Source organism: Microbulbifer hainanensis (genome assembly GCF_014904735.1).
Classification (GTDB): Bacteria; Pseudomonadota; Gammaproteobacteria; order Pseudomonadales; family Cellvibrionaceae; genus Microbulbifer; species Microbulbifer hainanensis.
On the sequence record NZ_JACZCR010000033.1, the window covers coordinates 57672 to 288357 of the forward strand.

Here is a 230686-nt window from a genome sequence, read left to right on the forward strand (position 1 = left end):
GGCGTCAGGGTTTCGAGAATGTCCACCTGCTGGATCAGCGTGCGGTAAATCGCATCGACGCGCTTCAGGGTGTGCTGGGCGCGATTGCGCTCGCCCCCGTTGAATAGGCGCACGAGAAAGTCCAATTCGTGCAGCAGCTGTTTGAACCACAGCTCGTAACTCTGGTGAATGACAATAAATAGCAATTCATCGTGCTCGGGGCCGTCGGATAGGGGCTGCTGGCACTTCAGGAGGTCGTCTACTTTCAGATAGGAACTGTAGGTAACGGTCATGGGAAGATAATACCTGGTTGTATTTTGAGCAGCGGCGAAATAAAACTCTCTTTGAGCGGCGCTGATCAAAACTAAAATTGCGGATAAATCAGTAATATTGGGGCCATTATAAGGTCTGGAGCTCTCCGAATGGAAAACACCGCCCAAACACTGCGAATCAACGGTCGCCGCCTCTGGGACAGCCTGATGGAAATGGCTCGCATCGGCGCCACCCCCGCCGGTGGCTGCAACCGTCAGGCACTGACCGATGACGATAAGCGCGGACGCGACTTGTTCGTCGGCTGGTGCCAGGAGATCGGCTGTGAGATTCGTGTCGACCAGATGGGCAATATCTTCGCCCGTCGCGCCGGCAGCGATGATTCCCTGGCGCCGGTCATTACCGGTTCACATCTGGACACCCAGCCCACCGGCGGCAAGTTTGACGGTGTTTATGGCGTGCTGGCCGGCCTCGAGGTCCTGCGTACCCTGGCGGAGCAGGGGGTTCAGACCCGGGCTCCGCTGGAGGTCGTGGTCTGGACCAATGAAGAGGGCGCGCGCTTCTCCCCGGCGATGATTGGCTCGGGGGTCTGGGCGGGTGAATTCAGCCTCGAATACGGTCACGGGCGGGCGGACAAGGCCGGTAAAACCATCGGCGAAGAACTCGAACGTATCGGCTACCTGGGCGAGGAGCCGGCGCGGCCGAAACCCATTGCTGCGGCCTTTGAGGCACATATCGAACAGGGACCGATCCTGGAAAAGCAGGATCAGGTCATCGGTGTCGTCACCGGTGTGCAGGGGATTCGCTGGTACGACGTGACATTCCACGGCACGCCGTGCCATGCCGGCCCTACACCGATGGCGGATCGCCGCGATCCGGTACAGGCTCTGTCGCTTCTGTGCGAGCGCCTGTACGGCGAAGTGAAGGCTTACTCCGACGATGCCCGTATGACCTGTGGCGATCTGCGCGCCGAGCCCGGCAGTCGCAATACGGTGCCGGAGAAGGTCGTGCTGGCACTCGACCTGCGCCACCCGCAACCAGAGGGGCTAGAGCACCTGCACCGCACCCTCTACCGGCTCGCCGAGCAGGTGGAAGAGGCCACCGGTGTGACCATTGATGTACGCGAAGAATGGCATTCGCCGCCGGTGGCGTTCGATGAAGACTGCATAGATGCGGTTGACCGCGCTGTGCAATCCCTCGGTTACAGCCACCGCAAAATGGTTTCTGGAGCTGGCCACGACTCAGTGTACGTGTCCCGCGTGGCGCCGGTATCGATGATCTTTGTGCCCTGTGCCGGTGGCCTGTCGCACAACGAAGCCGAGTCCGCGGAGGCGGAGCACCTGGAAGCCGGCGCCAACGTGCTGCTGCAGGCGATGCTCGACCGGGCCGGTATTGCCTGATCCGCTTTACAGCGGGAGGACAAAAAGCGACGCCCTAAATAAGAGTCGTAAGCGAGCGCTTACCTTTCTGGCGTCGCACTTCAAACGACAACCTGGAATGAAGACCGATGACTGAATTTACCCTGCGCCGCCGCGAAGAAAACGGCGGCACTAAGCCACTGGAAAAGTGGGGCATGGATTCCGAGTACGGCCCGCTGCGCGATGTGCTGATCGGCCCTGTGGACAATTTCAGCTGGCGCACCGGTAACGCCAGTGCCCGCCGCGCCGAGCGCCTGGGCATGACATTCGATCACCAGGTGGCCGTGGCCCAGCACGCGGAAATGCTCGATGCCTACCGCCACGCGGGCGTGAATACACACCTGATCCCGGCGGACAGCAGCCTGCCGTACCAGATCTACGGCCGCGACTCCTCGGTTATGACGCCCTGGGGGCCGATCGTGACCCAGATGTACAGCCCCTGGCGCCGCGGTGAATGGGCGCCGATCGTCAAGAAATACGCCGAGCTGGATATTCCGATATACGACGTGATCACGGCGGGCTCCCTCGAGGGCGGTGATTTTATGGTGCTGGAACCGGGCGTGATCCTGTGCGGCTACTCCGGAGAGCGCACCAGTCCGCAGGGCTTTGAGCAAATGAAGCGCTGGGTGGAAAAAGAGGGCTGGGAGGTTAAGGGCTATCCCTTCGATCCGTTCTTCCTGCATATCGACGTCATGGTGGCGATGCTGGCGGAAAAGCTCGCGGCCATTTGTATCGATGCTGTGGAACCGGAATTGGTGCAGTGGTTCCGGAATCGCAACATCGAGATCATCGATATTCCCTTCCCGCAGGTGCTGGAGTTGGGCGTCAACGTGGTTGCCCTGGGCAACGACCGGGTCATGTTGCCGAAAGCCAACAAGGGGCTGGCGGAAAAATGTCGTGCCCACGGCCTCGAGGTAATCGACCCCGATATCTCCATGATTACTCCCGGAGGCGGCGGTGTGCACTGTATGTGCCAGCCACTGCGTAGAGATTCGGTTAGCAAGGTTGGTTGAATCGGACCTCGCGTGGCGCGCTGCAGCGGCTAACATAGGTGTCCATCAGAATCGTCCCTTTCCCGCCGTTTGCGGCGGGTAAGGGATTAACCGCGAACAACCGGAGATGCCCATGCAAAGCCCGTGTGCAGAAATCCAGGCCCAGGTCGCCGACCGCGCGCTGGAAATTACGATCAACCGCCCGGAGCGCAAAAATGCGCTGACCATGGCGATGTATTCAGCCATGGCGGAACTCCTCAACGGCGCCGCTGGCGATAGTCAGATTCGTGTGGTCATCCTCTCGGGTGCCGATGGGGCTTTCACCAGTGGCAATGATCTGATGGACTTTCTCGGCGGTTCCGCCACCGGTGAAGATTCGCCTGTGTTCCAGTTCATGCTGGCCCTGTATAACTTCCCCAAGCCCGTTGTCGCCGCAGTCAACGGTCCGGCGGTGGGCATCGGTACCACCATGCTGCTGCATTGCGATATGGCGTTTGCGGGAGACGACGCGGTCTTCCAGATGCCATTTGTGAATCTGGGCCTGTGTCCGGAGTATGCGTCCAGTTATTTCCTGCCGCGCATCATGGGGCATGCCAAGGCTTCCGAGCTTTTGCTACTGGGCAAGAAGTTTGGTGCCCAGGAGGCCGTGGAGCTGGGTATCTGTAACGCGGCACTGCCGGCGGCAGACACGCTCACCCGCGCGCGCGAGGTGGCCGCGGAGCTGGCGACCAGGGCGCCAGAGGCGGTGCGCCTGACCAAGCAGCTGCTGCGCAAGAGATCCCATGCCAGCGGCCTGGAGTGTATAGAGGAAGAGGCGGGGCATTTCCTCAAGCGGTTGTCGTCCGAGGAATTCCGCGAGGCCGCCACGGCATTTATGGAGAAACGTCCCGCGGACTTCTCCCGCTTCGAGTAGCCCTCGAATAGGGCTTTCTGGCAAGGCCCCGCATCGCGGGGCTTTTTTGTTGCACCCTGGTAGCGTGGGACGCACACGCTCAGCGCGAGCGGGATTTTCGCGTAATCGCGGGTTCCTCAAACGCACTGTAGTCGACCTGCTCGTAGCCCCAGTTGAGGGCTCTTTCCTGTTGCCGGTCGCCGATACTTTTGCCAAATACAGCCAGGTGTGACTCTTCCATCAGTTCTGCCAGTTCGCGATTGTTACTGAGGCCGAGGAAGACCCCCGCCTGCATGAATCCTTCCAGGCGATGGCGTTCCACTGCCGGCGTGCGATAACCGCACTTATTGGCAGAAAACATCCGCGCCAACCGTGCTTCCACTTCTGCCAGAAACTGTGTTTGGTCGATCTGCATGGCCACTCCTGCGCAGTTATTGGTATGGCAAATAATATGCGTTTTTTTCAGCGACGTGCACGTTCGACAAATGTCAGAAGTCAAACAGCTCGGTAATCAGGTTGCGCTTCTGCTTGTGCACGACGGGTTTTTCGGGCGGCTTCGCATCGCTGTCGCCGGAGGGGAAATCCGCAGCCGAGCGCTCGATGATTTTTTCCAGCTCGCCACGATCCAGCCAGATGCCTCGGCAATTGGGGCAGTAATCGATTTCGATACCGTTACGGTCTTTCTGTAGCAGGACTGCATCACTGCACGACGGGCATTTCATGGTGGACTCCTTGTCGGTAGTATTGAGAGCGACCGGCCATCGATAAATGCCTCCGCCCTTAGCAAGGTTATACCAAGAGCGGCGGAGGTGGGCGCGGGATTATTGCGATCGCATATTGCGACATTGCAGACGTGGTTGATGGTGACCTCTGGCTGCCTAAGTTGCCATTAATGCATATTTTTGTCGCTTGAGGCCTATTCTGCGCTGTCGGCCTGTATATGTGCGATGAGTGGTCTTATGTTTCCCGAAACAAGTGTAGTAATCTCTACTACACACGAAAAAAAGCGTGATGCGGTCAACAAGGATTTTGTGACACAGTTATCACTTTTCCATTTGCCAGGCCGTGGGCCGATAGAACAATGACAAGAACAAGATTCCGCACCGGTCCCTGGGGTATCCCGGCTTTAAATGTCGCTAAATTTCTGACAGCACTGCTGTTGATCTGTGCCGGTAGCGCCTCTGCCGCCGCGCCGATCCAGATCGGCCCTGACGAGGACGGAGACCTGTACACCGGGCAGGCAGAAGTCTGGCACGAGGAAGGGGATCGTAAATCGCTGGAGGAGGCACTTAGTGCTTTAGCGGTTGGTGACTTCCGGCCACTGCCGGGCGCGGGTTCTACTGGACTGAAAAAAGGGGCTTTCTGGTCGCATTTTTCGTTGCACAATCCCACCGACCAAGCCGTTGAGCTCAATATCGAGTACGTTGACCATCAGCTGATCGAGCTGACCGCGTTTCGACGTGACGCCGCCGCTGCAGACAGCGATTACCGGAAGCTCGCGGATATGTCGATGCAGGCGCCGTTTGACGAGCGCCTGGTACCGAGCAACCGCTTTGTTTTTCCGCTGACTCTGCAACCGGGGCAAACCCAGGAGTTGCTGGTCCGGCTCAGTTCGAACGAAATTGGCTACGTGTACCCCAGTATGCGTATCTGGAGCCCGAAAAACCTGCGCATCAGTCATACCCTGGAAACTGGGGTGGCGGCTTTCCTGTTCGGCGGCTTTTTCCTGATGTCGCTGTTTTCCCTGGTCGCGGCGATTTCCACCCGCAGTCGCACTTTCTACGCCTATTCGCTCTATTCCCTGACCAAGATTATTGCCTGGGCGACTATTTTGGGGTTCACCCATCAATACCTGATTCGCACAGGGTTCCGCTGGAGCTATATGTCCATGGCGGGCGCGGTCAGCATCCTCGCCGGGCTCAACTTTGCCCGTATTTTCCTGCATACACACCGCTACACCATCTGGCTGGATAAGCTCATGCTGTTGATGCTGGCCAATGGGGCAGTGTTGTTTTTCAGCGCCCTGCTGGAAATCAAAGCGCTGGCGCTGCTGACGATTACGATCGCGCTGTTGCTGTATCCGGTAGTGACGGTTATCGGAGTGGTGCGCTGGCGCCAGGGGTCGCGGGAAGCCGCCCTGTTCGCGGTGGCCTGGGGCCTGCTGGTGGCGAGCCTGTTTACCCAGGCGCTCCGGGACATGGGGTATGTGGAGCACCACTTGGTAAACTACTACTTGCCGGTGGTGGCTTCGTTTACCGAAATGTTGGCCATCATGGCCGCCGTGGGGGTGCGCATGCGCCGTTTGCGCCAGGAAAAGCAGCAGGCGGAACAGCAACACCGGGAGCATCTGGAAAACTCCAAGGCCGAGCTGGAAGAATTGGTGCATGAGCGCACCCGAGAGTTGGAGCGGGCCAAGCAGCAGGCCGAACTCGAAGCGCGCACGGATCCACTCACCGGTATCCGCAATCGACGTAGTTTCATTGCCGATGCCGATGAGCGTATCAAATTTGTCCGGCGCAAGGGGCAGCCATTCAGCCTGTTGATGTTTGATATCGATCACTTCAAGACGATCAATGACAATCATGGCCACAGTGTGGGTGACGAAGCCCTGTGCAGCTTCGCTCGGACCATTCTCAGCAAGATTCGCGAAACCGATATCTTCGGCCGTATTGGTGGTGAGGAGTTTGGCCTGCTGATAACGGAGGAGCGGGTCAATACCCTGCACACGGCGGAAAGGCTGCGCGACGATATTGCCAAAGCTTCACTTTCCACGCCGTCCGGTGAGCTGTGCTTTACCTCGAGCATCGGTATTGCTCACGGCGGCAGTAATTGCACCCTGGAAGAGTTGATGCAAAAAGCCGACTGCGCGCTCTACGAGGCAAAAAAACGCGGGCGGGATTTTGTCGTGGCCTACGACGAAGAGCAGTTTGAGCCGGCGCCGGGTTAACCCCGGCACTGCCGTACAGGCGGTTATCAGCGGAACCTGACGGCGGTGCCGCTGACACTGACCATCATCATCGCGCCCTGGGCGCCGACCACTTCGTAATCGATATCGATACCGAGAATGCCGTTTGCGCCCAGCTTGCGCGCCTCCGCTTCCATATCCTTGAAGGCAATCTGGCGCGCATGGGCCATTTCCTTTTCATAGGCACCGGAACGGCCGCCAACGATATCGCGGATTGAGCCGAACAGGTCCTTGAATACGTTGGCACCGAGTATGGCCTCGCCGACCACGACTCCGAGATAATCTTTAACTTCCCTGCCATCGACGACGGAGGTTGTGGTCTTCAGCATCTGTGAGCTCCAGGCATGTCCATGAATGCACTCCGAAGCCTGCCACAGGGACTACGCCCATAACAGGGCTGGCGTGCGTCAGCTGTGTTCGTTGTTAGCGTCAGCGACTACCTGTCGCGACGGAAGGCTTCGGTTATCGATGAAAGCGCGGACTTTATCCGGGTGATCGGTAAAGACACCATCTACGCCAATTTTTCCAATAAACAACCGCAGCAGGTTTTCGAAACTACCGACGGCCGGAGGTATCTGTTGTGGATCGGCGCGGAACGTGTAGGGATGTACGGCGAGGTGGTTTGCGTGCGCCTGCCGCACGAAGCTGGTTATAGCCAGCTTGCCGTCTTTGAACCCCGCAAGCATGGTGGCAGCGGGGCCGACCCCGTCAGCATAGGTCGCTATTTTTTTCAGTCCGGTCGGTGTCTGCATCCAGTCGTAATCGTAGTTCTGCAGCTGGCCGTCGACTTCCACCATTTTCTCGCCCCATTCGGTTTCGGCGATAAGCTGGATCAGCGGCAGGTCCATGTGCAATTGCGGCATTAGCTTCGATTTGATACGTTGCAGCTCTTCAGCGTCGAAACACTGCAGATAGATTTTCTGTTTGCGGCTGTGGTAACCGTATTGTTTCAATACCGATAGTGTCGTCGCGGCGATATCGCGGCCTTCGCGATAGTGAAACCAGGGCTGTTTAATTTCCGGGTAAATACCGACATCGTAACCGAGCGTGTGGTTCAACCCCTGTATCAACTCCAGTTCTTCTTCGAAGGTGGAGAGCTGGAAGCTGGATTTCCCCAGGGGAAACCGGTTCGGATACTTCGCTGTGACACTGTCCCCGCTGCGTACAAAGGCCTCACTGACATGCAGGCGTTTCAGCTCTGCCAGGGTAAAGTCGATGGCGTAGTAGCGGCCGTCTTCACGGGCCCGATCCGGATACGTTTCTGCGACATCCGTGGTGTCATCCAGATAAATGTCGTGCATCACCATCAGGTGATTGTCCTTGCTCAGCACCAGATCCTGCTCAATATAGTCCGGGCGCATGGCGTAGGCGAGTGCCTTGGCTTCCAGCGTGTGTTCGGGCAGGTAGCCGGAGGCACCGCGGTGGGCGATCACCAGCGGCCGTTGCTGCGGGAGCAACGACTCTGCGGCCTGTGAAAAGGTGGCCAGCAATACAGTGAAGATAATGTTTATGCGGACTAAGGTCTGCGCCATGGCTAACTGCTCGATGTCGGATTTATTGTTGTTTTACGCAAAGACTGTGACAGCCGTATATCAGTAAGGTGACAACAGCGGTGTTCAATAGGCAGCGGCATCGCCACCGCCGGGCCGGTAGCGATGCCGATCGGCGTCGTTTATGCCGGTGTCTCTTCCGGCCAGCGGTATTCGGCCAGTTGCTGGCGCAGATCCTTTTTACTGATCTTCCCGGTCGCTGTGTGGGGGAGTTCCTCCACCAGGATACAGTCGTCCGGAATCCACCACTTGGCCACATGGCCTTCGAACGCCCGGATTATGGCCCGGGTATCCAGAGCGGCGCCCGGTGCTGCTACGACGACCAGCAGGGGGCGTTCGGCCCAGCGCTCGTGGCTGACCCCGATGACCGCGGCTTCGGCGATACCTTCCTGGGTCATGGCAAAGTTTTCCAGTTCAATGGAGGAAATCCACTCGCCGCCGGATTTGATGACGTCTTTGGTGCGGTCCGTTATCCCCAGGTAACCCTGTGGATCGATGGTGGCGACATCGCCGGTATCGAACCAGCCGTCGCTGGTGAGCGCGGACTCTTCCGCCTTGAAGTAGCGTTCGCAGATCCAGGGGCCGCGCACCTGCAGTGCGCCAAATGCCTGGCCGTCGTGGGGTGGGGGCTGGCCCTGCTCATCGACAATCCGCATCTCCACGCCGAACGCGGCGCGTCCCTGCTTTAGGCGTCGCGCGCGAGCTTCTTCCGCCGGCAGGTCTGCCGGGACGCGGGCGTTATAGGTCCCCAGCGGGCTCATCTCCGTCATGCCCCAGGCATGGTGGGTATAGACGCCGTGCTTCTGTTCGAACTCCTCCATCACGCTCCAGGGACACGCAGAGCCGCCAACGACCACGCGGTTGAGGCTCGGTACGGTTTGATCATGTTCACGCAGGTGTTTGAGCAACGCGAGCCACACGGTGGGCACGCCGGCGGCGATGGTGACACCCTCCTCGCGAATCAGATTGCTCAGGGTTTCCCCGCATCCCATCTTGGGGCCGGGAAAGACCAGTTTGGCGCCCACGGCGGGAACCGCATAGGGCACTGCCCAGGCGTTGACGTGAAACATCGGCACCACCGGCAACACGGCTTCATCCTGTTGCAGGGCAAAAACGTCAGGCATCAGCACCCCGTATGTGTGCAGCACCATGGCGCGGTGAGAATAGAGGACGCCCTTGGGGTTGCCGGTCGTCCCGGAGGTGTAGCAGAGTGCTGCGGCGGTGCCCTCATCCAGTAGCGGCCAGTCGAAATTTTCCGGCTCCAGTGCGAGCAATTCCTCGTAACAGTGCGCGTTGGGCAGGTCGGTTACCGGCATATGGTCGCTATCGGTCAGCACGACATAACCCTTAACCGTGGTCAACTGGTCCGCCAGCGCCTCCAGTAGTGGCACGAACATCGGATCGATGAACAGCCAGCGATCCTCTGCATGATTGATGATGTAGGCAATCTGCTCCGGAAATAGCCGCGGGTTGATGGTGTGGCACACGAGTCCGCTACAGGAGGTCGCATAGTAGAGTTCGAAATGGCGGTAGTCGTTCCAGGCCAGGGTGGCGATACGGTCGCCGGGCTCCGCCCCGAGTTTCTGCAGCGCGTTGGCCAGCTGCGCAGTGCGCGCGAAAGCCTCGCGGTAGCGGTAGCGGTGCCTGGGATTGTCGGCGGTTACCGAAATGATCTCGCTATTGGGGAAGTTGGCGTTCGCGTGACGCATCACTTCGGTGAGGGTGAGTTGGGATTGCATCATCATGCCTAGCATCATCTGCTCCTTGACTGTCGTTATTGTTTTACTGTTTTTATGGTCCTGTTTACAGGCATGTCGCCGCCGCAGCGACGACCAGACCGCTCACGAGTGCTGGTGCAATGTGACATTGCGGTGACTGGAACTGCCGTTCGCAGTCGCCGCCAGATCACTGAATGATTTTGATCCACTCCCCGGGCTTGGGTTCGCCGCGGGGGTAGTAGCCGTTCAGCAGGCGCAGCTGTTCCTCGGCATAGTTGCCGATATTCATGTGACGAGCAAGCGCCGCAAAAGTGGTCTTTTCGTTGGCGCGCACATAGCGCACATGCTTTATGTCCGGCTGCACCACATCAGTTTTGCGCAGCGGGCGGAAGCTCCGAATGCTGGTCAGGAAAAGATTGTCGTAATCTTCGCGGGCCTTCTTGTCCTTGCCGGAATCTCCGTTGATTTTTCCTTCAAGAAAATACTCCCGGCTGCCGTAATAAATTACAGCAACCCGGTCGGGTTCACTGTCACTCTTTTCCGGCAGCTTGCCGGTATAGCCGGTCAGCCGGTATTGATTCAGCGCCTCATCCTGCTCAAGAGCGTGCACTTTGTAGACTTCCCGCAGCGTCATATCTGCGGGCTGGTTATTCTCGCGCTGGTCGACCTTGATGGTGATGGTGGCGGAGTTATCCGGCGCGGTCCCGACAATGGCTGAGCGTTGATTTTCCACTTTCCAGCCGTCCGGGAAGAGCAGAGAGAATCCCAGACGCTTGTGGTTGTAGCGGTTTTTTTCCGCTTCCTGCGCATTCTCTCCATAAACCAGGCCGTCCGTTTTCTCGCGGTAATACTCCACCTTGGTGACTTTCTGGTTTTCAGGCAGCTTTCCGGCCGCTTCCACTACTTCCTGCAGGCGGATATCGTTGCGAGGGTGTGAGGAAAATACACCGTGGTAGGTCTGCTGTTTCTTGCCCTCTACACGCGCACGGCGGCGGGAAAAGGTTTCCTGGTCCTTGAGCAGGCTGATGACATTGATCATTGCCTGGGGATCGTAACCGGCGTTGTACATGTACTGGGCACCGAACCGGTCAGCTTCCAGTTCCATCTCGCGGCCGTAACCCTTGACCGCCGCGGTACTCCACAGATTGGTCACATCGCCGACCACACCGCTGCCCGTCACGAGTACGGACAGTACCGATGCCACACCGGCACCGGTCGCGGCGGTTTTCTGCCGCACGGCGTGGCGCGCGGTGATATGGCCAATTTCATGGGCCAGTACCGCGGCCATTTCCGCTTCCGAATGCAGATAGGTGAGCAGGCCGCGGTTGATGTAGACGTAGCCGCCGGGCAGGGCGAAGGCGTTGATGTCCTGGCTGTCGATGATGGTGAAATGGTACTTCAGGTTCGGCCTGTCGCTGGCTGCAGCGACTTTCTGACCGACAAAATCCACATAGGCGGTCAGTACCGGGTCATTGTAAATCGGTGTGCTGTCCACCAGTTTCTGGTGCATTTCCTTACCGATCTCGATTTCCTTGTCTTCCGACATCAACACCAGGTCCGGCCGGTTGGTGGCTGGATTAAAGGCGCAGCCAGCAGTGGCGGCGATCAGGACTCCGGCGAGAATCTTATTGAAATAGTGCATCGCGTTTGCCTCCCTCGTTCAGTACGTCCGTCAGGAATTGTTATTTGCCTGGTTCGGCAACAGGAACTGCTGCAGCTGCGCTGCCATTCCCTTGCAGGCATTGGTCTGTACCCGGGCGATCAGCGGGATCGGTATCACGATTGCCGGCATATATGATGTGCCTTTGGCGTCTGCGCTCAATTTACCGGAAAGCTCCCTGTCGCGAAAATCCCAGACGGAGGCCTCGTAGTCCGATTCGTTATCCCAGGTTCCGAAACCGAAACAGCCGGCGCCGGCGGTACCGATGGAGCAACCGATAGAGCCGGCGCTGGAGGTGGTCTCCGTGGAGCCGTCGATCCAAACGATATATTTCACGCCAAAAGCCTCGAGTCGCTCGCGGACTTCCGGCACCGCCATCAGGTGGTCAAGGGATTTCAGGTGCAGCGGTGCTGTGCGAGGCTCGAACCACGGATACATGGCGTCAACAAACTGCTGCTCGGGAATCACCTTGACCCCGAGCGCCGGATTATTGAGCTTGTTGCCGACGCATTCGATCAGATCTGGCTCGGTTTCGTAATCACTCGAGTGCCGTCGTCCGAGAATGACCACGGAATCGCCTTTGGCCAGCTCGCCATTACTGCGCCGGTATTCGTCGATCACCACCGTCGTACAGCCATTCAGCAGTACCAGCGTCAATACAAATAGTGCTCTAACCACAACAACCTCCTGTTATTCCGTGGCAGTAGTGTCGGTCGGTACCGAAGTTTTCATCGATAGCGCCCGCTGCTTGTTGGCGAGCAATGCCTGCAGTTCCGGGACCTTGGCAAATCCGGTATACAGGGTGGCACCGGCGTCGCGCAGGGCGACATTAATTGCCTGGGCCAGGGCATCCTCGCGGGATTTCAGAAATGCCGTCGGCGTTTTGCCGTAGGCAGTGATGACCCAGTTGGCAATGGCATTGCCCTGCTGGTCGTAGGCGTGCATATCGTATTTGATCCACACTTCGAAAATGTTGACCCGGGTCTCCCGCGGCATGGTGAACTGCAGTTCGCGCACTTCCGGTACGATCACCAGTTCCACGTCTTTCGGCAGATTTTGTGGATAGCTGGCCAGTGGGATTGTCTCGGTAAACATGGAGCCGAGAACGGTTTCAAACAGGTTTTTCTGCGCCCGTCCCGTGTCGATTGTCCACTCATCGCGGTCTTCACTGTCTTCGTGGTAGCTGTACTTGCGGAAGTCCTCGCTCAGGTAAACACCGACGGTAAGCGGCATTTGGGTACCGACAGGCTGTGGATATTGCCCGTCGACGCGGACAGTATGCGCGCAGGCGGCGGCGAGTAATGTCGCCAGGATCAGGGTGATTTTCGCTACCTCAGAAAATCCTTTTTTCGGGAAAGCCATGGTTCACTCCTCGATCGCTGTGTACTAGCGAAAGTCGTTTAGCCCCACAAATGTTCCACCATTGCGGTAGGTGAGTTCGCGCATCAGCGCGGCAAATCTGAGTCCGGTGGTTTGCAGGTGCGGTGGGCGGGAAAACTGGATGGGGAAGCCGATCGCGTGGATGCGGATGTTGCGTTTGGCTTCGCCGTGTGCCGCGTTGACCCGGTCTACCGCCAGCATTACGTTGCGAATGGATCTTCCGGTGAATTCATCGCCCAGTACGTAAATACTGATTTTCTTTTTGGAGTCATAAAAACTGCGCACTGCCTTCTCGATACCTTCCACCGGGCTGGAATTACTGAAGGGGTTCCACGAGCGCAGTCGCTCTAGAATTGCCTGGCGGCGTCCGGGCGTATCGGGAATCCATTTGCGCCGGTAATTGGAGAACATGTAGTCCCCCATGTCGTTCATGACCTGGATTCCCTTGACGTTGGGGTAGAGGTTCAGGGTGTTGACCATCTCGTCCATCATCCGGTCCCAGCCGTAATTGAACATACTGCCGGAGGTGTCGATGATGAACAGGATGTATTCGCTGTCGACGGGGATACCGCCGATCACGTTGTTCTTGCGCTGGTAGTTTTCCCCCAGCAGGCGGCGCATTTCGTCGGTCATGGTCTGCAGGGCAACGGTCAGTTCGCCGCGCCGCTTGCCTTCTTCACTCTCACCCTCGGTCTTGCTGGCGTATTGAGCCTGGAGTGTATTGAGTTCGCCGCGCAGATTGGCGAGGCGCTTGCGCTCGATATCGAGCTGTTCGCGCTTGGCGTTCAGATCGCGGTTCAGGATGTTCGTTTCGCCACGGATTTCCGCCAGCTGGTGTTCCAGCTCCTTTACCTGGCCGTCAAGGTCTTGCTCCGCTTCCTCGAGCACAACTGGCTGCACCGTCTTGGCGATCATCAGCAGCAGTACGATGGCGCCGAAGCCGCAACAGATGACATCGAGAAAGGAAATGCTGAACTCGTCCTGTCCCCTTTTGTAGCGATTGCGTCTCATGGCCAGTCCCTCGATGGTGCCAGGAAGGAACCCTGTGTCTCCATGGCGAGTTTCCAGAATTCGCTGGCGGCGAACGGGTCGCCCTCCATCGGGGCGAGTATCACGTTGACCGGAATATCCTTTGGCAGAACTTTCACTGCCCGTCTGAACAGGTCGCGGCGGTCCTTGCCGGAGATGGTTGCCCCGCGCGGCTTTTTCATGCCCTGGGTGGGCAGGCCATCGGTAATCAGGATGATATTGTCCGGCAGCGGCGACATGGCACTGACCGCGTTGAAAACACGTTCGAGGCTGGTGCCATTTTCCGGGACTACCTTGTCGAGCTCCTTGATGGCATGGTCTAGCTGGTCGTGGTCATCCACGTTGAGCCAGCGGTCTTCGGTGCCGGGTATTGCAGCGCGAAAGCCGGTGTTGAAAGTATAAATCTGGTACTGGCTATCCTGGGGGAACTGTGCCGTGAGCCAGGATACGGTGCGCAGGGTACGCTGCCACTTCTCTGTTCCGCGTTTGACCCGGGAAGACATGTTGCGCGCGCGGATTACCTTGATCAGCTCGTCGCCGAGCATACTTGCGGAAGAGTCCACCAGTACCAGGATGCGGTTGCCACCCAGGCGTAGCCCGGTCAGGTACTGGCGATCGCCTTCCCCGACAAACTTGCGCACATTGTTGCCGAGCTTTTTGTTCTCCGCTTCCAGTTCCTTTTTCGCCTGCTCGAGCTTTTTCAGCTTATCCTGCAGGCGCTTGATATCTTCCTCTGAGTTGGTGCTGTCGATTTCGGCGATATTGCCTTTGACTTCCTTGATCTGTTCGATGATGCGGCGGGCCAATCCCTGGGTCTTGGCCAGTTCGTCACTGGTGGTGTCGAGTGTATTGCGCGCAAGAACCAAGTGCTCCCGGCCGAATTCGACCTCTTCCTGCAGCAGGTTAACCTCTGCCGACAGGTCCTGGTTTTCGGCCTTGATGTCGTGGTCGGCACCGTGCTTGATGATCAGAAAGATCAGCGCAACGGCGCCGAAGCCGCAGGACATGATGTCCAGAAACGAAAGGCTGAAGGTTGTAAACCGCCGGTTCCTACGCGCCATAGTGCTCCACGCTGATTGCGGTGATGACTTCGTCGAGTTCCGGCGCGCCAATCTTGTCGCCGGCACTCAAGTTGACCGGTGCGGCAATTTCACGGCCGTTCAGCATAAGCTTCGTACCGGCATCCACCCGCAGTGCCAGCTTCCCCGCGTGGCTGGTGATCGTTGCGGCGGGGTGGTTGGGCGGTGTCGGTGTCACCGACAGCTTGCCATCCTGCCAGCTGACAAACAGCGGTTGCTGCGCTGCCAGCGCACGGTGCCCGTAGAGGAGATGGGTCGCGGCGGCTTCCGCGGCACTGTTGACCTGCACCGCGACCTCATTGGCTGGCGCGGCACTCACTGCGTTGACCAGGGGGAGTGCGCCGGAATCGCTGTGCACTTCCTGCCAGCGCTTGGCCAATGCCTGGGCCACGGCATTGTGCGGCAACAGGTGAATGCGTTCGGCAAGCTGCGCGCCACCGGGAATTTCTGCCCAGCGGTGGGAAACGAAGATGATGCTGTTCGATTCTCTGAGGTTGTCGATCAGCGCACGCACGCGGGACAGGATCGGCGTACTGGCATCCTGTAGCTGGCGCAGGCTGATCTTGGCGGTGCGATCGTCGAGTTCGGCCATGACTTCCCCCTGCCGCATCGCGCGGTTAACCCACTGGGGCATCATGTCATAGAGCTGTTGTTCTGCTTCTGCCGAATGCAGCGGGTCGAATCGGCATTGCATGATGAAGGCGTCGGTAAAGACTCGCGCCCAGGCATCCTGGAAATTCTGCAGGCCGGAGTCGCTGACTGTCTCGGCGATATCCAGTACCGCCTGTTCGTGTACGGCCACGCGGCTCACCAGAGTCTGGTGGCGTTGCAGTTCGATATGCAGCTGGACCCCGCGCGGTGCACAGCCACCGATGCAGGCCGTGGCGGCATCCACCAGTGCCACGGCATTGACCGGGCTTTCATTGATGATGCCGAGGAGCAATGCCAGCTGTTCGCGGGTAAAGTTGCCCGGTACGGCGAGCACCACTTCTTCCGGCAGGTCACAGTGTTCCGACAGTTCCTGTAGGTGGCAGTAAGCCAGATCCGCGTGGTGGCGGCAGCGCACGTTTTCCGACTTCAATGACTCCAGGCTCAGGCGCCGCCAGAACTGGTTGTTGACCTGTGTCGGGTGGCTGCGTGCGCGCATTAGCGCGGCAGTGCCGACGAGAATTTGCTGGGGCTCGATAATCGCGACGCCGGGGCTGTCGAGCACTTCGTCGGTGCCGTTGAATACACGCAGGCCGCAGTCATTGATTTCAAGGACGCCTTGTCCCATCGGTGCTTCCTCTGTTTTTGGTGCGCAGGTAATTTTTACCCGCACGCACTATTTCTGTTTGCCGACAGCGATGGCCACACGGCCGTGCCCGCCGGATCAGCTGACCTTCAAAAAGCGCAGCAGTTTGTTGTCGCAATAATTCTGCGTATCCAACACCAGCCTCTCCTGCATCAGCTGTAGCTGGTGGGTGAAAAACATGATGACGATACTGATGACCAGGGCGACAAAGGTGGAGTTGAAAGCCACACCGAGGCTGACGGTAACCCCGGCAATATCGCCCTCGACCGCCCGGTGTGCCTGGGATAGGGCCTCGCCGATACCGCGCACTGTGCCGATAAACCCGATGGAGGGAATCGCCCAGGTGATATAGCGGACCATGGCAAGTTCGGAATCCAGGCGATCTCCCTCTGTATCACACACCTCTTTGACCGAGTTGGAGACCGCGGCGACATCGCGGGTAGAGCCGAAGCGCTGCAGCGCGGTGAGCAGCGCGCGGGGCAGCAGGTAATTCCGCTCTTCCTCGGGGAGCGCCTGGATCGGTCGCGACAGGTCGCGGGCGTCCTCGGGCAGTATCGGAGTTCCCTCACTGACATTGAGCAGCGCCTTGTCGAGCAACTGGCGCTCTCGGAAGCCGCGCCGCGCCTTGAGTCCCATGATGGCCAGGGCCCAGAGCATCAGTACGAAGCAGGACTCCTGTTCGTAGTCGCGCATGACGATGTAGAGGGAGCGCTGCTGGATATAGGTTTCGCCCGCCGCTTCGCGCGCGAGCTGCTCTTCGATTAGGGCATCCGCATTGGGGCGGATAATGGCGACGTAAATGGCATGGACCAGAATGACGGCGCCGAGCAGCGCGAACAGCTGGAACATGAAGTCGGAGGATTTGAATTTCATAATGCTTCTCGCTCTAGTCCGAAGGCGCGTCCGCTATCGCGGCGCTCGGATTCATACGGTATCAATGTCAGTGTTCATCTCTGGAATCACCTGTCGTACTCAGATATCGACGGGGTAGGAAACAGACAGGTCCTCGGAGATTTCCTCCGATGCGTGGTAGTCGTCTGCGTCTTTCGGCGTTTCTTTCTGCGCGACTCTCTTGGCTTTCGGAGGCGCAGCCGACTCAGAGGTTTGCGTTTGCGCGGCCTGGCTTTCGCTATCAGCCTGTTCTGTCGCCGCCTTGTCAGTCGCCGGTTCCTGTGCGAAAGCGGGGAGAGTTATCAGGATGCAGGCAAATAGTGTTGCGAACCATTTCATGGCTGTTCTCCTAGTTCACCCAGCGCGCCACGCGAAAGCCCACGTCGTCGCGCGGATCAGCGCCGTAATCGCGATACGAAAGCCGCAGTTCGGTGAGGCCAGCATGGCGCCAGCTGGAACCGCGGATCACGTGGTAATCGCCGTCCTGCGGTCCTACCGGGTTTTCCTCGCGGCGCATTGAGAGGCCGGTACCGATGGTATAGAGGTCGTGAATCCACTCCGACACGTTGCCACCGAGGTCGTAAATACCGAGGCCGTTGGCGGAAAACGAGGCCACGGGTGCGGTTGCTGCGTAGTGGTCGTTGTAGGTGCGCAGCACGGCGGGCAACAGCTGAGCCGCGTTGTTGTCCGCGTAGTTGCCGGAATTTTTTCCGACCGGCAGTTTGTTGCCCCAGGGAAACTTGCGCATGGCACCGCGCTGATAGCGGGCGGCCCAGGCCCATTCGGTTTCGGTGGGCAGGCGGTAGCCGTTGGCACCGGCGTCGAAACCGGTCACGCGGCCGCGCTCGGTGCGGTAAACCTGCTGGAGTCCGTCGCGCTCACTGAGCCAGTTGCAGTAGAGGGCTGCGTCGGTCCAGCTGACGTTGACGACCGGCAGGTTGTCGTTGTCCAGGCTGACACCATTGACGTGGCTGGAACTGTGCATGCGCTGAAAACGGCGGAACTCACGGTTTGTGACTTCGGTGGTGCCGATGTAGAAGGGACGGGTCAGGGCAACCTGGCGCAGTACTTCGTTGGCGCGGCGGCCCTGCTCGCGGCGCGAGGAACCCATGGTGAACTTCGCGTTGGGACGCATCAGCAGCATGGTGCCACCGGCGGGGTTGGTAATTTCTGCCGGGACCTGGCTCCAGCGTGCCTGCTCCGCCGTCAACAAGATAGCGCGGATGCTCTGCTGCAGCTTGCTGCTGGGCACGACGCTGGTCTGGTAATCCTCATAACCTTCTTTGCGCACCAGAATCTCGTGGTTGCGGGCGGACAGGCGGAAAGTCCGACCGGTGGCACCGGCCAGCTGGCCATCGATATAGACCCGGGCATCTTCGGGGCTGCTGGTAATGCGGACTTCGCCGAACACCGCATTCAGGTCGATATTCATGTCCCGCTCGGCGCCTGCGCCGATATCGACGGTGCGCTCGACCGATCCGTAACCGTCCTTGAAAAAGCGCAGCTGGTGCTGGCCGTTGGAGGCCAGGTTGAGCTCCATAGGTGTATGGCCGCGAAATTCGCCATCGACGGTCACACTGGCGCCGGACGGGTCGCTGGACAGGTGCAGGATGCCATCGGCAGCATTGAGGTCGATGGGGGTGAGCGTCTGGTCCACGCCCGCCGTTACTGCCACGGGAACCTCGACGGTCTTGTGACGCGGCATGGAGAGGCTGACGACACGGTCGCCCTGAATTAGCTCCGCATCGATCGGTGTGGTGCCCAGAGTTTTGCCCTCGACGCTGACCGTCGCGCCGGGCGGGTTGGTGGTGATGTGGATATTGGCCCAGGCGGGGCGCAGTGTGGCTTCAAAGCGCTGGGTATTGTCCAGGCCCTCGACCTCGATCTCACGGGTAAAGGGCAGGTAGCGTTCGGTGACGACGGTAATGCGTTTGCGGCCGGCGGGAATATTTTTTGCCAGCCCCTGTTCACTGGCAACTTCGGTGCCGTTGACGAGGATACTGACCGGCACCTGGGGGTCGGTGACAACCTGGATATGCCCGGGCAGTTTTTCCAGCGTCACCACGTGGCGATTGTGGCCGTCATTGCCGACGTCCACTTCACCGCTTTTGGGCAGGTAACCGGCGGCACTGATGGTATAGCTGTAGTGACCGGGGAGCACCAGGTGACCATCGCCGAGCGGCAGGGCGAATCCACTGACACTGACGTCGGCATCGGCGGGTTGGGTTTCAAAAATCAGGGAGCGGGCCACGAGCAGATAAACGAGGATAAAAGTGCCGAGCAACAGACAGGCGGTGACCGCGAGAGCCCGGGGGGACAGCAAAAGTTTCTTCCCGCCAGCTTCCACCTGTACCGGTGAAAAGCCCATGGGTTCGATGACTGAAAAACCGTCGTCCGCGCGATCGTCGTCGCGAACGGGTACCGCTTCCTTTGCTGTCATTTATGATTTCCTGTTACTGCGCACTTATCGATTTATCGCGTTTGCAGGACTTTTATCGGCGCGCACCCGGCTTGTCCGGGCGGGCCCTCCTGCATGAGCAGAGCAAGCCTTCTTCCGTGCAATACAGCTTAGCTCGCAACCGCTCCCAGCATGGGCATTTCGCTGCCGTTTGGCGCGAAAAAGATCTTTTCGCGAATACCGGCGCAACGATTCTGTCCAGCTTTTACTGTCGGCGAAAATCGTACATCTTTTGATCGGAATTCCATGGCTCGGTTCACGTTGTCAGCTGTTATTGGCACTGATTATTCTTTCCGCGCATTCAATGACGACAGTCGGCGGTTCCTCTCCGGGCACCACAATAAATTCGCGACGCACGTCGCGGTAACCGGTACGGGTTCCGACCGCGGTATAGCGACCGGGCTTCAGAGGCACTTCGCGTTCGGCAAAGTTGCCCAGGCGACCCACGTGATAAATGGTCACGTTGGTGCTGCTGTCGGATTGCAGCAATACCGGTACCGGAATGAGTGCCTGGGTGAGTGCAGTCTCCAGATCGTCGATCTGTTTTTCCAGACGAGAGGATTCCGTGCTGTTACCGATTTTGCGCGCGTCGGCGAGGACTCCGCGGGCATAGGCATTGCGTTTGCTACCCCCCAGGGTGAGAGGATCCTTGAGCAGGTCCTGCAGCTGGTCGTCCAGCTTGGCGCGGGCCTGTGCGCGGGCCTTGCCGGTGATCGCCGATACCAGGCTGCCGTCTGTTTTCAGCAGTTTTTCATAGCTTGCGACCGCGCTGTGCCAATCCTCGGATCCTTCCTGTGTCTGCGCGCGGGCAAAAAGCCGGTCGATGCGCAACTGTTCGGCGCCATTGCTGGCCTGCTGCAGGCCGATCGCCGGATCCTTGGCTTTGGGTTTCAGCGATTGTGCGCGCTTGAACGCCGTTACCGCGGCGGTGAAATCTTCGCGCGCAATGGCCGCATAACCCGCCGACATGGCTTCGCTGTAATCGCGCTCGGTAATGGCCGCCAATACCTTTGGTAGCAGAGCCTTGGCGGGACGTGTTTCCGGGTCGACCGCCAGTGATTGCTGCAACTGATCTCGCGCAGTGTTGAGGTCCTTTACGGCAAAGGCTTCCTTGCCGCCGGTGAAATATTTCCAGGCTTCCGGCAGTTTTTCCGCACGCTTTTTGCCCTTTATCCCGCGCGGGTGATTGTCAGAAATGACCAGCACAAGATCGAATGCCTTGTTGGCGGCGCCGACCTCACCGTGGTCGAGTGCTTCATTGCCTTCGGCCAGATGTTTTTCAATCCGCTCGGGAATACTGTCGCGCAATTGCTGGAAGGCGGCCAGGGATGCGCGGTACTTGTCCAGCGCCTGCTTGAATTTGCGCTGGCGATAGATGCCGTCGGCTTCTTCGGAAAGTGCGCGTGCCGCGCTGAAGTCATTGTTGGCCCAGATTTCCACCCTCCGCTCTTCCAGCTCATCCTGCAACATCAGGATTTCCTGCAGTATCTCCTGTACCTCGCGTCGCTGTTGCGCGATTTGTGCATCGGTATACGGGGAGGCAGCCTGCTTGGTGGGGGCAGCATCCTGCGGCTGAGCCGCTATGGGTACCGGCGTTACAGGTTTGGGCTTCTTAACCATTTGCGGCAGCAACCAGAAGACCGCAACAAGGCCGAGTAGCAGGGCACCGCCGATCAGGCCTGCGCGCAGTTGCCCGTTGCCTTTGGGTGCAGTGGATTTTTTGGCAGCGGCGGTGCTGGTCGCATCGTTTCCGGTGCTGTCGCGGCCGAAACTGAAATCGGCGGGCTGAATGAGCGAGTTGTCATCCGAAGACGGGTCGCGGTGTTGCATAGTGGTTCCGCTTGTCTGTGTTTATTGTCCGGGATCGGTTGGCCGCGGGCACACGCATTGTCGCGCCCGCGGCTTGCGATCAGATCTGTGTTCCCAGATCCCCGGTTTCGGCCTGGTAAATCTCTTTCAGGATTTCGCGCCACTGGCGATACTGGTTTTCCACAGATCCGGTCAGGGTCACGGTGCGGTCTTCCAGTTCGACGATGCGCGGCTCCACTTCTGCTTCCATGGAGTCACCCAGCTCCTGCAGTGCCTCGATATGCATCTTGGCTTCGGCACGGCGGTCAAAGCCGCTCTTGATCAGGTAACCGCCACCGGCGATACCCACCTGGCCGGCGGCGCGGGCGCTGCCGGCCCCTGCGCCGGCAGCGGCGATACCGCCGATGATGGCCGCCGCGCCCATGATGGTGTGGTTGCGCGCCTTGCGTTTGAGTTCGTGCATCTGCTGCACCTCTTCATAACTCATGGCGCGCCACTCCTGGTAGGGCTCCTCCATGGTTTTGACGAAAGTGCCGTAGTAGCCCTGCAGGGTGTCGACGAACAGGTAGTCGCGCTCGCGAATACGTCGCACCCGTGCCAGCATCGGATCATCTTCTGCCGGCAATGCGTTGAGATGATAGAGACCGTCATCACTCTGGGACAGGTAGCGGTCGAACGCGTGGGGAGAAAAGCTGCGCGCAAATCGCAACTCGGAAATGGTGCGCAGTTCGGCAATGTAGTCGTCCGACAATTTCTGCCGGTAGACCATCATGTCGTTGGCAATGCGGTTGTAAACGCCCTGGAATGCATCGCCCTTGGTGGGGTGCTTGCGGTCATAGGCGTAATGGGAAGCCTGTTCCGTGTACTGTTTGGTAAACCAGCGCTGGCCGCGGGAGTCGGTGACGGTCACGTCCACCGTCAACGTTTCACCATCGGACTGCACGATCCTGCCGGTGACGGTGACGTCGATATTGGTGCGCTCGCTGGGAATGACCCGTACGGCGCCCCAGCCCTGGCTGGATTGCAGCGAATCGGCCAGGGTTACGGCAATATAGCGGGATTCGGCATTGCGCAGTTCCGGAAATACGAGTTTATCCTCTTCCGCCTTGGCGGTGTCGAGGCCGGGGTTGAACTGGACAATACCCACGTCCAGCAGCCGCCCTTCGGGAATTGCCGCGTCTTCCACAGTCAGGGGCGTGTAGGCCGTGGTGCGCACATCGGTCGTGGTGCAGGCACCGAGTGTGAGCAGCGCCACCAGGGGCAGCGCACGGCGCAACGCAAAATGACCGAACCGGGAAATGGAAAAATGCATTGTGATTCCCTCCGCTATTACTTCTGCGCGTTTTTATATTTTCGATATTCCGCCCACAGTTTTTCCCGCAGCTCCGGATCTGATTCCCGCATCGCCGCCTCGCGGATCTGGCGTGCGACGACATCGTCGTCATTACCGTTGGGGATATCTGCCGGTACCACGGGGGTGGTGCCGCTGTGATTGTATTCACCCTTGCGACCGGCGGTTGCCGCGCCGGGCCCGGTAGCCTGACCACTGGAATTGTTCTGCTCGGGGCCGCTGCCGCCCTCGCCACCACCGCTGGGAGGAGGGGCGGGAAGTTCTGCTTCGGCGGATTCAATCAGGTCTTCCAGGGACTCGCCGGGAGGCACTTCGTCCATCGCTTCGTCTTCTTTATCGCCGGCGGCGGGGCGATTGCGGGCGTAGTCGCGCTCGCGCAGGATCATGCCGTCGTAGCTGGCCATGGTGGAATTGAATTCACCATCCAGATCTGCGACCCGCTCGGCGGTGGTGGCCGGTGCCTCATTGGGGGCTCCACCACTGCGACTGGCGGGGCTTCCCGCGCTGGCCTGGGCTCCACCACCCTGGGCACTGGCGGACTGGGAGGCGGGGCTGTTGGCAGAGGCGCTGCTGTCCGCGGGTGAGCTGTTCGCCGGCGAGGCGTTGCTGGCGGAAGCGCTGCTGCTGGACGCGCTACTGGATGACGAGCTGCTTGAAGACGAACTGCTGGACGAAGAGCTGCTTGAAGAAGCCGTTTTTTCCTCCTCGGAAAAGTCCACGTCCTTCGGTGGTTCGCCGTCGCTGTTGTTGGACGGATCCGGCGGCATATTGCGCTCCTCCGCGCGCCGATCGGAATCGCTGTAAACCGGTGTCGAGGGATTGTTTCGACGTGCGCTCGGGTCGGGCATGCTGTCGCCGGCGGAGCTGTTGCGCCGCGACGATTCCTCACCACTGCGCGATGCAGTCGAAGCATCGCGGCTCGACTCCTGGCCAGATTCGATGGACGGCATCGAGGTATTCGGTTGGCTGCTGCTCGTGTTCGGCATGCCCTGGCTGGAGCGGCTGGACGAGCTGCTCGAGGGCATGCTGCTACTAGCGGTCTGCGGCTGGCTCTGGCTCGACGAGCTGCTGGAACTGGAGGAGCTCGACTGGGATTGCGAGGGCGAACTGGAGGACGACTGGGACTGGGAGGGCTGCGCCGGTGGCTGCTGCTGGGTCTGCTGGCTTTTGCAGCCGGTCACCACTGCGCTGACAACGATCGCCGACGCCAGTGTGCGCCAGCCGATGCTGCGTCGAAAATCTTTGGGTACCGCTTTCCGTAGTGTCATTGTGTCTCTCCTGACGCGCTCTGGAGCGCTGTCCCATGTGAGCGATTTTTGCGACGAAAGCCGGGCGCAGCCCGGCTTGTCGCGGTGGCCGGATGCGTACATTTTCCCGACCGTGATTACTGTCTGTCTGAACTTCGACCCTTTACTCCGGTGGCAGTTTTACCTCAGGTGCAAAACGGGCGCGCCTTGCTTCAGTCAAAAACAAAACGTTGCACGATACCCACGGTATCCACCGGTTCACCATTTTCAAAACGCGGGCGGAACTTGGCGCGTTTAAGCACGTTGCGCACGCGCGAGCGGATGCTGACGGAGTCCTGCGGCTTGGCGTTCAATACTTGGATATTGCGCGCCTTGCCAAATGCCGTCACATCATAGGACACGGTCACATAGGAGTTCGCCAGGGCCTGGCGATCTTCCTCCAGCATCGGCAGGGCGGGCAGGGCGGCGGGCCGACCGAAAATATCGTCGATTTCCTGATTGGTGGCGCCGTTATCCCACAGGGCCTGATAGGCTTCGCCGTAAGTTTCGCGCGCCGAGTGCCACTTGTTAAACATCATGTACCAGTCACCCAGCTCCACTTTTGCCTTGGCAGAGGCTGCCGGTGGTGACTGCGGGTTTTTCTGGTAGACATCGACGATACGGTTGATGGCATCCTTGCCCGAACTGAAGCTGTTCATGCGGTACTGGTCGAGCTGGGAGCGCTGTGCATCCATGTTGGGACCGCCGCCGAAACTGGTGTTGATAACCACCGGTTGTTCGGGTTCACCTTTATAGGTGGCAAGGTAGTAATTGGTCGCCTTGAGTCCGCGCAGGGCGTCGACCAGGCGCAGGTCATTGGCGCCAAAGTTTTTCGTGATGATATCCACTGCGAGTTCGTAAAGATTGGTGGCGCTGATCAGGTGTTCGAACAGGGTGCCACCTTTTTCATCCACGTAGGCCTGGAGGTGCCAGCGACTCAGGTCATTGATCACCGGCAACATGCGCGGATCTTCCTCACCGTAATTGCGCTCATTTAACCAGTAGAGGTATTCCTGGTTGTCATTGGCGTCCTCCCACTTGCTGAGCGCGATCTGGCTGTCGATCATGCGCTCGATCATGGGAACCTGATTAAGGGAATAAAGTCCTTCGTTGACACGATTGATCAGCATGGCGCGACGGAATTCGCTGATTGCCTCCTCGTGCTTGCCGGCGCGCTGCAGGGCCGTGCCGAGCCCCATCAACTGTTCGTCAATTCCTGCGCCGTAGGCGCCCTGTTCCGCTTCCATCTCCTCGATGCGTTCGCGGTATTCGTCGACGGCCCGGGACGTTCGCAACTGGCGGGTCGTGGTTTTCAGTGGTTTGGAGGCCGCCTCGATAAAGGCGGGGGGTGGGGCATTGGTGTCTGCGGCGCTGGGCGAGCCGACTTCCGCGCAGGCGTTGCCACACAGCAGAGCTGTGGCTGTAAACATCAAGCCGATAGCAAACGTATTGCCGATATCTGTCTGTGTCACGATTGAACCACTTCTGTTCCATGTTGTGCTTCACCCGTTTTCACGCGGCTGCGCAAAATATACGGGCACGAACTCCGCTCGGGCACGAATGCCGCGCGGATTTTCTCTCCCTGAAGTGTGGTTCTCTCACAGTCCCTGACGGTGCCCGGAGTGATTTTTTCCGGTGTCAGGCGGAAGCTTTTTACGCCGCCACCTGTGAAATACGCGCCCGAGTCCTCGAGGGGGCTTCTGTGGGTGCGTAACTCTGAGTATAGCCAAGCGGCGTTTCCAACCTGCCAAGATTGACGGCTTTGGCGCCGAGGATTTCCCCAGTCGTGAACATAAACAGTATCACTAATTCGGTTTAGCAGTCTCGCGGGCAAATCAGGTGTGCTGTACAAAACTGCGATGATTTATGTGCCATTAATTGTGTGTCCGGATGGCGAAGCGGTCGCTTGTGCGGATGTTGCAGAATCGGTGACCAGGGAGGGGGTTCGCGTGCCGGAAATATTCACGAAGGAGCGCGGGGTGCCAAGGGCGAAAGGTTTGTCCTATTAGTGTGCATATATTGTGTGTGGTTAATGCGTAAAAAACATTTCGGGTGGGCGAGGGGTTTGGATTGCTGGCCCGCAAGCGCCATAATCTGCGCATAGGTAATGACAGGAGAATGCCGGTGAGCATCTATATAGACCCTGCGGTGGGCGCCAGTCTGCGCGGATTCGAAGTGCCCGAGAAACTGGGCTTCGGCACTGTGATGGCACCCGTGATGTTTCGTGCCGTCTACCAGGACGGCTGCTGGAGCCGCGGGGAACTTGTTCCCTACGCACCGCTGGCGCTGGATCCCGCGGCCAAGGTACTGCATTACGCGCAATCCTGTTTCGAGGGTATGAAGGCCTATCGCACCGAGGGTGGTGGTATTGCCCTGTTCCGGCCGGAGCGCAATGCCGTGCGCATGGCGCACTCCGCCGAGCGGCTGTGCATGCCGCCGGTGCCGGAGTCCCTGTTTATGGACGGCGTGCGCACAGTGACCGCTTACTGCGCCAACCTGGTGCCGGCCGCCAGTGGTGAATCCCTGTACCTGCGTCCGTTCCTGATTGGTACCCAGGCGGACCTGTCCGTCTCGGCCAGCACCTCTTATGAATACATTGTCATTGCCAGTCCTTCGGAGGCTTACCATGCGGGCAATATGCGCCTGTGGGTCGAGCGCGAGGATGCCCGCGCGGCGGTGGGCGGCACCGGCGATGCCAAGGTCGGCGGGAATTATGCGGCGTCCCTGCTCAGTATCGCCCGCCTGAAGAAGCGCGGTTACGACCAGTCCCTGTGGCTCAATCCGGGCAACCGCAAAACGGTGGATGAACTCTCTGGCATGAATTTCTTCGCCGTGATGGATGGCGAGTTGCACACTCCGGCGCTGAACGGCTCGATTCTGGAGGGCGTTACCCGGGATACGCTGATCGACCTGGCGCGAGACCTGGGCTACGCGGTGCACGAGCGCGCCATCGATATCGACGACCTGCTGGAACTGGTGCGCTCCGGCACCTGCAACGAGGCATTTGCCTGTGGTACCGCCGCGATCATCAGCCCGATCAGCGTATTTGGCGACGGTGACGGCCAGTACGAACTCGCCCAGGCCCCGGGCCCGGTGGCGGAGCGGCTGCGCGCGGCGTTGCTGGATATACAGGAAGGGCGTGTCGACGACCGCTTCGGCTGGATGCAGTCTGTCGAACCGGTATCTTTGAAAGACTGAGGGCAGCGCGCCCGGTTTCGATCGCGCCGTGGACGTCCGCGGCGCGGTCGATGTTCTCCAGGCGGCCGGCAGTCCGCTTTTCTTTCGAGTGGTTAGGTATCACTTGCCCGCCTGCAACTGTTTCCCCCCGAAACGTCCCGGATAACTTTGCCGCCAACCAGGCTGCAGGCGTTGACTTGCACGACTGTAGTGCTACAACTGGAGGGGCAAAATAAGAAAACTGGAACTCTGGGAATGACCTCGTTGTGGAATTCCTCACTTTGACAAGCAGTATCCAGATCAATTTGAGAGGGGAGCTCTGAGCCGGTCGCCGGCGGCAGAGTCTTCCAAGGTCTCGCCCGGGGCTCCTCGCAAGAGAGTGAGGAAATCGGGATGTTGAGCCATATGTTCGGACTGCTGGTCCAGCCGCGCAGGCAGTGGCAGCAAATCGGAAATCTGTCGGAAAAGAATCTTCGCCGACAAATCCCCTATGTCATCGTGCTGGCGCTGCTGCCGGCGTTGTCCTGGTTCTTCGGCACCACCCAGGTGGGCTGGAGTATCGGCAGCGGCGACCCGGTGCGCATTACCCGGGAGAGCGCCCTGTCGCTGGTTGCGGTGTTCTACTGCACCATGGTGTTCGCGGTGATTGCCATCGGCTATTTCATTCACTGGATGGGGAAGACCTACGGGGCCACGACCTATCCGATGAAGGGCATGGTGATTGCCGGGTTTACCGCCACACCGATCTTTCTGGCCGGGGTAGCCGGTTTCTACCCGATGCTGTGGCTGGATATCCTGCTGGCCACGCTCGCCGTCGCCTACGCGGTTTACCTGCTGTACATCGGTATCCCGATCGTGATGGGGGTGTCCGAAGAGCGCGGGTTCCTGTTTGCCAGCGCCATTGTCACCGTCTCCCTGGTGATGGCGGTCGTGGTGATGGTCGGCACTGTGCTCTTCTGGAGCTTTGTGTCGGCACCGGTCTTCCACTGATCCTCGATTCGATTCGATTCGATTCGATTCGATTCGACGCCGCCGCGCGGGCCGATACCCGCGCGACCGGTCCTTCCGCAGCCCCGGCTAGGGCGTGTACCGGTATACGAGCACGTAACCGTTGGGTAGTTGAAGCTCCTTGCTCGCGGCCTGGCCCCGTTCCAATTCAATTTCCGACAGTGCCCTGACCACCTGGCGCGGTTCGGTATCGATACAGTGCATGGTCATCGCGGCGATGTTCCTGTCTTCGCTGATGACGGCGTGTTCCTGAATCTCCAGCAGAATATGCTCGGCGTCGGCCCGGAGCTGGTAGCCCGGACCGCTGGCGAGTGTCAGGTGATATTTCATCCGGCCCCAGGGGCCGTTGCAACGGATGGCCTGATATTCCCGCGGCGGTTCATCGCCGGGAATGGCTCCGGAATCATAGGACTGAAAGGCCTCTCCGAGTTCCTGCTCCGCACGGTAACTGTGGCCGGTGGGTGTGACTATTTCTAGCTGCAGGGTCTCGGTCGCCGACGGGGCGGCGCTCATTGGGGCAATGAGAAGCGGAAGCAGGTGGCGAACTTTCATTGTCTGGGTTCGTTCGGCTCTTTGTCTCGAGACACTACAGGGCGCCGGCGAATCCAGCAAGATGCGGTGAAATAATGTCCTAAATGTGCCTTGCTGGCCTATGACCAATTGGCTAGTATCGGTGCTGCTGACAGGCAACCATTTTTTTCGCTCCTTAGTTGGTACACTCGTACACATTGCGAAATGGGGAAGCAGTAATCCGATGCGCTGTCACGTCGAATAACTCGAATAAAAGGAAAACATCATGAAGACCGCAGCGTATATTGGCGTGGCCCTAGCCACTGTGCTGGCGACAGCCTGCTCCAAAGACTCGGGAAGCGCTCGACCGGAAGCCGACGTAGCGCAGGCCTCTGCCTCTGCCGATTTTCAGAAGCAGTTACTCAAGCAGCTGATCTCCGCCAAGCCCGGCGATGTGATCGAACTGCCCGCCGGCACCTACCAGCTCAACCGCAGTCTTTCCCTGGATGTAGACGGCGTGACCATTCGCGGCGCCGGCATGGACAAAACCGTGCTCTCTTTCAAGAACCAGATTCAAGGTGCGGAAGGACTGCTGGTCAACGCCAGCGATTTCACCCTCGAAAACCTCGCCATCGAGGACACCATTGGCGATGCACTGAAGGTGAATGAAGGTGAGAACATCATCATCCGCAATGTGCGTGTCGAGTGGACCAACGGCCCGGCCACGGAAAACGGTGCCTACGGCATCTATCCGGTACAGACCACCAATACCCTGCTCGAAGGCAATGTGGCCATCGGCGCTTCTGATGCCGGTATCTATGTCGGTCAGTCCCGCAATGTGATCGTGCGCAACAACCGCGCCGAGTACAACGTGGCCGGTATCGAGATCGAGAACACCATCGGTGCCGATGTCTACGACAACGTGGCCACCAATAACACCGGCGGCATTCTCGTATTCAATATGCCCAACCTGCCGCAGCCGGGCCACAGCACCCGCGTGTACGACAACAAGGTATTCAAGAACAACACCGAGAACTTCGGTCACAAGGGCACCCCTGTTGCGGCAGTGCCTGCGGGATCCGGTGTCGTGATCAACTCCAATGACAATGTGGAGATCTTCAATAACGACATCGCGGATAACGACACGGCCAACGTCATTGTGAGCAGTTACTTCATGGCCGGTTACTATTCCGACAAGTCCACGCAAAAGGATTTTGACCCCTATCCGGAAGGTATCTACATCTACGGCAACCACTTTACCGGTGGCGGCACCTCCCCCGATCAGATGGAACTGAAAGCGCTCAAGCTGGCCAAGTTCGGTCTCAGCGGCAGCATTCCCGACGTTCTCTGGGACGGTGTCGTGGATGAGAAGAAAATGGTCGACGGCAAGGTGCCCGATGAGCTCAAGTTGTGTATCGACAATGGCGATGCGGGCATTCTCAACGTGGATTTCCCCCACGACTTCAAGAACGTTTCCACCGATATCGCCCCGCACCGCTGCAGCCTGAAAAAGCTGCCGCAGATTGTGCTGGATTTCGATCAGAAAGAAGGCGGTGATAACGAAGTAGCAAAAGTCGAGGCGAGTGATGCGTAAATTGATTTGGGGCGCGGTGCTGGCCCCAATTCTGGCACTGTCCCTGCAGGGGTGCGAGGCGCCCCGCGAGCAGGTTACCTTCTTCGAGCGCGATACCGTGCCGGAGAATCTCAGTGCTTGGCACCTGGTAGATGTCGTTGACGGCGCGCTGTCCCCGAACGCCGGCGTGACGCCCTACGATCTGAATACGGCCCTGTTTTCCGACTACGCACACAAGCTGCGCACTGTCTGGATGCCGCAGGGGAAATCCGCCCAGTATGGTAACGAGGACTTCGATTACCCGGTGGGCACGGTCCTGACCAAGACCTTTTACTACCCGAAAGGCGAAAACGGCACCATTCTGCGCACCGACGATTACAGCAACGACTATGTGACTGGCGCTGCCGGTGAGCGGTTGGACCTGGACAAGGTTCGTCTGGTGGAAACGCGCATCCTGGTCAAGCGCGCTGACGGTTGGCAGGCGTTGCCCTATGTCTGGAATAAGGAGCAGACCGAAGCCACCCTGGAGATCGCCGGCGATGCCAGCCCCATGAAAATGGTGAGCGAGGACGGCGAGAGTGCGGAATTCACTTACGTGGTTCCGGACCGGAACCAGTGCGCAGGCTGTCACGCGGACAACCACACCAAGAAAGCCCTGCATCCGCTTGGGCCGCGTGCGCGTCACCTGAACAAGGACTACGCCTACGGTACTGGAACCGAAAACCAGCTACTGCACTGGCAGCAAATCGGTTACCTGACTGGCTTGCCGGACTTCGCTGAAGTCCCGCAGGATGTGGATTACGCCGATGCCAGCGTGTCGCTCGAGGATCGTGCGCGTTCCTATCTGGATATCAACTGCGGCCACTGCCACAATCCGGCCGGCGCCGCGGATACGTCCGGGCTGATGCTGTATCACAGCGAAGAGGAACCGCGCCGCCTGGGTGTGTGCAAGCCGCCGGTGGCTGCGGGAACTGGCAGCGGCGACCGACTGTTTGCCATTGTGCCCGGTCACCCCGAGCAGTCGATTCTCCCGTTCCGCGTGGGTTCGACGAACCCCGGCGCGATGATGCCGGAACTGGGCCGCGGCCTGGTTCACGAAAAAGGGTTGGCTCTACTGCGCGAATGGATCGCCTCCATGCCGGGCAGTTGTTCCTGAGTAGTGCTCTGACGAAATGGCGGGCCTCAGGCCCGCCATTTCTTTGCTAGTCCGCGTAGGATCCCGCTAGCGTGCCGGGGCTTTCTACTGTGCAGTCGGGCCATTGCCGGGCAAGCCAGGGCGCAGTGAACCCGCAGGTCAGCGCCCCGACTTCATGCTGGCGTTTGTACGCTTTCAGTAGGGCTACATAGGTGCGATAACGCGCTGCGATCTTGCGCACGTAGTCGTAGGGCTCCCGTCCGCGGGCATAGCCATAGCGGGCTTTCTCGTAATACCTTTCCTCGGCCAGTAATAGCATGGCCTTTTCCACGTTGCCAAACCAGACCTTGCGATCCCAGCCCATTTCCTCCGCCAGGTCTTTGGCGTCGTAGACGTGTCCCAGGCCTGCGTTGTAGGAAGCCAGGGTGAACCACATCATGTTTTCCGGACTGATGCCCTTGTCTTCAAACTTGCGGTGCAGCCATTCCAGGTATTTCATGCCGGCGCGCACGCTGGTCTCAGGGTCGAACAGGTTCGATTCGCCTACCTGCTTGCCGGTATCCGGCATTACCTGCATAAGGCCGCGGGCGCCAACCCAGGATTTGGCCTTGGGGTTGAAAGTACTCTCCTGGAACATCTGCGCGACCACGAGACGCCAGTCGAAATCGTATTGATCCGCGTATTTCTTGACGAGCTTGTCGAAGGGGGATATTTCGCCTTTCTTGCTCAGTTTCTTGATTTCATTTCTCTTGCGCTTCGGTTCCTCGAAGTACTTATGGAATAGCAGCTTACGCAGTTTTACGATCTTTTTTCCGTTAAAGAAATTAGTCACCGCCTGCAAGAGATTTGGGTTGGATTCCCGTACCATCCAGCCGTAGGGGTTCTCCATCACCCGTAGGTCGTATAGGGCGACGATTTCGTCACGCCAATGGTGTTCCATGCGTACGGTGACGTCGTCGGCAATGGTCAGATCATATTTCCCGTCGGCAATACGGTCGAGAATCTGCGGAATGGTCAGTTCCTCGGGAACCAGTTCTACCTTGACCTTAAGATCGGGGTTGTCCTCAAGGATTTCCATCAGCACTTCATACTGGCTGCTGGAACGCAGGACATGAATAGTGCGACCTTCCAGATCATTGAGCGAGTCGATGTGATCATCTTTATCGCCAACGATCTCAACCTTTTCCTCCATGTAGGTGGGGCCAAAATCCATACCGTGTTCATCCCGAAACTCTGTCGCGGATAGCAGGCTGGCGGCCACGTCGGCCTTGCCATCGCGTACCATTCTGAACAGGTCGGCGTGAGTGGGCGCGACAAGGATCTCCAGCCGGACATCCAGTCGTTTGGCGAATTTTGTTAGCAGTTCGTATTCGTAGCCCATCACCCGGCCCTTCCACATAAAGTAGGTGCCGGGGTGGTTCCGTGTGGCCGCGCGCAACACGCCGCGCTCTTTTATTTTGTCCAGGTCGCCAACCGAACGTGAATATGGCTGTATGAGCTTTACTTTCCGAATCGCACCGTTGAGGGCTTTCTCCAGCTGTGGTGAGTTCTTTCGAAACCCTATTGTCAGGTTGTCCTCCTGTGGAAAGACGATATTTTTTTTCAGGTTGTCGCGAAACTGGGAAATTAGGTCGAAAATTTGCTCGTCGATAATGGTGTAGTCGATATGGCCGAGGGATACATCGATTGCGAGTTCGACATAATTTTTCTCGACAACCTGGAGTTTCAATCCCGGGTGTTGCCGGGCAAACTCTTTGGCTTGATCCGCAAACACGGTGCCCTTGGTCACCGCCAGCGTCTTTCCGTTTAATTTATCGCCGTCTTTTACATCTGCGGCCTTTTTGAGAGAAATCAGCGTATTGTGGGTTTTGCCAACGGGGATGGAGAAGTCAATGAGTTTCTGGCGTTCCGGTGTGGGCACCAGATTGTTGGCGATAAGGTCTCCCTTGCCCTCCATTAGGAGTGGGATCAATTGGTCGAAACTGTCCGCATAGAGCACGACAGGCTTCAGTCCAATAAGCTCCGCCTTATGTTTTAACAGTTCAATTTCAACGTCCTGCTGGGTGGCGGCGCGATGCAGGGAGTCGGTATTGGCGATATCGACAAGGATACGCAACTTGCCGCGTTTCTTGATGGCGTCCAGATCACCCTTTTCAATATAGTTATTAAAGGCGCCGATTGGATATTCATCGGTGGTGTCCGGTGCCCAGGCGGCTTCGGGGCGCAGGTCATTCCTGGTTGCGGCATGGCCTGCGTACTTATCTGCGGGCTCTCCAGACTTCTGGTCTTGCGCGCTATCTTCACCTTGGTTGGCAGCGTTTTTCTCTTTCTTGAGTTCTTTTTCAGGTTTTCCGGACGGCTTATCTGTCGTGGACTGCGCTACCGACTGGTCGGGTTCCGTCGCATCATTCTTTTTACGATCACATCCTGCAACATAAAAAAGCACGCTAAGTAATATCAGGTAAGCGATGGCTCGGAGGCTCGACTGCATGGGGGCTCCAGGGGCACAGCGTATGCAAACACTAAAAGTCTAGTCGCTCCCTATCCCGAACCGGCTGGTGCAGGGGGCTGCCCTCGATTTCGGCCCTTCTCCTCAGCGAGGTCCTGAGTATCGTATAGGTGGCCGAGTCCGCCATTTGAAATCGAACTTTTTTGCGTAGCGGCGCACGATAGTGTCAAAGGGGGATATCTCGCCCTTGCGGTTGAGCTCTTCAATTTACTCGCGAGTCCGTTTGGGTGAGTTGAAATAGCGTTCGTACAGCTGCGGCAGTTTGTCGTCGGTAGTGGGCTTGGCGAAAAACCGGTTGATATCCTGCAGCAGTGCGGGATTGGATTTCCGCACCATCCACGCATAGTGGTTTTCCTGATCGGGAAGTGCCTGCGCGAAAATAATGTCGTCGCGCCAGGCCTGTTCCAGGCGAACCGAGATCTCATCGGCAATAGCGAGATCGCATTCCTCGTTGGCTACCCGGTCAATCACCTGTTGAATATCCAGCTCGTCGGGAACCAGTTCCAGCTCGATGCCGTCGACCTTTTCCTGCAGCGCCTTGGCAGTTTCGAGCTGGCTGCTGGCAGGGCGGACACAGAGAGTGCGACCGGCGAGATCCTGAATGCCCGAGAGTTTGTCGCCGGCGCGGGCCACTATGCCTGTGGCGCTTTGCAGGTAGGGCTCCGAGAATGCCATACCTTCCGCGCGACTGCGGTCGGTGACTGCCAGCAGGCTGGCGCAGACGTCCGCATCGCCATTGCGCAGCAGGCGCACGAAATCCTCATGCTCTTCGGCGACGACTATATCCAGGCGTACGCCCAGCGTGTCGGCATAGTTTTCCAGTAAATTGAATTCAAAGCCGAGGATCTGGCCGCGCCACATAAAGTAGGTGCCCGGATGGTTGCGGGTAACTGCGCGCAACACGCCCCGCTTGCGAATGGCATCCAAGTCGCCGATCGAACGTCGGCCCGGCTGGCTGAGCCGTATCAGCCGCACCTGCTCATTGATGGTCTGCAGCAGTTGCGGGGACCCCTTGCGAATGGCCCAAGCCAACTGCTGTTGGTCCGCGAAGATATGGTTGGCTTTCAGGTCGTCGCGAAACTGCAATACCAGATCCAGAGCCAGTTGGTTGACGATGGTGAAATCCGCTTTGCCGAGCGCCACCTCGATCAGCAGGTCGATGTAATTGGTATCCCGCACTTTCACCATCAGTCCGGCGTGTTGGGCGGCAAATTCCGCAGCCGCAGCTTCGAACGCGGTGCCTCTGGTAACCACCAGTATTTTCCCCGGCAGTTTTTCGCCGTTTTCGACATCCGGCGTCCCGGTCGCTGATACGAGTACCATGCGGGTTTCGGCCGTGGGGTTGGAAAAATCCACCAGGTCGCGCCGCTCGTCCGTAATCAGCAGGTTATTGGCGATCAAGTCGCCTTCGCCGGTGTTCAGTCGTTCGATCAGTTCATCGAAACTATCCACCTGCAAAACGACCAGATCCAGACCCATTTCCCGGGCCATACGACGGGCCTGTTCAATCTCGATATCTTGCTGGGTGGCTTCGCGGGGGAGCGCGGCGGTGCGACTGGGGTCCACCAGCAGGCGTAATTTGCCGCGCTTCTTGATGGCTGGCAGGTCACCGGTTTCACGGTAATTATCGAAAAGCGCCAGGGGAGTGACATGGCGACCGTTGGCGTTGCCGGTGGTGGGGAGAGGTGGGGCGGCTTTCCCTGGGGCGGTCTGACTTGCCGGACCTTCTGTCGAGCGATCGCAAGCGGGCAGTACCAACATCAAGATGGCAACGACAGCAGCGGCCAAAGAAGGAAAGCGGGATTCAATCACGGCACACAGGCTTCGCGGACAGCGTTCCCTTCAGCCTAGCCGTTGTGGCAGACAGTGCGCTCGGCGACCCGCCGGAACGGCGGGCCGCCGAGCCACTGGGCGATTAGTCGAGCGCCACCGGTTGCGGTGTGCTGGTGGTTGCGGCGCTGGGAATCAGGCCGCGGACCATCATGGTGACTGTGCGTTCCAGCAGTGGTGAATCCAGCGCGATGGCACCGCTGAGGATCTGGTATTCCAGATTCAGGATGGTGCCGTGCACAATCTGCGCCGCGGCGACGGAATCCGTCAGGCCCAGGAGGTCAAAGAACTCCTGGATCAGCGCTTCAGTGGCCTGGTTGGCCATGCGGATGGCGCGTGTCAGCTGTTCGTTGCGCAGGGCTTCGTTGCGGAATGCGAGCTCGATCAGGCGGAAATCGCGATTGCTGGCCTGGGCGCGTACATGCGAGAGGATAAAGCGCGTCAATTGCTGGATCAGCAGTTTGCGTCCGGCGCCAGAAGCGCGTTCATCCGGCGACAGGTTGCGGGCGGCAGCGAAGCTGTCTTCCTGCAATTGACGCGTGTGTTCGAGCCCCTGTTCGACAAAATAAGTGAAGGCGTCACTGATCAGGTCGTTCAGGTCTTTGAAATAGTAAGTCGTTGCGGCCAAAGGTACCGCCGCCTCGCGAGCGACAGCCCGGTGGCGGATCCCCCGGATACCTTCTTTCACGATCAAGCGCAGCGTGGCCTCGAGAATGGCCTTGCGACGTTGGCGGCTGTCGGCGCGCTGGGCGCGGCGACCGTGATAAACCAGCTCTGACTTCCCACTGTCCATAGTCATAGTGAAAATCCCTATTTTTTTTATCAGTTACCGATCTAACTCCTGATCGGGCGTCCCATTTTAGTTAAAAAGTGTGAATTGGCTAGCGTAATTTGAATGAATTAGGCGCCAAATTAGTTGAGATCCGTCACAACAAAAATGGGAGAGACTCCAGGCGCACCGCATTGGGGCGCGTTGCATTTCTCCGGTGCGCAAATGTCTATTCAGACGCCTCTCAGGATTGGTCAGCTAATTTTGCCGGTGGTCCTGACGCGCTTGGTACCGGGCACGATTTTCACCTGTTGGCTGCGCCGGCGTTCGTTGCGGGCGTCGATGGCATTTTTGCCGGCAATCAGCAGCCCCGCGACGAGGAAGGCACCGGGCGGCAGCACGGCGACAAGGAAACCGGGATAGCTTGCGCTCAGCAGGTGGACAGTCCAATCCGCGGCCATCGGCCCCAGCAGCAGGTCCATGTCCGCAAACAGGGTGCCGTGCCCGAGCACCTCACGGATGGCGCCGATAACGATCAGAACCGCGGTAAAACCGAGCCCCATCATCAGGCCGTCGACGAGGGAGGGCAGCACCGGATTCTTGCTGGCAAACGCATCGGCCCGCCCGAGGATCGCGCAGTTGGTAACGATCAGTGGAATGAAGATGCCGAGCACCAAATACAACTCGTAAGTGAATGCTTTCATCACCAGTTCGGCACAGGTGACAAAAGTGGCAATGATCATCACCGAGACGGGCAGGCGCACGGTTTCCGGCATCTGCCGGCGCACCAGTGACACGGCCAGGTTGGAACAGGCCAGTACGGCCGTGGTGGCCAGCCCCAGGCCGATGGCGTTGACTACGGAACCGGTGACTGCCAGCAGCGGGCACAGGCCCAGCAACTGCACCAGCGCCGGATTATTGCTCCAGAGTCCGTTGCGGGCGATATCGGCATAGGGGGGCGTGGCCATCAGTCCTCCTCCTGACGCGTCTCGGTCTTGTGTGGCTGCTCGATTTCCACGGCGCGCTTGGACACCGGTGCGCTGAAAATTTCTTTGTGGTGGGCGGCGACAAAGTCCAGCACTGCGCGCACCTGCTTGACCACCGCGCGCGGCGTGATGGTGGCGCCGGTGAACTGGTCGAAGGCGCCGCCATCTTTCTGTACTTTCCACTGGTCGCGGGGCGGGTCGCCGAGGGACTTGCCATTGAACTGCAGGACCCAGTTGCTCTTCTTGATATCCACCTTGTCACCGAGACCGGGGGTCTCGCTGTGATTGGTGACGCGGACACCGGCGATGGTCCCGTCCCGGTTGACGCCCACGAGCATGCCGATGGGGCCTGAATAGCCGTCGGGCGCTACCGCCGGGATGATGACCGCGGAGATATTGCCGTCATCGCCGCGGGCCAGATTGATGTTGCCGCCCTGGCTGAGCCCCAGCAGCGCCCAGTACTCCTTTGGAATCGGGTAGGTGTCTACCAGCAGGTCGTTGCTGTGGCTGTCCACCGGCAGGATTTCCAGCAGCGCGCGCGCCGAGGCCTTGCGGATTGCCCGCTCGATCGGTTCACGGGTGGTGATCTGCGTCACCGCCAGGGTACCGGCGGTGACCAGTGCAAACAGCGCCAGGATGACCGCGTTGGAAGCCATGGATCGCTTCAGCATCTACTGTTCCTCCACATCGGTGGCGCGGCGCGGCGCCTTGTGACCGTAGGTGCGTGGCAGCGTGTAATTGTCGATGGTGGGGGCGGCGAAATTCATCAGCAGCACCGCAAAGGCAACGGCATCGGGATAGTTGCCCCAGGCACGGATGACATAAGTGAGCAGGCCCACGCCGGCACCGAAGATCAGCCGGCCTTTATTGCTGGTGGCGCCGCTGACCGGATCGGTAATGATAAAGAAGGCCCCGAGCATGGTGGCGCCGGAAAACAGGTGCAGTAGGGGCGAGCCCTTACTCAGGGAGCTACCGGCGTCGTAGAACAGCAGTGACATCAGTGTCAGGGCAGCGAGCATTGCCACTGGCGCGTGCCAGGTAATCACGCGACGTAACAGCAGGAAAAGCCCGCCGACGAGAAAGCCGAGGCTGGCGGTTTCCCAGCCGAGTCCTGCCACAGTGCCCTGGCTGAAGATCGGTTCGCTCTGGTACAGCTGCGACAGCAGTATCGAATGGTTCAGGCGCACGATTTCCAGTGGCGTGGCGCGGGTGAAACCGTCCACATTGTAATTGCCGAACACCAGGGAGAAGGCTTCACCGAAACCGGGGGCGCCGTGGATCAGCTCCGCCGGGCCGACCCAACGGGTCATGTCCACCGGGAAACTGATCAGCAGCACGACATAGCCGACCATTGCCGGATTGAAAGGGTTGTAACCCATGCCGCCGTACAGGTGTTTGGCGAGCATAATGGCCACGAAGGTACCCACCACCGGAATCCACCACACGCAGTAGGCGGGCAGCGCGATACCCAGCAGCAGCGCGGTTACCAGGGCGCTGTAGTCCTTCAGGTAAAAGGCCACCGGGCGCTGGCGCAGTTTCATCACCGCCGCCTCGCAGGCGAGGGCGGTGACGGTGCACAGGGCGATATTGATCAGCACACCGATACCGAAATACACCACCAGCGCCAGCACGCCGGGAATGGTGGCTGCCGCGACCTGCAGCATCACCCTGGCGGTATTGTCGCCGGCGCGGGCGTGGGGGGAGGAGGCTCGTATCAAGGTCATGGTTCTTGGCCCCTACCGCTGAGCTTGTCCTGTTCGCGCACTTTGTCTTCCAGTTTTTGTTGTAGTTTTTCCAGCGCGGTGGCGAATGCATCCACGTTGCTGTCGTTATCCGTGCGGGCCTTATCGAGGCGCGCCTCAGCCTTGGCCACGCGGTTTTTCAGCGCAGCGATATCGGCGGCCAGTTTGTCCGCCTCGCTGAGGCTGGCGCGGGCTGCCGCGGCCGCCTTGGCTTTTTCGATGGCGCTCTGGGCGCGGGAAGATGCCGTGCCGGCAGCGTCGCTCGGCGTCGCCGCCGCATCCGCGGCCGCGGAAGGCTCCGCCTGGGCCTTGGCCTGGGCGAGTTTCTGCTGCGCTTCCTGCAGTTTCAGTTCGGCGGCCTTCAGCTGTGCCGCCAGCTGGTCGCGCTGACCGTCTTCGGCCTCGGCGAGTTTTTTCTGCATACGCTCGACGCGGTGCTCCGCGCTGGTCAGGGTGCGCTGGGCACGGGCGAGCTGCTGCTCCGGCGTTGCCTGCTTGGCCTTGACCCGCGCCAGTGCCGCGGCGACCACATCGGCTTCTTTCTGTGCCGCCTGGGACTCGGGCGAGCCGGCGCTCTCCTCCCGCTGTTTGCGGGCCAGCTCGGCGGCCTCGCGCCGCGCCTTGCGCTTGGCTTCCTTTTCCTGCTCGGCCTTTTCCAGGCGCAGCTTGCGGAATTCGAAGCGCTCGCGGGCGCGGTCGGATTTCTCTTTCTCTGCCTCGGCGATACGGATATCGCCCTTGGCGGCGCGGTAGTACTGCACCAGTGGGATGCTGCTGGGGCAGACATAGGAGCAGGCACCGCACTCGATGCAATCGAACAGGTTGTAGGCCTGCAGTTTTTCGCGATCCTCTGCGCGCGCATACCAATAGAGCTGTTGCGGCAGCAGTGACGCCGGGCAGACCTCCGCACAGAAGCCGCAACGGATACACGCCTGCGCAGGAGGCGCCGGGGGCAGTTCCTCCCTGGTGGGTACCAGCAGGCAATTGGTGGTCTTGATGACTGGCGAGCGCAGGTCGTCGATGGTGTAACCCATCATGGGGCCGCCGACAATCACCTTCTGCATCTTGCCCTTGTGGGCGCCGTGTTGCTTCAGGATATGCTCGATGGGCGTACCGATGGGGACCTCGATATTGCGCTGGCGATCCAGTGCTTCGCCCACCACCGTGGTCACGCGGCTGATCAGCGGCTCGCCGAAACGCACGGCGCGGTACACGGCGCGGGCGGTGCCGACATTCTGGCAGACAATACCGACATTGGCCGGCAGGCCCTCGTTGGGGACTTCGCGGCCGGTCAGAATCTGGATCAGCTGCTTTTCACCGCCGGATGGATACTTGGTGGGAAAGACCACGACATCGAAACGGGTGCCCTTGACCGCGGTGCGCATCGCGGCGATGGCCTCGGGTTTGTTGTCCTCGATACCAATCAGTACCCGCTCGGGCTCGTCGAGGATATAGGCGAGTATTTCCGTGCCGGCGACGATTTCCGCCGCGTGCTCGCGCATCAGCATGTCGTCGGCGGTGATATAGGGTTCGCACTCGGTGCCGTTGATTATCAGCGTATCGATCTTGGCGCCGCCGTGGGGATCGAGTTTGACCGCAGTCGGAAAGCCGGCGCCGCCCATGCCGGTGATACCGCAGTCGCGGATCTTTTCCAGCAGGTCCACCGGTGCCAGGGAGCGGAAGTCCTCGCAGGGCGTCAGATCGCACCAGCGCTCTTCGCCGTCGGTGCGGATGGTGATGCTGTCCGCCGGCATGCCGGAGGGATGTGGCACCGGTGCGGGCTCTATCGCCATCACCTTGCCGGAACTGGGGGCGTGCACCGGGGCGCTGATCAGGCCGTCGGCCTCGGCAATTTTCTGCCCCTTCAGAACGGTGTCGCCGAGGCTGACCAGCGGCAGGGCGGTGGCGCCGACGTGCTGGTTGAGCGGCACCACCAGTTCCTCGGCCAGCGCGATGTTGCCGATGGGCTCGCCGGTGGATTGGTGTTTGTTTTCCGGCGGGTGCACGCCGCCGGGGAAATCGTTGGGGCGCAATGCCCGCTGCTTCTCGCTGGCAATCAGCTGGGCTTCGCGCGCGGCGCGGCGCTCCTGGGCAGACCGGGGATTGCGCCGGTCCCTTTGCTCGGGGCTTACCTTTTCCTGGTCGGGGCTCAAGCTGCGTCCCTCTTGTTGTCATCGCCGCCGGCGCCATCGCTGCTGCGGGTGCCATGTTGCGGGCGGTCGCTGGCGATCAGCTGCACGCCGTTGCCGGGTTTTTGGGGGTGCCAGTCCTGCAGGGAGGTTTCCAGCGGCACCATATCGATACAGTCCACCGGGCAGGGTTCCACACAGAGGTCACAGCCGGTGCACTCGTCCACAATCACCGTGTGCATGTACTTGGCGGCGCCGGCAATGGCGTCCACCGGGCAGGCCTGGATGCACTTGGTGCAGCCGATGCATTCCGCTTCGCGGATAAATGCCACCTTTTTGACGTCCTCGGTGCCGTGCTCTTCATCCAAAGGCATGGGTTCCATGTCGAGCAGGTTGGCCAGTTCATTGATGGTGCCCTGGCCGCCGGGGGGACACTTGTTGATCTTGTCGCCATGCACGATCGCCTCGGCGTAGGGGCGGCAACCGGGATAGCCGCACTGCCCGCACTGGGTCTGTGGTAGCAGGGCGTCCACCTGCTCCACCAGCGGGTCGCCTTCTACGTGAAAGCGCACCGCGGCGAAGCCGAGCAGGGCGCCGAACACCAGCGACATACCGCCGAGAATCAGCAGGGGTGTGGAGATTGCAGAAATCCAGTCCAGCATTGCGAAATCCTATACCAGACCGCTGAAGCCCATGAACGCTAGCGACATCAGGCCGGCGGTAATCATGCCGATGGCGGCGCCGCGAAACGGTGTGGGTACATCGGCGGCGAACAGGCGTTCACGCATGGAAGAAAACAGGATCAGGACCAGTGAGAAACCCACGGCGGCACCGAAGCCGTAGAGGGTGGACTGCACAAAGGTGTGGGCCTTCATCGTGTTCTGCAGGGCCACACCCAGCACGGCGCAGTTGGTGGTAATCAGTGGCAGGAAGACGCCCAGCACCCGGTACATCAGCGGGCTGGTCTTTTCGATAAACATGCGCGCGAACTGCACCACGACCGCGATCACCAGGATAAACGAGATAGTGCGCAGGTATTCGATGCCGAAGGGCTCGAGCAGGTATGTGTTTACCAGATAGGAGCAGATAGACGCCAGCGTCAGTACGAAAGTGGTAGCCCCGGCCATGCCCACTGCGGTCTCCAGCTTGTTGGAGACCCCCATAAACGGACACAGGCCGAGAAACTGCACCAACACATAGTTGTTGACCAGGATGGTACTGAGCAGGATGACGGCAAATTCGGTCATAGAAAGTCCGGTTTGAGCCTGGCGGCAAAGACATCGCGCGCTGCGTTATCTGGGCCTTCGGTGCCTGATTAGCCTAGCACCGCGCCCGGTCGCATCGTGGTATGGCGCGCAGGGCCGGTATTATGGGTGAGTCGCACAGGGCGTTCAACACGGGACGGTACATGGTGAGCCGGCGCGCGCGGATGGGCTTCCAGCCTTGAGTGGATGAAAAATGTGCAAGTTCGCTGTGGGTGTCGCGATCTCCGGGCGCGCCACGAGAGTTCGCCCCCAAGAAAGAAGCGTGCGCCTGCGAACAGATTCGATCCGGGGCACGGCACGCGCCAGTGCCGCCTGTCCGTATTCCACGTAGCTTTCGTGCAGTTTTTATACGCTATAAATCCAGAGTAGCGGCGCAGTTGCCGAAACAGGGTGGATGACATGGCCAGCGAGCAGTTTGTGGTGCAGACGATGACCCGTGACCAGCTGGATTTCGCGGTGGACTGGGCGGCTCGCGAAGGCTGGAATCCCGGCCTGCACGACGCGGCCTGTTTTTACGCGACGGATCCCGGTGGCTTTTTTGCCGGGTTGCTCGACGGGAAACTGGTTGCCTGCGTATCGGCGGTGCGCTACGGCCGGGATTTCGGTTTTATGGGTTTCTATATTGTCGATCCAGCGCTGCGCCACCGGGGCTACGGCCTGGAGACGGCAAGGGCCGGTCTCGCATACCTGGCCGGCCGCACTATCGGTCTCGACGGTGTCGTCGAGCAGCAGCACAACTACCGGAAATCTGGCTTTGAGATTGCCTGGCGCAATGTCCGTTACCGCGGCACGACAGCTGGCGAGGCCGCGTCCGATGCAGTGGTGTCCCTGGCGCAGGTGCCCTTTGCTGCGATTGCCGGCTACGACCGCCAGTGTTTTCCGGCGGAACGCGAAGACTTCCTGCGCGCCTGGATCGGGCAACCTGACGCCAAAGCGCTGGGCATTCTGCATGACGGCGTGCTGCAGGGATATGGTGTCATCCGCGCCTGTCGCGACGGATATAAAATTGGCCCTTTGTTTGCCGACAGCGAGCGCGATGGAAAGCTGCTGTTCCGTGCGCTCAGCGCGGCGGTGCCGGCTGGCCATAACCTCTTTCTGGATATTCCCGAGCCGAACGCGGCGGCACGCGCGCTAGTGCGGCGTCACGACATGGAAATGGTGTTTGAAACCGCGCGCATGTATCTCGGTGAGGTCCCGGCGCTGCCGCTCGAAAAAATTTACGGCATTACGACGTTTGAACTGGGGTGAATTGACTATGAATAGATGTTATATGTTGTAAACGTCACGCCAATCTTCGCTCCTGAAATCATTGTCCTCGCTTTTGAGTGGGTTGCCTGATGGCATCGAAATAGTTTTTATGAGTTATGATTCGTTAATAAAAATTAAGGGAGTATGAGAATGTTTGATGATAGCTATCATTGGCCGATATCGAAAATGCCGCCCTTCGCTCCGGTTGATATATTTACGCCAAAGCTTGGCTACGCCGATATGGTTGGCACTAAAACTACCCCATCCTTCAGGTTTAACATGGCTAAATCTGATTCGAGTAAGTTGGATTGCTTCTCGGAGAGTGGGCTTGTTCAGGGAAGTATTCGCAATAATTCTGGGAGTGAATCTGGGTTGGCCTGTATGAGTGTTGTGCGCAGTGATTCAGGGCGAGAAGGGGCATTGCATGTGGCGTGCATTATTAAGCATAGTGCTGGGTCTTTTTATATTGTTGATAAGACGCATAGCCAATACGATATGCCAAGAAAAGAATTGGTTATGGATGGAGATAAGTCTTCGAAATATAAAGAGCCACATGTGTTTTTTGGTAAAGATGAGTCCAGCGCGTTAAATTGTTGGAAGGCTTTTATTCGAGAGAAGCTCTATGTGTCATCCGTCAGTGTTGCGGTGGCACCTAAGAGTATTGATAGAAATGCAATATATGCAGATGGTTCTGTTGAGGCGCTTGTGGTTGCAAATACCGATTACATCAAATTGGCTAGTTTAAAAACGTGGTAGTGTGTGAGATTGTTGTAAATTATTTTCTTGATGGTTGCCTCACGTTTAATGCGCTTGAGGGAAATTTCCTTTTGAGGCTTTGGTGTGGGTTTGGATAATTAACCACTGATATATTTAGGCGGTATGCGGTTCTTTCTGCTCAATTTTTGGTGTCAGGAAGAGGTTTGGTAGAAGTTCTTATTTAAAATAAATTTACTCTACATTCGGAGTGATGTTGATGGCGGAAAGTAGTTATGTCCCCCCCAAAGTATGGATATGGGATGCCGAAAGCGGCGGTCAGTTTGCCAATATCAACCGGCCAATAGCCGGCGCTACCCATGAAAAGGCACTGCCGGTGGGCAAGCACCCGCTGCAACTGTATTCGCTGGCAACCCCCAATGGCGTCAAGGTGACCATCATGCTTGAAGAGCTGCTGGCGCTCGGATTTGACGGTGCCGAGTACGATGCCTACCTGATTGCGATTACCGAGGGTGAGCAGTTCAGCAGTGGTTTTGTGGATATCAATCCCAATTCAAAAATCCCGGCACTGGTTGATCACAGTACAACGCCGCCGATTCGCGTCTTCGAATCCGGATCCATCCTGTTGTACCTGGCGGAGAAATTCGGCGCATTCCTGCCGCACACGCCGGCGCAGCGCACCGAGTGCCTGAACTGGCTGTTCTGGCAGATGGGCAGCGCGCCGTTTCTCGGCGGCGGTTTCGGGCACTTCTATGCCTACGCCCCGGAGAAATACGAATACCCGATCAATCGCTATGCGATGGAAGTGAAGCGCCAGTTCGATGTGCTCGACCGCCAGCTGGCGGAGCACCAGTATATTGCGGGTCATGAATACACCATCGCCGATATGGCGATCTGGCCCTGGTACGGTGCGGTGGTCAGAAACGAGGCCTATGATGCGGCGGAGTTTCTCGACACGCAGAGTTACAAAAATGTCGTGCGCTGGGTGGATGAAATTGCCGAGCGGCCGGCAGTCAAACGCGGACGCATGGTGAACCGCCGCTGGGGCGACCCCAGTGAGCAGTTGCACGAGCGCCACGATGCCAGTGATTTTGACCTGCGCACCCAGGACAAGATCGGTGACGACGCGGACGAGGGCCTGTAGGCCGGCGGAGGGGCGTTCGCCTACAGCTGTGCCAGCGCGGCGGCGAGTGTCTCGCCGATCCGCGCACTGAGTTTGAGGTTGAGTAGGTCGTCGGCGCGATCATGCAGGTCGAGCACATGCTGGCTGCCGCCGCGCTGGTGCAGTCCGGCCATATTTTGCGTGACCAACCATTCCGTATATTCCCTTCTGTTCCCTTCGCTTATGGCTGCCAATATTTTGCTGGCGCGCAGAGGGCTGCGCTGAATTTAGGGCAAGGGTCTGGTCAAGTCGTATCGTCAGTTGGTGAGTAGCTACGGGGATCAGGTGCTAGGTGCGAGTAAGCACAACACAGTTTCTTCCCGACAGAATAAATGTCACTATCTTGCGTATCGAAAGCCGACTAAAGAAAAACACAATAAGGTAATAGTCTCATGGCTCAGTACGATGTCCTGCTCGAAGGCGGTCGTTACTTTGATGGCACTGGGGCGCCGTCTTCGATTCAGAATGTGGCGGTGAAGGGGGGAAGAATCGCCCGGGTGACGGACCAGCCAATACCTCATGACGAGGCCGACGTAGTGATTGATGCCGGGGGCAAGTGGGTGACCCCGGGATTCCTAGATACCCATACCCATTACGATGCCGAACTGCTGGTCAGCCCCAGCCTTTCCGAGTCCGTTCGCCACGGCGTGACCACAGTGCTGGTGGGGAGTTGTTCTCTGAGCATGGTGTGCAGCGAGGCAGAAGATGCCTCGGACATCTTCACCCGGGTGGAGACGGTGCCGCGAGACAAGGTGCTGCCGATCCTGCACGAGAAAAAGTCCTGGCGTTCGCCCCGAGAGTGGGTGGATCACCTCGGCACCCTGCCACTCGGTCCCAACGTGATCAGCCTGCTGGGTCACAGCGACCTGCGCGCCAGTGCTATGGGGCTGAGCCGTGCGACGGATCGTAGTGTGCGGCCCACCGAGGCCGAATTACAGGCCATGGAGGCACAGTTAGGCGAGGCACTGGAGTGCGGCTTTCTCGGTCTTTCCACCATGTGCCTCAAATGGGACAAGGTGGATGGCGAGCGGGAGTGGTCCAAAAGCCTGCCCAGTACCTATGCCCAATGGCGCGAGGTGTCTCGCCTTAACCGCCTCGTGCGCCGCTACAACCGTGTACACCAGGGAGCGCCGGACGCCGCCCGTCCGCTGCAGATCACCCAGTACATGCGCGAGTGCATCGGCTGGTTGCGACGGCCACTGAAAACCACCCTGATCAGTCAGATGGACCTGAAAGGCAGTGCCTACCTGAACCTGCTTACCCGTTTGACCTCCAGGGTGACCAATGCCCTGCGCGGCAGTTTCCGCTGGCAGGTGCTACCCACGCCGTTTACCGTTTATGCCGACGGCATCGATGTGGTGTTCTTCGAGGAATTTGGTGCCGGCGAAATGGCACTGGATTTGAAAGACGCGGTAGAGCGCAACAAGCTGCTAAAGGATGAGCAGTACCGGCGGGAATTCCGCCGCTTTTATGGTGAAAAGCTCAGTCCGCGCGTCTGGCAGCGGGACTTTGGTGACGCACAGATTATCGGTTGTCCGGACGAAAAGCTGGTAGGCAGGAACTTTGCAGAGGTGGCTGCGGAGCGGGGTATCCACGTGGTGGATCTGTTCCTCGACCTGGTGGTGGAATACGGTACCCGCCTGCGCTGGTACACCACTGTTGCCAACCACCGTAAACCGGTGCTGCGCAAAATGGTGCGGGACCGCCACGCCCTGATCACCTTCAGCGATGCCGGCGCCCATATTCGCAATATGGCGTTCTATAACCTGCCCTTGCGCCTGCTGAAGCTGGTGCAGGAATCCGTCGACGAGGGGCGGCCGATCATGTCGATGGAGCAGGCTGTCTGGCGCCTCACCGGCGACCAGGCCGACTGGTTTGGTATCGACGCGGGCAAGATCCGTGAGGGAGACCGCGCGGACCTGGTGGTGTTGGATCCCAGAGGGCTGGAGCAGGATTTAGAGCAGGTGCACTGGGCGGAGATGGAAAATTTCGGTCTGCAGCGGTTGGTGAATCGCAACCCGGGCATCGTCCAGCATGTGCTGATCAACGGCCGGATTGCCGTGCGGGATGAAGTGCTGCAACCGGAATTGGGCCGCGAGGCCGGTTTCGGTGGTTTTCTGCCGGCGCGCTAGCTGGATAACGGGCCCGAGGGCGCCCGGGGAATTAGCGGATCCGGGGTCTACAGATGTGCTATGACGGCGGCCAGCGTCTCGCCAATACGGGCGTGCAGTTTCAGGTCAGTGATTTCGTCGGCACGGGTCCGCCCCAGATTCAGGGTCGCGATGGGCTTGCCCCACTCGTGCGCATAGCGGCAGAAGCGGAATCCGGAATACACCATTAGTGACGAACCGACCACCAGCAGTGCATCGCTGCACTCCAGCGCATCGGCCGCCCGCTGGACACGCTCTTTCGGGACGTTGTCGCCAAAAAACACCACATCCGGCTTGAGAATACCGCCGCAGCGCAGACAGTCGGCAATGCGGAAAGCGTTGAAGTCCACTTCCAGGTCGGCGTCGCCATCCGGTGCGGTTTCCGCCCGGTATTGTCGAAACGCCGGGTTCAGTTCGTAGCAGCGCTCGTGTACCGCCTGGCGCTCGCTGCGGTCCCCGCACTGCATGCAGATCACTTCGTCGGCGCGGCCGTGCAGGTCGAGCACATTCTGGCTGCCGGCGCGCTGGTGCAATCGGTCCACATTCTGCGTCACCAGTAGGCCGCTGTGCTCGCGCCGCTCCAGCTCTGCCAGGTGTGCGTGGGCGGCATTGGGCTGCGAGCGGCTGATCACCGGCCAGCCGACCAGGCTGCGCCCCCAATAGCGCTGGCGGGTGCTGGCGCTGCCCATGAAATCCCGGTGGTCCACCGGTTGCCGCCGTTTCCAGGCGCCCTGCTGATCGCGGTAATCCGGAATGCCGGAATCGGTGCTGACCCCGGCGCCAGTCAGGATCATCAGGCGCGGGTGCCACCGGATAAATTTCGACAGGCGCTCGGCCGCCTCATCGACAGCCAGTGGCGCGGAGGCCGTATCGGGATACGGCTGCTGGGTTTTTGATGGGGCCTGGTGGTTCAGGGACATAGTGGGCCGGATTCACAACTGCTGTCCTTCCACTTTAATCAAGCCCGCGCGGCGAAGAAAGTCATTTGCCGCTTTCGCCCTGTTTTTGTGCGACCACGTCTGCGCGCCCTAAATTTGGGCGACAAGTTGTCGCAATGACCGTCTTTATCCGGCGTTTATGGCGGTCACGGTGGAATGCAAATTGCTGTATGTATTGATAGAGATGCATTGTTTCCATCAGTCGTCGGGTCGAATTGCCATGTCACACCAGAGTCAGGATGCCGAGCAGTTCCTGCTGGCCGCCAAGCGGGCGGAAATCCGCGCACTGCGCGAGCTGGCGGCAAGCTGTGAGCTGGTGACTGCGGTCAGTGAACTGATTCACCAGCTGCAGCGGGAACGCGGTATCAGCAATATATTCCTGGCGTCGGACGGCCAGCGCTTTGCCCAACAGCGTGGTGAACAGATCGGTCTGGCGCAGAGCAGTGAAATGCAGCTGCGGCAACTGCTCCACGACCGCTATCTCGGCGCCGTCCACAGTGCGGGTATGCGCCTGCTCAACTGCATCTCTTTTTCTGTGCAGGGCCTGGACAACCTGGCGGAGCTGCGTGACCAGGTCGATCGACTGGCCATATCCCCGCTGGAATCCACCCGCGCCTACAGCCGCCTGATCGCCGGCCTGCTGTCGGTGGTGTTCGAAGCGGCAGACGTGGCCGACGATCCGGCAGTCACGCGCATTCTGGTGGCCCTGTTCAATTTTATGCAGGCCAAGGAATATGCGGGGCAGGAGCGCGCCTGGGGGGCGATGGGGTTCGCCGGGAGCCATTTCGATGCCGCGCTGAATGAGCGCCTGAGTCATCTGGTCGAGGGGCAGCGCTGCAACCTGGATGTATTCTTGGAGTTCGCCGGTGACGATGAGCGGAGCCGTTGGCAGGCCGTCGAAGACAGCCAGTCGGTCGGCGATCTGAACCGGCTGCGTGAACTGATCCAGCGATTGGGGGAGGGCGAGCCGATTACATCGGAACTCAGTGAGGTCTGGTATGACCTGGCCACCGACCGTATCGATTGCATGCACGGTTTGGAAGATTCGATGGCGACCAGGCTCCTTGCGGTCAGTGGTGCGCGGGTCGCCGACGCGGAAGCGGAGCTGAAAGACCACCGGGCCCGGCTGCAGGCGCTGAAGGCGGCCACTGAACCGGCGGCTTCCCCGTTGACCATGCTGTTTGATCCGGAGGTGCCGGGACTCTATGGGGCTGGCCAAAGAAACGCCGCCGGACTGCCGCCGGCTCAGTCGCTGACGCCGAACCTGGCGCGTTCAATATACGACCTGATCCGCGGGCAGGTGGCCCATATCAAACGCATGAGTGACGAACTCAACGACGCGCGTCGTGCGCTGACTGAGCGGAAGCAGATCGAGCGGGCCAAAGGTATACTGATGCGAAATCTGGGGCTCTGTGAAGAAAAGGCTTACAAAAAAATGCAGCGGCGCGCGATGGAAATGAACGTACGGCTGGCGGAAGTCGCGGTACGAATTATTGACATCGGAGACCGGAAGCAAATACCGGCACAACAACCCGAACACGCTGAAGCCTGAGTTTCCCTGTGCTGGCCACACAGGTCACATCATATGCTGTGCCAACTATCCCCGTTGGACTCAGAAAGCCCGCCAGGTGAGAAACAGACGCAACAGGTGGGACGGCATGGGAGTGTGGAAAAATCTCTGTGCGACAAACCCGCCGGCGAAAGCCACTCCCATGGCGACTGGCAGTGGAATTTTGCTTGCCTGTCGGAAGAGCTCGGCTTTTTGCTGGTTTAGCAGCAGCCTGGTGCTGCGGCATTGGCGATCCATCTCTCCAGAGCGGCGCTGAATCTCCCTATTCAGTTGTTTTAAAGACATCGCTGAGTGCCTCCTTAGCCTGATTGAGTTGTTCTCTGGTCTGGCTGAAGCCGAGCAGTGAACGCAACTTTTTCTGGTACAGGGCGATGACGCCAATCACTATTACCTGCAGTGTCAAAAATGCGGCAAAGCCAATGTAAATGGACTGGGAAAAGTAGTAGCCCGCCAGCCCAACGCCCAAACACAGACTCAGATAAAACAGCAACACCAGCGGGATCAGTGCAATACTCAAGGCGATCAGGCGCTTGCCGGCGTCGAGGGACCGGCTGAATTCCAGTCGTGCCAGAGCCTGCAGGTTTACCAGCCAGCCGGATATCAGCGCTAGGGTTTCTTCGGCGCGAGCCAGTGTCACTTGCAGATCCGCTGCCTCATCTGTCTGCGTGGAAAAATGATTCCGGCTGCCTTCCTGCGCAGCCGGATCATAATTTTCTTCGGAGGGTCGGGAATTTTCAGTGTTTGCCATCGAAATACAGACTCCGCAGAAAAAAGATGTCTCTGCTGCTGCTATTTCAACAGCTTGGCAATGACCCAACCTACTGCAAAGGCGCAACCAACGCTGATCAGCGGGTGCTCCTTGATAGAGGACTCCACTTTTCGCTCCATACTTGTGGCGCGCTGTTTACCCGCCTCCACGGAGGACTTCGCACGCTCCTTCAGGTTTTCCGCAGAAGTTTTCGCGCGTGCCTTCAGGTGCTCTGCCGTGTCGGAGGCGGCTTCCCCGGCCAGGTTGTAAGCCTGGTGTAACTTTTCCCGACCGGAATTGTGATGGGGGGACTTTGCGGTTGCCATAAAACTCTCCTTCATTCAGAGGTCACGATGTATGCGTATCGTAGAGTCGCTGTGACCGAATGCCACGGGAGAGTTGAGAAATAGAGGGCAGTTTTTGCCAGTTTCTTACGAGTACTGATCGCTCGTGGCTGACGATGGAATAGTTGCGCGGATTAGACGCCTCAGTGACGTGATAGTAATGGGAAGCGTCGTGGCTTGGTGGTCAGTTGCGGGGCGCTCAGCCGGACTTGCCCCAGGAGCGAATATTCTCCACCACACCGTCCAGCAGTCGCTGGCGGCTTTCGCGGCTGATCCAGGCGTTGTGTGGTGTGATGATCAGGTTGGGGATGTCCCCGGCCAGCAGTGGATGATCCGCAGGTGGCGGCTCCACACTCAGTACATCCAGTGCGGCGCCACCCAGGTGGCCACTGCGCAGGGCGGCAGCCAGTGCAGCCTCGTCCACAAGGCCGCCACGGGCGGTGTTGATCAGGAAGGCGCCGGGTTTCATCGCATCGAGAAACGCGCTGTCGACCAGCTTGTCGGTTTCCTGTGTCAGCGGGCAGTGCAGGCTGATGACATCGGTCTCGGCCAGCAGTTGCGGCAGCGGCGTGCGCCCGGCTTTTTGCTCGCCGGTAAAAGACTCGGCGAGCAAAACCTCCATGCCCAGTGCCTCGCCGAGGCCAGCGACTTTCTGGCCCAGGTCGCCGTAACCGATGATGCCGAGTTTTTTACCGGCCAGTTCCATCACCGGATGATCGAGTCGGCAGAAAATCGGTGACTGGCTCCATTCCCCTTTTCTTACATCTTCGCTGTATAAGTGCCAGCGGGTTGCCAGTGCCAGCAGCAGGGCGATGGTGTGCTGGGCGAGGGAAGAACCGGTATAGCCGGTGACGTTTTTGACCGGAATGTTTTTTTCTGCGGCGGCGTCCAGGTCGATATTGTTGGTGCCGGTGGCGCAGACGCAGATCAGCTTCAGGTTGGGGGCGTTTTCGATCAGTGCGCGGTCGAGTACCACCTTGTTGGTGATGACCACGTCGGCGTCGGCAATGCGCGCTGCGGTCTGTTGCGGCGTGGTGGTTTCGTAGAGGTCCCACTGATCCAGCGACTGTTCCAGGCCGGAAGCGTCGAGCTCTTCCAGCTTCATGGTCAGGGTATCGAGAAAAACGCCGCGCATTTGAGATCCTTGTACTGGTCTCTGTCAGAGAGTTCCGGGCGGCTCCGCTGCCAGTAACCACTTGTTCAACAGCCTGATCGGCAATCGTTTCTCAAGTGGTTCCCGGCAGCGGAGCCTTCGCTTCATATTTCTACGTGTGTCCGGATCCCTTTGCTCACATCACCCGCATGCCCGGCTGGGCGCCGGCGTGGGGTTCGAGAATCCACAGGTCCTTGCCGCCGGGGCCGGCGGCAAGGACCATGCCCTCGCTGACACCGAAGCGCATTTTGCGCGGCGCCAGGTTGGCGACCATGACGGTGTGCTTGCCGATCAGGTCTTCCGGGTTGTACGCACTCTTGATGCCGGCAAATACCTGGCGGGTTTCGCCGCCGAGGTCCAGGGTCAGTTTGAGCAGCTTGCCGGCGCCTTCGACGTGTTCGGCATTGGCGATCAGCGCGATGCGCAGGTCGACCTTGGCAAAGTCGTCGAACTGGATTTCATCGGCGAGCGGGTCTTCCGCCAGGGGGCCAGTCTTGGCTTCGCCGGCGGCCTCGGCCTGCAGCTGGGCAAGGGATTCTTTGGCCGCTTCGAGTACCGCATCCACCTGGGTTTTCTCGATGCGCTGCATCAGCGGTTTGAACTTGTTGATGGTGTGGCCGGCCAGTGGTGTGGTCGCGCTTGCCCAGTCCAGCTCGGCACCCAGGAACGCTTCGGCCTTCTTGGCAGTTTCCGGCAGCACCGGTGCCAGCCAGGTGATCAGCGCGCGGAACATGTTCACGCCCTGGGAGCAGATGGCCAGCACTTCGTCTTCCTTGCCTTCCTCCTTGGCCAGCGACCAGGGGGCCTTGTCGGCAATCCAGGCATTGGCGGCGTCTGCCAGGCCCATGATGTCGCGCATGGCGCGGGCGTATTCGCGGCTCTCATAAAAGTCGGCGATGCGCGGTGCGGCTTCGACAAATTGGTTCCACAGGGCTTCGTCAGCCAGCTCGGTGGCCAGTTGGCCGCCGGACTTGCTGACAAACTTGGCGGTGCGCGAGGCGATGTTGACGACCTTGCCCACGAGATCGGAATTCACCTTGGCGATAAAGTCTTCCAGGTTCAGGTCCAGATCGTCGACACCGCCGGTCAGTTTCGCCGCGAAGTAGTAGCGCAGGTATTCCGGATCCAGGTGATCGAGGTAGTTGCGCGCATTGATGAAGGTGCCGCGGGATTTGGACATCTTCTTGCCGTTGACGGTCAGGAAGCCGTGCACGCACACCTTGGTGGGGGTGCGGAAATCGGCGGAGTCCAGCATCGCCGGCCAGAACAGGGCGTGGAAGTTGACGATGTCCTTGCCGATAAAGTGATACACCTCGGCATCGCTGTCTTTTTTCCAGTAGTCCTGCCAGTCGAGGTCGTTTTTGTCGCAGTAGTTTTTCAGGCTGGCCATGTAGCCGATCGGCGCGTCCAGCCAGACGTAGAAGTACTTGCCCGGCGCGTCGGGGATTTCGAAGCCGAAGTAGGGCGCGTCGCGGGAGATATCCCATTCCTGCAGGCCCTCGTCGAGCCACTCCGCCAGCTTGTTGGCCACTTCACTCTGCAGGGTGCCGGAGCGGGTCCACTGCTTCAGGAAGTCGGTAAATTCCGGCAGCGTAAAGAAGAAGTGTTCGGACTCTTTCTCGATCGGTGTGGCGCCGGAAATGGCCGAGACCGGGTCGATCAGTTCCGTGGGGCTGTAGGTAGCGCCGCAGGCCTCACAGTTGTCACCGTACTGGTCCGGGGTCTTGCACTTCGGGCAGGTGCCTTTGATATAGCGGTCGGCGAGGAACAGTTCCTTTTCCGGATCGAACGCCTGGGTGATGGTGCGCGAGGCGATATGGCCGTTCTCGCGCAGGCGCTTGTAGATCATCGCCGACAGCTCGCGGTTCTCCTCCGAGTGCGTCGAATGATAGTTATCCACACCGATCAGGAAGTCGGCGAAATCGCGCTGGTGTTCCGCCTGCATGTTGGCGATGTGCTGCTCGGGGGTCAGGCCCAGCTGCTCGGCCTTCAGCATGATGGCGGTGCCGTGGGCGTCGTCGGCGCACATGTACAGGCACTGGTGGCCGCGGGCGCGCTGGAAACGCGCCCAGATGTCGGTCTGGATATATTCCAGGATATGGCCCAGGTGCAGTGAGCCATTGGCATAGGGGAGTGCGCTGGTGACTAGAATGTTGCGCGATTCTGACATCGGTTCTTCCATCGGCTGAGGGGTGTGGCCCGGTTTTCGGATCGGGATCGGGCGTCGTCAAAAGACCGCGGAATATAGCAGATTTGCGCTGTGGCTGGGAGTTTGCGCTGTCCGGCTGGCGCTGCACAGGTTCATCCCCCACAATGCCGCCCATCGAGTATTCACGTAGAGGGAGACACCGTGAGCGACCACCACCACGATCACGATCATCAGGACCTGCCGGAAGACGTACAGGCCGAGCTGGAGCGGCTGGCAGCCTGCCTGGGCCAGTTGCACGACCCGGCCACCGGCCTGCCGCTGGACGAGCTGGATGCGGAGATCGAAGTCGGTTTCGACGACAACACCGTCTTCGTCGGGGTGACGCTGGGCTATCCCTGTGCCAGCCAGGAGTCCGACTGGGCCGCGCGGGTGCGCGAGGCCTGTCTGCCGACACTGAAGGGCGGTCCGCTGGGCGCTGCCGAGCTGCACTTCGAACTGTTCAGTGAAATCCCGGCGACACCGGCCCAGGATGTGCCGGAACCGTTGCGCGGGGTCAAAAACATAGTGGCCGTGGCGTCGGGCAAGGGCGGCGTGGGCAAGTCCACCACCGCGGTGAACCTGGCACTGGCTCTGGCGGCCGAGGGCGCCAGCGTCGGTCTGCTGGATGCCGATATCTACGGGCCCAGCCTGCCGACAATGCTGGGTACCGAGGGCGCGCGACCGGAAATCAGGGAGCAGAAGTTCTTCGTGCCGGTGCCGGCGCAGGGGCTGGCGACCATGTCGCTGGGCTACCTGATGACCGAGGACACGCCGGCGGTATGGCGCGGCCCCATGGCGAGCGGCGCCCTGAATCAGATCCTTACCCAGACGCTCTGGTGCGAAGAGGGGGGCGAACTGGATTACCTGATCGTCGATATGCCCCCGGGTACCGGAGATATCCAGCTGACCCTCGCCCAGAAGGTGACGCTGGCCGGTGCGGTCATTGTGACCACGCCCCAGGACCTGGCGTTGAAGGACGCGGTCAAGGGGGTGGAGATGTTCCGCAAGGTTTCGGTGCCGGTGCTGGGTATCGTCGAGAACATGGCCCTGCACACCTGTTCCAACTGTGGTCACAGCGAGCCGATTTTCGGCAGTGGTGGCGGCGAGCGGATCGCAGCCGACTATGAAACCCGCCTGTTGGGCCAGCTGCCCCTGGCGCTGGCAATTCGCGAGGATGCGGACGGCGGGCGGCCTACGGTCGCGGCGGCCCCCGACGGTGAGATTGCAGCCCTCTATGTGGCGATTGCCCGCGCGGCGGCGGCGCAGATCTGGCTGGCGGCGGAAGGGGACCAGCCGGTGGAAATCGACATCGCCTGACATTCCCGGGCGGTACCGCTGGCGCTGTTTTTCACCCCGTGTCCGGCTGAGTGCGCCGGCCCCTGTTGACGGTGGATCGGCGCCGTGAGTTACTGCTGGAAATTCGCGGACGAATAATTGATCCATGGGCTTCCAGATTCGCTACGACGCGCGCCAGCGAGTCGTACGCACAGTTTTCTTCGGCTCGGTGTTCCTCGTCGACAAGATGGCCGCAGCGCGGCAGGTGGCGGAAAGGTACGGCCATATGCAGTCGCTGCGGATTATCGTGGATGTGCGCGAGGCCGATATCTTGCTCAGCGTCGCGGAGCGCCAGCAGTTCGGCAGCTACGCGGCGGCGCTGAAAGGCCTTAACCACGCCCGCGTCGGCGTGCTGCACGCACCGGATTACAACGCCAATGTGGTAATCAACAGCGTCGCCCGCGCCGAGGGGATGGATGTGGCCGAGTTCATTTCCGAAGGGGCACTGCTGCTGTGGTTGTACGGCGGATCCGCGTCGGCGCTGTCGGATACTTCTCACGCCTGCGGCAATTAGTCCTCCCGTATGCCGTCGACACTCAATTCGCGAACCTCTCCTCCCTCAAAATGCCTAGCATTCCGCATTGAAATAATTTTCTATTTATATTCATTTTACGAGATTTATATTCCCAATATATTCGGACTAATGAATAGGGTGCCATAGGAATTCCTGCAGGGGAGTTCGGCGCTGCGCCACTTTGCATGCAAAGAGCCGAATGTCTCCGAATTTCAAGATACGCTACTCCCGCTCGAGCCGTATTGTCAGAATCCACCTGATGGGGCGAATTGGGCTGGACGAGCGTTTATTGGCCGCCCGCCAGCTCGTTGTACGCTTCCGTCACCTGGCGCACTTGCGCTTACTGGTGGACGCGCGCTACGCGCATTCGATGATGACGACCGAGGAGCAGGAGCGGTTGGCAGATTTCGTGTGCGCTCACCCGGTGCTGTGCCGGGCGCGTATCGCTGTACTGTTTTCTTCACGTTTCAGCCCTTCCCTGGGAGCGCTGCAGAATATGGTGCAGCGTGGACAGGACGCGCGGGGCTTTCTGGTGGAGGGTGAAGCGCTGGAATGGCTCAATCGATAGGCTTTCGGTGACAACTGCGCGCTCTCTGCGCTCTTTGCTCAAATATATTTAGCTAGGGTGATTTTTTCAGCGATGCGACCATTTTATACTGATTCGAAACCGACGTTTTCCTCAAATAATAATTAGAAACGGCGATGATCCATAGAGCTTCCAATTTCCATATTTCCCAAAATCCGGCAGACCGTATCGTCCATGTCCTGTTTTACGGTGTAGTGGGGCTGGCGGAGAGGCTGGAGGCAGCGGCCAAGCTGGTGGCCAAGTTTGGCCACCGCGCACCACTGAGGGTTCTGGTCGACCTGCGCTTTTCCCGCTCTGACTTGCCACCAGCGGAGCAGCGCGAATTTGGTCGCTTCCTGGCGGAGCATCCGATCCTGGGCAGGGCGCGCCTGGCGGTACTGCACTCGTTCAATAACTGCGCCTCGCCGATTGTCATCAGCGAGGCGCGGGCGCTGGGCCACGATTTGCGGCCGTTCTTTATCGAGGCGGAAGCCAAGGCGTGGCTGAAGGGCTAGTCCGCAGCCACTCCCGGTCAATCGCCCTGGCTCAGGCTTTCTGGGCCTCCGCCTGGCGGCGGCGCTCCTCCTGCTTGGCGCGGCGACGTGCGGCAGTCACGTCCCGGGCGTCCTGGCCGATATGTTCCTCACCGCGGGCCTTGGCCAGTTGGATCTGCTTTTCCCGCTCGCGGAAGCGCGCGCGGTCCTCTTCAGCCACCTTGTCGAAACAGTGTGGGCAACTGACTCCCTGCTCGTACTGGGGAGACTGCTTTTCCTCAGCGGTGATCGGCATGCGGCAGGCGTTGCACTGCTCGTAGTTGCCGCGCTCGAGGTCGTGGTTGACGGTCACCCGGTCGTCGAAGACAAAACACTCGCCGTCCCAAAGGGTCTGTTCCTTCGGCACTTCTTCCAGGTATTTGAGAATGCCGCCCTGCAGGTGGTAAACCTCGTCGAAACCCTGCTCCTTAAGATAGGCAGTGGACTTCTCACAGCGGATGCCGCCGGTGCAGAACATCGCCACTTTCTTGTGCTTGGCCGGATCCAGGTTGTCGCGCACATACTGCGGAAACTCGCGGAAGCTCTCGGTGTTGGGGTTGACCGCATTGCGGAAGGTTCCGACCTGGAATTCGTAGTCATTGCGGGTGTCGATCAGCAGTACTTCCGGGTCGCTGATCAGCTGGTTCCATTCCGCAGGTTTGACATAGGTACCGACGGTGCGACGCGGGTCTATATCCTCCACGCCCATGGTGACGATTTCCCGCTTCAGCTTCACTTTGCTGCGGAGGAAAGGCATCTCATCGGTAAAGGATTCCTTGTAATCGAGCTCGGCGAGGCGTGGGTCACTTTTGAGCCACTTGAGAAGGGAATCTATTCCCTCCCGCGAGCCGGCCACAGTGCCGTTGATGCCCTCGCGGGCGAGCAGTAGTGTGCCGCGCACGCGGTTTTCGAGCATGGTGTTGAGCAGGGGTTCGCGCAGGGACTCGAAGTCGTCGAGAGTGACGAACTTGTAGAGCGCGCAGACGACGGTCTGGTGCATAGGTGCTTCCTCTTGCATGCCGGAGCGTAAATCCGGGGCAGTAAAAATCGCCGCGCATTTTATCGCAGCGAGAGCCGTTTGTCGTACATTTATCAGGCAGCGCGAATTGCCGGAACAAATGAATTGACCGGCAGGCAACAAGTTGTCACAGTTTGGCCAAATTATTACGGCCGCAGCGAGGCTTTCCCCCATGGACGATGCAATTGAACCCAAAGAGTCGGAACTCAGCCAGGATTACCGCGAGGGTGACCTGACTGTTCAGATCGATATCTATGAGGATGGCGAGGGCGGCTGGCTGCTGGAAATCGTCGACGAGAACAGCAATTCCACGGTCTGGGAGGATTCCTTCGATACCGAACAGGAGGCTCTCGAGGAAGCACTCGAGGCCCTGCGTGAAGAGGGAATCGAAACTTTTGTCGGACCGGTACAGGAAACCGGCGAGAGCTGGTAAACCCTCTCCGGGAGCATTGCTCCAATACTTTCCCTTTTGTTGTGCATCCGCCACCGTGCCCGGGTCTGTGCGATGGTGTACGCAGTGATGGGTAATCCTGCACCCCGCGGAATCCCTGCTATGGTTAAACATAGAAGGGAATCGCGACAGTGTGACAGCACACTCCCCAATCACGACACTGCCCGGAGGCAGTACGGATTACTGCTTCCGGCGTGTCACCTGGTGTTCGCGGGCGGTTCTCTTCTCCATGAAAGTGGTACTCCCCCTTCTCCTGTTGTCGCTGGCGCTGCCGGTGCTGGGAGAAGACATTCAGCTGTCCAACCAGCGGGTACTGAAAACCGACCTGGTTGAAGCGCGGCTTATTTCCGAACTCAGTGGCTATGCAATCATCGCCGGGCGCAGTTGTATCGACTGCGACGAAAACCCCTCTATCTACATCAAGAAGATCACTCCCGATACGCGTGCGCCGGACGTCAATGCAAATGGGCATGAATCCGACCGCTACACCTATCCCGGTCAGTATCGCGACTACATGAGCAAGGAGATCGTGGAAAAGACGCGGATGTTCTACGGCCGCTGTTACGAAAACCAGCCCGCCCTGCTGTGGCTCAGTGAGTACCGCGAGGCGGAAAAGTGGGTGAAAACCGAGTACCTGATCGTGTTCGGTGAGCGCGGACCGGAATACCGCTATAACGAGGATCGCCAGCCGAGCATTTTCTATATTGAAAACAGCCGTTGCGTGGAATTGCCGGGGATTACCGCAGAAACGGAACCCTGAAGAGGGTGTCTTGAACCGCGGAAATAAAAAAGCCCCGCGGAGGGGCGGGGCATTCAAGCCGCGGTGAGACCGCGGTTATCATAATAATGTCTTAGCGTTTGCTGGCTGCTGTTACTTCTTGTGGCTCCAGACAATCTTGAGCTTCTTCTTGCCCCAGCTGCGGGCTTTCTTGACGTCCTTCTCCATCCACACATCAATGCGGTTTTTGAAGCGCTTGTTCATGCGGTCGCGCACGGTGTAGGTGCCGGGCAGACCTTCAATTTTCACTTTGGCGCCGTTGGTCAGGCCGTGTTTTTCCAGGTCGCGGGAAACCGCGATCACTTTGTCACCGGGACGCAGACGGTTGTTCCAGGCAGCTACCCAGGGATCGTCATCAGTCTGACCGGGCACTGAGTTATAGGCAGTGGCGTCAACGGTCATGGACTTTTGGCTCGCGGCAGAAGCATTAAAGCTGAAAGCAGCCGCAAGGATCGCGGTCCCAAAAAATACTTTATTTCGCAGAGTCTGTTTCATAACGTCCCGATACCTCCAGGATTCAAGCGGTCACAAGCCAAGAGTTGCTTGTGAAAGTTCCAAGTGTCTTTGGAAATAACTGATCAATATTTAATCAGTGGTGGCTATATTACAGGCAGCTGGCGGCTTATCAAATTTTTCTGCGTGGCTCACAAAAGGCCACACAGTATGTGCGGGTTGTTGCGACAGATTGGAATAAAAAGTCTGAAATTTGTGTAAATTGCGGAATGTGATTCTTTCAAATGGAATGGCGGTGAATCTATGACTGGAAATCCGCCGGAGTCGTAGTAATTGATTGCCGAGTCCGGCCATTCGGTGACAGCGATGTCATCCTAATGGCTGTTTGTTTTGTATGCAGGATGCGTCTCCTAATTTTGGTTTATTAAGAAAATATTTTTTTTGCGATATTTATGACCGCCGGGCCAAAACTGGCGGTTCCGGCAGAAATACAGGGCTAAACGGGCGAAAACCCTGGGTTTTGAGGGGACTTGTGTCGGCCGAATGGCCGGTCATCGGGCCGTCAGAGAGCTGTGGTGGTGGCGCGGACCGGGGGATTCACTTGCTGGCGCAGGCCCAGCAGGTAGTCGCGGTCTTCCTGGAGATCGGCGAAATCGTGGCGTGTATCCAGCTCTACCGCCTTTTCCACCCATTCGATCGCTTCCTCGAGGTTGCCCTGCCACTCACAGACCTGGCCGAGGTTGAAGTAGGTGATGGCCAGGTTGTGCCACTCGCCGTCGCGGGCGAGGCCGCGGGCAGCACCGTTGTATAGGCGATAGGCGTTGCGGAGCAAGTTCGAACGTCGAGAGGCGTCGGTTTCGCTGGCGGACTGCTGGTGGTAGGTGTGCGCCAGCGCCGAACGCACTCGCGCGGCCGACTGCTCTAGGGGGGCGCCGGTTTCCAGGTAGGTCAGCACGGCCTCGAACTGGGCGCGGGCGAGGGGATAGAGCTCCGGGCGCTGCTGTCCACCGAGCGCGTTCAGCACGATGCCGTAGCGGTAGCGCAGGGCCTGTTGCTGCTGCGGACGGTCCGCCAGGGTGGCAATGGCCTTTTCATACAGCGGCAGTGCGGCGTCGAAGTCTCCGCCGAGGGCGAGGGTCTCGGCATCGGCCACCAGATCCTGCGCGGATGCGGGGGCCGACACGGCCACGGCCGCTCCCGGCGCGATCAGGGCCGCGCAGAGTGTCAGTTGGGCGAGAGCTTTGTACATCTTCGATTACCGCGGTTTGGCTGGCCTGATATTCGACGGGCCGCGCTGCGCGCGGCCGCTCTTCCATCAGTAAACCTTTATTTGCGCAGTTGCGCCAGCATTCCTTGCAGCGGGTGGCGCAGGTCTACACCCGCGAAGCGCGCTGACTGGCACCGGCAGGAATAGCCACTGGCGAGCAGGTCGTCAGTGTCGCCGGACAGCCGATTCGCCCAGGACTGCTGGAAAATCACCCGCGATGTCTCTTTATGTGCTGTCTCGTGCCCGTAGGTACCGGCCATGCCGCAGCAGCCGAGGTTTTCGGTGTGCAGTGTCATGCCCAGTGCGGTGCAGACCGTCTGCCAGTCGCGCAGGGAGGCGGTGGCGTTGGTCTGCTCGCTACAGTGGGGCAGCAGGCGGAAGCTGGCGGGCTCCAGGCGGTCGCGCTGGCGCTCCAGGTGATCGGCATGGCCTGCCAGCCATTCCTGTAGCAGTTGTACCTGGGGGGCCCGATTGCCGAGCAGTTTGCGGTATTCGGCGCGGTAGGTCAGCGTCATGGACGGATCCACGCCCACCAGTGGCACACCGCTGGCGGCGAGTTCATTGAGCATGTCGCTGTTGCTCAGCGCGACGCGCTGGAACTGGCGCAGGAAACCGTGCACGTGCAGCGGTTTGCCGTTGGCGCGGAAGGGCGCCACCAGCGGGTAAAAATCCAGCTGCCGGAGCAGGTGCAGCACGTCCGCGACCACGTCGGCGTCGAAATAGCTGGTAAACGCGTCCTGGACGAGGATGACCGAGCGCTTGCGCTGCTCCGGCCCCAGCGCCTTCAGACAGCCCGGACTGGCAAAGGGCACGCCCATTTCGCGCATGCGTTCGATCAGTGTCTGTTGCGCCAACTGCGGACTGTCGGCCAGCCCGAGGCCGCGCTCCATTAGCCAGCGCACCGGCGCGAGGCGCAGTGGCCAGTTGTACAGCTGCGGAAAGCGCGACAGGTACGGCATGACGAATTCCAGGCTGCCGACAAAATAGTCCTTCAGCGGGCGCAGGTAGCGGCTGTAGTAGAGTTCGAGGAACTTGGCGCGGAACTCGGGCACGTCCACCTTGACCGGGCACTGGCCGACGCAGGACTTGCAGCCGAGACATCCCTGCATGGCGTCGTTCACTTCGTGGTTGAAGTCGTATTCACCGCGGATCTTCGCCAGCGAATTCTTGATGCGCCCGGGCAGGCCGACAAAAAACGACTGTTCGCGGAATTTGCGCGCGCTGTCCACTGCATCCACATTGCGGGCGGCAAGCAGGCGCAGCCACTCTTTCATCAGCATTGCGCGGCCCTTGGGCGAGTGGATGCGCTCGCGGGTGGCCTTGTAGGACGGGCACATGGCATCGTCCGGATTCCAGTTGAAGCAGGCGCCGTTGCCGTTGCAGTGGACCCCCTCGCTGTAGCCATCCCAGACCTGGACTGGAATCTGCGCGTCGCGCTCGCCGCGGGTGGGGACGCCGTCGATCTTGAGCAGTCCGGAGATGCGACTGGGGGTGGCGATCTTGCCCGGGTTCAGCTGGTTGCGCGGGTCGAAGGCGGCCTTGATTTTCTGCAGTTCCGGGTAGAGTTCACCAAAAAATTCCGGTGCGTACTCGGAGCGCACGCCCTTGCCGTGCTCACCCCACAGCAGGCCGTTGTATTTGCGGGTCAGGGCGACCACCTTGTCGGTGATCGGGCGGATCTGCGCCGCCTGCTCCGGATCTTTCATGTCAATGGCGGGGCGCACATGCAGCACGCCCGCGTCCACGTGGCCGAACATGCCGTAGCTGAGGCCGGCTTCATCCAGTACCGCGCGGAACTCGGCGATATAGTCGGCCAGGTTTTCCGGGGGTACGGCGGTGTCCTCGACAAAGGGGATCGGGCGCTTCTCGCCCTGCACATTGCCGAGCAGCCCCACCGCGCGCTTGCGCATGCCCCAGATGCGGTTTACCTCACTGTGGCCGCGGGCGATGGTGTAGCCGAAACTCTTGCCGGACTGGCCGATTACCGCGTCGATGCGGGCGGTGAATTTTTCCAGTGCGGCATCCAGTTCCTCTGCGGAATCGGCGGTGTATTCCACCAGGTTGATGCCCTGCACCGGGCGCTCGTCGGTGGGGAAAAACTCGCTGACGCTGTGCCAGACGATGTCTTCCATCGCCAGCTGCAGCACCCGGCTGTCCACGGTCTCGATAGAAGTCGGTCCGGCGCCCATCAGGTCCTTGGCGTCGCGCAGGGCGTCCTGGAAGTGATCGTACTTCAGGTTGATCAGCGCCACGCACTTGGGAATCGGCAATACATTCAGCTTGGCCTCGGCGATAAAGCCGAGGGTGCCCTCGGAGCCGCACAGCACGCTGTTCAGATTGAAGGTGCTGCCGTCGTTTTCATCTTGTTCCTGGCGAAGGTGGGCCAGGTCGTAGCCGGTCAGGCAGCGGTTCAGTTTGGGGAATTTCTGCTCGATCAGCGCGGCCTTGTCCCGGGCGATCTCGTCGCAGATCCGGTGCACCCTGCCGGCGCGGTCTTCGCGCGCGCTGATCTCGTCCAGTTCACCGTCGCCGAGCGGAGCCGAGGTCCACAGTTCGCCGCCGAGCAGTACGGTGGACAGTTCCAGCACGTGGTCGCGGGTCTTGCCGTAGACGCAGGAGCCCTGGCCGGAGGCGTCGGTATTGATCATGCCGCCGATGGTGGCGCGGTTACTGGTAGAGAGCTCCGGCGCAAAAAAGAGGCCGTGGGGTTTCAGCGCCGCGTTGAGCTGGTCCTTGACCACGCCGGCCTGCACGCGCACCCAGCGCTCTTCGGCGTTGATTTCCAGGATGCGATTCATATGGCGGGAGATGTCCACCACCAGACCGTCAGTCAGCGACTGGCCGTTGGTGCCAGTGCCGCCGCCGCGGGGCGACAGCACCACCTGCTGGAAATTCTCGCGCTCGGCCAGTTCCGCCAGCAGCTGTAAGTCGCGCACATCGCGGGGATAGACCACCGCCTGTGGCAATACCTGGTAAATGGAGTTATCAGTGGCCAGTACGGTGCGACTGGCATAACTGGGGCTGGTATCGCCGCGGAAACCGGTGTCCTTTAATGCCTGCAGGAACTGCAGGTAGAGCGCCTGTACCTCGTCGACTTCGCGCAGTGCTGGAATCATGGGGCCAAAACCGTAGCTCTCAGGGGGTCTGGCATTGTAGCGGTGGCGCTTGTTTGCGCAAGGTGCAGCGCGGGCTCGGGTCGTTCCAATCCACCTCCCATTCCACTTGCCAGGATCCAGTTGCCAGGGCTGCACTGCCGCCACGGGCTACACAAAATTAATTCTTGTACAACTTTGTCCATCACGCTATAAAAGTTGTACAAAATTAAAGGCGTGTATAAGTCTTATGGATATCCAGCTGTTGACCCGCAAGATTCCCATCGGGATCAGCCAGTGCGCCCTCGGCGAGCCGGTGCGCTACAACGGTGGACACAAGCACAGCAAGGTCTGCACCCAGCTGCTGGGGCGCTGTTTCGACTATGTGCCCCTGTGCCCGGAAGTGGCCATCGGCCTGGGTGTGCCGCGCCAGCCGATCCGGCTGGTGAAGAGCAGTCCCGCCGCCGACGCCGAAGTGCGCGTTATCGGCGTCGAGGACAAGAACCTCGATGTCACCGAGCCGCTGATGGAATACGCCGACAGCGTTGTGCCGGCGCTGGAACAGGTGCGCGGCTACATCTTTATGCAGAACTCCCCCAGCTGCGGTCTGCGCGGCGTGCGCCGCTACCTGCCCAATGACCACGGTATCGACAGCGAGGGGGTGGGTATCTTTGCCCAGCGCCTGCGCGAGCATTTCCCGCACCTGCCGATGGAGGAGGTGGGGAGGCTCAACAACAGCGAGATTCGCGAAAATTTCCTCACCCGCGTGTTCGCCTACGATGCCTGGTTCCGCTATGTCGAAGACGGCCAGGACGCGCCGCGTGCGGGGCGGGTAATCGAGTTTTACAGCGCCTACAAATACCTGCTGCTGGCCCACCACCAGCAGAAAACCCGTGAACTGGGGCAGCTAGTCAGCAATGCCCGCGCCCTGGAGCCGCGGGAATTCGCCCACCAGGTTCGCGGCGGCATCATGGAAATACTGGCGCACCCGGCCAGCCGCAAGGACCGCACCAATGCGCTGATGCATGTGCAGGGGCACCTCAAGGATTACCTGGATAAAGAGGAAACTGCCGAGTTGACCCGGCTGATCGAGGAGTACCGGCTGGGCCTGAAGCCGGTGTCCGCGGTGTTGACCCTGTTGCGCCACTACCTGCCGCGCAGCCCCCACCAGTTTATTCACAGCCAGTTGCTGCTGGCGGCGGAGCCCGCAGAAATGGGTTTCTGTGATTTCCATTGATTCGCTTTGCCGCGAGGTCTGTTACCGATGTCCGAAACCGACGCTGAAATGATTGCCGCAGAAACTGCCGGGATGGGCAGCGAATTGCCCGCGGGAGACGCTGCCGTGCCCATTCGCGAGGTGGCCCAGCGCACCGGCGTTAATCCCGTCACCCTGCGCGCCTGGGAGCGCCGCTACGGGCTGCTGAAACCGGCGCGCACCGGCAAGGGGCACCGTTTGTACAGTGAGGACGATGTCCGCCGTGTCGAGGAGATACTCGCGTGGCTGGCGCGCGGCGTCGCCATCGGCAAGGTGCGCCCACTGCTGGACGAGGGCGCGCCCGCGGCGGTGGAGGAGGACAGCTGGAGCGGTATGGTGGAAGCGACTACTGTGGCGGTGTCGCAGTTCGCGGCACCAGAGCTGCAGCGGCAACTGGAACAGTTGCTGTCGAGTTATCCGCTGCCGCTGATTCTCGATCGCTGGCTGACGCCGGTGCAGCGCCGGCTGCATCGCCGCGAGCGCTTCGGCAGCAGTGTGGCACAGGGTTTTTTCTGGCAGCTGCTGACAGAGGAACTCGCGATCGTACTGCGCGCCGGGCGCAAGAATATCCGCCAGTCCGGTCGCAACAGTCGCGGCAAACTACTGCTGGTGAGTTTTAGCGGCGGCGAGCAGCAGGTATTTGCCCGGCTGTTCTGCGCCGCGCTGATTGCCGCCGGCTGGGACGCGGTGCACCTGGGTCCGGATGTGGAACTGGGGGAGCTGGCATTTGCCGCGGAAAAACTCGGTGCCGACGGTGTCATCTGCTACAGCCATAACGCGCTACCCATGGCGGTCCTGGGCAGCGGCCTGGAGCGCGCGCTGCGCAGCCTCAATAAACCGCTGTGGCTGGCCGGCGGTATCGTCGAGCTGCAGCGCGGCGATGTGCAGAGACTCGCCCGGCACAAAGGTTGCCGTGTGTTACCGGCGGAGTGCGACCCGGCAATCCGCGCATTGCGGGAGCAGCTCCCATGACCCGCAACCTGCAATACGGGCGCGGCCTGGTTTGGCTGCGCAACGACCTGCGCCTGCGCGACAATACGGCCCTGTACCGCGCTGCGGTCAGCTGCGGCGCCGTCGCGGCAGTTTTCATTGCCTGCCCGAAAACCTGGAAGAGCCATGACGACGGCGACCCGGTAGTGAACTTTCGCCTCGCCTGCCTGCGCGAGCTGCAGGAGAGCCTGGCGGGCAGGCGTATTCCCCTGTATTTCCTCGAGGTTGCATCGTTTGACGAAGTGCCGTCGGCACTGCAGCAGATTGTCCGCAAGCTGCAAATCGACGCGGTATTCGCCAACGCGGAATATCCATTTAACGAGCAGCGCCGCGACAGCGCGGCGCGGGCCGCACTCCAAGAGGCCGGGGTGCCGATCGAGTACAGCACCGACCGGACCCTGGTGCCGCCGGGCGCAGTCAGGACCGGCAGCGGCGACGCCTACAAAGTGTTCACACCGTTCAAGCGCGCTTTCGTCTCCCAGTGCGGCGCCACGGATTTCTCCCCGCTGCCGCCGCCGCGGCAGTTCGACGGTGACAAAGGCTGGCCGCAATGGCTGCAGATCGCGGGCGCGCACAACCTGGTGCAGACGATTCCCGATACGGTGCGCGGCTATCGGGCGCTGCCCCAGAAAGACGGCAAGATATTCGGTTGGATGCCGGGAGAAAAAGCGGGGGCACGCCGCCTGCGCGAATTCGGTGAAATCATCGATGGCTATGAAGACGAACGCGATTTTCCCGCGATCGATGCCACGTCCAGGCTGTCCCCCTATTTGAACTGCGGCGCGGTTTCGATTCGCCAGTGCGCGCAGCTGGCGCTCGGGTTGAATGAGGGGCGCTGGGTCGGCGGCAGCGAGGGTATCAGTTGCTGGCTGGGGGAATTGATATGGCGCGAATTTTACACGCACCTGCTGGTGGCGTTTCCCCGCCTGTGTAAACACCAGCCATTCAAGCCGGAAACCGACCGGGTGCCCTGGTCCGGGGATGAACTGGCCTTCCGCCGCTGGTGCCAGGGCAAAACCGGTGTGCCGATCGTCGACGCGGCAATGCGCCAATTGCTGGAAACCGGCTGGATGCACAACCGCCTGCGCATGGTGGTGGCGTCGTTTCTCAGCAAGAACCTGTTGATCGACTGGCGCTGGGGCGAGCGCCATTTCATGAACCACCTGATCGACGCTGACTTTGCGGCCAACAACGGCGGCTGGCAGTGGGCGGCGTCCACCGGTACTGACGCAGTGCCTTATTTCCGCGTTTTCAATCCCTACAGCCAGTCGAAAAAATTCGATCCGCGCGGGGAGTTTATCCGCCGGTTTGTACCGGAATTACACGAACTGAATGATAAGGAAATTCACTGCCCCGACTCAGCGGCGGATTATCCGGCGCCGATCTGCGACGTGGCGCAGAGCCGCAAGCACGCGATCGAGGTTTATGCGGCGCTGAAATAAAGCGTTGTTTTGCGCGGGCGCGCGGGCCTTCCCCCGCAAGCGCGATGGAGTGTGTCGAAAGTGGGTTGCGCGGCGCCAATCGGCAAATTTGCCGCGTCTATACTTGCTCCATCGCCAACGACGCAATGGAGTGCGCCATGGGTTTTCCCTGCAAGTCCCTCTCACTGGCGGTGGCTCTCGCCGCCGCTGCCAACAGTTACGCCGACGGCAATATCGCCGAACTGTACAGCGGTATCGTGGTGTTCGGGGACAGTCTGTCGGACAGTGGTAACGCGGGTGTTTTTACCAGTAACGATCCCGCCGGGTTAATACCGCCACAACCGGCGATCAGTTTTACTGCACAGGATCTGGGGCTGGCGCCGCTGTTACCGTCCTGTTACGGCCTGGGCCCCGCGTTTGGTGGCGCTATTCCCTGTGCGCCGGCGCCGGGAACGACGGATCAGCAACTGCAGCAGATTGTCGGTTCGGTACTGACCAATGGCAGCAACTGGGCGGTCGGAGGCAACCGCGCCGCGGACGTGTTGCTCGATCTCGTCGGGCCGCAGCGCTTCCTCCAGCTCTTCCCCGACACCACCGTTGCCGATCACAACAGCCTGAACACGATACTGCCGGATTCCACCCGCTGTGGCCCGGACGGCGTCTGCGACCCGGCCGCCGGCGAGAGCCCCTATTTATCGCCGGCGGAAACCGCCGAGGCGGTGGCGGCTTTCGGTAACCCCGCCGCCCTGCAGGCACTGGTCGATGACCCCTCCAACAATATCACTATCACCGGTGTGCCCTTTGCCACAGGCCAGGGATACCTGCCGCAGAATGCCGTCAACCGCGACGCGCTCTACTATCTGAACGGCGGTGGCAATGACATCATTGCCGGGGTATTCGCCGGTACTATTACGCCGGATTCCATGACGCGTTCCGCCACCTTTCTGGCGACAGCCGCCGCTGAATTGCGGGGGGCCGGTGCCCGCTTTATCGCGGTGTCGAATGCCCCGCGGGTCGGCAACACACCGCTGATGAACGATGCGGGGCCGGCGGCGGTCAGTGCGGGCAACACCGGCACGGCGCTGTTTAACGAGGCGCTGCGGCGCAAGCTCAATGTCATCGGCAATGTACTGATTCTGGATACCGAGGGGTTCAGCGCCCTGGCGCACGAGCGGCCCGGATTGTTCGGTTTTGCCAATATCGATCAGGCCGCCACCTGCTACCAGGCCGGGGCCTGCGCTAATCCAGACCCGGTCTACAGCCAGGGTGGCAGTGCCCCGAATGCCAACCGCCTGCTGTTCAATGATGGTGTGCACCCGACGCTGGCTGCGGGAATGACTGTCGGTGACTATTACGCTTCGGTGCTGAGTGCGCCGGTGGGCTATGGCCTGCTGCCGGATCTCGGTTACGCAAATCTGCAGGCGCACCAGTCGAACATCAATCACCACCTGGTGGCCCAGCGCTTTCGCGATCCCACCACGACGATTTTCTTCGGCGCCGCCTGGCAGCGCACGGATATCGGGTTTGGCCCCGCAATCAATGAGCGGAACAACGGCTGGGACGGTTTCTTCGGCTTCAGTTTCGCGTCCGGTGATAACCTGGAATGGGCCATGGCGCTGTCGTATGCCGGCAACGACTACGATCCGAAGGACTGGTCGCTGGAAGCGCGCAACCTCAATTTCAGCATCCTGGCCCGCTGGGACAACGAGCGCTATTTTGTCGATGGCGGTTACACATACGGGAACATCGATTACAAGGAAATTGATCGCCAGGTACATATCGGCAGCGTCTTCAACCGGCGCATGGAAGCGGATAGTGACGGCGATACCAGCACCCTGTTCCTGAATGCGGGTTTCGACAGCGCGCCGGCGTTGCCGTGCCAGTTGGGACCATTTGTCTCGGTGGAGCTGACTCGGGTGGATGTGGACAGCTTCCGCGAAAAGACCTGGCGGGACCTGACGTACATTGGCGACAACGGACAGGACCTGGATCCCATTGGTCTCAAGGTGCGCCACCAGAACCGCGACTACCAGCGCTACCGTGCGGGCTATTTCTACAATGGTCCGGAGAAAGCCGATTGGCGCTGGTTTGGCGAAGTGTGGCTGGAAGTCAATGACGGTGACGACCGCGATACCGTGGGGATCGGCCTCAAGTCGATCCGCGGCAACAGCGCCTATATGGCGGGCTACGATAGCTACAATGACGGTTACTTCCAGAATGGTGTCGGCGGCCTGGTGGGGCTCAACCTCACCGAGAAGCTGCAGGTCAGCGGCAATATCCATGTTTATCCGGAGAACACCGTCGGTGGCCTGAACCTGAATTACCGCTTTTAACTGTTGCGGGCGGAACCGGGATTTGCCGGGCAGTCACTGTTCCCGGTGACACAAAAATGTCACAGAATTATCTGCGGCAATGGGGGTGAAATTGGCGCGGGAATGCGAAATCGGTGCCGTTATCGCGGCATTGATTACCCGCCTGGTTGTTACCGTATAGGTATTGATAACAACCGGAATGTGATTGCCGTGACGAAGTTCAGCCCCCGATTCAGCCAACAGAGTGATGCCCTGGACAGTGCCGATGCCGACGTCTGGGCGGTCAGTGATCGCGCCCACGAACTGGCCGACAAGGGCGAGGACGTGATCTTTCTCTGTGTCGGCGACCCCAACTTCGACACCCCCGAGCCCATTCTCGATTACGCCCGCGCGCGCCTCGGCGTCGGCCGAACCCACTATTCCCCGGCAGCCGGCGAACTGATGCTGCGCCGCGCGATTGCGGATATCGAAAGCAAGGTCTCGCCGCACCCCTGCAGCCCGGATGATGTGGTGGTTTTTCCCGGTGGTACCAACGCTATTTACGCAGTTCTCGCCTGCCTGCTGAACCCGGGTGAAGAGATCGTGATCCCGGAACCGATGTATATCGGTTATGTCCCCATCTGCGATTCCCTGCGCCTGAAAGTCAATAAAGTCGCCTGTCCGGCGGAACAGAATTTTGCTTTCGACGTGGATGCGATCAAGGCGGCCATTGGTCCCGATACCCGCGCCGTGATGATCAACACCCCGGTCAACCCGACCGGCGCCATGGCCACCCCGGAACAGCTGCGCGAACTCGCGGCCCACTGCCGGGCGCTGGGTATCTGGTTGGTCTGCGATGAAATGTATTCGATGATCACCTTTGCCCGTCGCCACACCTCGCTGCGCACGGCGGCCGAACATCTGGACAATGTGGTCGTCATCGATGGCCTGTCCAAATCTCACGCCATGAGCGGCTGGCGCCTGGGCTGGGCGGTAGCGCAGGGGCCGCTGGTGCAACGCCTGATTGAATTCGCCGGCGCCACCATCTTTGGCTGCCCGCAATTTATTCAGGAGGCCGCCGCTTTTGCTCTGGAGTTTGATACCTACTTCGTCAAGCAGATGCGCGACGCCTACGAGCGCCGCCGCGACCTGATCGTGGAGCGCATCGGACGCATTCCCGGACTCAGCTGCTACTCACCGGACGCGGGCATGTTCGTGATGGTCGATGTATCCCAGGTGGCGGAATCCGGCGAGGCCTTTGCCGAGGCACTGCTCGACGCCGAACGCGTCTCCGTCCTGCCCGGTACGCCTTTCGGTGCCAGCGCCGTCAACCACGTGCGACTGACCCTTGCCGCGGACGAGGGAGAGCTCTCCCGCGCCCTGGATCGTATCGAGCACTTTGTAACCAGCGGCAGCCGCAGAGCCGGTTGAGCCGCGCCTTTACCCCCACACCCGTCACTGCGCGCATTTCGGAATCCCGCCGTCTCAAAGGGCTGAGGATACCGGGATGCGGTGGCGCGATCCGGTGCGGTGCGGATGGCGACTTCGCCGACAGAGTTCCAGCCGGTGGCGAATGCCGCTATCCTTCCCCCTTCGCGAGAACCCCAGAGTAGAAGAATCAAAGCGTGAAAATAGATCGCCACAACCTGCGTATCCTGCAGGTGCTGCAGACCAATGCGCGTATCAGCAACCTGAATCTGAGTGAACAGATCGGCCTGTCCGAGAGTGCCTGCCTAGCGCGGGTCAAACGATTGACGAGCGAACGCTACGTACGTGAATTTCATGCGGAGGTGAACCTGGACAAGGTGCGCCATGCCGAGTTTTACGTCAACGTGGCCCTCAAGCGACAGGATGCGCGCACCAGTGAAAGCTTCCGCCGTGCCATCAACGATATTCCGCAGATCGTGTCCTGCGTGAAGATGTCCGGTGAATTCGATTACATGTTGCGCTTCGTCTGCCCGGACGCGGCGGATTTCAATCGCGTATCGGAACAGCTGCTGGCCAACGAGGATGCAGCCATTTCTCGCATGACATCGCACCTGGTCATCGAAAAGACCAAGCCGTTTACCGGTTATCCCCTCGACATGCTCTTCCAGGACTGAAAGCCGACGCCCGGCGGTGCGGGCGCCAGTCTCTAGATCATCATCGACACAGTGCGCTCGATCAGCCACCAGGCGGCCAGCCCACCCACCAGATAGGACACCGGCCAGGCGACAGCTACAGCGGCGGATTCGTTACTGTACTGCTGCCACTGCTGGACCGGCGGCAGACGCCGGAACAGCACAAATAGCCCGGTGACGGCGACGATAAACAGCAGCTGCCCGGCCTCTACACCGATATTGAACATCGCCAGCGACAGTGGAATAGCGTCCTGAGGCACACCGATATCGGCCAGCGCGCCGGCAAACCCCAGTCCGTGCAGCAGGCCGAAGCCAAAGGCCACCAGCCAGGGCTTGCGGATTGCCAGGGTGCTGCGCCCGCGGAGCTTGTGCAGTATCTCGGTTGCCACGAAAACAATACTCAGCGCGATGACCGCCTCCACCGGTGCCTGGTGGACGCTTACGATACCGAGGACCGCCGCTGCCAGAGTGATGCTGTGGGCCAGCGTAAATGCGGTAATTGTCCCCAGTAGCTGTCGGCCACCGGTCACCAGCAGGATCAGTGCCAGCACGAATAGCAGGTGATCGATTCCCAGCAATATGTGTTCCACGCCCAGGGCGAAATAGGTCCCGGCGACCTGGCCGTTACCCGCCTTGCCATCCACAGTGAATTGCGGCTGATCCGGCAGCAGCCGCAAAACCTGTTCTCGGCCATCAAGCCAGGTAATCCGTGCCAGGGCATCGGTCATGGTCTGCTGCAGGCCGTCGATGTTAATGGTCACTCCGGCGAGGTCGTGTGCGTGGCGGATTTTCCAGGTCTCCGCGTAAAAGCCGTTGACCAGTTGCGCCTGAGGCGCAGCGATGGCCACCACGCTGTCATCGAATCGGACGTTCATGGCGAGACGCAGTTCGCCGCGGGCCGGCACCCGCCAGGTTACGGCGAACTCTCCTGCGCTGGTCTGTTCAATCTGCAGGTAGGCCGGGCGCAGCTCATGGGAGAAAAGCGGCGGCGACAGCAGGAGTGTAAACAGCAGCAGGATCGGCGCGAGGGTTTTGCTCATTGCCGGGCCACCTCGCCGGCGCTGCCGTGCAGTTCGCCCTCTATGCGCACATCGTATTTTGCCCGCAGGGATTCATACTGGCGCTGGAGAACGTCTTTCTGTTCCTGCAATTGCCAGTCCCGCAATACCTGTGGGCGCACTTCGGCGAAATTCGCCGGCCGCTGTGGCTCGTAGTGTTCGATAAATACCAGATGCTGGCCGTAGGCGGAGCGCACGGGGCCGGCCCACTGGCCGCGCGGCAGTTCACGCAACTGGTCGGAGAACTTGTCTCCGAAGACCCGGTCGATGCGCCCGGCAGTTTCGTCGGAATAGTGCCCCTGCAGAAGGTTGCTGTCGCCGACGCTGTCGGCGGGTGCGCCGGTCTGCAGCAACGCCAGTGCTGCGCGCGCATCACTGGCGGCAGTCGCGCGGGTATCACCACTGAAAAAGCGCTGCCGGAAACTGATCCGGGCCGGGCGCAGGTAGGCCTGACCGTGCCGGGCAAAATAATCGCGCAGCACTTCGTCGCCCGGATCCAGCGTGTCGACGAGATCGCGGGAAAGGAATTCCATTTTCTGGCGCAGGCGGCGGCGCACTACGGTGTCGTCGCGATCTAGCCCCAGTTTCACCGCTTCGCGGTAGAGCACTTCCTCGCGCACATAATCATCCACCAGTGTGCGCAACTCCCGCTCGGTCGGCGGCCGCTGCCAGCCACGGGCAAAGACCGCCACCAGGTGATCGATGCGGTTCTGGTTGACGACAATCGCTTCCGGCTTATGCCCGGGCTGGAACCATGCATTGACGCCAAACAGCAGGGCGCCGATGACTGCGAAGTGCAGCAGTGGCTCGCGCAGCAGCGAATTTTTCATGGTCATGGTGAAGCTCCTTGCCCGGTATATTTCGCCGATGTAATACCAACCCGACTTACTGCCCCGGTTCGTACCAGATCGGCGAGCTCCAGGCGCGCTCCTGGATGCTGGTGGGTACGCCGTCGAGCAGCGGCAGATTTTTGCGCGCGGCGTCGTAGGTGCTCCATCGCGGCGTGGGGATCTGTATGGCGCGCAGGTAGTAATAGGCGCGGTGCAGTGGGTCGAAAGCCGAATCTGTCCACACCGCGGTCAGGCTGGTGGAGCCGATGGTGTTCTCATAGAGGGCCCTTTGCGCGTTAACGGTGTTGCCCACTTCCTGTTCGGCGCGCCCCTGGGCACTGATCGAGCGGCCCTTGGAAACGGCGACATCGTAGATATGTTCGTGGTGTTGCCCGTTGCCATCCACCCAGCCCTTGACCATCTGAATGCGGTCCAGGTTGGCGCCATCGGGGTCCTTGAGGGCGTAGAGATAAAAAGTCGGCCCCTTTTTGCCATTGCCCGGCGGCGGGGTGAGGGTGCCGCCCATGGGGACGCCGGCATCGTAGCCGGTCCTCACCAGGCCTTCGTAGTCGCCCGGTTTCTTCGACAGGCCGAAACCGCCGAATAGGCGCACCTTGATGCGCGGGCCGGAGGTGGCAAAAGTCTCGCGGTTGTAGATGGCGTCCCAGATGGCCGCACGGGTATTTTCCGGCGCCCAGACACCGGTAATTGCCCCCGGGTTGGCGTCGATCGTCTTCATCCAATCGGGAATTTTACCGGTGCGGCGCGCCTCGGCAGTGTCGTCGGAGGCGCCGTGGCCACCGTGGTAGTTCGACTCCCATACATTGCCGGGGCGGCCGTTGTGGTTGTCGCTACCGCCGACAATACCGTACTTGAAGGGGTTCACCCCGAGTTTGTCTTCGTATTCGAGTCCGTACTTGAGTCCTTCGCGGACGAAATCGCGCTTGCTGAATCTGCGGTTGCTGAAATCCTGAATGCTGTTGGCATTTTCGAAATCGGCAAATTCGTCGTTGGGCCAGAATTTGATATGTACTTCAGAGTCGCCCTTGGCCTGCATGATTTCGATGGCGGGCTCCATCGTATTGCGCATTTTGGCGTAAGTCTCGCTCAATGGCTTGCCACCTGAGTCGAGCGCGGGAAACATGCGCCCGCGGCTCGCGTTGGAGTTATGCGGTATGGCGAAGACCTGCATGCCCTTGCCGCGCAGTTCCTCCATCCACTGCCAGAGTTCCTCTTCGGTCTGCAGGTCGATGTAACTCATCGGCCGCTGCGGCAGGTTCATATCGCGAAAGTAGATATTGCGATGCAGGTTGGCGCCGCCGGGTGTGGCGGTCCACTCGTAGGCGGGAATGGTGGTGAAATTGCCCGGGTCGTTGTAGCGCTCAACCGCTGACATGATCTCTTTCCAGCCATTGGCGGTGGATTCGTTGCCGACAAAAAAGCTCGCGTGTTGTGGTTTTTTGCGGTTGGCCATGGCGACGTTTTCAAGGAACCACTTCTCGCGGTCTTTGATATTGTCCAGCGACAGTAACTGCTGTACCGATTCGGTGTCATGCCCGGGCGCGTCGTCATGGAGCACCGTGTACATTTCACCGATAAACTCCGCGTGATCGGTAATGGCAAAAAAATCCAGCGGCTTGTGAATCTTGTAACCCTGCCCATTCACTTGAATGGTTTCGCCTTTGGCAAAACGCATTGCGTCTTCCGGCATTAATGCCATACCGCCGATATAGGCGTCGAGGGAGTAGGCAGTATGCAGGTGTAGTTCGCCGAAATAGACGTTTTTCAGGCCGCTGGTATCGGCTGATGTAGCGCTGCGACTTTGTTCTGCGCGCATTTCACTGGCGGGAGCGGCGACCTTTCCTTCCTCGGCGCCGTTTTTCGCGGTTCTTTCCGCGCGGTCGGGACCGCAGGCGCACAGCAGGCTGACAGCACCACCCAGTAAAAGCATTTTCAGTGAGGGCATATCGGATAACTCCATTTATCCCGGTTGTACCTGTTTATCGACTGGATAGTGGCGACTGCCGATATGTGTGCCGGCTTTTCCCTGGCTGGCTTGTGATACTTTCTGTCGGGGCCGCGTTTGGCGGGTTTCTGGGCGTCGAGTCCATGGAATACCGGCGCTGTGAATCCTGGTTAATTGTGACCGGTAAGTATGGTTTGCCAGAGCGAGTTTTCCAGTGCGCGGCCATTTGCCAGGACTTCGCCAGCTGGCGCTGGACGAGCGACGGCGAAATTCTGGCGTTGCGGGTTTCGACGAATCCGCTGAAGCCGATAGAATGACCGGTGAGTGGCCCTCTGGCTTGGGGCCGTCGTGGTGCGAGCATTAAGGTTCAGGGAGAAAGCATGAAATATTACGGCGTCGTTTATCTGGTCGTGAACCTGCTGGTTTATGCGGCCATCGGAGCCTGGGCTGCCATTGTGCCAGAGGCCTTTGCCGCCGCTATCGACCTGAGCTTTGTCGCGCCGTCGGCACTGCCGGAATTTCTCGCTACTTTCAGCGGATTGATGCTGGCCATCGCCCTGGGATTACTGCTGGCGCTGATTTTGCGTCGCCACCGACGCGCGGCCTACGCGGCCCTGTCACTGGCTTATCTCGGTTTTGCCAGCGGGCGCCTGTACGGCATGCTGGTATTCAGTGGTTTTGACTGGCGCAACGGCGTCTTCCTGGCGCTAGAAATACTGCTGCTGGTGTGGGGTATTTTCTGCTATCGGGAAATGCGCTGGCTGCCGAAGGAGTATGGCCATTAGGCCGTGCCGAAAGCCATAAAAAAGCGCGCTCCACTGGAGCGCGCAAGACATGCGGACATCTGCCGATCAGCCGCAATTCTCAGGTCGCCGCGGGTGATTTCTCCCCCGCCGTCGCACTATCACTGAATTCCCCATCCACCGCCTGGCGGAATACCTGCTTGTAGTTCTTGAATTCTGTGCCCATCCAGCGATCCCACCAGGTGAAATAGAAGCCGTAATTGCCCTGGAAGCGCTGGTGGTGCAGGTCGTGGTGGGTGGTGGTGGTCAGTATATCCAGTGGACCGTCCACCCAGCCGCGCGGATGGAATTCACAGCCGGCGTGCAGCATGGTGTTGCGGAATATCATCACGAAGATGAACGCCAGCCACACCAGCACGTGCAGCGGCAGTAGCATCAGGATCAGCGGCGAATAGATTGCCATCAGCACACCCTCGCCGATCGAGAAACTGTAGGCCGCCCAGGGGGTTGGCGTGCGGGATAGGTGATGCACCCGGTGGAAGTGCTTGAACAGCTTCGGGTGATGCATGGCCCGGTGGCACCAGTAGAAATAGGCGTCGTGGATCAGGATGACGGCCGGCAGGCTGGCGAGGTTCCACCACAGAGGGAACTCGTTCCAGTGCCAATAGAGCTTGATGAGGCCCCAGTCGCGCAGCACGCTGGTGACGAGCCCGACGGTGGCAAACACGCCGAGGGTCAGCATCGAGTAGCTGAATTCGCGGCGGATATCCTGCCACTTGGCGCGGCGCGTCTGCAGGCGCCGCCGGTTCATCCAGCCGCGGAACAGCAGGCTAACGCACAGGCTCATGACGGTGGCCGCAAGCAGGTAGCGGAACAGGTCGGTTTTGAAGTGGGACACCCAGTGCTGAGCCATATCCCAGAGAAACGCCAACTCCATACATTCACCTTGTTGAATCTTTCATCGGTGGTCATGAAGGAGCGGCTAGCGGACTGCTCCTTTCCTGTTATCTGACCAGTCTGGAGCAAAGCGCGGATCGGCGCTTACGGAATCCGCAAAACAGCTGACGGATTCTGAAATACGAGTGTTTATGCGGGGAATCGCTCGCGCCGGTACTCGGTGGGCGTCAGGTTGTGGCGGCGCTTGAAGGCGGCGTTGAACGGGCTCAGGGAGCGGTAGCCGATATCCAGGGCGATGCTCAGTACCGGCAGATGAGCCTGGTCAGGGTCGGCGAGCCGCGCGCTGGCTTCGTCGATACGGAACTGGTTCAGGTATTCGTTGAAGTTGCGGTAGCCTAGGTGACGGTTGATCAGCGCGCGCAGCACGTGTTCGCGCGCGTCCAGTTGCTCGGCCAGTTCGCGGATCGTCAGACCGGTGTGACGGTAGCCGCCATTGCGCATATGTTGCTGTAGCTGATCCAGTAATTGGTGTTGCTGCGGATCCAGCGGCTCCGGCGCTGGCTCTGCCGACGTTTCCGCCGGTTCGGCCGGCGCTTCGCTGGCTTGCGGCAGGGATTCCGTCAGCGCGCCGGGAGACAGCGCCAGCAGCCACAGGCAGGCGGCGAGGGTCAGCAGACTGGCGAGGATCGCGTGCAGGGTGGGGACGCCGGCCGGCACCGGCAAGTAGTCAAACAGGAATTCCACACAGACGACGATCAACATATAGCTGCCGACGGCAATCAGCAGGCTGGCGCGCAGGCGCCGGCGGGCCTGAACCAGGTCCGACTGGAATTGCTGCTGCAGGGCGATCAGCCCGGCGCAGAGCAGGCTCAGCTTGAGCGGCTGCGACAGCAGGTACATGGCGCGCTGGAACTGCGGCGATTCGGCAAAGTCCAGGTGGTTGGCAGCCAGGCTGACCAGCACGGTGATCGCGCACAACACCCAGCCCCAGCGGGGGAAGCGTTCCCCCTCACTGCACAGCTGGTGTGCAAACAGCCAGAAGGCCATGGGAATCAGTACGGTGGGCAGATCGAGTAGTAGACTGACGACCGCGCCGTGGGGCGGTAGTACCGGGCGCAGCAGGTAGCAGAAAACACCGGCCAACAGCAGTATCAGCCAGCGCCCGGCGGCCTGCTGGTGGTAGCTGATCGCCAGTTTGGCTGCGGCCAGCAGGAGCAGGCCGCAGGCGGAACCGGTAAAGAAATCGTAACTGCTGTGCATCGATGTTGTCCGCCTAGCGCCAGCGATCAGCCCAGGCGTCCAGCACCTTGCTGCTATAGGTGTGGCGGCCGTAGCTGCCGTTGTAGTAGGCCAGCGCATTGGCCAGGTTGCCTTTGGCCTTGGCGATATAGTGTTTGAGGATGGTGCAGCCGTAACGCAGGTTGGTATCCATATCGATCAGGTTGTCGTCCGGCCGGCCGATTTCCTTCTTCCAGAACGGCATCACCTGCATCATGCCCTGGGCGCCGACCCGCGACACAGCGTAGGGATTGAAGGCACTCTCGATCTGGATGACCGCCAGCACCACTTCCGGACGCAGACCCGCCAGGGTGGCCTCGCGGTGTACGGCCTTGAGCACACGCAGGCGCTCCTTGGGATCATCGATATAGCGGGCGAGGGGCTGGGACTTGGCCATCAGCCAGACTTCGGCATCATAGCGATCGACAAAGCTGTCGGCCTGGGTCACAGCCTCTTTCAGGGCCAGGCGCAGCTCCGGATCGATTTCCGGCAGCTTCGACTGGGCGCCGGCGGCGGTCGCGGCCAGGCACAGAAACAGTGTGGACAGGCTTTTTCTTATCATGACAGGGATTTTACGAAAAGGCGGGCGGGAAGGGCAGGGCCAATTGCGCTGATTCGATGCGGTCGCCGCCCCGGACACAGTCCGGGGCCCAGTGGGGCTGGATACCGGCCAGGGCCGGTATGACGACTGCGTTTTCCTTATACGCCCAGCTTTTTCAGCAGCACTTCTTCCAGCTGTGATTCGGCGAATTCCTGGCTCTCGGCGTCGCGGCGGCCCTTGTACTCCACCACGCCCTTTTCCAGACCGCGGTCGCCGACCACGATGCGGTGTGGGATGCCCAGCAGTTCGACGTCGGCAAGCATGGCGCCGAGGCGCGCTTTCGGCTCGTCCATGAACAGTACGTCCACTCCCTGCGCGCGCAGGGAGTCGTACAGGTGCTCGCACTTTTCGCGCACGACATCGCTCTTGTGCATGTTGATCGGCACGATCGCCAGCTGGAAGGGGGCGATGGCGTCCGGCCAGATAATACCGGCGTCGTCGTGGTTCTGCTCGATGGCGGCGGCAACGATACGGGATACACCGATACCGTAGCAGCCCATGGACATCACCTGTTCTTTGCCGTTCTCATCCAGCACCGTGGCATTCATGGCCCGGCTGTATTTGTCGCCCAGCTGGAAGATGTGGCCCACCTCGATACCGCGCTTGATTTCCAGGGTGCCCTGGCCGTCGGGGCTGGCATCGCCGGCGATCACATTGCGCAGGTCCTCGACGCGGCCCAGCGGTGTATCGCGATCCCAGTTGACGCCGGTGAAATGGTAGTCGTCCTTGTTGGCACCGCAGACGAAGTCCGCCAGGTGCGCTGCGGCTCGGTCGACGATGGTGTGGATGTTCATTCCCACCGGGCCCAGGGAGCCGATGCCGCAGCCCAGTTCCTGGGCGATACGTGCTTCGGGGGCGAATTCCAGCGGGCTGGCGACACCCTTCAGCTTTTCCGCTTTCAGTTCGTTCAGCTCGTGGTCGCCGCGCAGGATCAGCGCGACCAGCGGTGCGGTTTCTCCTTCCTCGCTCTCGCCGAGCACGATCAGGGTTTTGACCGACTGCGCCGGATCCGCCTTGAGGAATTCGCTCACCGCGGCGATGGTCTTCTGGCCGGGAGTATGGACCTCTTCCATCTCAGCCGCGGGCACCGGGCGCTCGCCAGCGGGGGCCACGGCTTCCGCGAGCTCGACGTTGGCCGCGTAGCGGCTCTCGCTGGAAAACGCGATATCGTCCTCGCCGCTGGCGGCGAGCACGTGGAATTCATGGGAACTGGAACCGCCAATGGATCCCGTGTCGGCGAGCACCGGGCGGTAGTCCAAGCCGATGCGGTCGAAGATGCGGCAGTAGGCCGCGTGCATCACATCGTAGGTTTCCTGCAGTGAGTCCGCATCGACATGGAAGGAGTAGGCATCCTTCATGGTGAACTCGCGCGCGCGCATCACGCCGAAGCGCGGGCGTATCTCATCGCGGAATTTGGTCTGCACCTGGTAGAAGTTGGCGGGCAGCTGCTTGTAGCTGCTGATCTCGGTGCGGATCAGGTCTGTGATCACTTCTTCGTGAGTCGGGCCCAGGCAGAAGGCGTTGTCATGGCGATCCTGAATGCGCAGTAGTTCCGGGCCGTACTGCTGCCAGCGGCCGGATTCCTCCCACAGCTCGGCGGGCTGCACCACCGGCATCAGCACTTCCAGCGAGCCGGCGTTGTTCATCTCCTCGCGCACGATCCGCTCGACTTTGCGGAGTACCCGCAGGCCGGTGGGCAGCCAGGTATAGAGTCCGGAAGCCAGGCGGCGGATCATGCCGGCCCGCAGCATCAGCTGGTGGCTGATGACGACGGCGTCGTTCGGGGTTTCTTTCTGGGTGGCGATCAGATAGCGGGATGCGCGCATAGGAGTATTCGGTTTGTCTTGCTTCTAGGGCCGCACATTTTACGCCGTAGGCGGGACCGGATGGTAGGGGCGCGGTGCGACGGAGCCGGAGAGTTTGTCGCGGGGCACAAAAAACCCCGCCGGAGCGGGGTTTTGCTGCGGAATAGGGCGCGAATCAGGACTCGGCCATTTCCTTCAGCTTCTTCAGCGGGCGGATCTTCACCTGGATGCTGGCGGGCTTCGCCTTGAAGACGGTCTCTTCGCCAGTGAAGGGGTTGATGCCTTTGCGGGCTTTCTTGGCCGGCTTCTTCACGGTGGTGATCTTCATCAGGCCCGGCAGGGCGAATTCGCCAACAGCACGCTTCTTCACGTGGGCCTCGATCACGTCGGTCAGCTCGTCGAGAACGGATTGAACCTGCTTGCGGCTCAGCTCGGTCTTCTCGGCGATCTGGTTCAGGATCTGGGTTTTGGTGTACTTCTCTTTGACCGCGGTGACCTTCTTGGCCGGAGCGGCTTTCTTGGCTGCTGCTTTCTTGGCGGGTGCCTTCTTGGCAGCGGTTTTCTTGGCGGGGGCTTTCTTAGCTGCTGCTTTCTTGCGTGCGGCCATGGTAGCTTCCTTCTAAATAGTGTTTTTCCAGAGAAAGAGTGTTCGTCGTCCCGCTGTGCCGCCTGAGAATGGCGCAGGCCCGCAACGGGTACTGAGGGGAAGTATATATAGTTTTTTTTCGCGCGCACGGGGAAATACGGGAAAAATAGTGCTTTTTTTCGCGGATTGGGGGGTGGGACTGCGTCTTCGTGCTCCTATTGCAGTGTTTGCATTGCCTCTTGCGCGGGCAGCTTCTTCCCGCTGTAGGGCTCATGTATAATCTGCGCCCCTCAAAGTACCGGGTATTAGCCATGCCGATCTATGAATACCAGTGCAACGCCTGCGGCCACGAGATGGAGGCCCTGCAGCGCATGAGCGACGCTCCGCTGACCGACTGTCCCGCCTGTGAACAGGCGGAACTGCGCAAGAAGATCTCCGCGGCCGGGTTCCGCCTCAAGGGCGGCGGCTGGTACGAGACCGATTTCAAGACCGGCAGTAAGAAGAACCTGGCCGGCGATGCTGGAAAATCGTCGGCTAAGCCCGCAGCGGACAAGCCGGCCAAGGCCAGCTGACGCCCGGACAGGGACACGCGGGCCCCGGCCCAGAATTCAAATATCGACAACGGGAAATTGTATCCATGCGCAGCGACTACTGTGGCGCCCTTCGATCCGCGGATATTGACCGCGTAGTAACCCTCTGTGGCTGGGTAGACCGCCGCCGCGATCACGGTGGAGTGATCTTCATCGACCTGCGCGACCGCGACGGTATCGCCCAGGTGGTGTTCGACCCGGACGCAGCGGAACATTTCGAAATGGCCGACCGCGTGCGCAGTGAATATGTGCTGAAGGTCACCGGCCGCGTGCGCGCCCGCGCGCTGGAAGCGGTGAACCCGAATATGGTCACCGGCGAGATCGAGGTCTACGGTACCGAGCTGGAAATTCTCAACACCGCCGAAACCGTGCCTTTCCAGCTGGATGAGCACACAGCCGTGGGCGAGGACGTGCGCCTCAAGTACCGCTATCTGGATCTGCGCCGCAACGAGATGCAGAAAAACCTGCGTTTCCGCTCCAAGCTGACCAACGCGATCCGCAATTACCTCGACGGCGAGGGTTTCCTGGATATCGAGACCCCGATCCTGACCCGCGCCACCCCAGAGGGTGCACGTGACTACCTGGTGCCGAGCCGTACCCACGACGGCAAGTTCTTTGCGCTGCCGCAGTCGCCGCAGCTGTTCAAGCAGCTGCTGATGGTGTCCGGTTTCGATCGCTACTACCAGATCGCCAAGTGCTTCCGCGACGAGGACCTGCGCGCGGACCGCCAGCCGGAATTTACCCAGATTGATATCGAAACCTCCTTCCTCGACGAGGAGGAGATCATGTCGATTACCGAGGGCATGGTGCGCGGCCTGTTCCAGGAACTGAAGGGTGTGGACCTGGGTGAGTTCCCGCGCATGACCCACTACCAGGCGATGCTGCGCTACGGTTCCGACAAGCCGGACCTGCGTATTCCGCTGGAGATGGTCGAGATCAAGGACCTGATGACCGAGGTGGAGTTCAAGGTGTTTTCCGGCCCGGCCAACGATCCGAAAGGGCGTGTTGCCGCGCTGAAAGTGCCGGGTGGTAACGACAAGCTGACCCGGAAGCAGATTGACGATTACGGCAAGTTCGTCGGTATTTATGGGGCCAAAGGGCTGGCCTATATCAAGGTCAACGACAAGTCTGACCTGGAAAACGGCCTGCAGTCGCCGATTGTGAAGTTCCTGCCGAACGAAACCCGCGCGGCGATTCTCGAGCGTATGGAGGCCGAGAACGGCGATCTGATCTTCTTCGGTGCGGACAAGGCGAAGATCGTATCGGAAGCCCTGGGTGCGTTGCGCTGCAAGCTCGGCGCCGACCTGAACCTGTACACCTGTGAGTGGGCACCGCTGTGGGTTGTGGCCTTCCCGATGTTTGAGGAAGACGACGACGGCAGCCTGACTGCGCTGCACCACCCGTTCACCGCGCCGTCCTGTTCCCCGGAGGAGCTGGAGGCGAATCCGCTGGGTGCACTGTCGCGCGCCTATGACATGGTGCTGAACGGCACCGAACTGGGCGGTGGCTCTGTACGTATCCACGACCAGAAAATGCAGGAAATCGTGTTCCGCATTCTCGGCATCGATGAGCAGGAACAGCGCGAGAAGTTCGGCTTCCTGCTGGACGCGCTGAAATACGGTGCGCCGCCTCACGGTGGTCTGGCCTTCGGTCTCGACCGCCTGGTAATGCTGATGACCGGCAGCGATTCCATTCGCGACGTCATTGCCTTCCCGAAAACCCAGAGCGCAGCCTGCGTGATGACCGATGCCCCGGGCACCGTGGATGCCAAGCAGTTGCGTGAACTGAATATTCGCCTGCGCCTCAAAGAAGAGCAGATTAGTTAAGAGAGAGACGGGGAGCCCGGGGCGCGGGCTCCACGCAAACGACCGGAGAGATATCGATGGCGGGACATAGTAAATGGGCCAACATCAAGCACCGCAAAGCGGCCCAGGATGCCAAGCGCGGTAAGGTTTTCACCAAGATCATCCGCGAGCTGACCGTGGCCGCGAAGTCCGGCCCCAACCCCGAAGACAACCCCACGCTGCGCGCTACCATCGACAAGGCGCTGGGCGCGAACATGAAGCGCGATACCATCGACAAGGCGATTGCGCGCGGTGCCGGCAACGCCGACGGGGACAACTACGAGGCGGTGACCTATGAAGGGTACGGTGTTGGCGGTGTGGCGGTACTGGTGGAGTGCCTGACCGACAATCGCAACCGCACCGTGGCCGAAGTGCGTCACGCGTTTACCAAACGCGGCGGCAATCTGGGTACCGACGGTTCGGTGGCCTACCTGTTCTCCCGCAAGGGACAGATGTACTACGAGCCGGGTGTCGACGAAGATGCGCTGATGGAGGCCGCGCTGGAAGCCGGTGCCGAGGACATCGAGACCAATGACGATGGCAGCATCGAGCTTACCACCGAGTTCCAGGACTACATGCCGGTCAAGGACGCGCTGAGCGAAGCCGGTTTCAAACCGAATAATGCGGAAATCGCCATGATCCCGTCCACCACGATTCCCCTCGACAAAGAGGGTGCGGAGAAGGTGATGGCGCTGGTCGATATGCTGGAAGACCTGGACGACGTGCAAAACGTCTATACCAATGCCGATATCCCCGAGGATGTCATGGCGGAGCTGGGCTAGAGCCCACACTACCCGCTCCTGAAAATGCCCCGCTCGCCGGGGCATTTTTGTAACCGGGCCGGGTTCGCCTTGACGCTTTACCGCCGCCTTGGGACACTTCCCGCCATTATTTGTATAAATGTACAGGGGGCAGGCCGCCGTGATCCGCATACTGGGTATCGACCCCGGCTCTCGCAAAACCGGCTACGGCCTTATCGACGTCGAGCGCGGCAGGGCCCGCTATGTGGCCAGCGGGGTGATCCGTATCCCCGAGGGACCCTTGCCCGAGCGCCTCAAGCTTATCTTCGATGCCGTCAGCCAGATCGCCGGCCAGTACCAGCCGCAGCAGATGGCCATCGAAAATGTGTTTATGGCCAAAAGTGCCGGATCGGCGCTGAAGCTGGGTCAGGCCCGCGGGGCGGCCATTGTCGCTGCCACCAATGCGGATCTGCCGGTGGCGGAATACGAGGCACGCAAGGTCAAGCAGGCGGTGGTGGGCACCGGCGCAGCCGATAAATTCCAGGTCCAGCATATGGTCAAGACTCTGCTGGCCCTGCCGGCGGCGCCGCAGGAAGATGCCGCCGATGCGCTGGCGGTGGCGCTGTGCCATATGCACACGTCGCAGACATTGTTGCAGACTGCCGGCAGCGGTCGCAGCCGTTTCCGCCGGGGACGCCTGAGCATCTCCTGATGGTTTGGTGTCGGCATCAGCGCCTTCACACCAAGCACTTTGTTGGTGGCGAAGTCGATAAGAATTGAGAGATTGAATAATGATCGGAAGATTGAGTGGCACGCTTGCCGCAGTGCAACCGCCACTGTTGCTGGTGGATGTGCAGGGCGTCGGCTACGAAGTGCTCGCGCCCATGACCACTATTTTTGAGCTGCCGGCGCTGGGGCAGGCGGTGCAGCTGCATACCCATCTGGCGGTATCTGAGACCGCCCAGACGCTTTACGGTTTCCTGCGCGATAGCGATCGCCAGCTGTTCCGTACCCTGGTCAAGGTCAATGGCGTGGGGCCGAAGATGGCGCTGGCCATCCTGTCCGGCCTCGACGGCGCGGCACTGGCGCGCTGCGTGGCGGAAGACAATGTGGCGGCGCTGGTGAAGGTGCCAGGGGTCGGCAAGAAGACCGCCGAGCGCCTGATCGTGGAGCTGCGCGGGAAGCTGGCGCCGGACTTCGGCGACAGCAACGATATCCCGCTGCTGGCAGCGGTGACTCCGAAGGTCGACCACGTCGGCGAGGCGGAGAGCGCGCTGGCCGCGCTGGGCTACAAGCCCACTGAAGCCACCAAGATGATTGCCCGCGCGAGCAAAGAGCAGCCGGACGCCGATAGCGCGACGCTGATCCGTCTCGCGCTGAAAAGCATGGCCCCGGCCTAATTCGGAGTATCCGCGATGATCGAAGCCGACCGCCTGATTGCGCCGGAACCCATAGGTCCGTCCGGCCAGGAAGAGCAATACGACCGGGCCGTGCGACCCAAGACGCTGGCGGACTATGTCGGCCAGCCGGTGGTGCGGGAGCAGATGGAGATCTTTATCCAGGCCGCCAAGCTGCGCAAAGAGGCTCTGGACCACACGCTGGTGTTCGGCCCGCCGGGTCTCGGCAAGACCACTCTCGCCAATATCATCGCCGAGGAGATGGGTGTCGCCATCAAGACCACTTCTGGCCCGGTGCTGGAAAAAGCCGGGGATCTGGCGGCGCTGATGACCAACCTCGAGCCCGGCGATGTGCTGTTCATCGATGAGATTCACCGCCTGAGCCCCCATGTGGAGGAGGTCCTGTACCCGGCAATGGAGGACTACCAGCTGGATATCATGATCGGCGAGGGCCCCGCGGCGCGCTCGATCAAGCTGGATCTGCCGCCGTTTACGCTGGTCGGTGCCACCACCCGGGCGGGCCTGCTGACTTCACCTCTGCGGGATCGCTTTGGTATCGTGCAGCGTCTGGAGTTTTACAATGTCGAGGACCTGACCAGCATCGTGCGCCGCTCCGCCGGCCTGATGGGCGTGGAGATGGACGAGGGCGGCGCGCTGGAAGTGGCACGCCGCGCCCGCGGCACACCGCGGATCGCCAATCGCCTGCTGCGCCGGGTGCGCGATTATGCCGAGGTCAAAGGTGACGGCAGGGTCGATTCCGCCACCGCCGACGCCGCGCTGAATATGCTCAACGTGGATGCGCGCGGTTTCGACCAGCTCGATCGCCGCATGCTCTTGACCATGATGGAGAAGTTCGACGGCGGTCCGGTTGGTGTCGACAGCCTTGCCGCCGCGGTGAGCGAGGAGCGGGACACCATCGAGGATGTGCTGGAGCCCTACCTTATCCAGCAGGGCTACATCTCCAGGACTCCGCGGGGGCGCGTGGCGACGTCACTGGCCTACGAGCATTTCGGCATCCCGAAGCCGGACAGCAAGATTTAACGGTGGTGTCACCTGTGGCCAGGGGTCGCGGGTGTGCCCTGTAGATAACAATAAGGAAGCGTGTTGGCAGAACCCTTCAGTATCCCCATTCGCGTCTATATCGAGGACACGGATGCCGGTGGAATCGTCTATTACGTCAATTATTTGAAGTATATGGAGCGCGCGCGCACAGAATTCGTGCGTTCGCTCGGCTATGATAAGCCGGCAATGCCGCAACAGGGGTTGTTGCTGGTGGTGCACTCGGCCGAAGTCCAGTACCGCCGCTCGGCCTGGCTGGACGACGCATTGCGGGCCACCGCGGCGATTGGCAAACTGGGCCGGGCCGCAGTGACCTTCGAGCAGAAAATCTGGCGCAATGATGAAATTATTTGCGAGGCTGTGGTCAAAGTCGCCTGCGTGGCAGAAGACAGCCGCAAACCCTGCGCGCTACCAGAATCCATTTACTCAGCATTAAAGGCAGCTTGTTAAGAAATGAACGCCGGTGAACACGTTTCCCTGTGGGGGCTGATACAGAACGCCAGTCTGCTGGTGCAGTTGGTCATGATGCTACTGCTGCTGGCCTCGGTCATCTCGTGGGTCATGATCATTCAGCGCGGTCTGTACCTGTCGCGCGCTAAGCGCTCCATGTCCAATTTTGAGCGCCGCTTCTGGTCAGGGGCCGACCTCAATCAGCTGTTCCGCGAGGGGAACGCCCGTGCCGAAAAAGGCCGGATGGACGGGGTTGAATCGATCTTCCGCGCCGGATTTACCGAATTTACCCGGCTGCGCCAGCAGGGCCGCAGCGGGCCCGAAGCAGTGATGGAAGGGGCCGAGCGCGCGATGCGTGTGGCCATGTCCCGCGAGCAGGAAAAGGTGGAAATGAACCTGCCATTCCTCGCCAGTGTGGGTTCGGTGAGCCCTTATATCGGCCTGTTCGGTACCGTCTGGGGCATCATGAATTCCTTCCGCGGCCTGGCCACTATGCACCAGGCTACCATCGCCACTGTTGCCCCCGGCATCAGTGAGGCGCTGGTCGCCACGGCGATGGGTCTGTTTGCCGCCATCCCGGCAGTGCTCGCCTACAACCGCTATTCGGCCAAGGCGGAGTGGCTGCTGTCCAGCTACGAGACTTTTGCCGAGGAGTTCTCCTCCATCCTGCACCGCAAGGTGCACTCCGGCTGATCGGGTGCTGATAGAGAGCGGATAGATATGAGCGTTTTTCGCAAGGCACCCAAGCGCAAACTGGTTTCAGACATCAACGTTGTTCCCTACATCGACGTGATGCTGGTGTTGCTCGTGGTGTTCATGGTCACCGCGCCACTGCTGATGCAGGGCGTGAAAGTTGACCTGCCCAATGCCCCCTCTTCACCCATCGAGGACACCGACGACGAACCCCTGATTGTCTCTGTGCGAGCCGACGGCACCTACTACCTGAACCTCGGCTCAGAGGAAAAGGTGGCCAAGCCCTTGGAAGAGATCCAGAAGACGGTGGCCAAGGTGCTGCGGCAGAAGCCGAAGACGCCGGTCCTGGTCTGGGGTGATACCGATGCCAAGTACGGCCTGATCGTCGGTGCCATGACCCAGCTGCAGAAGGCCGGTGCGCCCAGCGTCGGCCTGGTCACCGAGCCGCCGCAGGAGTAGGTTGAGCATGGGATCCCGCAGTTCCTACGGTCTCGCGATATTCCTGAGCCTCGTGTTGCACGGGGTGTTGGTCGCCGCGATCGGCTTTGGTTGGGAGGCGAGCAGTAAAATGGAGCGCAAGCCCATGCCGAAGTTCGTGCAGGCGAAGCTGGTGACCATGGATGCGACGGTTAAACAGAAGAAATCGCCGCCAAAGACCGATCTGATCAAAAAGCGCCAGCAACAGCGCGAGCTCGAGCGCCAGCGCAAGGCGGAAGCGGAGAAAAAACGCCGCGCCGCACTCGAAAGAAAGAAGAAGGCGGAAGCCGAGCAGAAGAAAAAGGCCGAGGCCCAGCGCAAGAAGAAGGCTGCGGAAGAAAAGGCCCGCAAGGAGAAGGAGCGCAAGGAAAAAGAGCGCAAAGAACAGATGGAACAGGAGCGCAAGAGCGCTTTTGACGAGGCCCTCGAAGAGGAAGAGGATCTCATGGATGCGCGCGAGGATGCCAAGGCGGTCATGTCGGTCGCCCAGGCAATTCAGGCGCGCATCGAGTCCGTGTGGAGTCGCCCGCCCAGCGCACGCAACGGCATGCTCACCGTGGTGCAAATCAACTTTGTACCCACCGGCCGGGTGGTGGCGGCCAACATTATCGAAGGCAGTGGTAATGCGGCGCTTGACCGTTCGGTCCTGCAGGCCATCCGCAAGGTGGAAGTGTTCCCCGAAGTGGCGGACCTGGCCCGGGAAGAGCCGAGCGTGTTCGAGCGTGAAGTCCGTACTACCGTATTGAAATTTATTGTCGAAGATCTGCGCCAATGATAAAGAACTTACTGAAAACCGTGTTTTTAGTGGCTGTAGCCTCCCTCAGTATCGGGGCGCACGCACAGCTGGTTGTGGAAATTAAGACGGGTAACGAAAACCCGACTCCGATAGCCATTTCGCCGTTCAGCTGGTCTGGCAGCGGCGTATTGCCGGAGGATGTGGCCGGTATCGTCTCTGCGGATTTACGCCGCAGTGGCCTGTTTGCACCGGTGCCCCAGGAGGACATGCTGTCCTTCCCGAAATCGGCGGAAGAAGTTAATTTCCGGGATTGGCGGGTGCTGGGAACTGAATACGTTGTCACTGGTCGTATAGAACCCCAGGCCACCGGCTACCTGCTGACGTTCGATCTGGTCAATATCTTTGGCCAGCACAAGATGTTCACGAAGCAGGTTAGCGGCGGCAGCCGCCAGTTGCGCGATATCGCGCACCGGGCGGCTGACGAGATCTTTCAGGCAATCACCGGCATTCGCGGTGCCTTTGCCACCGAAATGATCTACGTCCAGGAGGAGAAACGCGGCGGCCGCCCCAGCTATGCGCTGATGCGGTCGGATATTGACGGTGCGCGACCGAAGCAAATCCGCCGCTTCAGCCAGCCGGTGATGTCACCGTCCTGGTCGCCCAATGGGCAGGAAGTGGCTTATGTTTCGTTCGAAACCGGGCGCCCGGCCATCTTCAGGGAGAACCTGAAGACGGGGGCGCGTCAGCAGCTGACCAATTTCAAGGGGCTCAACAGCTCCCCAACCTGGTCACCTGATGGCACCAAGATGGCAATGGTGCTGTCCAAGGACGGCAATCCGGAGATCTACGTACTGGATTTGAGGTCTGGCAAGTTCACCCGGTTGACCCGGCACTTTGCCATCGACACCGAACCGAACTGGATGCCGGATGGGAAATCGCTGGTTTTTACCTCCGATAGGGGAGGTAAGCCACAAATTTACCAATTGACTCTTGCCACTGGTCAAGTAGACCGCTTAACCTTCGATGGCGACTACAACGCAAGGCCGCGGGTGTCTCCAGATGGGAAAACGCTGGTCATGGTGCATCGTAGCAGGGGGGTATTCACGATTGCGACGATGGATATCAAGACCGGCAGAATGCGTGTCCTTACGGAAACGCGCTTGGATGAATCCCCCAGTATTGCACCGAATGGAGCGATGCTGATGTATGCGACCAAGCAGGGGGGCAAGGGGATTCTTGCCGCTGTGTCGCTGGATGCCGGGGTGAAGTACAACCTTCCATCTCAGCGGGGCAGTGTGCGCGAACCGGCGTGGTCGCCGTATTTTGATTGATAAGGGGTGCCCGCACTTCACGGTTACGTGTCTGCGGCGGGTGTGGATAAAGACAAGTTAAAAGTCTTGCAGGATTTTTCGATAACACTAAAGCGGAGTTGTTTATGTTGAAATCAGTAAAAGCTGGCCTGGGTTTGGCCTGTGTCCTGGCAGTTCTCGGCGGTTGTTCTAGCACCGATACCGACGACAGTGCACAAACACAACAAATGACCCAAACCCAAGAGCCGGTTGTAGACACCACTACCACCGAACAAGCAGTACCGCTGGACAATGTCGTTTACTTCGATTTTGACCAGTCCCTGCTGAAGCCTTCCACTCGCGAGCTGCTGATTCAGCACGCTGACCGCATGCGCGGCACCAGCGCTCACGTACGTCTGGAAGGTCACGCCGACGAACTGGGTACCCGCGAGTACAACCTGGCCCTGGGTGAGCGCCGTGCAAACGCCGTGCGTGACTTCCTGGTACTGCAGGGTGTAGATCCGGCCAACCTGGAAGTGATCAGCTACGGTGAAGAGCGTCCGGCCGTTGAAGGCTCCAGCGAAGCTGCCCGCGCCAAGAACCGTCGCGTTGTGATTAACTGATCGTCAATGGATGCCAATGGCTTTAACGATTAGAAAGATCGCGATCGCCGCAGCCTCTCTGGCTGCGGCATCGCCCGTATTCTCGCAGGCGCCGATTGTTGACCTGTCCTCGGACAGTGCACAGCAGTCGGCGCCCGCATATCAGCAGACTCCCGCACGGGAGACGCAGCTTGCGAGTGCCGCACCGTCTCCCCGCTACCAGCAGCGGGCGCAGTCCAACCCCCAGGCAGAAGCCTACTACCAGATGCAGGTCCTGCAGCAGGAAGTCCAGGAACTGCGCGGTACGGTGGAAGAGCTGCGACATGAGGTCAAGCGCCTGAAGCAGCAGCGCACCGACGACTATATGGACCTGGATCGCCGGATTGCCCGGCTGTCCGGTGCCGAACCGTCGTCCAAGCCGCCCGGCGCTGGCAGTCAGACCCAAGCCGACGACAATGGTGACGAGGGTGCTTCCATCAATGGCAGCAGCGCTCAAACCGCCCCAGCGGCGGCGAGCAGTCCTGAGGCCAGCGACGAAGAGCGCAAGCGTTACCAGGCCAGTTTTGGGCTGGCCCGCAACGGCGATTACGCTGGCGCCAGTGAGGAGTTCAAGCGCCTGCTGAAGGACTACCCGAATGGCCATTACGCCCCGAACGCCAATTACTGGCTGGGCGAAATTGCCCTGGTGCAGGGCAATCTCGAGGAGGCACGCCAGTGGTTCGTGGCTCTGCTCGATGGCTACCCGAATTCCACCAAGGTGTGGGATGGCCGCTATAAGCTTGGGACTGTCTATCATCAGCTGGGTGATGACACGCGCGCCCGGGAGCTGCTCGAGCAGGTGGCCGGCAGCGACGCCCGCGCCGCAAGCCTGGCCAAAAAATACCTGGAACAGAATTTCCAGTAGATCGGGCTGGCGGACTGGGGTCCGCTGGTTTTTTGATCACAAAAGTCCTATGATCCGCGCCCGGGTGGCATTAGCTCCCCGGGCGTTTGTGTTTTTGGCCGGCTATCTATGACTGATTTGAATACTGAGTCACTGCGAATTAGCGAGATTTTTTACTCCCTGCAGGGGGAGGCGCGGGAGTCCGGGTTGCCGACGGTGTTTGTGCGCCTGACCGGCTGCCCATTGCGCTGCACCTACTGCGACTCGGAATACGCTTTTTACGGTGGCGAGCGTCTCAGCCTGGCGGAGATCTTGCAGAAAGTGCAGAGCTACCCGGCGTGCTATGTCTGTGTCACCGGTGGTGAACCGCTGGCACAACCGGGCTGCCTGCCACTACTGACGGCCCTGTGCGACGCGGGTTACCGGGTTTCCCTGGAAACCAGTGGCGCCATGCCGGTGGAGCAGGTGGACGCGCGGGTTTCCCGGGTTGTGGACCTGAAAACACCGGCCTCTGGTGAGCAACACCGCAATCGCATGGAGAATATCGATGTCCTTACCGAGCGGGATCAGGTCAAGTTCGTGATCTGCGATCGTGGTGACTTCGACTGGGCATGCTTTGCTGTCGATCAGTACCGCCTCACCGAAAAGGTGGGCGAAGTACTGTTTTCACCGAGTTACGAGCAGCTGGCGCCGCGCCAGTTGGCGGAGTGGATACTTGAAGCAGGCATCCCCGTGCGGATGCAGATGCAGGTCCACAAGCTGCTCTGGGGCGATGTCCCCGGGGTGTAGTACAGTTTTACCTCGCGCCGGCGGATGACCGCGGCGCCAATCGACAGGTTTCCGGAGGGGAACCTTGAAGGGATCGCGACAGAGGAAGATATGGCGGATAAGAAAGCAGTAGTTCTGTTGTCCGGCGGCCTGGATTCCGCCACGGTGCTGGCCATGGCCCGGGCAGACGGCTACGAATGCTATGCGCTGGGATTTGATTACGGCCAGCGGCACAGTGCCGAGCTGACTGCTGCCCAGCGCGTTGCCGCGGATCTGGATGCGCGCGAGCACAAGGTGGTCAAGCTGGATCTGCGCGCCATCGGCGGCTCCGCCCTGACCGATGACAGTATTGATGTGCCGGAAGAGGAGACTGGCGGTATTCCGGTCACCTACGTTCCCGCACGCAACACCGTGTTCCTGTCGATCGCCCTGGGTTGGGCCGAGGTGCTGGGTGCCCAGGAAATCTTTGTCGGCGTCAATGCCGTCGACTATTCGGGCTACCCGGACTGTCGCCCGGAATACATTGAGGCATTCGAGCGTATGGCCAACCTGGCCACTCGGGCGGGTGTAGAGGGGCACAAACTCAGTATCCGTACGCCGCTGATGCATATGTCCAAGGCGGAAATCGTCCGGCGCGGTACTGAACTGGGAGTGGACTACAGTTTAACAGTATCCTGTTACCAGGCGCTGCCAGGCGGTGCTGCGTGTGGCCGATGCGACAGCTGTCGACTGCGTGCCGCAGGCTTCGCAGAAGCAGGGCTCGCGGACCCCACGGTCTACGCCTGATTGCCACTTTGCCCCGAGGACTTCGTAAGCCCTTAAATTCACTACAGATTTTTTTCGATCAGGTATTGTTTTTCGGAAATAGATCAGTAAGATACGCAGCTCCTCACATCGAGGCATCAACGGGTCGTTAGCTCAGTTGGTAGAGCAGTTGGCTTTTAACCAATTGGTCGCTGGTTCGAATCCAGCACGACCCACCATATTCCGAAAGGGCCGCCAACGGGCGGCCTTTTTTATGGTCAGCGCGACTTCTCTACAGGTACCGGCTGCTGCGAGCAGTAGTCGTGATGCGTTGACAACAGTTTCGGGGTCGTTAGCTCAGTTGGTAGAGCAGTTGGCTTTTAACCAATTGGTCGCTGGTTCGAATCCAGCACGACCCACCATACAAAACAAAGGGCTAGTGGCGCGTTGCCACTAGCCCTTTTTCTTTTCGGAATGCCCCTGAGCGCTGGTCGCGGCCTTTTGGGAGCCTCTTGAAAAACTACTGACCGCCGGGAGTGTCGCTATCGGTGATTGCGCTTGTCGAGTTCCTTTTTGTGCTCGCGGCGAATCTGGGTCTCCAGCTTATGATGCGCTTTGGTGATGGCGGTGTCGGCATCCCATTCAATGTCTGACGCCTCGAATTCATGACCGGGGCCCCACACCTGGGCGCTGACCTTTGTCTGCTTGCTGTCATCGCCGTCCCAGGAAACGGCCACCCGGCCTCGGTGGAGGGTGTTCATATATTCGTCCAATCCGCCGAACCTTTCTAGAATGCGGCCCTTGAGCTCACCGGAAAGGTTGTATTGCTCAGCGCTAATTTCGAGCTTGATCATCGTACTGCCCCTGGTTGCTGCAGCGCTGCTTCAGAGCGCCTACCTAGAGATTAATAGATTATAGCGAGGGGGCGGGTCCGGCTGGCGATTCCGGGAGCTGCGGAAATCGATTTTCGGCTCTGCCATGGCGTCTGGATAAGGAGGTCACGGATACCCGGCCGCATTAAACTGGAATCAGACTGAGCAGGGCCGCGGCCACAAACTCAGGCTATAATGCGCGCTTTTCCGCAACCGATAGGCAGTCATGAGCGAAAAGTCAGTCTCTATAGAGTCCGCAGATGCCCGTTCCCTGGTACAGACCCACCTGGCGGAACCGGCTGTTCACCAGTACAGCGAAGAGGAACTGGAGCAGTGGCGCGAGCGTATCCGGCGACTGCTGAAAGAGCAGAATGCGGTACTGGTAGCTCACTACTACACGGACCCGCTGATTCAGGCTCTGGCCGAGGAGACCGGTGGCTGTGTATCCGATTCTCTCGAGATGGCGCGCTTCGGCGCTGAACACCAGGCGGATACGCTGATTGTCGCCGGGGTGAAGTTCATGGGGGAAACCGCCAAGATTCTGACTCCGGAAAAGCGTGTTCTGATGCCGACACTGGAGGCCACCTGTTCGCTGGATCTGGGCTGCCCGCCGGAAGAGTTTTCGGCCTTCTGTGATGCACACCCTGACCGCACCGTGGTGGTATATGCCAATACCTCCGCGGCGGTAAAGGCGCGTGCTGACTGGGTGGTGACCTCGAGTATCGCACTGGACGTGGTGGATCACCTGGATGCGCAGGGAGAGAAAATCCTGTGGGCGCCGGACAAGCATCTCGGCAGCTACGTGCAGCGCGAGACCGGTGCCGACGTCCTGCTGTGGAACGGCTCCTGCATCGTGCACGAGGAGTTCAAGGCGAAGGGTGTCGAGGACCTCAAGGCTCTCTATCCGGATGCCGTGGTGCTCGTGCATCCGGAGTCACCGGCGGCAGTTGTAGAACTGGCGGATGTCGTCGGGTCTACGTCGCAGATCATCAATGCGGCCAAAACCCGACCGGAAAAGCGCTTTATCGTCGCCACTGACCAGGGCATCTTCTACAAGATGCAGCAGCAGTGCCCGGACAAGGAACTGATCATCGCCCCGACCGCCGGAGCCGGCGCTACCTGCCGCAGCTGCGCCAACTGTCCGTGGATGGCGATGAACTCGCTGGAAAACCTGTGCGGGGTGCTGGAACGCGGGGACAATGAGATTCTGGTGGATCCGGAATTGGGCCGGCGTGCGATGATTCCGTTGCAGCGAATGCTGGATTTCCGCAAGCCGCTGGACTGACCGCGCATTGCGGTCGCAAAGCGACATAAAAAAATAGCGGCCAATGGCCGCTATTTTTTGTCCGTCAGCAGTAAATCAGAGTTCCTTGGCTTCCTGCTGCATCTTCAGTACGTCTTTCAGGCGCTGTTCCAGAATCGCATGCGTCTGGTAGTCGTTTTTGGCCAGGCGGATACCGTGGCGCAGGTGTTGGGCGGCCTTGTCGAAGACGCCGTTCAGAATGTAGTACTCCGCGCGGGCCTCGTGGACGCCAATGATGTCGCCGGCGAGTCCGTGGGTCTCCGCCAGCAGGTACCAGACTGATGGGTCGTTACGGCGCACGCGGCTGTGTTTGGCGAGGATACGCTCTGCCGCCAGGTAGTTGCCGGCCTTAAAGTTTGCGTTGGCCAGGCCCATGATCAATGCGTGATCACCGGGGTTGTGCTCCAGTGCTTTCTGCAGGCGCCTGGTGGCGTTGCTGTAGTCGTGGCGGACGATATCGATATCTGCGCGCGCCATTACAAAGGCATCTTTTTCCGGTTCGGCGTCGAGCAGTGGCTGCAGGGTTTCCTCCGCTTCGTCCGGTTTGCCGGCGGCGGTCTGCGCCAGCGCCAGACCGTAGCGTGCCGCATCCTCGTTGTCATTGACGCCGCGCAATTCCGCCTGGAAGCGCTTTACGGCCTGTTGCGGCGTTGCCTCTGCGGCCACGCGGACGCGGGCGCGCATCAGGTGGTATTCACGGGTGTCGTGGGTAGGGACCGCGGGCATGCGGCTGGCGCGCAGCTTTGCGTCTGCGATCCGCTTTTCGGTCACCGGGTGGGTCAGCAGGAACTCGGGTGGCCGGCGATAGTAGCGCGTGGCCTTCAGCATCTGCTCGAACATTTCGCCGGCGGCTTCCGGGTTGCGGCCGGAGCGGGCCAGGGTCTCGATGCCGACCCGGTCGGCCTCCTGTTCATTCTGGCGTGAGAAGCGCAGCTGGTTGTCCAGCGCCGCCGCCTGGGTCGCCGTCATCGCCGCGATACCCGCATCGCCACCGGCGGTGGCCGCGAGTACCAGGGCGCCGAGCATGCCGGCGAGAGTAGGAATGGTGCTGTTGCGCTGAGCCTCCAGCGAGCGCGCGTAGTGGCGCTGACTCAGGTGTCCGAGTTCGTGGGCAATGACCGAGGCAAACTGGTCTTCATTTTCCGCAAACAGGAACAGGCCAGTGTGGACGCCCATGACCCCGCCGGGGACCGCGAAGGCGTTCATGGTGCTGTTTTTGACCACCACGACATTGATGGATTTGTCTTCCAGCGGGCTGTACTCCGCCAGCCCTTTGACGGTCCTTTCCACATACTGCTGCAGCAGGGGGTCGCTGGAGGTACGCACCTGGCTGCGGAACATGCGCAGCCACATCTGGCCGAGCTCTTTCTCGCGCGCATGAGAGACGAGGCCGCTGCTGCTGTCCCCGAGTTCCGGCAACCGGATCTGGTCGTCGTCGGCGACTGCCGCAAGCGGCGCGCTTCCGAGCAGTACGCCGAGGCCCAGCGCCGCGAGACTGCCGCCGGTGCGCCGCCACAGGGCCCGCGCGGCCGCCCGGGGGGATATCAGTGATTGGTGCTCGATCATCTGGGTTACTGCTCGGTTTGTTCCGGAATCGATCTATGGGACAACTCTATACGCAACCTCATTGAACTGTCGAGGTTTTGACCAGTCGCGCGGCAAATGGTTCGTGGAATCGTGATCAGCGCCCGCAATACATGGCTTGCACCGCGTGTCCCGAGATGCAATTCTTGCCGCGACTGGCGCGGTTTCCGGCTCCCAGTCCGCGCTATAATCCGCCGCAACAGAATTATTGTGACCGCGCAGCCGATGACCGTTTTCGCCGCCGACAAGATACCGTCAAAATCCCCGGACTGGGCCGCGGCCGTGACTGTGGACGCCCGGGACCTGCCGTGCCCGCAACCATTGCTGGCGTTGCGCCGGGCGCTGCGCGAGCAGCCCGCCGGTGCCCTGGTGCGGGTGCTGGCGACCGATCCCGCGTCCTGGCGCGACTTCCACAGCTTTGCCGAATTGAGCGGGCAGGCCCTGCTGCGCGCCGAGCACTCCGGCGACGAATTCAGCTACTGGCTACGTGCCCTACCGTAACGACGAGACCGAAAACTCTATGTTCGCCATTGTTAAAAACTGGGTTAACCGCTACTTCAGCCAGGAAGAAGTGGTCCTGCTGGTGCTGTTGCTGCTGACCGCAATGGTGGTGCTGGCCACCCTGGGGCAGGTGCTGGCACCGGTGCTGGCGGCGCTGATCATCGCCTTCCTGATGCAGGGTATGGTGCTGCGGCTGGAATCCTGGAAGCTGCCCCACTGGCTGGCGGTGAGCCTTGCCTGCCTGGTGCTGGTGGGAATCATCGCCGCGCTGTTCTTTGTCGTGCTGCCTATTATCTGGCGACAGGTTGAGCGCCTGTTCAACGAATTGCCGAACATGGTTTCCCAGGGGCAGGCACTGCTGCAGTTGCTGCCCGAGCGGTACCCGGGACTGGTTTCATCGGCGCAGATCGACGATATGTTCAAAACCATTGGTGACGAACTCGGCTCCATCAGCCAGACCCTGCTGACGCTGTCGCTGGCCAACCTGCCGATACTGGCGGGGGTGCTGATCTACACCGTGATTGTGCCGATCCTGGTGTTCTTCTTCCTTAAGGATTCCGACAAGCTGATCAGCTGGTGCGCCTCCTTCCTGCCGAAACAGCGGCCGATGATGCGCCAGATCTGGCACGAGATGAACGACCAGGTGGCCAACTATGTGCGCGGCAAGGTAATCGAAATTGCGATTGTCGCCGTGGTCAGCTACGCCGCGTTTCTTGCGCTCGGGGTCAACTATGCACTGCTGCTGGCGGTATCGGTGGGGCTGAGTGTGCTGATTCCCTATATTGGCGCCGCGGTGGTGACCATCCCGGTGGCGGCCATCGGCCTGTTCCAGTGGGGCTGGAGCAGCGAATTTTTATGGCTGATGTTCGCTTACGGTATGATCCAGTTGCTCGACGGTAACGTTTTGGTCCCCATTCTGTTTTCGGAAGCGGTGAACCTCCACCCGGTGGCTATTATCCTGGCGGTGCTGGTTTTCGGTGGTATCTGGGGCTTCTGGGGGGTCTTTTTTGCGATCCCCCTGGCCACCCTGCTGAAGGCGATCATGAACGCCTGGCCCACAACGGAGCACCAGGCGGAGTGGCAGGCGAAGGAGGCCTCCAGCAGCGGGGTCGATTCAGAGCCGGTCGCGCCGGCGGAATGAGCCGCCAGTGACAGGGGGCGCTGCGCCGCCCCCTGTCTACCCTTGGACCCATTTGCTAAAATCTCGCGCCTCTATATATCAGCCCATCCTGATTTCCCTATAGCTTATAGATAGGACAAACCCATGAGCCTTGCTGGCAAAGTACTGGCGGTCAACGATGATTTACCGATTCGCACGGGTAAACCTGTACACAGCGGCAAGGTCCGCTCGGTGTACTGGCTGACCGAGGCCGACAGCCGCCGCCTGATTGACGAAAAAGGTTACCCGGTAGCGCCCGATGCGCCGCTGGCGGTGATGGTCATCTCCGATCGTATCTCCGCGTTCGACTGTATCTGGCGGGGCGAGGGCGGCATGCGCGGCGTACCCGGCAAGGGCGCGGCGCTGAATGCGATTTCCAATCACTGGTTCCAGCTGTTCAAGGACAACGGCCTGGCCGACAGCCATATTCTGGACATCCCGCACCCGGCGGTATGGATCGTGCAGAAGGCCCGCCCGGTAATGATCGAGGCCATCGCGCGCCAGTACATCACCGGCTCCATGTGGCGCGCCTACGCCAAGGGCGAACGCGAATTCTGTGGTATCGAGATCGCCGACGGCCTGCAAAAGGACCAGAAGCTGCCGGAGCTGCTGATCACCCCGTCCACCAAGGGGATCCTGAAAGGCATTCCGGGTGTTCCGGAAGCGGACGATGTGAATGTTACCCGCAAGAACATCGAAGACAATTTCGCGGCGTTCAATTTCCGCAGTAAAGCCGATATCGCGCTGTACGAGAAATTGCTGAAAGAGGGCTTTGATGTCATCTCCGCCGCGCTGGAGAAGCTCGACCAGATCTTTGTCGATACCAAGTTTGAGTTTGGTTATGTCACCGATGCGGATGGCAACGAGAAACTGATCTACATGGATGAAGTGGGTACGCCGGATTCCTCTCGTATCTGGGATGGCGAGCAATACCGAGCGGGTAAAGTGGTGGAAAACTCCAAAGAGGGCTTCCGCCAGGCGCTGCTGAACTACTTCCCCGATCCGGATATCCTGCTGAACAAGGACCGCATGGACGAGCGTATGGCGCTGGCCCGCGACAACGAGTTGCCGGAATCCATGTTCACGGATTTGTCCGCGACTTATGTCGGCATCGCCGAGAAGATCATCGGCAAGAAACTGGAGATTTCCGACGACCCGAAGGCGGAGATTATCCAGGTGCTGCGCGACGATTACGGCCTGATCGACTGATCTTATAGTCGCTTGATGAAAAAAAACCGGCGCATGCGCCGGTTTTTTTATGCGCAGTCGAACGCAGTTGCCACAATTCGCCATAATTGATCACGGCAAAGCCAGGAATGCAACTTTTCCCAACGGCGACTATGTTATAGGGTGGAATTGCGTACTCCGCCGAAGTTGTGGGTGGGAGTTACCTGTATGCCGTCCATTATAGATATGTCCGGGAATCAAAGTGTTGAAAAATAAAATAATCGCTGCCTTTCTATTCTTCGCTGTATTGTTTCTTGTCATAAGGGCCCCGTCCTATGGGGCACCAGATAAAGGGCAGTTGGTCGCCTACCGTGGTGGTGGCCAGTTACTGGACTACGCCACGTTCGATGAGCGTGGTTGTACGGCCAACCAGATCGTAAAATCGGAAAACTCTGGAATCGAAAATACCCTTGATGGTATTGGTAACGCACTGAAAAATGGGTTTCAGATTATTCACCTCAATGTTCATCGGACTGCAGATGGCCAGTTCGCGGTGTTTCATGACTGGACGCTCGATTGCGCCACTAATGGGACGGGAGTTACCTCCGAAAAAACGATGGACTACTTGAAATCACTGGATGCCGGATTCGGATATACATCAGATAAAGGCGATAGTTTTCCATGGCGGGGCAAGGGGTATCGTATTCCTGCACTGCGAGATATCGTGAAAAAATATCCGGAGACCGAATTCTGGTTGAACTTGAAAACGGCAGATCGGGAATCGGTGATGGCGTTACTGAAATTTGAGCAGGGGTTGCCTGTAGGGGAGCGTGGGCATTTTTTTCACTTCGCCGCTGATAAGAATCTTCCGCTCTACAATTCCCAAATGAAGAGCGACAGTGCCACCGTTCAAGCGTCCGCCCTAAGTATCGAATCCGATAAACGCTGCATCAAGGATTACGTGCTGTACGGATGGAGCCGTGTTTTCCCTGAGTCCTGCTCCAATACCAATATTGTCGTCCCGCCGAAGCTTGCGCGCTATCTGTGGGGTTGGCCGGAACAGTTCGCTAGTCGCGCGCAAAGACATGGTAGCCGAGTCTACCTTTGGGTAAAACATCGTCCCTTTCAGGTGGATTACGATTTGCGTGACAAGGGGGTGGGGCTAATTATTGGCGATATCGCAGGTGTCAATGATCAGCACAAGCTCTAAATCAATTCTTGTCGAAGGGGCAATGCGCTAGAATTATGGCAATGGCGCCGTTTTTCTATGGTAACGCCTCTTCAAACTGCCCTGCCACAATTCGTCAGAATTGCCCCATAATCCCGCCGTAATCCTCCCCCAAGTTTGCCGTTTTTCCCCTGTGTAATGACCTCCATTGACAACAGTTCTGGAGGGACGCTTGTGAGCAGGGCAATTTTTTCCGGTCAGCGCATTCCGCGCGAGCTGCTGGTTTTGCCGACCGAGGAGTATTACCGGCGCCGCTATCGCAGCAGTAACCGCGGTCGCTGGTTGCTGTTCCTGGTGACGGCGCTGGCGGTATTTGTCGCCGCAATGGGCGCGCGGGCGCAGCAGTTACCCGCAGTGGCCGGGCAGGGCGAAACCGTCACCCTGAATGACGTGAAGGCCGGCGACCTGTTGTTCCGCATTGGGCTGCGGGGGCAGTATGTGCCGTCGGTTCACCTGGCCAGCCACGCGAAGGTTTCCGTGCGCGGGCTGGTGGCGGAAGTGCGCCTGGAGCAGGAGTTCATCAACCGCACGCAGCAATGGCAGGAGGCGGTTTACGTGCTGCCGCTGCCCGAACAGGCGGCCGTCAACGGACTTGAAATCCAGGTCGGCAAACGCCGTATTGTCGGCAAGGTGCGCGAGCGTCAGGAGGCGGCAAAGATATACCGGGCTGCCCGCGCTGCGGGTAAACGCGCCGCGCTGCTGGAACAGCAGCGCCCGAACCTGTTTACCAACAAGGTTGCGAATATTGCACCCGGTGAAACCGTTCGGGTGCATATCCGCTATCTGCAGCCGGTCAATTACGACAGCGGCGCATTCAGCCTGCGCCTGCCCACCACCCTGACCCCGCGCTATATTCCCGGCGACATCATCGGGGCAGGTGTGGCGGGCGAGGGCGAAGCACCACTGGCATTAAACTCCGAGGGCTGGGCGTTGCCCACGGATCAGGTGCCGGATGCCGATAAAATCACACCCTTCATGCAGCCGGCTGCGGAGCTGGATGGTCTCGGCAGCCACAGGATCTCCATCGACGTGGCGCTGGACGGCGGCCTGCCGCTGGCGAATATCAGCAGTCCCTACCACGACATCGATTCCAGCAAAACGCCGTCCGGTGGCTATGCCATCGCGCTGCGTGGCGGCAGTGCGCTGATGGACCGCGACTTCGTGCTGCGCTGGCGCCCGCGCGCTTCGGCAATGCCACGGGCGGCGCTGTTTACCGAAACAAAGCCCGCTGTAGCTGCGGATGCTAACGGGGATAGCGTGGGGCAGCAGGACACTTACCTGCAGCTACTGCTGTTGCCGCCGGACGCGGTGGGTAAAGTGCGGCGGTTGCCGCGGGAAGTGGTCTATGTGATCGACACGTCCGGATCCATGGGCGGCAACTCCATCCGCCAGGCCAAGGAGAGTCTGCTACTGGCCCTGTCGCGCTTGCAGCCCGGCGACCGTTTCAATGTCATCGAGTTTAACAGTGTCACCCGCGCGTTTTTTCCGCGCCCGGTTGTCGCCGATGCGCAGAGTATCCAGCACGCGCGAACCCAGGTGGAAAACCTGCAGGCCAGCGGCGGCACCGAGATGGCACCGGCCCTGCGTCTCGCATTCAGCCAGCAGTTACCCGGTGATGAATCGCTGGTGCGGCAGGTAATCTTTATTACCGATGGTGCCGTGGGTAATGAGCGGGCCCTGTTTGAACTTATCCATCAGTCGCTGGCCGATGCGCGCCTGTTTACCGTGGGTATTGGCTCTGCACCCAACAGCCATTTTATGCGCAAGGCAGCCCAGTTCGGCCGCGGTACCTTCGTGACCATTGGCGATCTGTCCGAGGTGCAGGAGCGCATGCAGGCGCTGTTCGCCAAGCTGGAGAACCCGCTGGTGACCGACCTGCAGCTTCGCTGGCCGCAGGGATTGGTTGTCGATGCCTACCCCAAGCGCATCCCGGACCTGTACCGCGGTGAGCCCCTGCAGCTGGTGGCGCAGATCGAAGGCGGGCAGTTGCACGGCAAAGTCGAATTACACGGTCGCCTCGCCGGCCAGCAGTTTCAGCGCGAACTGACGCTGCAGTCGAGCAGTGGCGACTCGGGACAGGGTGTCGGCAGTGTGTGGGCGCGCAGCAAGATCGACGCCCTGCGCGACCGCCAGCTGACAACCGGTGAAAATACCGAAGAGGGGCAGTCGCTGCGCGGACAGATCCTGCAGCTGGCACTGGATCACCAGTTGGCGAGTCCTTACACCAGTTTTGTCGCTGTCGAGGAAAAAGTGGTGCGGCCGCAGGGGCAGGGGCTCTCCAAAAGCCCGGTTCCCAATGCCGTCGCGCGTGGCCAGATCCTGCAGCGCCAGACCTACCCGCGCACGGCGGCAGGTATCTATGCGCAGTTGCTGTCGGCCGCGGGCCTGCTCGGCCTTGGTCTATTGCTCCGTGGCAGGAGCGCGTTACAGCGTGGCAGAGATACATTGCGGCGCGGGGGGGGCCTGCGCGGCCGCCTGTCCCACCGGCTGCGCGAGTGGTTGCGACGATTACTGCCGGATCTGCGCCGGGCGCGCCACCCGCTGGAAACCGGCCTGGTGAGGGCGCGCTGATGTGGCGCGCCATCATCTCCTCGCTGCTGCTGGCGGCAGGGCTCTGGCAGCTGGGCGGCGCGACCTGGCTGATGGCCAAAGCGGAGCTGGCCCAGTATCTGATCGGCCGCGCCTGGGATGATCAATTGCAGACCGGTGAGGCGGCGAAACCCTGGCCCTGGGCGGACACGCGGCCGGTGGCAAAACTGGTTGTAAATGGCAGCGATCCGCTGATGGTACTGGACGGCGGTAGTGGCCAGGCGCTGGCGTTCGGTCCCGGGCTGCTGGCGAGCTCCGGTCGCCCGGGAGAGTCGCGCACCACAGTGATTGCGGCCCACCGCGATACCCATTTTGATAACCTCGGCGCGCTGAAGCTCGGTGATCCCGTGGCGTTGCAGGATAGCGACGGACGCTGGTATGACTACCGCGTGGTGGGCACGCGGGTGGTGAACAGCGAGCAGGAGCAGCTGCCGATCTATGCTGAGCCCGGGTTGCTGCTGGTTACCTGTTATCCGTTTCACGCCGTCAATCCCGGTGGCCCGTTGCGCTACCTGGTATACGCCGAGTACCTGGGGGAAGGGCAGGTGGTCCAGCTCTAGTACTTGCCCGTATCCGGCTGCGCGGCCGGCAGTAAGGGGCGCCCCTGGCGTGTCCCAATTCCCTCCTCTTCCTCCAAAACAGCATCATATCCCGCTGCAGTGGCAGATCGCCGTTGCCGCGGCTCCAATGCATATGCCGGCATTGCAATTGATGCTGGCGAACCGGTGGCCCTTTGTACCGTCTGGTCTACGCTCAAGGCATCTCCGTCGGGTCGCCAGTGTGACCATGACTGGGTCTGGGGTTTTGGACTCAACTTTGTAATTAATTTTCGGCTTTTTACCGCAATATCCTCCGTGCAGGTGGGTGTTTGGAATATATTTGTTTTCGAAATTGGTTTTAATTGTTACTAATCGTGCTATCTGGAAAAATTTTTGTAGTAATACTACAATCGCTCCCGCTTTGGGGTCTGGGTGGCCGGAGAGCCGCTTTGGTATCCGGACTGCAGGCCCACTGTCACGACCGAATTTACTGAAGCACAGCAAGAGCTGGTGCCGGCCAATCCCCACCCGCCACGGCAGAAGTGAGTACCTGCACACTCTGCATTTCCGCCAAGCATGGCGGCGAATTGGCGGACATACCGAAAAAAGGGGAGCATTTTTCTGCCTGAGCTGTACTTTGCGCGAAAGCCAAAAGTTACTCATAAAAGCCTTTAATTAAAGACGCTACCGACTCGACGTCGCACAATTCGCCGAGGAGCATTGTTTGATGCAAGACGAAACTGATATCCAGGAAACGCAGGAGTGGCTGGACGCGCTGCAGGCGGTCATTCGCTACAGCGGTAAAGAACGCGCCGCCGCACTGCTGAAACAGCTGACCGATCGCGCAACCGACGTGGGCGTGAAGCTGCCTGCGGCCATTACCACCCCATATCGCAATACCATTCCGCCGAATGCGGAAAAGCGCATGCCCGGCGACCTGTTCATGGAGCGTCGTATCCGCTCGCTGATCCGCTGGAATGCGCTGGCCATGGTGGTACGCGCCAACTCCAACAGCGATAGCCTGGGTGGCCATATCGCGAGCTTCTCCTCCGCGGCGACCCTGTATGACGTCGGCTTCAATTACTTCTTCCGCGGCAACGAAGGGGAAGAGCGCGGCGACCTGATCTTCTTCCAGGGCCACAGCGCACCGGGCATCTATGCCCGCTCCTACCTGGAAGGCCGCTTCGACGAGGAAAAGCTGGACAACTTCCGCCGCGAAGTGAATGGCAATGGCCTGTCTTCCTACCCGCACCCGTGGCTGATGCCGGACTACTGGCAGTTCCCCACCGTATCCATGGGGCTCGGCCCGATCCAGGCGATCTACCAGGCGCACATCATGCGCTATCTGTCCGCGCGCGGCCTTTCGCCTCGCGGCGATCGCAAGGTCTGGGCTTTCCTCGGTGATGGCGAGTGTGACGAGCCGGAAACCCTGGGCGCTATTTCCATGGCCGGCCGCGAAAACCTAGAAAACCTGGTATTCGTGGTCAACTGCAACCTGCAGCGTCTGGACGGCCCGGTGCGCGGTAACGGCAAGATCGTGCAGGAACTCGAGGGCGTCTTCCGCGGTGCCGGCTGGAACGTGCTCAAGGTCCTGTGGGGCCGCCTGTGGGATCCGCTGCTGGAAAAAGACGACAAGGGCCTGCTGCAGAAAGTCATGGACGAAACCGTCGATGGCGAAATGCAGAATTTCAAGGCCAACGGCGGTGCCTATACCCGCGAGCATTTCTTCGGCAAATACCCGGAGCTGCTCGAGATGGTCAAGGACATGTCCGACGACGAGATCATGAAGCTCAATCGCGGCGGCCACGATCCGTACAAGGTGTACGCAGCCTATGCCGAGGCGATGGCGAGCAAGGGCAAGCCCACTGTGATTCTGGCGCAGACTGTAAAAGGCTACGGTCTGGGTGCCGCCGGCGAAGCCGCGATGGACACTCACAACGTCAAGAAAATGGACACAGAGGCGCTCAAGCGCTTCCGCGACCGCTTCGCGATCCCGATTACCGACAAGGAAATCGAGGAAGTTCCGTATTACCGTCCGGCGCCGGACAGCCCGGAAATGAAGTACATGGCCGAGCGTCGCAAGTCGCTGGGTGGCCCGGTACCTTCCCGCAGCACCGAAGTGGCGAAGCTGGAAACCCCCAGCCTGGATGCTTTCAGCGCACTGACCAAAGGCTCCGGCGATCGCGAAATCTCCACCACCATGGCGTTCGTACGCGCGCTTTCCGCGCTGGTAAAAGACAAGAACATCGGCAAAAACATTGCGCCGATCGTTCCGGACGAAGCCCGTACCTTCGGTATGGAAGGCCTGTTCCGCCAGCTGGGTATCTACTCCTCCCAGGGGCAGAAATACACTCCGGTCGATCACGGCCAGATCATGTATTACAAGGAAGACAAGAAGGGCCAGGTACTCGAAGAGGGTATCAATGAGGCCGGCGCCATGTCCGCCTGGATGGCGCTGGCCACGGCGTACTCCAACCACGGCGTGCCCATGGTGCCTTTCTATATCTACTACTCGATGTTCGGCTTCCAGCGCATCGGCGACCTGGCCTGGGCGGCGGGCGACATGCAGGCACGCGGCTTCCTGATCGGTGCCACTGCCGGTCGCACCACGCTGAATGGTGAGGGCCTGCAGCACCAGGATGGCCACAGCCACGTACTGTCGGGCACCATCCCCAACTGCAAGAGCTACGATCCGGCTTACGGCTACGACCTGGCCGTGATCCTGCGCCAGGGCCTGAAGGAGATGTACGAAGAGCAGAAGAACCTCTTCTACTACGTCACCATCGAGAACGAAAACTACCTGCAGCCGGAAATGCCGCAGGGCGTCGAGGAAGGCATCATCCGCGGTGTCTACAAGCTGGAAGGCAATTCCCGCAAGGCCGGCAAAGGCAAGGCGGCGAAGAAGCACGTACAGCTGGTTGGTGCCGGCACCATTCTGCGCGAAGTACTGGCTGCGGCGGATATCCTCGCCGACCAGTTCGGTGTGACCTCCGATGTGTGGAACCTGACTTCAGCGACCGAAGCGGCCCGCGAAGCTCAGGACGTCGCGCGCTGGAACATGCTGCACCCGACCGAAACGCCGCGCAAAGCGTGGGTTTCCGAGCAGTTCGAAGGCAACGAGTCTCCGGTGATTGTATCCACCGATTACATCCGCGCCTATGTCGAGCCGCTGCGCGAATTTATCGACGGCGACATGATCGCGCTGGGCACCGATGGTTTCGGCCGCAGTGACAGCCGCGAGCAACTGCGTCGTTTCTTCGAGGTGGATCGCAACTACGTGACCATCGCTGCGCTTACTGGCCTGGCCAAGCAGGGGGTGATCGATGCGAGTGAGGTTGCGGAAGCAATCAAGAAACTGAACATCGATCCGGAAAAAATCAACCCGCGCCTGGCTTAAGGCTCGCTGGATAAGGAAGGCAAAAGCATGGCAAAACAAGTCATTAAAGTGCCTGATCTCGGCGGCGCCGATCAGGTAGATGTGATTGAAATTTCTGTCGCAGTGGGGGACACCGTCGCGGAAGAGGATGCGCTGATTGTCGTGGAGGGCGATAAGGCCTCCATGGATGTACCTGCGCCATTCGCGGGCAAGATCCTCAGCCTCAGCGTTTCCGAGGGCGACAAGGTTTCCGAGGGCGACGTCATCGGTGAGATCGAAACCGATGTGGCCGGCGACAGTGCTGAAGAGCCCGCGGAAGAGAAAGCGGAGGCGCCTGCACAAGAGGCGGCTCCGGCGCCGGCAGCGGAGAAGTCCGCGCCTGCGTCAGCGCCCGCTGGCGAGGAGGCCGAGCAGGATATCGTGGTGCCCGACCTCGGTGGCGCCGATGCCGTCGATGTCATCGAGATCACTGTATCGGCCGGCGACGAAGTGGGCGAGGGCGATTCCCTGATCGTGGTGGAGGGCGATAAGGCCTCCATGGACGTTCCCTCTCCGGCGGCGGGCACCATCGTGTCCATTGCGGTCAAGGAAGGCGACAAGGTCTCGACTGGCGACGTCATTGGCGTGATGAAAACCGTTTCCGGTGGCGGTGCGCCCGCGCCGGCAGCGGCGGAATCCAAGCCTGAGCCGGCGCCCACGGCGGCACCGGTACCCGCCGCCGCGGCAAGCCAGGAACCGCCGGCAGCACCGCAGAAGGATCACCACCTGGAGCGGGACCACACCGTTTCTGCCGAGGTGTATGCCGGCCCGGCCGTGCGCAAACTGGCCCGCGAACTGGGCGTGACCCTGAACAAGGTGAAGCCGACAGGCCCGCGCAATCGCGTCACCAAAGACGACCTGCACGCCTACATCAAGGAGCAGGTGAAGAAAGCGGAAAGCGGTGCCGTGGGCGTTGGCGGTGGTCTCGGTATCGCCAAGATGCCGGAGATCGACTTCAGCCAGTTTGGCCCGGTGAAAACCGAGCCGATGAGCAAGATTCACAAGCTCACCGCGGCCAATATGGCGCGCAACTGGTTGAACGTGCCCCACGTGACCCAGTTCGACGATGCGGATATCACCGAGCTGGAGGAATTCCGCAAGTCCATGAAAGCGGACGCGGAAAAGCACGGTGTAAAACTGACGCCGGTGCCCTTCCTGCTGAAAGCGGTAGCCGCCGCACTGCGCGCCGAGCCGAGCTTCAACGTGTCGCTGCACAATGACGGCGAACATATTGTGCGCAAGGACTATGTGCACGTCGGTATGGCCGTGGATACGCCCAAGGGCCTGATGGTGCCGGTGATCCGCGATGTGGATAAGAAGGGCCTGTACGAACTGGCGGAAGAAGCCACCGCGATGGCTATTGCTGCCCGCGACGGCAAGCTGAAGCCGCGGGATATGCAGGGCGCCTGTTTCACCATTTCCAGCCTCGGCGCCATCGGCGGCACCGGCTTTACGCCGATCGTCAATTCGCCGGAAGTGGGTATCCTGGGTGTCTCCAAGCTTTCGGTACAGCCTGTATGGAACGGTAAGGAATTCATGCCGCGGCAGATGCTGCCCCTGGCACTGTCTTACGACCACCGCGCGGTTAACGGCGGTGATGCCGGCCGCTTCATGACCTATCTGGTCGGCGTATTGAGCGACGTCCGTCGCCTGCTGCTCTGACCGACTGCGCGGCGCACTGGCAATCAGTGCGCCGCGCTTTTCCGCCCTCTAATCCGCTTTTTTTCTCGCATCCACGTCATGTGGAATTTCGCGCATAAATTCCCCCGCCACCGGCAAGTCAAAACCTCCGCCAACTACACTGAAAAAGTACAGACCAGACGCGCACTCTGAATGAGAGAGGTATTCGGAAATGAAGCGCATAGGGACATTCGCACTGCCCGTCGCGGCAGCGTTGGCGATGCAGGGTTGCATCTTTTTACCTGTAGAAGACGGCGGTCGGCACGATCCATTCTTCTTCGATCCGGATGATGCCACCCAGAGCGCCGATTTCATTGAAGTCGGCAATTACCAACCCAGCGCCTACCACCCCCCGGCCAGCAGTCGTCACTGTGAAGTGGATTCGGGGATGCGAAAAGTCGGTTCGGCGTGCTGGTTTTTTCCGGTGATGCGAGTGTATTGATGGGCAGTGTCGCCCGGTCGTGAACAGTGGTCGACGGGCCGACATAAAACCGATTAGTGACGTTTGATGCATTCCCGGTACACGCGAACCTGAAAGAGGAAAGCCCCATGCGCAATCGTATCTTTGTTTTCGCCGCCATTACTGCGCCGATCTTGTTCGGTGGCTGCGGAGTTGCCGATACCCGCGATGATGTGGTCTATCCTTACAGCCCGCCAGTACCGCGTGCGGCCGAATATCGGGCGGCCCCCCAGTATCGTGCGCCCGCCGCGCAACCCAGCACGCAGAAAGCCAATTACTCATCGGCCTGTCCGGCCGATGCGGAAGAGCTGGCGCCCGGCTCCATCTGCCCCTCAACGGCGCAGTGTTACGAAATCTCAGGTGGCAAGCGTTGTATTGTCTATGAAAAATAATCTGCTGATTGTTGCACTCATTACCTCGTGCCTGCTCGGTGGCTGTGCCGGAATGGACGGCTTCTGGTGCGATCTGCGCGGCACGCCCCAATATTATGTCAGCCAGCGCACGGTACCACTGCAAGAGGTGCAGGCGTTCCCGCGCCAATGCCTGGCCGGCGATAGCGAAATTCTGGATCTCGCGCAGTGCTCGACGATGAGTGCCGCCTGTTATCAGCTGGATACCGGTAGTTGGTGCACTGCAGCGCGACCGGGCATCTGCCCGAGCGACACCGTGCCCGAATATCAGGAAGCGGATTGTCCCGCGGGCGCCGACTGCTGGATGTATTCACCGAATCTGCGCTGTCGCTCCGTCTAGCTGATTTTGACTGACCGGCTACCAGGCGTCAGTCGTTTTAGATTTCCTCTTACTCTCCTGCTCACTGCCCGGCTCCGCCGGGCATTTCTTTTATTGAATCGCACATTACCCGGTGCTGGTCCGGCAACATTTTCCGGCGCGAAATCTGAGCGTTGTTTCCGTGATCGTCGGCGGAGCTTTGGTAAAATGAGCAGACATCTGTATTGGCCGCGCGTGCGGTTCAATAGCGATGATCCGGTTAACTATGTGGTTGCGTATAAACCTGGTCGACGACGTCGACGTGCAGCAAAATATTGGTGGTCGTTTCAGCGGGCTCGATGAGCGGAAACACGCAAGGCAATGACCATAGGAATTGTCAGGATATTCGAGAGGTGGAGTGAAATGTTGTCAGCACAGGAATCACTGCAGCGGCTGATTGAAGGTAACCGGCGATTTGTCGCCGGTCGTCAGGAGCAGGACACCGCGTCGGAAAAACGCCGCGAACTGGTGGCAGGGCAGGCGCCTTTTGCGATCATTCTCGGCTGTTCCGACTCCCGTGTGCCTGCGGAGCTCGTCTTCGATCAGGGGCTGGGAGACCTGTTCGTTATCCGCGTGGCCGGCAATGTGGTGGCGCCATCGCAGATCGGCAGTGTCGAATTCGCGGCCGAAGCCTTCGGCACCCGTCTGGTGGTCGTACTGGGGCACTCTAATTGCGGCGCCATTCAGGCCACCCTCGACGAACTAAAGCGCCCACAGGAGAACCGCTCGCCGAACCTGCGCTCCATCGTTGATCGCATTCGCCCGTCGATCGAGCCCCTGGTGGAGTCAGCGCCCGCGGATACCGGCGAGCAGCTGGTGGAGCGCGCGGTGCGTGCCAATATCCGCGCGTCGGCCAAACAGCTGCGCTATGGTTCGCAGATCCTCGAGGAGCTGGTGGAAAAGGATGGATTGCTGATTGTCGGCGCAGAGTACTCGCTGGAAACCGGCGCCGTAGATTTCTTCGAGGGCCTGCCGAGCGATAAATGATTCCGGCAATAATGCCGGTCGAGGAGGCGGAATGCGATGGTTGCGCGGCGTACTGGTGGCGATTGACCAGTTGGGCAACGCCATTGCCGGGGGTAACCCGGACGCGACCATTTCCGCCCGCACCGGCTATTTTGCCCGCGTTGCAGAGACACCGCTAAAACCCTGGTGGCAGTGCATGCAGCGCGTAATCGATTTGACCTTTCTACCTATCGATGGCCCCGATCACTGTTTCAACGCCTATCTCGCCGACAGGGATGAATTGCACGAGGAGGGCAGCGACCTGATGCGCGGGCTGCTCGGGTTGATCATCCTGATGGTCTGTATACCGCTGGCGCTGGTTACCCGCCTTTTTATACTCGTTGTACCTGCGGCCCGCCACCGCGGCTGAGTGGCTCCGCAACTCCTTCTAGAAATACCGGAGTGCCCGGATAAGACGCGTTTGCAGGATGCCCATACGAGGCGCGTGCGACTGTGCAAAAAAATCCGGCACGGATCTCGCGATCGGTACCGGATTCAACGGGGGTGACAGGCGTTACTGTATTTCTGCGATGGCCTTGGGCGCCGCTTCGTCGGCTGAGACTTCACTGTGTCGCTGCCCGGCACCGGACAGCTTGCGCAATGCGACATAAAACACCGGTGTCAGCAGCAGCCCGAACAGGGTCACGCCGATCATGCCGGTAAATACCGTGATACCCATGGCGTTACGCACTTCGCTGCCGGCACCGTGGGCGAATACCAGCGGTACCACGCCGGCAATAAAGGCCACGGATGTCATGATGATCGGACGCAGTCGCAGGCGGCAGGCTTCCAGCGCAGCTTCCATGGTTGTGCGCCCCTCCTGCTCCAGTTCCCGCGCAAACTCGACGATCAGGATCGCGTTCTTACACGCGAGCCCCATCAGTACGACCAGTCCAACCTGGACGAACACATTGTTGTCGCCGCCGGTCAGCCGGACACCGAACAGTGCAGCGAGCAGACACATGGGCACGATCAGGATCACCGCCAGTGGCAGTACCCAGCTTTCGTAGAGTGCGGCCAGTACCAGGAAGACCAGCAACAGCGCCAGCGGGAAAACCACCATGGCCGCATTGCCCTGGGTGATCTGCTGAAAACTGAGGTCGGTCCACGCGATATTCATACCGCTGGGCAGTGTTTTGCCGGCGACGGCCTCGACTTGTGCCAGCGCCTGGCTCGATGAAAGCACTGCGGGGTTCGCCTGACCAATGAGATCAGCCGCCGGGTAGCCGTTATAGCGGATCACGGGATCCGGTCCGAAGCTGCGGGTCAGCTTGACCATGGTATTGATCGGCACCATTTCGCCGCGATCGTTGCGGGTATAGAGCAGATCGATATCGCGGACTTCATCGCGGTAGGGCGCATCGGCCTGCGCCACTACCTGATAGGTGCGCCCGAACAGGTTGAAGTCGTTGATATACATGGAACCGAAATACAGCTGCAAGGTGCCGAACAGGTCATCCAGGCTGACGCCCTGCGCCTTGGCTTGCAGGCGGTCCACGTCGGCATCCAGCTGCGGCACATTGGCCTGATAGGAACTGAACGGGTAGCTGAGTCCCGGAGTCTGGCTCAGGGCGCCGGCGAGCTGGTTGGTTGCGGTTTGCAGGGCGCCGTAGCCGGCGCCGGTGCGGTCCTGTACATACAGCGAATAGCCGGAGCCCGCGCCGAGGCCGAAAATGGGCGGCGGCATAAATGTCACCGCAAACCCTTCTTTGATCTGTGCCAGTTTGCCGTTCAGCTCCGCGGCGATTTCCTGCGCGCTGCGCGTTCTCTTACTGAAGTCGTCGAACAGTATGAAAACGGTGCCGACATTGGGCGTATTGGTGCGCTGCAGTGCGTTGAAGCCGACAAATGCGGCCGCGTTCGCCACGCCGTCGGTCTCCAGTGCAAGTTCACTGACCCGCCGCGCGACCGCCTCGGTACGATCCAGTGAGGCGCCTTCCGGCAGGCGGATGCTACCCACCAGGTAGGTTTTATCCTGGGTGGGAATAAATCCGCCCGGGACCTGGTTGAACAGGGCGACTGTACCTGCCAGCAGCACGGCGTAGACACCGAATACGAGTCCGCGTCGACCCAGGCTGCGTCCGACCAGTCCCTGGTAACCTTCCGCGCTGCGCTGGAAAAAGCGGTTGAACGGACGGAAGATCCAGCCGAACAACCGGTCGATGATGCGCGCAGGCAGATCCGGCTTCGCGCCATGGGGTTTCAGCAGAGCCGCCGCGAGCGCCGGCGACAGCGTCAGCGAATTGATGGCGGAAATTACCGTGGCAATCGCGATTGCCATGGCGAACTGGCGGTAGAACTGTCCGGTAATACCGTCGAGGAACGCCATGGGCACGAACACGGCGCAGAGCACCAGGCTGATCGCAACGATGGGGCCGCTCACTTCGCGCATTGCCTGGTGGGCGGCAGCCAGCGGCGCGAGCCCGTTCTCGATATTGCGCTCGACGTTTTCCACGACCACGATGGCATCGTCGACAACAATGCCGATGGCGAGCACCATGCCGAATAGCGTCAGTGTGTTGATGGAAAAACCGAGCAGGTACAACACCGCAAAGGTGCCCACAATGGAAACCGGTACCGCCAGCAGCGGGATCAGCGACGCGCGCCAGGTCTGCAGGAACAGGATCACAACCAGTACCACCAGCAGTACGGCTTCCAGCAGCGTCTTGATCACGGCCTTGATTGAGGTGCTGACGAATACCGTCGGATCGTAGGCGATTTCCCAGTCCAGCCCTTCCGGGAATTGGTCGTCCAGCTCATTCATCTTTTCCCGAACGGCTTGCGAGACCTCGAGGGAATTGGAGCCGGGGGCCTGGAAAATTGGCAGAGCCACCGCCTGGCGGCCGTTCAGCAGTGCACGCAGCGAATCGTCCGAAGACGCCAGTTCGATGCGCGCCACATCGCGCAGATGGGTAATTTCGCCGTCGGCGCCGGTCTTCAGCACGATATCGCCGAACTGCTCGGTGCTTTCCAGGCGTCCCTTGGCGTTGATGGAGATCAGGAAATCGGAACGGGATGGCATCGGCGGCGCGCCTATCTGTCCGGCCGACACCTGTACATTCTGCTCGCGCACAGCGCGGGTGATGTCCGCGGCGGTGACGCCCAGGGAGGCGGCTTTCTGCGGATCGATCCACAGGCGCATGGCGTAGTCACCGGAACCGAACAGGCCGGCCTGGCCGACACCGGGAATGCGCGCCAATTCATCGCGAATGTGCAGCACCGCGTAGTTGCGGATATAGGTTGCGTCGAAGCGATCGTCCGGGGACAACAGGTGTACGGCCATCATCAGGTTGGGCGATTGCTTCTGCGTGGTCACACCCTGGCGACGCACATCTTCCGGCAGTCGTGGCAGCGCCTGGGACACGCGGTTCTGCACCTGTACCTGTGCCTGGTCCGGATCGGTGCCCAGTTTGAAGGTCACCGTCAGCGACAGGGTGCCGTCACTACCGGCGACAGACTTCATGTAGATCATGTTTTCCACGCCGTTGATCGCCTCTTCCAGCGGTGTGGCAACGGTTTCGGAAATGGTTTTCGGGTTGGCACCGGGGTAGTGCGCGGTGACGGCCACGGTGGGCGGCACTACTTCCGGATATTCGCTGACCGGCAGCGACGGGATGCTGATCAGGCCTACGACAAAAATTATGATCGACAACACCGAGGCAAAAATCGGCCGGTCGACAAAAAAACGTGAAAAGTTCATACAGCGCTACCCTGTGCGCGGTACTGCTGTACCGCGCGGTTGTCTCGATTCTGTTTACGGTCTGTTTGCGGGGGAGAAGTTGCGACCTGCAACAGGGAATCTGTCGGAGGTCAGCGGCCGGCGACCTGGCGGGCCGGATCCGGCTCGCGCATTTGCACCAGCTGCGGATTTACCTCTACGCCTGCGGCAAAAATTTTCTGCAGTCCGTTGACGACGACGCGCTCGCCAGCCTGCAGGCCACTACGGATCAAAACCAGATCGTCCTGCTCCGGGCCGGCCTGCACCTCCCTGCGCACAATGTGGTTGTCGTTATCCACGACATAGACGAAGCGTCGATCCTGGTCGGTCAATACCGCCTTGCGATTGATGAGCAGTGCGCTGGACAGGACTTCAATCGGCATTTCCACTCGAGCGAACTGCCCCGGTTTAAAACTGCCGCGGGAGTTATCCACAACCGCGCGGAACTGGATGGTACCGGTATGGCTGTTGAGTCGGTTGTCGACAAAGTCGAGCGTGCCGCGGTGGGGGTAGCCCGACTCACCGCTGAGGCCGATGTGCACCCCAACCTGCTCATCACTGTCGAGTAGATCGCGCCCGGTTACCAGTGTCTCCTGATCGCCCTCGAAATAGACGTACATCGGATCGACAGAGACCAGTGTTGTCAGCAGAGTCTGGTCAGCACTGGCCAGGTTGCCGCGAGTAACCAGGGCGCGGCCGACGCGCCCGTTAATCGGTGACTTGACCTGCGTGTACTGCAGATCCAGCTGCGCGTTTTCCTGTGCTGCCGCGGCCGCATCCACGGCAGCGCGGGCGGCATCGCGGTTGGCGTTGCGGCGATCGAACTCCTCGCGTGATATCGCGCGACTGTGTAGTAGTTGTCGCGCTCGCTCGGCCTGGCTTTCGGCGAGCACGAGCTGACTGCGGGCGCTGGCCAGTTCCGCCGCTGCGGCTTTTTCACGCGCGCGATATGGGCGCGGGTCGATGGTGAACAGCACGTCGCCGCGCTTCACCAGCTCGCCCTCGGTGAACTGCACGTCCTCAATATAGCCGCTGACCCGCGGGCGCAGATCCACCGTTTCCGGGGCGACCACGCGCCCGGTGAATCCATTCCACAGGGTCGTCGGTTCTGCGATTACTTCGGCGACCTCCACCGCCGGCGGCGATGTCGGGTGGCTGCGCGACTCGTCACTGCCGCAGCCGGCCAGTAGCAGCGCGATCGTGATCAGCGAAAAAGTGCGGATTCTTGCCATAACGTTTGTGCTTCCTCGTTTGGGGGGAGAGCCGTCGGCTCGAAATCTGGCTCTCCCAGTGGACGAGTACCCTAACGGTGGCGGGGGCTGGGGCGGTATCCGGTTACTGTGCGTTGATTGCCTGATTCTGCGGACTGTCTGGTCTTTGGGAGAGGAGCGTGGAATTTTGCAGGTGGGGGGTGGTCTCAGGCACTATTCGAAAATAGTCGGTCATTGCGCTGCAGGCGTTGCGGTTACTCAGTCTGGCAAAATCGTAAACAGTTGCTTATAACTACGTGTTGATTGCCTAATTCTGCAAAAGTATAAGGCGGTTGCCTAAAACTCCGTATACTGCCTCCTTCGTATTAATCAGCCCGCGTCTGTTACAGACGCTACACCGCCAGTCTCGGGGAGGGTGACAATGTTGAACGAACAGGTGACTACTGATCGTAGTGCGGTACTGGAGCGCGAGCGAGTTGCGCTCGCGGATGTCATCCTGCGCAGTGCGCCGGAAACCGGCCTGCAGGAGACGGCGCTGCCCGGCGTCGCACTGGGACGGGCAGACGAGAGTTCCAGTTGTGTCTCCAGCGTCTACGAGCCCTCGATGGGATTTATCGTGCAGGGCAGCAAGACCCTGCAGCTGGGAGATCGGGAAATCGTCTATGGGCCGCTCAGCTATCTCGCTTCTAATGTGCACCTGCCCGTGGTCGGTCACGTGATGCAGGCAACACCGGAAGAGCCCTACCTGGCGATAAAGCTGACGGTCGATCCCCAGGAAGTGACTGATCTGGTAATTGAACTCGGTGACAAGGCGCCCTATCTGGATGCGGAAGCGCCCTGCCGGGAGCTGTCCTGTGGATTGTGCGTCGCGCAGATGGATGCGGGCATGCTGAACGCAGTGAGACGCCTGGTATCCCTGTTGGATACGCCGGCGGATGCACAGATCCTCGCACCGCTGGCACGCCGGGAAATTCTCTATCGTGCGCTGATGGGAGAAATGGGGCCGCGCATGCGCAAGTTCGCCATGGTGGACAGCCAGGCGAACCGGGTTTCGCGGGTGATCGCCGTACTCAAGGACCGCTTCACTGAACCGCTGCGTATTGGTGAATTGGCGGAGCGGGCCAACATGAGCGAGTCATCGCTCTACCACAGCTTCAAGCAGGTCACCCGCATGTCGCCGCTGCAGTTCCAGAAGAAACTGCGCTTGCACGAGGCGCGGCGGTTGATGCTGAGTGAAGGGCTGGAGGCCGCGTCGGCGAGCTATCGCGTCGGCTACGAGAGCCCGTCGCAATTCAGTCGCGAGTACAGCCGCTTGTTCGGCGCGCCGCCGCGTGCGGATGTCAACAAACTGCGCGGCGAGCAGCGGGTATCAGCGTAACCGCTGCTGCCGCGGTCATCGCGATCAATCAGGACTGCTTGGGTGCGAACAGGCTACACCAGCCGTCGGGGCTGATAGTGCCCTCGACCAGCTGACACGCGTTGGGCGCCTGGAAGAACTGGCAATCCACGCACTTGTGGCCGTCTTTTGGGGTGTCCTGGTACTTCACTGTCTCCTTGCTCACTTTGCTCTGTGCGGTGGCGCGATCCGTGGCGATCAGTGCGACCGGTATCAGTGCAAGTGAGCAGCCCGCGAGCTTGAGAAACTCGCGACGTTTCAAATCCCGATTCCGCTTGCTCATGGCGGTTCTTCCTCATGAAATTTCTGGTTGCGCAATGGCCGTGTAACCGCTGCATTCGCTTTTCAGGTTAGTTCAAGGCTGCCGAAGCCAGTAAAAAAATACCTGATTGCAATCGAGAATCACTCGCATTCTTGCGTGTGCGAAATCGTGCCGTGCGGGAAATTGACCGGAGGGGTAGTGGGGGAGCGCTTCGCGGACAGCGCAGTGTGCGCTGCCCGCGTTGCAGGTGAGATTACCGGTTAACGATACAGCAGTATCTTGCCAACTGATTTGTCGTCACTCTGGGCGACAACACGGACTTTCAGGCCGTAAGACGTGATGGCCCGACCGGCATCGGGAATGGCGCCGTTACTGTAATCGGCGCTGTCGTCGAATACCGGGTTGCGCTTGGTGTAAAAGTCGCGCAGTAGCAGCCCGTAACCGTCGAGCAGGTCGAGAATCGACTTGTCTGCCTTGTCGACACCGAAGGCGGCATCGTGAATCTGATAGCGGGTCGACGCCACAGCATTGTCGTTCCAGGTATTCACATGCTGGTCGGCATCGACGACGCCGAGGAACCCGTTGCCCGGGTGAATGCCGACCCAGTTGTTCTCGTAGCCCTCATCGGCATACCAGATCACCAGTCCTTCATTGAACGGGAACATTTGCCCGGCGACATTGATGTGTTTCAGACCCATGTCGACACCGGCGTGTGCTCGCCACTCGAGCAGGTAGTGGTGGTCGTTCATGGTGTAACCGACATTGCGGGTAAATCCATCCAGAATAAAGGCACCTTCACTCTCGGCGTCATCGGCAAGGGCAACGTCATTGTCCACCGTGATCTGGATATCGTCGGCGTAGAAACCGGGATTGGCCACATAGCCGTCGGTCCAGTAGGAGAAGACCAAGTTGACCTGTTGGCCGGCGTAGGCGCTCAGGTCAAACTCCGCATCGACCCAGCCGCCGGAAGCGCCGGTAATACCGTGACCAAAGTTCTGACTATTGGGGTTGATTTCCGTGGAGATATTGCCGGCTATCGGCGTCTTACCAGTACCATCATCGACAGCGACATACGCGTAATCCCAGTCGGTTTCGATATCGAACCAGGCCTTGAAGGTAACTTTGGCACTGGTGGCGCCGGTCAGGTCGACGGGTGTCAGCATCACGTTATTGAGCGCATTGCCACTGCCACTGAAATAGGCGTACTGGCCGCTAGTGGGAACCGTGATGACTTTTTTCTTCATCGGCAGGTCGATGCGGATGGCATCGTTGTTGGTGCCCTTACTCGCCGCCTGATCCAGCAGTGCCTCGACGCCTCCCGCCGGGATATCTTCGAGTGCTATGGTCACACCCTGCAGCCAGTTGCCACCGTGATACTGTTGCAGGAACTCCTTGGCCCAGGCCGAGAAACCCGTGGGTTCCGCACCGGGAATAGTGCCGGCCCAGCTGCCGCTGGACATGATCGACCAGGACGAAATCGGTTCGCCGCGACCGGTATAGTTGGTGTCGTATTCGTCGGGCAGACCCAGGTCGTGACCGTATTCATGGCTGACTACACCGGCGGCCGCATCGGCGGGCTGGATGGTGTAATCGTATGCGGCCATCGGGCCACCCCAGTAACCGACTTCAGCCGTGGTGCCCGCAATGGGGTATGGATTGCCTAGCGACCAGCGGTGCGCCCAGATGGCATCCTCACCCAGCTGACCACCACCGGCCTCCTCGCCCACGGAGGAGTGAATGATCAGTACGTGGTCGACGAGGCCGTCCGGTTCCCAGAAGTTGCCGTCACCATCCAGGTCGTAGCGATCCTCAATATCGAAGTCGGACAGGTCGACGGAGGGATCGGCGGCCGCGGCTACCAGCGCTTCGCGCACCAGCGCACGCGCATCGCCATTCACATTATTGCCGTAGAAGGCGGCGGGCTGGCTGGCCATATACCAGCCGGCCACGGCACCGTCGACGGTGTAGCTGTTGCCGGACTGCTGCCAGTAGTACTGCTCCATGGAAATCAGGCTTTCACCGTTCGGGCCGGCGAAACCGCTCTTGGAAAACAGCAGGTCGGTATAGTGTTCCGGCGTGTAATCCGCGTAGTACATATCGGATTCCCCGGGCTGGATGCTGTTGTGGGGGAAATCGGGGAATTCCATCAGGATCGCGAGGATTCGCGCGGTGTGGGCTCCGCCGTCGTAGGATTCCGGCTGCAGCGGAGCGGGTGCGCCTTTCTTGGCGGCGCCCAGTTTGTTGCCTCGCCCATTTTGCAGGGAGAGGTTCATCGAATTGCCGTGCGCATTGGTCAGCAACTGTACGGATTCGTCGGAAAGGTCGTGGGTTTGCGTTTTCGCTTGTTTTGCGCGCGCTTTCAGGTAGTCCCGCAGTATCTGCTCTGCCTCCGGCAGGGTCGCATTCTCCCCGATGCGTCCCGAGGCCCTGAGCATTTCCATGAGCTTGGTTTCATTGGCGACTGCCAGATCTAGCGGTCCACTGCTGTGTGCCGGTCGGTCAGCTGCCTGTACGGTCGCCGTAAAAAGCCCGAGCGCCAGGGCACCGGCTGAAAGTAAGTGTTGGGGTTTCAACATATTTCCCTCGTTCGTTATTTTCCTGTTGGGAATTTCTGAAAATCGCGGACTACAGCGAAGGGGGTCTCCCTGAGCACTGGTTGATGTCGTCGAGCTATCCTTAGCCCGCGGAGGACCGGCGGGTTGCCGGGCCTGAAAACTGTAACGCGTGAGGGAGGAAAATGCGCAATGAACCATGCGCCAATAGATGAGAAACCTTTCAAAAAAGGAATTTTCTGGTACGTACCGTCCTAAGTTCGGTGGCAATTAATTGGCTTCTGTACCAGTTTTTTGAGGTTGGGTTACTGGAATTTTGTGGAAGATTGTTGCAGGCGTGGGCAGGCTTTTAAATGTGGGTCTGTGCGGAACAAATTCTTGCATCTATAGTTCGGCCGGTGGCCACGGCAGCTGGAGCGTGATCCGCAAACCGCCCTCACTGCGGTTGTGCAGCTGGATGCTGCCGCCATGGGCATCGACGATTTCCCGGCATAGGGCCAGGCCCAGTCCGACGCCCTGGGGTTTGGTGGAATAAAAGGGTAGCAGGGCCTGCTGCAGTACTTTTTCGTTCATGCCGCAACCATTGTCCTCCACCGTAATCTGCTGGCCGCGCGCATCGGCGCGGATGGCGAGTGTGGTCTGATCACTGCCGGCCTCGACAGCATTCTTGAACAGGTTCAGCAGGGCCTGCTCCATTTGTACCGGATCGAAATAGCCGGGCCGTGCGGGCAGGTCACCCTGTAAGGCAAATGGTTGCAGTGGCGATAGCCGATCGACCAGCTGGCGCCACTGTACGGTTTCGCAGCTGGGTGGGGGCAGTTTGGCAAAGCGCGCGTAACCCTGGGTGAATTCGGTCAGGTGCTGGCAGCGCTCGCCGATAATGTCGAAGACTTTTTCCAGCGCTGCAGCGTTCCGCGCTGCGTTTCCGTCGGCGGAATTCGCCTGATCCGCGGTGTCCTGCTGCCGCAATAGCATCTTGCCGCTGTGGGCCATTGAAGATATGGGCGCGAGTGAGTTATTCAGTTCGTGGCTGATCAGGCGAATGACTTTTTTCCATACCTGCACCTCAGCGCGGGTGAGTTCGCGGGTCATTTCGCGAATCAGGATCAGGCGGTGGCGATTGCTATTCAATACAAACTGGCTGTTGGTGACGTGCTGCGTTTGCGGTGTGTCGTCGATGTTGAAGCTGAACAGACCGTCTTTACCGTGTTCTATGGCGTCGGCCAGCTCGGCCGGGCAGCGGGACAGTACTTCGTCCAGGCGCAATCCCTGCAGCGGCCTGCCCCGATTCAGCAAATGGCGGGCACTGGTGTTGGCGTAGGCGATATGCTCGGATTGGTCGACGAGCAGCAGGGCCTGCGGCGAGCTCTGGATGACCGTATCCAGTAACAGTTCGCGCTGGTAGATATGCGCGCGTTCCCGCCGCAGGATTTCCCCGACTTCATTGTAGAGCTGCGCGATGCGGCCCAGCTCGTCCGCGCGCCGGATATTGAGGGATATGGAAAACTCGCGGTCGCGAAAATTCAGCAGGCCGCTTTCGAGGGTGCCGAGGGCGCGGTTCAGTGGCCCGGTGATCGTACGGAGCAGCAGTATGACGGCGATTGCGGATAGCAGCAGACCACCGCTCCACGCCAGCTTCGGCTCTGTGCCCAGCTCGGTCAGTGCGTAGGGCAGTGAAGTGCCGACGGCAACCGCCAATAGCGATACCGCAACGATACGGGCTTCCAGGGACAGTTTGCCGGACATCGGTGACCTCAATAGGGAATGCCGTATTTGTCGAGGCGGCGATACAGTGCCTGACGGCTGATGCCGAGCTCACGCGCTGCTTGTGCAATGACGCCGTTGCAGTTGGCCAGAGTCTGTTCGAGCAGTTCGCGACTCGGCTCAAAGCTGAGTTCTGGTTTGGTGCTCACTTCAGCGACCGGTAGGGCGAGGGTCTCCTCGTCGATGGTCTCACTGCGACTCAGCAGGGCGGCGCGCTGCATGGTGTTCTGCAGTTCGCGCACGTTGCCGGGCCAGTGATAGCGGGTCAACGCACTCTGCGCCTGGGGCGAAAGTTTTTTCCGATCGCCGAGGGTGTCGGGCAGAAAGCTCCGGGCGAGCGGGAGTATATCCTCGGGGCGCTCGCGCAGTGCGGGAACTTGCAGCTCGATGACGTTCAGGCGGTAAAACAGGTCCTGGCGGAATTCGCCCGCGGCAATTTGCTGTGGCAGGTCGCTATTGGTGGCGCTGATAACGCGCACTTTTACCTTGCGCGTCTGACTGCTGCCGAGACGCTGGAATTCGCCGGTTTGCAGAACCCGCAGGAGCTTGACCTGGCCGCTGGCGGAGAGCTCGCCGATTTCGTCGAGAAACAGGGTGCCGCCGTCGGCGGCTTCAAAGCGCCCCTGGCGGGTGCGATTGCCCGCACCGGTATAGGCGCCGGCCTCGGCACCGAACAGCTCCGCCTCCATCAATTCTTCCGGCAACGCGCCCACGTTTACCTTGATGTAGGGACCATCGCGCAGGACGGAGTTGGCCTGGATGATATCCGCAATTTTCTCTTTGCCGGCACCATTGGGCCCGGTAATCAGCACCGGTACATCGGAGCGCGCGATCTGGGTCGTCATTTCCAGCAGCTGCTGCATGGCGTCGCTGCAGTAGATGATCTCCTGCAGGTCGAACTGCTGGCGCAACTGCTGGCGCGCGTGCAGTGCCTTTTGCTGGGTCTGGCGACGCTGCTGCTGCAGTTCACTGAGTTCGAGCAGGTTTTTGACCGTGGCGATCAGTTTATTGTCGTCCCAGGGTTTGCCGAGGTAGTCGGCAGCTCCAGCCTTGACCAGTTCCACGGCCATTTCCAGCTGGGTCCAGGCGGTGAGTAATATGACGGGTAGATCCGGTGCTATCTCGCGGATGGCGAAAAACAGCTCGCGCCCCTCTTCACCGGAAGTGGTGTCGGCGGTGAAGTTCATATCCTGGATCACCAGGCTGATATCCGGCTGTTCGCGCAGCAATTGCAGACCAGCCTGCGGCGTCACGGCGCTAACGCTGTCGATGTGATGCAGCGACAGCAGCAGCTCCAGTGCCGACAGGATGCCGGGGTTATCATCGATGAGCAGGACTTTATCCATTCGTAATCCATCACCTAAAACAAAAAAACGGGCGCGAGCGCCCGTTTTCTACGTGGTCAGGGTACCGTGCTTTTAAACACTGCGCGTCGCCGTGGCCGGCGAGATGTTGGCTGCGCGCAGCGCCGGAACCAGTGCCGCCACAATACTGACGCTGAGCAGTATTAACGCACAGGCCAGCATGACAGGCAACGTCAGCGGCGGTTGCTTGAAGGAAGAAACCATCATGTGATTGAAAATCTGTGCCGCGGCCAGCCCCAGGGCGATCCCGGTGCCCGCGATGATCAGGTTTTCCAGCAGGAAGTAGCGGCTGATGGCAGTGCGGGTGGCGCCCAGAGCGCGGCGTACACCGATCTGCTTGCGGCGCTGGTTGATCCAGAAAAAGGTCAGACCGATGATGCCCAGCGCAACGATAAACGTCAACAGCCCCATGACCGCGGAGAGTACCATGACCATGGTGTTATCACCGGCATAGCTGCGTGCCTTATGGTGGGACATGGTCTCGATGCGGAACACCCGGCGTGGGTCCCGCTCCGCCAGCACATCTTCCACCCGCTTCAGGACATCGTCGCGCTGGCCGGGTTCGGCGCGGATCACGTAGCGTTTGAAATTACCCACCACGAGTGTCGGGAATACGACCACATTGCCGGCATTGTTCCAATTTACCCAGGAACCCAGATTGCGCTCGACAATACCGACGATTTCGATCGGGTGATCGTCGCCACCGCCGTAGAAGTATTTACCCAGTGCGTTGCCTTCGGGGTACATCGTGTCGGCAAACTGTTGGGTAACAATGGCAATGCTCGGTGTGTAGTTGTCGTTGGGGCCGACCACATGCATATCCGCTTCGGTAAAGTTGCGCCCGGCAACCAACTTCATACCCAATGCATTGATAAAGTGTGAATCGGACTGAAACTGGTTGGCCCCCTCACCACCGATTTCCTCGTTGGGTTTGGTGTGATAGCCGCTGGCAGAACCGGAGCCGGATAGCGGCAGCTGATTGCTCGGCGCCGCGTCCATCACGCCTGGCATTTCCCGCAACAGCGCCATATCGGCGGTGACCGCAGCGCTCATGTCGTAATCCTGGGGAATAGCCAGGAACGTCAGTGAAATGATGTCATCCACCGCCATGCCGGTAGGGCGTTTCATCTTGTCGGCGCGGTCGCCGACAATCACCGCGGCATTGCTGATAATCGCAAGGGTCAGGGCCAGCTGCAGTGCGATCAGCAGCGCGGAAATCTTGTTGCGCCAGATGGCGGACAACATGGGTCTCAATTCCAACATGATATTGTCCTCACTGGGTTTTCAGGTAAATGGACGGATTGGTGCGGCTGATGCGCCAGGCGGGATAGGCTCCGGCCAGCAGGCTCGCGAGAATGGCGAGACCGATGGCGGCGAGCACCATCTGCCAGTCCATATAGGCCAGCTGGTCGATATAGCCCATGGCCAGGTGCTTGACACTCTGAAGGCCGAGAATGGCCAGCAGTATGCCGAACAGGCCACCGGTAATTCCGATACACGCGCTTTCAATCAGGTGCTGGGTAAAGACGGCGTTGCGGCTGGCACCCAGTGCGCGGCGCACGCCTGCCTCCGGCGCCTTGCGCAGGAATTTCGCCAGCAACAGTGCGACTGCATTGACCACGCATACCAGCAGGAAGGCCAGGGACAGCCAGCCCAGCACGCGGTTATCGTCGCGCAGCGCCTCGTTCAGCACCAGCCACTCAGACGGGTGTGACAGGCCGAACTTGAGCGGGCGCTCGAAGCGTCCCTGTTCCTTCTGCTGGCGAATATAACCGGTGAGGAAATCCCGGTACTGTTCCACCTGCTCGGCGGTGTCGAGCTGTACCCAGTACTGGATCCAGATATTCTCGCTCTGCAGGAATCCCTCATAGCCTTCGCTGTCGTCATTCTTCCAGCCATTGGTGTTGCCCCAGCTGTACATTTCGAAGCGCCGGTGCAGGCCGAACGGAATGTAGAGTTCCTCGGAATCGTTAAAGGGACCGTTGTTCAGGTCGTAAACCTTGGGTACCGGGTTCCAGTGATCGATAACACCGACCACGGTGAAGGGCTCGCCATTGAGGCTGATACTCTTGCCGACACTGTTCTCGCCATCAAACAGCTTGTCATTGGTCTCCTTGGAGAGGACGACCTGCTGTACCGGGCTCTTATCGGCATCGGCGTTCCAGGTGCCGCCGTAAATGAAGGGCACGTCGAACAGTGTGAAGAAATCCCGCGTGGTCGCACGGGTATCGGCGGTGAAGGGACGCAGATCCGAATTGTCCTTTTCAACGGTAAAGCCGGTGCGATGCATTGCAATCTGGTGCGTGGGGATATCCGAGCGCAGCAGTGCCTGCGCGTCCTTGTAGGTCAGCTGCCAGGGCATCTGGTTATTGCTGTCGTAAGCCTCGTTGGGATCCCAGCCGTCCAGCTGCACCGCATAGAGGACGCTGTCTTTACGGTCCAGCGGGTTCTGCGACATCATGTGGTTCAGGGTCAGCGTGGTCATGGCCGCGCCGACGCCGACGGCGATGGCGGCGATCATCAGCGCGCTCAATATCGGCGTGCCGCGGATGCTGCGGAGCGCGAGTGATATGTAATATCCGAACATTTCCTTTCTCCTCAGGCCGTTGCCGCTTCCGCTACCGAGTTGGCATTGCGCATGTCGGAAACCTGTCCATCGACGATCTGGATATTGCGGTGGGCGCGGCGTGCCAGATCAGGATCGTGGGTCACCATGACAATGGTGGTGCCCCACTCATTAATGAACTCCAGCAACTCCATTACCTGGCGTGCCATCAGCGAGTCCAGGTTACCGGTCGGTTCGTCCGCGAGCAGGAAGCGCGGTTCGCCGGCGAGGGCGCGGGCGATGGCGACACGCTGCTGCTGACCACCGGACAGTTGTGCCGGCAGGTGCTTGGCGCGTGCGGCGAGGCCCACCTGTTCCAGTACCTTCTCGATACGCTTGCGGCGCTCCTTGGCGTTGAAGCCGCGATAGCGCAGCGGTACATCGATGTTGTCGAACAGGTTGAGGTCCGGAATCAGGTTAAAGCCCTGGAAGATAAAGCCGATTTTTTCGTTGCGCAGGCGCGAGCGGTCGCGATCGTTGAGCCCGCTGACGTCTTCACCGTCGAGCAGGTACTGGCCACCGGTGGATGTTTCCAGCAGCCCGGCGATATTCAGGAAGGTGGTTTTGCCGGAGCCGCTGGGGCCGGTGACCGAAACAAACTCACCTTCGGCAACTTCGAGACTGAAGTCACGCAAGGCGTGCGTTTCGATGGTGTCGGTGCGGTAGCTCTTGCGGATATTGTGCATTTTCAACATGGCGTCAGTTCCTTGTGCGAAATTATTGTTTGAGCGCGACCAGTTGCGCGTTTTTCAGTTCGTCGGCGGCGGAGACGATAATGCGGTCACCCACCTCGAGGCCGGAGACAATCTCGACCTGGTTCAGCCCCAGAGCACCGATCTGTATCGGCACCCGAACGGCCTGTTGCTCGTCGTTCAGCTTCCACGCGTAGTGGCCGCCGCTCTGATCGAGGAAGGCGCCACGCTTGACCAGTATTACGTCGCTGCGGTTTTCGAGCAGAATGCGGGCGGTCAGGCGCAGGTTCTGGCGGAGGTTTTCCGGCTGGCCGTCGGTGAAGCGCACGCGCGCCAGCACCTGGTTGCCGATCACCTCCGGCGAGATGGCTGTGATCTCACCGGGCAGTTTTCTGTTGCCCAGATTAATTTCCACGGCCATGGTCAGTCCCAAGTCGTCGGCGTAGTTTTCCGGTACTGCGGCTTCCAGTTCGAAACTGGTGAGATCGACTACGGTCATCAGCGGAGCATTGGGGGCGACGGCACTGCGCTGTGCCACCGTCAGGCTGCCGACGGTGCCGTTGACCGGCGAGAGAATATTCAGCTCGTTGACCTTGCGCTGCAGCTCTTCCAGCTGGAGTTTCTGCTGTGATACCTGTAGCTCGAGCGTCTTGGTGTCGAATGCCAGGGATTCCTTTTCCAGGTCGGCATTCTGTACGGCCTGTTGGTATTCCAGTTTGGCGCGGGCCAGGTCGTCGCTGGTTTTTTCAAAGTCCAGCTGTGAGATGATCTGTTTCTCAATGGAAATCTTTGCGCGGCGCAGTTCGCGCTCGGCGGCGGTCAAGTTGACCTTGGCCAGGTCGGCTTTCTGGCGGTTTTCCAGGCTCTGGCGCTTGGCCTGGATTTTCTGCCGCTCCAGCTCCACGCTGAGCTTGCTGACCTTGGCCTGCTCCTGGGCGAGCTGGTTGGTGAGTTCGGGGCTTTCCACCTCCGCGAGCAGCTGGCCGCGCTTGACGGTGTCGCCCGCCTTGACGGCGAATTTGACGATGCCCTGGGCCGGGCTATAAAGCGTCGGGCTATTGGCCGCAACCACTTTGCCCTGCACGACCAGGTCGCGCACCAGGTCGCCGCGCTTTACCTGGGCGATATTCACTTGGGACAGCGACAGGCTTGCGTCCACGGAGCTGGTGCTCTGCCACGCGGACACACCCCAGGTGAGAAAAGCACCGGCCAGCAGCAGTCCGGCGGCGACTTTGAGGTTGCGCGGTTTCTTCCAGGCGGGCGGGGCGGTGAGTTGTATATCCTGCCCCGAGGTATCTCTGATCATTCTAAAATTCCATCACTCATCATTGTTATTGGCGTCCCCCGCCTATCGTTCCTGTGACGCTGCGAGGCAGCGGTTTGGATGCACTGGCGAAAGGCGGGATTGCCGGTCCGTTGACTGCTATCAGAGCAAGGCCTGTGCCAGTTTTTGCTTTTGTTGCAACTCATTGAAAAATATAGATTTTTTTGACTTCTCCTGGTGCCGGTGTCCGCGCCATGTGTCCGCGCGGAGTGTCCGCTGTCCGCCTGTCCGGGCGGGCGGACAGGGGGCTCGGGGGTGAATGCAACCGGTCGGCGTGGTAGAGTGCGCGCCCTTTTTTTGACCAATTTTGGACGCTCCCAGCGGGTATACCCTCTCTATGCTGCTCTCCTCTACCAAAGCCGACTGGTTCGGCAACATTCGCCGCGACGTGCTCGCGGGTCTCGTGGTCGCCATGGCGCTGATCCCCGAGGCCATCGCCTTTTCCATCATCGCTGGCGTGGATCCGCGGGTCGGCCTGTACGCGTCTTTCTGTATTGCGGTGGTGACAGCATTCGTCGGCGGCCGCCCGGGTATGATCTCGGCGGCAACCGGGGCCATGGCACTGGTGATGGTGACTCTGGTGAGAGAGCACGGACTGCAGTACCTGCTGGCGGCGACGCTGCTGACGGGCGCTCTGCAGATATGCGCCGGTTACTTGAAACTGGGCAGCCTGATGAGCTTTGTGTCGCGGGCGGTGGTGACCGGCTTCGTCAACGCGCTGGCGATCCTGATCTTTATGGCGCAGTTGCCGGAACTGGTCGGCGCCGGCTGGCAGGTTTATGCAATGACCGCGGCGGGGCTCGGTATCATCTACCTGTTCCCCTATGTCCCGGTGATCGGCAAGCTGCTGCCGTCACCGCTGGTGTGTATTCTGGTGCTGACGTTTGTGGCCGTGGCGATGGGGATGAACATCCACACCGTCGGCGATATGGGCGAACTGCCGGACACACTGCCAATATTCCTGTGGCCGGATGTGCCGTTCAACTTTGAGACGCTGAAGATTATCTTTCCTTACTCCGCTGCGCTCGCGGTGGTGGGCCTGCTCGAGTCCCTGATGACCGCGACTATCGTCGATGACCTTACGGATACCGGCAGCGACAAGAACCGGGAGTGCAAGGGCCAGGGCGTAGCCAATATTGCTGCTGGCATGCTGGGCGGCATGGCGGGCTGCGCGATGATCGGGCAGTCGGTGATCAACGTAAAATCCGGTGGCCGCGGCCGCCTGTCCACTCTGGTGGCCGGCGTCGGCCTGCTGACCCTGGTGGTATTCCTGAGTGACTGGGTTGCGGTTATCCCGATGGCGGCGCTGGTGGCCGTGATGATCATGGTGTCCATCGGTACCTTTAATTGGGACTCCATCCGCAACCTGAAAAGGCACCCGCTGTCGACCAACATAGTGATGCTGGCCACGGTGATTGTGGTAGTGTGGACACATAATCTGGCCTATGGTGTATTGGTCGGCGTACTGCTGGCTTCGCTGTTTTTTGCCAACAAGGTCGGCCACTTCATGTACGTGGCATCGGAGCTGGATGAAACCCAGAGCTGCCGCACCTATAAAGTGGTTGGGCAGGTGTTTTTCAACTCCGCCGATAAGTTTGTCGCCGCCTTTGATTTCAAAGAGGTGGTGGACAAAGTGGTGATCGATCTGGAGCGGGCCCACTTCTGGGATGTTTCGGCAGTCTACGCACTGGATAAAGTGGTGGTGAAATTCCGCCGCGATGGGGCGCAAGTGGAACTGATCGGCTTGCACGGAGCGAGTGAGACCATCGTCGACCGCTTCGGGATACACGACAAGCCGGAAGAAATTGAGCGGGTCCTCGGAGGGCACTGATGAGTGACGATAAAAGCAACAATAAAACAATGAATGGTCACAGCAAGCATACACAGCCGGTGGTGCTCTCTTGTATCGACGGCTCACGCTATACCAGTGCGGTGTGCGACTACGCGGCCTGGATTGCCTCGGCGACCGGTGCGCCACTGAAGCTGCTGCACAATATCGAGCGGGGCAATGTGCCCGCAGTGGCTGACCTGACCGGCAGTATCGGTCTCGGTAGCCAGGAAGAATTGCTCGAGGAGCTTACTTCCCTTGAAGAGCAGCGAGCGCGCCTGATGGTGCAGCAGGGCAAATTGATGCTACAGGCAGCGCGGGAGCGCGCGGAGATGGCCGGTGTGCAGCAGGTGGAGACCTGCCAGCGCCACGATAGTCTCAGCGATACCCTGATCGAACTGGAAGACGATATCCGCGTGCTGGTGCTGGGCATTCGCGGCGAAGAGCACGGGGATTCCCTGGTCGGCCTGGGTACGCAGCTGGAAACTGTGGTGCGTTCCCTGCACAAGCCGATCCTGGTGGTGAATCAAGATTTTGAGACCCCGCGCAATGTGATGCTGGCTTTTGACGGCAGCGAGGCGGCGCGCAAGGCACTGGCGATGGTGGCATCCAGCCCGCTGTTCCGTGAGGTGTCCTGCCACCTCGTGTACGTGGGCGATCCGGACAAGGCCGAGTCACTGTTGGCGGAAGCCGGTGGTGAATTGCGCAAGGCCGGTATCGAGGTGACCGCCAATCACCTGGGCGGCAAAACGGTGGAGGCGCTGATTGAATACCAGCGCGAGCATGACATCGACTTGACGGTAATGGGTGCGTTCAGCCACAACCGGCTGCGCGACCTGCTGATGGGCAGCATTACTGCGAAAATGTTGCTCAATACCAAACAGCCGCTGTTGCTGTTGCGCTGACGGCATCGGTCGGCTGAGCGGCGACCTCAACGGAAGAGAGTGGCGACGATGACAGCGGACAGAAAATTCGCGTCGACTGAATCCTACCGCCGGCGTTACCGCGCCCGCTTTATCGGCCGCGGTTACAACGGCTGGCTACACCTGGCGTTTACCGTCAGCGTTAGCCTGGCAGTGTGCGCCTTTGCCATCGGGCATTTGCACGAACCAGCCTGGTATGAATGGCTGACGGTCCCCGTGGCCTTCCTGTACACGAACCTGATGGAGTACTGGGGGCACCGGGGCCCGATGCACCATCGCCGCCGTTGGCTCGGCGCTGTGTACCGCCGCCACACGTTGCGCCATCACCGCTTCTTCCATCACGATGCCATGGCTTTCGGCAATAGCCGCGATTTTCATGCGGTGCTGTTTCCGCCGGTGCTGGTGGTGTTCTTTCTGGCTGCGACTGTGGTGCCGTCGGCACTATTGGTGGGCTGGCTGCTGGGGCCGAATGTGGCCTGGCTGTATATCGCCACGGTGTTTGGCTATTTCCTGAATTACGAGTTGCTGCACTTCGCTTATCACACCAGTGAAAGCTCATGGATCGGGCAGCTGTCGGGCATGGCTGCCCTGCGCCGCCTGCACACGCAGCATCACGATCCGCACCTGATGCACCACTGCAACTTCAATATCACCTATCCCATCGGCGACTGGCTGTTCGGCACCCTGTATCGACCGCGGCCGGCACCCGCGACGGCCTGATCAGGCCTTTTCGTAATCCGCTTCAAAAGCAGCCAGCACTTTGGTGAGCTGTCGCGCTGACCGGGCCGGTCGTGTAGGACCGCAACTCGGCTTTCCCCGTGGGCGCAGGTATTTTTCCTGCGATATCAGTGCAGCGCGGCGCGGTGGGGCAGTTCTGCGGCGATCGCCGCTTCCGCGTCGAGCAACTGGTCGAGTCGTGACTCCACCGTGGATTTTGAAAAGTATTCCAGCGCAAGTTCCACGAACAGTTCGTGGTGGCGCGCCTCGCTTTCGGTGATGACCCGGTAAAAGGTTTTAAGTGCACCCTCCGGCAGGGCATCTGCGACCAGTCCAAAGCGCTCGCAGCCGCGCGCCTCGATAATAGCGGCGGTCAGCAGCCGGTCGAGCAGGTACTCGTCGGGCCCGCGGCGGATCAGCGCGCGGATCTGGTTGATATAGGGATCTTTTTCATCCGGTGCCTGGAAAATGCCGCGCTCGTGCATCAGCTTGATCACCTGGCGAAAGTGGTTCATCTCTTCCAGTGCCAGGTTCACCATAGCCTCCACCAGCAGCGGTTTGTCCGGGTAGTGGGAGAACATCGACACGGCCATGCCGGAGGCTTTTTTTTCGGCGGCGGCGTGATCCTGCAGGAAGCGATTGAAATCGGCGAGAACCGGTTCGGTCCAGGAGCTGGGGGTGGTGAATCTCAGTTTGAACATGGTTGGCGGTAATCTGCTGGAAATTTTCGATTATACCGCCGAGTGATCAGCGGGGCGGGAGTACAGCCCGCCCCGAATCCGAATTAACTGGCCAGTCGCTGCTCCCGCAGTTCTCGCTCGTGCTGGGTTGCCAGTCGCGCCTCTTCGATCGTCATGCCGGCTTTTTTGTGCGGTGTCGGCTTGCCTTCGGCGTCCAGGGCGACAAACACGATCCGTTCGACCTGTATGATCAGTTCCTGAGTCTGTTTGTTGCGCACCTCGCAGTGTACGGTCAGTGAGGAGCGTCCGATCTCCACGACCTCGAAACCGAATTCCACCACATCGCCACAGAATGCAGAGCTGACGAAGTCGATTTCCGACATCAGTTTGGTGACCACCATCGGCGTGCCCATCTGGCAGCCGGCGAAAATCGCCGCTTCCTCGTCTATCCACGCCAGAAGCTGGCCACCGAACAGCCGTTGTGCCGGATTGAGATCGCCGGGTTTTACGAAGTGACGTGAGTAGTATTTCATGCTTACCTCTTGGTCTTGCCTGTTTTGAAGGCGTCTCGCCTTGCATGGGTTGAAGACTCTTAGCCTTACCTGGGTTGAAGACTCTCTATCATGTGCTTAGAGAGCGTCGCTTTCCGTAGCGATATTGGGGCAGTGCGGAATGCGCGGCCCCTACCGGGGTTGGTGCACTTAGTGTGCCAATGTGACGTTACAAAAATTGCGGCGAAATCCGGGGATCTGGCGCCAACAGGCGGGATCCTTGGCTTGCTAACACGCACTCCCGGCGTGCTTGTGCCCCTGCATAGGGCGGCAGCTGGTGGATTCCGGCCGCTTTGGCCGCCCGCCGGGATATTCTGGACATGAAATCTGCGCTGTGTGCGCCATGCCTATGGACTGGGCTGCATTCGTCCTTAGAATGGGCGCCCAATGTGACCGATTAACCACGGTGCGCCGTGGGCCCAGTAAGGGCCGGCGACCGTATCTCAACCGCGAAGAGAGAGAACGCAAGGCATGATTATCCAGCCGAAAGTGCGGGGCTTTATCTGTACCAACGCCCACCCGCAGGGCTGCGCCGCCAATGTGCGCGAGCAGATCGACTACATCAAATCCCAGCCGGCGATCGAAAACGGCCCGAAAAACGTACTGGTAGTGGGTGCCTCTACTGGCTACGGCCTGGCTTCGCGCATCACCGCGGCTTTCGGCTGTGGCGCCAAGACCCTGGGCGTTTTCTTCGAGAAGCCGCCGACCGAGAAGCGCACCGCGTCCGCCGGTTACTACAATTCCGCCGCCTTTGAAGAAGAGGCGGACAAGGCTGGTCTCTATGCCAAGAGTATCAACGGCGATGCGTTTTCTGACGAGATCAAGGCCAAGGCCATCGACATGATCAAGGCGGATATGGGCAAGGTGGACCTGGTGGTCTACAGCCTGGCCTCTCCGCGCCGCACCGACCCGAAAACTGGCGAGCTGTACAGCTCCGTGCTGAAGCCGATCGGTGAGGGCTATACGGCCAAGAACCTGAATACCGACAAGCTCGAAATTTCCGATATCACCGTCGAGCCGGCCAACGACGAAGAAATCGCGGCGACCGTCAAGGTCATGGGCGGCGAGGACTGGGAACTGTGGATGGACGCGCTCAAGGACGCTGGAGTCCTGGCCGATAATTGCAAGACCGTGGCCTATACCTATATCGGTGAAAAGCTGACCTGGCCGATCTACGGTCATGCCACCATCGGCAAGGCCAAGGAAGACCTGGACCGCGCCGCCAAGGCCATTACCGGCAGCGGCGAAGCCGACGCTAACGTGGCAGTGCTGAAGGCACTGGTAACTCAGTCCAGCTCTGCGATTCCGGTGATGCCGCTGTACATCTCCCTGGTCTACAAGGTGATGAAAGAAGAGGGCACCCACGAGGGTTGTATCGAGCAGCTGTACCGCCTCTACACCGAGGGTCTGTACACCGACAGCCCTCGCCTGGACGACAGCAACCGTTTCCGCATGGACGACAAGGAACTGCGCCCCGATACCCAGGCCAAGATCGAAAAACTGTGGCCGGAAGTGACCGAGGAAAACCTGTTCGACCTGACCGACTACAAGGGTTACCAGGCCGACTTCCTCAAGCTGTTCGGTTTCGGGATCGACGGTGTCGACTACGATGCGGATACCAGCCCGATCGTTGAGGCTGATTTCAAGTAATCGGCGGGATTTAGGGGCAGAGCAGAACTCCGAAACCCGAAGCCAAGGCGCCGCTGTCGAGAGGCGCTCGCGAAATAATTGCCGATAAGGCTGTTGAGCGGGCGGCTCCTGACGGCGGGGCCGCCCCGAATTCCTCTAGCGGACAATACTCACTAAAGCGCCGCGCCTACAACTCCTTCCCCTCTCCCTGCATAATGGCCGTTTTTGGCCCGCAGGAGTCTCTCCATGGAATACCGCCAGCTCGGCAAAACCGATCTTGAAGTCAGCCTAATTTGCCTGGGCACCATGACCTATGGCGAACAGAACAGTGAAGCGGAAGCATTTGAACAGCTGGATTACGCCGTCGATCACGGGGTGAACTTTATCGACTGCGCGGAGATGTACCCGGTCCCGCCGCGCCCGGAAACCCAGGGGCACACAGAAGCGTATATTGGTAACTGGCTGGCGGCGCGGGGCCTCCGGGACAAAGTCGTGTTGGCCACCAAGGTGACCGGTCGCGGCGACTCAAATCCCGGCGTCGCCCATGTTCGCGGGGGGCCGCGCTTGAATCGCGAGCAGATTTTCAAGGCCTGCGATGACTCCCTGCGGCGCCTGCGCACCGACTACATCGACCTGTACCAGGTGCACTGGCCGGAGCGCCAGACCAACTTCTTCGGCCGCCTTGGCTACGAGCATGGTGGCGAAGAGGGCATCGCCATTGCTGAATCCCTGGACGCACTGGAGGCGCTGGTGAAAGCCGGCAAGGTGCGCCATATCGGTCTGTCTAACGAGACAGCGTGGGGCATGCACGAATACCTGCGCCTGGCGGAAGGGCAGGGCAAGCCGCGGATTGTTTCGATCCAGAACCCCTACAGCCTGCTGAACCGGACGTTTGAAGTGGGCTGTGCGGAGATGGCAATCCGCGAACAGTGTGGTCTGCTGGCCTATTCACCGCTGGGGTTCGGGGTCCTGTCCGGCAAATATCTCGGCGGACAGAAGCCGGCCGGCGCGCGCCTGACCCTGTTCGAGCGCTTCCAGCGCTACACCGGGGAGCGCGCCATCGAGGCAACTGCAAAGTATGTTGCCCTGGCCCGCGATCACGGCCTGGATCCCGCGCAAATGGCACTGGCGTTTGTAAACCGCCAGCCATTCGTGACCTCGAACATCATCGGCGCGACCACTATGCCGCAGCTGCGCCAGAATATAGCCAGCGCCGACCTGCAGCTGCAGCCGGGTTTGCTCGAGGCGATCGAAGCGATACACTCGGGAGATCCCAATCCCGCGCCCTAGCGATTTCGCGCAATGGCTCGCGGGATTCAGCCGGGAGATGGTTTGTCGGATGGGTGGTTGAGACTGCCCGGCGCAGTGGATGATTCCAGGAGGTAAAACAAAAATACACAGGAGTGTACCCATGACCCGATTTGCCCCCGGATGTATCGCCACCTCGACCGCGATTGCCCTGTCGCTGGTGTTGGCTGGCTGCGGAAAAGACTCTGCGCAACAGACTCAGGATGTGGTCGCCGCCCCGGCGTCGGCCGCACCCGAGACATCTTCTCTCCCTCCTTTTGACAGCATTACCGCCGAACAACTGAAGGCGCATTGCGAGCAGCAATTCAGCGAATTGCAGGCATCGCTGCAGACCCTGGAAAAGGCCGAACCGCCCTATACCGAAGAGGCTTTCCTGCCCCGGGTGAACCGTTTTGAAGTGCAGCTGGTCGATGCGCTGTGGATGACTTCGACGCTGGAAGAGGTCCACCCCGACGAAAAACTGCGAGAGACGGCGACCGACTGTGTGCAGTCACTGAACCAGATTGCCACAGACACGAATATGTCCCGGCCGCTGTACGATCGTGCGCTGGCACTCAGTAAAGGCGGACTGGCGGACGACTCCCGCCGCTATGTCGAAAAAAACCTGCAGGATCTCCGGCTCAACGGCGTGGACAAGAGCGAAGAGGTGCGCGCCAAACTGAAAACCCTGAGCGAGGAAATCCTCGCCACCGGGCAGGAGTTCGCGCGCAATATCCGCGATGATGTGCGTTCGATCAAAGTGGAACCTGAGCGCCTTGCGGGGCTGCCGGAAGACTATATCGCCGCGCATCCCGCCGGTGAGGACGGTCTGGTTACCATCACCACCCGCTACCCCGACCTGTTTCCCGTCGCCGATTACGCCGAAGACGACGCGCTGCGCCGCGAACTCTATACGGCGTTCCAGAACCGCGCTTATCCACAGAACAAGGCAGTATTGGAAAAGCTGTTGCAGAAGCGCTACGAGAAGGCGCAGTTGCTGGGCTTCGATAATTTTGCCGACCTCTATACCGCCGGCAAAATGGTCGGCAATGGCCGCGCAGTCCGGGAGTTCATCGATTTGTTGTCGGAGCAGGTGCGCGACGGCGTCGCGGCGGACCGGCGCCAGTTGCTGGCCCGCCTGCGTGAAATCAATCCGGATGCCGATGTGGTGCAGCAGTGGCAGACTCGCTACCTGAAAGAAAAAATCCGCCAGCAAAAATATGACGTGGATTCCCGCGAGCTGCGCCAGTACTTCGCGTACGGCCAGGTGCGCGATGGTATTTTCGGGCTTGTCAGCGACCTGTTTGACGTGCAGTTCAAACCCTGGGATACCGCGGTCTGGCACCCGAGTGTCGAGGCCTACGAAATGTGGTCCGGCGATACCCTGGTGGGGCGCTTCTTCCTCGATATGCACCCGCGCGAAGGCAAGTACCAGCACGCGGCGGCTTTCCCGATTCAGATCGGCATCGAGGGCCAGCAGCAACCGGTCGCGGCACTGGTGTGTAATTTCCCCGGAGAAAAAGATCCGGCGGAGCTGATGGAGTTCACCCAGGTCGAGACCTTCCTGCATGAATTCGGCCACCTGATACACGCGATGTTCGGTGGCCATCAGCGCTGGGCGGGTATATCCGGTATCGCCACCGAGTGGGATTTTGTCGAAGCACCCTCGCAGATGCTGGAAGAGTGGATCTGGGACAAGCCCACGCTGCAGTCGTTTGCGATCAACGGCGAGGGCGAGGTCTTGCCGGATGCGCTGTTCGACAAGATGTACGCCGCGCGGGATTTCGCCCTGGCCAGCAACACCGCCCGTCAGCTGAATTTCGCGGCGCTGTCTTACAACCTGTACAGCGGCGCCCCGACGAAGTTCGACCTGGATGTGGTCGCCGCGGAGACGGCGGAAAAGTATTCGCCATTTCCCCCGATACCGGATACGCATTTCTATACCAGCTTCGGGCACCTCGACGGTTACGGATCCAATTACTACACCTATCAATGGTCACTGGCCATTGCCCAGGACATGTTCAGCCGGTTTGAGCGCGAGGGGCTGCGCAACAAGCAGGTGGCGGCGGAGTACCGGGATCGGGTACTGGCCGCCGGTGGCCTGAAGCCCGCCGCGGAACTGGTGCGGGATTTCCTCGGGCGCGATTACACCGTCGATGCCTATGTACAGCGCTTGCGCGGAGAGTCAGCTGAGCCACAACTGCGCGCAGAACTGGAAACCGAGCTCTGATTCACTGCCGGCAGTGACCGGGGATACCTCCAGCCCGGTGACTGTCGGCATTTTTTCAGTCAGCTGGAGGGGCCTGGCCCCGGCCGTTCGCCAGAGCCGGGCCAACTATACTTGTCCCATTGGTTTTTCTTGCCGGCCCCACGGCAAGGTCACGATTTCCGGAGCAATTGTTGAAATGGAAACCACCGGCTTTCACTCTCTGAACGATCTCTTTGCCCAGCTGGGGCTGCCCACCGAGGATGCCGCCATCGACGAGTTTCTCGCCCTCCACCATCTGGAAGGCGACCAGAAGCTGGCTCGGGCCCCTTTCTGGTCCGACGGTCAGCGGGAGTTTCTCGAAGAAGCCATCCAGGACGATTCCGACTGGTGCGAGGCAGTGGATGAGCTGGATACGCTCCTGCGTCACTGAATAGAGTCCTTTCCGCCGAACCTTATTGCCCGTTCAGGGCGCATGAGGCTCGGCGACCAATAACTCGGGCCGGCAATCCCGGCCGCGGCTCTTCCCGGCAGTCCCTGCGTAGATGTGTGGACAAATGCTGTTCGCGGACCCGGCGCCACTGGTATCGGTTTGACCGCCGCACCGCTATAATGCGCCGCTTTCGACCGCCACCGCGTCCAGATAATCTCCGATGGAAAAACCCCGTTTTCGCGCTGAACTCCTGCATCCCCGCTACTGGCCTACTTGGCTGCTGTTCGGCCTCTGGTTCTTAGTAGCGCAGCTGCCGTACCGCTGGCAGCTCGGATTGGGTCGACTCGTCGGTCGGCTGATGCTGCGGGTCGCGCCGAGCCGCCGAACTATTGCCGAGCGCAACCTGGCGCTGTGCTTCCCGGAAATGAATGACGACGAGCGTGCCGCGCTGCTGCGCCGCAACTTCGAGTCCAACGGCATCGCGCTGATGGAAACCGGTATGGCCTGGTTCCGCAGCAGCGGTTGGTTGCGCAAGCGCCTGACCGTGGAGGGGCTCGAGCACCTGCAGGCGCCACAGGCGCGGGGACAGGGCGTGGTGCTGATGGCGATGCATTTCACCACGCTGGAGATTGGCGCGGCCTTTATGGCCATGTGCCACAAGGTGGATGGCATGTACCGGCCCCACAAGAACCCGGTCTACGACTATATGCAGCGCAAGGGGCGCGAGCGCCACGGCGAGGATTCCGAGGTCTACCAGCGCAAGGATGTGCGTGGCATGCTGCGCGCCCTGCAGCGCGGACGTGCCGTCTGGTATGCACCGGACCAGGATTACGGCATCAAGCAGGGGGTATTCGCGCCGCTGTTCGGCCAGCCCGCGGCCACAGTGACCGGTACTTCGCGTTTCGCCCGCGTCGGCCGCGCGCAAGTAGTGCCCTATACAGTGACACGGCTGGAGGGCGCCGGTGGCTACCAGATGAAAGTCTACCCGCCGATCGACGAAATTCCCTCCGGCGACGAACTGCAGGACGCAATTCTGGTCAATCAGTTTGTCGAAGCCCGGATGCGCGAGAACCCGGACCAATACATGTGGGTGCACCGGCGCTTCAAAACCCGCCCCGAGGGTGCGGAAAATATTTACGAAGGTGTGCGGAAAAAGAAGAAAAAGAAACGCAAAAAACCGGTTAAAAAGTGAGCAAATTATTAGATCTGGCATAGACCCGGCGCCCTCAGTAACATACCGGTTCCTTTTTCGGGCGCTCTCCGGTTTCACAAGGGGCCTGGCGTTCCGGGATAAGTGCAAAAGTTAAGGAGTTAGGATGTTTTCCGGCAGTATGGTGGCGCTGGCTACCCCAATGTATGCAGACGGCAGCCTCGACTGGGACAGTCTGCACAACCTGGTGGAGTGGCACATTGAGCAGGGCACCCGCGCGCTGGTGGCCGTTGGCACGACCGGGGAATCCGCGACGCTCAACGTCAACGAGCACCTGGAAGTGATCCGCCGCGTGGTAGACCAGGTTGCCGGGCGCATTCCGGTCATCGCCGGTACCGGCGCAAACTCCACCACCGAAGCGATCGAACTCACCGAAACGGCGGCCAAATGTGGCGCCGATGCCTGCCTGCTGGTGACGCCCTACTACAATAAGCCCACCCAGGAAGGCCTGTTCCAGCACTACAAGACCGTGGCCAAGGCCGTCTCCATCCCGCAGATTCTCTACAATGTGCCCGGGCGCACGGCCGTGGACATGCTGCCGGAAACCGTGCAGCGCCTGGCAGCGATCGGCAATATCGTCGGGATCAAAGAGGCGACCGGCGATATGGAGCGAGCCCGCATCCTGCTCGATAGCCTGCCGAAAGATTTCGCCATTTACTCCGGTGACGACGCTACCGCCCTCGACCTGATGTTAATGGGCGGGCGTGGCAATATCAGCGTGACCGCGAATGTGGCACCTGCTGCCGTGGCGCAGATGTGCGAGGCGGCCCTGGCAGGCGACGCGGAGACCGCGCGTGCCATCGATCAGCGCATCCAGATATTGCACAAAGTGCTGTTTTTGGAGTCCAACCCGATACCGGTGAAATGGGCGCTCAAAGAAATGGGGCGGATTGAAGGCGGCATTCGCCTGCCACTGACTCCACTTTCCAGTATTCACCACGCCACCGTGCGCGAGGCCTTGCGTACTGCCGGAGTGCTGTGAGCCCGCAACCTGAGAATTAACTAGGGATCCAATAATGACAAAACTGACTGCTGGAGCCGCGCTCTGTATCGCCAGTGTCGCGCTGAGCGGGTGCGGCGTCTTTGGCAAAGAAGGCTATTTCCGCGATCGCAGCGACGACTATCAGATGGCAGACAGCCTGCCGCCCCTGCGGATGCCCCCGGGTGTCAGTGAGAAACGCCAGGAAGAGCTTTACGAAATTCCCCATGTCAGCAGTGGAAGTGTGGATCGCGGCGACTTTGAAGTGCCGCGCCCTCAGGCTCTGTCCGTCAACGCCGGTATGGATCGGGTGAAAATCCAGAAGCTGGGCAATCGCCGCTGGGTACTGGTATCCCAGCCGCCGGCGGAAGTCTGGCCGCAGCTGCACTATTTCCTGCGTACTTCCGGCCTGCAACTGGAGAGCTCCGATGCCTCGGCCGGTATCATGGAGACCCGCTGGCTGACCTTCGGTGACAGCCCTACCACCAAAGACAAATACCGCCTGCGGGTGGAAGATGGAGTGCAGCCGGATACCACTGAAGTCCATGTGCGCCACTTCTCCGTGCCCATCGACAGGAAAGTAAGCGGTCCTGTGCAGTGGCCGGATCAGTCTACCAGCCCCGAGCGGGAAGACTGGATGATCGATGAAATGTCCAGCGCCCTGGCCGCAGAGTCTTCCGGTGCGGCGGCATCCCTGGTCGCGCAGGCCATCGGCGGCGGTTCCGTGAAGGTGCGGGTGCAGGAACCCGCCGGTAAAGAACCGTACATTTCCATGAACCTGGCGATGGATCGCGCCTGGGCAACGGTTGCCCACGCCCTCAACGTCGGTGCCTACCGCTTGCACAAAGAAGATTCGGATATCGGTATCTTCTATGTCACCTACGATGAGAAGCGCGAGCTTTCCGACGAGGATGACGGCGGCTGGTTCTCCTGGGGTAAAAACAAAAAAGGCGAGGACGAACTGGCAGAGTCCGCCGACAAGGTGACGATCCAGCAGGTGCTGGCCAATATCGACACCAGCAACAAGGGCGATGCGGAACTGTTCAAGGATATCCCGGGCGTCGGTGGCGCACCGGCGACAGAATACCCTGGCTACCTGGTGATACTGCACGGCACCAACGACTCCATCGAAGTGCGCGTGCGCAATAGCCGCGGACAGCGCCTGTCCCGCACCAAGGCCGCAGAGATGTTGATGGCGATTCGCCAGAACCTGATCTGATGACGCTGCGCTTCGCTTCCCTGGGGAGTGGCAGCAAGGGCAATGGCACCCTGGTCGCCAGTGGCGGCCACTGCCTGCTGGTGGACTGCGGTTTTACCATTAAGGAGACCGAGCGGCGTATGGCGCGGCTCGGTCTTTCTCCTGCCGACCTGAGTGCAATCCTCGTCACCCATGAACACAGCGACCACCTCTCCGGTGTGGCGCCGCTTGCGCGCAAGTACGGGATTCCGGTCTATCTGACCCCGGGCACCCTGCGCGCGCGTGATATCGGTAAACTGCCGGAAGTCCGCCTGATCGAAGGGCACCAGCCGTTTGCGGTGGCGGATATCCAGGTAACACCGGTGGCGGTGCCCCACGATGCGCGCGAGGCCGCGCAATTCGTTTTTCGCAGCCGCGGCGCCAGCCTGGGTATACTGACAGATCTGGGCACGGTGACTCCCCACGTCGAGGAGCACTTCAGCGGCTGTGATGCGCTGGTGCTCGAAGCCAATCACGATCCACAGATGCTGGCACAGGGGCCCTATCCTCCGTCGCTGAAACGGCGCGTCGGCGGGGCCTACGGACACCTCAGTAATCAGCAGGCGGCGGGATTCCTGCAGCGGGTTGGCTACGAACAGCTACAGCACCTGGTGGTTGCCCATATCAGCGAAAAGAACAATACGGTCGAACTGGCGCGCACTGCGCTGGCGGATGCGGCGGGGCGTGTAGCCAATTGCCTCTTCGCCTGTCAGCAGGAAGGGTTCGACTGGCTTCAGATCGACAAGGGCGACTGATCCGGTTAATCGGCGAGCGGTTTTCCCGTATACAGTTGAAAGGAAATAAGAACGGTGGCGTGGCCACCGTTTTTTTATTCGGGGGCAATTTTGGAAACACTACTCATCTATCTGTTGGTCGGTGCGGTGGCCGGCACCATTGCGGGTCTGTTCGGCGTCGGCGGTGGTCTGATCATTGTGCCGGCACTGGTCATGGTCTTTGCCGCACTGGGCATATCTGCGGAGATCCTTACCCAGATGGCTGTGGCTACGTCACTGGCGACGATTGTTATCACCTCGCTCAGCTCAATTCGCACGCATCACCTCAAGGGGGCCGTGAACTGGTCCATCTTCAAGGCCATGGCGCCGGGTATCCTGATAGGTTCCTGGTTCGGCGGGGTGACCGCCCACTTACTTCCCGGCCCCTGGTTGCAGTTACTGATCGGCATATTCGCGCTGGTGATAGCCGCCAGAATGGCGTTGAGTAGCCAGCGTCATGCCGACCTGCCGGCAGATGAAGCTCGCGTGCCGGGAGGACCGGGGCTGGCTGCTGCGGGGGCGTTTATCGGCTGGGGATCGGCCATTTTCGGTATTGGCGGCGGTTCGCTGACGGTGCCCTTCCTGTCCCGCTGTCGCGTACAGATCCAGCGCGCGGTAGCCACCTCTGCTGCCTGTGGCCTGCCGATTGCGATTGCCGGTGCCTTCAGTTTCGCTGTGCAGGGTTGGGGCGATTCCCTGTTGCCGGCATGGACCACCGGCTATATCTACTGGCCGGCGTTCTTCGGAATCGTACTGACGAGCGCGCTGTTTGCGCGCCTCGGTGCCCTGCTTGCGCACCGGTTGTCTCCAAAGCTACTGAAAAAATGCTTTGCCGGACTGTTGCTGGTCATCGGCGTGCGGTTTATCTGGCTGAATAGCGGGCTGCTGTTCGGAGGCTAGGAACTTGCGCTCCGGGTTGGAGTTTGGGGTAACGAAAAAGGCCGCTGGAAACAGCGGCCTTTTTTATGTCGTTAACACCCGTTGGCCGGGCATAAGCGAAAGTGCGATCAGGCAGTTTTCGCTTCGACTTCCGGGGCAGCGGGGGCTTCGCCACCGTTTTCCCAGATTTTAGATCTGAAGCTGATCAGCGCGATGATGATACCGATACCGATACTGAACAGGCTGATTTGCAGATACAGGTTGGGGAGCTCTTCGATATTATTCGGATCGAAGTTACCTGCCAACAGGCCGGAAATAATGTTGCCGATGGAATAGGTCAGTACGAATACACCCATCATCTGGCCGGCGAAACGACGCGGCGACAGCTTGCTGACTGCACTCAGTGCAACCGGGCTCAGGCAGAGCTCGCCGACGGTGTGCAGGAAGTAAGTGGTGATCAGCCAGTAAGGGGCTACTTTGAGACCAGCTGCCGCATATTGGGCAGCGAAGAACATGACGATAAAACCGGACGCCATGATGATCAGGCCGATTGCACACTTGATGCTGTAGGACGGCGAGATCATGCGCTTGCCCAGGTTCACCCACAGTGCCGCAAAGAAGGGCGACAGCAGTACGATGAACATCGGGTTGGCATTCTGGAACCAGGAGGCCGGGAACTGGAAGCTGCCAAGCAGGCGATCGGTGTAGTCGCGCCCGAACAGGTTCAGGGAAGAGCCCGCCTGCTCGAAGCCGGACCAGAAACAGGCCGAAGCGAGACAGACCAGGAACAGTGCCCACAGTTTCTTTTTTTCCGCAGGGCTCAGATCGCCACCAAAATAGATGAAGCCATAGTAGGCAAAGAACATCAGGGTGAAGGCTACGGCCACATACTGGGCCACGACCACCGGGTTGATGGTGATCATATCTGACAGTGCCAGGCCGGTGATCACGGCTACTACGACCAGCATCGCGCCAATGACGCGCCAGGCGACCTTGGCCTTTTCCGGCGCCATCGGGTTCTCCGGCAGCAGGCTGGCATCGCCCAGGTTGTGGATAGTCTTGCGATACTGGATCAGGCCGACGGCCATACCCACGGCAGCGGCGCCGAAGCCCCAGTGCCAGCCGACATTCTCACCAAAGTAGCCACAGATGGTGTAGCCGATAAAGGAGCCGATATTGATACCCATGTAATACAGGGCGTATCCGCTGTCCCGGCGCACGTCTTCCTGCTGGTACAGGTGGCCGACCAGGGCGCTGATGTTCGGTTTCAGCAGACCGGTACCGGAGGCGACCAGGATCAGGCCAACGAAGAAGGTGCCGTCATTGGGGATCGCGAGCACGATATGGCCGCACATAATAACGACGCCGCCGTAGAAGACGGCACGCTGGCCGCCTATGAGGCGGTCAGCAATCCAGCCGCCGGGCAGGCCGAGAAAATAAACTGCACCAGTGTAGAGACCGTAGATCGCTGTTGCCGCGGCCACAGTAAAGGCGAGTCCTTCTTCCTGCAAACTTGCAGTCATGAACAACACGAGCAGTGCGCGCATGCCGTAGTAACTCATCCGCTCCCACATCTCGGTGAAGAACAGGGTCGAGAGGCCCTTGGGATGCCCGAAAAAGCCGTCGCTGTTTTGGTATGTTTTCGACGTCATAAGCTGAATTTCCAGTTGTTATCGCTCTAGTGGAACATGCCCGGCGGCAGCTCCCCCAGTTACCGGAGTTGCCAGGCGCTGCTTCGCGGCGCGGCCCTGCAAGGTACAGGCGGCGGTAGTAAGGTCCGCCAAAAATATACTCGCGATGTGAAGTGCGCGCCTGATCCTCCGCCAGTCATTGTTTTTCGAGAGATCCAGCCAAACTGCAGACCGGCAAAAATGGCAATGATATTTACCGCGCCGGGGTGGCATCCTGCCAAATTTGGACAAGTGCCGGTCGCGGCGAGATCTCCCGGATCGAACCTTCGCAGTGTAACAGTTGTATGTTTGGCAGGCGAATCGTTACAGGTGAAACAGGACGTCCGCGCCAAAGGGGTTCACATTGGAGGGAATAAGTGGTAAATCCTGTAGTGAACACTGCCTGCAGGGGATAATAACGATGAAAACCCCAATTGTTGTGGCGCTCTGCCTGATGCTGGGCGCCTGCACCACGGCGCCTACCAGGGTGCCCCCGCCCGACATCGGGGCGGCAATTAGTGGCGAGGCCATACTCGGGCGTCCGCTCGATCCGGCGCGGCTACCCGATGATCAGCCTTTGACACTGACGCCGCAGTTGCGCGCCTATCTGGCAACAATCGCCCCGGGCAGGCGCCCCGACCAGCGCCTGGCGGCGCTGATCCGCGCCTTTGAAGCGCGCGAATTCCATGTCGATTACGATTCCGAGAGCACGCTGACAGCCAGTGAAACCTATGCCGAACGACGCGGCAACTGCATGGCGTTCACCCTGATGATGGTCGCCATGGCCCGGGAACTTGGCGCTGATGCCTATTTCAATCAAGTGGACGTCCCGCCGGTCTGGGGGCAGGACGAACCGCAGTCGTTCGTGATTTACCGGCATATCAATATGGTGTCGGAGAGCTCGCGCGGGCGTCGCGTGGTCGACTTCAATCTCGCGGCCTACGATCCCGTCTACGACCAGATAAAGCTCACGGATACCGAGGCGCTGGCGCAGTACTACAGTAATCGCGGTGTGGAACTGATGCGTCACGACAGGAGTGAAGAGGCATTTCTCTATCTGCGTAAGGCGCTGCAATTGCGGCCCGGCGGCAGCGATCTCTGGTCTAACCTGGGGTCACTCTATAGTCGACTCGGGTACAGGGATGAAGCGGAGCAGAGTTACCGACAGGCCCTGGCGTTAAACTCCGGCCACCTCGTGGCGATCAGTAATCTTGAACGCCTGTACCGTAGTAGTGGCCGTATTGTACTGGCCGATGAATACGCTGAGCGGGCGCGCTATCACCGCGAGCGCAATCCCTATTACCTCTATTACCAGGCCCGAACGGCCTATGAGCACGGAGATTATCCGCTGGCAAAAAAACAGCTTAAGCATGCTCTACGGCAGTACGAGGACGATCACCGTTTCCACTTTCTGATGGCTCTGACTAAATATCGCATGGGAGATATGGAAGGATCGCGAGAGGATTTTCGTGAGGCATTTTTATTGGCAGAAAATCAGGGCACCAGAAACGCCTATTTACATAAGTTGGAGTATCTTCAGCGAGCGCAACCAGATCAGAAGGTGGAAAATTCAAGCCCGAAAGTTAATGTTTCAAGGCGGCCGTACCGATCTAACTTAGACTTATTGGGATTTTAACAGCGGCAAGATGCGGCGATATCTTGTTTCGGTCGTCTTGGTTTAACGGAAAAAATAAGGTTTAGCGGGATAAAAAAGGGGCGCCATAGGCGCCCCTTCTTATTCGACTTGTCGTGTCGCTGCTTAGAACTGGTAGTTAACACCAGCCCAGGCGTAGCGGCCCTGGAAGTCGTAGGCACTGTTCCAGTCGGAACCGGAAGTGGTGGCCGGTTCGCGATCGGTTACATTGTCCACACCTGCGCTCAGGCGAACCGCGTCGCTCACATCCCAGCCTGCTTTCAGGTTCAGGTAGGTGTGAGACGGCATGGCCATGTACGGGCTGTGGCCGTCACCCAGGTACTGAACATCCGCACCCAGGTTCCAGTTGTCGCCATACCAGGTAGCGCTGGCCAGGCCGCGCCATTTTACATAGGCCTCGTTAGTAGTACCGATGTAGTCCATCCGGTCGGTGGTCTGGCCGGTCTGCGAATTGTACTCTTCGTACTCCAGCAGGCGGGTCGCCTGGGCACGCAGTGCCAGCTCGCCAGCGTCGTAGTGGAAGTTCTGTACAACATCGATATCCACACCGCGGGTGTTGATCTCACCAATGTTCATCAGAGCACCTTCCAGCGCAGTGATCTGACCCGCACCGCCGTTGTCGCGTACAACGCGCTCACAGGCAGTGGCCATACCTTCACGGTAGCAGTCATCCAGGATGCGCTGCAGATCCGGTGAGGTAATGGCATCTTTCACCTGGATATCGAAGTAATCCAGGGTGATAGACAGATCTTCGGCAAAAGACGGGGTGTACACAACGCCTGCGGTCAGGGTCTTGGCCTCTTCAGGCTCCAGCTCGGAGTTGCCACCGATGTTGGTCGGGACCTGGTTGCCGGACTGTACGATACCAGCCACACAGTTTTTGCCGACACCATCGGAGTTGGTGGTACCAGTGTCACACGGATCGATCAGGTATTCGTAGCTCTGTGCGGAGCCGCTGTAGAGCTCGTAGATACCCGGTGCGCGGAAAGAGGTAGAAGCGCTGGCGCGGAAGCGTACGTCTTCCGTCGGAGCGTAAACCAGACCCAACTTACCAGTGCTTTGACCACCGAAGGTGTCAAAGTCGGAGTAGCGTACCGCCAGGTCGGCAGACAGCTCTTCCGCGTACTTCACGCCGGACAGGATCGGCATGTTGAACTCTGCGTAAGCTTCAGTGACGGAGTATTTACCTTCAGTAGCATCCTGCTGGTTGCCGAAAGTCGCACCGCTCTGAGTTTCCGCACTCGGGTTGAACTCGCCGGACTCTTCACGGTACTCGATGCCAGTGGCAAAGCCGAGGGCGCCGCCCTGGAACTGAATCGCTTCGATATCACCAGTCAGGTTGGCACCGAAGTTTTTCAGGGTGTACTGGTTGTCTTCCTTATCGGTGTAGCTGATGTAGTCAGTGACTTCTTTGCTGATACCGCCAAGGAACTGCGGGTTGGCTATGGGGGAGGTGCCGTCCAGAACCTGCTGCAGTTTGTCCTTGTTGTAGGAGTTAGAGGTGCTGTTGTCCCCTTCGTTGCGGCCGTAGCTCGCGAACGTATCCCATCCCCAGCCATTGGCCAGGTCGCCGCGCGCACCAAAGATAGCGCGATAGGTATCGGTCTGCTGTTCAGAGTCGCGGGTGCCAGCGGCAACCGGGCGCAGGCGAACGTCGAAAGAACCGCTGTCCCAGCTGTCGCCGTAATTGGCTTCCGGCATTTCCGGTTCCAGATCTTTCGGGCTGCCCTGGGCTACCCAGGCATCATGCGCGGCCTGGTAGCCAGCCAGCTCGATCTGGTAAGCGTCGTCCGCTTCCTGCCATGCCTGTTGCAGCTGCTGCTGAACGGCTGCTGGCATGTGCGCCGGAGTCAGGTTCAGGCCGTTGCTGCCGTACATCGGCTGCGCGGCCAGCTGCTGGTTGGTGGTCTTGGTGGTGTAGCTGGCTTCGCCGTACAGCTCAACAGAGTCGCTGACGGAGAAGGTGCCGTTAAAGGTCGCTGAAGAGCGCTCCATGGCGCCGGAAAGCCACATGTACTGGCCGATATCGTACGGCGTGTAACCGTCGGTCAGAGTCTTACCGTCATTGCCGACACTGAAGCTACCGTAATCGGTGAAGATATTACCGGTCGGAGACATGGAGCTGTACAGGGAAGCCCAGTCGCGATCGTTGTAGGTTATTTCGTCGCGCTTGGTGTGGCTGATGTTGCCGATAAAGCTGCCGCGCGCGCCTTCATTACCAAAGGTAATGGACAGGTCGCCAGAGTCGCCACCGCCTTCGGAGGTGGTGCCGGCTTTCGCGCTGATCTGTACGCCTTCGACAGATTTTTTCAATACAACGTTGATAACGCCGGCGACAGCATCGGAGCCGTAAATCGCGGAAGCGCCATCGGTCAGTACTTCAACACGATCAATCATGTCGACCGGAATGTTGTTCATATCCACTGCGGAACTGGTGCCCGAGCTGGAGGATACGAAACGGCGGCCGTTGACCAGGACCAGCGTGCGTTCGGAACCCAGGTTACGCAGGTCGACGAAGGAAACGCCTCCACCGCCGTTGTTGTCGTTGGCATTGATACCGGTGGTACCCATGGACGGCAGCTGGTTCAGCAGTTCGTCGATGGTGCCAACGCCGGAACGCTGGATGGCCTCGGAGTCAACGATGGTAATCGGTCCGGAGGTGGACAGCGGATCGCGGGCAATACGAGAACCGGTGACAACAACTTCTTCAACACCGGGTCCTGGAGCTGTGCTTTGAGCCATTGCGCCAGTTGCGGCGAGTGTGCCCAGCGCAGCGATTGCGACGCTCAATTTGGTCTTGATCATAATGCATCCTTCTATGTACTTAGGGTACTTATAATGCGTTTATTAGCTTGTAGCATTTAATGCGCGAGCTGACTTTAATGCATTGGGTGTCATTATGGAACTAACGTGACTTTGGGGTATCACCGAGCACTAATACAGGTTGTGTATTTTTTAAACTTTTTGTTTTTTGTATAAACAGCGGAAAAAATATATATCCGCATATATTCGTAATCTGCGTTAAATAATCTTTTTTTAAATGGTTTTTATAGTATGAGACGCTTGAAAGTGTAAATTTTCAACCATACATCGATATGGTTAAAAAATAAGCGACAGCGTTAGATTGAGCGTCGAGATGTATAGAATTACGTCATTGTGAAGCGAGTTCGAATAAAAAACATACAGTCCGTGTTCGACTTCGAGTCGAACTTTTGCGTGAATTACCCCAGGCTTTGCTTGACGCCATCAAGGAAAAGTTGCACGGCGAGCATCACCAGTACCATCCCCATCAATCGCTCTACAGCGATAAGACCGCGAGTTCCGAGCAATTTAGCGAGGGGTGCGGACGCGAGTAATATGATTGCCGACACGCCCCAGGCCCCGAGAAGTGCCAGCGTCCAGTCGAGCAATTGCTCTCCTTCGCTGTTGGTCATCAACATCAAGATCGCCATTGTGGAAGGGCCGGCCACCAGCGGAACTGCCAATGGCACAAAAAAAGGCTCACCCTCGAGGCGTTCACCCATGATGCCTCCCTCCGTCGGAAAGACCATGCGGATTGCAATTAAGAACAGAATAATCGCCCCCGCAATCCTGATTGCCTCCTGAGACAGGCCCAGCCACGCCAAAACGAACCGGCCGCCGTAGAGAAACGCTAGTAGAACGATCAGCGCAAAGATCAATTCACGCATGATCACGAAGAGCTGGCGTCTTTGAGGGACATTTTTTAGCGCCGCCAGAAATACGGGGATGTTCCCAAGAGGATCCATGACGAAGAGTAATGTTAAGAAGGCCGTCAGTGCATCCATGTGGGTGACTCTAGTGTTGGTTTAGCAGTTGGGTTTGTGGAATTCAAAAATCCAGCCAATATTGTCACCGGATTTATCAACTAGAAAGTTGCTTCTAACTTTTTTTAGTCCCTCCGATAAGAATAGATCTTCACATATTCCTACCTCACGGTCTGAAAGTGTCGCATGGATTTGTTGCTCAATTCTACTTTGTGATGCGTGTAGTTCGTCACTCAATGCAGAAATTATTTTTGCTTTTTGTTCGTCTGATGAGGTTAGAAAAGAGCCAAATAGATATCTCGCCGCGCCATTGAGGTAAATAGAAGTGGTGGCTCTGGGGAATGCTTTGGATAGGTCGAGTAAGTCTGCTTTTAAAGTCTCTATTAATCTGCGGATTGGTTGTTTGTTTACAATATCTCGGGCCTGTGCAGCAGATGCTACCTCGAAGAGTAATTTGGCAAGCTCAATCAGTTTTTTGTCAATGCCCAGCTTGGTTACACCCTTCATATAGGCATCGCGATCTTCTAGGCAGCTTTTGTGAATGGTCGATCTTTCGTGATGGCATATGGCCAAGAACTTCCCACCTTTGACCAACGTGCGCGCGATTTGTTTTATGCTTCTGGCTCTATCTGCATATTCAAAACCGAACTGTGATGTGATCAGGTTAAAGGTTTTATCAGGAAAGGGGAGTTCTTCAATCGGCGTGCATGGATAGAACCTGATTTTTTTATACAGGTCTTTTAATTTCGGGTTATTCGAATTTTCCGTCGGTTGGATATCTGCAAAGTCAGCGGCACTGATGTCAAGGTTGTTGGACTTTTCTTGCGCAGTTTTTGCAGCTATAAGAGCGATGGCGCCATTTCCTGTGGCAACATCAAGCACCTTGGCGTTATTCAGTGACGCAAACTGATCCTCCCAAAACTTGGCGAGTGTTCCTGTGTAGTTATCCGGGAATTGGCTTGCGAAAGATGTAGGGAACCCCTGTTTCCAGAATGTGGTCCATACGTTACTTTTAGACATAAAAAAGGCCTCCCGAAGGAGGCCTATCGTGTCAACAAATACTTATCAAATCAATAAGTTTTGTCTTTTGATCAGACTTTCTTAGAAGTCTTTCTTGTACTCTGCGTACCATACGCGACCGGTATTGTCATACAGCTCTGCCATGGAGAACAGGCCATCTTTGTCGAGTACCGGGTCCTCATTGGTCAGGTTGCGTGCACCGATTTTGATCTTGCCCAGAGTGCCAGCGTCGAAACCGTAAGCCAGGTTCAACGTGGTCCAGGAATCCAGATCAGTACCGCTAGCTTCCGGCAGACGATTAACAATGATTGTTTCCTGATCGTGTTTGCCAGTGTAGTCAACGGTCAGGTTGACACTGTGGCTATCCATGTTCCAGCCGAACAGGAGCTGGGCCTTGAGATCCGGATACTCGTTCAGGCCGGCACGGTCTGTAACCGGGCCCAGGAAGTAGGCATCGGTTTCGTAGCTCAGGGTGTGGGTCACCAGGGAGCTTGTGGTGAACTGGCCAAAGCTGGTGTCGATAACGCCGTTCAGGCGCAGGTCGATACCAGATACGTCCAGAGTACCGGCATTGGTTGGTGAGGAATAGAACTTGGTGTCCGGACCAGTACCAGTGCCAGTGAAGCTCACGCCGCTAGCGGGGTCGAGATCGATGCCTGCGCCCATGGCCCAGAAAATTTCCTGAACGCTCGGAGTTGAAATCGCATCTTCTACTTCCACGCTCCAGTAGCCCACGTCGACAGACCAGCCTTCCGCGAACGCCCAGTTACCACCGACAGAGAAGGAGGTGGAGGTCTCGGCATCTACGTTTTCATTAGAGGAATAGTAGGTATCCCACTGGCGCTTGACGCCTGCGTTGCTGGTTGCAGTCTCAGCGGAGAAGGTAACCGGGCCGTACAGATCAGACAGGGCCGGCGCGCGGAAGCCTTTGCCGGCGCGAGCGCGGAAGCTCAAGTCTTCGGTTGCCATAAAGGTGGCAGCGATGGTCGGGGATACTGCGGTACCGAAGTCGCTGTAATTGTCGTAACGGACTGCCGGATTCAGTTCCAGCTTTTCAGTTACGGGGATTACCGCTTCGGCAAATACCGCATATACGTCGCGATCGCCCGCAGAGGAGTTACCGGAGCTACCGCCAACAAGGCCTGCTTCGGAAGCGGCGTCGTACTGGTTGGAGTAATCCAGGGTAAAGGCTTCGCTGCCCACCAAGATCTGGGTTTCACCAGCGCTAAACCAGTCGCCGGCTGCGAATTGCAGCTGACCGTAGACTTTGCTCAATGCAGTGTAGTTATCCTGGGTAGTGGTCGCCTTCATGGCAGCGGCGCCTTCCGGAGAGAAGGGGTCGATACCGTTATTCAGGACGTAGTCGAGACCCGGGTAGGACAGGTAGTAGTAGCCATTTTCCTTGGAGGTGTAGCGGCTACGCTGGGCGTAGGCGTCGTAACTGACATTGGCGTTGATATCGCCACGGAAACCTGCAACGAAATCATATTGCTGGTCGGAAACGAAGTTATCGCGCGGCCCAATATTGGTCCAGCGATAGTAGCCAGTCAACTCGTATTCAGGAGTGATATCACCGCTCGCAAGCAATCCGTCAACGTCAATCGGGTTAGTAGCGTAGTCGGCCGGTGGGTTGATCCACGGCGCAGCCGGCGGCGCATAGCGGCCAAAAGAGTCCACTTTAGAGAACAGAACGTTAGTGTAGAACTCGACTTGGTCGGTCAGCTCGTAGCTAGCGTTCATGTAGGTGTTGACACGGTTCAGTTCCGCCTTGTTGGCAGAGACGTTGGCGTAGGCATAGCCACATACTGTGGTGCCAGGGCCGCCGCCGAGACCGACTTCCGCGCTCATCACGCCAACAAAGCCATTTTCACTGGAGCAGTCAGTGGCGGCCTGGAGGTCGTAATAATTGGTATTCGGATCATAGATCTCCCAGGCAGCACCGTAATAGGAGATGCCGTCGGACTCAGAATAGATATCAATGACGCCATCGCCATTGAAGTCTTTCTGCCAAGCGGCAGTGTAATCACGGTCTCCATCATAGATCGGGTCGCGGCGGTCCCACTCGGCAGCGATGGTGATATTGCCACGATCGTTGCTGACGCCGGTGATGAAGCTAAGGCTTTCTTCGATACCGTCGTCATTTGAGCGCTGGCCGTGACGGGTATTGATCTCGAAACCATCAAACTTTTCGCGCATGATCAGGTTGACGGCACCAGCTACGGCGTCGGAGCCGTATACAGCAGATGCGCCGTCGGCCAGAGTTTCGATGCGCTCAACGGCGGCCATCGGGATCATGTTCAGGTTTACAGACGCGGCGCCGAGGTTCGGAGAGCCGGGCAGGCGGCGGCCGTTAACCATTACCAGGGTACGGGAATCGCCCAGGCCGCGGAGGTCGATAGTGGCGTTAGACTGGGCCGAGCTGCCGGACGTCTCACTGAAAGAGCCCAGAGAGTTCAGCGCGGAGGAGCGCAGAACGTCGGCAACCATCAGGGAGCCAGTAGCATCAATGTGTTGCCGGTCCATTACAACTACTTGTGCAGCATCGTCAAAATTAGACGCGCGCTTGATGCGCGAGCCGGTAACGACGACTTCTTCTACCATCTGTGCGTCTTGTGAATCACTCTGCGCAAAGGCAGGCATGGAAGGAACCATGATCGCAGCGGCTGTCAGGCCCAGAGCGCCCTTTACAGCTGCGGACAGGAGGTTCTTTTTCATTGTAAATCCTCTCTAGATCGTTGGACTTATAGTGGATTGCCTTGAATGGCATATGTGGAAGAGGCTACCCCCAAGCGGCCACTTCCCTCCCAACACCTTTTTCAACGGATGAAAATGGCGTTTCCTCAAAGCGTGTAAGTTTTATAAATATCCTAATGGCATAATGTTGATGATGGGCACGATAGTCAGGTTTGGTTGAGTGTTCTGTTTTTTCGAGGGGGTCTTGACGAATGTGGTCAAAGGCGGGTCAACCGCTACCTGCATAAGGGGTTGTCACCATGTGGCGACTGCCAAGTCGGCGTGGGCCGTTCAGGACGCGAAGCACGCGCAGATGGATCTGGGCGGGAGTTTATCCCCGCCCGTGCGGAGCGGTGGCGCTGGAGGTGAATATTTATTGATGTCGCCGGGAAAACCGGCATATATCCCCGTGGATTTGTGACGAAGAGGGACGATTAGGCGGTTTGGGTTTCTAAATTAGTATTCTCCTCTTGAGGTAACAAGAACGAACTTAGCGACGCGTTGGAATGAGTTGAAATGCGAATGTAATCGGTCAACTTGACGCTGCAATAGTGGACGTTGCGGGGTAGAATTAGCGTTTAAATACCACGTAAAAGACGCTGTTCAGATATTCTAGGAGTTTGGAATGCGCGTAATGAATAAAATTTTATTAGCTCTCGCTGTTAGCCTGTTGGTGGCTTGCGCCAGCAATTCTCCGCCGGGAGGCGAAGAGGGCGCAATATCGTCCGGTTCTGAGAAAGCAACCGCCAATTCCATGATCGCCAAGAATGATATCGATCCCCAAAATCGGGTCATTTGTAAAGAGCGCGCCATTACTGGTTCCCGCTTTAAACAGAAGACGTGTATGACTGCTAAAGAGTGGGAAACAATGTCCAACGAATCGAAGAGGGTGGTCGATAAAGCAACGCGTAACAAAGTTCGTTATACCGACTAATCTGACGGGTGATGCCGATCGGGATGTCGGTATTCACCCGCCAATACAATCGCATGTAACGGCTACTGTTTCCGAACTCGATCCCCCCCTCCCCCTGTAGGAGGACCCCCCCCTCTTTTCCCTGCTAGTGACGCAAATGATTAGTGCAAAAAAATTTAATGAGAAGCTGTCAGGCGCCAGGCGTCTGCTGTCCACTAAGCACTTCTCCGAGGCGGAAGCTGTTTTTCTTGAGCTCCTGAATCTGGGGCAGGAGCAGGAGCTTCTCTTGCGCGAACTGGTTCGCCTGTATTGGGAGTGGGGAAAAGCTGATCAGGCGATCAGCAGTTTGGAAAAACTGATTCGGCTTGCACCCAATGAGTTGGGTTTTTACCTGGACTTGGCCAATATTTGCGAGCAGGCGGGAGATCTGGAGAAGTCGGCCGAAAGCTATCGGCAACTGTTGCAGCGCAAACCAGACCTGCCCAATACTTGGTATAACCTCGCGCGATTACTCAAGCGGTTGGGGCGAAGTTCAGAAGCTCTCGCTGCCTATCAGGAGTCGTTGCGCTATAACGTTTCAAGGCCCGAAGAAGTCTATAACAATATTGCTGTAATCTTTTCTGAAATGCGGCAGGAGTCCAAAGCTATTGCTGCTTTGGTTAAGTCTATCGAAATCAATTCGGCATATATCTCTGCCCGGTTTAATCTGGGGGGCATTTACGAGGAAAGCGGTGATCCAGAAAAGGCGCTTGAGCAGTATAAGAAAATCCTCTCTCTCGATCCTGATTGCTTTCCAGCGCTGTGTCGAATTGCCAATATGCCACGTGGTTCCATCGATATTGATTGGCTATTAATAGAGATTCAAAAAGCGCTCGAAAAGCCCAGTGTCGAGACTCGAGTTCGCGAGGAGCTTTTGTTCTCTAAGGGTAAATTGTTTGATGAGTGCCGGAAATTTTCTGAGGCATTCAAAGCTTTTCGCGATGCCAATGAATTGGGGCGCAGGAGGTTTCCAGCCTATAGTAAAGTTGAACATGAGAAAAAGATTGAAGAAATCATCAATGTTTTCAATCGCGACTGGTTTTCGAATCTAAAAGGTTGTTCCAGCTTGGCGCCTGTCTTTATTTGTGGGATGTACCGGTCCGGGTCGACACTGGTTGAGCAGATTTTGAGTGGGCATCCGAGGGTGACTGCGGGTGGCGAGCTGGATTACTTTCCAACGATTGGGATGGATAGGCTGTTGGCTTCTGCCGATACTGGAACTCGAGATGAGTACATCCAGTCTGCTGCCAGTGGTTATTTGGATTACCTTGCTCAGCGATTCGAGAGTGCCAGCCAGGTGACTGACAAACGCCCGGACAACTATCTGAATCTTGGGGTTATAAAAACGCTATTTCCGCAAGCCAAGGTGATCTGGACCAGAAGGGGGTTGCTCGATAACTGCCTTTCTATCTACTTTCAGTATCTGGGCGGAGATATGAACTACTCAGTGGATCTGGATTTTATCGGGCACTACTACACGCAACAATGTAAATTGATGGAGCACTGGTGTTCGCTATTTCCTGAAACTATCTATCCGATTTCTTATGAAAACCTAGTGGACTTCCCTGATAGGGAAGTCCGTGCTTTGCTCGAATTCCTGGGGTTGGAGTGGAACTCTACCTGCCTGGATTTCAGTAATCGGGACAACTACGTGAAAACTGCCAGTATCTGGCAGGTTAGGGAGTCGGTTCACAAGCGAGCCAAGTCCAGGCATGAGCATTACACGACGTTTATTGGTGTTCTGGATAAATACAAGGATTAGCGTATTTATTGGCTATGGCTGAGTAATTTGTAGAGATCTTCGATTTTTCCTTAATCGAAATTCAAGCAGTCGTTACGTTAGGATAACTTGCAGGATTCTACGGCTGGTGGGGTTCGGTTTCCTATCCGTTTTTTTTCAAAATGAACATTCGTAAATGCTCCTTGAAACGGGGGCTTATATGTGAACTTTTTAGGTGGTGGGTGGCGAGGTGGCCGGCATAAAAAAGCGCGGCAGATTACTCTGCCGCGCTTTTCACTATAGGCTGCTACAAGCTAATTAGAAGTCTACAGTGAAGCCCAGGAAGGCGTAACGACCCAGAGCATCGTAAGTGCCCGGGAAGGTGTTGCCGTTGCCGTAGATGCTGGGGCCAGCATCGGAAGTTAGCGGCGGCTCTTCGTCCAGAACGTTGTTGATACCACTACGTACAGTCAGGTTGTCGGTAGCGGCCCAGGACGCAGACAGGTCGAAGTAGTCGACGGCATCGAAATCAGCTTGGTGTGATCCGAGGTCTTCTACATCGCCAATGTGTCGCCAAGCACCGGTCACATCCAGACCTGCCAGTGGGGTAGCCCAGGTAGCGCGCATTGTACCTACGAACTCCGGGGTCGGCGCACCACAGGAGGCGCCCCAGTAACCTACACAGTCGATAACTTCCGCGCCCGGGATTTCTTGCTGGTCCCACTTGGTCAGGAAGGTGGCGATGTAGTTCATATCGATGGAGCCCATGGAGCCGATGTCAAAGCCATAGTTGGCATTGATGTCGACACCTGCGGTCTCGAAGAAGCCGATGTTTGCAGCCGGAGAAACGATGGATGCTTCACCAAGCCACAGGTTGCCGTTGGGACCACGGTTAATCTTGCCGCAGCTGGCAGCGTCGTTGTTGAGCTGGCACTGGTCAAGAATGAAGCCGGGGTCGACTTCCTTGATGGCGTCGGTCACTTCGATATCGAAGTAGTCTACGCTGACGGTCAGGCCTTCCACGTAGCTCGGGCTGTAAACGAAGCCGGCGGAGAAAGTCTCAGATTCTTCCGGCTTGAGGGTGGCGGTACCGCCTCCGATGTAATTGTACTGGCCAGCCGGGTTCTGCGGGATATTGCCGTACTGGTCGGCAGTAACGCCGGAGCGCATACATTCTTCCAGTGTGGCTGTCGGATCAACACCACAGGGATCGGAATCCATATCGAAGAGGCTGATGCCGTTAGGAGTAAACAGCTCGCGGATGTTGGCGTGGCGAACGGCTGACTGGAAGCTGGCGCGCAATTTGATGTCGGAAACCGGTGTCCAGTCCAGGCCGACCTTGTAGGTATCGGTTTGAACGTCGGTGCTGTAGTCGGAGTAGCGGTAAGCCATTTCCATGCCCAGGTATTCGGCACCCGGCTTACCGGAAATCAGCGGTACGTTGATCTCGGTAAAGGCTTCCTTCACGCTCAGGGAGCCGCTAACACCTTTGGTCGGGCCACCTTGGCCGGCGCCGTCACCAGTCTGGAAGCCATTGTCTGGATTGTAAGTCAACGCTTCACGACGGCTTTCCAGACCAAATACTACCGCGATGCCGGAATCTGCAGTAGGCAGTTGCACACCGTAGTCGCCCAGGTCGCCGGTAACGTAGCCGGAGTAGATTTCCTGTTCGGTGGTGCCGCGTGCGAACAGCGGCAGGATCAGGTAGTTCAGGGCTTCCTGGGTTACACCGCCTTCCTGGAAGATGTTCCAGGGCACACAGCTTGGGTCGGAGCCGTCCAATACGGACTGACATACCGGCTGGCCAAAGGTTTCTGAGCCCACACGGTCATCTGTTTTGACATTCAGTGAACGGCCAATGCGAGTAGAAGACATATCATTGAGATAGGTTTCTTGCATGCTCACTTCAGCGTACTGAGCGTAGGCGTCGTAGGACCAGGTTTGGTTGATGTCGCCACGCAGACCGAACACACCGCGGAAAGTGGTGTGACGCAGGTCGTCCTGGCGCGGGCCACCTTCTACGTTGCGGCGACCGATATAGAAAGGTGCACTGTCGTCAGCGGTCAGGCCGGCGCTGGTGCAGATCAGATCGCGCTGCTGGTCCGACAGCAGGGGGTTGTCGCAGTTGATGCTGTCGGTAATGAAGAAGTTACCAGACGGGGCGATCTGCGCAACGGTGCGGTCGTCGGCGTAGGATAGCTGGGTGTAGGCAGTGACATTGTCGTTGATGTCATAGTGACCGAATACACCCATGGTCCAGCGCTCGTCCGGACGCTGGAAGTAGTTCAGCGGGCCGTAGTTGTATGCTGTGCCATCCCAGGGTACGAATTGGTCGCCCGAGACAGTGAAGTCGTTGCCACTATTTTTAACAAAATCAGTGAAGCGGCCAGTCGGGATGGTGGAGGAACCACCACAGCCGAAGGAATCGGGAGAGCCTTTCAGCGAGCAGCTGCTGTAATCGCGGTCAGACTGCAGAACGGCATCGATCTTGCGGTAGTTGGCATAGCCGGTCACGTTGCCGCGGCCACCGTCCAGGTTTGCACCCATGATCAGCGAGAAATCGTTGGTCTCACCGTCGGTCACGCTGCCGTCAGCAACATCAAAACCTTGTGATTTTACGACGCTCTGGATGCGGCTGTTGTCGTTGTTGTGCTGGTATGCGCTGGTCTGAGTCTCGAAGCGCACTCCCTCGAAGTCGTCCTTCATGATGAAGTTGACAACACCGGCAATCGCATCGGAGCCGTAGGTTGCGGAAGAGCCACCAGTCAGCACTTCTACGCGCTCAACCAGTCCGGCTGGGATCTGGTTCAGGTCGGCACCGGAGCCGCCGGAAATCGGAGAGCCTGCGGGCATGCGGCGGCCGTCGATCAGCACCAGGGTGCGCTCGGAACCCAGACCTCGAAGGTCAACAGTGGCGGTACCGGTAGCGCCGTTGGCCATGCCAGCAGTCTGAGTAGCCGCTACCTGCGGCAGCTTGTTGATCATGTCTTCAACGCGGACAACACCGGTTGCTTTCATGTCTTCGGAGCTGACGGAAGTCACCGGGCTGACGCTGGTCTCGTTCGCGTCGCGCTGAATACGGGAGCCGGTAACAACAACCTCTTCCACCATGGTGGCATCTTGCTGTGCGAAGGCGGGCATGGCGGGAACCAGTACTGCGGCTGCGGTCAGGCCCAGAGCCCCCTTCACAGCTGCGGACAGAAGGTTCTTTTTCATTGTAAATCCTCTCTAAATCGTTGGATTTATTGTGTTTTGCCTCAAAGGGCGGTATGTGAAAGCGGCTACCCCCACGTGGCCGCTTCCCTCCCAACATACCTATGAACGAATGGCACGATAGTCCCCTCAATAAAAATTCATTTTTTTTCCAAAAAAGCGCAATGACAGCTTTGGTAGGATTGGGTGGTCAAATTTTGATCAGAAAGGAAGGGGGGGAGACTGCTAACGATGGTGGCGAGGTGGGGAGGAGAGAGCCCCCGCCCGGAAGCGGGCGGGGGGAGGTGGATCAGAAGGTGAAAGTCACGGTACCGTAGAAGAAGCGACCCAGCGTGTCATAAGTGATCGGCAGGGTGTTCATATCGTCGTAGTTGGTGAGATAGGGCGGCTGCTGGTTCCAGACGTTGCGGATACCGCCGGAGATTTTCATGTTCTGCCAGCAGAAGTAGCTGCCCTGCACGTCCATATACCAGGTAGTATCTCCGTGGGTGGAGAGGTCGGTGTCACCGGGGTTGACATCGTCCACCGGGCCAATCCAGCGCAGTAGTGCACCCGCACTCCAGTTTTCCTCCTCGTAGTCCAGGCCGACAAAGCCCTTCCACTCCGGAAAGCCGGTAATGGCGGTGGTTACCGGATCCGCGCCGAAATAACCCGCCAGATCGATTTCCGGCTCCTCGCTACTGGCCTGGAACTTGTAATCATTCAACCAGGTGGTCTGGGCGCGGGCGGTCACGGTGCCGTTCCAGAAATCCTGGCTGTAGTCGAAGCCCAGGTCGACACCGGAGGTCTCGAAGGTGGAGATATTCTGGCTATTCAAAAGTTGACCGGCGATGGTGCCGTCAGATTGCCGGAACCGACTGGGGCCAGTGGGGGTATTTAGCGGTTGGCTTCCTACCGATTGGGCGCCAGAAAAATAGAGGTCGCAATTGGGGCTGGAGAAGTTGGGGCTTAGAAAGCAGCTCTGGACCAGAGTGTTGGTGGTAAAGGTGCCGAGAGCATCGTCCACCGTAATGGAGTAGTAATCCAGGGTGAAGCTCATATCCTCCACAAAGGTGGGCGTCCAGACAATACCGAAGGTCCAGCTTTCGGATGTCTCTTCCTTCAAATCCGGGTTGCCGCCAAATAACCCTGTGGCTTGCGGGGCGGCAAGGAGGGCGTTGGTCGGGTCGACGCCATCGGCCTGACAGTTGGCGCGGAGGGTGGCGTTGCCGCTCTGGTTCCACTGGTAGCATGGGTCGCTATAGCTTTCAGCAGAGAGTTCCTGCGGCGAGTACAGGTCATCGATCCCCGGGGCGCGGAAACCCTGTGACCAGGTGCCGCGGAAGCGCAGTTGCTCTATCGGGGCATAGTCGATAACTGCGGCCCAGGTGGTGTCCGCGCCAATAGTGTCGTAGTCGGAGTAGCGGAACGAGGCTTCGGCGGCGAGGGTCTCGGCCCAGGATTCGCCTTCGAAAAACGGCATGCGAATCTCACCGTAGGCCTCATCCACTTTGTAGCTGCCACCCCAGGATTCACCGGTGACAAAATAGATCTGCCCGAGCTCGGCTGCGCCGTCTGCGGTGACCTCGGCGGATTCGGAGCGGTGCTCGTAACCGATTGCCCACTGGAAGGGCTCACTGGTCAGGGAGAAATCGCCGAAATCGCCGGTCAGGTTGGCCTGTAGCTGGCGCAGGGTCGACTTTTCTACCGGTGAGTTGGTCACGGTGGCGTAGTCGATCTGGGCCTGGGTCAGGGTGTCGCTGTGGAAGGGATCCCAGAGCCCGGGACAGTCGGCGTCCTCAGAGCAGGGCGTGGATACCGGGTTGCCATCGGTGTCGACAGAGCCGAGCAGTGTATCGAATCTCGGTTGGTTGGCCCGCCCCAGTTCGATTTGCGGATCCACCCAGCGAGCGTAATTATAGGAAACATCCCAGTTCCACTCGTTGCACCATTCGCCTTTCAGGCCGATCACGCCGCGCCAGGTGCTGACATCCTGGAAGAAAGCGCGTCCACCGGTCTCGGTGATCCGCCGGCCGATATTGACGTCTTCACCGACCGGGTTGAAGGGCTGGTCCGCCGGGATTCTCGGTCCCCAGAAGGTACCCTCAGGGGCGAGTAACTGATCAGACCGCCGGTTGGCATACATGAGTTGGCCAAAGGTATCCAGCGTGGTGACATCCTTAAAGTCCGCCAGTTGGTACTCGCCGTAGCCGTACATGGTGACGACTTCCTGCGGCGTAATCAGATAACTGGCCGTTGCGTAGTTGAAGGAGTCGATGGTGGAGTCGTAGAGCCGCACCTGATTGGTATTTGGATCTACGACATAGCTCAGACCATCGGCGCGGGAAAAGCGCGCCGGGCTTGTGGTACCACTGCCGCCGCAGGGCACCCGGTCGCCAGTTTCAAACCGGGGGCAGTCCGAAAAACGGCGGTCGCCCTGGAAGACATCCTGGCGTTTGCTCCACTCGGTGTTGAAGACGACATGGCCATTGTCGCCACCGGTGCCGAGCGTCAAGTTCGCGCTGTATTCCTGGCCATCGTTGTGGGTGGAGGTACCGGCGTAAAAGCTTGTCTCTGCGCCTTCAAAGTTTTTCTTGGTGATGATGTTGATGACGCCGGCAATGGCGTCTGAGCCGTAAATGGTAGAAGCGCCATCCCGGAGGACTTCGATCCGTTCGATGATCGATGTGGGGATGGTGTTCAGGTCGACGACGCCAGTGGAGGTGCCGGCGGATACCATGCGTCGGCCATCTACGAGTACCAGGGTGCGTTGTGAACCCAGGCCCCGGAGGGATACTGTCGCCAGACCCGGGTTGCCATTGTTAACCGATGAACCGAGCTGGCCGCCGGTCACGGATGGAATTTCCTGCAGGAAATTTTCCAGGGTAGTCTGGCCGGACTTTTCCAGCGCCGCCGCATCGAAAACACTGATTGGCGTCGCGCTGGTTGCGTCGGTAGTGCGTTGGATGCGCGAACCGGTGACAACCACTTCCTCAACCTGTTGTTGCGGTTGGTCCTGAGCAAACGACAAAGTGGCAAAGCTGGTGGTGGTTACGGCTGCGGTGGCTGCGATTGCGCCCTTGATTGCCCGGGATAGACGGGATCTGTCCATGGTATACCTCTCCTGATACCGGTTCTAAACGCCGAATACGGCAGTGTCCTCCCTGACAACTGCAAAACTACTATCAACAGAGGCTTGCTAAAACACTAGAACATTTTTTCTACATGGGGAGGTTTGTTCGAACATTCACACGCCTTTGGCATTCAGTGCCGGTTATTTCTATGTCAGCCCGGCGCTTGGCGATGACGGTATGCGTTGCAGGGGAAGGGATGAAGTGGCGGAAATTTAAAAATTGTAGGCGAGCGTCGTGTACAAGTAGCGCCCACTGAGATCGTAGGTTCTGCCGTCGTAATTGTCGTTAAATGCGGTGGCTGCGAACGGTGGTTCCCGATCGAAAAGATTGTCGATTCCGACGGCGAAACGCAGGCCCGCGCGAAAAATATAAGCCAATTGTAGATCGTTGCTGGTCCAGCTTTTAACTTTTCGGGTCACGCTCGCCGAGTCGCGCGTAAATGTCTCGTCAAGGTCACTGACATAATGGATGGTGTAGCCGCCTTCCCAGTTTCCTTTGTGCCAGTAGATCCCGGTATTGGCTTTTAACTGTGGTAATGAGCCCGCACCGCCGCTGGCAGGATCGACAAAGGTGCCGGCCAGATCTTCGATCGGTGAACCTGGCGCCGGTTGGTTGAGATAGTGCTCCATATGGCTGGCATTGAGTGAAAGGCGCAGCTGGCCGAGGCGCTCAGAGGTGCGTTCATAACGCAGGGAAAGATCTAACCCGCGTACTTCCCTTGCACCTATATTCAAGCGCGTGGCGAGAATCTTGACGATATCACCGCGCTCGTCGCGCAGGACCCGATTGGTAAACAGTCCGCCATAGGCGTTCTTGTTGATCAGGTATTGGGGGCTGGTATCGATCACATCGTTCTGTCGAATATCGAAAAGATCCAGTGTGGCACTGAAGCCTTTCAACAATGTCGGTGTCCAGACAATGCCAAAGGAACGGTTATCGGAGGTCTCTGGTTGCAAGTCCGGGTTGCCGCCAAACTCAGTCAGGTATTGAATGCGAGCGCCGTCGGCCTGGCCGCGACAGCCGGGCAAACTGGCCGCGTCGCTTCCGGTGCATGGATCGAACAGATATTCCTGACTTTGGTAGCCACTCTGATTCATGTCGATCAGGGTCGGCGCTTTGAAGCCCGTAGCATAACTGGCACGGAACAAAATGGATGGCAGTGGCCGCCAGCGCAGCGATACTTTCGGGTTGGCGGTGTTGCCGAAATCACTGTAGTCGGAATAGCGAATGGCGCCGTCGACCCAGAGGTGATCCGCAACCAGTGGTATGGATATTTCGGCGAAAGTTTCGGCAATCAGTCGTTCACCCTCGGCGGAACCGGACGCGTGACCGCCGATAAATGACATGCCCATGGCATCGTTGGATTCAACGTTGATGGACTCGCGACGCACTTCGATACCCGCAGCCGCCAGAATGTCACCGGCGCTATAACTACCGAGAACGCCGTTGGCCATATAGATCAGGGATGACATATGTGCACTGCCATCCACGAGACTCTCACCGCGTATAAAATCCTGCTGTGCAGCATCAATACCACCGCTGGGCCCGAGTAGGTTCACTGGTACGCAGTCATTCGCCGGGCCACACAGACTCGACCCTTTCAGGCCGATGGCCAGCTTGGTCGGATCGATCAGGTTGCTCAGGCTCTCTTCGGCATTTGTGTAATGCAAGGCCATGGCCAGTTCCCACTGCCAGGAATCCCACTGGCCCTTGAAGCCGGTATTGAAACGCAAGGTTTTGGTCTGGTTGTTTTGCTTGCGCGGGCCCAGTTCCAGAACCCGCTTGCGGACGTCCAGGATGTCCTGGCCGAATGGGTTGTAGATGTTGTCGGCGCTGATAGTGAGATCGCCGTTGTCAAAGCGGGTAAATACCGGTGTCGGTGCCAGTGTGGTTTCCGAACGGGTGCCGACGCCCATGGCCTCGACAAAAAACAGGGAGTTTTCGTCCAGATCCAGATTGCCCTCGATATAGACGGACTGGCGCTCGGAGGGAACGACTGCGGACGTATATTCGCTATAGTCGTAGCGATCCTCCTGGTTCCAGTTTCTGTAGCTGTCCTGGCCATCGTTGGTAACGACGGTGCCGTTATTTAGCGCGATAAAGGCCCCGGGGGAGGCGGAAGAGCGCAGATCGGTGCCGCCGCGCTCGCGGTTGTCGGCGGAGTCTGAAAGCTCGCGGTCGCGGCTCATCAGTGCGCCTTGCCGAAAATGGGCGAGGCTCAGCATCACATGGCCCCGTTCGCCGCTCTTCCCCCAGGTCACGTGGTAGGACTGGGTTTCCTGGTCGCCGCGCTCAGCGGCACCGTAATAGCTATTGACCGAGAGCCCCTCGAAATCGCGGCGCAGAATGATGTTGACCACACCCGCAATGGCATCGGAACCATAGACGGCTGAAGCGCCGTCCTTGAGAATTTCAATCCGATCTACAGCGGATAACGGGATGCTGTTCAGGTCCGCCGCTTCACCACCAAAGCCGTTGCTGACGATACGTCGGCCATTGATCAGAACCAGAGTATTACTCGCGGGCAGTCCGCGCAGGGTCACGGTGGCTGTGCCGTCGCCGCCATTGCTGACCGAGGTGCTGGTGGAGTTGCCGGCCACGGCGGGCAGGAACTTCAGTAGTTCGGCGATCGTCTGGGCGCCGGTGATCTCCAGCTCCGGCTGGGCAAGCACGTCGATGGGCGCATAGCTTTCGAGGCGCGCATGACGCAGGTGGCTACCAGTCAAGCTGCGCGCCGTCACCGTGATTTCTTCGGTTTGTGACGGCGGCGCCCCGTTCGAGTCCATGGTCTCAGTTGGGTTGGCAACCACAGCGAAGGCGGCAGGGCCAACGCGCTGATAGGTGAAAGGGGTCCCCTGCAACAATGACCGCAGGGCGGGTTCAAACTCGCCGTTTTCGCTTTTGATTGTCTGTTCAGGCAGGGCGAAGGTAGCGGCAGAATTGGCGTGTATCAGTACCGACACTTTGCATTCGCGGCCGAGGGCAATTAGTGCACGAGACAGTGTGTCGGCGGGCAGCTGGACACCATTTTCCGGGCATACGGCGGCCGCCTTGCCTGAAAATGCCATCAGGGTCGCCAATGACAGTGTCGCCCAGTGCCTGCTAATCAAGTGTGTGCCCGTCTCACCATGGTTGCCCTCACGCCGCGTTGCGTGGAGCAGCTTTTTCTTTGTAATAATTTGATTAGGGCGCTATCAGCGTAGGAAACTGTACAAATATCGAACGCCCGTGCGAGTTTATAACTTAGTTGGGCTTGGGAGACAAGAGAGTCAGGTTGGGGTCGCTGTGATCTTCTTCCAGATCCAGTGCGGCTGCAATCGCTGACAGGGTGTGTTCCGGGTCGGAGAGTTCGAAAGTACCGGACAGAGCGCGCTCGCGCACTGTATTGTCCGCCTTTGCGGGGGTCTGCAGATAGCGGTTGAGCTCCTCGAGGGCCTCGGCCAGCGGCGTCTGTTCAAACACCAGCACGCCACGGGTCCAGTCAATGGCCTCTTCAGTGGAGGTATGGCTGACCCGGCCGAGGCCGGTATTGGAAACGCTGACTTTCTGGTCCTTGACCAGCTTGACCGAATCCGGCCGCAGGCCGGGAGCACTCTGGGCTTCGCTCACGGCAACGACGCCGTGAGTCACGGACACGCGAGTGGACTCCGGGTTGCGTTCAATATTGAACTTGGTGCCCAGCACGCGGATGTTGGCCTTGCCGGCCGCGACGGTGAACGGACGCGAGGTCTGGCGTGCCACCTGGAAGTACGCTTCACCGCGTAAGAGGCGGGTGTGGCGCTCATTCCGGGTGTAGGCGACACGGAGTTCGGTGTTGGTGTTGAGTTCGATCTGTGAACCATCCGATAGGGTCACGGTACGGGTTTCGCCGACGTTGGTGGCGTAAACCTGTTCGCCCAGCTGATTGTTGCTCATCCACAGATTGCCGACCCACAGGGTCACCATCAGGCAGGCCGCAACCAGTCCGCCGCCCATGAGCCATTGGGACAGGTTCCAGCCATGGGAGGCCACAGCGGTGTCACTATATGCTGGAGTCGATTGTGCGGTGCTGCGTTTGGTCGCAGTGCGTGTGCTCGGGCGGCTTTCGGGGAAGAGTTCGTCGATGGGCATGTGAGCGAGAGCGCCCAGGTCGCCCCAGAGCTCGCTCATCTCTTCAAACGCTTGCTGGTTGCCGGTCGAAGCGGTCATCCAGGCGCTAAACTCGCGGCGGTCGGCAGCGCTGACAGCGTCCGAGCGCAGGCGCGCAATCCAGGCGCAGGCCTGGTCGAGCGCTTCTTCGCTGGCTGTTTGCTCAATGTCCGCAGATTTCACCGCTACCTAACCTTGATTCGACTCTAAAAAGGGGGCACTTTGTTGTGACGCCGCCCATTTTTGGTGCATTCTAATAAAAGTGACCCGTTTGGCGCGATTTTTTTCGTGCCTGGGACCTTTGGCGCAACAAATTGAATTCGGTGCGCCATAGTTTAGCTATTTATTCCCATTTTGCCCGGATTTTTGTGATCTAGTGTCTGGGCTTAGTAATAAGACGGTCGACCGGCCCACTCCCTCAAGATATTTCATGCCGAAATCGGCAGTGGCGTGCACAAAGCCTGTGCGCTTCGCCACATTTTCGCAAACGAATTGCGGTGGATTGGGAGTTGCCCACGTCGAGATTCGCTTTTATCGGCACACACGCTGAAAACCTGTTCAATATTTGCCGCTTTTCTGTCAGCGGTTCATGTCCACCCGCCGCCGGCAAACTTTGAGAGCCTGCAGGATATATTTCTCCACGCTACTGACGGAGGTGTTCATTTCTTGAGCAATCTCGTTGTAGGAAAGTCCGCGGGTGCGGTGTAGCAGGAATGCCTGTCGGCATTTTAGCGGCAGGCTGTCCATGGCATCGTGGATAGACTGCAGTTGTTGGCGCGCGGCGAGGACCCGTTCGGGTGATTGGTGGTCAGCGTGATCGTCGCCGACTGTTTCGCCCTCTGCCGGCATCTGCTGGCTGACATACTCCATATGCAGCTTACCGCGGCGCAACTGGTCGACAGCGAGGTTGTTGGCAATCTGGTAAAGATAGGCGCGGGGGTTATCCAGCTCTTTCTCGTCGCTGAGCTTCTGTAGGCGCAGGTAGGCGTGCTGGGCGATATCCTCGGCATCTTCCGTGTTTCTGACGATGCGCGCCACGAAACGCACCAATGCCTGGCCGTGTTCGGCAAACAGCTTTTCCAGAAGCGTTTTCCGAGCTCTATTCATTGGTCGGTGGGATCCCCATACTGCGCACTTGTGGTTGTTGTATTGCGAGTGGGCCAGCATTCCCGGCGGGTCTCGAAGGGCAAGCCGCCCGACGCCACTGTTGTATATCTGTCAGGAATGTAGGCCAAGTCACAGTTATATCACAGGCCTGGAGGGTGCGACGAGGGGCGCCGGGTGACTCTCCATTGTCATTTGGTGTCGGGTTTCCATGTTTGCGGTCCTTTTATTGCGGCGGTTTGGTAAGGGCGGCGCCTGTCTGTGTATGGGGGCTGGAGAGGGGGGAGCGGCGAGCTGGGCAGTAATAGAGGTCATTCCCCGCGCTATGCCTCGCTGCCGATGCCGTTATAATGGGGGCCGCGCCGCTGGCGCTCAATCAAACACAGGATATGGCGTCTCCGGGCGCTGGAGAGCGGATGAGTTATCAAGTACTGGCGCGCAAGTGGCGGCCGCGGTTGTTTCGGGAGATGGTGGGGCAGGAGCATGTGCTCCAGGCGCTGATCAACGCCCTGGATAACGGCCGCCTCCACCACGCCTACCTGTTTGCCGGTACCCGCGGTGTGGGCAAGACCACGATCGCGCGTATTCTCGCCAAGTGCCTGAACTGCGAGAGCGGGGTCAGTTCCGAGCCCTGTGGCCAGTGTACGGCCTGTACCGAAATTGCCGACGGCCGCTTTGTCGACCTGATCGAGGTGGACGCCGCCTCGCGCACCAAGGTGGAGGACACCCGCGAGCTGCTGGAAAATGTGCAGTACGCGCCCACACGAGGCCGTTACAAGGTCTACCTGATCGACGAAGTCCATATGCTCTCCAACAGTTCGTTCAATGCACTGTTGAAGACGCTGGAAGAGCCGCCGCCCCACGTCAAGTTCCTGCTTGCCACGACAGATCCGCAGAAATTGCCGGTGACTGTCCTGTCCCGTTGCCTGCAGTTCAACCTCAAAAACATGAGCCCTGAGCGCGTGGTCGAGCATCTGCGCTTTGTGCTGGAGCAGGAAATGGTGCCCTTCGAAGAGGGGGCGCTCTGGCACCTGGGGCGCGCTGCCGACGGCAGTATGCGTGATGCCATGAGCCTGACCGACCAGGCTATCGCCTTTGGGGGCGGCAAGGTCAGCGAGGCGGAAGTGCGCGCGATGCTCGGTAGCATCGATTCCGGGTTGGTGTGGAAGCTGTTGCAGGCGCTGACCGAAGAGAGTGCTCCGGGGTTGTTTGACGCGGTTGAAGAACTGTCCCAGCAGGCTCCCGACTACAGTGCTGCGCTGGCGGAACTGGCCAATAACCTGCACCGCATCGCGGTGGCCCAAGTACTGCCGGGGTCGGTGGACAACGCGCTGGGCGATGGCGAGCGGCTGCAGGAGCACGCGGCCCGCATGGCCCCGGAAAACGTACAACTCTATTACCAGATGGCGCTGCACGCCCGGCGCGATCTGCCGCTCGCGCCCGATCCGCGTAGCGGCTTTGAAATGGCCCTGTTGCGTATGCTGGCGTTCCGTCCACAGGGCGTCGCCAATATTCCCACGGCACAGCTCCCGGCGGGCGATGCAGCAGCGCCAGTCGCAGCATCCGTGGGTACCGCCACGCAGGCCGGCGATCCGCACATTACGCAGGAGCGCCCCGCTGTAAAAAAGACTCCGGCGGAAGTCGCACCGGCTGAGGCCGGTGCAGCGCCCGATGTACCTGCTGGGGTAGCGGATACGTCGCAGGAGGTTCCGAATTCGGTGGCACCACAGACCCCGGAAGCGCCGCCTGCTCCCGCACAGGCGCGCGCGGCTGTGCCCGTAGTACCGGCGCCAGCGCACGTGGAGCCGGAAGCACCGGTCGGCCAGACGGAATCGGTCGTCGAAGAACCGGTGGCATTGGCTCCGGAGTACGATGCTGATTTGTCGCATGCGTCCCAAACTCCGGCGCCGACCACTGCGGTTCCTGACCGGGAGAGCGTTCACACCGCCGTCGAAATACCGGCGCAGCAGCCGCAATCAGTTCCGCCAGAAGCGTCGAACCCTGTGGCCGCGGACGACCGCGCCGCGATGCGCGAGCGCCTCAAGCAGCAGGTCGCAGCGGTGGAGTCCACGCCCGTGCAGCCCGCACCGAAGCCCCAGCCGCAGGTGACCCCTGCAGTGCAGGGCACTGCCGCGCGCCTGGATGCGCTGAGCCCCGGGAGCTGGCCGGCGCTATACAGCCAGCTGGGTGTCACCGGTATCCTCCACTCCATTGCGTTCCATCTGGAGCTGGTCGGACGGCAGGACAATATACTGTCCTTTACCCTGGATGAGTCCTACAGCAGCCTGTATGACGAGGTGCACCAGCGCCGCCTAGCGGATGTACTCGGTGATTTCTTCGGGCAGCCGGTGACCGTGCAAATACAAGTGGGGCAGGTGCAGGGTGGCACGCCGGCGCGGCTGGCAGCGGCGACGCGCGAAGCGCGGGCGTCTGCGGCCCGCGATGCACTGGCTGGCGATGTGCTGGTGCAGGAACTGCAAAGCGAGCTGGGTGCCGAACTGGTACCCGACTCGGTTGAATACCTTAAAGAGTTAGAGAGTGAGCAAAGCCAATGAAAGGTTTGGGCGACTTGATGCAGCAGGCCCAGAAGATGCAGGCCGAAATGCAGGAAAAGATGCAGAAAGTACAGCAGGCGCTGAATGAGCTGCGCGTCTGCGGTGAGGCTGGTGCCGGAATGGTCAAGGTCACCATGAATGGCCGCCACGATGTGACCGCGGTAGAAATTGACCCGGATCTGCTCGGTGAAGACAAGGAGATGCTCGAAGACCTGATCGCCGCTGCGGTAAACGACGCTGTGCGTCGGGCCGAGGAAAAAGCCCAGGCCCTGCAGAAAGAGCAGATGGGTGGGCTGGCATCCGGCATGAATCTGCCGGAAGGCTTCAAGTTTCCTTTTTAATCCGCCATTTGGCGAACCATACCGGAATTTATGTTTAGCCCCCTGATTGAAGAATTGATCCGCGCACTGCGCTGCCTGCCGGGTGTCGGCCCCAAGTCGGCCCAGCGTATGGCGATGTACCTGCTGGAAAAAGACCGGGATGCCGCCGGCCTGCTCGCGCGCACGCTGGAACAGGCGGTGGAAAAAGTCGGGCGCTGCAGCCAGTGCCGGACGCTTACCGAGCAGGAAGTCTGCGCGCTGTGCAATAACAGCCGTCGCGACGGGAAATCCCTGTGCGTGGTGGAAACGCCGGCGGATGTCCTGGCCATCGAACAGGCGGGTAATTACCACGGCCGTTATTTTGTACTGCACGGGCATCTTTCGCCCATCGACGGCGTCGGCCCTGCAAGCCTGGGCATCGACCTGCTCGAACGGCGGCTCGCCGACGAACCGGTGGAGGAGCTCATTATTGCCACCAATCCCACCGTCGAAGGCGAGGCCACTGCGCAGTTTATCGCCGAGCGGGCCAGATCCCGAGGCATTGCAGTGAGCCGCATTGCCCATGGCGTGCCCATCGGCGGCGAACTGGAATATATCGATGGCGGTACGCTCGCCCACGCGTTTAACAGCCGCTCGGCTTTTTTCCCCGGCGGTTGAGGGCTGTGATGCTGAAAGTAGATACCACTCCGATCTGGATCGACAGTAGCGAAGAACTGGCTCGTCTGTGCGAACAGTGGCGCGGCCAGAGTGCGGTAGCACTGGATACCGAGTTCATGCGCAGCCGCACCTTTTACCCCCAGCCGGCGCTGGTGCAGGTCGGCGATGGCGAGCGCTGCTATCTGATCGATAATCTTGCCATTGAAAACCTGGAGCCGTTGCGCGATCTGTTGTTGGATACGCGGGTCACCAAGATCATGCACAGCTGCAGCGAGGATCTGGAGACGCTGGATCGGCTGCTGGGCGCCATTCCCGATCCGATTTTCGATACGCAGATTGCCGCGGCCATGACCGGTATGGGCGCGGGCCTCGGCTATGCGGCCACGGTCAAAGAGCTGCTCAATGTCGATTTGCCGAAAAGCGAAACCCGTTCCGACTGGTTGCAGCGCCCCCTTAGCGAGGCGCAGAAAAACTACGCAGCGCTGGACGTGGCCTGGCTGCCAATGGTGTACGGCGTGCTGATCAAAAGATTGCGCGAGCAGGAGCGGCTGGACTGGCTGCACGAAGACTGCGAGGCCCTGGTTGTCACAGCGCGTAATCCGCAGCCGGAAGAGCTGTATTACCAGCGCGTCAAGGGCGCTTGGCGCCTGCGCGACAAGCATCTCGCTGCCCTGCAGGATATCTGTGCCTGGCGCGAACGCGAAGCGCGCCTGCGCGACATGCCGCGCAATCACCTGTTGAAAGAGGGCGTCTGCCTGAGCCTGGCGCAGCAGCTCCCCCAGTACAAGGCGACCCTGGCGCAACCGGGCCTGGAGGGGCGCACCTTGCGCGAATATGGCGATGTGCTACTGCAAATCATCGGTCGTGCCACCGAGCGCTCCGATACGCCGCCGCCGCTGCCGCAACCGCTCAATCGCCGCCAGGGCGAGTGGCTGAAGCTGCTGCGGCAGAAAGTCAACGGGATAGCCGAGCAGAGCGGTCTGCCGCCGGAAATCCTGGTAAGGAAAAAAGAGCTGGAAATGCTCGTCCAGTCGCCGCGTGCGCGACTCGAAGGACGGCTCTCCGGATGGCGCGCAGACGTGATCGGCAAGCCGTTAATCGATACGCTGCGCGAAGTGCGCGCGGAGGAAGTAAAGTGAAAACCCTGTGTGATATCTATCGCAGTCCGCGCGAAGAGGAGATGTACCTCTATGTCGACAAGCGCGAAGGTACGGTGCGGGTGCCGGAAAAACTGCTGGAACTCTTCGGGACGCCCAAGCATCTGATGACCATGGTGCTGACTCCGGACAAACAGCTTGCTCGCGCCGGCGCCGACAAGGTACTCAGCGAGATCCGCGAACGCGGTTACTATCTGCAGATGCCGCCCGCGCGGGACCACGAGATGCGAGCGATTGCTGTGCAGAACAGCAAATTGCAACGCTGAGGTCTGGCTATGCCAAATCGGGAAACACCCTTCTGGCAACGCAAGGCGCTCAGTGAAATGAGCGAGTCAGAGTGGGAGTCGCTGTGCGACGGCTGTGGCCGCTGTTGCCTGCACCGGCTGCAGGATGAAGACAGCGAAGAGGTCTATACCACCAATATTGCCTGCCGTTTGCTGGATACCCACTCCTGTCAGTGCGGCGATTATACCAACCGCAAAAAAATCGTGCCGGACTGTATTCAGCTGCGCGAACAGGATCTGCGCAAGTTTGACTGGCTGCCGTACACCTGCGCTTACCGCACCCTGGCGGAGGGGCGTGCGTTGGAGTCCTGGCATCCACTGCTGTCCGGCAGTGCAGAATCGGTACACGAGGCCGGGATCTCGGTGCGCGGCTGTGTCATCAGTGAAGAGCTTGTACACCCGGACGACTTTGAAGAGCATATTGTCACCTGGGTCGGCGACGAGTAATTTGCCATTAAGTTGAACGGCGTCGGTTCTGCGCAGCGGACGGTGCGTACAATAGTGACCTCAACTGATCCCAAATATCTGTATTGACGAAAAGAAGTAAAAAAGCACTATGCCAGAAGATTATCGCTTAGCCTGGATGTTTTATATCGCCGGTACCATTGTTCTGCTGCTGGCGGGCTGGTGGTTTATGCGCAAATGGCGCTGGGGCTGGCTGCGCCGCACCCTGTTGCTGGTGTCCGCTGCTTCGCTGCTGGTACCTGTCCACAGCGGCGTTGAAGATGCACCGATCAGCCCGGTGCTGCCGCTGTTTGCGTACCAGACAGTTTTTGAGGAGGGCGGTGCGACTCCGGAAGTCACCGCCAATCTCATCTTTGCTGCCGGTGGCGCTCTTGCGCTTATGACCATTTGGGGGTTGATTGGGCTCTATGTCGGGCACCGCCGCGAAAAACGCCGCGAGTTCGAAGAGGATCCCTATTTCAGCGAGCGCTGAGTCTCCCTGCTATCCCGGTCCGGTCTGTTGCCATTCTCGCCTTGATGGTGGGGTGGCACCGGCCGAGACATATCTCACATTGTTACTCCGTTCGCCGATCAATGGCGCCTTAATCCCTCTTCTCGACCACTGTCTTCTGCGACAACTGCTATATCTATAGGGCTGGTCTCGACCTGGCGCGGGACCGATCACAATAGAAAAATGCCGGCAGGTAAACGGGACAAATGGGTAACTTTCAGTCATCGCGCGGGCGATCTGATACCTCGAACTCCCGGCCGCGCATGGCAGAGGAACACGGATGCTCGACCATCTGCTCATATTGACCGCGGTAATGCTGGTGTCCGGAATTCTCGGCGGTCTGGTGAATTACTACCAGATGCTGTTTACCGAAGAGGATCCCGCCGGCCTCGCGCGCTGCCTGATCATGGGGCTGTGCGGCGCATTAATGGTGCCGATCTTTCTGAAATTTACCCAGAGCGACCTGCTGATCGAGATCCAGGGGGATCCCTCGCGGCTGTTACTGTTTACCGGCTACTGCTTGCTGGCGGCGATTGCATCGCGCATGTTTGTGTTCAATGCCGCGCGCCGGCAGCTGCGCGACGCCAGCATCGCGCGCGCGCGGGTCGAAAACCTGGAGCAGGAACTGCGCGCCATGCAGCTGGAAATAATGCCGCTGCTGGAGCACGAGATCGAGGGTGACCCGGAGCAGGGCCCGACCCTGGACTTCAACCAGATTCGCAAGCTGGATGACAATGCCCTGCATGTACTCAGTCTGCTGAATAACGGCGACTGCGTATTCCGCTCCCTGTCCGGCATGGTGCAGGAGGGGGGCATGGAAACCAATTCCGCCGCGCGCGCCCTCAACAGCCTGCTGGTACTGGAAATGGTCGGCAAGATCCACAGTCACCTGGGAATCCGCTGGTATATCACTGACAAGGGCCGCCAGGTAGTGCATCGCCGCAGCACCCAGGTCGCCTAGCGCTCCCGCCTCCTCTCCCCTGCAAGCCACCGCGCTTTCCCGCCGGTCCTCGCCATCATCGAGGGTCGGCGATCTCAGCTTTCCGTATCCCGCCCAGAAAACTCGTCAAGCGGATTGAGCGGTCCCGCCTTTTCCCTGCTTGTCCCGATCAATTATTATGCGTTCTTACTAGAGAGTCTGGGCAATCTGGAGTGACGATGAAATTTACCGGTACGGACAGCTACGTAGCTACCGAAGACCTGCAGATGGCCGTGAACGCGGCGGTCACCCTGCAGCGACCGCTGTTGATCAAGGGCGAGCCGGGCACCGGCAAGACCCTGCTTGCCGAAGAGGTGGCCAGCAGCCTGGGGATGAAACTGATTCAGTGGCATATCAAATCCACCACCAAAGCGCAGCAGGGGCTCTATGAGTACGATGCCGTCTCGCGTCTGCGGGATTCCCAGCTGGGGGTGGACAAGGTTCACGATATCAGTAACTACATCAAGCGCGGCAAATTATGGGAAGCCTTCGCTGCGGATGAACAGGTGGTGCTGTTGATCGACGAAATCGACAAGGCGGATATCGAGTTTCCCAACGACCTGCTGGTGGAATTGGATCGCATGGAGTTTTTCGTTTACGAAACCGGCGAAACCATCAAAGCCAAGCAGCGCCCCATCGTCATCATCACCTCTAACAACGAAAAGGAACTGCCGGACGCCTTCCTGCGCCGCTGCTTTTTCCACTACATCAGTTTCCCCGACCGCGACACCATGCACAGTATCGTGGATGTGCACTATCCGGGTATCAAGCAGCAGCTGGTCGCCGAAGCAATGGATATATTCTTCCAATTGCGCGAAGTACCGGGTCTGAAGAAAAAGCCCTCCACCTCCGAATTGATCGACTGGTTGAAGCTGCTGCTGGCCGACGATATCCCGGATGAAGTCCTGAAGAACCGCGATACCAAAAGCGCGATTCCGCCGCTATATGGCGCCCTGCTGAAAAACGAGCAGGATGTACATATGCTGGAGCGCCTCGCCTTTATGGCGCGCCGGGAAAATCGCTAACGATATGTGTTCGGGGCGGCACCGTGCCCGGCGCCGCTCCTAAGGTTCTGCAAGGTTTTTATGCTTATCGGTTTTTTCCTCAATCTGCGCCGCTACAAGCTGCCGGTTTCCGTCACCGAGTTACTCGCCCTGCTCGAGGCACTGCAGCAGCGCCTGGTATTTGCCGACCTGGAATCGTTCTATTTCCTGGCGCGCACCTGCATGGTCAAGGACGAGAAGCACTTTGATAAATTCGACCGCGCTTTTGACGCCTATTTCAAAGACCTGGAAACCCTGGATGATCTGTTTGAACAGATGATTCCCGAGGACTGGCTGCGGGCGGAATTTCTCAAGCAATTGAGTGAGGAAGAAAAAGCCAAGATCGAAAGCCTGGGCGGACTGGAAAAACTGCTGGAGGAATTCCAGAAGCGTCTCGACGAACAGAAAGAGCGTCACAGCGGCGGCAATCGCTGGGTCGGTACCGGCGGCACCAGTCCGTTCGGTAACAGCGGTTACAACCCGGAAGGTATCCGTGTTGGCGGTAACAGCCGCAATCGCTCGGCGGTCAAGGTGTGGCAGAAGCGCCAGTTCAAGAATCTCGATGACAGCGTCACCCTGGGTACGCGAAATATCCAGGTGGCCCTGCGCAAGTTGCGCAAGTTTGCGCGATCGGGGGCGGCAGAAGAACTGGATCTCGACGATACCATCTCGTCCACCGCCCGCAATGCTGGCCTGCTGGATATCAAGATGGTGCCGGAACGCCACAATGCGATAAAAGTCCTGATTTTCTTCGATGTTGGCGGATCCATGGATCCCTATATTCGCGTCTGCGAGGAGCTTTTTTCCGCGTGTCGCTCCGAATTCAAGCACCTGGAGTATTTTTATTTCCACAATTTTGTCTACGAGCATGTGTGGAAGGACAACCAGCGCCGCTACAGCGAAACTACCCCGTTGCTGGAAGTGCTGCGCACATACGGCAAAGACTACAAGGTGATCTTTGTCGGCGACGCCTCCATGGCGCCCTATGAAATCACCAGCCGTTTCGGCAGTGTCGAGCATATGAACGAGGAGCCCGGTGCGGCCTGGATGGAGCGGGTTACCGATACCTACAGCAATCTGATCTGGTTGAACCCGGTGGGGCAGGAATACTGGCAGTACACGCCCAGTATCGGTCTGGCCGAGCGGCTGGTAAACGGGCAGATGTACCCGATGACGCTGGAAGGCCTGGACCGGGCGATCGCCCGGCTGGTCAAGGGGCGCTAGGGCGACCTGAAACGGTCGCCCTGCACCGAGCCGCCGTCAGTCGGCGGAGAAGTGGCGGGGCGGTGTGCCCTCGTGGTCGGCGGTGATACTGATTTCTTCCTTGGTGGCCGGCCTGATTTCCGTGTGCTCTTGTTCCGCACCGTGCATCCAGTCCACCAGTTTGTTGCGCAGGAAGAACAGCAATATACCGGCGAAGATCGCAGCCAGTGCTACGCCGCCAAATGTCTCCAGCGGACCGTTTTCACCCACCAGTTTACCGATTTCCGCCGCGCCCTTATTGGCGATACCGATAAAGGCAAACCACAGGCCCATCATCAGCGAGACAAAGCGCAGCGGCGAGAGTTTGGTCACCATCGAGAGGCCGATTGGCGACAGGCACAATTCGCCGATGGTGTGGAATACGTAGGCGAGCACCAGCCACCACGGACTCGCCTTGATGGTCTCCGAGTCGCCGATTTGCAATGCCGCACCGCACATGGAAACAAAGCCGAGGCCGAGGAAAATCAGGCCCATGCTGAATTTGGTCGGCGAATTGGGCTCGCGATCGCCGAGGCCAACCCACAGGCTTGCCATGATCGGGGCCAGGATGATGATGAACAGCGGGTTGACCATCTGCAGCCAGCTCGCCGGAATTTCAAAGCCGAAAATATGCAGGTCAGTGTTGTATTTGGCAAACAGGTTCATGGACCCGGCCGCCTGTTCAAAACCGGCCCAGAAGACGACGGTGAACAGGCCGAGAATCAGGATGACCTTGATGCGGTCGCGCTCTTCCGGTGTCAGCGGTTTGTGTTTGTCCGCCGCATTGGTTTTCTGTCCCAGTTTGGCGGAGGGCTTTACGCCGATTTCGCCGAGGTAATGGTGCGACTTGAGCAGCTGCAGGATCACGCCCAGCAGCATGCCGATACCGGCGACGATAAAGCCCAGCTGGTAGTTGACCTTCTCGCCAATCCAGCCCACCACTAGGTAGCCGAGAATGGAGCCGATGTTGATGCCCATGTAGAAGATGGTGAAGGCGGTATCGCGGCGTTTGTCACCCTCTTCGTAAAGGTCGCCCACCATGGTGGATATATTGGGTTTGAAAAAGCCGTTGCCGATGATCATCAGCGCCAGCCCGAGCCACAGGAAGTAAATTTCGGTACCGTCCGGTAGCCATTTATGCGGGAAGCCCAGCGAAAACTGGCCGAACATCATCAGGATGCCGCCAAAAATGATACTTCTCCGCTGCCCCCAGACATTGTCCGCGACCCAGCCGCCGACGATCGGCGTCAGGTAGACCAGCATCGCGTACCAGCCGAGATAACTGAGCGCCTGGGATTGGAGCTCGGTCTGGGACATCTGTTGCCAGCCGAATACCGCCGCGGTAGCGGCGGAGGTGAGATAGAAGACGAAGATGCCGCGCATGCCGTAATAGCTGAGTCGCTCCCACATCTCTGTGCCGAACAGGAGATACAGGCCTTTGGGGTGGCCGAGCATTTCTCCGGCGCTGGCGGGCGGTCTGGGCTTGAGCTCTTGCATTGGGGTACCTCTGGCAAGTTGCGGGCAGCAGCCGGCGCGAACAGGCGCGAATGGCGGTGTCGACCTGAGTATAGTTCAGCGCCAACGCAGAACAGGGGCCGGGCAGTTTCGCCTCGTGCTGAGCGGTTATCGCGCGGTATAATCCGCCGTTTGCCATTTTGCTGTAACTCATGAGTCACACCGAAGCCAGTACCCAACTCGACGCCCTGGAAGCCCTGTTACCCCTGTGTATGGGCGTCGACCGCCAGCGCCTGGGCAAGACCCTGGGCAACGCGCGGCGACGCCTGCGAGAAGGGAAACCGGCGGATCGCATGCTTGCGCAGCTGGGCGAGCAGATAGAGGTGTCGCGCGCGCTCGCGGCGGAGCGCCGGGACAAGCAGCCAAAGGTCACCTGGCCGGAAGCGCTGCCGGTGGTGGCGCGGCGCGACGAGATTGCCGAGCTGATCGATGCAAATCAGGTAGTCGTGGTCGCCGGGGAAACGGGCTCTGGCAAGACCACCCAGCTGCCGAAAATCTGCCTGGAACTGGGGCGCGGTGTTCAGGGCCAGATTGGTCACACCCAGCCGCGGCGGATCGCCGCGCGCACGGTGGCCAACCGGATCGCCGAAGAGCTGGGTCAGCCGCTGGGCAACTCGGTCGGCTACCAGGTGCGCTTTACCGATCACAGCACCGAACACACCCATATCAAGCTGATGACCGACGGCATCCTGCTGGCGGAGATCCAGCGCGATCCGCTGTTGAACAAGTACGATACGCTGATCATCGATGAGGCCCACGAACGCAGCCTCAATATTGATTTCCTGCTCGGTTACCTGAAGACCATCCTGCCCCGGCGCCCGGACCTGAAGCTGATCATTACGTCGGCCACCATCGACCTGGAAAAGTTTTCACGGCATTTCGACGATGCGCCGATCATCGAAGTCTCAGGGCGCACCTACCCGGTGGAAATCCACTACCGACCGCCGGTGGATAGCGATGCAGACCTGAATGCGCAGATCGTCGAAGGGGTAGAGGAGCTACTGCGCGAGGAGAAAGCTAGTGGCCGGCACTCCGGTGGCAAGCGCGGTGGCGATATCCTCGTGTTTATGAGCGGCGAGCGCGAGATCCGCGAGTGCGCGAAGGCGTTGCGGGACGCGCAGATTCCGCAGATGGAAGTACTGCCCCTGTATGCGCGCCTGAGCTTGGCAGAGCAGAACCGTGTGTTCCACGGTCACAAGGGCAGGCGCATCGTGCTGGCAACCAACGTGGCGGAAACGTCGATCACCGTGCCCGGTATCCGCTACGTGATCGACCCGGGTACTGCGCGTATCAGTCGCTACAGTTACCGCAGCAAGATTCAGCGACTGCCGGTAGAGGCCATTTCCCAGGCCAGTGCCAACCAGCGCGCCGGCCGCTGTGGCCGCGTCAGTGCGGGGGTCTGTATCCGTCTGTACGAAGAGCGGGACTTCGAGCAGCGCCCGGAATTTACCGATGCGGAAATCCTGCGCACGAATCTCGCCGCGGTCATCCTGCAGATGCTACAGCTGCGCATCGGCGATATCCGCGACTTCCCGTTTGTCGATCCGCCGGATCAGCGCCTGATCAACGACGGCTACAAGCTGCTGCAGGAACTGCAGGCGGTCAATGCACAGGGCCACGTGACCCCGCTCGGCCGCGCGCTGTCGCGCCTGCCGCTGGATCCGCGCCTCGGACGCATGCTGATGGCCGCGGCCGATGGCGACAGTCTGCGCGAAATACTGATCATCGTCGCCGCACTGGCCGTACAGGATCCGCGCGAGCGCCCGGCGGAAAAGCGCCAGGCTGCGGACGAGAAACACCGCCAGTGGCAGCACGAGCAGTCCGACTTCCTCTCTTATGTTCTGCTCTGGGATGCATTTGAGGCGCAGCGCCAGGAGCTGAGCCAGAACCAGCTGCGGAAGTGGTGCCAGAAGAATTTCCTTTCCTGGCTGCGCATGCGCGAGTGGCGGGACATCCACCACCAGCTGCGCGTCGCCTGCCGCGAACTCAAAGTGAAGGAAAACCGCGAAGCGGCCGAATACGCGGCGGTGCACTGCGCGATTATCCCCGGCCTGCTGGGCAATATCGGCGTGCGCGACGAAAACAAGGAATTTCTCGGCTGCCGCAACCGCCGTTTTCATATTTTCCCCGGCTCCGGACAGTTCAAGAAGCCGCCGCGCTGGGTGGTGGCGGCGCAGCTGCTGGAAACCAGTCGCCTGTTTGCACACACGGTTGCCAAGATTGAACCGGACTGGGTGCTGGCCTCAGCAGAGCACCTGGTCAAACGCAATTATTTCGAGCCGCACTACGATGCCCGCGCCGGGCAGGTGATGGCCTTCGAGAAAATCTCCCTGTACGGCCTGGTGCTGGTGGAAAAGCGCCGTATCCACTTCGGGAAGCTGGATCCGGAGACCGCGCGCGAGGTATTCATTCGCCAGGCGCTGGTAGAACAGCGCTACCGCGGCAAAGGCCGTTTTCTGAAGCACTACCGGGACCTCCTTGCCGAGCTGGAAGATCTGGAAGCCAAGTCGCGTCGGCGCGATATTGTCGTCGACGACGAAGTGGTGTTCCGCTTTTTCGACGAGCGCGTACCGGAAGAGATCGTCAACCTGGCCGGTTTCGAGCACTGGCGCAAACAGGCCGAGCAAAAAGACCCGCAACTGCTGTTTATTCCCCGCGACCTGCTGATGCAGCAGAGTGCCGACCATGTTGGCGAAGCGCTGTTTCCCGACGAGCTGCAGGCCGGCGGGATCGAGTTTCCACTCGGCTATCACTTTGAACCGGGCAGTCCTGCCGACGGTGTCAGTCTGCAGGTGCCGGTAGGCGCTCTGCACCAGGTGCCCGCCGCACGGCTGTCGTGGCTGGTGCCGGGGCTGCTGCGCGACAAGTGTATTGCGCTGGTGAAGGCGCTGCCGAAACAGTGGCGCAAGGTTTTCGTGCCGGTGCCGGCGGCGGTGGACCGCGCGCTGCCGCAAATGAAAGCGGACAATACACCGCTGTGGCAGTCGCTCGCCAAAGAGCTGTTGCGGCAGACCGCACAACAGCTTCCGGATGAAGCCTGGGAATCCGCCGAGCAGTCGCTGGAGGATTTTTACCGCTTCAACATCCAGGTGCTCGATGAGCAGGGCAAGTTGCTCGATCAGGGCCGCGACCTTGCTGCGCTGCAGGAGCGCTATCGCGACCGGGTACAGAAAGAGCTGGCCAGCGCCGGCGACGATTTCGAGCGCGACGGTATCGAGGTCTGGGACTTTGGCGACCTGCCGGAGACCCACATACTGGATCGCGGCGGATTGAAAGTCCGCGCCTATCCCGCGCTGGTAGAGGGCCGGGACAGCGTGTCACTCAAGTTGCTGGACAACCCTGCCGAGGCCCGGCGATTGAGCCGCGCTGCCATCTGCCGGCTGGCGCTGCTACATCTGCCGGAACCGGTGAAATACCTGCGCAAAGAGCTGTTGCGGGGCAAGGAGCTGGGGCTTTCGGCGGCCGATCTGGGACGTCGCGAAGACGCCGCCGACGATATCCTGCTCGCGGCCGCGCGGGAGGTGTTCTGGCCGCAAGAGGACTGGCCGCGCAGCGAAGCGGAATTTCTACAGCGGCTGGAAGCGCGCAAAACCGAGTTGGTGGCGGTGGCGCAGGAATTCGGCCAGTTGCTGGTCAAAGTGTTGGCAGAGCTGGTGCCGCTGCGCAAGCAGATCAAACAGCAAAAAAACCTGGCCGTGGCGATGGCGGTGGGCGCTGTTCAGCAGCAACTGCAGCAGCTGTTCTACCGCGGTTTTCTGTTTGATACGCCGCTGGAGTGGCTGCGACAGTACGGCCGCTACCTGAAAGGAATTGGACTGCGCCTCGAAAAGGCGGCGCTGGACCCCAACCGCGACCGCAAGCTGCAGGCCGAGTGGGATCAAGTGGCCGAGCCGTTTCAGGCGCTGGCGGAACGTCACTCCCCGCGCATGCTGGCGGCGGAACCCGAACTGCGGCAATTCCGCTGGATGTTGGAGGAGTTCCGCGTGTCTCTTTTTGCCCAGACACTGAAAACCCTGATGCCGGTATCCGCCAAGCGCCTGCGCAAGGCTTGGCAGGAGATTGAACAGGCGATCCCGCTCGGCTGATTGGTCAGTCCGGGCTGCCGTGAGGTAAGGTTCCGACATCTTGCGCATTTTTCGCAATGCGCGGGAACCTTGCTGATTGCGCATCAGTCAGAATGTCCGACCGCTGTCGCTGTGGCGCCACACCGCTCCTGTGCCAGTATCACGATGCATAGGGTGCCAGTGGTACCCGTGTACTGCTCTCCCGTTTGATGTTCCATCAAGGTGCATTAAAGAAGCACTTTTACCGCGCGAGGCGCCGGAAAAGCCGGCAATTCTACTGGCCTGCCGCGGTCAGCATGACGAAGTCGGCTTTATGGAAGTCAACGCGGTCACGGCGCGGGTGTAGCAATTAGCGGACAATCGGGGGCAAGGCGGGTCGCGCAGCGACGAGATGCTGGCGATACAGCAGAACGCTGCCGATGGACTGATGACTTACGGTCGGGGGCTGTTGCAGATATTGCTTGACCTGGAATGCATCGCCGGATTGCGGCGATGAGGGCTCCTGCGCCGGCAGTTGCGCCCGCAAATTATCGATGATTAAGATCGGATATTTAACCCAGCTGCTATGCTGCCGAGGGTGGTTTAAGTATTGCTGGGGCGGTAAAATCCCCGAATTAACCACATAGACAAAGAGGAGCAGGGTTTGCTGGGACGCACAGTTTATTCGCCCTGGTTGCTCGCCGTGACGCTGGCCTTTGCGCCGTCCCTGTCGCTGGCAGCCGAGGATCCTTTTGCGGAGACGACTCAGGATGTGTCGGCGCCGCAAATGCCCGACACTGGCACCGCAGCCAGTAAAAATACCGAAGGCGCCACAGGCGATCAAGATGCTACCGACTCCGGCACGGCCGGGGCCGATGCCAGCGGTGATGGTGATCCGTTCGGTGACGGCGCAGCCGGTTCCGACAGTTCCGGCCTGGAAGACGAGTACGGCTTCGATCCGGCGGATGAGTTCGCCAGTGATGAGGAGCCGGCGGAGCGCGATCCGTGGGAGGGCTTCAATCGGGCGGTTTTCCGCTTCAACGATACGGCCGACCGCTGGGTGCTGAAGCCGGTGGCGACGACTTACCGCCAGGTCACACCCGTGTTCATGCAGCTCGGTATCACCAACTTCTTCGGTAATCTCCTTGAAGTAGCCAACACTTTCAACAGCGTGCTGCAGTGGAAATGGGGCCAGGCGGGCAATGACGCCGGCCGTTTTCTCGTCAACAGCACTGTCGGTGTCGCCGGACTGTTCGATGTGGCGCAGCACATGGGCCTGGAAGCCAGTGACGGCGAGGATTTTGGCCAGACTCTCGCTGTCTGGGGGGTGCCGGAAGGCCCTTACCTGGTATTGCCGTTCGTGGGTCCTTCCACGGTGCGGGATGCGCCCGGTGTCGTGGTGGATTGGTACACCAACCCACTGACTTATATCGAGCACGAGCCGACCTACTGGGCCTTCCGGGTCACGGATCTGGTGCAGACCCGTGCGGGGTTGCTGAAGGCCGAGACCCTGCTGAAGGGAGATCGTTACGTCCTACTGCGTGACGCCTACCTGCAGCGGCGCGAATACTTGATCAAGGATGGTGAATTGGAGGATGATTTCGGCACTGAAGTCGATGAGAATGACTTCTGATAGCGCTGGAACCAGCATCTCCATTTCCTGCCTAAGAGCCGTTTCATGTCTGGCTGCCAAAGCCTGTTGCTGATCGAAGAAGACGAAGCGTCGCGCGATTTTGTGCGGCGCGCCCTGGCGCGTCTAGGGTTCAAAGTGACCACGGCGCAGAGCGGCGTCGAGGGAATAGGTCAGTTCGCCCCCGGACTCTTCCAGTTAGTGATCACTGACTTGCATCTCCCCGATATGGGCGGTCTGGAAGTGCTGCGCAAGCTCAAGCAGATTTCCCCGGAGACTGCGGTAGTGGTCATCGCCTCCGACAGCGAGGTCAGTGATGTGGTGCAGGCCCTGCGCCTGGGCGCGGCCGATTACCTCCTGAAACCCTTCAAAGACGCGACGGTGATCGATCACGCCATTTGCCGGATCACCAGTGCCGACACGCTCGCCCGCGAGAACCGCGAGTACCGAGAAGAACTGGAGCGTCGCAATCGCGAACTCCGCGATCACATCGAGGTGCTGCAGCGGGACCAGCAGGCCGGCCGTCTGCTGCAGCAGCATTTGCTGCCGCGCACCCCCTACCGCTATCCCGCAGGCATCGAGGCCGCCTACCGGCTGGTGCCCTCCCTCTACCTGAGCGGCGACTTTATCGACTACGGGCTGTTCGGCGAGCGATTCGTCGCCTTTTACCTGGTCGATGTATCTGGTCACGGCGTCTCCTCGGCGCTGGTGACCGCGCTGATCAAGCACAGCATCATGCACCTACTGCGCGAGCGATCGCTGTTTGCCCAGCTGGATAGTCTGGATCGCGATGTGCTGGACGTCCTCGAGTTGATCAATCGCGAGCTGCTGTCGACGCGCCTGGACAAGCACGCGAGTATGTTTGTCGGCGTGGTCGACAGCCGCGCACGCAAACTCCACTACGCCGTGGCCGGCCAGGTACCCATGCCGGCTCTGGTGACTGCCGGGGGTGCCGAGTGGCTGCCGGGCAAGGGGCGGCCATTGGGGCTGTTTGAGGAAGGTGACTGGGAGGTGTCGCACACCAGTTTGCCGCAGGGCTGGCGGCTGGTGGCCTGCTCCGATGGTGTGCTGGAGCTGTTCGAAGGCGATCTGCTGGAGCGGGAAGCCAAGCTGCTGCAAGTGATCGACAACAGTCGCGGCGACCTCGATAGTCTCAGCGCCGAACTCCACCTGGATACGTCCGAAGCCCTGCCGGACGACGTCACGATACTCACCTTGCGGCAGAACTAATTCCTCGCCTGACCGGCTGTGCACGATTCCTGCATGGAAAATTGCGGGTGGGGTGTGCGTTGGTTGGCAAAGGCTGTGACTACAAAGTCTGATATTGCCGGCGCTTTTCCCCTTGTCAGTACCAACCCGCAGGAGTAAGCTCCGCCCACTTTATGCACAAACGTGGTGATCTCACCGGATCGCCTTGTGTTGGGTTCTCCACAAGTGAACAGTTGCCGTCTGTAAGCGCGCTCAAATAGTGCGATTTGGACGAGCCAGGGGTTGTTATGCAGTCCGGGCAAATTATGGTTGGCGCCCACGAGGGCGTGTACGTCATCAAGCTGGTAGGCGATGTGCGCCTCAATCTGTGCACGTCGTTCGATGACTTTATCGACAATATGTTTGCGCACGATGATTTCACCGATGTGGTGTTCGATCTGCACGGCGCGGAAGGTGTGGATAGTACGACCCTGGGTCTGATGGCAAAGATCGCCATTCGCGCACTCGACCGCGGCTGCCAGAAACCGCTGGCGCTGTCCGCAGACAAGGGAATCCGGCACCTGCTGGACGCGATGGGGTTCGATGCGTTGATCGAGGTCAGCGACGAGCGCCGCGATTTCGCCACGGAAACCAAGCCGCTCAAGTGCAAGACACCGGATGAGTGCGCCGCCCGCGAGAAGGTGCTGGAAGCGCACCGGGTGCTGATGAGCATGAACGAGCACAACGCGGAGACTTTCCGCGATCTGGTGCACACGCTGGAAAGGGAGTGCACGCCGATGGAGAAGCCCTCGGCGCGCATGCATTGAGTCTCGGCATCGATCCCGCCCGTCTATTTCCCCCGATATAAGTCCCCAAACCGGTTCTACGCGATCAACTGACGCCGGACCGGCCGTCTCCTGTGATCCTTACTTTTCCGCTTTGCGCAATTCCCGGGCCTCGGCCCGCGCCCGGGTAAACAGCCCGTGGGGCAGGTAGATCAACTCGGCGACCCGGCGAATCAGGTGCTCTTCGAAGGCTTCGATCACATCGTCGGAGAACGCCACCTGCCACATCTGCAGGACCAGCAGGTACTTGTCCTGTTCGCTGAACTGGTCGTTGACCGTCTGTGTGAACTCGTACAGCGAGGTAGCCTGTTCGCGCCGCGCGAGGGCGCTTTCTACCAGCGCGGTCGTCGCATCGGTATCCAGCTTGTAATGCTGCTGCAGCAGGTCACTGAGTTTGGCGATTTCGCGCTCATCCAGCCTCTGGTCGACCGTGGCCACTTCCGCCAGCAGCGCGGCGCTGATCATGCGCACATCCTTGTTGGGGCGCATTTCCACATCGGCACTGTTGCCGATCTGTTCAAACAACTTTCGAATCTTTGACAACATCTTCGCGCCCTGCGATCTCGGCCTGCAGCAACTGCTCCAGGCGTTCCTGGTCCTGTACAAAATTGCGGATGCCTTCGGCCAGTTTTTCCGTCGCCATAGCATCGCGGTTCAGCTGGTAGCGGAATTCCGCCTCGCTGAGGGGTTGAGCCGGTCGGGGCTCGCTCGCGATCTGTGTCTCCAGTCCGGCGGCCAGTGGCGCGGAATCCTCGGCGAGTTCCTGTAGCAGCTGCGGGCTGATGGTGAGTCGGTCGCAGCCCGCTAGCGCCTCGATCTCGCCGGTGTTGCGGAAGCTGGCCCCCATCACGATAGTGGGGTAGCCGCGCGACTTGTAGTAATGGTAGATGGCGCGTACCGACAGCACGCCGGGATCCTCTTCGGGGCTGAAATCGTCGCGGTCGCTGTTGGCCTTGTGCCAATCGAGAATGCGCCCGACAAACGGCGAGATCAGCGTTGCGCCGGCCTCGGCGCAGGCCACGGCCTGGCAGAAACTGAACAGCAGGGTCAGGTTGCAGTGAATACCCTCGCGCTCCAGCACGGCCGCCGCGGCGATTCCCTCCCAGGTAGAGGCGATCTTGATCAGCACCCGCTCCCGGGGCACGCCGGCCTGTTCATACAGGGCGATCAGCTGCCGGGCATAGTCGATGGTGGCGCGGGTATCGAAAGACAGGCGCGCGTCCACTTCGGTCGACACCACGCCGGGCACCAGCTGCAGGATCTCGGTGCCAATGGCCACCGCGAGTTTCATCGCCGCGAGTTTGGCGGTGCCCGCGGTAGAGCTGTCGCCGCCGTGGCGAGTCGCCCACTGCAGTGAATCGGCGATCAGTGTGCGGTATTGCGGCAGCTGCGCGGCCTTAAAAAGCAGGGAGGGATTGGTCGTGGCATCGTGGGGCAAATAGCGGCGAATGGCTTCAATATCACCGGTATCGGCCACCACCTGACTGCGTTGCTTGAGCTGTTCCAGTTTGTTCATTCCTATCCCTCGAGTATTGCTGATGTCCTTGGGGATTGAACCTCGTGTTCATATCCACAGTAAATATTCGTTACGCCGCCTGGGTCACCAGCGACAGTGCCTGTTCGAGCACTTCCGGGCCCGCGCCGGGCCGGTGGGCGTTTTCGCTCAGGTGGCGGCGAAATCGCCGCGCGCCGGGCACGCCCTGGAACAGCCCCAGCATATGCCGGCTGATATGATTCAGTCGCTGGCCGCGGGCAAGTTCGCGCTCGATGTACGGAAGCATCTGCCGGGCAACTTCCGCGGGGCTTGGACCCGCTTCGCCGCCAAACAGTTCGCTATCCACCTGCGCCAGTAATGCCGGCACCTGGTAGGCGGCGCGCCCCAGCATAACACCGTCGACTTGTTGCAGGTGCTGCTTGCACTCGTCGAGGGAGTTGATGCCCCCGTTGATGACGACTTCCAGGTTCGGGTAATCGCGTTTCAGCTGGTAGACCATGTCGTACTTCAGCGGCGGGATTTCCCGGTTTTCCTTCGGGCTGAGGCCGTTCAACCAGGCCTTGCGTGCGTGCACGATAAAGGTGGTGATACCGACGGCCGCCTGGGCTTCAACAAAGCGCGTCAGCCCCGCGTAGTCCTCCATATCGTCGATACCGATACGGTGCTTGACGGTGACCGGAATCGCGACGGCTTCGCGCATCGCCGCCAGTCCCGCCGCCACCAGCTCCGGCTCCGCCATCAGGCAGGCGCCGAAGCGGCCGGACTGCACCCGATCACTCGGGCAACCGCAATTGAGATTGACTTCGCTATAGCCCCACTGCTCGGCGATGCGGGCACATTCCGCCAGTTCGCGCGGATCACTGCCCCCCAGTTGCAGTGCGACGGGTTGCTCCGCCGCATCGAATTGCAGGTATTTTTCGCGATCGCCGTGGAGGATCGCACCGGTGGTGACCATTTCCGTATAGAGAGTGGCGCGCTTGCTGAACAGCCGCCAAAAGTAACGGCAGTGCCGGTCGCTCCAGTCCATCAGCGGAGCGGTACAGAAGCGGTGGGAGAGGGTATCGGACATAAATACTGCGTGCCGGAGTCGGGCGTGGGATTCGTGGTTCCGGGCATTATAGGGGATGTGCCGCCGATGCTCTAAAGCTCGCTAAAGATTGCGCTCTTTTTCGGAGCGACCGGCGCCGGAGCGTTGTTCCACTTCGCTGATCCCGGCTTCGCTGGAGGCGTCCAGGGTCGGGCGCAGCTTGCGCAGGATTTTGCGCGCCGTGGCCCGGTAACTGGTGAGCTTGCCACCGGCGACGGCCAACACGCGCGGGTGCTTTTCGTCATCGCAGCACAGCAGGGTCTCGCGGGGGCGGGAAAACGGCGATGTGCCATTTTGCGGCAGGACTCGCAGGCCGGCGAAGCTGTCGCAGATATCGTGTACCTGCAAAGTACGGGTTTGCGGAAAGTAGCGCTGTACGGTACGCAGCAGGTAGCTCTCTTCCTCGAGCGTGGGGGTGACATCACGCGGGTCGCCCTCGTAGCTGCGCTCGGTGGTTCCGACCAGGGTCTTGCCCTTCCACGGCATCACGAAGACGGCGCGACCATCTTCTGCCTCGACATAAAATATCTTTTCGCCCAGCGACAGAGATAACAGGATGTGCGTGCCGGCGACGAGTTCCAGTGGCGGCAGTGGCGCGGCCGGCGCGCAGAGTGTATTGGTGTCGGCAACCCAGGGCCCGCTGCAGTTGATAAGCACCCGCGTACGCAGCGTGCTGAGCTGGCCGTCGGCAACATAGTCGACCCGCATTCCCTGGGGGGTCAGTTCCGCGCCGACCAGACTGCCGGGGCAGATCAGGTGGGCGCCGCGGGCGACAGCCGAGTCCACCACATTGCGCGTCAGAGCTGCATCGTCAGTCTGCCCATCGTAATAGCGATAGACGGCCACCAGTTCGTCGCAATTCAGTCCGGACAGATTGTCCCACTCCGCGCGCGGTACGGCGCGAAATCGCGAGTAACCGCTGGTCACGCCGGACAGCAGGGCATAAAGCGAGAGCCCGAGACGAATGAGCCACGCGGGGCGCTTGCTGAAGCGGTACACGGGAATGTAGAAGGGCACCATGCGCACCAATTGCGGCTTGTTCGCCAGCAGCCAGCGGCGTTCGCGCAGGCACTCGCGCACGAGCCGGAACTGTCCGCTCTCCAGGTAGCGCAGTCCGCCGTGAATCAGTTTGGACGAGCGTGAGGAAGTAGCGGTAGCGACTCCCAGTTGCTCGAGGATGGCTACGCGGTAGCCGGCCATCGCCAGGGCCTCCGCGGCGCCGGCGCCCTGAATGCCTGCTCCCACTACCAGGGCATCAAAATCCGTAGACATCACTCGCTTCCCGGGAACGCATCAACAGCGGCAGATTTCCCGTCAGGATGTGATGAGCGCCGCGGGCGCGCCAGCGCACCGCGTCCTCCGGGGAGTTGATCTCGTAGACCACCCACTGCCAGGGCCCCGGCGGCAGTTCTTCGCAGTCAATGCGACTGTCGCGAATCAGCAGGTAGTCCGGCGCCAGGGTGACAACGCCTGCGGACAGACTTTGCGCCACACTGGACACCTTGAGAGCCACCTGGTGGCAGCCCAGATTCCGCGCCATGCGCAGACTGCGGAAATCGCGAGTGAGCAGGGCAAACGAATCGCTGTGCGCGAGCAGCTGTGAGACCACAGGCGCCACCGCTGCGTCGGTACCCATGCGCTCGAGAACGTCAGCCGGGAGCTCAACAAACCAGTCCAGGTGCCGGTGGCGGCCGGCCCAGTCCACGACCTCGGCGAACCTGTTCAGTGGAGTCTGGCTCAGTTCGCGATCGCGCAACTGGTAGAACGGACGCAGACGACCGCCGCCAGTGCGCAGATGAGGTTCGTGGAAGCACCAGGGGGTGTCGTCGGCACTGAACTGTATCTCCGTCTGGATGGCACAGGCGCCAAGACTGTGCGCACCTTCGAACGCGTCAATGGTGTTCTCCAGATGGCGAATTTTGTCGCCTCGATGAGCAATCAGCATTCGGGTCAGATCCGGGTGGCGGACGTTATTGTCGTCGTGGCGCGAAAACCGTGTCGCGCCGATCCTCTTGTTACAAGGCGGGCGGGTAGAACCCGCGCCGACCAGGAGGGTCGGCCCTTACTGAAAAAATAGTCGTTGCGACTGATGTTGCAAGACGTGGGCCGATGAAAAGTTGGCGCGAAATGCTCCAGTCGGGGCGTCTCGGTACACCTGTCTAGACTGGATTAAAGGGCACCGTTCGGTCGGCAGCGAGCGCGGTGATAACCAGAGTTCAGGGATTGGAGGTTGGCGCCATGGTATTCAGAAGAGCTGCCGTCTGTGCCTTGCTGTCGGCGGTCGGCCTGTTCTCTTCTGTGGCTGCCGTAGCGGAGGCAGTGTCGGCATCGGCGTCCGCCAGAATCACATTGCATGTTTCCGCACGCTTGCAGCTGAAATCGCCGGTGCCCGGTGCGCCTCAGCAACTCTGTATCAGCCAAGTTCCCGCGCAAAATTACTATCTGCTGCTTGCGGAAGACTCGCAGGCGCTTGCGACCGCAGGTCACGTTGTAGGGCGGCAGGGAAGCTACTGTCTCAAGTCGGCGGTGACTGCTCAAACCGGGTACGTGATGGTCGTGGCACAGTAGTTGTATCTGGCATCCGGCCCCTTAAAATGACGGGAGTTTTCTCTCACTCTGAATGCCAGCCTTCATGAAAAAAATAGCGCTCGCCTGTCTTGTTTTGCTCACGCAACCGGCCCTGGCTGCCATGTCCCTGGACAAGATCATTGTCTATCTGGATGACACGCCCAATGCCCGCGATGACATCGTGGTCAGCAACCCGGACGCAGAGCCCCTTTACCTGCAGACGGAAATTTTTCGGGTCGACAACCCCGGCAAGCCGGATGAAAAGCGTGTGCGAGTGGTGACACCGAAAGACTTCAAACTGCTGGTCAGCCCGTCCAAGGCGGTCTTGGCGCCCGGTGAACAGAAGCGTTTTCGCCTGATGTCGCTGGAACGCAACCTGGAACAGGAAGTCGTGTATCGGGTGACGTTCAAGCCGGTGGTCGGGAAGATCAAGAGCGACCGCACGGCGCTAAAAATACTGGTGGCCTATCAAGCGCTGGTGTTTGTGGAGCCCCAGAATGGCAAATACGACCTGCAGCTGGTGAAGCGCGACAGCGGCTGGGCGCTGGAAAACCGGGGCAACATCAATGCGGATGTGAGTGAACTGCAGTACTGCCAGTCCGCCACCGATTGCCGGGCGCTCGGTGTGAAAGGCCGCATCTATGCAGGCGCCGCGCTGCCGATTGACGAAACGTTGAGTGGCGGCCACCTGTCCCTGCACGCGCGCAGCAATCGTGACAGCCGCACTGTGGATATTCCCGTGCCGGGTCGGAGCTGAGGTCGCTTATTGCAGTTCCACCGTCAGCGTCAGGGTGTCGGTGTAGTTGGCTCCGGTTGCCCTCTGCAGCTCTGTTTGCGGTACCACGATCGTGATGCGCATATTGTTTTCGAGATATTGATTGCAGTCACTGCTGGCGTGGCCACTCCAGGTGTTACTGGATGGAATACCGTCGCTCAGGGATTCGCTGCTGCCGCTGGCAATGTCTGACACCGTGGCGCTGTAGCTCAGGTCTTCCGGTCCCCGCAGAATAAAGTTGCCGCTGCCGTTCTGACTGTCGGCCGTCAACCGAAACTGTGCGCCGAGCGCACTGTAGACACAGAAGTCCTCGCTATTCTGTACATCGCCGCTGCCGCTCGCGGTCAGTGGCAGGTCCTGCAGACCGGATATGCGAATTTCCGTATCTTGCACCAGCTCGACAATAAAATGAATTTCGTAACCGCTCTGCAGTTTTGTGGTGGGCTTGCTGCCATCGCAGGGAAAGGAACCACCGAAATCATTTTTCCCACACTGATCGATGGAAAGGGTAAATTCGCCCGAATAATAACTGTCTTTCGGTGGAGAGCCGACAGCGAGTGCCACCTGAATGCTGACCGGTACCTGCTGGCCGTTGTCGCCGCCGGAAAACAGCGTCTTGCTTTCGGCGTCGGGTTTGAGAGTTTCGCTTAGTCCTGCGCTGGCATAAGTGAAATTGATCTTGACCCGATCGCCGCTTGAGCCGGTCAGTACGAACTGTTTGCCCTGCTTGGGGCCCGACAGTGTTACCGCATAGGGCGTCGCGTAGTCACAGTTGGCGCTGGTCCAGTTCGGGGAGCAACTGCGCACGGAGAAGTTGACATCTCCCTGGTCCCGGATACTGGATTTGTACGCGAGCGCCGTGCGGCTGCCCTCCAGATTGCAGATGCCAATCAGGCGCTCGTCGTAACCTGCTGCAGCGGCGTCATTCGGTGGCCCGGCACCCAAATCGCAGGGACGGGCATTGGTTGAATCCGCCACTGCGGGCTGCCAGGCAATGGCGAGGGTGAAAAAGAACAGCGCGAACCCCTGCCAACTAGTGTTGTGCAACATTCAGTTCCCCCTGCATGCAACTGGCAGATGCCAGATCGATATCGCCCAGGTTGAGCCAGTTTTCCCCCGATGCCTGCTGCGGCACTTGTACCGAGCAGTCTTTCCAGCGCACCGACGGCACTTGCAGTTTGCGCGGATCGGTTTGCCATTCCAGTTGGAATACGCCGAATTCGTCCGTTTCCGCAGTCGTTCCACCGATGGAAATTTTTGCCCTGGCGACGGGCTCTCCCGCCCTGACGATACGCCCGAGTACCAGAATCACCGGCTTGATATCGTAGCTGGTGGTGGCGACATTGCCCGGGTAAAGGGTGAGGGTATGCTGCATTTCACGGTAGTCGTAGAAACCGTCAGAAAGCGGCTTCAGCGTCAGGTCATAGCTCTGGAACGCGGGCAGGTTGATCACGGAACTATCCCCACCTTTTGCGGTGCCCCGGCGTACACCGTTGACCAGGATTTCAAAATCCTCTTCTGCACTGCCATCGATATTTACCATGATTGCGCTGTTGAGCGCCTGTTCCCCACCCCAGGCAAAGTGGCGGCCGGTTGTCAGTAGGTTGGTGCTGAAACTGCCCAGATAATTAAGGGATGTGCCGCCGTCGATCGCGTCGCGCCGGTAATCCAGTGTCGAGGTCAGGCGGCCGCGACGGCCGGCAATTCGGGTCGAGCTGCCCAGGAATCGATCGTCGGCCGAGAACTCACCGGTAAACTGCTGATCCACATCGGCGATCCAGCGGTCGCCGTCATTCCACGCTGAATTGAATCCCAGGCGGGTGTTCTGGCCGTCACTTCTCCCGCTGTCGGTACGCAACCTCGCACTGTGGGACCAGCGGCCATTGCGATAGCGAAACTGGATCGAGGCTGTAGTGAGCTGATCACCGTCCGCGTCACTGTGGGCTAGCGACAGCTCCCCGAGCCAGTAGCGGCTGCGGAATACATTGCGGCGATACTCCAGCGTCGTCAGGTAGGTAGCCCCGGTAAATTCCGCATCCAGTACATAATCGGGTGAAGAAAAATATACGCCGCGATCCTGTTCCGAGTAGCGCAGGGACAGCTGGCCGCCGTACAGCGTGCTGGTCAGGCTGGCATTGCGGCTGTAGTAGCTGCGCCCCAGCAGTGAGTAATCGACATCATTTGCGGTGGCTGTATCCAGTTTCGTCTCTGATGCGCCCAGAGTGAAATAGGGCGTTTTTACCAGCGCATAGAGTCGGTGGCCGCTGCTACCATCGCTGGTGCGCAACAGACTCGGGGACAGCTCCAGGTGTCCACCGATCCAGCGCGCTCCCAGTTCTGCCAGCTGTTGGTGTCCGGTACCCGCCACGTTGGCGATGAAGGCACCATTGTCGGTTACGCGGCGGGCGACACCGGCCTGGAGAAAATAATCGCTGGTGCCCTCGGGCAGCGTACTGTCCGGGGAAATCTCCGCGGGCCTGCCGGCCTGTATCGACCAGCGCCATTCCCCCGGTGCGGGCAGCTGCGCGTCCTTGGCAAAAAACTGTTGGTATTGCGCCAGCGGACGCCCGCTGTAGTCAAAGGTGCGGATTTCCACATCGTAGGCACCGCCTGGCAGGCCGGAGGTGTCAATCAGCTGGTTGCCCGCTTCCAGAATCTGGCTGTGTAGCAGCCGGCCGTCCCGGAAGATTTCCGCCCGGCCGCGAACCGGCATATTCACCTCGATGGGCGCGCCCTGTTGGTAGCGGTTGTCGCTGCGGCTGTTGTTGGAACTCTTGTATTCGGCGCCGTATAGATACGGCGACGGAACGAAGCTGCCGAACCCGCTCTGTGGTTGGATCAGGCCGAGCGCATAAGATCGCCCGCGGTAATCCCGTGTCCAGTTGAGTTCGTAGACCTGCGACTGCCCGTTATCCACAGCCGACCACTGGCTGTGCAGGCCGCTCTCACCAAAGCTCAGGATGGACTGGCCGAACAGGGATGCGCTGCCTGACTCCCGGCCATTATCCGCGCGCACACCGGACCAAGTACCGGTGAGGTTCTGCATGAAGGAGACGCCGCTGCTGGATTCCGGCAGATAGGGATCGCGGATGGCCGCCTGCTGCGGCAGGAACGCCGGTGCAATAAACACATCCACGCGGAAGTGATCTGGATCATAGATCACCCCGAGGGTGTCCGGTTTGAGGAATCCGCAATCCGGCTGCTGCCGGCTGTAACACACGCGGTGGGAGTTGCGCAGCTGCGGTTCGCCGAGGTAGTTCAGGACTTCGTCGGGCGCGAGAGTTTCCGGCAGCAGATTCAGCACCGCTTCGGGGTCATTGAACCGCAGGGTATGCAGATTAACGGTGACCTGTGTCGTGCCCACGGGTTTGCCGCCAAAGTACACGTCAGCCACCAGTTGCTGCGGCCCGGTGAGATCGGCAAAGCCCTCCGGCGCCCCGGTTTCCAGCGTAAAGGCCGCACTGGCCGCCAGCGCCAGATTGCATCGGGCACAGCAGACCAGCGCAATCAGGGCGACTCCGATCGCGCGCTTCATGATGTGATGGCAATTTCTACCGGAGGTCAGCCCCGGCAGAAATCGGCGGCGATCAGTTCGCGGTCACGGTGACCGTCAGGGTGTCGCTGTAGTTCGTTTCGGTGGCGGCTTCCCAGTCGGCCGAAGCGATGGCGACAATCACTCGTGCGTTGTCCGTGGCACAGCCCAGGTTGCCGACGCGATTGAAACTGCCCGCTACATCACCGCTGCTGTCAGCGGGAAGACCGGTGGTGTCGCTGGTGTTGTTAATGAACGAGGCGGAGTAGGGCAGGTACTGTGAAGTCCCATACAGGTCGAAATCATCCGAACCCGCGCCGACACCGCCGGTTGCGCCGTTTGCGCTGGTGAGCTGCACGCTATATTGACCAAAGCCAATACCCCCCACGCAGAAATCGGTGAATCCGCTGATGGGATCCCCGGAGACTGCGCCAGTGGTGGTCAGCGGGATGTCTTGAAAACCCTTGGCGATGATCTGGGTGGGCACATTCAGGGTGATACCGATAGTGCCACTGGAATTGCTGGTACCGGCGGTTCCCTGGGTGGCGGCCGACACGCTCAGTGCGGCGGCGCTCAGGGTCGCGGCCATCGAGATGATGAGTGCTTTCTTATACATGATGAAATTTCCTGGAACCTTGTAGCTTTTAGTTTTATGTGCCCTATTGACGAAGGGCGGTCGCTTTCCCGCCAGCACAAAGATGACTTGTGCGTCAATAGTTGGGACGGACGTCGCGGGCGCAATAATACTCATTTTGTGACACGGTTGACGCTTTATGTGAGGTGCAATTCAAAATAATGGCGCCATTTTTTTCTTATTTTCCGCTTATTCAGTTGATACGCGGGTGGCTGGGCCCCGGATTGCTCCGGCGCTATAATCGCGCGCCTCAAAGAAGCCTTCTTTCACTCACCTCCAACCAGGTTTGTCATGACCGTAAGAACCCGAATCGCACCTTCGCCCACCGGTGATCCCCACGTTGGCACCGCCTATATCGCCCTGTTTAACCAGTGCTTCGCCCGCGCCCAGGGTGGCCAGTTCATTCTGCGCATCGAGGACACCGACCAGCAGCGCAGCACCCCCGAATCCGAGCAGGCGATTCTCGATAGCCTGCGCTGGCTGGGGCTCGACTGGGATGAGGGTCCGGATGTCGGTGGCCCGAATGGCCCCTACCGCCAGAGCGAGCGCGGCGACGTCTATAAGCAGTACTGCGACGAACTGGTCGAGAAGGGCCATGCGTTCCACTGCTACCGCACCGCCGAGGAGCTGGAGCAGCTGCGCGAACAACTGCGTGAGGCCGGCCGTACCGCGTTGAAGCCCAGCGATCTCGCTCTGCCCGAAGCGGAAGTGGAAAAGCGCAAGTCCGCGGGCGAGCCCTATGTCGTGCGCATGAATGTGCCCGAGAGCGGCACCTGCATCGTGGAAGACCTGCTGCGCGGCCCGATCGAGATCGACTGGGCCCAGGTGGACGCGCAGATCCTGCTCAAGTCGGATGGTATGCCCACTTACCACCTGGCCAACGTAGTGGACGATCACCTGATGGAGATCACCCACGTACTGCGCGGTGAGGAGTGGATCAATTCCGCCCCCAAGCACAAGCTGCTGTACGAATACTTCGGCTGGGTGATGCCGGTGCTGTGCCACCTGCCGCTGCTGCGCAACCCGGACAAGACCAAGCTGTCCAAGCGCAAGAACCCGACGTCCATCCTCTATTACCAGCGCGCCGGCTTTATGCCCGAAGCGCTGCTGAACTACCTCGGCCGCATGGGCTGGTCCATGCCCGACGAAAGTGAGAAGTTCTCCCTGGACGAGATGCTGGAACACTTCGATATCCACCGTGTCTCCCTCGGCGGCCCGGTGTTCGACGTGGAGAAGCTGTCCTGGCTGAATGGCCTGTGGATCCGCGAACTGGAAAACGAGCAGCTGGCCGACCGCCTGCAGGACTGGCTGTTCAACCGCGACAACCTCCTCAAGGTGCTGCCCCACGCCCGCGCGCGCATGGAAACCTTCGGCGACTTCGCGCCACTGGTCAGCTTCCTAGCCGCCAGCCAGCTGCCGCTGAGCGAAGCCAGCTTCGCCGACAACAAGCTGGAACTGGAAGACCAGAAGAAACTGCTGCAGTTCGCCCTCTGGCGCCTGGAAGCCCTGCGCACCTGGGATCGCGACAAGATCTTTGAGGCGATGAAGGGCCTGGCCACCGCCATGGAAATCAAGCTGAAGGACTTCAACGCGCCACTGTTTGTCGCCATCAGCGGCACCACGGCCTCCTTCTCCGTCATGGATGCCATGGTCCTGCTGGGCCCGGACCTCAGCCGCGCCCGCCTGCGCCACGCTATCGAAGTGCTCGGCGGTGCCGGCAAGAAGGTGATGAAGCGCTGGGAAAAAGAGTACGCGTCACTCGGGTAATCGCGGCCTAAAAATTCGATAACGAAAGCCATCGCCGCCACCGGTAAGCATTCCGGTGGTGGTGGTGGTTTTTTTTGCAGTACGGTCGTCCGGAATCCGTCAGATATACAGGATTGGCGCTTTAGCCTCATTAAATGATCATGAATTGGTATTGAGGCTGGCGATGATCACTTGGTAAAGTGTGATGCATGTCACGTTTTAGGTGGGTAATACGCGCCAGTTCGCGAAAGTGGCAATTGAATACAAAAGCTGAATAAGCAGCACCAGATTTATATGAATAAGGAAAAATACGATGGCGGGTGTTAAAAAAGCCGTGATTCCAGTAGCCGGTTTGGGGACCCGCATGTTGCCCGCGACCAAGGCAATCCCGAAAGAAATGCTGCCAATTGTGGATAAGCCCCTGATTCAGTACGTGGTCAACGAGGCGGTGGCCGCAGGGATCAAGGAAATCGTACTGGTGACGCATGCCAGTAAAAACGCCATCGAAAACCACTTCGATACTTCGTTTGAACTCGAAGCCCAGCTGGAAAATCGCCTCAAGCGCCAGCTCCTCGATGAAGTCCGCTCAATCGTTCCCAGCGATGTCACAGTGATTTCCGTACGCCAGGCAGAAGCCAAGGGGCTCGGTCACGCCATCGCCTGTGCACGCCCAGTCGTTGGCGACAACCCGTTTGCCGTGTTGCTACCGGATGTGCTGGTTGATCAGTATGCCGCCGACCCGGCTACAGCCAACCTCGCAGCAATGGTGCGAAACTTTAACGCGACCAACTCCGGCCAGATTATGGTTGAGCCGGTGGCCTGGGAGGATGTTAGTAAATACGGCGTTGTGGACTGCCTCGGTGCGGACCTGCAGGCGGGCGGAGTGGCAAAGATTGATGGCCTGGTAGAAAAGCCCAGTGTCGATGCCGCCCCTTCCAATATGTCGGTGGTGGGCCGCTATGTACTGCCAGCACATATCTGGACTTTGCTGGAGAAAACGCTGCCGGGCGCGGGCGGGGAGATTCAGTTGACGGACGCGATCGACGAACTGTTAAAGATACAGACCGTAGATGCGTACCGAATTGTTGGCTGCAGTCACGATTGCGGCAACAAACTGGGCTACATGAAGGCCCAGATCGCCTACGGCGTGCATCACAGTGAGGTTGGTGCAGCGCTGCGTGACTATCTGGCTGCAAAGGGGCGTGAAGCCAAGGTTACTGTAGGAACCTCTGAATAGTGGGGTTCAAAGGGTGGCACGTGACCGGATCGTGATCGGTAGTGCCCTTACAGCCTTTGTGACCGGTTGGCCTAACTATTTGATTAAAAAGTCGTTTTTCTAGTTGACAGCCCGGCGCCCCCTGTTAAAATGCGCCCCGCTTTCGACGGAAAGAAAGCAATTTGGGGCTATAGCTCAGCTGGGAGAGCGCAACACTGGCAGTGTTGAGGTCAGCGGTTCGATCCCGCTTAGCTCCACCAAACAAAGAAACCCCCGTACCGAAAGGTGCGGGGGTTTTTTGTTTGCCCGGGGTCTGGTGTGCGTGCCGCTGCATGGGGTTTCAGGCCGTAGGGGCGACCAGCCCTTGCTCTACCAGATACTAAGCGTTGGCGGATGAGTAGCTGCCAGCCCATGATTATTGGTGCTACTTTCCACGAGTGCCCATTCCTCCCAGATCTGCACTTTTGCCAATCTCTTCGTTCATCACCTCTTTGTAGGGTTCACGCATTTCTTGGCGCGTTGCCCCGGATGTCCCGAGGGTAGGGGCATCCGCCTTCAATCGGTCGCGCGCACATATCCAAGACTGTCCGAAACTTCCTAAATTTTTGAAACTGCCTCCCTGTTCCGTTTTGAATGTGCTTTGTAGTGCTCCAATAGGGCAGGACGAGACTGGTAACTGTTCGCGCTGGACAGCCTGTAGCACCGCAGCGGTTGTTATTTGCTGTGCAGATGGTGCTTTTTAGATCGTTGTTGTCGCTAGTGGCGAAGGAAAAATGCGTTGGATGGTGTGATGTCCCGTCTTCATCGCCCGATCGCTTTAAGGCGTCCTGAATGGTGAGCGCTGCTTCCCTTTCTCATCATTCAATTCATTCAATCGCCTTCAGTGTGATGCGATGGTGTGGGGCGGCTCTCCGCCTCATTCTCCCGATCTAGCATATTGGGGGCGATTCAAGCCTCTGTGGGTTTGGAGGCTGAAGCACACTGCCCAAATTCCTGAAATCGTCTCCGAGCCGTTGGATTTGTACGATTTTTTGCAAAGTGTTCGGGTTTAGATCAGCCCAAAAAAAATACCCCGCGAACGGAACCCCGCCCAGCGTTTTTTCGTGAGAGTCCCTAGAACAAAGATTTCGCGCCACTGAGTGCACTGTGCAATAAAAACAGACAGGAACGATGACCATATTTTCCTTTCCAGCCAAAAGCCGCACACAGTTCGAGCGCGCGCTCGCACCGCATATCGACAGTCTCTACCGGCGCGCCTTCCACCTGACCCAGTCGCGCTTCGATGCGGAGGAACTGTTGCAGGACCTGATGCTGAAACTGTATGGAGACGGTCCGCGCCTGGCGGAAATCAGAGAGGTGAGATCCTGGGCCATGCGCGCACTGTACAACCTCTATGTGGATGGGTGGCGGCGCAAAGTCCGGCAGCCGGAGCTGCACTCGATTGAGCAACTGGCCGAAACCCCCGAGGGGCTGCCTCCCTGCGAGCGGCCCGACCCCCTCGCACAGGCCAGTACCGCGCAGGATAGCCGCCGCCTGCGGCACGCACTGATGGATCTCAGCGTCGAGCATCGCAGCATTTTGGTGCTGCACGATATCGAGGGGCACTCACTGCCGGAGATCGCGCGCCAGCTGGACATAGCCTTGGGAACGCTGAAATCGCGGTTGCACCGCGCCCGGAAAAACCTGCGCGACCAACTGATCGAGATGGAACCTTCCACAACGGAATATCGTGTAACCAGTCGGAGGCTGGCGAATCATGAACTGTAAATACTTCGACAATTTTCTCGACCATTACCTCGACGGACTGCTGGATGCCGATATCTCGCGGGCCATAGAAGCCCACGTGGCCGATTGCGACCGCTGCAGGAAGGTGAGAGACAAAGCCCGTGCACTGCAGGCCCAACTCGCCGGCCTGGACGTTGAAGCACCGAGCCCGGATTTGCAGCAGCGAGTGTGGCAGCCGCTGCGTGAGCAGGAGAGTACGCGCGCTGCCGGCAGGCGCTGGACGGGCCTCGCGCTGGCTGCCGGATTCGTGCTGGCACTGCTGCTGACGGCCTTGGTGCCGGACACGAACAGTAAGGTAGCTACCGTACAGCTGGCGCTGATGGAAGAGAAACATCTGCAGTTGATGTTTACCAGTGATGAGGCAGTGGACGGTGCGGCCTTCACCATCGAGTTGCCGGCCCATGTGCAGTTTCCGGGTTACCCCGAGCGACAGCAGGTGAGCTGGAGCGCGAATCTGAAACAGGGCAAAAACCTGCTGCGCCTGCCCATCGTTGCCGCCAGCGATGTGGACGACAAAATGATCGCGCGCATCCGCACCGCCGACTGGGAAAAAGTTTTTGAGCTCCGCCTGAGTACGACCAAACGCAGTTAAGGCGTCTCGAGCGACACATACGACACCATCGACATAAAAGGATCGACACTATGAAAAAGAAAAACGCAACAATTGCCTCGCTGAAAGTCATCACCTGCTGTGCGAACTTCCTGCTGGCATCCGTCGTGAGCTACGCCGATGACAGGCCCGATGCAGACGAACTCAGCGAGCTGGCCCAGGTGACCATGGATGTGGTCGAATCGGTAGATGCGGACGAACTGCTGAACAGCATCGAAGTCGATTTCGAAGACGATGATCAGCCCGAACACGACGGGGATGATGACGATAACGACGATGACCACATGGATGACGGGGATCACGACGAGAAGGGTGACCACGACGAGATGGACGACCACGACGAGATGGACGACCACGACGAGATGGACGATCACGACGAGATGGACGACCACGACGAGATGGACGACCTCGATGAGATAGACGATCTCGACGAGATGGACGACCTGGACGATGTAGAAGACCAGCGCGCAGATATGGAAGACCAGCGCGAGGATGCGAATGAGGATCGCGAGGACGACCAGGAGGATCTTGAAGACCTGGAAGACCAGCAGGAAATCGACGACTGATCCATTCAGCGGAAAAGAAAATCGACTGCCGCCCCGGGCGAATGCCCATGGCGGCTTTTTCGATTCAGCGGAGTAATAATAGTAATGAATAAGTATTCGACTGCCCGGCCAGTCAAGAGGCCCGAAAAAGCGAACAGCGCGTTCTTCGGGCGAAGTCAGTGGAATAAGCATCCACTGGTGGCCGCGCTGACCTGCCTGTTGTTCGCCGGGAAGGCGGCAGCTATCGAGCCCGGCGCGGAGCAATTGGCGGCGGGCATAGCGCAATTCAAGCAAGGCAACTATGAGACGGCGCTGATGCAGCTGGAAACGGCTCAGCAGTTCGGCAATCGCCAGCCGCAACTTTTCTACAACCTGGGCGTTACGCACTACAAGCTCAAGATGTACCGCCAGGCCATCGCCGATTTCCAGCAGGTGCAGGGCACCGAGCTGGCCGCACCCGCCCAGCTGAATATCGGCCTGTGCTGGGAAGCTCTCGGCGACGAAGCCAAGGCCCGGAGCGCTTTCCGTGCGGCCCGCACCAGCGGTGATGACAGGGTCGCCTACCTGGCCGGCCAGAGGCTCGGCCTGAAGACCGTCAGGGATGAGCGAGCCCGAGGCGACCATCCCTTCGGTAACCTGGAATGGGATGTCTACGCGAACTTCGCCGGGGGGTATGACGACAACGTCAACCTGGTGGCCCAGGATGCCCCCAGCCAGCAGGCGGACAGCTATACCCAGAGCTACGTCAGCGCCCGCTTGGGTTTCGCGAACTCCGCCCGGGTTTACGCCTCAATGTTCGACATCAACTACGCGGATGTGGATACCCAGGATTTCCGTATCGGCAAAGTCGGCATGGACTACCCGATGCGCGCCGCGGATTGGTACCTGCTACCCTCGGTGAACATATTCCAGTCCACGCTGATGGGCAGCGACTACCAGGACGGCTTCGATTTCAAGCTCAAGGCGCGCCGCTACTTCGGCAACAACGCCTTCACCACCAGCTACCGCTACTCGGATTTTGACGCTTCGGAACCGCTGTTCGAACCCACTGCCGGCGACCGCCACCGCTTGCGCTTCGAATACGAGGTGCCCACCGCATTTGGCGAGTTGCGTGGCCGCTACCAGTACGAAACCAACGACCGCAGCGACAGCCTCTCACGCAGCTATTCGCCCGAGCGCCACAGCCTGGCACTGCGTTACAAAAACAGCTGGAATGCACTGCAGGGCTATTTTGACCTGGACTGGCGCAGCAGTGACTACGGCACTGTGGCGACAGTGACCCGCGAGGACGAACGCCTGCGCAGCACCCTCGGGGCCAGCTATCGGCTGACGTCCAACTGGAACCTGGGGTTTAGATACCAGTACACCGACAACGACTCCAACCTGCCTGAGGAGCGCTACAGCCGCAACCTGTATCTTTTGGATGTGAGTTTCGGTCTGCCGCGTCTCTGATTACCGCAGTCCCTCCTTTCCCCCGCCCCGGCCTTGCCGGGGCTATTCAGGCCTCCTGACAGATTGGCGAGCGAAAGTCGGCTGATGGCAATTGGCTTCGATCTGACTCTGGAGCCCCCTGACCCACTCCCGATCTCTATTCCAACGGCTTCTTGGTGATATCCGTAGTTGAGCCTTCTTGTCCAAACAGAATGCGGCAGCAAATTACCGACGGGATCTGTTTTCAGGTGCTCTGTTTTCAGGTGCATAGGTGGATTCGGTTGCAGCTCCTCTCTGGTTAATGCTTGGTCGTGTTGGTCTGGAGTTATCAGCAGAACCATTAATTGAACACAGAAGAGGGGGGGAGATATACGGCATTTTCCTGCCCCTCCGCGGCCCTGAAGCAATCAATGGTTCCGAATTCTTGACGATGTTACATCTCGCTATGTTGAAGCGGCAGCTTGGTAAGCTCTATGCCCTGCTACGCCGGTGCAGACAGGTATCTAGTGGCCGGAGTGAGGACTAGCCCGCTCGCTGCACCTCCATGAGCCGCGCCTTCCACGCCACGGCCAGGCACGGCAGAAAATTGATCGCCGTCGCTGGCGCCTGCAGATGGAAGTCGGTGGTGAGCATGATAAGCTCGGCCACAATTGCCATCAGCGCAGCGAAGGACATCCCCGGCAGTAGGCTGTTGCGCCGTTTGCGCAATGCCACGAAGGCCTGGGCCAGGCTCCAAAGAATCGCCGCGCCCAGCATCAGCGTGGCGGGCAGGCCGGACTCGATGGCAAACTGCAGGTAGTCGTTGTGGGCTTGGTCGTAAAAGCTCTGGATCTCCGGGCCTTTTACACTGGGAAAAGACGAATAAAAACTGCCGCCGCCGGTGCCCGCCAATGGATGCTGTTCGATCGGCGCCATACCGTACCGATTCACCTCGTCGCAGGTTTCCTGCGCAAGGCTGGTCTTTTCCAGCCGGTCTTTCACCTTTTCGAGCCCGAACCAGCTGCCCACGATCATCACGTCGATCGCCATCAGGTTCGCCAGTAACACGGTCAGGCCGAGGCTCTTCTTGCGAATCAGTAACAGGCCCAGCACACCGGTAATGGACATACTGGCAAAAAATGCCGTGTTGGCCATGCGCGAATGGGACATCGGCACGAGGGCTATGCTGGAATCAGCCAGGCACTGCGTTTACCGGGTAAAGCGTCGTTTCGGTGCTTTGATCGAGGCTTGCCCGGCTCAGGGGTATATGCTCGTTTGTTCGCTCAGGCATTGAATACCCTGTCTCTAGCTTCAGTTCCCCTCTCGGGTTCAATACCTTTGAACAGTTCAATCTGGATTTACCCATAGCGGTAAATGCTTTGGTTAAGAGGTTGGGATTTGGCATAATCTTCGTCAAGCAGCTCACGTATAAAAAATAAGCACACATTGATCGTGTGCCCGATTGGTACCAGGACCCCCATGACCCTGACCCAGTTCGTTGTAGCCGGCCTGTTTGTGCTGGTGATCGCGTCGCTCATCTTTACCCGTTTCCGACCATCGCTGGTATTTGGCTCGGCAGCGGCAGCTTGTTTCTTGACGGGGTTGGTGCCGGCCGAGTCTGTATTGCAGAAGGCGGTCAATCCCGGACTGGTGACACTGGTGGCACTGATTTTGGCTTCCATCGGCCTGGAGAAGGCGCGCTGGCTGCGCGCCGTTTCGGACGGCCTAATCAACGGTTCCCTGCGCAGTAGCCTGTTGCGACTGACGAGCGCTACGGCATTGTGTTCGGCTTTTCTGAACAATACGGCGGTGGTGGCTGCGCTGGCGTCCAGTATCAAGGCGCAGCGACGCTACCCCGCGGCCAAACTGCTGTTGCCGCTGTCCTATGCGGCGATCCTCGGCGGTACCATGACGCTGATCGGTACCTCCACCAACCTGATCGTGAACAGTTTCGTGCTGGACCGAGGCGTTGCCGGTTTGGACTTTTTTGCATTCCTGCCGGTGGGTATTGCCGTGACCGTGGTGGGGCTGATCGTGCTGCTGTTGTGCAATTGGCTACTGCCCGAGGGGCGCGGTGCGCGGGAGGAGGTGGCTGAATACTTGCTGGAAGCGGAAGTCGTGGCCGATTCCCCCCTGGATGGCAAGACCGTTGAACAGAATAAGCTGCGCCAGCTGGAGACCCTGTACCTGATTGAAATTGTCCGCCGACGTCGGGTAATCAGCCCGGTATCGCCGACGGAGATCATCAGGAGCGGCGACAAGTTGATCTTCAGCGGCGATGTGCGGGATCTGGGGCGCCTGCAGGATATAGAAGGTTTGCGATTATTCGCGCTGGAAGATGAGGCGCTGAACATCGATTTGACTGAGGTGGTGCTCACACCCAGCTCCAGTATCCTGGGCCAGTCCCTGAAAAGCTGCCAGTTCCGCACCCGCTTTGACGCGGCCGTGGTGGCGATGCGCCGCGGCGGCGAGCGCCTCTCTGGCAAATTGGGTGAAATCGAGTTGCGCCCGGGAGATGCGCTGCTGCTGGCCGTGGGACCGGACTTTAAACACCACCGCAATATCGACAAGAACTTCTATGTCATCAGTGGAGGCGAGGTACAGCGGCAACTTTCCCGACGCGATAACTGGGCGCTGGGACTGGGCTTTGCCTGTGTGGTGGCTGGTGCGGCGCTGGGGTATTTCTCGCTACTTAAAGGCCTGGTCGTGCTTCTCGGCGGCATGATTGGCCTGGGCATCGTTTCCACGACAGAGTTACAGCGCCGATTCCCTTTCCAGATTTGGCTGATTATCGCCAGCGCGCTTGTGCTGGCCGAGGCTTTCTCCGGCAGCGGACTGTCGGATGCATTGGCCGGGGCGATGAAGAGCTCGCTACTAGGGGCTGGACCATTTGTGGCGTTAGTGGGTATTTACTTGCTGACGCTGGCACTGACTGAATTGATGACCAATAACGCGGCTGCCGCGTTGGCTTTCCCGCTGGCATGGAGTCTGGCAGAGAGCTTTGGTGTCAGCTGGATGCCGTTCGTCATGGCCGTTGCCTACGGCGCAAGTGCGAGCTTCCTGACGCCTTTCGGTTATCAGACCAACCTGATGGTGCAAAACCTCGGCGGATACCACCTGCGGGATTTTCTGCGCGCCGGCCTACCACTGACACTCAGTTACTCTGTGACAGTCCTCGTTCTGTTGCCGATAGTCTTCCCGTTTACAGCTTGAATCGTCTTATGGCAGTCCGGTCCGTTCGGGCTGCCGATTATCCAGCTTCATAAATTCCCTGTCTTTTTGCGAGTGCCGAGCAATCGCACTCCCCCTTTCCGATACTTCATCAATTCTTTCACTGGTTTTCATAGTGCTTAAGGTGATACCTGTCCAGAAATTCTGCCGATCAAAAAATAGGCATTAGGAACATCCGTACTTCAAGCAGGAAAGATTCTTGGAGGCTATACCCAAAATTAATCTGCGCTTTAACAGTGAATTCATGGCAAGCGTTTTAGCCATAGCGACAACGAGGCGCAGTGACAATGAGGGGCCGGGTTTTATCAGGATGCTGTCGTCAGAATAAGGCATATAAATCTTTCAGATATTTATAAGCGATTCTTTGGCGCGCTGATCTCGCAGTACCGGTTGGAAGTCTTACAAGTCAGTAACGTTGTAAAAGATGAAAGTACTGCTGGTGTTTGGTACGCGCCCTGAAGCCATAAAAATGGCGCCGTTGGTGGAGTTGTTGAAGCGCGATTCGCGCTTTTTGGTGAAAGTCTGTGTCACCGGGCAGCATCGGGAAATGCTCGACCAGGTGCTGAAGCTGTTTGACATAGTGCCTGATTACGATCTGGATATCATGGCCCCGGGGCAGGACCTCTACCAGATCACTTCGCGTATTCTCCTGGGGCTGCGGGAAGTCCTGACTGACTTCAGGCCGGAGCGGGTCTTTGTCCACGGAGATACCACCACCACGCTGGCGACGACACTGGCGTCATACTACCGGCAGATACCGGTGGCGCACGTCGAGGCCGGCTTGCGCACCGGGGATCTCTACAGCCCCTGGCCGGAAGAGGCCAACCGCAAACTCACCGGTGCCATTGCCAACCTGCATTTCGCGCCGACGCCGTTGTCTCGCAAAAACCTGCTGGATGAGTCCGTCGCCCCCCAGCAGATTGTCGTTACCGGCAACACGGTGATCGATGCGCTGTTAAGCGTCGTGCGCAAAATCGAAAACGACGATGAGCTTCGCCAGGAGCTGACAGCGGCCTTTCCCTTCCTCGATCCAGACAGAAAGCTCATCCTTGTTACCGGCCACCGCCGCGAAAGCTTCGGTGCCGGATTTGAAAATATCTGCCGCGCAATTCGCCAGATTGCCGAACGGGATGACGTACAGGTTGTATATCCGGTTCATCTGAATCCCTGTGTCCGCGAACCTGTGGAGCGTCATCTCAGCGGACTGTCGAATGTCAATCTGATCGAGCCACTCGATTACCTTCCTTTCGTTTATCTAATGCACCGGGCGCACATCATCCTGACGGACTCCGGTGGCATCCAGGAAGAGGCGCCATCGCTGGGCAAGCCGGTGCTGGTCATGCGCGAGACCACGGAGCGACCGGAGGCGGTGACCGCCGGAACCGTGAAACTCGTGGGAACGGATATCCAGAAGATAGTTTCCGGCGTCCGGGAGCTGCTGGAGGACACCGATACCTACGAAGCGATGAGTGTCGCGCACAACCCCTACGGCGACGGTATGGCCTGCAAAAAAATTGTGGAAGCCATCCTGGGTGGCGGCCTGGATACAGAATCTTTGGTGGGAGAAGAACCGGGTGTCGAGCATGCACATGCAATTTAAGCGGGTATCGGTTATCGGACTGGGATATATCGGGCTGCCGACAGCAGCGGTCTTTGCGTCGCGGGGGATCGATGTCATCGGTGTGGATATCAATCAGCGCGCCATCGATACGATCAACTCCGGCAGTATCCATATTGTCGAGCCGGATCTGGATATCGTCGTGCATGGCGTCGTCAACACCGGCAAGCTGCGCGCCACCCTGACGCCGGAACCGTCGGATGCGTTTCTGATCGCGGTGCCGACGCCATTCAGGGAAACACCGGAAGGTGGCTCCAGAGAGCCGGATCTCTCCTATATCCAGGCGGCCGCTGAATCCATTGCCCCGGTACTCGAAAAGGGCAACCTGGTGATTCTCGAATCCACCTCTCCAGTGGGTGCCACGGAAAAACTCTCCGCCTGGCTGCAGAGGGAGCGCCCAGATCTTACCTTTCCTCACGATAAAGGCGAGGCTGCCGATATCCGCGTCGCGCACTGTCCGGAACGGGTGCTGCCCGGCTGCGTGCTGCAGGAGCTGGTGGCGAACGACCGCATTATCGGTGGCATGACCCCGGCCTGCAGCGAGGCGGCCGTAGAACTCTACCGGATCTTCGTCAAGGGCGACTGCATTGTGACAACCGCGCGCACGGCGGAGATGGCCAAGCTCACCGAAAACTCCTTCCGCGATGTGAACATCGCCTTTGCCAATGAGCTTTCAATGATCTGCGACCGGCTGAAGATCAATGTCTGGGAATTGATCCGGCTCGCCAACCGCCACCCGCGCGTGAATATCCTCAATCCCGGCCCCGGGGTCGGCGGCCACTGCATTGCGGTGGACCCCTGGTTCATTGTCAGTAGCTGCCCCGAAGAGGCGCGGCTGATCGCCCAGGCGCGCAATATCAATGACGCCAAACCGGAACACGTGATCGGCCAGGCGATGGCGGCAGCCAACGCTTTCAAAGAGCCGGTGATTGCCTGTCTGGGCCTGGCCTTCAAGGCAAATATCGACGATCTGCGCGAGAGCCCGGCGCTGCAGATTGTCGACGCACTGGCCGACACCGATGTTGGGGAAATCATCGCGGTGGAGCCGAATATCTCTGAGCTGCCGCCGGCGCTGGCGGAAAAATCGGTCACTTTCCTGCCGCTGCAGCAGGCCCTGGAACGGGCCAATGTGGTGGTCGTGCTGGTGGACCACCAGGAATTCAAGGCGATCGACCGCAGTTACATTGCTGCCAAGGTAGTGATCGATACCCGCGGTATTTTCGGTTGATGCGGCTCACACCAGTTCCGCTGGTGGTCCGCTGACCAATGTAAAACTTGTGGTGATTCAAGGATGAACACACTCCTGACTCTGGACTACGAACTCTTTTTCGGAGATCACTCGGGCACGCCCCAGCGCTCGATGATCGGTGCGACGGAGCGCCTGTTGGCGGTGCTTGATGAGTACGAGGCGAAGGCGGTCTTCTTTGTCGATGCCTGTTACCTGTTGCGATTACGCGAATACTCCTGCCTTTTTCCCCGGCTGAAGCACGATTACCGACAGCTGGTGAGGCAGATACAGAAGATGGAATCTGAGGGGCACCAGATTCAGTTGCACATTCATCCGCACTGGGCAGATTCCTATTACAACGGTATCCGCTGGGAAATGGTGACGCGACGTTACCGGCTGCACGACTGGCGCCACGAAGAAGTACTGCAGATTGTTTCCCGCGCCACTGCAGAGCTGAACCGGCACCTGGTGAACCCGGTCTTCGCCTTCCGCGCTGGCGGCTGGTGTATCCAGCCATTCGAACGTGTGCGCGAAGCACTGGTGGAAAATGGTATCTACGTCGACAGCACGGTTTTTGCCGGTGGCCGCAGTCAGTCGGACACCCACAGTTTCGATTTTTCTGCAGCACCCGCGCGTGACAGCTGGCAGTTTGATGGAGACCCCTGTGTGCCGGAGGAGGGTGGTTGCTTCACCGAGATACCCATTTCCTCCAGCTGTGTATCACCGGCATTTTACTGGCGCCTGGCGCTGACCCGACTTTTTGGCGACAAGCAACGCCACGGTACTTTTGGCGATGGCGTACCCATCAAAAACAGCCGCGCCGGACTGCTGCGGCTGATGACGCGTAAATCCCACGCGGCGGTGTCCATCGATGGGTACAAGTCGTCCCTGCTGCTGCAGGCCTACCGGCAGGCGGTCAACGAACAGCGGCAATATTTTGTGGCGATGGGGCATCCCAAATCCCTGTCCGAGTTTTCCCTGCAGAACATCCGTCAGTGGCTGGGAGAGGTGTACGGTGCGGGCCATACGCTGCAGATTTTCGATCCGCTGCCGGTGGCGAGTCGGAGGTTGTCGATTCGCGAGCTGCTGAAGGATGCGGTATGAAGCGCATCGAATTTATGAACGCGCCGATGGATGCGGCGTCCATGAGCGAAACGGTTTCCGTGATCGAGGACAAGGTCACGGCCAATACCTTTACCCAGCATGTGGTCGTCAATGTCGCCAAGCTGGTGCATATGCGCAGCGATACGGAACTGGCGGAATCCGTGCGCTCCTGCGACCTGATCAATATCGATGGCATGGGTGTGGTCTGGGGCGCGCGATTCCTGGGACACCCGGTTCCCGAACGGGTGGCCGGGGTCGACCTGTTTTACCGCCTGCTGGAGATGAGCGCGGCCAGGGGGTTCCCGGTCTATCTGCTCGGTGCCAGAGCGGAAGTGGTGGAGAAAACAGCGCAGACTGTACAGCGCCGTTTTCCGGGCCTGCAGATTGCCGGCTATCACCACGGCTATTTCTGGGATGACGAGGCGGCGATGGTGGAGGCGATTCGAGCCTCGGGCGCGCGGCTGTTGTTTGTCGCCATTACCTCACCGCAGAAAGAGAATTTCATCAACCGCTGGCGCGACCAGCTGGGGGTGAACTTTGTCATGGGGGTGGGCGGTACCTTCGATGTGGTGGCGGGCAGGGTCAGGCGCGCGCCCCGGTGGATGCAGCGCGCGGGGCTGGAGTGGCTCTACCGGGTAATCCAGGAACCGCGCCGCATGTGGAAACGCTATCTGGTGACCAATTGCACCTTTGCCTGGCTGCTGCTGCGGGAGAAGTGGCACTCGCTGGTCACCCGCAAGCCGATAAAGCCGGCGTAGGCTGTGAGCGGGGCGGGCGGGATGTCCCCGGCGGCACCCGCCGCGCTCCTGCGAATAATCAGGTTAAAAAATATACTGTCAGCCGGCCCCGACTCTGTTAGACTGCGCGGCCTTTTGTCCCCGACCGCACAGCGGCCCCGAGCTGGACATTAGCCTTATTGGGTAACAGACCTCCTCGCCACAGGCCCCTGTCACTGAGTGGAATTAGCTTGAAATAGCGGTGCTATTACTGGGCTTGTTCGCCTTGCCCAGCAATCTTTGGCGGTGAGCTATGGTTACCCAAGCGGAGCCATAAGTGCCGCCCGGCCCCCTGTTAAGTTTCAAGTGAATCCCGAAATGACCGATACCCCTGAGTCAGTTGGCTTTGACCAACTGGGCCTGCCGTCCGAAATTCTCAACGCCATCGAAAAACTGGGTTACGAAACCCCGTCGCCGATCCAGGCGCAGACCATTCCCTCGCTGCTGGACGGCCGCGATGTGCTGGGCCAGGCCCAGACCGGCACCGGCAAGACCGCAGCCTTCGCGCTGCCGCTGCTGGCGCAGCTGGATCTGAAAGACCGCCGTCCCCAGGCGCTGGTGCTGGCACCGACCCGTGAACTGGCCATTCAGGTGGCCGAAGCCTGCCAGTCTTACGCCGCCAACCTGAAAGGTTTCCATGTCGCGCCTATTTACGGCGGTGCCGATTACCGTGGCCAGATACAGCAGCTCAAGCGCGGTGTACAGCTGGTGGTGGGTACCCCGGGCCGCGTTATGGACCATATGCGCAAGGGCACCCTGGACCTGTCGAACCTGAAGACCCTGGTGCTGGATGAAGCCGACGAAATGCTGCGTATGGGCTTTATCGACGACGTGAAATGGGTGCTGGAGCAGATTCCCGACGAGCGCCAGATTGCGCTCTTCTCCGCCACCATGCCGAAAGAAATCGCCTACATCGCCCGCCATCACCTGCGCGAGCCGGTGGAAGTGAAAATCCGCGTTAAGACCGAGACAGCCGAGACCATCCGCCAGCGCTACTGGCCGGTGGGCGGCCTGCACAAGCTGGACGCACTGACCCGCATCCTCGAAGCGGAGCCGGTGGACGGCACCATTATTTTCGTGCGCACCAAGAACAGCACCGTGGAGCTGGCTGACAAGCTGGCCGCACGAGGTTTTGCCAGCGCCGCCCTGAACGGTGACATGGCCCAGAACCTGCGCGAACAGGTGATCGAGAAGCTGAAGAGCGGCAAGCTGGATATCGTTGTGGCCACCGATGTGGCGGCGCGCGGACTGGACGTGAAGCGTATCAGCCACGTGATCAATTACGACATCCCCTACGATACCGAAGCCTATATTCACCGTATTGGCCGTACCGGCCGCGCCGGGCGCGAGGGCGATGCGATCCTGTTTGTGGCCCCGCGCGAGCGCCGCATGCTGCGCTCGATCGAGAAGGCAACCAAGAAGCCGATCGAGCGTCTGGACCTGCCCACCGCGGCGGCCGTCAACGCTTCGCGTATGGAAAAATTCCGCCAGCGGATTACCTACACCCTGGCCGGTCGCCGGGATCTGGCGCCGTTCCGCGACCTGGTGGAGCAGTACCTGGGCGAGAACGAAGTAGATCCGCTCGAAGTGGCAGCGGCACTGGCGTCCATGGCCCAGGGCGATCAGCCCCTGCTGCTGGATGAGCGCGAGCCGGAACCGAGAGAGTTCAGGGAACGCCGTGAAGAGCGCGGTGATTCCGGCGGACGCGAGCGCAAGAAGCGCACTTTCGACAAGGATAAAAACGTTCCCGCGCCCGACGAGGGTATGGAGCGCTACCGCATCGAAGTCGGCCGCCAGGCAGGTGTGAAGCCGGGCAATATCGTCGGTGCGATTGCCAACGAAGTGGAACTGGACAGCTCCTATATCGGCCGTATCGAGATCTACGAAGGCTTCACCACCGTGGACCTGCCCGAGGGAATGCCGAAGGAAATCTTCGAGCACCTGAAGCAGGTGCGGGTGTCCGGTAAGCCGATGAATATTTCCCGTTTTACCGGAACTGCCGGCGCAGACAAGCCGCGGGGCAAGCCCAAAGGTAAGCCGAAGCGTAAACCGCGCAAGACCAGCGAGTAAAACAAAAAAGGCGATCCGAAAACGGTTCGCCTTTTTTAATGCGCGGCCGGAATGAAACCGGCGTTGACCCCGCCCGGGCTCAGTTCGACTTCACCCAGGGCAGCATATGCCGCAGCGTAGCGTCCTTGGTCACGAAGTGGTGCCAGAGCGCACCGGAGATATGTAACACCAGTAGTGCCAGCAGGCTGTTCCAGATCAGTTCCTGGTGCAGGAACGACAGCTGCTTGGCAACGTCTTTGTTCTTCTCGACAAAGGAGGGGAGATCGAACAGCCAGAACAGGGTGGTGTCGCGCCCGGCAAACTGGCGCATGGCCAGACCGGTCAGCGGCATACCGAGCATGGCGACGTAGAGCAGGCTTTCTACCAGCACGGAAACGGGGCGCTGCCAGGCGCTGCCGTAAAGCTTCGGACGCGGATGGGTCGCGCGTCCGTACATCCGCAAAAATACCAGCAACAGCACAGTAAAACCGGCCGAAAAGTGGAAGACCATCAACCAGCCGCGCATCGGGTCGCCCTTGCTGAAAGACTCGTGCAGCTCCACCGAGCCCCAGGCACACAGAATCAGAATTGCGATCAGCCAGTGCAGTCCCTTACTGAGCGGGTGCCAGCTCTTTACCGGTTGGTCCATGGATTTCTCCCCATCTGTTATTGCAGCTGCTTATCTTAGCCATTTTTTTTCGGTTCTTGCAGGTTTTTTGCAACGCGCTCCTCTTCCTTCCTCCACTATTTCTTGTCGGCGCAAGTGGTAAGCATTATCATTCGCAAACAATAACATCTCTTATTGGGGCTCAGGACATGTTGCGCAAGGGAATCTTCTGGGTACACCTCGTCAGCGGGGTGGTGGCCGGGTTGGTCATTCTGATGATGTCGGTCACCGGTGTACTGCTGACCTATGAACGGCAGATTCTCGCCTGGAGCGATAGCCAGCATTACAGCGCGCAACCGGCACCCGGGCAGGAGCGGCTGCCGCTGGATGATCTGCTGGCAGCATCACTGGACAGCGGTTTCGCGCCCAGCAGCGTCTCTGTTTCGGCGGAAGCGGACGCCCCCCTGATACTGCGCCAGGGCCGCGCCGAGAGCCGCTTCATGAATCCTTATACTGGCGAGATCTACCAGCCGGGCAGTGAGCGGCTGGAGGAATTCTTTCATGCGGTGGTGCGCTGGCACCGCTGGTTCAATGCCGGCAACGAACACCGCGGGTTGGCCCGGGCGATCACCGGCGCGTGCAACCTCGCCTTCCTGTTCCTGGTGCTGAGTGGTCTGTATCTGTGGCTGCCGGCCATCTATCGCTGGAGTACTTTCCGGCTGCGCCTCTGGTTTCACCCCAATGCCAAATCCGGCAAAGCGCGGGACTTCAATTGGCACCACGTGTTCGGTTTCTGGATGGCGCTGCCGCTGGCGGTGATTATCGCCACCGCGACGGTGTTCAACTATTCCTTGGCCAATGGTCTGGTCTTCCGGCTCGCCGGCGAAGAGGCGCCGCAACGCGGGCGCGGTGGTCCTCCGCGGGGCGGGCGGGACGATGCACCCACAGCGCTGAATCGCGAGGTTTCCCTCGAAAATGCACTGCAGTCCGCTGCGAACCAGAGTGCCGGGTGGCGCAGCCTGACCGTCGAGTTGCCGCGTGGCGATAACACCCGGGTGGAGGTGCAGGTGGACTGTGGTACTGGTGGCCAGCCGCAGAAACGCTCCAGCCTGACCATCGACGGCCGCAGCGGCGAAGTGCTTTCAGCAAAGAGCTTTTCCGATCAGTCCACTGGCCGCCAGTGGCGCTCGTGGATTCGCTTCCTGCACACCGGTGAAGCTCTGGGCTTCTGGGGGCAGACGCTCGCCGGGTTGGCTTCACTGGCCGCGGTCCTGATGGTTTGGACCGGACTGGCGCTGTCACTGCGTCGTTTCCGCGCTTTCCTCGATCGACGCCGGCGTCGCCGCGCCGACACGGCTGCCAGCCCGGCAACCGATCCCGCATGATTGCATTGAGCCGGCAGTTGCCATCTGGCGGCTGCCGGCCGTGCGGCGACTAACTACGGCTCGCGCTTCCTCCATTGGCCGCTCGGGCAATGGATTCCCACTCCAGTACCGCCCTGGAAAAAGAAGGCAGCGCTAATTCGCGAATGTGGCTTGTCAGCTTTACATTAATAAATGATAATCGTTCGCATTAGCTTTGCTAATAACGCTGAATCATCAATAACATCTCGTTGGGGTTAATCATCATGACCAAGTTGCCGAGTGCAATGGATAAACTCGCACCGCTCGATTCCATGGACGCATTCAAGGTAAAGCCGCTGGCCAAAAATTTCGCCAGGATTCCACTGGCGGCGGCCATGGCCAGTACCTTGATTGCCGGCGCCCAGGCGCAGGAAGTGGCAACCGCCATAGACAGTGAGCGCGCGCCGGAAGAAGTGCAGGTTGTGGATCAGCAGGAGGAAGAGGCGCCCAGTTCCGTCAAGTTCCCGCGCCCGCTGCTGGATACTGCACAAACCATCAACGTGATTTCCGAAGAGGTCATGCAGCAGCGCGCCGCCACCACACTGCGCGACGTGCTGCGCAATGTGTCCGGCATCAGCATGCAGGCCGGCGAAGGTGGAACGCCCGCCGGTGACCAGTTTGCCATCCGCGGCTACAACGCGCGCACCGATATTTTTGTCGACAACGTGCGTGACTTCGGCGGCTATACCCGCGACCCGTTCAACCTCGAACAGGTGGAAGTGGTCAAGGGGCCGTCTTCCGATTACTCGGGACGCGGTTCCACAGGTGGTTCGGTAAACCTGGTGAGCAAGTCGCCCCGCATGGCCGACTCTACCAGTTCCAATATCATTGCCGGCACCGACAATTACCACCGCGCCACTCTGGATGTGAACCGCACTCTGGAGGGAATCGATAACGCCGCAGCACGGGTTAACCTGATGGTGCACGACCAGGATGTGGCGGGCCGCAACGAGGTAAGCAATTCCCGCTGGGGTGTGGCGCCATCGCTGGCGTTCGGTCTGAATACGGATACCGAAGTGACATTGAGCCTGTTTCATATGGAGCAGGACAATGTGCCGGATTACGGTATTCCCTGGGTACCCTCCAACAACGAGGCGCTAGCCGAGTACGCCGATCAGCCGGCACCGGTAGATTTCGAAAACTGGTATGGCCTCAAGTCGCGGGATTTCGAGCAGACCGAAACTACGCTGGGTACGGTGCAGGTTGAACAAAAACTCGGTGATAACGCCAGCCTGCGCAATGTCACTCGCGTTGGCACCACATATCGTGATTCCTTTATCACCGCGCCGCGATTTGCCAGTATCGACAGCAGCGATATCCGTCGTACCGACCGCAAGTATCGCGACCAGGACGACGACATCGTCAGCAACATGACGGATCTTTCCCTGACCGTGAATCCCGGTGAGCGCTGGGAGCACAAGATCCTGCTGGGTGCGGAAGTCAGCCTGGAAGGGGAGAAGCGCTACACCCAGGAAAATCTCGGCGGAGATTCCCAGGCCACGGACCTGTTCAACCCCAACCCGAACGATCCGGTGCTGGAGAACTACCAGCGCACCGGCACTTTCAGCAAGGCGGATTCCACCACGCTGGCAGCTTACCTGTCTGATTCCGTGCAGATCACCGAGCAGTGGCAGGTGAACGGTGGCCTGCGTTACGACCACTTCGAACTGGAATACACGCCGGACGGCAGCCCGCTGATGGAGCGCACCGATTCCATGTTGAGTTACCGTACTGGCGTGGTGTTCAAGCCTGTGGAAGAGGGTACTTTCTACCTCGGCTACGGCACTTCGTTTAACCCGACGGCGGAGGCTCTGTCCATATCCACCAGCAGCCGCCAGCCCGGCATTGCTGACCTGGATCCGGAAGAAAACCGCAGTGTCGAGCTGGGTACCAAGTGGCAGGTGGCCGATGGCAACCTGTTGCTGACGGCCGCGCTGTTCCGCACCGATAAGGTCAATGCGCGCACGCAGGATCCGGATGATCCCAACGATGTGCTGGTGCTCGACGGCGAGCAGCGTGTGCAAGGGGTTGAACTGGGTGTCGCCGGCTCACTGACCGAGCGCCTGAGCCTCAATGCCGGCTACGTGTTCCTCGATACCGAGGTAATGGAGAGCAAAGACCCGGAAGAGATCGGCAAGGAGCTGGCCAACTCCCCGGAGCACTCCTTCAATTTGTGGGGCAATTACATCGTCACACAAACGCTGCAGCTTGGTTTGGGCGCGCAGTATGTGGGGGACCGCTACAACAATACGTCCAACCTGCGCACGGCACCGGATTACTGGATTTTCGAGGCATCGGGTGTTTACGCGTTCAGTGAAAATATCAGTGCGCAACTCAACCTGCAGAACCTGACCGGTGAAGAGTACATCGACTACGTTGGTGGAGGTCACTTTATCCCGGGGCTGGGTCGTACTGCGCTGCTGAGCGTGAACTTCAATTACTAATTTCATTAGGGGAAATTAAGCGTGCTGTTGGAAATTCCCGAAATCCTCCGCCCGCAACAGGCCGCCGACATGAAGGCGACCCTGTTGCAGGCAGAGTGGGTGGATGGCCGGGTGACTGCCGGACACCAGTCTGCACAGGCGAAGCAGAATCGGCAGTTGCCGGAAGGCTCTCCCGCAGCGCGGGAGTGCGGCGATGTAATTCTGAAGGCGCTCGCCCAAAGTGGCCTGTTTATGTCGGCGGCGTTGCCGCAGCGCGTGTTCCCGCCACTGTTCAATCGCTACGAGGGCGGAGAGCATTTTCACAACCATGTGGACAATGCCATCCGGCGTTTGCCGACTGGAGGACAGATCCGCACGGATCTGTCGTGCACGCTGTTTCTCTCCGAGCCGGATGAATATGAAGGCGGTGAGTTGCTGATCGACGACACCTACGGTGCGCACAAGGTCAAGTTGCCCGCGGGATCGCTGGTGCTGTATCCGTCCACCAGCCTGCACCGGGTCACCCCGGTGACGGCGGGCAGCCGCATCTGTTCATTTTTCTGGCTGCAGAGCCTGGTGCGCGATGACGGCCAGCGTACGCTGCTCTTCGATCTGGATATGTCGATCAACCGCCTACGTCAGGAGGTGGGTGAGCACGAGGCGATCGTCGCGCAGACCGGGGTCTACCACAACTTGCTGCGGCGCTGGTCGGAACCCTGATCATTGCACCTTCCCCGATTTTCCCAGACCCGCAATTTTTTAGGCGAACTCCGGTTCGCCTTTTGATTTTTTATCGAGCCGGTGCAGGAGGAACGGCGGGGCTGGATTTAGATACCGCGAATACCGTTCAGGCTGCCGAAGCAGGTGTTGCGCGCTGTCTCAAAGAAGTCCCGTAAAAATGCCTGTTCCAGCATCTCTTCCCGCACTGCGGCATAGAGTGTGCTCCATAAGCCTTCTTTCCCCAGTCGTAACTGGCTGACAAAGCCCTTTTGCAGGTATTCGTGCAGCGCCCAGTTAGGGAGCGCACACACACCGCGTCCACTCACCACCAGCTGGACCATCATCACTGTCAGTTCCACCGTGCGGATATCCGCTGGCTCGATGCTGGCCGGCTCGAGAAAGTGCTGGAAAACATCCAGCCGCTCGCGCTCGACCGGATAAGTGATCTGTATTTCGTCAGTCAGGTCTTCCGGGGTGACCCATTTCTTTTCTGCCAGTGCGTGTTTGCGGCTGACCGCAAGGCACATTTCAAAACTGAACAGCGGCTCGTAGTGGATGCCTTTCAGGGATTCATCCGGATTGCTGGTAACCACCAGGTCGAGGTCCCCGCGCACCAGCGCCGGCAGCGGGGCGAAATGGAAGCCGCTGGACAGGTCCAGTTCAACTTCCGGCCAGTCGTCCCGGTAGGCATCCAGTGTCGGCATCAGCCACTGGTAGCAGCTGTGGCACTCGATGGCGATGTTCAGGCGACCCGCCTGTCCGGACGCCAATCGCGCCAGATCCCGCTGGGCGACGGCCACTTGCGGTAAAACGTTATCCGCCAATTGCAGCAGGCGCAGCCCGGCGCTGGTAAAGCGCAGTGGGCGCGATTTGCGCACGAACAGTGCCTGCTCGTGGCGGTCTTCCAGTTCGCGAAACAGGTGGGACAGGGCGGACTGGGTCAAGTGCATGCGCTCGGCGGCGCGCACCATGCTGCCGGTCTCCCGCAGCAGCGCCAATGCCTTCAAATGCCGCAATTCAATCATCTTTAGAAATATTCATGTTTTAGGCAAAAAATATGAAATTGATTGAATATGAGGCGGCCCGCAGAATCAACCCCGAATTTCGACAGCCACCGCCGGGCAGGCGATGGCATCAATGGATTTGGGGAAACTCTGATGGCACAGACACATATTCTTGGTTACCCGCGCATCGGCGCGCAGCGCGAACTGAAGAAAGCCCTGGAGGCATATTGGCGCGGTGACGTCACGCAGGCGGAACTGCTACGGGCGGGTGCCGCGATCCGCCGCGACAACTGGAAGGCGCAGCACGATGCGGGCCTGGATCTGGTCACGGTGGGGGATTTCGCCTGGTACGACCAGTTGCTGAACCACACGCTGCTGTTCGGTGCCGTGCCGGCGCGCTTCAGCGAGGGCGCCGCCGACAACCGACTGGATCAGTATTTCCGCCTGGCGCGCGGCCGCGCGCCGTCCGGCGAGCCGGCGGCGGCCAGTGCGATGACCAAGTGGTTTGATACCAATTACCACTACCTGGTGCCGGAATTTGCCGCCAACCAGGAATTTACTTTGGATAGCAGTTGGCTGCTCGACGAGGTGCGCGAGGCGCAAGGGGAAGGCCATGCCGTCAAGCCGGTCATTATCGGGCCGCTCACTTACCTGTGGCTCGGGCGCAGCGACGGGGATGCCCTGGCGTTGTTGCCGCAACTGCTGCCCTGCTACGAGCAGTTGCTGCGGCAGCTGGCGGATATCGGCGTGGAATGGGTGCAGATCGACGAGCCAATTCTCGGTCTGGACCTGCCGGCGGCATGGCGCGACGCATTTGCGCCGGCCTATGCACAGATCGGCGGTGCCGCAACGGCGATCAGGCTGTTGCTCGCCAGCTATTTTTCCCCGCTGCGGGAAAACCTGTCCCTTGCGTTTTCGCTGCCGGTAGCCGGTGTCCACATCGACTGCGTGCGCGCGCCCGAAGAGTTGCCCGCGGCCGTGGAAACCCTGGGAGCGGAGCAGGTACTGTCGCTGGGGGTGCTGAACGGGCGTAATATCTGGCGCGCCGACCTGGGCAGACTTCAGGCCCAGCTGCAGCCGGTGCAGCAAGCGCTGGGCGAACGCCTGTGGCTGTCGGCCAGCTGTTCACTGCTGCACTGCCCGGTGGACCTCGAAACCGAGCAGGCGTTGGAGGAAGCAAAGCGGCAGAAGCTGGCCTACGCGCGGCAGAAACTCGACGAGCTGAAGCAGCTGCAAACAATGCTGGATGACGCCAATGCCAAAATTGCTGAAGGCGATGGAGCGCCCGCTGTCCCCGCAAACACCACTGAGGCACTGGCGGACACCTGGCGCCCGCAGTCCTACGCCGAGCGCGCGCCACTGCAGCGGGCGCGCTGGCAGCTGCCGCTGCTGCCCACCACTACCATCGGTTCATTCCCGCAGACGGACCTGCTGCGCGAGGTGCGCAGCCGCTTTCGCAAGGACGAGATTTCCCGGACCGATTACGAGGATCACCTGCGCGCGGAAATTGCCGAGGCGATCCGCCGCCAGGAAATTCTCGGTCTCGATGTGCTGGTACACGGTGAGGCCGAGCGCAATGATATGGTCGAGTATTTTGGCGAGCAGCTGGACGGCTTCGTGCACACCGGCAACGGCTGGGTGCAGAGCTACGGTTCGCGCTGCGTCAAGCCGCCGGTTATTTTCGGCGATATTTCCCGGCCGCAACCCATGACCGTGGAATGGAGTCGCCACGCCCAGAGCCTGACGAAAAAACCGGTCAAGGGCATGCTCACCGGCCCGGTGACCATTCTCAACTGGTCTTTCCCGCGTGAGGATATCCCGCGCAGTGAAAGCTGCCTGCAGATTGCGAAAGCGCTGCGGCAGGAAGTGCTGGACCTGGAAGCCGCTGATATCGGCATTATCCAGATCGACGAGCCGGCTTTGCGCGAGGGCGTGCCGTTGCGCGACTCGGAGCACCGGGATTACTTCGACTGGGCGGTGGCCTGTTTCCGCTACACCTGTGCCAAGGTGCAGCCGGAGACCCAGATCCACACCCATATGTGTTACAGCAATTTCAACGCGATCATGGATGCGATCGTGGCGCTGGATGCGGATGTCATCACCATTGAATCCGCGCGCTCGGAACTGCGTTTGTTGGACGCTTTCGCCGGCCGGCAGGGCGGCTACCCGAACGAAATCGGTCCGGGTATCTACGATATCCACTCGCCCAATGTGCCGGAGCGTGCAGAGCTGGTTGCGCGGCTGCGCCAGTTGCTGGAAGTGATTCCGCGGGAAAAACTGTGGGTGAACCCGGACTGCGGACTGAAGACCCGCAACTGGGCGGAAGTCGGTTCGGCCCTGCTGAATATGGTGGAGGCAGCGCGCTCGCTGCGCGCCGAACTGGAGGTGGCTGAATCTGCCTGATCGGGACCGTAATCCCTGCAAATGTTACCGGCCTGTGGGCCGGTTTTCTTGTTGGCAGTATTTTGCCGACTAACGAAGGGCGGTGAGCTGCTTTTCCAGTGCTGCGTCACAGAACACCGGGCGGCCTGCCACGAAAGTCGCCAGCACAGTGCCGTCTTCGCCGAGCACGGCGAGGTCGGCATCCTTGCCCGGAGCAATGGAGCCGGTGCGCTCATCGATACCGAGGAATTTTGCCGGCGACAGGCTCGCCATATGCACCGCGTCGCGAAATTCGATACCGGCCAGTTGATGCAGGTTGGCGGCGGCGCGTTCGAGTGTCAGGGTGCTGCCGGCGAGCGAACCGCTGTCGGTGCGGGCGACACCAGCCTTGAGGTTGATGTCCATCTTGCCGAGCTGGTAGCGCCCGTCGTCGAGGCCGCCGGCGTTGATACAGTCGCTGATCAGCGTCACCCGCGACGGGTCCTTCAGTTTGCAGATCATCTGCAGGATGGCCGGGTGCAGGTGTACACCGTCGGCGATGACTTCCACATTGGCGTCGTGCACCAGAACGGCGCCGGTGCAGCCGGGCTCGCGGTGGTGGATGCCACGCATACCATTGAAAACGTGGACGCCGCCGCAGGCGCCGGCGTCCAGCGCCCCGCGGGTCTGGTCGTAGGTAGCATCGGTGTGGCCGATCATGACCCTTACGCCGCGGGATTTCAGGTAGGGAATAATATCCATGGCACCATCCACTTCCGGTGCCAGGGCGATGACTTTCAGTTCGTCGTGGGAAGCTTCCAGCAGGGCATCCATTCGCTCAATGGTCGGTGCGAGGAAGTAGTGGTCGTTGTGGGCGCCCTTGTGCGCACTGGCAAAAAACAGGCCCTCGCTGTAACCGCCGAGCACCTGCGCACCGGGCTGGGTCGATTGTGCGGCGCGGCCAAGATTGTCCATGGCGGCCAGGGTTTCCTCCCAGCTGCTGGTGACGGTGGTGGCGAGAAAGCCGGTGACGCCGTGCCGGGCCAGCGAGCGCGAGATGGTGGCGATGGCCTCGGGCGTAGCATCCATCACGTCGCAACCTTCGCGGCCGTGGATATGCAGATCGATCAGTCCCGGCAGCAAGGTGGTCCCGGGGAGTTCGACGACAGGGAGGTCGTCGCCCGGTGTTTCGGTAATCGCGGCAATGCGGCCTTTTTCGATGCGGAGGTAGCGGTCGCTTACTTCTGCCGCCTCGGTAAAAATTTTTGCGGGCCGTAGCGTGTAACTGTCGGAATACATCGTCACTTTCCCAGTGTCTGGCGAGCAAGCAGGGCGGCGCCGCGGGCGCCACTGGCATCGCCAAATTTCGGTGGCGCGATAATAGGGGCGTTGAAACCGGCAAACAGGTGACTTTCTATTGCCTGTGGTAAATCGCGGTACATTTCCTCGATACGGGACAGACCGCCACCCATCACGATGATGTCCGGGTCATAGGCAATTGTCAGGTTGGCAAAGGCAGCGCCCAGCAGATCCATGTGAATTTCCCGGGTGGCGATAGCGTCTTTATCGCCGGCGCGCCAGCGTTCGACCAGCGCGGGAACATCGACGGATTCCCCGCAGCGGTGACGGTGCAGGTTGGCGAGGCCTGGGCCGGCGATATATGGCTCCAGGCAGCCAGTAAGTCCGCAGCCGCAGTTCAACAGTGGTAACTGGTATTTTTCCCGTAGGGTGGCGGGCAGGGGGTGGTGCCCGTACTCGCCGGCAATTCCCTGGCGGCTGCGGTAGAGATTGCCGTCTACCACCAGTCCGCCCGCGGCACCGGTGCCCAGAATCGCGCCATATACATGGGAGTAACCTGCGCCAGCGCCGCCGTGTGCTTCCGATAGCGCGAACAGGCGGCAGTCATTTTCAACTGCCACCGGGCGTTTCAGGCGCGCGGTTAATGTCTCCGCGACCTTTCTGCCGGTTGCACAGGGAACATTGGCGGAGAGCGAGCGCCCTCTGGTATCGATCACTCCGGGCATGCCAATTCCGATAATGCCCTGGCAGGCGTATTGCTCGTCCGCGTGTTGGATCAGAGTTACCAGTGTGTCGATAAACTTCTGGAAGTCATCGACAGGTGTTGCGGTGCGCTGACTGTCCAGCTTGTGCAGGTCGTCATCGAAGCAGGTGAACTCGATCTTGGTGCCGCCGATATCCAGTCCGTAAATCAACTTTCTGTCTACCCTGCGAGCTTGTAAATGGTCACGCCCTGTACCACGCGATTGACCTCGCCGGTGGGGCAGGGGTTGTCGGGAGTGATGCCCAGATCGAGAGATTTATAGAAGGCCAGCAGCTGCGCAAATACGATGTAATACAACGCGAGCCAAGCCTCTCCGAGTTCGGCAGTATCGGCAAATGCCGCGGGGCATGCGATCCAATCGGTAGTGCCGTCGCGCTGCAGCTCGGCGAGCAGGTCGTCGTCATAGCGGCGGCAGTAGGCATCGTTGCTGTGCAGGAGTACTACCAGTGTTCTTTCATCCAGCATCGATTTGGGACCGTGGCGGAAGCCCAGCGGACTCTCCGCGTGGCAGTCCACCTTGCCGGCGGTGAGCTCGAGCATTTTCAGTGCGGCTTCGGTGGCGATGCCCTTCAGTCCGCCGGCGCCGAGGAAGACCACACGGCGAAAATTTTTCTCGGCCAGCGCCTGGATACCCTCGAGGCGTGTGTCCAGCAGGGTGCGGGTCAGGGCCGCCAGTGCCGGCAGTTGGCCCGGCTGTGGGGTAAAAACTTCTAGCGTGGCCAGCAGCATGGAGGTGAAGCTGCTGGTCATGGCAAAACTCTGGTCGAGGGTCTCTTCCGGCATCAGCAGCGAGTAACTGTTGTCGCTGTCCTGGGCACGTGCGGCCAGTTCGCCCTCGCGGTTACAAGTGATCACCAGATGGTAGCAGTTGTCCACACACTGGTTGGCCAGGTCATAGGCGCCGACGCTTTCGGGACTGTTGCCGGAGCGGGCGTAAGACACCAGCAGGGTCGGTTTCTGGCGCAGGAAATAATCGTGTGGGTTGCTCACCAGATCCGTCGTACTGATGGCTTCGACACGGCGCTCCAAGACTCGGGTGAGATGGGGTGCGAGTGTTTCCCCGGCATAGGCCGAAGTGCCGGCACCGGTGAGGATGAAGCGCAGATCGTTCTGCAGCAGCAGGGGCTGGAGCCATTGATCCAGCTGAGCGCGCTGGCCATCGACCAGGGCTGCGGTGCGTTCCCAGGCATCCGGCTGCTGGGCAATTTCGCGCGCAGTGTGCTCTCCCTCGCTCTGGCGCAAGGCCGTGGGGTCGATATTCAGGGCTTTATACATCGTTATTATCCTGTGTTACTGCTTCCAGCAGGCGTTGGCATAGGCGGTGGTCACCTGGCGAATGCGAGCTTTGATCAGCGCACCGGCCTCGTTGGCGAGCTGGCCCCGGCGAACCAGTCGATATTCTTGCGGAAAAAACTGGCTCAACAGTGGCAGCGGAATGGCGGTAGCAGACAGGTTGTCCAGCAGCCGGGTCACTGCCGCCTGTACTTCTTTGTCAGGCCAGTAATAGCGGATGCGGTCGCTGTAACTATAGCGCCGGTACAGCGGCTGCTTTTCCGCCGCCACATCGTAAAAACTCCGCCAGTACCGGGGTTCCGCCTGCATACGGGATTCGCACACGGCGCGCAGGGCGGATTTCTCAGCAATGTCGGGCAGCTCGTCTTCGATATAGCTGAGGGCAAAAAGCGCTTCGCGCAGAGCGAATGTCAGTTGCGGCCCCACCTTGAGAATCGCGAAGTGATCCCTTACCAGCTGATTGTAGTTGTCTTCAGTCTGGTAATCCGTCGAGTGGGCTTCGAAGGCGATACTGCCAGTTTCTTTTGCCAGAGCCCTGAGTTGACCGACTTTGTGCGGTTGGTAGTCGATCACTGACGTGTGGTCGAACTCCACTCCTGGCTGGACGACGAGTCCGATCACCCGGGACCAGGCGTGGTCGAGATCGCGGCGGGCAAAGGCTTTGCGGTGCAGCTCGATCGTGTTGCGGGCGTGTGCGGCCGAGGTGACTTCAAGCTCGGTAATTTCCTCTTTGGCGCCGCCCGGGGGAGGGACTTCGGTACCGATGACGTACATCACTGTGTCCGGTATGCCGCACCGTGCGGCGGCACCCTCGGCCGCGCGGCACAGGTCAGCGGCGCGCTCGGCAATGATTTCATCGGCCAGCGGCAGCTGGTCATCGGCGCAGGGCATGCTGCAGTCCAGGTGGATCTTGGTAAAACCGGCGCTTACGTAGGCTTCTACCAGGTCGCGAGCCTTGGCCATCGCTTCAGCGGCTGGTTCTGCCTGCCAGCACACGGGACCCAGGTGGTCACCGCCGAGGATAATCTTGGACGGATCGAGTTCGGCGCGGGCAGCGAGCGTCATGACATAGTCGAAAAAATCCACCGGCTGCATACCGGTGTAGCCACCGAACTGATTGACCTGATTGGCGGTGGCCTCGATCAGGAGCGGAGTGCCATCCGCCCGTGCCTGCTCCATTGCGGCTTCCAGAACCAGGCCGTGGGCGGAACAGATCGCGTATATACCTTGCGGGGCACCGTCGAGGTTTTTCCTGATCAGTTGTTGCAGCATGGTAAATCCTTTTTTTCGGTCACTCTTATACATAGGGATTTGTAGGGAACCTCTGAAAGCCCCGCCGGGCGGGCCCTGAAGGCCGCAGCTGCTGCGTTGCAGCTCTTGCAAAGGGCGACGGCCATTCATGGCGCGCTGCGCCTAACATCTGCAGCCTTCAGGTCTCGCAGAGACATTACGGCGTTATTCAGAGGTTCCCTAGTCAACGATGACTACCCTGACGCCGGCTTCGGTCATGACGTCGTGAAACGCCTGCGGTATCCCGCTGTCGGTAATCAGGACGTCGAGCTCGCTGAAATCGCAGATTTTGTGGACTCCGGAGCGCTTGAACTTGGAAGAGTCGGTCACCGCAATCACCTGGCGGGCGACCTTGCACATCAGTCGATTCAGGTTGGCCTCGTATTCGAAGTGGGTGGTAATGCCGCCCTGAAAATCGATGCCGTCCACGCCGAGAAAGACCTTGTCGAAGTGGTAACACTGCAGGGTGTCCTCCGCGGCGCGTCCGTAGAACGACAGGGATTTCTTGCGCAGCGTGCCACCCGTCATCAGGACTTCCACACCGTCCGCATCCACCAGCTGCTGCGCCACGTTGAGACCATTGGTCATGACGATCAGGCGGCGGAACTGGTGCAACTGCCGGGCGATTTCAGCGGTCGTGGTGCCGGAATCCAGGATGATGGTGTCCTGTTCCCCAATTTCCTGTGCAGCTGCGGCGGCCAGGCGGCGCTTGATGTCGAGATGCTCGGTCACCTTTTCCCGCACCGACAATTCCTGGCTGACGCGATTGCTGGCCACGGCACCGCCGCGGGTGCGTACTAGCAGCCCCTTCTGGTCCAGGTAGTTGAGGTCGCCGCGGATGGTCACCGTCGATACCCCGTACTTTTCCGCCAGTTCCGGTACCAGGACGCGCCCTGCATCCAGGGTCGTCTGCACGATGTCGTGTCTGCGTTCAATGGTGTTCGTGGTCATAAGTCATTCTTTCGCGAAGCCTGTCGGTATTCTACGTTACTTTTGCAAGCTTTCAAAATGAATTTATTTTTCAAAGGCTTTCGGTTTGTGTAATCCCAATATAAACAATGGCTTATACGCTAGTCTCTAACGTTTCCCTATGTTTCTCCATTAATATGTGAAAGTTTTTGAAACTTTTTC

Annotated in this window: 195 protein-coding genes and 3 tRNA genes (1 of these 198 running past the window's edge); 110 read left to right on the forward strand and 88 right to left on the reverse strand. The window is 59.5% G+C overall.

Annotation, left to right across the window (positions count from 1 at the left end; genetic code table 11):
- Positions 1 to 272: the start of a tryptophan 2,3-dioxygenase gene (locus IG168_RS13540; RefSeq protein ID WP_193164941.1), read on the reverse strand. Its footprint begins 511 nt before the window's first position; 272 of the gene's 783 nt are visible here — the first part of the coding sequence; the start codon lies at positions 270 to 272; the stop codon falls past the left edge of the window.
- 129 nt (positions 273 to 401) lie between these two features.
- Here IG168_RS13540 and IG168_RS13545 point away from each other — a divergent pair, with 129 nt between their 5' ends.
- From IG168_RS13545 to IG168_RS13555, 3 genes are all read left to right on the forward strand, one after another.
- On the forward strand, positions 402 to 1649 hold the full coding sequence (locus IG168_RS13545; RefSeq protein WP_193164942.1) for a Zn-dependent hydrolase: 1248 nt from the start codon (positions 402 to 404) through the stop codon (positions 1647 to 1649).
- A 107-nt stretch (positions 1650 to 1756) separates the two neighbouring features.
- Entirely contained in the window at positions 1757 to 2680 is a 924-nt protein-coding gene (locus IG168_RS13550) for a dimethylarginine dimethylaminohydrolase family protein (RefSeq protein ID WP_193164943.1), read from the forward strand.
- Between the two features lie 112 nt (positions 2681 to 2792).
- Positions 2793 to 3572 (forward strand): enoyl-CoA hydratase, encoded by a 780-nt coding sequence (locus IG168_RS13555; RefSeq protein WP_193164944.1) that lies wholly within the window; start codon positions 2793 to 2795, stop codon positions 3570 to 3572.
- Positions 3573 to 3651: 79 nt separating this feature from the next.
- On the opposite strand, the gene IG168_RS13560 is transcribed toward IG168_RS13555, so the two are convergent.
- Together IG168_RS13560 and IG168_RS13565 are read right to left on the reverse strand one after the other, a co-directional pair.
- Entirely contained in the window at positions 3652 to 3966 is a 315-nt protein-coding gene (locus IG168_RS13560) for a hypothetical protein (RefSeq protein ID WP_193164945.1), read from the reverse strand.
- Positions 3967 to 4039: 73 nt separating this feature from the next.
- Positions 4040 to 4273, reverse strand: coding sequence for a TFIIB-type zinc ribbon-containing protein (locus IG168_RS13565; protein WP_193164946.1), 234 nt, complete (start codon positions 4271 to 4273; stop codon positions 4040 to 4042).
- 359 nt (positions 4274 to 4632) lie between these two features.
- Here IG168_RS13565 and IG168_RS13570 point away from each other — a divergent pair, with 359 nt between their 5' ends.
- Positions 4633 to 6498, forward strand: coding sequence for a sensor domain-containing diguanylate cyclase (locus tag IG168_RS13570; RefSeq protein WP_193164947.1), 1866 nt, complete (start codon positions 4633 to 4635; stop codon positions 6496 to 6498).
- Between the two features lie 26 nt (positions 6499 to 6524).
- Here the strand turns inward: IG168_RS13570 and IG168_RS13575 are convergent, their stop codons facing one another.
- The 15 genes from IG168_RS13575 to IG168_RS13645 form a co-directional block, all read right to left on the reverse strand.
- Positions 6525 to 6845: a heavy metal-binding domain-containing protein gene (locus tag IG168_RS13575; RefSeq protein ID WP_193164948.1), complete on the reverse strand. Its 321-nt coding sequence runs from the start codon at positions 6843 to 6845 to the stop codon at positions 6525 to 6527.
- A 78-nt stretch (positions 6846 to 6923) separates the two neighbouring features.
- Positions 6924 to 8048, reverse strand: coding sequence for a glycerophosphodiester phosphodiesterase (glpQ, locus tag IG168_RS13580; RefSeq protein WP_193164949.1), 1125 nt, complete (start codon positions 8046 to 8048; stop codon positions 6924 to 6926).
- Between the two features lie 140 nt (positions 8049 to 8188).
- Positions 8189 to 9820 (reverse strand): long-chain fatty acid--CoA ligase, encoded by a 1632-nt coding sequence (locus IG168_RS13585; protein WP_193164950.1) that lies wholly within the window; start codon positions 9818 to 9820, stop codon positions 8189 to 8191.
- Positions 9821 to 9971: 151 nt separating this feature from the next.
- On the reverse strand, positions 9972 to 11426 hold the full coding sequence (locus IG168_RS13590) for a M48 family metalloprotease (RefSeq protein ID WP_193164951.1): 1455 nt from the start codon (positions 11424 to 11426) through the stop codon (positions 9972 to 9974).
- A gap of 30 nt (positions 11427 to 11456) precedes the next feature.
- The gene (locus IG168_RS13595; RefSeq protein ID WP_193164952.1) at positions 11457 to 12122 is read right to left on the reverse strand and encodes a hypothetical protein; all 666 of its coding nucleotides are present in this window, start codon (positions 12120 to 12122) and stop codon (positions 11457 to 11459) included.
- A gap of 12 nt (positions 12123 to 12134) precedes the next feature.
- Positions 12135 to 12806 carry a hypothetical protein gene (locus tag IG168_RS13600; protein WP_193164953.1) on the reverse strand — a complete coding sequence of 224 codons (672 nt, stop codon included), beginning with the start codon at positions 12804 to 12806 and terminating at the stop codon, positions 12135 to 12137.
- Positions 12807 to 12830: 24 nt separating this feature from the next.
- The gene (locus IG168_RS13605; protein WP_193164954.1) at positions 12831 to 13835 is read right to left on the reverse strand and encodes a vWA domain-containing protein; all 1005 of its coding nucleotides are present in this window, start codon (positions 13833 to 13835) and stop codon (positions 12831 to 12833) included.
- Positions 13832 to 14914 carry a vWA domain-containing protein gene (locus IG168_RS13610; protein WP_193164955.1) on the reverse strand — a complete coding sequence of 361 codons (1083 nt, stop codon included), beginning with the start codon at positions 14912 to 14914 and terminating at the stop codon, positions 13832 to 13834. Before IG168_RS13610 ends, IG168_RS13605 begins: the two co-directional genes overlap by 4 nt.
- A complete protein-coding gene (locus tag IG168_RS13615) occupies positions 14904 to 16208 on the reverse strand; it encodes a hypothetical protein (RefSeq protein ID WP_193164956.1) in 1305 nt (434 codons plus the stop codon). Before IG168_RS13615 ends, IG168_RS13610 begins: the two co-directional genes overlap by 11 nt.
- 96 nt (positions 16209 to 16304) lie before the next feature.
- Positions 16305 to 17099, reverse strand: a complete 795-nt coding sequence (locus IG168_RS13620) for a MotA/TolQ/ExbB proton channel family protein (protein ID WP_193164957.1) — start codon at positions 17097 to 17099, stop codon at positions 16305 to 16307.
- 99 nt (positions 17100 to 17198) lie between these two features.
- Positions 17199 to 17456: a hypothetical protein gene (locus tag IG168_RS13625; protein ID WP_193164958.1), complete on the reverse strand. Its 258-nt coding sequence runs from the start codon at positions 17454 to 17456 to the stop codon at positions 17199 to 17201.
- Between the two features lie 10 nt (positions 17457 to 17466).
- Positions 17467 to 19557, reverse strand: a complete 2091-nt coding sequence (locus IG168_RS13630) for a PEGA domain-containing protein (protein WP_193164959.1) — start codon at positions 19555 to 19557, stop codon at positions 17467 to 17469.
- Positions 19558 to 19839: 282 nt separating this feature from the next.
- Positions 19840 to 21405, reverse strand: coding sequence for a tetratricopeptide repeat protein (locus IG168_RS13635; RefSeq protein ID WP_193164960.1), 1566 nt, complete (start codon positions 21403 to 21405; stop codon positions 19840 to 19842).
- A 79-nt stretch (positions 21406 to 21484) separates the two neighbouring features.
- Positions 21485 to 22696 (reverse strand): hypothetical protein, encoded by a 1212-nt coding sequence (locus IG168_RS13640; protein WP_226876973.1) that lies wholly within the window; start codon positions 22694 to 22696, stop codon positions 21485 to 21487.
- Positions 22697 to 22713: 17 nt separating this feature from the next.
- Complete coding sequence (locus IG168_RS13645; protein ID WP_193164961.1) at positions 22714 to 23139, reverse strand: hypothetical protein; 426 nt, start codon at positions 23137 to 23139, stop codon at positions 22714 to 22716.
- Between IG168_RS13645 and IG168_RS13650 the strand changes: the two genes are divergently transcribed.
- The gene (locus IG168_RS13650; protein WP_193164962.1) at positions 23138 to 23539 is read left to right on the forward strand and encodes a hypothetical protein; all 402 of its coding nucleotides are present in this window, start codon (positions 23138 to 23140) and stop codon (positions 23537 to 23539) included. The two genes, IG168_RS13645 and IG168_RS13650, sit on opposite strands and share 2 nt — an antisense overlap.
- 15 nt (positions 23540 to 23554) lie before the next feature.
- Positions 23555 to 24280, forward strand: a complete 726-nt coding sequence (locus IG168_RS13655; protein ID WP_193164963.1) for a hypothetical protein — start codon at positions 23555 to 23557, stop codon at positions 24278 to 24280.
- Here IG168_RS13655 and IG168_RS13660 read toward each other — a convergent pair.
- Positions 24195 to 25493 (reverse strand): tetratricopeptide repeat protein, encoded by a 1299-nt coding sequence (locus tag IG168_RS13660; RefSeq protein ID WP_193164964.1) that lies wholly within the window; start codon positions 25491 to 25493, stop codon positions 24195 to 24197. The genes IG168_RS13655 and IG168_RS13660 overlap by 86 nt on opposite strands.
- Positions 25494 to 26145: 652 nt before the next feature.
- Between IG168_RS13660 and IG168_RS13665 the strand changes: the two genes are divergently transcribed.
- Positions 26146 to 27219 carry a branched-chain amino acid aminotransferase gene (locus tag IG168_RS13665; RefSeq protein ID WP_193164965.1) on the forward strand — a complete coding sequence of 358 codons (1074 nt, stop codon included), beginning with the start codon at positions 26146 to 26148 and terminating at the stop codon, positions 27217 to 27219.
- 372 nt (positions 27220 to 27591) lie between these two features.
- Positions 27592 to 28188: a Yip1 family protein gene (locus IG168_RS13670; RefSeq protein ID WP_193164966.1), complete on the forward strand. Its 597-nt coding sequence runs from the start codon at positions 27592 to 27594 to the stop codon at positions 28186 to 28188.
- Positions 28189 to 28275: 87 nt separating this feature from the next.
- Here the strand turns inward: IG168_RS13670 and IG168_RS13675 are convergent, their stop codons facing one another.
- The gene (locus tag IG168_RS13675) at positions 28276 to 28758 is read right to left on the reverse strand and encodes a hypothetical protein (protein WP_193164967.1); all 483 of its coding nucleotides are present in this window, start codon (positions 28756 to 28758) and stop codon (positions 28276 to 28278) included.
- Positions 28759 to 29002: 244 nt separating this feature from the next.
- Between IG168_RS13675 and IG168_RS13680 the strand changes: the two genes are divergently transcribed.
- Both IG168_RS13680 and IG168_RS13685 read left to right on the forward strand, forming a co-directional pair.
- Positions 29003 to 30310, forward strand: coding sequence for a parallel beta-helix domain-containing protein (locus IG168_RS13680; RefSeq protein ID WP_193164968.1), 1308 nt, complete (start codon positions 29003 to 29005; stop codon positions 30308 to 30310).
- Positions 30303 to 31445 (forward strand): SO2930 family diheme c-type cytochrome, encoded by a 1143-nt coding sequence (locus tag IG168_RS13685; RefSeq protein ID WP_193164969.1) that lies wholly within the window; start codon positions 30303 to 30305, stop codon positions 31443 to 31445. Before IG168_RS13680 ends, IG168_RS13685 begins: the two co-directional genes overlap by 8 nt.
- Positions 31446 to 31491: 46 nt before the next feature.
- On the opposite strand, the gene IG168_RS13690 is transcribed toward IG168_RS13685, so the two are convergent.
- From IG168_RS13690 to rsxA, 9 genes are all read right to left on the reverse strand, one after another.
- The gene (locus IG168_RS13690; RefSeq protein WP_193164970.1) at positions 31492 to 33915 is read right to left on the reverse strand and encodes a transporter substrate-binding domain-containing protein; all 2424 of its coding nucleotides are present in this window, start codon (positions 33913 to 33915) and stop codon (positions 31492 to 31494) included.
- 225 nt (positions 33916 to 34140) lie between these two features.
- On the reverse strand, positions 34141 to 35694 hold the full coding sequence (locus tag IG168_RS13695) for a transporter substrate-binding domain-containing protein (protein ID WP_193164971.1): 1554 nt from the start codon (positions 35692 to 35694) through the stop codon (positions 34141 to 34143).
- Positions 35695 to 35848: 154 nt separating this feature from the next.
- The gene (locus IG168_RS13700; protein WP_193164972.1) at positions 35849 to 36562 is read right to left on the reverse strand and encodes a TetR/AcrR family transcriptional regulator; all 714 of its coding nucleotides are present in this window, start codon (positions 36560 to 36562) and stop codon (positions 35849 to 35851) included.
- A 224-nt stretch (positions 36563 to 36786) separates the two neighbouring features.
- Positions 36787 to 37500, reverse strand: a complete 714-nt coding sequence (locus IG168_RS13705) for an electron transport complex subunit E (RefSeq protein WP_193164973.1) — start codon at positions 37498 to 37500, stop codon at positions 36787 to 36789.
- Positions 37500 to 38189 (reverse strand): electron transport complex subunit RsxG, encoded by a 690-nt coding sequence (rsxG, locus tag IG168_RS13710; RefSeq protein WP_193164974.1) that lies wholly within the window; start codon positions 38187 to 38189, stop codon positions 37500 to 37502. The genes IG168_RS13705 and rsxG overlap by 1 nt, the downstream gene beginning before the upstream one ends.
- Entirely contained in the window at positions 38190 to 39242 is a 1053-nt protein-coding gene (gene rsxD / locus IG168_RS13715; protein WP_193164975.1) for an electron transport complex subunit RsxD, read from the reverse strand.
- Complete coding sequence (gene rsxC, locus IG168_RS13720; protein ID WP_319024718.1) at positions 39239 to 41317, reverse strand: electron transport complex subunit RsxC; 2079 nt, start codon at positions 41315 to 41317, stop codon at positions 39239 to 39241. Before rsxC ends, rsxD begins: the two co-directional genes overlap by 4 nt.
- Before the next feature lie 92 nt (positions 41318 to 41409).
- Positions 41410 to 42051 (reverse strand): electron transport complex subunit RsxB, encoded by a 642-nt coding sequence (rsxB, locus tag IG168_RS13725; RefSeq protein ID WP_193164977.1) that lies wholly within the window; start codon positions 42049 to 42051, stop codon positions 41410 to 41412.
- A 9-nt stretch (positions 42052 to 42060) separates the two neighbouring features.
- A complete protein-coding gene (rsxA, locus tag IG168_RS13730) occupies positions 42061 to 42636 on the reverse strand; it encodes an electron transport complex subunit RsxA (protein WP_193164978.1) in 576 nt (191 codons plus the stop codon).
- 417 nt (positions 42637 to 43053) lie between these two features.
- On the opposite strand from rsxA, the gene IG168_RS13735 reads away from it, so the two are divergent.
- The 3 genes from IG168_RS13735 to yghU all read left to right on the forward strand — a co-directional run bounded on the left by IG168_RS13735 (position 43054) and on the right by yghU (position 45760).
- Positions 43054 to 43902, forward strand: a complete 849-nt coding sequence (locus tag IG168_RS13735; protein ID WP_193164979.1) for a GNAT family N-acetyltransferase — start codon at positions 43054 to 43056, stop codon at positions 43900 to 43902.
- Positions 43903 to 44052: 150 nt separating this feature from the next.
- The gene (locus IG168_RS13740; RefSeq protein ID WP_193164980.1) at positions 44053 to 44658 is read left to right on the forward strand and encodes a hypothetical protein; all 606 of its coding nucleotides are present in this window, start codon (positions 44053 to 44055) and stop codon (positions 44656 to 44658) included.
- Between the two features lie 217 nt (positions 44659 to 44875).
- Complete coding sequence (yghU, locus tag IG168_RS13745; protein ID WP_193164981.1) at positions 44876 to 45760, forward strand: glutathione-dependent disulfide-bond oxidoreductase; 885 nt, start codon at positions 44876 to 44878, stop codon at positions 45758 to 45760.
- A gap of 20 nt (positions 45761 to 45780) precedes the next feature.
- Here yghU and IG168_RS13750 read toward each other — a convergent pair whose 3' ends face one another.
- A complete protein-coding gene (locus tag IG168_RS13750; protein WP_404932002.1) occupies positions 45781 to 45927 on the reverse strand; it encodes a hypothetical protein in 147 nt (48 codons plus the stop codon).
- 243 nt (positions 45928 to 46170) lie between these two features.
- On the opposite strand from IG168_RS13750, the gene IG168_RS13755 reads away from it, so the two are divergent.
- Entirely contained in the window at positions 46171 to 47910 is a 1740-nt protein-coding gene (locus tag IG168_RS13755; RefSeq protein WP_193164982.1) for an N-acyl-D-amino-acid deacylase family protein, read from the forward strand.
- Positions 47911 to 47957: 47 nt separating this feature from the next.
- Here the strand turns inward: IG168_RS13755 and IG168_RS13760 are convergent, their stop codons facing one another.
- Positions 47958 to 48848 carry an NAD-dependent protein deacetylase gene (locus IG168_RS13760; RefSeq protein WP_193164983.1) on the reverse strand — a complete coding sequence of 297 codons (891 nt, stop codon included), beginning with the start codon at positions 48846 to 48848 and terminating at the stop codon, positions 47958 to 47960.
- A 238-nt stretch (positions 48849 to 49086) separates the two neighbouring features.
- On the opposite strand from IG168_RS13760, the gene IG168_RS13765 reads away from it, so the two are divergent.
- Positions 49087 to 50418 carry a nitrate regulatory protein gene (locus IG168_RS13765; protein ID WP_193164984.1) on the forward strand — a complete coding sequence of 444 codons (1332 nt, stop codon included), beginning with the start codon at positions 49087 to 49089 and terminating at the stop codon, positions 50416 to 50418.
- 280 nt (positions 50419 to 50698) lie between these two features.
- Here the strand turns inward: IG168_RS13765 and IG168_RS13770 are convergent, their stop codons facing one another.
- The 4 genes from IG168_RS13770 to metG all read right to left on the reverse strand — a co-directional run bounded on the left by IG168_RS13770 (position 50699) and on the right by metG (position 54851).
- Positions 50699 to 51253: a hypothetical protein gene (locus IG168_RS13770; protein WP_193164985.1), complete on the reverse strand. Its 555-nt coding sequence runs from the start codon at positions 51251 to 51253 to the stop codon at positions 50699 to 50701.
- On the reverse strand, positions 51226 to 51510 hold the full coding sequence (locus tag IG168_RS13775) for a DUF883 family protein (RefSeq protein WP_193164986.1): 285 nt from the start codon (positions 51508 to 51510) through the stop codon (positions 51226 to 51228). The genes IG168_RS13770 and IG168_RS13775 overlap by 28 nt, the downstream gene beginning before the upstream one ends.
- A 217-nt stretch (positions 51511 to 51727) precedes the next feature.
- Entirely contained in the window at positions 51728 to 52663 is a 936-nt protein-coding gene (locus IG168_RS13780) for a D-2-hydroxyacid dehydrogenase (RefSeq protein WP_193164987.1), read from the reverse strand.
- A 154-nt stretch (positions 52664 to 52817) separates the two neighbouring features.
- Positions 52818 to 54851: a methionine--tRNA ligase gene (gene metG / locus IG168_RS13785; RefSeq protein ID WP_193164988.1), complete on the reverse strand. Its 2034-nt coding sequence runs from the start codon at positions 54849 to 54851 to the stop codon at positions 52818 to 52820.
- A 180-nt stretch (positions 54852 to 55031) separates the two neighbouring features.
- Here metG and apbC point away from each other — a divergent pair, with 180 nt between their 5' ends.
- The 4 genes from apbC (at position 55032) to IG168_RS13805 (ending at position 57798) form a co-directional block, all read left to right on the forward strand.
- A complete protein-coding gene (gene apbC, locus IG168_RS13790) occupies positions 55032 to 56186 on the forward strand; it encodes an iron-sulfur cluster carrier protein ApbC (RefSeq protein ID WP_193164989.1) in 1155 nt (384 codons plus the stop codon).
- Positions 56187 to 56310: 124 nt separating this feature from the next.
- Positions 56311 to 56718, forward strand: a complete 408-nt coding sequence (locus IG168_RS13795) for a hypothetical protein (RefSeq protein ID WP_193164990.1) — start codon at positions 56311 to 56313, stop codon at positions 56716 to 56718.
- A 199-nt stretch (positions 56719 to 56917) separates the two neighbouring features.
- The gene (locus IG168_RS13800) at positions 56918 to 57286 is read left to right on the forward strand and encodes a hypothetical protein (protein ID WP_193164991.1); all 369 of its coding nucleotides are present in this window, start codon (positions 56918 to 56920) and stop codon (positions 57284 to 57286) included.
- A gap of 134 nt (positions 57287 to 57420) precedes the next feature.
- Positions 57421 to 57798 (forward strand): hypothetical protein, encoded by a 378-nt coding sequence (locus tag IG168_RS13805; protein ID WP_193164992.1) that lies wholly within the window; start codon positions 57421 to 57423, stop codon positions 57796 to 57798.
- 31 nt (positions 57799 to 57829) lie between these two features.
- On the opposite strand, the gene trhO is transcribed toward IG168_RS13805, so the two are convergent.
- Complete coding sequence (trhO, locus tag IG168_RS13810) at positions 57830 to 58816, reverse strand: oxygen-dependent tRNA uridine(34) hydroxylase TrhO (protein WP_193164993.1); 987 nt, start codon at positions 58814 to 58816, stop codon at positions 57830 to 57832.
- Between the two features lie 142 nt (positions 58817 to 58958).
- Here trhO and IG168_RS13815 point away from each other — a divergent pair, with 142 nt between their 5' ends.
- Both IG168_RS13815 and IG168_RS13820 read left to right on the forward strand, forming a co-directional pair.
- Positions 58959 to 59267, forward strand: a complete 309-nt coding sequence (locus tag IG168_RS13815; RefSeq protein ID WP_226876975.1) for a baseplate wedge protein 53 — start codon at positions 58959 to 58961, stop codon at positions 59265 to 59267.
- A gap of 151 nt (positions 59268 to 59418) precedes the next feature.
- The gene (locus tag IG168_RS13820; protein ID WP_193164995.1) at positions 59419 to 60045 is read left to right on the forward strand and encodes a hypothetical protein; all 627 of its coding nucleotides are present in this window, start codon (positions 59419 to 59421) and stop codon (positions 60043 to 60045) included.
- A gap of 111 nt (positions 60046 to 60156) precedes the next feature.
- Here IG168_RS13820 and IG168_RS13825 read toward each other — a convergent pair whose 3' ends face one another.
- The 3 genes from IG168_RS13825 to ydiJ form a co-directional block, all read right to left on the reverse strand.
- On the reverse strand, positions 60157 to 60465 hold the full coding sequence (locus IG168_RS13825) for a 3D domain-containing protein (protein WP_226876976.1): 309 nt from the start codon (positions 60463 to 60465) through the stop codon (positions 60157 to 60159).
- Between the two features lie 613 nt (positions 60466 to 61078).
- Positions 61079 to 61765, reverse strand: coding sequence for a tetratricopeptide repeat protein (locus IG168_RS13830; protein ID WP_193164997.1), 687 nt, complete (start codon positions 61763 to 61765; stop codon positions 61079 to 61081).
- A gap of 77 nt (positions 61766 to 61842) precedes the next feature.
- Positions 61843 to 64899, reverse strand: a complete 3057-nt coding sequence (gene ydiJ / locus IG168_RS13835; protein WP_193164998.1) for a D-2-hydroxyglutarate dehydrogenase YdiJ — start codon at positions 64897 to 64899, stop codon at positions 61843 to 61845.
- Positions 64900 to 65125: 226 nt separating this feature from the next.
- Between ydiJ and IG168_RS13840 the strand changes: the two genes are divergently transcribed.
- The 6 genes from IG168_RS13840 to IG168_RS13865 all read left to right on the forward strand — a co-directional run bounded on the left by IG168_RS13840 (position 65126) and on the right by IG168_RS13865 (position 72934).
- Positions 65126 to 66112, forward strand: coding sequence for a YbgA family protein (locus tag IG168_RS13840; protein ID WP_193164999.1), 987 nt, complete (start codon positions 65126 to 65128; stop codon positions 66110 to 66112).
- 27 nt (positions 66113 to 66139) lie between these two features.
- Complete coding sequence (locus IG168_RS13845; RefSeq protein ID WP_193165000.1) at positions 66140 to 67102, forward strand: MerR family transcriptional regulator; 963 nt, start codon at positions 66140 to 66142, stop codon at positions 67100 to 67102.
- Positions 67099 to 68562: a cryptochrome/photolyase family protein gene (locus tag IG168_RS13850; RefSeq protein ID WP_193165001.1), complete on the forward strand. Its 1464-nt coding sequence runs from the start codon at positions 67099 to 67101 to the stop codon at positions 68560 to 68562. Before IG168_RS13845 ends, IG168_RS13850 begins: the two co-directional genes overlap by 4 nt.
- Before the next feature lie 137 nt (positions 68563 to 68699).
- Positions 68700 to 70874, forward strand: a complete 2175-nt coding sequence (locus IG168_RS13855) for an autotransporter outer membrane beta-barrel domain-containing protein (RefSeq protein WP_193165002.1) — start codon at positions 68700 to 68702, stop codon at positions 70872 to 70874.
- 189 nt (positions 70875 to 71063) lie between these two features.
- Complete coding sequence (locus tag IG168_RS13860) at positions 71064 to 72263, forward strand: pyridoxal phosphate-dependent aminotransferase (RefSeq protein ID WP_319024713.1); 1200 nt, start codon at positions 71064 to 71066, stop codon at positions 72261 to 72263.
- Between the two features lie 194 nt (positions 72264 to 72457).
- Positions 72458 to 72934 carry an Lrp/AsnC family transcriptional regulator gene (locus IG168_RS13865; protein ID WP_193165004.1) on the forward strand — a complete coding sequence of 159 codons (477 nt, stop codon included), beginning with the start codon at positions 72458 to 72460 and terminating at the stop codon, positions 72932 to 72934.
- A gap of 32 nt (positions 72935 to 72966) precedes the next feature.
- Here the strand turns inward: IG168_RS13865 and IG168_RS13870 are convergent, their stop codons facing one another.
- From IG168_RS13870 to IG168_RS13880, 3 genes are read right to left on the reverse strand one after another with little or no spacing between them, the layout of a single operon-like run.
- Positions 72967 to 73992, reverse strand: coding sequence for a HupE/UreJ family protein (locus tag IG168_RS13870; RefSeq protein WP_193165005.1), 1026 nt, complete (start codon positions 73990 to 73992; stop codon positions 72967 to 72969).
- Positions 73989 to 74846, reverse strand: coding sequence for a peptidyl-prolyl cis-trans isomerase (locus IG168_RS13875; protein WP_193165006.1), 858 nt, complete (start codon positions 74844 to 74846; stop codon positions 73989 to 73991). The genes IG168_RS13870 and IG168_RS13875 overlap by 4 nt, the downstream gene beginning before the upstream one ends.
- A 49-nt stretch (positions 74847 to 74895) precedes the next feature.
- Positions 74896 to 76806, reverse strand: coding sequence for a DUF3604 domain-containing protein (locus IG168_RS13880; RefSeq protein ID WP_193165007.1), 1911 nt, complete (start codon positions 76804 to 76806; stop codon positions 74896 to 74898).
- A 143-nt stretch (positions 76807 to 76949) separates the two neighbouring features.
- On the opposite strand from IG168_RS13880, the gene IG168_RS13885 reads away from it, so the two are divergent.
- Together IG168_RS13885 and IG168_RS13890 are read left to right on the forward strand one after the other, a co-directional pair.
- Positions 76950 to 77123 carry a hypothetical protein gene (locus tag IG168_RS13885; protein ID WP_193165008.1) on the forward strand — a complete coding sequence of 58 codons (174 nt, stop codon included), beginning with the start codon at positions 76950 to 76952 and terminating at the stop codon, positions 77121 to 77123.
- 63 nt (positions 77124 to 77186) lie between these two features.
- Positions 77187 to 77591, forward strand: coding sequence for a DUF4345 family protein (locus IG168_RS13890; RefSeq protein ID WP_193165009.1), 405 nt, complete (start codon positions 77187 to 77189; stop codon positions 77589 to 77591).
- A 79-nt stretch (positions 77592 to 77670) separates the two neighbouring features.
- Here the strand turns inward: IG168_RS13890 and IG168_RS13895 are convergent, their stop codons facing one another.
- The 5 genes from IG168_RS13895 to IG168_RS13915 all read right to left on the reverse strand — a co-directional run bounded on the left by IG168_RS13895 (position 77671) and on the right by IG168_RS13915 (position 82737).
- Positions 77671 to 78486 (reverse strand): sterol desaturase family protein, encoded by an 816-nt coding sequence (locus IG168_RS13895; RefSeq protein ID WP_193165010.1) that lies wholly within the window; start codon positions 78484 to 78486, stop codon positions 77671 to 77673.
- A gap of 149 nt (positions 78487 to 78635) precedes the next feature.
- Positions 78636 to 79706 (reverse strand): helix-turn-helix transcriptional regulator, encoded by a 1071-nt coding sequence (locus tag IG168_RS13900; RefSeq protein WP_193165011.1) that lies wholly within the window; start codon positions 79704 to 79706, stop codon positions 78636 to 78638.
- A 13-nt stretch (positions 79707 to 79719) separates the two neighbouring features.
- Positions 79720 to 80286: a lytic transglycosylase domain-containing protein gene (locus IG168_RS13905; RefSeq protein ID WP_193165012.1), complete on the reverse strand. Its 567-nt coding sequence runs from the start codon at positions 80284 to 80286 to the stop codon at positions 79720 to 79722.
- 137 nt (positions 80287 to 80423) lie between these two features.
- On the reverse strand, positions 80424 to 82151 hold the full coding sequence (locus IG168_RS13910; protein ID WP_193165013.1) for a proline--tRNA ligase: 1728 nt from the start codon (positions 82149 to 82151) through the stop codon (positions 80424 to 80426).
- A 154-nt stretch (positions 82152 to 82305) separates the two neighbouring features.
- Positions 82306 to 82737, reverse strand: a complete 432-nt coding sequence (locus IG168_RS13915; protein WP_193165014.1) for an HU family DNA-binding protein — start codon at positions 82735 to 82737, stop codon at positions 82306 to 82308.
- A 290-nt stretch (positions 82738 to 83027) separates the two neighbouring features.
- On the opposite strand from IG168_RS13915, the gene IG168_RS13920 reads away from it, so the two are divergent.
- The 17 genes from IG168_RS13920 to IG168_RS14000 all read left to right on the forward strand — a co-directional run bounded on the left by IG168_RS13920 (position 83028) and on the right by IG168_RS14000 (position 95410).
- A complete protein-coding gene (locus IG168_RS13920) occupies positions 83028 to 83288 on the forward strand; it encodes an FmdB family zinc ribbon protein (protein WP_193165015.1) in 261 nt (86 codons plus the stop codon).
- Positions 83289 to 83353: 65 nt separating this feature from the next.
- Positions 83354 to 85132 (forward strand): aspartate--tRNA ligase, encoded by a 1779-nt coding sequence (gene aspS, locus IG168_RS13925; protein WP_193165016.1) that lies wholly within the window; start codon positions 83354 to 83356, stop codon positions 85130 to 85132.
- A 56-nt stretch (positions 85133 to 85188) separates the two neighbouring features.
- Complete coding sequence (locus IG168_RS13930) at positions 85189 to 85932, forward strand: YebC/PmpR family DNA-binding transcriptional regulator (protein WP_193165017.1); 744 nt, start codon at positions 85189 to 85191, stop codon at positions 85930 to 85932.
- A gap of 118 nt (positions 85933 to 86050) precedes the next feature.
- Positions 86051 to 86602, forward strand: a complete 552-nt coding sequence (gene ruvC / locus IG168_RS13935; protein WP_226876977.1) for a crossover junction endodeoxyribonuclease RuvC — start codon at positions 86051 to 86053, stop codon at positions 86600 to 86602.
- Between the two features lie 79 nt (positions 86603 to 86681).
- Positions 86682 to 87290, forward strand: coding sequence for a Holliday junction branch migration protein RuvA (gene ruvA / locus IG168_RS13940; protein ID WP_193165019.1), 609 nt, complete (start codon positions 86682 to 86684; stop codon positions 87288 to 87290).
- A 15-nt stretch (positions 87291 to 87305) separates the two neighbouring features.
- Complete coding sequence (gene ruvB / locus IG168_RS13945) at positions 87306 to 88328, forward strand: Holliday junction branch migration DNA helicase RuvB (protein ID WP_193165020.1); 1023 nt, start codon at positions 87306 to 87308, stop codon at positions 88326 to 88328.
- A gap of 63 nt (positions 88329 to 88391) precedes the next feature.
- The gene (gene ybgC / locus IG168_RS13950) at positions 88392 to 88796 is read left to right on the forward strand and encodes a tol-pal system-associated acyl-CoA thioesterase (protein WP_193165021.1); all 405 of its coding nucleotides are present in this window, start codon (positions 88392 to 88394) and stop codon (positions 88794 to 88796) included.
- Between the two features lie 3 nt (positions 88797 to 88799).
- The gene (gene tolQ / locus IG168_RS13955; RefSeq protein ID WP_193165022.1) at positions 88800 to 89489 is read left to right on the forward strand and encodes a protein TolQ; all 690 of its coding nucleotides are present in this window, start codon (positions 88800 to 88802) and stop codon (positions 89487 to 89489) included.
- A 27-nt stretch (positions 89490 to 89516) separates the two neighbouring features.
- Positions 89517 to 89948, forward strand: a complete 432-nt coding sequence (gene tolR, locus IG168_RS13960; protein WP_193165023.1) for a protein TolR — start codon at positions 89517 to 89519, stop codon at positions 89946 to 89948.
- A 7-nt stretch (positions 89949 to 89955) separates the two neighbouring features.
- On the forward strand, positions 89956 to 90741 hold the full coding sequence (tolA, locus tag IG168_RS13965) for a cell envelope integrity protein TolA (protein ID WP_193165024.1): 786 nt from the start codon (positions 89956 to 89958) through the stop codon (positions 90739 to 90741).
- A complete protein-coding gene (tolB, locus tag IG168_RS13970; protein WP_193165025.1) occupies positions 90738 to 92033 on the forward strand; it encodes a Tol-Pal system beta propeller repeat protein TolB in 1296 nt (431 codons plus the stop codon). Before tolA ends, tolB begins: the two co-directional genes overlap by 4 nt.
- A gap of 104 nt (positions 92034 to 92137) precedes the next feature.
- Complete coding sequence (locus IG168_RS13975; protein WP_193165026.1) at positions 92138 to 92614, forward strand: OmpA family protein; 477 nt, start codon at positions 92138 to 92140, stop codon at positions 92612 to 92614.
- Positions 92615 to 92630: 16 nt separating this feature from the next.
- The gene (gene ybgF / locus IG168_RS13980) at positions 92631 to 93497 is read left to right on the forward strand and encodes a tol-pal system protein YbgF (protein ID WP_193165027.1); all 867 of its coding nucleotides are present in this window, start codon (positions 92631 to 92633) and stop codon (positions 93495 to 93497) included.
- Positions 93498 to 93605: 108 nt separating this feature from the next.
- Complete coding sequence (gene queE / locus IG168_RS13985) at positions 93606 to 94265, forward strand: 7-carboxy-7-deazaguanine synthase QueE (RefSeq protein ID WP_193165028.1); 660 nt, start codon at positions 93606 to 93608, stop codon at positions 94263 to 94265.
- A gap of 90 nt (positions 94266 to 94355) precedes the next feature.
- Entirely contained in the window at positions 94356 to 95030 is a 675-nt protein-coding gene (queC, locus tag IG168_RS13990) for a 7-cyano-7-deazaguanine synthase QueC (protein ID WP_193165029.1), read from the forward strand.
- A 121-nt stretch (positions 95031 to 95151) separates the two neighbouring features.
- A tRNA-Lys gene (locus IG168_RS13995) sits at positions 95152 to 95227 on the forward strand.
- A gap of 107 nt (positions 95228 to 95334) precedes the next feature.
- Positions 95335 to 95410 (forward strand) — tRNA-Lys (locus tag IG168_RS14000).
- A 120-nt stretch (positions 95411 to 95530) separates the two neighbouring features.
- On the opposite strand, the gene IG168_RS14005 is transcribed toward IG168_RS14000, so the two are convergent.
- The gene (locus IG168_RS14005; protein WP_193165030.1) at positions 95531 to 95842 is read right to left on the reverse strand and encodes an HPF/RaiA family ribosome-associated protein; all 312 of its coding nucleotides are present in this window, start codon (positions 95840 to 95842) and stop codon (positions 95531 to 95533) included.
- Positions 95843 to 96086: 244 nt separating this feature from the next.
- On the opposite strand from IG168_RS14005, the gene nadA reads away from it, so the two are divergent.
- Positions 96087 to 97145, forward strand: coding sequence for a quinolinate synthase NadA (gene nadA, locus IG168_RS14010; protein ID WP_193165031.1), 1059 nt, complete (start codon positions 96087 to 96089; stop codon positions 97143 to 97145).
- Between the two features lie 75 nt (positions 97146 to 97220).
- On the opposite strand, the gene IG168_RS14015 is transcribed toward nadA, so the two are convergent.
- Positions 97221 to 98729, reverse strand: a complete 1509-nt coding sequence (locus IG168_RS14015; protein WP_193165032.1) for a M48 family metalloprotease — start codon at positions 98727 to 98729, stop codon at positions 97221 to 97223.
- A gap of 228 nt (positions 98730 to 98957) precedes the next feature.
- On the opposite strand from IG168_RS14015, the gene IG168_RS14020 reads away from it, so the two are divergent.
- The 13 genes from IG168_RS14020 (at position 98958) to IG168_RS14080 (ending at position 113628) form a co-directional block, all read left to right on the forward strand.
- A complete protein-coding gene (locus IG168_RS14020; RefSeq protein WP_319024714.1) occupies positions 98958 to 99248 on the forward strand; it encodes a sulfurtransferase TusA family protein in 291 nt (96 codons plus the stop codon).
- 19 nt (positions 99249 to 99267) lie between these two features.
- Positions 99268 to 100389, forward strand: a complete 1122-nt coding sequence (locus tag IG168_RS14025; RefSeq protein WP_193165033.1) for an AI-2E family transporter — start codon at positions 99268 to 99270, stop codon at positions 100387 to 100389.
- Positions 100390 to 100512: 123 nt separating this feature from the next.
- Complete coding sequence (locus IG168_RS14030) at positions 100513 to 101616, forward strand: phosphoribosylaminoimidazolesuccinocarboxamide synthase (RefSeq protein ID WP_193165034.1); 1104 nt, start codon at positions 100513 to 100515, stop codon at positions 101614 to 101616.
- Positions 101617 to 101836: 220 nt separating this feature from the next.
- Positions 101837 to 102784: a glycerophosphodiester phosphodiesterase family protein gene (locus IG168_RS14035; protein ID WP_193165035.1), complete on the forward strand. Its 948-nt coding sequence runs from the start codon at positions 101837 to 101839 to the stop codon at positions 102782 to 102784.
- A 192-nt stretch (positions 102785 to 102976) separates the two neighbouring features.
- Positions 102977 to 105373, forward strand: a complete 2397-nt coding sequence (locus IG168_RS14040; protein WP_319024715.1) for a marine proteobacterial sortase target protein — start codon at positions 102977 to 102979, stop codon at positions 105371 to 105373.
- The gene (locus tag IG168_RS14045; RefSeq protein WP_193165036.1) at positions 105373 to 105951 is read left to right on the forward strand and encodes a class GN sortase; all 579 of its coding nucleotides are present in this window, start codon (positions 105373 to 105375) and stop codon (positions 105949 to 105951) included. Before IG168_RS14040 ends, IG168_RS14045 begins: the two co-directional genes overlap by 1 nt.
- A 706-nt stretch (positions 105952 to 106657) precedes the next feature.
- Entirely contained in the window at positions 106658 to 109327 is a 2670-nt protein-coding gene (gene aceE / locus IG168_RS14050) for a pyruvate dehydrogenase (acetyl-transferring), homodimeric type (protein ID WP_193165037.1), read from the forward strand.
- Positions 109328 to 109354: 27 nt separating this feature from the next.
- The gene (gene aceF, locus IG168_RS14055) at positions 109355 to 111007 is read left to right on the forward strand and encodes a dihydrolipoyllysine-residue acetyltransferase (RefSeq protein ID WP_193165038.1); all 1653 of its coding nucleotides are present in this window, start codon (positions 109355 to 109357) and stop codon (positions 111005 to 111007) included.
- A 190-nt stretch (positions 111008 to 111197) separates the two neighbouring features.
- Positions 111198 to 111467: a hypothetical protein gene (locus tag IG168_RS14060; protein ID WP_193165039.1), complete on the forward strand. Its 270-nt coding sequence runs from the start codon at positions 111198 to 111200 to the stop codon at positions 111465 to 111467.
- 107 nt (positions 111468 to 111574) lie between these two features.
- On the forward strand, positions 111575 to 111877 hold the full coding sequence (locus IG168_RS14065; RefSeq protein ID WP_193165040.1) for a hypothetical protein: 303 nt from the start codon (positions 111575 to 111577) through the stop codon (positions 111875 to 111877).
- Positions 111867 to 112235: a hypothetical protein gene (locus tag IG168_RS14070; protein WP_193165041.1), complete on the forward strand. Its 369-nt coding sequence runs from the start codon at positions 111867 to 111869 to the stop codon at positions 112233 to 112235. Before IG168_RS14065 ends, IG168_RS14070 begins: the two co-directional genes overlap by 11 nt.
- 381 nt (positions 112236 to 112616) lie before the next feature.
- Positions 112617 to 113240 carry a carbonic anhydrase gene (locus tag IG168_RS14075; RefSeq protein ID WP_193165042.1) on the forward strand — a complete coding sequence of 208 codons (624 nt, stop codon included), beginning with the start codon at positions 112617 to 112619 and terminating at the stop codon, positions 113238 to 113240.
- 31 nt (positions 113241 to 113271) lie between these two features.
- A complete protein-coding gene (locus IG168_RS14080; RefSeq protein WP_193165043.1) occupies positions 113272 to 113628 on the forward strand; it encodes a hypothetical protein in 357 nt (118 codons plus the stop codon).
- Positions 113629 to 113772: 144 nt separating this feature from the next.
- Here the strand turns inward: IG168_RS14080 and IG168_RS14085 are convergent, their stop codons facing one another.
- Together IG168_RS14085 and IG168_RS14090 are read right to left on the reverse strand one after the other, a co-directional pair.
- Positions 113773 to 116958 carry an efflux RND transporter permease subunit gene (locus tag IG168_RS14085; RefSeq protein ID WP_193165044.1) on the reverse strand — a complete coding sequence of 1062 codons (3186 nt, stop codon included), beginning with the start codon at positions 116956 to 116958 and terminating at the stop codon, positions 113773 to 113775.
- A gap of 110 nt (positions 116959 to 117068) precedes the next feature.
- A complete protein-coding gene (locus tag IG168_RS14090) occupies positions 117069 to 118208 on the reverse strand; it encodes an efflux RND transporter periplasmic adaptor subunit (protein WP_193165045.1) in 1140 nt (379 codons plus the stop codon).
- A gap of 400 nt (positions 118209 to 118608) precedes the next feature.
- On the opposite strand from IG168_RS14090, the gene IG168_RS14095 reads away from it, so the two are divergent.
- On the forward strand, positions 118609 to 119565 hold the full coding sequence (locus IG168_RS14095; protein ID WP_193165046.1) for an AraC family transcriptional regulator: 957 nt from the start codon (positions 118609 to 118611) through the stop codon (positions 119563 to 119565).
- 28 nt (positions 119566 to 119593) lie between these two features.
- On the opposite strand, the gene IG168_RS14100 is transcribed toward IG168_RS14095, so the two are convergent.
- The 8 genes from IG168_RS14100 to IG168_RS14135 form a co-directional block, all read right to left on the reverse strand.
- Positions 119594 to 119866, reverse strand: a complete 273-nt coding sequence (locus tag IG168_RS14100; RefSeq protein WP_193165047.1) for a high-potential iron-sulfur protein — start codon at positions 119864 to 119866, stop codon at positions 119594 to 119596.
- A 239-nt stretch (positions 119867 to 120105) separates the two neighbouring features.
- Entirely contained in the window at positions 120106 to 122421 is a 2316-nt protein-coding gene (locus tag IG168_RS14105; protein ID WP_193165048.1) for an immune inhibitor A domain-containing protein, read from the reverse strand.
- Positions 122422 to 122781: 360 nt separating this feature from the next.
- A complete protein-coding gene (locus IG168_RS14110) occupies positions 122782 to 124143 on the reverse strand; it encodes a sensor histidine kinase (protein WP_193165049.1) in 1362 nt (453 codons plus the stop codon).
- A gap of 8 nt (positions 124144 to 124151) precedes the next feature.
- Positions 124152 to 125507: a sigma-54-dependent transcriptional regulator gene (locus IG168_RS14115; protein WP_193165050.1), complete on the reverse strand. Its 1356-nt coding sequence runs from the start codon at positions 125505 to 125507 to the stop codon at positions 124152 to 124154.
- Positions 125508 to 125579: 72 nt separating this feature from the next.
- A complete protein-coding gene (locus tag IG168_RS14120; RefSeq protein ID WP_193165051.1) occupies positions 125580 to 126788 on the reverse strand; it encodes an ABC transporter permease in 1209 nt (402 codons plus the stop codon).
- Positions 126789 to 126798: 10 nt separating this feature from the next.
- Positions 126799 to 128112 carry an ABC transporter permease gene (locus IG168_RS14125; RefSeq protein ID WP_193165052.1) on the reverse strand — a complete coding sequence of 438 codons (1314 nt, stop codon included), beginning with the start codon at positions 128110 to 128112 and terminating at the stop codon, positions 126799 to 126801.
- A gap of 11 nt (positions 128113 to 128123) precedes the next feature.
- Complete coding sequence (locus IG168_RS14130) at positions 128124 to 128825, reverse strand: ABC transporter ATP-binding protein (protein WP_193165053.1); 702 nt, start codon at positions 128823 to 128825, stop codon at positions 128124 to 128126.
- A 22-nt stretch (positions 128826 to 128847) separates the two neighbouring features.
- Complete coding sequence (locus IG168_RS14135; RefSeq protein ID WP_193165054.1) at positions 128848 to 130128, reverse strand: efflux RND transporter periplasmic adaptor subunit; 1281 nt, start codon at positions 130126 to 130128, stop codon at positions 128848 to 128850.
- 355 nt (positions 130129 to 130483) lie between these two features.
- Between IG168_RS14135 and IG168_RS14140 the strand changes: the two genes are divergently transcribed.
- From IG168_RS14140 to IG168_RS14150, 3 genes are read left to right on the forward strand one after another with little or no spacing between them, the layout of a single operon-like run.
- Positions 130484 to 131977 (forward strand): SulP family inorganic anion transporter, encoded by a 1494-nt coding sequence (locus IG168_RS14140; RefSeq protein ID WP_193165055.1) that lies wholly within the window; start codon positions 130484 to 130486, stop codon positions 131975 to 131977.
- Positions 131977 to 132879 carry a universal stress protein gene (locus tag IG168_RS14145; RefSeq protein ID WP_226876978.1) on the forward strand — a complete coding sequence of 301 codons (903 nt, stop codon included), beginning with the start codon at positions 131977 to 131979 and terminating at the stop codon, positions 132877 to 132879. The genes IG168_RS14140 and IG168_RS14145 overlap by 1 nt, the downstream gene beginning before the upstream one ends.
- 48 nt (positions 132880 to 132927) lie before the next feature.
- Positions 132928 to 133617 carry a sterol desaturase family protein gene (locus tag IG168_RS14150; protein ID WP_193165056.1) on the forward strand — a complete coding sequence of 230 codons (690 nt, stop codon included), beginning with the start codon at positions 132928 to 132930 and terminating at the stop codon, positions 133615 to 133617.
- A gap of 125 nt (positions 133618 to 133742) precedes the next feature.
- Here IG168_RS14150 and miaE read toward each other — a convergent pair whose 3' ends face one another.
- Together miaE and IG168_RS14160 are read right to left on the reverse strand one after the other, a co-directional pair.
- Complete coding sequence (gene miaE / locus IG168_RS14155) at positions 133743 to 134315, reverse strand: tRNA-(ms[2]io[6]A)-hydroxylase (RefSeq protein WP_193165057.1); 573 nt, start codon at positions 134313 to 134315, stop codon at positions 133743 to 133745.
- Positions 134316 to 134398: 83 nt separating this feature from the next.
- Positions 134399 to 134827 (reverse strand): acyl-CoA thioesterase, encoded by a 429-nt coding sequence (locus tag IG168_RS14160; protein ID WP_193165058.1) that lies wholly within the window; start codon positions 134825 to 134827, stop codon positions 134399 to 134401.
- Between the two features lie 489 nt (positions 134828 to 135316).
- Between IG168_RS14160 and fabV the strand changes: the two genes are divergently transcribed.
- The 9 genes from fabV to IG168_RS14205 all read left to right on the forward strand — a co-directional run bounded on the left by fabV (position 135317) and on the right by IG168_RS14205 (position 145499).
- Complete coding sequence (gene fabV, locus IG168_RS14165; RefSeq protein WP_193165059.1) at positions 135317 to 136495, forward strand: enoyl-ACP reductase FabV; 1179 nt, start codon at positions 135317 to 135319, stop codon at positions 136493 to 136495.
- Between the two features lie 225 nt (positions 136496 to 136720).
- Positions 136721 to 137764 (forward strand): NADP(H)-dependent aldo-keto reductase, encoded by a 1044-nt coding sequence (locus IG168_RS14170; protein ID WP_193165060.1) that lies wholly within the window; start codon positions 136721 to 136723, stop codon positions 137762 to 137764.
- Between the two features lie 121 nt (positions 137765 to 137885).
- Positions 137886 to 139991 (forward strand): M3 family metallopeptidase, encoded by a 2106-nt coding sequence (locus IG168_RS14175; protein WP_193165061.1) that lies wholly within the window; start codon positions 137886 to 137888, stop codon positions 139989 to 139991.
- A 175-nt stretch (positions 139992 to 140166) separates the two neighbouring features.
- Entirely contained in the window at positions 140167 to 140400 is a 234-nt protein-coding gene (locus IG168_RS14180; protein ID WP_193165062.1) for a DUF2789 domain-containing protein, read from the forward strand.
- A gap of 220 nt (positions 140401 to 140620) precedes the next feature.
- On the forward strand, positions 140621 to 141592 hold the full coding sequence (lpxL, locus tag IG168_RS14185; RefSeq protein ID WP_193165063.1) for an LpxL/LpxP family Kdo(2)-lipid IV(A) lauroyl/palmitoleoyl acyltransferase: 972 nt from the start codon (positions 140621 to 140623) through the stop codon (positions 141590 to 141592).
- A gap of 124 nt (positions 141593 to 141716) precedes the next feature.
- Positions 141717 to 142592, forward strand: coding sequence for a 4-hydroxy-tetrahydrodipicolinate synthase (dapA, locus tag IG168_RS14190; RefSeq protein ID WP_193165064.1), 876 nt, complete (start codon positions 141717 to 141719; stop codon positions 142590 to 142592).
- A gap of 34 nt (positions 142593 to 142626) precedes the next feature.
- Positions 142627 to 143808 carry an outer membrane protein assembly factor BamC gene (gene bamC / locus IG168_RS14195; protein ID WP_193165065.1) on the forward strand — a complete coding sequence of 394 codons (1182 nt, stop codon included), beginning with the start codon at positions 142627 to 142629 and terminating at the stop codon, positions 143806 to 143808.
- Complete coding sequence (locus IG168_RS14200; RefSeq protein WP_193165066.1) at positions 143808 to 144581, forward strand: MBL fold metallo-hydrolase; 774 nt, start codon at positions 143808 to 143810, stop codon at positions 144579 to 144581. The genes bamC and IG168_RS14200 overlap by 1 nt, the downstream gene beginning before the upstream one ends.
- Before the next feature lie 90 nt (positions 144582 to 144671).
- Entirely contained in the window at positions 144672 to 145499 is an 828-nt protein-coding gene (locus IG168_RS14205) for a sulfite exporter TauE/SafE family protein (RefSeq protein WP_193165067.1), read from the forward strand.
- Between the two features lie 107 nt (positions 145500 to 145606).
- On the opposite strand, the gene IG168_RS14210 is transcribed toward IG168_RS14205, so the two are convergent.
- Positions 145607 to 147130, reverse strand: coding sequence for a peptide MFS transporter (locus tag IG168_RS14210; protein WP_193165068.1), 1524 nt, complete (start codon positions 147128 to 147130; stop codon positions 145607 to 145609).
- Between the two features lie 439 nt (positions 147131 to 147569).
- On the opposite strand from IG168_RS14210, the gene IG168_RS14215 reads away from it, so the two are divergent.
- Positions 147570 to 148784 (forward strand): tetratricopeptide repeat protein, encoded by a 1215-nt coding sequence (locus IG168_RS14215; RefSeq protein WP_193165069.1) that lies wholly within the window; start codon positions 147570 to 147572, stop codon positions 148782 to 148784.
- Between the two features lie 123 nt (positions 148785 to 148907).
- Here IG168_RS14215 and IG168_RS14220 read toward each other — a convergent pair whose 3' ends face one another.
- The 4 genes from IG168_RS14220 to IG168_RS14235 form a co-directional block, all read right to left on the reverse strand.
- Entirely contained in the window at positions 148908 to 151607 is a 2700-nt protein-coding gene (locus IG168_RS14220) for a TonB-dependent receptor plug domain-containing protein (RefSeq protein ID WP_193165070.1), read from the reverse strand.
- A gap of 416 nt (positions 151608 to 152023) precedes the next feature.
- Entirely contained in the window at positions 152024 to 152608 is a 585-nt protein-coding gene (locus IG168_RS14225; RefSeq protein WP_193165071.1) for a MarC family protein, read from the reverse strand.
- A gap of 21 nt (positions 152609 to 152629) precedes the next feature.
- Complete coding sequence (locus IG168_RS14230) at positions 152630 to 153607, reverse strand: class I SAM-dependent methyltransferase (RefSeq protein WP_193165072.1); 978 nt, start codon at positions 153605 to 153607, stop codon at positions 152630 to 152632.
- 81 nt (positions 153608 to 153688) lie between these two features.
- On the reverse strand, positions 153689 to 156322 hold the full coding sequence (locus IG168_RS14235; protein ID WP_193165073.1) for a TonB-dependent receptor plug domain-containing protein: 2634 nt from the start codon (positions 156320 to 156322) through the stop codon (positions 153689 to 153691).
- Positions 156323 to 156965: 643 nt separating this feature from the next.
- Between IG168_RS14235 and IG168_RS14240 the strand changes: the two genes are divergently transcribed.
- The gene (locus tag IG168_RS14240; RefSeq protein ID WP_193165074.1) at positions 156966 to 157274 is read left to right on the forward strand and encodes a hypothetical protein; all 309 of its coding nucleotides are present in this window, start codon (positions 156966 to 156968) and stop codon (positions 157272 to 157274) included.
- Between the two features lie 136 nt (positions 157275 to 157410).
- Positions 157411 to 159054: a tetratricopeptide repeat-containing sulfotransferase family protein gene (locus tag IG168_RS14245; protein ID WP_193165075.1), complete on the forward strand. Its 1644-nt coding sequence runs from the start codon at positions 157411 to 157413 to the stop codon at positions 159052 to 159054.
- 276 nt (positions 159055 to 159330) lie between these two features.
- On the opposite strand, the gene IG168_RS14250 is transcribed toward IG168_RS14245, so the two are convergent.
- From IG168_RS14250 to IG168_RS14270, 5 genes are all read right to left on the reverse strand, one after another.
- Complete coding sequence (locus IG168_RS14250; RefSeq protein WP_193165076.1) at positions 159331 to 162228, reverse strand: TonB-dependent receptor domain-containing protein; 2898 nt, start codon at positions 162226 to 162228, stop codon at positions 159331 to 159333.
- 286 nt (positions 162229 to 162514) lie between these two features.
- Positions 162515 to 165316 (reverse strand): TonB-dependent receptor plug domain-containing protein, encoded by a 2802-nt coding sequence (locus IG168_RS14255; RefSeq protein ID WP_193165077.1) that lies wholly within the window; start codon positions 165314 to 165316, stop codon positions 162515 to 162517.
- 234 nt (positions 165317 to 165550) lie between these two features.
- Entirely contained in the window at positions 165551 to 168406 is a 2856-nt protein-coding gene (locus tag IG168_RS14260; RefSeq protein WP_226876979.1) for a TonB-dependent receptor, read from the reverse strand.
- Positions 168407 to 168581: 175 nt separating this feature from the next.
- Positions 168582 to 169649 carry a FecR family protein gene (locus IG168_RS20930; protein WP_193165078.1) on the reverse strand — a complete coding sequence of 356 codons (1068 nt, stop codon included), beginning with the start codon at positions 169647 to 169649 and terminating at the stop codon, positions 168582 to 168584.
- A 396-nt stretch (positions 169650 to 170045) separates the two neighbouring features.
- On the reverse strand, positions 170046 to 170573 hold the full coding sequence (locus IG168_RS14270) for an RNA polymerase sigma factor (protein WP_193165079.1): 528 nt from the start codon (positions 170571 to 170573) through the stop codon (positions 170046 to 170048).
- 413 nt (positions 170574 to 170986) lie between these two features.
- Here IG168_RS14270 and dnaX point away from each other — a divergent pair, with 413 nt between their 5' ends.
- The 10 genes from dnaX to IG168_RS14320 all read left to right on the forward strand — a co-directional run bounded on the left by dnaX (position 170987) and on the right by IG168_RS14320 (position 179744).
- The gene (gene dnaX / locus IG168_RS14275; protein WP_193165080.1) at positions 170987 to 173125 is read left to right on the forward strand and encodes a DNA polymerase III subunit gamma/tau; all 2139 of its coding nucleotides are present in this window, start codon (positions 170987 to 170989) and stop codon (positions 173123 to 173125) included.
- Positions 173122 to 173466 (forward strand): YbaB/EbfC family nucleoid-associated protein, encoded by a 345-nt coding sequence (locus IG168_RS14280; RefSeq protein ID WP_193165081.1) that lies wholly within the window; start codon positions 173122 to 173124, stop codon positions 173464 to 173466. Before dnaX ends, IG168_RS14280 begins: the two co-directional genes overlap by 4 nt.
- 30 nt (positions 173467 to 173496) lie before the next feature.
- Entirely contained in the window at positions 173497 to 174102 is a 606-nt protein-coding gene (gene recR / locus IG168_RS14285) for a recombination mediator RecR (RefSeq protein WP_193165082.1), read from the forward strand.
- A gap of 8 nt (positions 174103 to 174110) precedes the next feature.
- A complete protein-coding gene (rnd, locus tag IG168_RS14290; protein WP_193165083.1) occupies positions 174111 to 175241 on the forward strand; it encodes a ribonuclease D in 1131 nt (376 codons plus the stop codon).
- Entirely contained in the window at positions 175238 to 175525 is a 288-nt protein-coding gene (locus IG168_RS14295; protein ID WP_319024716.1) for a YcgL domain-containing protein, read from the forward strand. Before rnd ends, IG168_RS14295 begins: the two co-directional genes overlap by 4 nt.
- Positions 175526 to 175534: 9 nt before the next feature.
- Positions 175535 to 175990, forward strand: coding sequence for a YcgN family cysteine cluster protein (locus IG168_RS14300; protein WP_193165085.1), 456 nt, complete (start codon positions 175535 to 175537; stop codon positions 175988 to 175990).
- A gap of 109 nt (positions 175991 to 176099) precedes the next feature.
- The gene (locus IG168_RS14305; RefSeq protein ID WP_193165086.1) at positions 176100 to 176480 is read left to right on the forward strand and encodes a hypothetical protein; all 381 of its coding nucleotides are present in this window, start codon (positions 176100 to 176102) and stop codon (positions 176478 to 176480) included.
- A gap of 298 nt (positions 176481 to 176778) precedes the next feature.
- On the forward strand, positions 176779 to 177459 hold the full coding sequence (locus IG168_RS14310; protein WP_193165087.1) for a YEATS-associated helix-containing protein: 681 nt from the start codon (positions 176779 to 176781) through the stop codon (positions 177457 to 177459).
- Positions 177460 to 177656: 197 nt separating this feature from the next.
- Positions 177657 to 178502, forward strand: coding sequence for an AAA family ATPase (locus IG168_RS14315; RefSeq protein WP_193165088.1), 846 nt, complete (start codon positions 177657 to 177659; stop codon positions 178500 to 178502).
- A gap of 60 nt (positions 178503 to 178562) precedes the next feature.
- Complete coding sequence (locus tag IG168_RS14320) at positions 178563 to 179744, forward strand: vWA domain-containing protein (RefSeq protein ID WP_193165089.1); 1182 nt, start codon at positions 178563 to 178565, stop codon at positions 179742 to 179744.
- A 36-nt stretch (positions 179745 to 179780) separates the two neighbouring features.
- Here the strand turns inward: IG168_RS14320 and IG168_RS14325 are convergent, their stop codons facing one another.
- A complete protein-coding gene (locus IG168_RS14325) occupies positions 179781 to 181259 on the reverse strand; it encodes a peptide MFS transporter (RefSeq protein WP_193165090.1) in 1479 nt (492 codons plus the stop codon).
- 170 nt (positions 181260 to 181429) lie between these two features.
- Between IG168_RS14325 and hrpA the strand changes: the two genes are divergently transcribed.
- The 5 genes from hrpA to IG168_RS14345 all read left to right on the forward strand — a co-directional run bounded on the left by hrpA (position 181430) and on the right by IG168_RS14345 (position 188965).
- Positions 181430 to 185362, forward strand: coding sequence for an ATP-dependent RNA helicase HrpA (gene hrpA, locus IG168_RS14330; protein WP_193165091.1), 3933 nt, complete (start codon positions 181430 to 181432; stop codon positions 185360 to 185362).
- Positions 185363 to 185492: 130 nt separating this feature from the next.
- Entirely contained in the window at positions 185493 to 185687 is a 195-nt protein-coding gene (locus IG168_RS21000; protein WP_404932003.1) for an HvfC family peptide modification chaperone, read from the forward strand.
- A 297-nt stretch (positions 185688 to 185984) separates the two neighbouring features.
- Positions 185985 to 186953 (forward strand): MlaA family lipoprotein, encoded by a 969-nt coding sequence (locus tag IG168_RS14335; protein WP_226876980.1) that lies wholly within the window; start codon positions 185985 to 185987, stop codon positions 186951 to 186953.
- Between the two features lie 45 nt (positions 186954 to 186998).
- Positions 186999 to 188180: a PP2C family protein-serine/threonine phosphatase gene (locus IG168_RS14340; protein WP_193165092.1), complete on the forward strand. Its 1182-nt coding sequence runs from the start codon at positions 186999 to 187001 to the stop codon at positions 188178 to 188180.
- 266 nt (positions 188181 to 188446) lie between these two features.
- Positions 188447 to 188965: an STAS domain-containing protein gene (locus IG168_RS14345; RefSeq protein ID WP_193165093.1), complete on the forward strand. Its 519-nt coding sequence runs from the start codon at positions 188447 to 188449 to the stop codon at positions 188963 to 188965.
- A 99-nt stretch (positions 188966 to 189064) separates the two neighbouring features.
- Here the strand turns inward: IG168_RS14345 and IG168_RS14350 are convergent, their stop codons facing one another.
- The 5 genes from IG168_RS14350 to IG168_RS14370 form a co-directional block, all read right to left on the reverse strand.
- Complete coding sequence (locus tag IG168_RS14350; RefSeq protein ID WP_226876981.1) at positions 189065 to 189508, reverse strand: tellurite resistance TerB family protein; 444 nt, start codon at positions 189506 to 189508, stop codon at positions 189065 to 189067.
- Positions 189501 to 190499 carry a transaldolase gene (gene tal / locus IG168_RS14355; protein WP_193165095.1) on the reverse strand — a complete coding sequence of 333 codons (999 nt, stop codon included), beginning with the start codon at positions 190497 to 190499 and terminating at the stop codon, positions 189501 to 189503. Before tal ends, IG168_RS14350 begins: the two co-directional genes overlap by 8 nt.
- 70 nt (positions 190500 to 190569) lie before the next feature.
- Positions 190570 to 191547 (reverse strand): tRNA dihydrouridine(20/20a) synthase DusA, encoded by a 978-nt coding sequence (dusA, locus tag IG168_RS14360; RefSeq protein WP_193165096.1) that lies wholly within the window; start codon positions 191545 to 191547, stop codon positions 190570 to 190572.
- Positions 191548 to 191628: 81 nt separating this feature from the next.
- Entirely contained in the window at positions 191629 to 192837 is a 1209-nt protein-coding gene (locus IG168_RS14365; protein WP_193165097.1) for a glycerol-3-phosphate dehydrogenase/oxidase, read from the reverse strand.
- Complete coding sequence (locus IG168_RS14370) at positions 192821 to 193510, reverse strand: glycerophosphodiester phosphodiesterase family protein (protein ID WP_193165098.1); 690 nt, start codon at positions 193508 to 193510, stop codon at positions 192821 to 192823. The genes IG168_RS14365 and IG168_RS14370 overlap by 17 nt, the downstream gene beginning before the upstream one ends.
- Before the next feature lie 293 nt (positions 193511 to 193803).
- Here IG168_RS14370 and IG168_RS14375 point away from each other — a divergent pair, with 293 nt between their 5' ends.
- Together IG168_RS14375 and IG168_RS14380 are read left to right on the forward strand one after the other, a co-directional pair.
- Entirely contained in the window at positions 193804 to 194133 is a 330-nt protein-coding gene (locus tag IG168_RS14375; RefSeq protein WP_193165099.1) for a hypothetical protein, read from the forward strand.
- A 64-nt stretch (positions 194134 to 194197) separates the two neighbouring features.
- Complete coding sequence (locus IG168_RS14380; protein ID WP_193165100.1) at positions 194198 to 194890, forward strand: fimbrial biogenesis chaperone; 693 nt, start codon at positions 194198 to 194200, stop codon at positions 194888 to 194890.
- Between the two features lie 6 nt (positions 194891 to 194896).
- On the opposite strand, the gene IG168_RS14385 is transcribed toward IG168_RS14380, so the two are convergent.
- Genes IG168_RS14385 through IG168_RS14395 form a run of 3 tightly spaced genes read right to left on the reverse strand, consistent with a single transcriptional unit; the run spans position 194897 to position 199056 of the window.
- Positions 194897 to 195958, reverse strand: coding sequence for a hypothetical protein (locus IG168_RS14385; RefSeq protein WP_193165101.1), 1062 nt, complete (start codon positions 195956 to 195958; stop codon positions 194897 to 194899).
- Positions 195942 to 198443, reverse strand: coding sequence for a TcfC E-set like domain-containing protein (locus IG168_RS14390; protein WP_226876982.1), 2502 nt, complete (start codon positions 198441 to 198443; stop codon positions 195942 to 195944). Before IG168_RS14390 ends, IG168_RS14385 begins: the two co-directional genes overlap by 17 nt.
- Before the next feature lie 52 nt (positions 198444 to 198495).
- Positions 198496 to 199056: a hypothetical protein gene (locus tag IG168_RS14395; protein WP_193165102.1), complete on the reverse strand. Its 561-nt coding sequence runs from the start codon at positions 199054 to 199056 to the stop codon at positions 198496 to 198498.
- Positions 199057 to 199365: 309 nt separating this feature from the next.
- Here IG168_RS14395 and gltX point away from each other — a divergent pair, with 309 nt between their 5' ends.
- The 7 genes from gltX (at position 199366) to IG168_RS14430 (ending at position 206428) form a co-directional block, all read left to right on the forward strand.
- On the forward strand, positions 199366 to 200841 hold the full coding sequence (gene gltX, locus IG168_RS14400; protein WP_193165103.1) for a glutamate--tRNA ligase: 1476 nt from the start codon (positions 199366 to 199368) through the stop codon (positions 200839 to 200841).
- Between the two features lie 292 nt (positions 200842 to 201133).
- Positions 201134 to 202057 carry a UTP--glucose-1-phosphate uridylyltransferase GalU gene (galU, locus tag IG168_RS14405; protein WP_193165104.1) on the forward strand — a complete coding sequence of 308 codons (924 nt, stop codon included), beginning with the start codon at positions 201134 to 201136 and terminating at the stop codon, positions 202055 to 202057.
- 163 nt (positions 202058 to 202220) lie between these two features.
- Positions 202221 to 202296: transfer RNA gene (locus IG168_RS14410), tRNA-Ala, on the forward strand.
- A 910-nt stretch (positions 202297 to 203206) separates the two neighbouring features.
- Positions 203207 to 203803, forward strand: a complete 597-nt coding sequence (locus IG168_RS14415; protein ID WP_193165105.1) for an RNA polymerase sigma factor — start codon at positions 203207 to 203209, stop codon at positions 203801 to 203803.
- Positions 203793 to 204413: an anti-sigma factor family protein gene (locus tag IG168_RS14420; RefSeq protein ID WP_193165106.1), complete on the forward strand. Its 621-nt coding sequence runs from the start codon at positions 203793 to 203795 to the stop codon at positions 204411 to 204413. Before IG168_RS14415 ends, IG168_RS14420 begins: the two co-directional genes overlap by 11 nt.
- A 50-nt stretch (positions 204414 to 204463) precedes the next feature.
- The gene (locus tag IG168_RS14425) at positions 204464 to 204997 is read left to right on the forward strand and encodes a hypothetical protein (RefSeq protein WP_193165107.1); all 534 of its coding nucleotides are present in this window, start codon (positions 204464 to 204466) and stop codon (positions 204995 to 204997) included.
- 84 nt (positions 204998 to 205081) lie between these two features.
- Complete coding sequence (locus tag IG168_RS14430; protein ID WP_193165108.1) at positions 205082 to 206428, forward strand: tetratricopeptide repeat protein; 1347 nt, start codon at positions 205082 to 205084, stop codon at positions 206426 to 206428.
- Positions 206429 to 206929: 501 nt separating this feature from the next.
- Here IG168_RS14430 and IG168_RS14435 read toward each other — a convergent pair.
- Entirely contained in the window at positions 206930 to 207562 is a 633-nt protein-coding gene (locus IG168_RS14435; protein ID WP_193165109.1) for an O-antigen ligase family protein, read from the reverse strand.
- A 303-nt stretch (positions 207563 to 207865) separates the two neighbouring features.
- Between IG168_RS14435 and IG168_RS14440 the strand changes: the two genes are divergently transcribed.
- From IG168_RS14440 to IG168_RS14465, 6 genes are all read left to right on the forward strand, one after another.
- Complete coding sequence (locus IG168_RS14440) at positions 207866 to 209599, forward strand: SLC13 family permease (RefSeq protein ID WP_193165110.1); 1734 nt, start codon at positions 207866 to 207868, stop codon at positions 209597 to 209599.
- 442 nt (positions 209600 to 210041) lie between these two features.
- The gene (gene wecB, locus IG168_RS14445; protein WP_193165111.1) at positions 210042 to 211217 is read left to right on the forward strand and encodes a non-hydrolyzing UDP-N-acetylglucosamine 2-epimerase; all 1176 of its coding nucleotides are present in this window, start codon (positions 210042 to 210044) and stop codon (positions 211215 to 211217) included.
- Entirely contained in the window at positions 211201 to 212463 is a 1263-nt protein-coding gene (gene wecC / locus IG168_RS14450) for a UDP-N-acetyl-D-mannosamine dehydrogenase (RefSeq protein WP_319024717.1), read from the forward strand. Before wecB ends, wecC begins: the two co-directional genes overlap by 17 nt.
- A gap of 63 nt (positions 212464 to 212526) precedes the next feature.
- Positions 212527 to 213567: a polysaccharide deacetylase family protein gene (locus tag IG168_RS14455; RefSeq protein ID WP_193165112.1), complete on the forward strand. Its 1041-nt coding sequence runs from the start codon at positions 212527 to 212529 to the stop codon at positions 213565 to 213567.
- Entirely contained in the window at positions 213564 to 214325 is a 762-nt protein-coding gene (locus IG168_RS14460) for a WecB/TagA/CpsF family glycosyltransferase (protein ID WP_193165113.1), read from the forward strand. The genes IG168_RS14455 and IG168_RS14460 overlap by 4 nt, the downstream gene beginning before the upstream one ends.
- A gap of 336 nt (positions 214326 to 214661) precedes the next feature.
- Positions 214662 to 216413: a DEAD/DEAH box helicase gene (locus IG168_RS14465; protein ID WP_193165114.1), complete on the forward strand. Its 1752-nt coding sequence runs from the start codon at positions 214662 to 214664 to the stop codon at positions 216411 to 216413.
- 79 nt (positions 216414 to 216492) lie between these two features.
- Here IG168_RS14465 and IG168_RS14470 read toward each other — a convergent pair whose 3' ends face one another.
- The gene (locus IG168_RS14470; protein ID WP_193165115.1) at positions 216493 to 217041 is read right to left on the reverse strand and encodes a cytochrome b; all 549 of its coding nucleotides are present in this window, start codon (positions 217039 to 217041) and stop codon (positions 216493 to 216495) included.
- Between the two features lie 167 nt (positions 217042 to 217208).
- On the opposite strand from IG168_RS14470, the gene IG168_RS14475 reads away from it, so the two are divergent.
- From IG168_RS14475 to IG168_RS14485, 3 genes are all read left to right on the forward strand, one after another.
- The gene (locus IG168_RS14475; protein WP_193165116.1) at positions 217209 to 218384 is read left to right on the forward strand and encodes a PepSY-associated TM helix domain-containing protein; all 1176 of its coding nucleotides are present in this window, start codon (positions 217209 to 217211) and stop codon (positions 218382 to 218384) included.
- Between the two features lie 242 nt (positions 218385 to 218626).
- A complete protein-coding gene (locus IG168_RS14480; RefSeq protein WP_193165117.1) occupies positions 218627 to 220846 on the forward strand; it encodes a TonB-dependent receptor in 2220 nt (739 codons plus the stop codon).
- A 21-nt stretch (positions 220847 to 220867) separates the two neighbouring features.
- Positions 220868 to 221545, forward strand: coding sequence for a Fe2+-dependent dioxygenase (locus tag IG168_RS14485; RefSeq protein WP_193165118.1), 678 nt, complete (start codon positions 220868 to 220870; stop codon positions 221543 to 221545).
- A gap of 107 nt (positions 221546 to 221652) precedes the next feature.
- On the opposite strand, the gene IG168_RS14490 is transcribed toward IG168_RS14485, so the two are convergent.
- Positions 221653 to 222570, reverse strand: a complete 918-nt coding sequence (locus tag IG168_RS14490; protein ID WP_193165119.1) for a LysR family transcriptional regulator — start codon at positions 222568 to 222570, stop codon at positions 221653 to 221655.
- A 132-nt stretch (positions 222571 to 222702) separates the two neighbouring features.
- On the opposite strand from IG168_RS14490, the gene metE reads away from it, so the two are divergent.
- Positions 222703 to 224952, forward strand: coding sequence for a 5-methyltetrahydropteroyltriglutamate--homocysteine S-methyltransferase (gene metE / locus IG168_RS14495; protein WP_193165120.1), 2250 nt, complete (start codon positions 222703 to 222705; stop codon positions 224950 to 224952).
- A 69-nt stretch (positions 224953 to 225021) separates the two neighbouring features.
- Here metE and nagA read toward each other — a convergent pair whose 3' ends face one another.
- The 5 genes from nagA to agaR form a co-directional block, all read right to left on the reverse strand.
- Positions 225022 to 226209 carry an N-acetylglucosamine-6-phosphate deacetylase gene (gene nagA / locus IG168_RS14500; RefSeq protein WP_193165121.1) on the reverse strand — a complete coding sequence of 396 codons (1188 nt, stop codon included), beginning with the start codon at positions 226207 to 226209 and terminating at the stop codon, positions 225022 to 225024.
- A gap of 2 nt (positions 226210 to 226211) precedes the next feature.
- The gene (locus IG168_RS14505; RefSeq protein ID WP_193165122.1) at positions 226212 to 227123 is read right to left on the reverse strand and encodes an ROK family protein; all 912 of its coding nucleotides are present in this window, start codon (positions 227121 to 227123) and stop codon (positions 226212 to 226214) included.
- Between the two features lie 8 nt (positions 227124 to 227131).
- Complete coding sequence (locus IG168_RS14510; protein ID WP_193165123.1) at positions 227132 to 228247, reverse strand: SIS domain-containing protein; 1116 nt, start codon at positions 228245 to 228247, stop codon at positions 227132 to 227134.
- A 15-nt stretch (positions 228248 to 228262) separates the two neighbouring features.
- Entirely contained in the window at positions 228263 to 229537 is a 1275-nt protein-coding gene (locus IG168_RS14515; protein WP_193165124.1) for a D-tagatose-bisphosphate aldolase, class II, non-catalytic subunit, read from the reverse strand.
- Positions 229538 to 229735: 198 nt separating this feature from the next.
- A complete protein-coding gene (agaR, locus tag IG168_RS14520) occupies positions 229736 to 230506 on the reverse strand; it encodes a transcriptional repressor AgaR (protein WP_193165125.1) in 771 nt (256 codons plus the stop codon).
- Positions 230507 to 230686: the final 180 nt, after the last annotated feature.

Coding starts and splice junctions, on each gene's coding strand:
- IG168_RS13545 (WP_193164942.1), top strand. CDS start 402: ATGGAAAACACCGCCCAAACACTGCGAATCAACGGTCGCCGCCTCTGG.
- IG168_RS13550 (WP_193164943.1), top strand. CDS start 1,757: ATGACTGAATTTACCCTGCGCCGCCGCGAAGAAAACGGCGGCACTAAG.
- IG168_RS13555 (WP_193164944.1), top strand. CDS start 2,793: ATGCAAAGCCCGTGTGCAGAAATCCAGGCCCAGGTCGCCGACCGCGCG.
- IG168_RS13560 (WP_193164945.1), bottom strand. CDS start 3,966: ATGCAGATCGACCAAACACAGTTTCTGGCAGAAGTGGAAGCACGGTTG.
- IG168_RS13565 (WP_193164946.1), bottom strand. CDS start 4,273: ATGAAATGCCCGTCGTGCAGTGATGCAGTCCTGCTACAGAAAGACCGT.
- IG168_RS13570 (WP_193164947.1), top strand. CDS start 4,633: ATGACAAGAACAAGATTCCGCACCGGTCCCTGGGGTATCCCGGCTTTA.
- IG168_RS13575 (WP_193164948.1), bottom strand. CDS start 6,845: ATGCTGAAGACCACAACCTCCGTCGTCGATGGCAGGGAAGTTAAAGAT.
- glpQ (WP_193164949.1), bottom strand. CDS start 8,048: ATGGCGCAGACCTTAGTCCGCATAAACATTATCTTCACTGTATTGCTG.
- IG168_RS13585 (WP_193164950.1), bottom strand. CDS start 9,820: ATGCTAGGCATGATGATGCAATCCCAACTCACCCTCACCGAAGTGATG.
- IG168_RS13590 (WP_193164951.1), bottom strand. CDS start 11,426: ATGCACTATTTCAATAAGATTCTCGCCGGAGTCCTGATCGCCGCCACT.
- IG168_RS13600 (WP_193164953.1), bottom strand. CDS start 12,806: ATGGCTTTCCCGAAAAAAGGATTTTCTGAGGTAGCGAAAATCACCCTG.
- IG168_RS13605 (WP_193164954.1), bottom strand. CDS start 13,835: ATGAGACGCAATCGCTACAAAAGGGGACAGGACGAGTTCAGCATTTCC.
- IG168_RS13610 (WP_193164955.1), bottom strand. CDS start 14,914: ATGGCGCGTAGGAACCGGCGGTTTACAACCTTCAGCCTTTCGTTTCTG.
- IG168_RS13615 (WP_193164956.1), bottom strand. CDS start 16,208: ATGGGACAAGGCGTCCTTGAAATCAATGACTGCGGCCTGCGTGTATTC.
- IG168_RS13620 (WP_193164957.1), bottom strand. CDS start 17,099: ATGAAATTCAAATCCTCCGACTTCATGTTCCAGCTGTTCGCGCTGCTC.
- IG168_RS13625 (WP_193164958.1), bottom strand. CDS start 17,456: ATGAAATGGTTCGCAACACTATTTGCCTGCATCCTGATAACTCTCCCC.
- IG168_RS13630 (WP_193164959.1), bottom strand. CDS start 19,557: ATGACAGCAAAGGAAGCGGTACCCGTTCGCGACGACGATCGCGCGGAC.
- IG168_RS13635 (WP_193164960.1), bottom strand. CDS start 21,405: ATGCAACACCGCGACCCGTCTTCGGATGACAACTCGCTCATTCAGCCC.
- IG168_RS13640 (WP_226876973.1), bottom strand. CDS start 22,696: ATGCATTTTTCCATTTCCCGGTTCGGTCATTTTGCGTTGCGCCGTGCG.
- IG168_RS13650 (WP_193164962.1), top strand. CDS start 23,138: ATGGTGGAATTGAATTCACCATCCAGATCTGCGACCCGCTCGGCGGTG.
- IG168_RS13645 (WP_193164961.1), bottom strand. CDS start 23,139: ATGGCCAGCTACGACGGCATGATCCTGCGCGAGCGCGACTACGCCCGC.
- IG168_RS13670 (WP_193164966.1), top strand. CDS start 27,592: ATGTTGAGCCATATGTTCGGACTGCTGGTCCAGCCGCGCAGGCAGTGG.
- IG168_RS13675 (WP_193164967.1), bottom strand. CDS start 28,758: ATGAAAGTTCGCCACCTGCTTCCGCTTCTCATTGCCCCAATGAGCGCC.
- IG168_RS13680 (WP_193164968.1), top strand. CDS start 29,003: ATGAAGACCGCAGCGTATATTGGCGTGGCCCTAGCCACTGTGCTGGCG.
- IG168_RS13685 (WP_193164969.1), top strand. CDS start 30,303: ATGCGTAAATTGATTTGGGGCGCGGTGCTGGCCCCAATTCTGGCACTG.
- IG168_RS13690 (WP_193164970.1), bottom strand. CDS start 33,915: ATGCAGTCGAGCCTCCGAGCCATCGCTTACCTGATATTACTTAGCGTG.
- IG168_RS13695 (WP_193164971.1), bottom strand. CDS start 35,694: ATGTTGGTACTGCCCGCTTGCGATCGCTCGACAGAAGGTCCGGCAAGT.
- IG168_RS13700 (WP_193164972.1), bottom strand. CDS start 36,562: ATGACTATGGACAGTGGGAAGTCAGAGCTGGTTTATCACGGTCGCCGC.
- IG168_RS13705 (WP_193164973.1), bottom strand. CDS start 37,500: ATGGCCACGCCCCCCTATGCCGATATCGCCCGCAACGGACTCTGGAGC.
- rsxG (WP_193164974.1), bottom strand. CDS start 38,189: ATGCTGAAGCGATCCATGGCTTCCAACGCGGTCATCCTGGCGCTGTTT.
- rsxD (WP_193164975.1), bottom strand. CDS start 39,242: ATGACCTTGATACGAGCCTCCTCCCCCCACGCCCGCGCCGGCGACAAT.
- rsxB (WP_193164977.1), bottom strand. CDS start 42,051: ATGCTGGACTGGATTTCTGCAATCTCCACACCCCTGCTGATTCTCGGC.
- rsxA (WP_193164978.1), bottom strand. CDS start 42,636: ATGACCGAATTTGCCGTCATCCTGCTCAGTACCATCCTGGTCAACAAC.
- IG168_RS13735 (WP_193164979.1), top strand. CDS start 43,054: ATGGCCAGCGAGCAGTTTGTGGTGCAGACGATGACCCGTGACCAGCTG.
- IG168_RS13740 (WP_193164980.1), top strand. CDS start 44,053: ATGTTTGATGATAGCTATCATTGGCCGATATCGAAAATGCCGCCCTTC.
- yghU (WP_193164981.1), top strand. CDS start 44,876: ATGGCGGAAAGTAGTTATGTCCCCCCCAAAGTATGGATATGGGATGCC.
- IG168_RS13755 (WP_193164982.1), top strand. CDS start 46,171: ATGGCTCAGTACGATGTCCTGCTCGAAGGCGGTCGTTACTTTGATGGC.
- IG168_RS13760 (WP_193164983.1), bottom strand. CDS start 48,848: ATGTCCCTGAACCACCAGGCCCCATCAAAAACCCAGCAGCCGTATCCC.
- IG168_RS13765 (WP_193164984.1), top strand. CDS start 49,087: ATGTCACACCAGAGTCAGGATGCCGAGCAGTTCCTGCTGGCCGCCAAG.
- IG168_RS13775 (WP_193164986.1), bottom strand. CDS start 51,510: ATGGCAACCGCAAAGTCCCCCCATCACAATTCCGGTCGGGAAAAGTTA.
- IG168_RS13780 (WP_193164987.1), bottom strand. CDS start 52,663: ATGCGCGGCGTTTTTCTCGATACCCTGACCATGAAGCTGGAAGAGCTC.
- metG (WP_193164988.1), bottom strand. CDS start 54,851: ATGTCAGAATCGCGCAACATTCTAGTCACCAGCGCACTCCCCTATGCC.
- IG168_RS13795 (WP_193164990.1), top strand. CDS start 56,311: ATGGGCTTCCAGATTCGCTACGACGCGCGCCAGCGAGTCGTACGCACA.
- IG168_RS13800 (WP_193164991.1), top strand. CDS start 56,918: ATGTCTCCGAATTTCAAGATACGCTACTCCCGCTCGAGCCGTATTGTC.
- IG168_RS13805 (WP_193164992.1), top strand. CDS start 57,421: ATGATCCATAGAGCTTCCAATTTCCATATTTCCCAAAATCCGGCAGAC.
- trhO (WP_193164993.1), bottom strand. CDS start 58,816: ATGCACCAGACCGTCGTCTGCGCGCTCTACAAGTTCGTCACTCTCGAC.
- IG168_RS13825 (WP_226876976.1), bottom strand. CDS start 60,465: ATGACCGTTGACGCCACTGCCTATAACTCAGTGCCCGGTCAGACTGAT.
- IG168_RS13830 (WP_193164997.1), bottom strand. CDS start 61,765: ATGTACAAAGCTCTCGCCCAACTGACACTCTGCGCGGCCCTGATCGCG.
- ydiJ (WP_193164998.1), bottom strand. CDS start 64,899: ATGATTCCAGCACTGCGCGAAGTCGACGAGGTACAGGCGCTCTACCTG.
- IG168_RS13840 (WP_193164999.1), top strand. CDS start 65,126: ATGGATATCCAGCTGTTGACCCGCAAGATTCCCATCGGGATCAGCCAG.
- IG168_RS13845 (WP_193165000.1), top strand. CDS start 66,140: ATGTCCGAAACCGACGCTGAAATGATTGCCGCAGAAACTGCCGGGATG.
- IG168_RS13850 (WP_193165001.1), top strand. CDS start 67,099: ATGACCCGCAACCTGCAATACGGGCGCGGCCTGGTTTGGCTGCGCAAC.
- IG168_RS13855 (WP_193165002.1), top strand. CDS start 68,700: ATGGGTTTTCCCTGCAAGTCCCTCTCACTGGCGGTGGCTCTCGCCGCC.
- IG168_RS13870 (WP_193165005.1), bottom strand. CDS start 73,992: ATGAGCAAAACCCTCGCGCCGATCCTGCTGCTGTTTACACTCCTGCTG.
- IG168_RS13875 (WP_193165006.1), bottom strand. CDS start 74,846: ATGACCATGAAAAATTCGCTGCTGCGCGAGCCACTGCTGCACTTCGCA.
- IG168_RS13880 (WP_193165007.1), bottom strand. CDS start 76,806: ATGCCCTCACTGAAAATGCTTTTACTGGGTGGTGCTGTCAGCCTGCTG.
- IG168_RS13885 (WP_193165008.1), top strand. CDS start 76,950: ATGGAATACCGGCGCTGTGAATCCTGGTTAATTGTGACCGGTAAGTAT.
- IG168_RS13890 (WP_193165009.1), top strand. CDS start 77,187: ATGAAATATTACGGCGTCGTTTATCTGGTCGTGAACCTGCTGGTTTAT.
- IG168_RS13895 (WP_193165010.1), bottom strand. CDS start 78,486: ATGGAGTTGGCGTTTCTCTGGGATATGGCTCAGCACTGGGTGTCCCAC.
- IG168_RS13900 (WP_193165011.1), bottom strand. CDS start 79,706: ATGCACAGCAGTTACGATTTCTTTACCGGTTCCGCCTGCGGCCTGCTC.
- IG168_RS13905 (WP_193165012.1), bottom strand. CDS start 80,286: ATGATAAGAAAAAGCCTGTCCACACTGTTTCTGTGCCTGGCCGCGACC.
- IG168_RS13910 (WP_193165013.1), bottom strand. CDS start 82,151: ATGCGCGCATCCCGCTATCTGATCGCCACCCAGAAAGAAACCCCGAAC.
- IG168_RS13915 (WP_193165014.1), bottom strand. CDS start 82,737: ATGGCCGCACGCAAGAAAGCAGCAGCTAAGAAAGCCCCCGCCAAGAAA.
- IG168_RS13920 (WP_193165015.1), top strand. CDS start 83,028: ATGCCGATCTATGAATACCAGTGCAACGCCTGCGGCCACGAGATGGAG.
- aspS (WP_193165016.1), top strand. CDS start 83,354: ATGCGCAGCGACTACTGTGGCGCCCTTCGATCCGCGGATATTGACCGC.
- IG168_RS13930 (WP_193165017.1), top strand. CDS start 85,189: ATGGCGGGACATAGTAAATGGGCCAACATCAAGCACCGCAAAGCGGCC.
- ruvC (WP_226876977.1), top strand. CDS start 86,051: ATGTACAGGGGGCAGGCCGCCGTGATCCGCATACTGGGTATCGACCCC.
- ruvA (WP_193165019.1), top strand. CDS start 86,682: ATGATCGGAAGATTGAGTGGCACGCTTGCCGCAGTGCAACCGCCACTG.
- ruvB (WP_193165020.1), top strand. CDS start 87,306: ATGATCGAAGCCGACCGCCTGATTGCGCCGGAACCCATAGGTCCGTCC.
- tolQ (WP_193165022.1), top strand. CDS start 88,800: ATGAACGCCGGTGAACACGTTTCCCTGTGGGGGCTGATACAGAACGCC.
- tolR (WP_193165023.1), top strand. CDS start 89,517: ATGAGCGTTTTTCGCAAGGCACCCAAGCGCAAACTGGTTTCAGACATC.
- tolA (WP_193165024.1), top strand. CDS start 89,956: ATGGGATCCCGCAGTTCCTACGGTCTCGCGATATTCCTGAGCCTCGTG.
- tolB (WP_193165025.1), top strand. CDS start 90,738: ATGATAAAGAACTTACTGAAAACCGTGTTTTTAGTGGCTGTAGCCTCC.
- IG168_RS13975 (WP_193165026.1), top strand. CDS start 92,138: ATGTTGAAATCAGTAAAAGCTGGCCTGGGTTTGGCCTGTGTCCTGGCA.
- ybgF (WP_193165027.1), top strand. CDS start 92,631: ATGGCTTTAACGATTAGAAAGATCGCGATCGCCGCAGCCTCTCTGGCT.
- queE (WP_193165028.1), top strand. CDS start 93,606: ATGACTGATTTGAATACTGAGTCACTGCGAATTAGCGAGATTTTTTAC.
- queC (WP_193165029.1), top strand. CDS start 94,356: ATGGCGGATAAGAAAGCAGTAGTTCTGTTGTCCGGCGGCCTGGATTCC.
- IG168_RS14005 (WP_193165030.1), bottom strand. CDS start 95,842: ATGATCAAGCTCGAAATTAGCGCTGAGCAATACAACCTTTCCGGTGAG.
- nadA (WP_193165031.1), top strand. CDS start 96,087: ATGAGCGAAAAGTCAGTCTCTATAGAGTCCGCAGATGCCCGTTCCCTG.
- IG168_RS14015 (WP_193165032.1), bottom strand. CDS start 98,729: ATGATCGAGCACCAATCACTGATATCCCCCCGGGCGGCCGCGCGGGCC.
- IG168_RS14025 (WP_193165033.1), top strand. CDS start 99,268: ATGTTCGCCATTGTTAAAAACTGGGTTAACCGCTACTTCAGCCAGGAA.
- IG168_RS14030 (WP_193165034.1), top strand. CDS start 100,513: ATGAGCCTTGCTGGCAAAGTACTGGCGGTCAACGATGATTTACCGATT.
- IG168_RS14045 (WP_193165036.1), top strand. CDS start 105,373: ATGTGGCGCGCCATCATCTCCTCGCTGCTGCTGGCGGCAGGGCTCTGG.
- aceE (WP_193165037.1), top strand. CDS start 106,658: ATGCAAGACGAAACTGATATCCAGGAAACGCAGGAGTGGCTGGACGCG.
- aceF (WP_193165038.1), top strand. CDS start 109,355: ATGGCAAAACAAGTCATTAAAGTGCCTGATCTCGGCGGCGCCGATCAG.
- IG168_RS14060 (WP_193165039.1), top strand. CDS start 111,198: ATGAAGCGCATAGGGACATTCGCACTGCCCGTCGCGGCAGCGTTGGCG.
- IG168_RS14065 (WP_193165040.1), top strand. CDS start 111,575: ATGCGCAATCGTATCTTTGTTTTCGCCGCCATTACTGCGCCGATCTTG.
- IG168_RS14070 (WP_193165041.1), top strand. CDS start 111,867: ATGAAAAATAATCTGCTGATTGTTGCACTCATTACCTCGTGCCTGCTC.
- IG168_RS14075 (WP_193165042.1), top strand. CDS start 112,617: ATGTTGTCAGCACAGGAATCACTGCAGCGGCTGATTGAAGGTAACCGG.
- IG168_RS14080 (WP_193165043.1), top strand. CDS start 113,272: ATGCGATGGTTGCGCGGCGTACTGGTGGCGATTGACCAGTTGGGCAAC.
- IG168_RS14085 (WP_193165044.1), bottom strand. CDS start 116,958: ATGAACTTTTCACGTTTTTTTGTCGACCGGCCGATTTTTGCCTCGGTG.
- IG168_RS14090 (WP_193165045.1), bottom strand. CDS start 118,208: ATGGCAAGAATCCGCACTTTTTCGCTGATCACGATCGCGCTGCTACTG.
- IG168_RS14095 (WP_193165046.1), top strand. CDS start 118,609: ATGTTGAACGAACAGGTGACTACTGATCGTAGTGCGGTACTGGAGCGC.
- IG168_RS14100 (WP_193165047.1), bottom strand. CDS start 119,866: ATGAGCAAGCGGAATCGGGATTTGAAACGTCGCGAGTTTCTCAAGCTC.
- IG168_RS14105 (WP_193165048.1), bottom strand. CDS start 122,421: ATGTTGAAACCCCAACACTTACTTTCAGCCGGTGCCCTGGCGCTCGGG.
- IG168_RS14110 (WP_193165049.1), bottom strand. CDS start 124,143: ATGTCCGGCAAACTGTCCCTGGAAGCCCGTATCGTTGCGGTATCGCTA.
- IG168_RS14115 (WP_193165050.1), bottom strand. CDS start 125,507: ATGGATAAAGTCCTGCTCATCGATGATAACCCCGGCATCCTGTCGGCA.
- IG168_RS14120 (WP_193165051.1), bottom strand. CDS start 126,788: ATGTTGGAATTGAGACCCATGTTGTCCGCCATCTGGCGCAACAAGATT.
- IG168_RS14125 (WP_193165052.1), bottom strand. CDS start 128,112: ATGTTCGGATATTACATATCACTCGCGCTCCGCAGCATCCGCGGCACG.
- IG168_RS14130 (WP_193165053.1), bottom strand. CDS start 128,825: ATGTTGAAAATGCACAATATCCGCAAGAGCTACCGCACCGACACCATC.
- IG168_RS14135 (WP_193165054.1), bottom strand. CDS start 130,128: ATGATCAGAGATACCTCGGGGCAGGATATACAACTCACCGCCCCGCCC.
- IG168_RS14140 (WP_193165055.1), top strand. CDS start 130,484: ATGCTGCTCTCCTCTACCAAAGCCGACTGGTTCGGCAACATTCGCCGC.
- IG168_RS14145 (WP_226876978.1), top strand. CDS start 131,977: ATGAGTGACGATAAAAGCAACAATAAAACAATGAATGGTCACAGCAAG.
- IG168_RS14150 (WP_193165056.1), top strand. CDS start 132,928: ATGACAGCGGACAGAAAATTCGCGTCGACTGAATCCTACCGCCGGCGT.
- miaE (WP_193165057.1), bottom strand. CDS start 134,315: ATGTTCAAACTGAGATTCACCACCCCCAGCTCCTGGACCGAACCGGTT.
- IG168_RS14160 (WP_193165058.1), bottom strand. CDS start 134,827: ATGAAATACTACTCACGTCACTTCGTAAAACCCGGCGATCTCAATCCG.
- fabV (WP_193165059.1), top strand. CDS start 135,317: ATGATTATCCAGCCGAAAGTGCGGGGCTTTATCTGTACCAACGCCCAC.
- IG168_RS14170 (WP_193165060.1), top strand. CDS start 136,721: ATGGAATACCGCCAGCTCGGCAAAACCGATCTTGAAGTCAGCCTAATT.
- IG168_RS14175 (WP_193165061.1), top strand. CDS start 137,886: ATGACCCGATTTGCCCCCGGATGTATCGCCACCTCGACCGCGATTGCC.
- IG168_RS14180 (WP_193165062.1), top strand. CDS start 140,167: ATGGAAACCACCGGCTTTCACTCTCTGAACGATCTCTTTGCCCAGCTG.
- lpxL (WP_193165063.1), top strand. CDS start 140,621: ATGGAAAAACCCCGTTTTCGCGCTGAACTCCTGCATCCCCGCTACTGG.
- dapA (WP_193165064.1), top strand. CDS start 141,717: ATGTTTTCCGGCAGTATGGTGGCGCTGGCTACCCCAATGTATGCAGAC.
- bamC (WP_193165065.1), top strand. CDS start 142,627: ATGACAAAACTGACTGCTGGAGCCGCGCTCTGTATCGCCAGTGTCGCG.
- IG168_RS14200 (WP_193165066.1), top strand. CDS start 143,808: ATGACGCTGCGCTTCGCTTCCCTGGGGAGTGGCAGCAAGGGCAATGGC.
- IG168_RS14210 (WP_193165068.1), bottom strand. CDS start 147,130: ATGACGTCGAAAACATACCAAAACAGCGACGGCTTTTTCGGGCATCCC.
- IG168_RS14215 (WP_193165069.1), top strand. CDS start 147,570: ATGAAAACCCCAATTGTTGTGGCGCTCTGCCTGATGCTGGGCGCCTGC.
- IG168_RS14220 (WP_193165070.1), bottom strand. CDS start 151,607: ATGATCAAGACCAAATTGAGCGTCGCAATCGCTGCGCTGGGCACACTC.
- IG168_RS14225 (WP_193165071.1), bottom strand. CDS start 152,608: ATGGATGCACTGACGGCCTTCTTAACATTACTCTTCGTCATGGATCCT.
- IG168_RS14230 (WP_193165072.1), bottom strand. CDS start 153,607: ATGTCTAAAAGTAACGTATGGACCACATTCTGGAAACAGGGGTTCCCT.
- IG168_RS14235 (WP_193165073.1), bottom strand. CDS start 156,322: ATGAAAAAGAACCTCCTGTCCGCAGCTGTAAAGGGCGCTCTGGGCCTG.
- IG168_RS14240 (WP_193165074.1), top strand. CDS start 156,966: ATGCGCGTAATGAATAAAATTTTATTAGCTCTCGCTGTTAGCCTGTTG.
- IG168_RS14245 (WP_193165075.1), top strand. CDS start 157,411: ATGATTAGTGCAAAAAAATTTAATGAGAAGCTGTCAGGCGCCAGGCGT.
- IG168_RS14250 (WP_193165076.1), bottom strand. CDS start 162,228: ATGAAAAAGAACCTTCTGTCCGCAGCTGTGAAGGGGGCTCTGGGCCTG.
- IG168_RS14255 (WP_193165077.1), bottom strand. CDS start 165,316: ATGGACAGATCCCGTCTATCCCGGGCAATCAAGGGCGCAATCGCAGCC.
- IG168_RS14260 (WP_226876979.1), bottom strand. CDS start 168,406: ATGGCATTTTCAGGCAAGGCGGCCGCCGTATGCCCGGAAAATGGTGTC.
- IG168_RS14270 (WP_193165079.1), bottom strand. CDS start 170,573: ATGAATAGAGCTCGGAAAACGCTTCTGGAAAAGCTGTTTGCCGAACAC.
- dnaX (WP_193165080.1), top strand. CDS start 170,987: ATGAGTTATCAAGTACTGGCGCGCAAGTGGCGGCCGCGGTTGTTTCGG.
- IG168_RS14280 (WP_193165081.1), top strand. CDS start 173,122: ATGAAAGGTTTGGGCGACTTGATGCAGCAGGCCCAGAAGATGCAGGCC.
- recR (WP_193165082.1), top strand. CDS start 173,497: ATGTTTAGCCCCCTGATTGAAGAATTGATCCGCGCACTGCGCTGCCTG.
- rnd (WP_193165083.1), top strand. CDS start 174,111: ATGCTGAAAGTAGATACCACTCCGATCTGGATCGACAGTAGCGAAGAA.
- IG168_RS14300 (WP_193165085.1), top strand. CDS start 175,535: ATGCCAAATCGGGAAACACCCTTCTGGCAACGCAAGGCGCTCAGTGAA.
- IG168_RS14305 (WP_193165086.1), top strand. CDS start 176,100: ATGCCAGAAGATTATCGCTTAGCCTGGATGTTTTATATCGCCGGTACC.
- IG168_RS14310 (WP_193165087.1), top strand. CDS start 176,779: ATGCTCGACCATCTGCTCATATTGACCGCGGTAATGCTGGTGTCCGGA.
- IG168_RS14315 (WP_193165088.1), top strand. CDS start 177,657: ATGAAATTTACCGGTACGGACAGCTACGTAGCTACCGAAGACCTGCAG.
- IG168_RS14320 (WP_193165089.1), top strand. CDS start 178,563: ATGCTTATCGGTTTTTTCCTCAATCTGCGCCGCTACAAGCTGCCGGTT.
- IG168_RS14325 (WP_193165090.1), bottom strand. CDS start 181,259: ATGCAAGAGCTCAAGCCCAGACCGCCCGCCAGCGCCGGAGAAATGCTC.
- hrpA (WP_193165091.1), top strand. CDS start 181,430: ATGAGTCACACCGAAGCCAGTACCCAACTCGACGCCCTGGAAGCCCTG.
- IG168_RS14340 (WP_193165092.1), top strand. CDS start 186,999: ATGTCTGGCTGCCAAAGCCTGTTGCTGATCGAAGAAGACGAAGCGTCG.
- IG168_RS14345 (WP_193165093.1), top strand. CDS start 188,447: ATGCAGTCCGGGCAAATTATGGTTGGCGCCCACGAGGGCGTGTACGTC.
- tal (WP_193165095.1), bottom strand. CDS start 190,499: ATGAACAAACTGGAACAGCTCAAGCAACGCAGTCAGGTGGTGGCCGAT.
- dusA (WP_193165096.1), bottom strand. CDS start 191,547: ATGTCCGATACCCTCTCCCACCGCTTCTGTACCGCTCCGCTGATGGAC.
- IG168_RS14365 (WP_193165097.1), bottom strand. CDS start 192,837: ATGTCTACGGATTTTGATGCCCTGGTAGTGGGAGCAGGCATTCAGGGC.
- IG168_RS14370 (WP_193165098.1), bottom strand. CDS start 193,510: ATGCTGATTGCTCATCGAGGCGACAAAATTCGCCATCTGGAGAACACC.
- IG168_RS14375 (WP_193165099.1), top strand. CDS start 193,804: ATGGTATTCAGAAGAGCTGCCGTCTGTGCCTTGCTGTCGGCGGTCGGC.
- IG168_RS14380 (WP_193165100.1), top strand. CDS start 194,198: ATGAAAAAAATAGCGCTCGCCTGTCTTGTTTTGCTCACGCAACCGGCC.
- IG168_RS14385 (WP_193165101.1), bottom strand. CDS start 195,958: ATGTTGCACAACACTAGTTGGCAGGGGTTCGCGCTGTTCTTTTTCACC.
- IG168_RS14390 (WP_226876982.1), bottom strand. CDS start 198,443: ATGAAGCGCGCGATCGGAGTCGCCCTGATTGCGCTGGTCTGCTGTGCC.
- IG168_RS14395 (WP_193165102.1), bottom strand. CDS start 199,056: ATGTATAAGAAAGCACTCATCATCTCGATGGCCGCGACCCTGAGCGCC.
- gltX (WP_193165103.1), top strand. CDS start 199,366: ATGACCGTAAGAACCCGAATCGCACCTTCGCCCACCGGTGATCCCCAC.
- galU (WP_193165104.1), top strand. CDS start 201,134: ATGGCGGGTGTTAAAAAAGCCGTGATTCCAGTAGCCGGTTTGGGGACC.
- IG168_RS14415 (WP_193165105.1), top strand. CDS start 203,207: ATGACCATATTTTCCTTTCCAGCCAAAAGCCGCACACAGTTCGAGCGC.
- IG168_RS14420 (WP_193165106.1), top strand. CDS start 203,793: ATGAACTGTAAATACTTCGACAATTTTCTCGACCATTACCTCGACGGA.
- IG168_RS14425 (WP_193165107.1), top strand. CDS start 204,464: ATGAAAAAGAAAAACGCAACAATTGCCTCGCTGAAAGTCATCACCTGC.
- IG168_RS14430 (WP_193165108.1), top strand. CDS start 205,082: ATGAATAAGTATTCGACTGCCCGGCCAGTCAAGAGGCCCGAAAAAGCG.
- IG168_RS14440 (WP_193165110.1), top strand. CDS start 207,866: ATGACCCTGACCCAGTTCGTTGTAGCCGGCCTGTTTGTGCTGGTGATC.
- wecB (WP_193165111.1), top strand. CDS start 210,042: ATGAAAGTACTGCTGGTGTTTGGTACGCGCCCTGAAGCCATAAAAATG.
- wecC (WP_319024717.1), top strand. CDS start 211,201: ATGCACATGCAATTTAAGCGGGTATCGGTTATCGGACTGGGATATATC.
- IG168_RS14455 (WP_193165112.1), top strand. CDS start 212,527: ATGAACACACTCCTGACTCTGGACTACGAACTCTTTTTCGGAGATCAC.
- IG168_RS14460 (WP_193165113.1), top strand. CDS start 213,564: ATGAAGCGCATCGAATTTATGAACGCGCCGATGGATGCGGCGTCCATG.
- IG168_RS14465 (WP_193165114.1), top strand. CDS start 214,662: ATGACCGATACCCCTGAGTCAGTTGGCTTTGACCAACTGGGCCTGCCG.
- IG168_RS14470 (WP_193165115.1), bottom strand. CDS start 217,041: ATGGACCAACCGGTAAAGAGCTGGCACCCGCTCAGTAAGGGACTGCAC.
- IG168_RS14475 (WP_193165116.1), top strand. CDS start 217,209: ATGTTGCGCAAGGGAATCTTCTGGGTACACCTCGTCAGCGGGGTGGTG.
- IG168_RS14480 (WP_193165117.1), top strand. CDS start 218,627: ATGACCAAGTTGCCGAGTGCAATGGATAAACTCGCACCGCTCGATTCC.
- IG168_RS14490 (WP_193165119.1), bottom strand. CDS start 222,570: ATGATTGAATTGCGGCATTTGAAGGCATTGGCGCTGCTGCGGGAGACC.
- metE (WP_193165120.1), top strand. CDS start 222,703: ATGGCACAGACACATATTCTTGGTTACCCGCGCATCGGCGCGCAGCGC.
- nagA (WP_193165121.1), bottom strand. CDS start 226,209: ATGTATTCCGACAGTTACACGCTACGGCCCGCAAAAATTTTTACCGAG.
- IG168_RS14510 (WP_193165123.1), bottom strand. CDS start 228,247: ATGTATAAAGCCCTGAATATCGACCCCACGGCCTTGCGCCAGAGCGAG.
- IG168_RS14515 (WP_193165124.1), bottom strand. CDS start 229,537: ATGCTGCAACAACTGATCAGGAAAAACCTCGACGGTGCCCCGCAAGGT.
- agaR (WP_193165125.1), bottom strand. CDS start 230,506: ATGACCACGAACACCATTGAACGCAGACACGACATCGTGCAGACGACC.